Origin of the sequence: Klebsiella sp. P1927 (assembly GCF_018204675.1) — a bacterium.
GTDB classification, from domain to species: Bacteria; Pseudomonadota; Gammaproteobacteria; order Enterobacterales; family Enterobacteriaceae; genus Klebsiella; species Klebsiella pneumoniae.
The window spans coordinates 2479570-2706890 of sequence record NZ_CP073377.1; the positions used below are offsets into that span (position 1 = coordinate 2479570).

Sequence of the window (227321 nt, forward strand, 5' to 3'; positions counted from 1 at the left end):
GCATACCCTGTCCTTACTTTTTTTACTTTCCTTCAACATGACATAAAAGCGCCCCCTTGACACTATCCATAGCAAAATTAATCGCTTAACCGCGGCCAGCCCCTTGCGATGAAATGAGACGCAGATCACAAAATGATTGTCTTTTCGCCAACAATCGTTTTAAGATCAGCGTCACATCTTTCCCTGAATCACCAGTCCAGAGCTTATGACTACGAATACGGTCTCACGCAAGGTAGCGTGGCTACGTGTCGTGACGTTGGCCATCGCCGCGTTTATTTTTAACACCACAGAGTTTGCCCCGGTCGGTCTGTTGTCGGATATTGCCGACAGCTTCGGCATGGAAACCGCCCAGGTGGGCATGATGCTGACCATCTACGCATGGGTGGTGGCGTTAATGTCGCTGCCGTTTATGCTGCTGACCAGCAAAGTGGAGCGCCGGCGCCTGCTTATCGGCCTGTTTATTCTGTTTATCGCCAGCCACGTCCTGTCGTTTTTTGCCTGGAATTTTGACGTGCTGGTGATCAGCCGCATTGGTATCGCCTTTGCGCATGCAGTGTTCTGGTCGATAACGTCGGCACTGGCCATCCGCATGGCCCCGCCGGGCAAACGGGCGCAGGCGCTGAGCCTGATCGCCACCGGTACAGCGCTGGCGATGGTGTTTGGTATTCCGATCGGGCGCATTATCGGCCAGTACTTTGGCTGGCGGATGACCTTCCTGGCGATCGGCCTCGGCGCGTTAGCCACCCTGGCCTGCCTCGTAAAACTGCTGCCGACCCTGCCGAGCGAACATTCTGGCTCGCTGAAAAGCCTGCCGGTGCTGTTCCGCCGCCCGGCGCTGGTCAGCGTGTACATTCTGACCGTGGTGGTGGTGACCGCCCATTATACCGCCTACAGCTATATCGAGCCCTTTGTCCAGACGGTAGCGGGCCTGAGCGGCAACTTTGCCACCGTACTGCTGCTGATCCTTGGCGGGGCCGGTATTATCGGCAGCATTCTGTTCGGTAAACTCGGTAACCAGCACGCGTCGGGGCTGATAAGCCTGGCGATTGCCCTGCTGCTCGCCTGCCTGCTGCTGCTGCTGCCGGCCTCGCATAACCCGCAGCACCTGATGCTGCTCAGCATCTTCTGGGGGGTGGCGATCATGATTATCGGTCTCGGCATGCAGGTGAAAGTGCTGGCCTCCGCTCCGGATGCCACCGACGTCGCCATGTCTCTGTTCTCGGGCATCTTTAATATCGGCATAGGCGCCGGGGCGCTGGTCGGCAGCCAGGTGAGTCTGCATCTTTCCATGGCCTCCGTCGGCTACGTCGGCGCCATTCCGGCGCTGGTCGCGCTGGTCTGGTCGCTGATGATATTCCGTCGCTGGCCGGTATCGCTGGAAGACCATCAGCCGCACCACTCCTGATTCCGTCGCACAAAAAAGCCCGCCGGTATCGCGCCGGCGGGCTTTTTTTCTCTGCGCATCGCGGGCGGTCAGGGATGCCAGGTCGAAATGATCTCCAGCACGCCGTTAATAATAAACTGCACGCCCATGCAGACCAGCAGAAAGCCCATCAGTCGCGAGATGGCCTCGATGCCGCCTTTGCCAACCAGACGCATAATCGCGCCGGAACTGCGCAGACAAGCCCACAGAATCACCCCTAACAGCAAAAAGATGATCGGCGGCGCCGCCAGCACCACCCACTCCGGGAAGTCCACGCCGTGCTTAACGGTCGAGGCGGAGCTAATAATCATCGCGATGGTGCCCGGACCGGCGGTGCTTGGCATCGCCAGCGGCACAAAGGCGATATTGGCGGTCGGTTCATCCTGCAGTTCTTCCGATTTGATCTTCGCTTCCATCGAATCGTGGGCTTTTTGCTGGGGAAACAGCATGCGGAAACCGATAAAGGCCACAATCAATCCGCCGGCGATACGCAGCCCAGGTATTGATATGCCGAATGTATTCATCACCACCTGACCGGCATACCACGACACCATCAGGATGGCGAAGACATACACCGATGCCATTAACGCCTGTTTATTACGCTCGGCGTTGTTCATATTACCGGCCAGGCCAAGGAACAGCGCCACGGTTGTGAGTGGATTCGCCAGCGGTAAAAGCACCGCCAGGCCGAGCCCTATTGCTTTAAACAAATCGAACATAGTTAATTAAAGTCCCGTTAATATTCATTTTTTAAGAATGGTTTCATTCCGTGAGTATGTCGGCTTCAACAAATTTGACGCCAGCCTGCTGATAAATCACTTCTGCAAAAAAATAACAAGCGTTAGAAAAATCATAAAGAGTGACCCACATCGTACTTTTCCATTTTAGCAAATCGTGGCATCGGCCAATTCATAATGTTGACTTATGATTGCCTGGGCAATAGTATCACTTGCAACTAATTACTTGCCTGGGCAACCATTATGAAAAGTACCAGCGACCTGTTTAATGAAATGATCCCGCTGGGTCGCTTGATCCAGATGGTTAACCAGAAAAAAGATCGCCTGCTCAATGACTACCTCTCACCTATGGATATTACCGCGACCCAGTTTCGCGTGCTCTGCTCCATTCGTTGCGAAGTATGTATTACCCCCGTTGAGCTGAAAACCGTGCTTTCCGTCGACCCGGGCGCAATGACGCGCATGCTCGACCGCCTGGCGTGCAAAGGCTGGATTAAACGGTTACCCAACCCCGCTGACAAGCGCGGCGTGCTGGTGCAGTTGACGCCGGACGGCGCAGCCCTTTGCGAGCAGTGTCATCAGGTTGTGGGTCAGAAGTTACACCAGGAGTTAACGAAAAATCTGTCGGCGGACGAAGTCGCCATGCTTGAGCAACTGCTCAAGAAGGTCCTGCCGTAAAAATAAGAAGAGGTAAGATGATGTCCAGACGTAATAATGACGCCATCACTATCCATAGTATTTTGTCGTGGATCGAGGATAACCTGGAATCGCCCCTGTCGCTGGAAAAAGTGTCTGAGCGCTCCGGTTACTCTAAGTGGCACCTGCAACGTATGTTTAAGAAAGAGACCGGCCATTCCCTCGGCCAGTACATCCGCAGCCGCAAGCTGACGGAGATTGCGCAGAAGCTCAAGCAGAGTAATGAGCCAATCCTGTACCTGGCGGAACGCTATGGTTTCGAGTCGCAGCAGACCCTGACGCGAACGTTCAAGAACTATTTCGATGTTCCGCCCCACAAGTATCGCATAACGAATGTACCTGGCGAATCCCGCTATCTACATCCGCTAAATAACTGATGTTAATCGCCTGCACTATAAAAGACGTATTGAGGAAATCATGAAACTATTCGCTGCCGCAGCTATCGTACTCTTGTCGCTGGCCTCCAGCCTCAGCTATGCGGAGCAAAACACCACGCCGGTGCGTCAAAACCAGCGTGATACAATGATTATCCCTTCCGAACATAATGATTCGCCGTTTGATTTCAATCATATGGCGGCTGGTAATGATAAATCTGACGAACTTGGCGTGCCGTACTACCAGCAGCACGACCTGTGATGCCATTACACGCATAATTGTGTATAGCCCCGTCTCCGGGGCTTTTTTTTATCCGCGCGCCATGCCAGGCCGCACCAAACGTAAGCCAAAGACATTAATGTAGAGCCCGGCCATAATCAGCACCGCCCCGGTGAGCTGCAGTCCGCTCAGCGTCTCCCCGAGCAGCAGCGCAGCGCTGGCCATTCCCACCACCGGCACCAGCAGCGACAGCGGCGCCACCCGCCAGGTTTCATACCGCCCCAGCAGCGATCCCCAGATGCCATAGCCGACGATAGTGGCGATAAACGCCAGATAAAGCAGCGACAGTATCGTCAGCAGATCGATGTGTTGCAGACTCGCCAGCATGGTCTGCGGACCATCGATCAACAATGAGGCCAGCATAAACGGCAGCACCGGGATCAGCGCGCTCCAGACCACCAGCGACATGATTGGCGGCCGGCTCGTCTGGGACATGATTTTCTTGTTGAAAATATTGCCGCAGGCCCAGCTGAGCGCCGCCGCGAGGGTCAGCATAAAGCCCACCAGCGGCACATGTTCCCCGCCAAGGCTGCCCTCCACCAGCACCAGCACGCCAAAGATCGCCAGGGCGATCCCCGCCAGCTGCTTGCCCTGCAGACGTTCGCCAAAGACGAAGGCGCCAAGGATGATGGTGAAGAAGGCTTGCGCCTGCAGCACAAGGGAGGCCAGCCCGGCCGGCATACCCAGGCCGATAGCGCAGAACAGAAAGGCGAACTGACCGAAACTTATGGTCAGGCCATAGCCCAGCAGCAGGCGCAGCGGAATAGCTGGCCGGGCGACAAACAGCAGCGCCGGGAAGGCGACCAGCATAAAGCGCAGCCCCGCCAGCATCAGCGGCGGCATATTGTGCAACCCCAGCTTAATCACCACAAAGTTAAGCCCCCACACCACCACTACCAGCAGCGCCAGTAGTCCATCTTTCCTCGTCATACCCCTGCCTCTGTCGTTATTGGAATTTTTGTGAACAAAATCAAAGTAGCGAAAAAGCGGCCGACGGGATAGATCATTATTTTTGGCAGGCCCGGAAGTGCGCCCGTCGACCGCGATGACCTGTACAAGGCGTAATGGCCGTGTTATTTGTGATCGAAGACATAAAATTATAACAACATGACAGGCAAGGAAATCATGATCACCACTCTCCGGCGCTCCACCATCGCGCTGCTGGCATCGTCGTTACTGTTGACTATCGGCCGCGGGGCCACACTGCCGTTTATGACCATCTATCTCACCCGACGCTTTCAGCTGGAAGTGGATGTGATTGGCTATGCCCTGTCGCTGGCGCTGGTGGTTGGGGTGTTGTTCAGCATGGGTTTTGGCATCCTCGCTGACAGGTTCGATAAAAAGCGCTATATGGTGTGGTCAGTGCTGGTGTTTATTCTCGGCTTCAGCGCAATACCGCTGGTCAATAACGCCCCCCTGGTGGTGATCTTCTTTGCGCTGATCAACTGCGCCTACTCGGTCTTTTCCACCGTCCTGAAAGCCTGGTTCGCCGACCGGCTGACGGCAGAGAAAAAAGCGCGCATCTTCTCGCTGAACTACACCATCCTCAACATCGGCTGGACCGTTGGGCCGCCCATCGGCACCCTGCTGGTAATGCACAGTATCAATTTGCCGTTCTGGCTGGCGGCCGCCTGCGCCGCCTTTCCGCTGGTGTTTATTCAGCTGTTTCTTCAGCGGGATGGCGCCGCCGCGGCCCAGCCGGGCGCCGCTCCCTGGTCGCCTTCGGTGTTGCTGCGCGACCGGGCGCTGCTGTGGTTTACCTGCTCCGGGCTGCTGGCCTCCTTCGTCGGCGGCGCCTTCGCCTCCTGTCTCTCGCAGTATGTGCTGGTGGTCGCCAGCAGCGATTTCGCCGAGAAAGTGGTGGCCGTGGTGCTGCCGGTCAACGCCGCGGTGGTGGTTGCTCTGCAGTACGCGGTTGGCCGGCGGCTGAGCGCGAGAAATATCCGCCCGCTGATGACCTTCGGCACCGTCTGCTTTGTGATCGGCCTTGTGGGCTTTATGTTCTCTGGCGCCAGCCTGTGGGCGTGGGGGATCTCGGCGGCGATCTTCACCCTCGGGGAAGTGATTTATGCCCCCGGGGAGTATATGCTGATTGACCATATTGCCCCGCCGGGGATGAAGGCAAGCTACTTCTCCGCCCAGTCGCTGGGGTGGCTGGGGGCGGCATTCAACCCGATGCTGACGGGGTTGATCCTCACCCATCTGCCGCACTGGTCGCTTTTTGTCATTCTTATCGTGGCGATTGTCGCCGCCTGGCTGATGATTTTCCGCGGGATCAATGCCCGCCCCTGGCAACCGGATTCTCCGCTGGCCAACGCCTGACGCCAGCTGGCATGCGGCTGTCAGGTTGCTGTCGGGCCGTTGTCGGGTCGCTGTCGTGGTGGCTGGCGGCCCGGTTCACCATACTCCATCACAGGTTTACATCCGCAGAACGTTATGGAGCATACGAATATGAACAGCAACAATCAGGTCAAACAATTACGGCTGCAGCGCGCCTGGTCCCAGGAGCAGCTGGCCGAAATGGCGGGTCTCAGCGTCCGCACGATCCAGCGCATTGAGAATGGCGAACGCCCGGGGCTGGAGACCCTCAGCGCCCTCGCCGCGGTCTTTGAAGTGACGGTGGCCGAGATCGGCGGCGAAGCCCGGCGGGAAGACGCGCCGGGCCAGGAAGCCTCACTGGATCTGCGCATAGAGGAAGCCAAAGCGCGGGTGCATCAGGAGAGCCGCTTTTTCCGTTCGCTGTCGGTGGCGCTGGTGGTTTGCGTGCTGCTGGCGGTGCTTAACCGCTTCACTAATCCACAGTACTACTGGTCCGGCTGGGTCGCCCTGATCTGGGGCGCCCTGCTGGTGGTGAGAGGATTACGCCTGTTCGTGTTCGGCGAATGGATTAAAAACTGGCGCCAGGCGCGCCTGCAGCGGCTGCTGCGCAAATAGGCCGCAAACCGGCGGCGCGACCGCCGCCGGCATGGTCAGATGGTCACCATCGCGCGCACGCCGTCGCTCTCCATATCATCACCCTTGCCTTGCTGGACGATGGCGCCGCGCGACATCACCAGGTAGTGGTCCGCCAGTCCGGCGGCAAAGTCATAGAACTGCTCCACCAGCAGGATCGCCATGTCTCCGCGGCTCGCCAGCTGGCGGATCACCTCGCCAATCTCTTTGATGACCGAGGGCTGGATCCCCTCGGTGGGTTCATCAAGGATCAGCAGCTGTGGGCGGCTGGCCAGCGCGCGGCCGATCGCCAGCTGCTGCTGCTGGCCGCCGGATAAGTCACCGCCTCGCCGCTGCTTCATGGTCCTGAGCACCGGGAAAAGCTGGTAGATCTCCTCCGGCACCTGCTGCGCTTCGCGGGCGGGAAAGCGCGACAGCCCCATCAGCAGGTTTTCTTCCACCGTCAGGCGCGGAAATATCTCGCGCCCCTGGGGGACGTAGGCGACCCCGGCCTGCACCCGCTGGTGCGGTTTGCGATGGGTGATGTTCTGATCCTGCCAGCGTACCTCACCGCTGCGCGCCGGGATCAGCCCCATCAGGCATTTCAGCAGTGTGGTCTTACCGACGCCATTGCGCCCCAGCAGGCAGGTGACTTCGCCCTGGCGGGCGGAAAAATCCACCCCGCGTAAAATATGGCTGCCGCCGTAGTATTGATGTAGCTGACTCACCTGTAACATTGGCGCTCCTTAACGTCCCAGATAAACTTCAATGACCTGCTCATTGGCCTGCACCTCCCGCAGCGATCCCTCCGCCAGCACCTGGCCCTGATGCAGGACCGTCACCCGGTCGGCGATGGTCTCGACAAATCCCATGTCGTGCTCCACCACCATCAGGGAGTGCTGTCCGGCCAGCGTGCGAAACAGCTCCGCCGTATACTCCGTTTCCGCATCGGTCATGCCGGCCGCCGGCTCATCAAGCAGCAGCAGATGCGGCTCCTGCACCAGCAGCATGCCGATCTCAAGAAACTGTTTCTGACCATGGGACAGCAGACCGGCCTGGCGGTAGCGCTCGCCGTCAAGACGCAACAGGCGCAGCACCTCATTCAGCCGATCGTCCTGTTCGCTGCTCAGCCGGGCGCGCAGGCTGGCCCACACCGATTTATCCCCCTTCATCGCCAGGGCGAGATTTTCCGCCACCGTCAGCGCTTCGAAGACCGTCGGCTTCTGAAACTTGCGCCCGATGCCCTGGCGGGCGATGGCCACCGGGTCAAGAGTGGTCAGATCCACCGACTGGTCATAGAGCGCTTTGCCGCTTTGCGGCCGGGTCTTGCCGGTGATCACGTCCATCAGGGTGGTCTTGCCCGCCCCGTTGGGGCCGATCACACAGCGCAGTTCGCCGACGCCTATCGCCAGCGACAGATCCGTCAGCGCCCGGAAACCGTCAAAGCTGACGTTGATGTTCTCCAGCTGCAGCACCGGATCGGTTTGTTCGCGAAAGCGATCGCCGGGCAGCTGGCGGGTAAATAGTCCTTCATCCGGTTGCATTAGCGGTCTCCTCGACGCAGCAGGCCCATCACCCCGCGGGGTAAAAACAGGGTCACAATGATGAAGATGAGGCCGAGAAACAGCTGCCAGTACTCTGGCATCGCCACGGTGAAAATGCTTTTCGCACCGTTGACCAACCCGGCGCCAAGCACCGGGCCAATCAGGGTGCCGCGCCCGCCGAGCGCCACCCAGATGGCGGCCTCGATGGAGTTGGTCGGCGACATTTCGCTGGGGTTGATGATCCCCACCTGCGGGACATATAACGCCCCCGCCAGACCGCAGAGCACCGCCGACAGCGTCCACACCAGCAGCTTGAAGCCGCGCGGGTCGTACCCGCAGAACATCAGCCGGTTTTCGGCGTCACGCACCGCGGTGAGGATCCGGCCAAACTTACTCTGCGCCAGCGCCGCGCCCAGCCACAGCGTCAGCAACAGCAGCAAAACCGTGGCCATAAACAGGCTGGCGCGGGTGCCGGTGGCGGTGACCGGAAAACCCAGCAGCGTAGTAAAACCGGTGAAGCCGTTGTTGCCGCCAAACCCGGTCTCGTTGCGAAAGAACAGCAGCATACCGGCATAGGTCAGGGCCTGGGTCATGATCGAGAAATAGACCCCTTTGATCTTCGAGCGAAAGGCAAACCAGCCGAAAACCAGGGCCAGCAGACCGGGAACCAGCACCACCAGCGCCATCGCCCAGGCGAAATGCTGCGTGCCCCACCAGAACCAGGGCAGCTCGCTCCAGGAGAGAAAAGACATAAACGCCGGCAGACCGTCGCCCGCCGCCTGGCGCATCAGGTACATCCCCATGGCGTACCCGCCGAGGGCAAAGAAGATCCCGTGCCCCAGCGACAGCATGCCCGCATAGCCCCAGACCAGATCCAGCGCCACCGCCACAATGGCGTAGCAGAGGATTTTGCCGCTCAGCGTCAGCAGCCAGCTCGGCACCGCCAGCGGATGGGAGGCCGGCAGCAGCGCCAGGAATGGCATACACAGCAGCCCCAGCACCAGCAGGATCCCCAGCCAGCGCAGAGGCCGCGGCGCGCGCTGCGCCAGCGTTAAGGTGATTGGTTGGCTCATTAGTCAATAACCCTCCCTTTCAGCGCGAACAGACCCTGCGGGCGTTTCTGAATAAACAGAATAATCATCACCAGGATCAGGATTTTGCCCAGCACCGCGCCCATTTGCGGTTCGAGAATTTTGTTGAAAATGCCCAGCCCAAAGGCCGCCGCCACGCTGCCGGCCAGCTGGCCGACGCCGCCCAGCACCACCACCAGAAACGAGTCGATGATGTATCCCTGACCCAGTTCAGGCCCGACGTTGCCAAGCTGCGACAGCGCCACGCCGCCCAGCCCGGCAATACCGGAGCCGAGGCCAAAGGCCAGCATATCCACCCGCCCGGTAGGCACGCCGCAGCAGGCGGCCATCGCCCGGTTCTGCGTCACGGCGCGGACGTTCATCCCCAGACGGGTGCGGTTCAGGATGAGCCAGGTAAAGGACAGCACCAGCAGGACGAACGCCAGCACCGCCAGTCGGTTCCACGGCAGGATCAGGTTCGGCAGGACCTGCACGCCGCCGGAGAGCCAGGCCGGGTTTGCCACCTCCACGTTCTGCGCGCCAAACAGCATCCTCACCAGCTGGATAAGCATCAGGCTGATCCCCCAGGTGGCGAGCAGCGTTTCCAGCGGCCGACCATACAGATGACGAATAATGGTGCGCTCCAGCGCCATGCCGATCCCGGCGGTCACCAGAAACGCCACCGGCAGCGCGACCAGCGGATAAAAGGCCAGCCATTGCGGCGCGAGCTGCGCCAGCGCCTGCTGTACCAGCCAGCAGCTGTAGGCGCCGATCATTAACATCTCGCCGTGGGCCATGTTAATCACCCCCAGCAGGCCATAGGTGATCGCCAGCCCCAGCGCGGCCAGCAACAGCACCGATCCCAGCGACAGTCCCATAAAGGCCTGGCCCAGCAGATCGCCGAGCAGCAGACGATGTTTGATCTTTTGCAGGCTATCGCTGGCCGCCTCGCGCACCGCCGCATCCGGCTCATGCTGGGCATCGGTAAAGGGGATCAGCAGCGCCTGGGTTTCCGGGTCCGCGGAATGGCCGAGCAGCGTCACGGCGGCCAGCCGCGCGCTGGCCTCAGGCTGAGCGAGCTGCAGGCGCGCCAGCGCCACCTCCAGCAGACCCCGCACAGTATCATCGGTTTCCGCCTGCAGCCGCTGTTGCAGCAGCGCGGCCATGGCCGGGGTCGCTTCCCGCTGTAGCGTTCGTGCGGCGGAAGCTCGCTCTGTGACGTTGTCACTTAAAATAAGGTGGCTGGCCAGCGCGCCGGCAGCCAGATTGCGCAGCCTGTTGGTCAGACGGACCGGTCGGGTTTCGCCCTGCGGTGCGGCGACAGCGCCCAATGGCTGTAATCCGCCCTGTCGGGTGCGGAAAGCATGTTTTCCGTCGTCCATCACCAGGCTCTCGGTGGTCAACGCCCGCAGCAGCGGCAGACGATCCGCCTGCGGCGCTGCCGCCCACTGGCTCAACAGCTGCGCCTGCTGGCTGCGACTGGCGGCAACGAAGTCGTCCGCCTCCGCGGCCTGCGCCCGCCATGGCAGCAGGATCAGCAGTAGCGCCAACACATTCATGAGACGCAATGCGTTCATGTCGTTCTCCTCTGGTCAGCGGCCGACGGGCGCTATGCTCCAGCCCCGCCGGCCGTGGCGCTTACTGGCTGACGGTTTTCACCGGATGGTCAGGTTTCTTATCGTTACCGGGGATCCACGGACTCCACGGCTGCGCGCGAACGGGTTTATCGGTCTGCCAGACCACGTTGAACTGGCCGTTGCCTTCAATTTCACCGATCATCACCGGCTTATGCAGATGATGGTTAGTGGCATCCATGGTCAGGGTAAAACCGGACGGCGCGTTGAAGGTCTGCCCGGCCATCGCCTCGCGCACTTTATCGACATCGGTGGTGCCCGCTTTGGTCACCGCCTGCGCCCACATATGCAGACCCACCCAGGTCGCTTCCATCGGATCGTTGGTTACCACCGTATCGGCATTCGGCAGCTTGTGCGCTTTGGCATACGCGCGATAATCGGCGACAAAGGCTTTGTTGGTCGGATTATCGACGGATTCAAAGTAGTTCCATGCCGCGAGGTTGCCGACCAGCGGTTTGGTATCGATGCCGCGCAGCTCCTCTTCCCCCACCGAGAAGGCCACCACCGGTACATCGGTCGCTTTCAGACCCTGGTTAGCCAGCTCTTTGTAGAACGGTACGTTGGAATCGCCATTGATGGTGGAGACCACTGCCGTTTTGCCACCGGCGGCGAATTTTTTGATATTGGCGACGATGGTCTGGTAATCGCTGTAGCCGAACGGGGTGTAGACCTCCTCGATATCTTTGTCCTGGATCCCTTTGGCATGCAGGAAGGCGCGGAGGATCTTGTTGGTGGTGCGCGGATAGACGTAGTCCGTCCCCAGCAGAAAGAAACGTTTAGCGCCGCCGCCGTCCTCGCTCAGCAGGTATTCCACCGCCGGGATAGCCTGCTGGTTAGGCGCCGCGCCGGTATAGAAGACGTTGGGGGACATCTCTTCCCCTTCGTACTGCACCGGGTAGAACAGCAGGCCGTTCAGTTCCTCAAACACCGGCAGGACCGATTTACGCGAGACCGACGTCCAGCAGCCAAACACCACCGCCACTTTATCCTGGGCCAGCAGCTGGCGCGCCTTCTCGGCAAACAGCGGCCAGTTGGAGGCCGGGTCGACCACCACCGGCTCCAGTTTCTTGCCCAGCACCCCGCCTTTGGCGTTGATGTCGTCGATGGCCATCAGCGCGACGTCTTTCAGCGGCGTTTCGGAAATCGCCATCGTCCCGGAGAGCGAATGCATGATCCCGACTTTGATGGTGTCGGCGGCATAGGCCTGAAAGGAGAGACCTATAGCCATAACAGAGGCGGAGAGTGCAAAAGCTTTTAATAACGTTCTACGTTGCATGATTCACTCCTGAGTAGCGCAAAAAATAAAGAATTAACAGCTAACCAGAGGTGATAAGGCAAAAAAGGTGCCAGGTTGTGAAAACAGCAGGATGCGGCGCAGGTGGGCGATAGTGGCGAAGAGGATGGCAGCGTTGCCTCATCACGGTGCAACGCTGCGCTAAGAAAGCAATTACCAGACGTCGGCGGCGATGGAGGTCACCAGACGGACCTTTTGCCATTGCTGGTCTTCGCTGAGGGCATTCCCCTCTTCAGTGGAGGCGAAACCGCACTGCGGGCTGAGGCAGATCTGCTCGAGCGGCACGTACTGCGCGGCCTCGGCGAGTCGCGCTTTTACCCCCTGCGGATTCTCCAGCTCGCCGTTTTTGGTGGTGATCAGCCCGAGGACCACCTGCTGATGGCCGGGACGAATAAAGCGCAGCGGCGCGAAATCCCCGGAGCGGTCGTTGTCGTACTCCAGGAAGAAAGCATCGACATTGACGCCGCCAAACAGCACCTCGGCCACCGGCTCGTAACCGCCTTCCGAGATCCAGGTTGAACGGAAGTTACCCCGACAGACGTGCAGGCCCACCGTCAGATCGGCCGGCTTACCTTCCAGCGCCTGGTTCAGCACCCGGGCATAAATGCGCGCCAGCGCATCCGGATCCTCGCCGCGCTCGCGTACCTGCTGGCGCTGGGCATCGGAGCACAGATAGGCCCACACGGTATCGTCCAGCTGCAGATAGCGGCAGCCGGCGTCATAAAACGCGCGGATGGCGTCGCGCCAGGTGGTGGCCAAATCGTCGAAGTAGTCGCTAAGATCCGGGTAGACCGTGGCATCGATATCTTTCCGCCCGCCGCGGAAGTGCAGCACGCTCGGGCTGGGAATGGTCATCTTCGGCTGCGCGTCGCCGCTGATGCTTTTCAGATAGCGGAAATCCTCCAGCATCGGGTGGTCGCCAAATGCCAGCTTGCCGGTGACGCGAACGCCGTGCGCTTTGGTCTGCACGCCGTTGAACTGGATCCCCTGCTCGGCATCGTAACGTTCAACGCCCTGCAGGCCATCGAAGAAATCGAAATGCCACCATGCGCGACGAAACTCACCGTCGGTGACCACATGCAGGCCGCAGTCGCATTGCTGCTGAACCAGATGACGGATCGCGTTATTCTCAATCTCGCGTAGCTGAGCGGCGTCGATAATCCCCTCAGCCAGCTGCTGACGCGCCTGTTTAATGCTGTCCGGGCGCAAAAAGCTGCCGACGATGTCTGCGCGGAACGGGGCCTGTTGACGTTGCATGCTGTCTCCTTAGCGGTGGGCGCGTTAGTTGCCCACCGTGATAGTTCATTATTTGAATTTTTAGACTTCTGGATGGCTATATGTCCAGATACTGGCATGCAGAGTGGTGGGTCGCAAACGAGAATATTTCATGGTACATGAAAAATTTTCATTTACCGGAAACAAACGCATAGCCCTCATCTTCCCAGCCGGTGAGTCCGCCGAGCATCATTTTCACCGGCCGCCCCAGCTCGGCCAGCTTCAGCGCGGCAACGTCAGCACCGTTGCAGTGCGGCCCGGCGCAGTAGACCACAAAGAGGGTCTCCGCCGGCCAGGCCGCCATTCGCTCGGCGGTGATCTGGCTGTGCGGGAGATGCTGCGCGCCTGGCAGGTGACGTCTGGCGAAAGCTTCCTCGCTGCCGACCACGTGCAGCAGGACGAAGTCGACCTCGCCGGCACGCTGGGCGCTGTGCACATCGGCGCAGTCGGTCTCAAGATGCAGCTTATGGCTGAACCAGCGGATAGCCTCAGCGGAGGTGGCAGGGGGAAATTGGGTTACTACACTCATGGCGTCTTCTCCTTGTCTGTGATAACACTACTTTACTGACGCCCATCACCCTGATCTGCCGACAACCATGACAGAAAACGCTAACATTCTGACAACCCCTTCTGTGACACCGTCACGTCATCAGGTGATCGCCCTCGCCTACGATGGCCTGTGCACCTTTGAGTTTGGCGTAGCCGTGGAGATCTTCGGCCTGCCGCGCCCGGAAATGGGCGACAACTGGTACCAGTTCGCCGTCGCCGCCGTCGATGAAGGGCCGCTGTGCGCTACCGGCGGCATCCGCCTGATGACCGACGGCGGTCCTGAACTTCTCGCCCAGGCGGATACGATCGTGGTCCCCGGCTGGCGCGGCGTCGACGCCCCGGTCCCCGAGGCGCTGTGCGCCGCGCTGGCTTCCGCCCACGCCCGCGGATGTCGGATTATTTCTATCTGTTCCGGGGTGTTCGTTCTCGCCGCCGCCGGGCTGCTCAATGGCCGCCAGGCGACAACCCACTGGCGCTACACCGCGGCGCTGCAGTCCCGTTTTCCGCAGATCCAGGTGGTGGAGGACGTCCTTTACGTGGGCGATGCTTTGCTGATGACTTCCGCCGGCAGCGCGGCGGGGATCGACCTTTGTCTGCATCTGGTGCGTGAAGATTTCGGCAGCGAAGCCGCCAACGTCGTCGCCCGCCGCCTGGTCGTCTCTCCCCATCGCGACGGCGGTCAGGCGCAGCAGGTCCTGCGCCCGGTAGCCCGCAGCCGGGAGAGCCTGCGCCTCGGTCAGCTGTTTGACTATCTGCACCAGCATCTTGCCGCCAGCCATACCGTCGCTTCCCTCGCCCAGCGCGCCGGCATGGGGACGCGCACCTTTTTGCGCCGCTTTGAGGAGGCCACCGGTAAAACGCCCGCCCGCTGGCTGCTGGAGGAACGACTGCTGCGCGCCCGCCAGCACCTGACGGAGAGCACGATGGGCATCGATCAGATCGCTGAGCGCTGCGGGTTTGCCAGCGCCGGCACCCTGCGCCACCATTTTCGCCAGCACTTCGCGCTCAGCCCGCTGCAGTACCGTAAACAGTTTACGCCTTCTCCGATTGCAAAATCGTCGCAGCCACGGACAATAGACGGCCACAGTAAACCGGTCGCCAGGAGGGTCGATGATGAAGAAAGAGTGTCGGGTAGTGATCTATAAAGAGGGGCTGCTGGGCAGTCTGTTTTTTGGCGAAGCCAAGGCCGACCCTGACAAAATGAGCCAGTTTCTCAGCAGCTATACCCGTGAGGGATGGGAAGTGAAAACCATGTCGGTGGAGCGCCGCCGTACCGCCCTGTTCTGGTCGCGGGAAGCGTATCTTTTCGTGCTCGAACGCCCCCTCTGACAGCCTGCGCCTGGTTTACACGTTTAAGCCAGGCGTTTCTAAGCGTCACCTTTCAGGGCTGACGGATATAGCCCTGCTCCTGCATTTTCTGCATGCCTTCCTCGCTGGCGCAGACCATGCCGGTAGTCAACATGGCAAAGCCAAAGCGCTGATAAAACGTAATTTTATCGGCCACCGCATAGATAAATATTTTGCCAAAGGGCAGGAGTTGCTCCCGGATGGCCAGCATCAGCTGTTGCCCGTAGCCCTGTCCCTGACGAGCGGGGACGATCGCCACATCCGCCAGATAGCTGCTCCAGGTGCAGTCGCTGATGGCTCGCGCCACGGCAATCAGCTGACCGTTCTCATAGCCAAACCAGCAGAAGGTGCTCTGGCGGAACGCCTGCTCCAGTTGCTGAACATCACGCTCATTCAGCCCGGCCTCGGCGATGATCGTTCGCACTCGCTGCCAGTCCACCCGCACGATCGCCTCTTTACCCTCAATCACCATCATGACCTTGTCTCCCGTCGTCTCCCGGAAGCAAGATCTAGCATGCCGCGGCAGGATATGCCAGATGGAAAGCCGGACTGAAGCAGTCGGTACAGGGTGGAAGGGGCAAAAAAAAACCGCCATATGACTGGCGGTAAATCAATGCTTGCATGGATAGATTGTGTTTTGCATTTTTCGCAGACAGATAAGCTTTACCTCTCTACGTTTGCTGCCGAAGTTAGCATGCTCAACTTCAATAAAGCCTCAACGACCAGCAGCTAAAGCTTCTCCACCAGCGCTTTCAGCTGCGCCAGGGTCTGCTGCCGGTCCTCCGCGGCGGCGACAGGCCAGGCCGACTGGCGCACGATGAGCCGGGTCGGCAGCAGCTCGCGGATCCGCAGCTGCGGGGCCGCCATCAGGGCAATCAGCCGCTCCACCGCCCTTTTGCCCAACAGATCGAAGTCCTGCGCCACCGTGGTGAGCGGCGGCTGGAAGTAAAGGCTGTCGGCGGTGTCATCGTAGCCGGTCACCGATACCGCCTGGCTGCCGCTGCGATTGAGCTGGGCCAGCGCGCTGAGCACGCCGAGCGCCATCTGATCGTTTGCCACCACTATGGCGCTGATCCGCGGCTGCAGGTGGAGGAGCTCGAAAGTTTTCTGCCAACCGCTGGCGGCGCTCCAGTCGCCAAACACCGTAGTAGAGCGGGCAATATTCAGACAGTGCAACGCCTCGCGCCAGCTGGCGAGACGCAGACGGGCGGAAACCGAACTTTCCGGTCCCGCCAGCAGACCAAATTCGCGATGCCCCAGCTCCCACAGGTGGCGCACGCAGGCCCCGCAGCCATCGCGGTGGTCGAAGCGCACGCAGCAGACATCGGCCTCCGGGGAGACATCGAGAAACAGGCAGGCCATATCCGGATTGTCTTGCACCAGCCGCTCGGCAGTGGCGCTCTCCAGCGGCAGACTGACGATCACCCCGCGAATATGCTGGGCGCGCAGCTCGTCCAGCCGGGCCTGCAGCGCGACAAAATCGGCCTGCGCCGGCATCGCTATCGCCACTTCCAGCTGATGCAGGCTGGCATGGCTCTTTATCGCGGCGGCGATCTGCGAGGGGGCGTGCAGCGTCAGCGAGGCGGTAATCAGCCCGATGGAGGGCGCCGCTTTGCCGGCAAGCAGCTGCGCCGAGCGGTTAGGCACATAGTGCAGCGCCTGCATCGCGCGGATCACCTGCTCGCGGGTGCGGGCTGACACCACCTCAGGACGGTTCAGCACCCGGGAGACCGTCTGCTGGGACACGCCCGCGGCGCGGGCGACATCCTCCAGGGTTGCGGTACGACGCGGCATCTTTTCTCCTCAGCAATAACAATGTCGTGCGCTAACATTTTATGTTTAACGCGCGACAAAAAACAGCGCTTCTCCCCCGCTTTCGTGATCGTCTGTTAATTTCGATTCCCCCGAGATTGCTGGACAAAACAAATTACCCGATAACGTTAACCATCCTGTTTAGCGAACGACAATTTCTGACTTACCGGGGTTTAATATGCAAATTAGCGATACCGGCCGCAGCCACACTCCTGACTTTCACGCCGTCCTCGCCCGTGAAGACTGGCAGAACCAGACCATTACCCACCTTAACCGCCTGCCAGCGCATCCCGTTTTCGCCAGCTGGCGCGATGAGCTTGCCGCCCGCGATAACCTACCTTCATCCCGCCGCCGTCAACTGGACGGCGAGTGGCAGTTCTCTTACGCCCGCAGCCCGTTTGCCGTCGATGCGCAGTGGTTGACGCAGGATCTACCGGACTGCCGCGGCACGCCTGTGCCTTCCAACTGGCAGATGGAGGGCTATGACGCGCCGATCTACACCAACGTCCGCTATCCCATCGACACCACCCCACCGCGGGTGCCGGAGGATAACCCGACCGGCTGCTACTCCCTGCACTTTACGGTTGAGGACACATGGCGCGAGAACGGGCAAACGCAGATTATTTTCGATGGCGTCAACTCGGCGTTTCATCTGTGGTGCAATGGCGTGTGGGTCGGCTATTCGCAGGACAGTCGCCTGCCGGCGGCGTTCGATCTCAGCCCCTTTCTGCGTCCGGGCGACAACCGCCTGTGCGTGATGGTCATGCGCTGGAGCGCCGGCAGCTGGCTGGAAGACCAGGATATGTGGCGGATGAGCGGTATTTTCCGCTCGGTATGGCTGCTGAATAAGCCGCAGCAACGGCTATGCGACGTGCAGTTGACGCCAGCCCTTGACGCCCTCTATCGCGACGGCACTCTGCAGGTCCAGGCGACCGTCGAAGCGACTGAGGCGGCGCTTGCCGGGCTTAGCGTCGGGGTTAGCCTGTGGCGCGGCGAGGAGCAGATCGCCGCCGGGCGGCAGCCGTTAGGTACCCCGACGGTGGATGAGCGCGGCCACTACGCGGAACGGGTCGATTTCTCCCTGGCGGTGGCGACGCCGGCGCACTGGAGCGCGGAAACCCCGAACTGTTATCGCGCCGTGGTCACCCTGTGGCGCGGCGACGAACTGCTGGAGGCCGAAGCGTGGGACATCGGTTTTCGCCGCATCGAGATTGCCGATGGCCTGCTGCGTCTCAACGGTAAACCGCTGCTGATCCGCGGCGTTAACCGCCATGAGCATCATCATTTGCGCGGGCAGGTGGTCACCGAGGCGGATATGGTGCAGGACATTCTGTTGATGAAGCAGAACAACTTTAACGCCGTGCGCTGCTCGCACTATCCCAACGCGCCGCGCTGGTATGAACTCTGCAACCGCTACGGTCTGTACGTGGTCGATGAAGCCAATATTGAAACCCACGGGATGGTGCCGATGAATCGGCTGTCCGACGATCCGGCGTGGCTACCAGCCTTCAGCGCCCGCGTCACCCGGATGGTACAGAGCAACCGCAACCATCCGTGCATTATCATCTGGTCGCTGGGCAACGAGTCCGGCGGCGGCGGCAACCACGAAGCGCTGTACCACTGGCTGAAACGCAACGATCCGAGCCGTCCGGTGCAGTACGAGGGCGGCGGCGCGGATACCACCGCCACCGATATTATCTGTCCGATGTACGCCCGCGTCGAACGCGACCAGCCGATCCCGGCGGTACCCAAATGGGGGATCAAAAAATGGATCAGCCTGCCCGGTGAGCAGAGGCCGCTGATCCTTTGCGAGTACGCCCACGCGATGGGCAACAGCCTCGGCAACTTCGCCGATTACTGGCAGGCCTTTCGCGAGTATCCCCGGCTGCAGGGCGGGTTTATCTGGGACTGGGCCGACCAGGCGATCCGCAAAACCTTTGCCGACGGCAGCGTCGGCTGGGCCTATGGCGGCGACTTTGGTGATAAGCCTAACGATCGCCAGTTCTGTATGAACGGTCTGGTGTTTCCCGATCGCACGCCGCATCCGTCGCTGGTGGAGGCGAAGCACGCCCAGCAGTATTTTCAGTTCACGCTGCTGTCGACCTCGCCGCTGCGGGTGCGCATCATCAGCGAATACCTGTTCCGCCCAACCGATAACGAAGTGCTGCGCTGGCAGGTGCAGGCGGCCGGTGAACCCCTGTATCACGGCGACCTGACCCTGGCGCTGCCCCCTGAGGGCAGCGACGAGATAACGCTGCTCGATAGCCTGATCCTGCCTGAAGGCGCCCGCGCGGTGTGGCTGACGCTGGAGGTGACCCAGCCCCAGGCGACCGCCTGGTCAGAAGCGGAGCACCGCGTCGCCTGGCAACAGTTTCCCCTGCCCGCCCCGCTGGCGCTGCCGGCGCCCACCGTGTCTGCCGGCGCTCCGGATCTTATCGTCAGCGATGAGGTCTGGCAGATCCGCGCCGGTTCGCAATGCTGGACCATCGATCGCCGGACGGGTCTGCTGAGCCGCTGGTCGGTTGGCGGTCAGGAGCAGCTGTTGACCCCCCTGCGTGACCAGTTTATTCGCGCGCCGCTCGACAACGACATCGGGGTCAGCGAAGTAGAGCGTATCGACCCCAACGCCTGGGTGGAGCGCTGGAAAAGCGCCGGCCTGTACGATCTTGAGGCGCACTGCGTCCAGTGCGATGCGCAGCGCCTGGCAAATGAAACCCTCGTCGACTGCCGCTGGCACTACCTGCGCGGCGAAGAGGTAGTGATTGTCAGCCACTGGCGCATGCACTTCACTGCTGACGGAACCCTGCGGTTGGCAGTGGACGGCGAACAGGCGGAAACCCTGCCGCCGCTGCCGCGGGTCGGGCTGCACTTCCAGGTGGCGGATCAGCAGGCGCCGGTGAGCTGGCTGGGTCTGGGGCCGCATGAGAACTACCCCGACCGGCGGAGCAGCGCCTGCTTCGCCCGCTGGGAGCAGCCGCTGGCGGCGATGACCACCCCCTACATCTTCCCGACGGAAAACGGCCTGCGCTGTGATACCCAGGCGCTGGACTGGGGGCGCTGGCACATCAGCGGTCATTTCCACTTCTCCGTTCAGCCATGGAGCACCCGTCAGCTGATGGAGACCGACCACTGGCACAAGATGCAGGCCGAAGACGGCGTGTGGATCACCCTCGACGGCCTGCATATGGGGGTGGGAGGCGATGACTCCTGGACCCCCAGCGTGCTGCCGCAGTGGCTCCTGAGCCAAACGCGCTGGCAGTACGAGGTCTCATTGCGTTGCTTTTAATCCGTGGGGGCGACAGCCCCCACCCCACAAACAGAATAACAAGGGATCATGGTGATGAAATTCTCAGAACTGGCGCCACGAGAACGGCATAATTTCGTCTATTTCCTGCTGTTCTTTTTCTTTTACTATTTCATTATGTCGGCCTACTTCCCGTTTTTTCCGGTGTGGCTGGCGGACGTTAACCATTTAACTAAAACGGAAACCGGGATCGTTTTCTCGTCTATCTCGTTATTCGCCATTATTTTTCAGCCGGTGTTCGGCCTGATGTCGGATAAGCTCGGCCTGCGCAAACATCTGCTGTGGACCATTACGGTATTGTTAATTCTGTTCGCGCCATTCTTTATTTTCGTTTTCTCTCCGCTGCTGCAGATGAATATTATCGCTGGTTCGCTGGTAGGCGGGATCTACCTGGGGATTGTTTTCTCCAGCGGCTCCGGGGCGGTGGAAGCTTATATCGAACGCGTCAGCCGGGCCAACCGCTTTGAATATGGCAAAGTGCGGGTCGCAGGCTGCGTCGGCTGGGCGCTATGCGCCTCGATAACCGGCGTGCTGTTCAGCATCGATCCCAATATCACCTTCTGGATCGCCTCCGGCTTTGCGCTGGTGCTCGGTCTGCTGCTCTGGCTGTCGCGGCCGGAAAGCAGCAACAGCGCCCAGGTTATCGAGGCGCTGGGCGCCAATCGCCAGGCCTTTTCGCTGCGTACGGCGGCAGAGCTGCTGCGTATGCCGCGCTTCTGGGGCTTTATCGTCTATGTGGTGGGTGTCGCCAGCGTCTACGACGTGTTTGACCAGCAGTTCGCCAACTTTTTCAAAAGCTTTTTCGCCAGTCCGCAGCGCGGTACCGAAGTGTTTGGCTTCGTCACCACCGGCGGCGAGTTGCTCAACGCGCTGATCATGTTCTGCGCGCCGGCCATCGTTAACCGCATCGGCGCCAAAAACGCCCTGCTGACCGCGGGGATGATCATGTCGGTGCGTATTCTCGGGTCGTCCTTCGCCTCATCGGCAGTCGAGGTGGTGATCCTCAAGATGCTGCATATGTTTGAGATCCCCTTCCTGCTGGTGGGAACTTTTAAATATATCTCTTCCGCCTTTAACCCGCGCCTCTCGGCCACCCTGTTCCTGATCGGTTTTAATCTGTCAAAACAGTTGTCCGGGGTGGTGCTTTCCGCCTGGGTGGGCCGGATGTACGACACCGTCGGCTTCCATCAGGCCTATCTGATCCTCGGCTGCATAACCCTGAGCTTCACCCTGCTCTCGTTCGTCACCCTACGCGGCGGCAACCGTCTGCTGCCGACCGCAGAGACGCAGAGCCCCGCCTGACTCCAGCGCCCCCGTCAGGGATGACGGGCTTCACTCGACAATCCGCGTCTCCCCGCCGCGATTCTCCAGCGCATAGCGCTGACAAGGCGCCCCGGCGGCGATAAGCTCCGCCAGCTCCGCCGAGTGGCTGGTCAGCCAGATCTGGCTGTAGCGCGAGGCCTCGATAATCAGCCGGGCCAGCGCGGGCAACATGTCGCGATGCAGGCTGTTCTCCGGTTCATTGATCGCCAGAAACGCCGGCGGGCGTGGACTGAGCAGCGCGACGGCGAGGCACAAAAAGCGCAGCGTACCGTCGGACATCTCCGCCGCCAGCAGCGGGCGGCGGATCCCTTCGCGACGCATTTTCAGAGCGAAACGCGAGTGCTCGTTTTCACAATAAAACTGGCAGCCGGGAAAGGCGTCGGCAAGGATTTCATGCAAAATCTCCTCCGCGCCGATCTCGACAATGGTCTGAAAGGCGGCGGCGAGATTCTGGCCATCGCTGTCGAGGACTGGCGAACGGTAACCCACGGCCGGCTGACGCAGCGGCGAATGACGGCCAATCGCGAATTCATGATAAAACCGCCAACGGCGCAAGGTCTCCCGCACTCGCGATACTTCGGGGAAACGGTGCGGCTCGCCAAGCTGACCGAACACCGACTCATTTTCATAAATACTCTCGGTGAAAGTACTTTTCTCCCCGGTGACATCGACGAGAAACGCCGCCTGATTCTTGCGCTGCAGTACGCGGGAGGAAGGCCGGCGGGAGTAGCCGGCCAGCCAGATATTCTCTTCTTTAACGATAGGATCGAGCATGAATTGCGTCGGATAGGGCAATTTTTCAGGGAAGCCTATCTGCAGCTCATAATCGAAGCTGTCGGTCCGGCAGGCGATTTGCAGCCGGCGGGGGTGACGATCGAGGGGCGAACGCTCCCCGGACCACATCATATTCTCCAGACCGCCCTCTTCGCTGATAAACCCCGAAAGCCTGCCCTCAGCGGCAGCGGTCAGCAGGTGGATGGCGTTATAAATATTGGATTTACCGCAGCCGTTAGGGCCGAAGACAATGTTCAGCGGCCCGAGCTCCAGCGCGATATCCTTCACTGAGCGAAAATTTTGAATACGAATGTACTGAATCATTATGCGTCCGGCCCTGGAAATAGAAGGCTGCCACAGTAGCACAGCGGCGCCCGGCATACCCTCTTACGCCCCCTTTCGGGCAGGGTTTAACAGAACTTTTTTTTCATTCCACGGGTCAGGGCGACCCGCGTCAGCTTATCGCTATCCTGATGGGCGTCGCTGAAAACGCCAAAAAAATAGCGTTCATCGTCAATGGTTTGGCTAACAATTCGGTAGCTCAACGGTTGCCCGGATAGCGCACCGTACTGCGCAGGCGTCACCGAGACCTCGGTCGCGTCATCGGCGACGCTGACCAACAGCCCGTCCGCCTTACCGCCCACCAGCATGACCTTAATTATCGGGTGCACCAGTTCCTCCCGGGATGGCATATAGCGTTGGCGAACCGCAGGGACCGGCGGGCGTGATGATCGGCAAACAGCGACGCCCGACAGAGTGCGGTATTTAGTACTTTCTTATAGTTCATCACGGCCTTGAGTCAAAAAATAGCGTGCTTAGGCAGGGCTAGATATTGATTATTCGAAATAAAAGATGACAAATGATGAAGGAAAAAAGAGGAATTGTGAATCAGCAAAACGCCGGGTTATTCTTATTTGTCGCTTCTTTACTCGCCTTTATCGGCCCTCACTCAAGGATGTATTGTGGTTATGCGTTATATTCGCCTGTGTATTATCTCCCTGTTAGCCACCCTGCCGCTGGCGGTACACGCCAGCCCGCAGCCGCTTGAGCAAATTAAACAAAGCGAAAGCCAGCTGTCGGGCCGCGTAGGCATGATAGAAATGGATCTGGCCAGCGGCCGCACGCTGACCGCCTGGCGCGCCGATGAACGCTTTCCCATGATGAGCACCTTTAAAGTAGTGCTCTGCGGCGCAGTGCTGGCGCGGGTGGATGCCGGTGACGAACAGCTGGAGCGAAAGATCCACTATCGCCAGCAGGATCTGGTGGACTACTCGCCGGTCAGCGAAAAACATCTTGCCGACGGCATGACGGTCGGCGAACTCTGCGCCGCCGCCATTACCATGAGCGATAACAGCGCCGCCAATCTGCTGCTGGCCACCGTCGGCGGCCCCGCAGGATTGACTGCCTTTTTGCGCCAGATCGGCGACAACGTCACCCGCCTTGACCGCTGGGAAACGGAACTGAATGAGGCGCTTCCCGGCGACGCCCGCGACACCACTACCCCGGCCAGCATGGCCGCGACCCTGCGCAAGCTGCTGACCAGCCAGCGTCTGAGCGCCCGTTCGCAACGGCAGCTGCTGCAGTGGATGGTGGACGATCGGGTCGCCGGACCGTTGATCCGCTCCGTGCTGCCGGCGGGCTGGTTTATCGCCGATAAGACCGGAGCTGGCGAACGGGGTGCGCGCGGGATTGTCGCCCTGCTTGGCCCGAATAACAAAGCAGAGCGCATTGTGGTGATTTATCTGCGGGATACGCCGGCGAGTATGGCCGAGCGAAATCAGCAAATCGCCGGGATCGGCGCGGCGCTGATCGAGCACTGGCAACGCTAACCCGGCGGTGGCCGCGCGCGTTATCCGGCCCGTAGCACCTCGCAGGCGTGCCGGGCGATATGACTGGCGGCGGCATCGGAAAGATGCCGGTCGGTAATGATGGTGGTGAACCGGGTCAAAGGTAACGCCATGAACGTGGCCACCTGATTGTATTTCGAACTGTCGCACAGCAGGATGCTTCTCGCGCTGACCTGGCTGACGGTCTCCTTGACGGTAACCTTGTTCTCATCAGGGGTGAAAATCCCGCGACTGTCCCAGCCGCTGGCGGAGATAAAGGCCGTATCGATAGCCAGGTGGCGTAACGTACGCGCCGCCGATTCGCCCACGCAGGAGCGGTTCTCCCGGCACAGAGTGCCGCCGGTGTGGATCACGCCGCACTGGCTGGCATCGATCAGCAGCTGGGTTATCTCAAAATCATTGGTGACCACCTGGAGATCGTTCCGGTCGAGGATCGCCCGCGCCAGCGCCAGGGTGGTAGTCCCGGCATCCAGATAAATGCAACTGTTTTTGGCGATATGACTCGCCGCCAGCGCGCCGATCGCCTGTTTCTCCTCACTCTGCAGCGTGCTTTTCACCAGATGACTGGGTTCCGCGGCCAGCCGGCTGACGGCGCGCACGCCGCCCGAGACGCTGACCAGCAGCCCCTGCTCCTCCAGTTTACTAACGTCCCGACGGATGGTCATATGGGACACGCCGAGGATCTCCGTCAGCTCGTTAATGCTTACCGCCCCACGCTGCTCCACCAGGGCTAAAATACGCTGATGTCGTTCTATTGGAATCACCGCTCTCCCCTTACCATTTTTTCACACCAGGCGTCACCACCCAGGCTACGGCCCTGGCGACACCCGGTGTTGTTATCGCGCTTTGCCGCTGTTTTTAGGCTATTTTAGGGCAAGAATCGCCGTTGTGCAGCCTCTTTCCGCCTGTGAATTTTTTATATTCATGTGGGTTATTCGTGATAACTCTCACATAAATTCACATGATAACGCTTTATTCTATCATTAAATCACATTAATTAACTAATGTTCACAAGGAGACCAGCATGGCTGCACACACTAACGTCTGCGTGATTGGACTGGGTTCAATGGGCATGGGCGCCGCCCGCGCCTGCCTGCAGGCGGGCCTGAACACCTGGGGCGTTGACATCAATCCCGACAACTGTCGCGCACTGCTGGCGGCGGGCGCCAAAGGCGCGGGCCCCAGCGCGGTGCCGTTCGCCGCGGAACTGGATGCAGTTGTGCTGCTGGTGGTCAATGCCGCCCAGGTGCGGGGGATCCTGTTCGGCGAGAGCGGCCTCGCCGCCCATCTGAAGCCGGGCACTGTCGTGATGGTGTCGTCCACCATCGCCTCCGCCGATGCTCAGGCCATTGCCGAGGCGCTGGCGGAGTACCAGCTATTGATGCTCGACGCGCCGGTATCGGGCGGCGCCGTGAAAGCGGCCGCCGGCGACATGACGGTGATGGCCTCCGGGAGCGATGCCGCCTTTGCCCGCCTCGCGCCGGTGCTGGACGCCGTGGCCGGCAAAGCCTACCGCATCGGGAGCGACATTGGTCTTGGCTCGACGGTAAAAATTATCCATCAGCTGCTGGCCGGGGTGCACATCGCCGTTGCCGCCGAAGCGATGGCGCTTGCCGCCCGCGCCGGGATCCCACTGGAGACGATGTATGACGTGGTCACCCACGCGGCGGGTAATTCCTGGATGTTTGAGAATCGCATGCAGCACGTCCTGGATGGCGATTACTCGCCAAAATCCGCTGTCGATATTTTTGTCAAAGATCTCGGGCTGGTGAATGACACTGCCCGGGCGCTGACCTTCCCGCTGCCGCTCGCTACCACCGCGCTGAATATGTTCACCTCCGCCAGTAATGCCGGATTCGGTCGGGAAGATGACAGCGCGGTGATCAAGATTTTCAACGGCATCACCCTGCCGGGCCATAAACAGTGAGGAGAGACAACATGCAGCTTGGTGTCATTGCCGATGACTTCACCGGCGCCACGGATATTGCCAGCTTCCTCGTGCGCAACGGCATGCCGACGGTGCAACTGAATGGCGTGCCGACCCGCGATCTTCCGCTGACCAGCGAGGCGGTGGTCATCAGCCTGAAAACCCGCTCCTGCCCGGCGGAAATGGCCGTCAGCCAGTCGCTGGCGGCCCTGAGCTGGCTCCAGGCCCAGGGCTGTCAGCAGTTTTATTTCAAGTACTGTTCCACTTTCGACAGCACCGCGCAGGGCAACATTGGCCCGGTGCTGGATGCCCTGCTGGCCGAGCTGGGTGAGACGCGGACGGTGATTTCCCCGGCGCTGCCGGTTAACGGCCGCACGGTCTATCAGGGATATCTGTTCGTCGGCGAGCAACTGCTGAATGAGTCCGGGATGCGCCACCATCCGGTGACGCCGATGGAGGATGCGCACCTGGGCCGCTTAATTGAGCGCCAGGGGCGCGGAAAAGCCGCGCTGATTGCCTGGCCGATTGTCGCCCGGGGGCCGGAGGCGGTCGCCGCCGCGCTGGCGGCAGTCAACGATCCGGCGGTGCGCTATGTGGTGCTCGACGCCCTCAGTGAACAGGATCTGCTCACCCAGGGCGTGGCGCTGCGGGAGATGAAGCTGGTCTCCGGCGGTTCCGGCCTCGCCATCGGCCTCGCCCGCGACTGGGCGCAGCGCCATGGCGCCCGGGGTGAAAGCGCTCAGGCCGGCATGCCGCTAGTCGGCCCGGCGGTGGTGCTCTCGGGCTCCTGCTCGGTGATGACCAACAGCCAGGTGGCGGCCTATCGTCAACAGGCCCCCGCCCGCGCCGTCGACTTAAGCGCCTGCTTTACCGATCTGGAGAGCTACGTCAGGACGCTGACTGACTGGGTGGACGCGCAGCGCGATGCGCCGCTGGCGCCGATGATCTATGCCACCACCGAGCCGCAAACGCTGCAGCGGATCCAGGCGCAGTATGGCGACAAGGCCAGCAGCGAACGGGTGGAACAGCTGTTTGCCGCTCTTGCCGCCGCCCTGAAGGCGAAAGGATTTACCCGCTTTATTGTGGCCGGAGGGGAAACGTCGAGCATTGTGGCGCAGACCCTGGGGGTTGAGGCGTTCCATATTGGGCCGACCATCTCCCCTGGCGTGCCCTGGGTGCGTGACACCCGCCAGCCGCTCTCCCTGGCGCTGAAGTCAGGTAACTTCGGCGATATCCAGTTCTTTGCCCGTGCCCAGCAGGAGTTTCGTCATGACTGAGCAACAACTGCGAGAGGAAATGGTGCAGATTGGCGCCTCGTTATTTAGCCGCGGCTATGCCACCGGCTCCGCTGGCAATCTGTCGCTGCTGCTGCCGGACGGCAACCTGCTGGCGACGCCGACCGGCGCCTGCCTCGGCGAACTGCAGGCTCAGCGGTTGTCGGTGGTGACGCTGCAAGGGGAATGGATCTCCGGCGACAAACCGTCGAAAGAGGTCACTTTTCACCGGGCGGTCTATTTGCACAACCCGGCCTGCAAGGCGATCGTCCACTTGCACAGCCACTATCTGACCGCGCTCTCCTGCCTGCAGGGGCTCGATCCGCACAACTGTATCCGCCCCTTTACCCCCTATGTGGTGATGCGCGTCGGCGACGTCCCGGTGGTTCCCTACTACCGGCCGGGCGATGACCGTATTGCCCAGGCGCTGGCCGGGCTGGCGCCCCGCTATAACGCCTTTTTACTGGCCAACCACGGACCGGTGGTTACTGGCTCATCGCTGCGCGAAGCCACCAACAATACCGAGGAACTGGAAGAGACCGCACGGCTGATATTTACCCTCGGCAACCGCGAGATCCGCTACCTGACCGCTGACGAAGTAAAAGAACTGAGATAAAACCATGCCAAAATTCGCTGCAAATTTATCCATGCTGTTTACCGAACTGCCGTTCCTGGAACGCTTTGCCGCCGCTGCCCGGGCGGGATTTGAAGCCGTTGAGTTTCTGTTTCCCTATGAGTATGCCGCCGGGGAAATCAGACAGCGCCTGCAGGAGAACCAGCTGCAGCTGGTGCTGTTCAATACCCCACCCGGCGACGTCAACGCCGGAGAATGGGGGCTCGCCGCCATCCCCGGGAGAAGCGCGGAGGCCCGACGCGATATTGAGCTGGCGCTGGAGTATGCCTGCCAGCTCGGTTGCCCGCAGGTGCATATCATGGCCGGCGTGGTGCCGCCGGGAGCGGATCGCGCAGCCTGCGAGGCCGTGCTTATCGGTAATCTGCGCTACGCCGCGGAGTGCTTTGCCCGCCACGACAAGCGGATACTCATCGAAGCACTGAATCCGCAGACCAAACCGGGCTATCTCTACCACAGTCAATATCAGACGCTGGCGATGGTGAAACGGGTCGACAGGCCGAACCTGGCGGTGCAGTTAGATCTGTTTCACGCGCAGAAGGTGGACGGCAATTTAAGCCATCTTATTACCGAATATGCCGGCCAGTATCGCCATATTCAGATTGCCTCCCTGCCCGACCGTCATGAACCGGATGAGGGCGAAATAAACTATCCGTGGCTCTATGCGCTACTGGATAAAACCGGTTATGACGGCTGGATCGGCTGCGAATATATCCCCCGGACAGACACGCTTTCCGGGCTGGGGTGGTTCTCGCCCTACCGGAAAAAATAAACGCCGTTTTCTAAAAAAATAACTCTCTGTACACCTGTTAATACCCGAGGCAAACCTATGTCGACATCGGCGCTGTTACTTATTGCGTTAGCCAGCGTAGTGCTGTTGCTCCTGTTAGTGATCAAAGCGAAAGCACATCCTTTTGTGGCGCTCCTGATCGTCAGTCTGCTGGTGGCATTCGCCACCGGCATTCCGGCAGATAAAATTATAACCACCATTGAAAAAGGCATGGGCGGCCTGCTTGGCCACATCGCCAGCATTATTATTCTGGGCTCAATGCTGGGGGTACTGATTGAAATGTCCGGCGGCGCCGAATCGCTGGCGAAAACGTTGACCGGCGTACTGGGTGCAAAACGAACCATTGCCGCCTTAACCATCGTGGCTTTTATTCTCGGCACCCCGGTCTTTTTTGAAGTCGGCTTTATCATCATCATTCCGTTAATCTACGGCTTCAGCAAAGTCGCCCACGTGTCGCCGCTGAAGTTTGGCCTGCCGATGGCCGGCGTGATGTTAACCGTCCACGTGGCGCTGCCCACCCATCCTGGCGCAGCGGCTGCGGCAGGCATTCTGCATAGCGATGTCGGTTGGCTGATGCTGGCGGGGATTGGGGTGTCGGTGGTCGTCGGTATCGTGGGCTATTTTGTCGCCCGGTTTATCAATCGGCGCCATTATCATCTGTCGATTAACGTGCTGGAGCAGCAACAAACGGCGGAAGTACCGGATCTCTCGGTTAACGCGCAGCAGACCCGTCTGCCGCCGCCGAATGCGCTGGTTATCGGTGGGCTGATCGTGGTGCCCATCATGCTGATTGTTTCCGGGACGCTGTGTCAGGCGCTTCTGCTGCCGGAAAACGCGGTTCGCCAGCTGATGACCGTCATTGGTACCCCGCCGGTCGCCCTGCTGATCTCCCTGGGCCTGGCCAGCTGGACGCTGGGCATCCGTCGGCGGATGAGCCTGAAAAAGCTGGGCGAAGTCACCGGCAGCGCGATCCCCTCGTCGGCGGACGTGATCCTCGTCGCCGGCGCCGGCGGCGCCTTTGGCGGCGTACTGGTCGCTTCCGGCATCGGTAATGCCTTAGCCGAGGCGCTGGAGACAATACATCTGCCGCTGATGCCCGCCGCTTTTCTGCTATCGCTGGTGCTCAGAGCCTCGCAGGGTTCGGCCACCGTGGCGATCCTCACCACCTCCGGTCTGCTGTCGCAGGCGGTTGTCGGTCTGGAGCCGCTGCAGCTGGTGCTGGTGACGCTGGCGACCTGCTTCGGCTCGCTCGGGCTGTCGCACGTCAACGACGCCGGGTTCTGGGTCGTCACGCGCTATCTCGGACTCTCGGTGCCGGATGGACTCAAAACCTGGACCGTCTTGACAACCATCATGGGGGTGACGGGCTTTCTCATCACCTGGCTGCTGTGGTTTGCGCTTTGATGTTAACCTGGGTGGCTCCGGCCACCTTAACTTCGCCCCGGCACAGGCCCTGACCCACTACCGCTGTCAGACCGCAGACCCGCTGCCGACAGCGTCACCGGGATAAAATAGCGTACGCGATAGCGCCTGTCCCCTGCCTCTTCGCCTTCCGCATGGCGGGTTATAAAACATTCAATGTCATAGCCGTCCCGACGACTTACCCCCAGGGATGGCAGCAGCTCCATATACAGATCGCTGGATAAACGAGCATAACGTGACCAATTGCCGTAGAATTCAACCCCGACATAAAGCCCTGACCGGGTGGTCAGCGAGCTGTTCATGGCCAGCGCGGGGGGCAGCTTTCCCGCCTCATGACAGCCGACAAAAGCGTTAACCTCGACGTTAAGCTCATTTTTGCTCGCCGCGGCGTAGTCGGAAAGTACGGAAAGCGAGCCTCCGCCAGCGGTGAAAAAACGGTCAACCTTTTGTCTGATGCTCGTCTTAGCGGTGCTTTGCAACACCAAATCCGACAGGCGCAGTTCATACTTCATCGGATAGCCATAATAGACCTGTTCCGGCAGAGAAAAAAAACGAGCCAGAGGTAGGCTCTCTCCGTCCGGGTGAAACTTTTTCAACAGCTTTGCCGTGTCCCAGTGCGCCGCGCAACGGTATTCACGTGGCGAGAGCGAAAAGCGCTTCTTAAACTCCCGGGAAAAGGTCTGCGGCGAGTCATAGCTTAACTGCCAGGCAATAGCGGCGATCGGTTGCCGTGTTAAGCGCAGACTGACCGCTGCGATGGTCAACCGCCGCAGACGAATATACTGCCCGATGGGTAACTGGCCATACTGGTAAAACACGTCGTACACAAACCGACGTGAATAGCCCATATACAGCGCCAGGTCATCGATCGCCGGGTTACAATAGATATTATCCTCCAGCCACGCCAGCATTTTCAAATAGAGCATCTGCTTCATAAGTACGGCATACATCCTGTATTCTTGTCCTCCGCTAATTTTAACAACAGAGCGCGGCTATCACTAAGCTTTTTATGCATCGCAAAAATAAAAAAACAGGAAACGGCTTTAAATAGTGACAAATATATGCTTAAGGCTTTGTTTATTAGGAACTTTCGCATATCAATATACCGTTATCTCACTTTCCCCACCAGATATTGCATTAATGGAAAACATCCCTTAGATTACCACGGCTAAAAATAGTACCTGCATCATCATTATATTCTTTAATTTATCCAGATATGTTTTTTAATGCCCACAGGGAAGTTATATGACTAATTTTTTGTTCAATATAAAAAATCACTATTTGCGAGTCGCTATTGCTGAACTGGTTGATGAAGCGATGAAGGCCGCCGGGCGGCCACACTATCAGTTTTCTCAACAATGGGATGCAGGATCGATGGCGCAAGCTGATGTGATATTCACGGAAATGGTCGCGGGGGAGTGGTACTTGTGCCAGGATCTTTTTCAGCATGCCCCGGAACAATATACGCTTTTTATTTTCCCGGACAATGAACACGCTACCGTAGATGAGGGTTTACCGAATTGTCTGCAGCATGCGGTATTTATGCCGCCTCACGCTCGCGTTCAGCGGCTGAAAGATGAGATAGCTAACGCCATTGAGCGTCCGCTGCTACCGCGGCAAGACCCGCCGTTCAATCGTCTGCGGCGTTGCATTAATTGCGCCTGCAGGTCGGTCAGCGACGCGCAAACCAAAGTCATTTACGCGTTCAGTATTGGCCTGAGCCCGCATGAAGTCGCCGCTGCGCTAAATATTAGTCCCAAAACGATTCATTCACATAAAAAGAATATTATGAGTAAATTTAATTTGAATAGCCGTCAGCAGTTTAACAACCTTGTGCAACTGCTCGCCAAACGCTGATACAACTCGTCATTTTATTCTGTCAAACAATCATCTTCTGGAACGGAAAACATACCGTCTCTTGCGCCTTTCCTGAATATAGGAAAAGCCACTCCATAAAGAAATGATGGGACATAAAATCAGACACAAAATAATAAAGAAGTCGCTCATATCAAACCTGACAAAAGAATTTAATTTAGAGTGATAATATTCACTCGATTATATTCAGGCAAGACCAGCGCCTCATTTTTGAGAGTGGGAAATAGAATGGTAGGATAATTCCTGGTAGCGAATATTAACAGGTAAAATAAGACGCAGCGCCAGTGTCTGAGGAGGGAATGAGAGGCCTGTTAGCGTCTTTTTGCATTGAGGATGAGAAAAAGATAGCCAAATGTGTAATTCCCTGTACAGTGGAGGGAATCACAAAGTGAAGCTCGCGTTCCGCGTAGCGGACATCACGGTTGGTTGAATGTTTGTACATATCAGCCTCGCCCTCCTTTAGGGTCAGGCCATACTCATCTTGCATGCTGAGCGCGGATGTTCTTACGCCGCGGGAGCGATCGTAACAACTATGCTAACCACCCTGATTTACCGCAGCCAGGTTCATCCTGACCGCCCGCCCGTCGATCTCGACGCTTTAGTCCATCGCGCCAGCAGTAAAAATTTGCCCCTTGGCATCACCGGCATTCTGCTGTTTAACGGCCTGCAGTTTTTCCAGGTCCTGGAAGGGACTGAGGAGGCACTTGAGTCGCTGTTCAGCGAAATCCAAAGCGACCCGCGTCATCGCGACGTAGTGGAGCTGATGCGCGATTACTCAGCCTACCGACGTTTTCACGGCACCGGAATGCGCATACTGGATCTCCGGCTGTTTGAAACCGATGGCGCGCTGGAGGAAATTCTGCGCTTTAGCACGTTTGGGGTCACCGAACCGGTCAACGACCGGATGTTCCGGCTGCTTAGCGCCTTCATTGCCGACGGCGGCCGCTATTGCCTGCCCGAGCCGCTGCAGCCCTCTCGCTGGATGATGATGCCCGCGTCAGGTACGGCCGCGCCGCAGCACCTGCCCGGTCAACCTTGCCAGTTTGCTCTGCAGGCTATTGTCGAGCCGGCTAAAAAGCGAGTTTCTTCCTTTGAGGCTCTGATCCGCAGCCCAACCGGCGGCTCTCCCGTGGAAATGTTTGCCGCCATTGCGGCGGAGGATCGCTACCGTTTTGATCTTGAAAGCAAAGCATATGCATTCGCTCTCGCCGGCCAGCTGCCGCTCGGGAAACATCAGCTGGCGATTAACCTGTTGCCCGGATCGCTGTATCACCACCCTGACGCCGTAGGCTGGCTGATAGACAGCCTGCTGGCGGCCGGCCTCAGACCGGATCAGGTACTGATCGAGGTGACCGAGACAGAGGTGATCACCTGCTTTGACCAGTTCCGCAAGGTGCTCAAAGCCCTGCGCGTCGCGGGCATGAAGCTGGCCATCGACGACTTTGGCGCAGGTTATTCCGGCCTGTCGTTACTGACCCGTTTTCAGCCTGATAAAATCAAAGTGGATGCGGAACTGGTGCGCGATATCCATATTAGCGGCACCAAACAGGCGATTGTCGCCTCGGTCGTCCGCTGCTGCGAGGATCTTGGCATTACGGTGGTGGCTGAAGGTGTCGAAACCCTGGAGGAGTGGTGCTGGCTGCAGTCGGTGGGCATACGCCTGTTTCAGGGCTTTCTCTTTTCCCGACCCTGCCTTAACGGCATCGGGGAGATTTGCTGGCCGGTAGCGCGCCAGGCAATGGACCTGTAAGGCCGCGCCCCCGGGCATCGTCACTGCCAGTGGGCAAGCTTTTCGCTCAGCGCCGCCAGGGCATATCGTACCGCTTTCGCCACCACGGTCTCACAGTCGCCGGCAAAGCACATCCGTTTGGTTTCAGTCTGGCCGCGAAAATTCCAGGCAAACCATACCGTGCCGGCGGGGGTACCATCTTCCCCGCCCTCCGGTCCGGCGTAGCCGCTGACGGCGATGGCGATATCGGCCCCGGCGAGCGCCAGAATACCAGAGGACATCTCCTGAACGCAGGCTTCGCTGACGGCGCTGTGTACCGCCAGGGTTTCCGCGCGAACCTGCAGCACGTTGCGCTTGGCTTCATCGCTGAAGGTCACTACGCCGGTATCATAAAATGCCGCGGTATCCGCCTGGGCACAGAGCGCTGCCGCCAGATTCCCTCCGGTGCAAGACTCCGCCGTGGTCAGTCGCCAACCGCGCGCGATCAGCGCCCGAGCCACTTCAGCGGTTAGTTCATGCGTATTGTTTGCGTCGCTATCGATCTCGTCAGTCATTCTTCCTCCTCGCCGAAATTGAAAGAAATAGCAGACTCACTGCGTCTGTTAACAGAATAGCATATCGATTTCTTTGTCGTCGGGGGGCCATTTATATTTTCAGGGGAAAGGATAAAGGCCCGCAGGGCGGGCCTTTAAGGTAACATCGTCGGAACAACGGTGAATCAAACTTTATGTTCTATCACGCGCCCCTGATTCTCGATCGCAATTTTACGTGGCTTTTCGCTCTCCGGGATTTCCTGGTGGATGGCTATTTTTAAGATGCCGCTATCCAGCTGCGCCTGATTAATTTGGGCGTGTTCAGGAAGAGAGAAACTGAGCTGGAAATTAGCGCGGCGGATACCTTTATAAATCCAGCGTTCACCGCTGTCTGTCGAGGCATCGGTTTCCTGGCGTTTCCCGGAAATATGCAGATTCCCCCCTACGGTTTCTATTTCCAGCTCATCATCTTTCCAGCCAGGCACGCTGACGCTGAGCAGGAAATTGCTGTCGTCGACTTTCTGTAAATCATAAGCCGGTAAAGTGCCCACCGGCGTATCGCCCGTTAACTGGCTGAAAAGACGGTCAATACGATTAAAGCGATCGGCAAAAAGAGAATCAGCAAATACCGGGAGTGCTGACAAGGTTTTGAGTGCCATAATTAACCTCCTGAATATCCATTCAAAAGCTCAACATAAAGGCAAGCATTGCTTGTCCGCTATATAAAATAATATCTAAGGCGCGTTTTTCAAGACCCGAAATAAAAAAATTTTCTTCGCCAGCCTCAGTGAAAAATAAGCATGCCGGTGGCGAAGTTACCCCCGCCCGACGGCGGGGGCTGTGGCGCTTCTGAGTCCCATAACTGATGCTGTTTAACATTCAATAAACAGAAGCGACATGTATATATAACTTGTTTAAGGGGATGTCAACGTCCGAATCGCTCCCCCCTTGCCGTTGTGTATTCTCCCCTTGAACAGCGCGGTTAGCAACCCGGCTGCCTGTCAGAATCCCCTTGCCAACAGCGGCGCTTCGACGTGGTATTCGCCTTGTTGCCGTCAACCGGACGCCGCTGGTGAAAATATACCCGGCCGGGTAAGGAACCTTTCATCCGACACCGTGCCTAATGATCTGCATACGCACTTTCTGAGGCACCGCCATGGCCAGCATTTTTATCTCAACCACCCTGTTCGCCCTCTTCGCGTCGATGTTGATCGGCCTGGGAATGGTGTGGAAAAGCATCTCCAACAATCCTGATAACTGATTCTGTTGTACGCCGTTGCTGTTCACTCTCCGCAGCGGCGGGTCTACCCCGCCCCTTTTTATCAATGACCACCCCAGGTTTCGCTCAGGCGCAATCTCCTCAAGGACCCGCGCCTGCAAAAGGTATTTTTGAAAAAGCAATTCATACAGTGAATAAGTAACCCTGATTAATATATTTGAGACCAGAATTTACGCATGCAATATAAGCAATTTAAGCAGTTTGTGCCAAATTAGCGGTCATGCCCGCGCAACGCTAAAAAATAAGCCATTGATTAATATACCATTAATTTTACTCGCCAGCTCAAAGTCCAAAATTAGACTTATTGCATTTGTTGATTATTAGAAATATCCTAAAGGCATACGCATTTAATGTTCTCCACTTTAAATGCATGACAACTTTCACGATCGCCATGACTATGCCTGATATTTTAATTAACACTGAAAACATATTTCTTAATCGCGGAATTTGCGAACTGCTTAGCGAGATCGCGAAGGAAGAACACATCCGTGAACCGTATTCCGTTGTGGACTATTTCACAGATATATTAGGTCCGATTGATATGCTGTTCACAGAAATGGCCGCTGGTGAACATTATCTATGCCACCCGTTTTTCAAAAAACTTCCTCCGCACACGTCTATTTTTATTTTCGTCGCCACCGACAGCGCTTTGCAGGTTGAACAGTTACCACTTTGTCTTGGCGATGCCACTTTTATCAGCATGAACAGCGACTTGCGCCGCGTAAAAAATCAGATTGCAAAACGTCTGACGGAGTCGACAACATCTAGTTGCGGTGGGCTGGAAAAAGACAGCAGACGCTGTGTCAAATGCCCTCGGTTAACCTTGACCAAATCACAACTTTATATTATCAATGCGATCAGAACGGGAATGAACAATCAGCAGATAGCGCAAAAACTGGGCATCAGTCATAAGACGATCTTCTCTCACAAAATCAATATTATGAAAAAATTCCAAATAGCTACCAAACAAGAGTTAACGAGATTCTCATCTGTTGCTCTTGCGCTTTCCGCAGGAAGGATCGGTTAACGTCGGAATTTATTAAAGCGCATCTTCATTTTTCTTCTTTCTCTAACATAGGACAGGCCAAAAAACAAAGATGTAAACAATAACACCACCGCCAGGACTAATAATAGTAAGTTACTCATAACAACCTTTTAAAAGATAAAGATGACTTTTTAAATAATAAGGGGTGGATATTTTCAAATACAACCCAGCGACAACCATTTCAAACAAAGGTAAAACTCTGTGCGATAATTCTGAAAGATAATAAAAAGAGTAAAAACGATTTCCTTTATCAGACAGGCGTTAGGGTAATAACGATGAAGCATAAACGGACAATGCCAGGCCTAACGCCCAGCGTGTACTGTCGCGACGTCAGGCAAGATGACGGCCTGAAATAATGGTCTACTAACGTGGAAGGAGCGTGGTATTTGGGCAGGTGAAAACACCGTTTTGCAGCTGATCTATACTGTTAGTCAGACATCACGCTGGAGGTGGCTATGTGCGGACGTTTTGCGCAAGCGCAAAGCCGGGAGGAATACCTGGCGCATCTCGTGGAAGCGGCCGAACGAGATATTGCCTGGGACCCGGCGCCTATCGGGCGCTATAACGTCGCGCCCGGGACAAAAGTTTTACTCCTCAATGAACGCGATGAGCAACTCCATCTCGATGCCGTTTACTGGGGCTATGCGCCAGGATGGTGGGATAAACCGCCGCTGATTAATGCCCGGGTTGAGACTGCAGCCTCCAGCAGGATGTTCAAGCCGCTGTGGGAGCACGGACGGGCGATCTGCTTCGCCGACGGCTGGTTTGAGTGGAAAAAGGAAGGAAATAAAAAGCAGCCATACTTTATCCAGCGTAAGGATGACCAGCCAATTTTTATGGCCGCGATTGGTCGGACTCCGTTCGAACGTGGGGACCATGCCGAAGGATTCTTGATCGTGACGGCCGCCGCCGATCGCGGTCTTGTCGATATTCATGACCGTCGGCCGTTGGTCCTGACGCCTGAAGCCGCCCGCGAATGGATGAGGCAGGATGTCACCGGCGCGGAATCGGCGGAGATTGCCAGCGACGGAGCCGTTTCCGCCGACGATTTTACCTGGCACCCGGTAACGCGGGCGGTCGGCAATGTGAAAAATCAGGGGCCCGAATTACTTGCCCCTCTCAGCCCATGACAAACGTAATCAAAGCGGCGGATAACGCATCATATTCAGCGAAGAGATAATTAAATTTTATACCGCCCTGGAGTAGTGCCGAACATCCGACGGAACAAGGCTATGAAGGCACTCACATTGTCATATCCCAGATCCAGCGCTATCGCCGTCACTGGCTTGCCGGCAGCCAGTAGCTCAAGCGCCCTGAGTAAGCGTATCCGCTGTCGCCATTCATTGAAGCTAAAACCCGTTTCGGCTCGGAATCGTCGCGTGAGCGTGCGTGATGACATGCCGGCCCAGGCTGCCCATTCTTCCAACCTGCGCCCGTCGTCCGGGTTTGCTGACAGCGCCTGCGCGATTCTGAGCAATCGGCTATCTTGCGGCATTGGAAGCCCAAGATTAACCCTGGGGAGGGAACCAATTTCATCAAGAATAACGCCAGCTAAACGTTTTTGGGACGCATTAAGCTCTACACCTTGCCATGCAGCCGCTCGCGTTATCGCTTCACGCAGCAGATTTGTCATTGAGAGAACAGATGGCTTATCAGGTAGCTCGCCACAGGCTTTGGCAGAAACATAAACACTCCATCCTGAATATGGACCGTGCGAGCGCAGGCCGTGCGGAACACCTGGCGGTATCCAGACGGCATGTGTTGCCGGTACCACCCAGCGACAATCACCGCCATCGACCGTAAGTAGCCCACGTATGGCACCGATTAACTGCCCACAGCTGTGATGGTGGCGTGGAGTCTCCCGTATTACCTCAGACTGACGTACCGCGACGAGTAAAGTGGGTCCCTGGGGGGAAAACACCGGTTCGAATGGAATCAATGGATCGTGCATATTGGCGTGTTTGAGGCGTTTAATGTCTTTTATACCGTACTGAAGCCAGTTAGTCGATTGTAAAGTATTCATCACTTTCACAGAGGACTAACCATCAAAATGATTACTATTACTAGAGTATTGGATGACATTATCAACCACCAACAGATACCACTGGATCGGATACTCAGTCGCTATTTTAGTCCCGGTTATCGGCAGCGTACTGATAACAAGTGGGAAGGATTAGATGGCTTTGCTCAGCATGCGCGTAGACTCCGGGAAATTATCGCCTTCGCTAAAATTGAGTTACATGACGAACTTCGTAACGGGAATCTTTATGCCACAAGGCATCGCGTTCTGTGCACCAGGCGCAGCGGAGAAGAGGTGGACATGGAAGTTTATATGTTCGCTGAAATAGATGATTCCGGGCGCTTCATTCGTATCGAAGAAGCCACGTTAATGCTTAAAGGGAGAGAGAGCGATAGAGATTTAGGCAGCGTGAGGTAAAAGAAATATAAGGTTACGACTAGATCAGACAAAAAACCGGGCAGCGCGCCCGGTTATCTTGTCAGACTAAAATTGCCCTACGCACTCAACCCGCGATTTTTCAGCATCGGCTCAATCTGCGGATCGTGTCCGCGCCACTGGCGATACAGTTCAGCTAAATCAGTGCTGTTCCCGCGTGATAAAATCGCCTCACGGAAACGCTGACCGTTCTCACGGGTCAAACCGCCCTGCTCCACGAACCATTGATAGCCGTCGTCGGCCAGCATCTGGGTCCACAGATAGGCGTAATAGCCTGCCGCATAGCCGCCGCCGAAGATATGGGAGAAATAGCTGCTGCGATAGCGCGGGGGGACCGCCGCCAGATCCAGGTTCTCTTCCCGAAGCACCAGCTGCTCAAACGCGTCCACCTCCTCCGGTAATGCCGAGGTCGACAGGCTATGCCACCGCATATCGAGTAACGCAGCAGCCAACAGCTCGCTCATGTCGTACCCTTTATTGAAGGTTGCCGCACGCAACATATTGTCGCGTAGCGCCTGCGGCATCGGCTCCCCGGACTGGTAGTGCTTCGCGTAGTGGGCAAACACCTGCGGCTGGCTGGCCCAGTGTTCGAAGATCTGCGAAGGAAATTCGACAAAATCGCGCGGCGTATTGGTCCCCGAGAGACTGGCGTAGCGCTGGCTGGCGAACAGCCCATGCAGGGTATGGCCGAACTCATGAAACAGGGTGATCACCTCATCCCACGACTGCAGCGCGCTTTGCCCTGCCTGCGGGCGGACGTAGTTGCAGACATTGTAGATAACCGGGCGCTGCGCGCGCAGAGTCGACTGTTCGACAAACACATCCATCCATGCGCCGCCGCTCTTTGAGTCACGAGCGTAGTAGTCACCGTAAAACAGCGCCATCCCTTCGCCGTTGTGATCGAAGATCTCCCAGACCCGCACATCCGGGTGATAGACCGGTATATCGAAGCGCTCAACAAAGCGCAGACCAAAGAGCTGCGAGGCCGTCCAGAAGACGCCGTCTTGCAGCACCCGCTCGAGGGCAAAATAGGGTTTGAGCTGCGCGTCATCAATGGCATAGGCAGCCCGCCGCACCTGCTCGCTGTAGTAAAGCCAGTCCCATGCCGTCGCGCGAAAACCCCCGCCTTCGTTGTCGATCACCTGCTGGATGTCCGCCAACTCACGTTCCGCCCTCGCCCGCGCCGCCGGCGCGATCTGACGCATAAAGCCCAATGCCTCCGCCGGGGAAGCCGCCATTTGATCGGTCAGCGCCCAGCTGGCGTAATCAGCGGCTCCCAACAGCTCAGCCTGCTGCGCGCGGATCGCCGCCAGCCGCAGTACCAGGTCGCGCGTATCATGCTCATCGCCCTGCTGATTGCGGGTCCAGCCGGCGGCGAAGAGATTCTCCCGCGTTTGCCGGTCGCGCAGCGCAAGCAGCTGCGGCTGCTGGGTGGTATTGGTCAGCGTCAGCAACCAGCGGTCGCTAAGCCCTCTTTCACGCGCTGCGTCAGCCGCCGCCGCTATCTCCTCATCGCTCAGGCCAGCCAGTTGATGCCGGTAATCAACCACCAGGCCGCCGCTTTTTGCCGCTCCCAGCAGTCGCTGCTGGAACTGACTTTGCAGCGTAGCCGCTTCGGTGTTCAGTGCGCGCAGCGCCGCCTGCTGCTCGGGAGCCAGCGTCGCCCCGGCGTGAACAAAACGTTGCCACGTCAGGGTCAGGAGACGATAGGACTCGCTGTCCAGCGCCAGCGCGTCGCGCTGCTCGTAGACGCTGTTCACGCGCTGAAACAAGGCCGCATTAAGCCAGATGTCATTCCCCAGCTCGGCGAGTTCGGCGGAAAATTGTTCATCCAGTGATTGAATATAAGGATTGGTATGGGCGCCAGCCATGGCGAAAAAGACCCGCGTCACCCGCGCCAGCAGCTGACCACTCTGCTCCAGCGCCTCGAGCGTGTTGGCGAAACTGGCCGGCTGCGGATTGTCGATAATAGCGCGAATTTCGGCCCGCTGCTGCCGGACGCCCTCATCAAACGCCGGGCGATAGTGGCTGTCGTCAATCACATCGAACGGCGGCGCCTGGTAAGGCAACGTACTGACGCTAAAAAAGGGGTTTCGTTCGGACATCTTTCTCTCCTGTACAGGCTAATGCTGTAAGATTAGGCCTCTCCTTAAGGGGTCGCAATGATTTCCGTTACCGGTCGCCGCCTGTGCGTGCTATGGTATGAAAACACAAAAAGCGTTGAGGAACAGTAAGATGATTATCATGGTCACCGGCGCCACCGCCGGTTTTGGTGAAAGTATTACTCGCCGTTTTATCGCTAACGGTCATAAAGTGATTGCCACCGGTCGTCGTGAAGAGCGCCTGAAGACGCTGAAAGACGAGCTGGGCGATAACCTTTATATCGCGCAACTTGACGTCCGCAACCGCGCCGCCATTGAGACGCTGATTGCTGACCTGCCGGCCGAGTGGCAGGCTATCGATGTGCTGGTGAACAACGCCGGCCTGGCGCTTGGTCTGGAGCCGGCGCACCGCGCCAGTGTGGAAGACTGGGAAGATATGATCGACACCAATAATAAAGGGCTGGTGTACATGACCCGCGCCGTGCTGCCGGGGATGGTGGAGCGCAATCGCGGCCATATCATCAATATCGGCTCTACGGCAGGCAGCTGGCCTTACGCCGGCGGAAACGTCTATGGGGCGACCAAAGCCTTTGTCCGTCAGTTTAGCCTCAATCTTCGTACCGACCTGCACGGCACCGCGGTGCGCGTGACCGACATCGAGCCGGGTCTGGTGGGCGGCACCGAGTTTTCTAACGTCCGCTTTAAGGGCGATGACGCTAAAGCCGAAAAAGCTTACGAAAATACCCAAGCGCTAACGCCGGAAGATGTGACCGAGGCGGTCTGGTGGGTCGCCACCCTGCCGAAACATGTCAACATCAACACCCTGGAGATGATGCCGGTGAGTCAGAGCTTTGCCGGACTCAGCGTTCACCGTCAGGGCTAACCGTCAGCCACCCGGCCTGCGGGCCGGGTATGGGCGGAAACGCAAAAAACGCGTAAAATAGTGCGCATAACCCCCTAAAAAGTAACCATCAATGGCCGCAGAATCGCAACTGAATCCGACGCAACCCGTCAATCAGCAAATTTATCGCATCCTCCGCCGGGATATCGTGCACTGCCTGATCCCGCCTGGTACACCGCTGTCAGAGAAAGAAGTCTCCGTGCGTTTTGCGGTGTCTCGTCAGCCGGTGCGCGAAGCCTTCATTAAGCTGGCGGAAAACGGACTTATCCAGATTCGTCCCCAGCGCGGTAGCTACGTCAATAAAATCTCATTGTCGCAGGTGCGTAATGGTTGCTTCGTCCGCCAGGCGATTGAGTGCGCGGTGGTTCGCCGTGCCGCCGGCATGATTAACGAAGAGCAACTTTATCAGCTGGAACAGAATCTTCACCAGCAGCGTATTGCTGTTGATCGGCAGCAGTTAAACGACTTTTTCCTGCTCGATGATGAATTTCACCAGAAGCTGTCGATTATCGCCGACTGTCAGCTGGCCTGGGAGACAGTGGAAAATATTAAAGCCGCCATCGATCGCGTCCGCTATATGAGTCTGGACCATGTCACCTCTCCTGAGATGCTTCTGCGCCAGCATCATGAGATTTTCACCGCGCTGGAAAAACGCGATGCCGAGGCGGTAGAAAAAGCCATGAGTATCCATTTGCATGAAATCAGCGAATCCGTACTGCTGATTCGCCAGGAGAACCGCGACTGGTTTAGTGAAGAATAAGAGTCAGACGGCTGCCGGCATGGCCGACGCAGCCGTCCTCATTGAAGGGATTATCTAACGACCAATACCGGCGTTTTGGCGTAGCGCAGAATTGACTCGGCGTTGGAGCCCAGCAGATGGGTGGAGATCCCCGGTTTGCGGGAACCAATCACAATGACATCGAACTCTTCGTTGTTACTGATAGCCAGAATTTCGTCACGCACGTTGCCAAAGACTACGCGGGTATGGATCCGCGTCATGGGGATGGCGAACAGTCGCGCCACCTCGCGCATTTTTTTCTCCGACTCTTCTTTCATATAGGCTTCAAACTTACGAATATCCGCCGTAAAACCGCGCAATAGCGAACGGCTGCTGTTCGGCAGAACGTTGAGCAAGGTGATCTCGCCATTTTCGGCCGAAGCGAGAAATTCCGCGTGACGCACCGCTTTATCGCTTAAATCCATTTCAAAGACATCAACAGGCAATAAAATTTTTTTATACATGGCCCGTACTCCTTTTGCAGAGAAAGTTCTTTTTCAATAACTTAACTATGCCATTATTGCGGTGAAATACCAGCCATTGTTCGGAAAAATAACAGCTAATTATCTTTAGTAAATCAGGGAAATATAGAGTTATGTATAGACATTGCGTTCGATCATATTCTGCGTCTGCTAAAACCGATCGCTAGCAAAAAATAGACATCAGCGGAGTATCGTAGAAATAACTGAAGAGCCGGTGTCGACCCCGGGACCGACACCGGAAAAAGATTATTGCGCGGCGGCCCACGCGGCGACGGTAGCTTTAGCCCCCTGCCGCTGCAGCGCTAAGTAGGCGCGGGTCACCGCCGTGACAAAGCGTGACTCCTGCGGCAGTTCGACGCCGAAAATAGCCTCAATACCCAGCAGCGCTTTGACTCGCGCTTCGCCATCGGCGCTGGCAGCCACCGCTTGCTGGATAACCGGCAACAACGGGTCGCATATCTCGATTGACTGGCCCGCATCGTCAACGCCGCCAACGTAACGCATCCACCCTGCCACGCCCAGCGCCAGCAGTGTAAAATCACGCTGATGCACCAGATGCCAGCGTATGGAGTCCAGCATGCGCTGGGGCAACTTCTGGCTGCCGTCCATGGCTATCTGCCAGGTGCGGTGCTTCAGCGCCGGATTGCAGTAACGGTCAATCAGCAAACTGGCATAGCGTGACAGATCCACCCCCTGCACCTTCAGCGTTGGTGCCTGTTCGTCCAGCATCAACGACAGCGCCGCGCGACGGTAGTTATCGTCCTGCATACAGTCGTTGATATGCTGATAACCGGCCAGATAGCCGAGATAAGCGAGGAACGAATGGCTACCATTGAGCATTCTCAGCTTCATCTCTTCGAAAGGCACCACGTCGGCGACCAGTTCCGCTCCCGCTTTCTCCCACTGCGGACGTCCGGCAACAAAGTTATCCTCAATCACCCACTGACGGAAAGGTTCGCAGGCCACCCCGGCCGGGTCGCGCACCCCGGTCAGCTGGGTAATTTTATCGAGGGTTTCGGCAGTCACCGCCGGGACAATCCGGTCCACCATCGTCGACGGAAAGGTGACATTCTGCTCTATCCATGCGGCAAGATCCTCGTCTAAAGCCCGGGCGTAGGCGCAGACGACGTTGCGCATCACGTGACCATTTTCCGGCATGTTATCGCAGGACATCACGGTAAAAGCAGGCAGGCCGGCCGCCCGGCGGCGAGATAAGGCCTCCACCACTACCCCCGCCGCCGATTTTGGCTGGTGCGGGTTATGCAGATTGGCCGGGAAGGCGCCATGATCCTGCTGGCCGCGCTGGCGGCCTCGCTGTTTGCCCGTCGCTTCACGCCGCAGAGTGAATGGAAGCTATGGGTCGCCTGCGGCGCGGCTGCCGGGATGGCCAGCGCTTATCATGCCCCGCTGGCCGGCAGCCTGTTTATTGCTGAAATTCTCTTTGGCACGCTGATGCTGGCCTCGCTTGGGCCGGTGGTGATCTCGGCGGTGATCGCCCTGCTGTTGACGCAGTTTCTTAATGGCGGCGCCGCGCCGCTGTATCACGTCGTGTTACAGCAGAACCTCAGCGCCCTGCACTATGGCTTAATGCTGGCGACTGGCCTGCTGGCCGGGCTGTGCGGGCCGCTGTTTATCTGGCTGATGGACTACAGCCACCGCGGGTTCGTTAAACTGAAGCTGGCGCCGCCGTGGCAGCTGGCGCTGGGCGGGCTGATTGTCGGCGGCTTATCGCTCATCACCCCGGCAGTATGGGGCAACGGCTACAGCGTAGTGCAAAGCTATTTGCTGCTGCCGCCGTCCGGTGCGCTGCTGGTGGGCGTATTTATCTGCAAACTGCTGGCGGTGCTGGCCAGCAGCGGCTCCGGCGCGCCTGGCGGGGTCTTCACCCCGACGCTGTTTGTCGGCCTGGCGATGGGCATGCTGTTTGCCTGCTTCAGCAGGCTGTGGCTGCCGGGAAGTGAAGAAATGGCCATCATGATGGGTCTGACCGGCATGGCGGCGTTTCTGGCCGCCACGACCCATGCGCCGATCATGTCAACCCTGATGATTTGCGAGATGACCGGGCAGTATACGCTGCTGCCCGGCCTGCTGATAACCTGCGTCGTGTCGTCTGTGCTGTCGCGGACGTTACGCCGGGATTCGATCTATCGCCATCACGTTGCCGAGCATGTCTAAGTCGACGTAGCGGCTCAGCTCACGCTGTTCGGCGCGCGGCAGATAAGGCAGCTCGCCGATCAGCGGCGCCGGCAGCTTTTTGCTGAGGACATCGATGATTTCGGCGTAGTGCGCCAGACCGGGGTTGATCCGATTGGCCACCCAGCCAATCAGCGGTAAACCGTCATTGGCGATCGCCTGGGCTGTCAGTAGCGCATGGTTGATGCACCCCTCCTGGATCCCCACCACCATCAGCACTGGGAGCTGCTCCTGAACCACCCACTCGGAGAGCGGCCGCAGGTCGTTCATCAGGCTGCGCCAGCCGCCGGTGCCTTCAACCACCACGTGTTCGACCTGCGCGGCCAGACGCTGCAAACCATCGGACAGCAGACCGTAGTTGATCGGGCAGCTATGCGCCACGCTGCTCTCGTCTTCGCTTAAGGCGATGGGGTTGACAGCCTCATAAGGTAACGCCAGCGTGGAGACGCTCTGCAACACCAGCGCATCTTTGTTACGTAAACCGTCCGGCGTCTCTTTGCTGCCCTTCGCCACAGGCTTATACCCGGCCACGCTTTTGCCTCTGGCAGCAAGTGCCTGCAACAGCGCACGGGAAACCACTGTCTTCCCGACAGAGGTGTCTGTACCTGTAATAAAGAAACGCTTAAACATCACTAACCCCACAGTTTTGTCGATGAAATATACGGGAGAGAAATAATCAACGGTGGGCAAAGTCTACGTGAAGCCGTCTGAGGTCAGCTTGAGATAGCGCAATTTTTGGTGTGACTATGAAAAAATGTTAACCCTGTAACAGTCGTATGAGTAAGGATCCGTTATAGAGCGCATCTTTGACCAGCGCCGCGCCAGCCATCGTTCCGCGGTTGGAGAACTGAGTACTTTCAACGGTAATATGCCGGCTATAGGCTGGGAGAGATTGTTGCCGAATACAGCTGGAAATTGCCGGAAAAAGAATTTCTGCCGCCAGATTGAACGGCGAGCCAATCAGAATTTTCTGCGGATTAAACAGATTGACCATGATCGCCAGAATCCGCCCAACGTGATTACCCACGCCGCTGATGATGTCCCGGGCTAACAAATCGCCCTGCAGCGCCGCCTGACAAAGCCACTCCACGCTCAGCGGACGCTGGTGCAGCAGCGAGCTCATCGACTGCGCCATGCGCATCTGCGCCAGCTCCAGCACGCTTTCTACGCTGGCAATCGTCTCCAGACAACCATGATTGCCGCAGTAACAGCGTTTGCCGTAGGGATCGACCTGGGTATGGCCAATCTCCACCAGGCTGCTGCTGCCGGCGTGCAGCAGGCGCCCATCGGTGATCACCCCGGCGCCGACGTTATGATCGATGACCACCTGAATGACGTCCCGGGCGCCGCGCGAGGCGCCAAACAAAGATTCCGCCATAGTCCAGGCGCTGATGTCATGCTGAATATAGACTGGCACCCCGGTATGATTGGCCAGCGCTTCGCCGAGCGGGACATCTTTAACATCCTCATAAAACGGCATGCGATGAATAATGCCATTTTCGGTATCGATAATACCGGGCATCGTCATGGCGATGGAGGTAAGGCGTTCCAGCTTCTTTTGATGGCGAATAAAGAAGCGATCAATATGGTCGATAACGCGCGTCAGAAACGGCGTGCTGTCGGTGAGCGCCAGCTCCAGCTGATCCTCCACCACCAGCTGACTGCTTAAATCACGCAGCGAAAGATGGATCTCACCGCGGCTGATGCGCACCGCCAGATAGTGCCATGCCTCGGTCTCCACCATCAGCCCCACCGCCGGGCGGCCGCGGCTGCCGGGCTCCTGGATCTCGGTCTCCTGAACCAGATGCGCTTCCAGCATTTCGCGGACGATTTTGGTGATGCTGGCCGGCGCCAGTTGCGCAAATCGGGAAAGGTCGATACGCGATACCGGGCCGAGCTGATCAATCAGGCGATACACGGCGCCCGCATTGGTCTGCTTTATTTGATCGATATGGCCTGGTTGACTATCCGCTACCACCATTGACTCCCTTATTTTCGCGCTTCGAAATAAACTTTCGGCTATGGTGAAGCACTTCGACGGTGAACGTCAAATTTTTACTTAGCCTTGTGATTTACCGCACATTTCCAGCCCCTTTTCGCCTCAATTATGCTCGCTTTTCCAGGAGAGCAGCGCCTCACGAAAGCGTTTTGCCAGTGCCCCTTGCTCATGGTGTTTAGACCACACCAGCCACATCTCCGATACCGCATCCTGTTCGTCGATCGGCAGCCAGCGCATTTCACTGAGCTGGACGCGCTGAAAGGAGGCCGGGAGGATCGATACCCCCAGGCCGGCGGCCACCAGACCAATAATCGTCATTGCCTCCCCCACCTCCTGGGCAATCTTCGGCGTGTGGCCGTAGCGGCGCAGCAAGCCGAGGATGTCGTCATACAGGCCAGTGCCGACGTGCGGGTCGAAAAAGACGAAGGGCTCGCGCGCCAGCGCCGCCAGGCTGACCGAGGGCTGGCGGGCCAGCGGGTGATTCGCCGGGACCATCGCCAACAGCGGCTCGCGCAGAACCCGCTCCCACGCCAGGGTGTCCGGCAGTTGAGTATTGCGCAGCAGCCCCAAATCCAGAGCCCCTTCGCTCAGGGGCACTATCTGTTCGCGGGTGTTAGTCTCGCGGGTGAGAATATGCACATCCGGAAGGCGTTGGCGAAACATCGATAGCGTATCGGAGACGGCCTTAATAAAAGGGGCCGAGGAGGTAAAGCCGATGCGCAGCTCACCCGTTTCGCCATGGTGTAGACGGGCGGCGCGAGCAGCCGCCTCATCCACCTGGGCGAGGATTTGTCGGCTATCGGCGAGAAACTGCTTTCCGGCCGCCGTCAGGCTGACGCTGCGGTTGGTACGGGCAAACAGGCGAGCGCCGGTCTGCTGCTCAAGGATCTGAATCTGCTGGCTTAGCGGTGGTTGAGAGATGTTCAGTCGCGCCGCGGCGCGGCCAAAATGTAGCTCCTCAGCGACGGCGACAAAGTAGCGCAAATGACGCAACTCGATATTCATATTTAAAACGTCTTATTTGAGATTATTAATATATTAGACAGAATATTTACATTTTCATACCCTAAAAATGTGAGCTGAATGGTCACAACACTCTGTTGGTAAGCAGCAACTTCTACGCAAGGAATTCTCTGTGAGTCGTACAACAACCGTTGACACCGTGCCGGCGGGCGAGGTCAGCGTCGCTGGTGCATCCCGCCCGGATCCGTTTATTAAGCGTGGCACCCCGCAGTTTATGCGCGTCACTCTCGCGCTGTTCTCCGCCGGTCTGGCCACCTTTGCCCTGCTCTACTGTGTGCAGCCGATCCTGCCGGTGCTGTCGAACGAGTTTGGCGTGTCGCCGGCCAGCAGCAGTATTTCGCTTTCAATTTCCACGGCGATGTTGGCGGTGGGCTTGCTGTTTACCGGCCCGCTGTCGGACGCTATAGGCCGCAAGCCGGTGATGGTCACCGCCCTGCTGCTGGCCGCCTGCTGTTCACTGTTATCGACTATGATGACCAGCTGGCACGGCATCCTGATTATGCGCGCTCTCATCGGCCTGTCGCTGAGCGGCGTAGCGGCGGTCGGCATGACCTATCTGAGCGAGGAGATCCACCCCAGTTTCGTCGCCTTTTCGATGGGACTCTATATCAGCGGCAACTCCATCGGCGGCATGAGCGGCCGCTTGCTGACCGGGGTCTTTACCGATTTCTTCGGCTGGCGCGTGGCGCTGGCGGCGATCAGCGGCTTTGCGCTGGCCGCCGCGATTATGTTCTGGCGTATCCTGCCCGAGTCGCGCCATTTCCGCCCGACCTCGCTGCGACCGAAAACGCTGCTGATTAACTTCCGTCTGCACTGGCGCGACCGTGGCCTGCCGCTGCTGTTCATCGAAGGTTTTCTGCTGATGGGCGCTTTTGTCACCCTGTTTAACTATATTGGCTACCGGCTGATGATGTCGCCGTGGTCGTTAAGCCAGGCGGTGGTAGGCCTGCTGTCGGTAGCTTATCTCACCGGGACCTGGAGTTCACCGAAGGCAGGGGCCATGACCGTACGCTTTGGCCGCGGGCCGGTGATGCTTGGCTTTACAGCGGTGATGCTCTGCGGCCTGCTGCTGACGCTCTTTTCTTCCCTGTGGCTTATTTTCATCGGCATGCTGCTGTTTTCCGCTGGCTTCTTCGCCGCGCATTCCGTCGCCAGCAGCTGGATTGGCCCACGCGCCCGCCGCGCCCGCGGTCAGGCGTCATCGCTGTATTTGTTCAGCTATTATTTGGGTTCAAGTCTTGCCGGGACGTTAGGCGGGGTATTCTGGCATCACTACGGCTGGAACGGCGTCGGTGGGTTTATCGCGCTGCTGCTCCTTGCCGCGCTGTTGACCGGCACCTGCTTACATCAGCGACTGAAATAGTCGCGTGTGACGTGGCCTGCGGGCCACGTTTCACCACAAGCCCATTATGGAAGACAAGCCCATCAGCTCTCTGACGGCATCAACGGACAGTAGTGCAATAAACAGCCAGGTGAACGGATTCATAAACCACCCCCGAACCTCCAGACCTGTGTAATCGATCACAGTTTAGTACCGATATGTTACCGTTTTCTGTCACACCGATCACAGAGGGGAGCTTATTCTCCCGCCATGTGTCTTTCCCTTCCCCTGTGCGCAACGCTCGACCCGCCGGGCGTATCAGGATAGTGTAGAGGCAAAGCGATAATCTCTTTATTCACCTGTCACGGACCGAACGCCACTATGACTGAAAATACGCCTTATCAGCAGCTTACCCGTACCTTTCAGCGCCTGTCGCGCTTTTCGCATCTCGCCGCCATCGCCGGCTGGGATATGTTCGCGATGATGCCCCCGGGCGGGAGCGTCGCCCGCGGCGAAGCGCTGGCCGAGCTCGGCGTGCTGCAGCATCAGATCCTGACCGATAAAAAAGTGGGACAATGGTTACAGGAGGCCCGCCAGCAGGATCTTAATGATGTTGAACAGGCCAACCTGCGGGAAATGCAGCGTCAGTACGATCAGGCGGCGCTGCTGCCGGAGAGCCTGGTGGAAGCAAAATCGCTGGCCGGCAGCCGCTGCGAGCATGCCTGGCGCAGCCAGCGTCCCGCCAATGACTGGACGGGCTTTGCCGACAACCTACGCGAGGTGGTCAGACTGAGCCGTCAGGAAGCGCAGATCCGCGCCGATGCCAGGGGCGGCTCACGTTACGACGCGCTGCTGGATATTTTCGAACCGGATATGACCAGCGCGCGGCTGGACAGCCTGTTCGCCGATCTCAAATCGTGGCTACCTTCCCTGCTTAGCCAGGCGGTGGAGAAGCAGGCGAAGCAGACGCTAATCGCCCCGCAGGGGCCTTTCCCCATTGCTGAACAACGGGAGCTGGGCCTGCAGGCGATGCGTATCCTTGGCTTTGACTTCGACGGCGGGCGCCTCGACATCAGCGCCCACCCGTTCTGCGGCGGCGTACCCCAGGATGTGCGCATCACCACCCGCTACAACGAAAACGACCTGCTCAGCGCTCTGTTCGGCGTGATCCACGAAACCGGCCACGCCCGCTACGAGCAGAATCTACCTCGCCCGTGGGTCGACCAGCCCGTAGGACTCGCCCGCTCCACCGCTATCCACGAGTCGCAGAGCCTGTTTTTTGAAATGCAGCTGGGACGCAGCGAGCGGTTTCTTAACCGCCTGTTACCGGCGGTGCGCGAGCGGTTTGGCGATCGGCCGGCCTTTAGCCAGGACAATTTTGTCGCCTGGAATCAGCAGGTGAAACCCGGCTTTATTCGCGTCGATGCCGATGAGGTGAGCTACCCGGCGCATGTCATCCTGCGTTATGAAATTGAACGTGCGCTGATCGACGGCGAGATTGAGGTAGATGATATCCCGTCGCTGTGGGACGAGAAAATGCAGCACTGGCTGGGGCTGTCGACCACCGGCAACTATCGGGATGGTTGCATGCAGGATATTCACTGGACCGACGGCGGATTCGGCTATTTCCCTTCCTATACCCTGGGCGCGATGTATGCCGCGCAGTTGATGGCCGCGGCCCGCCGCGCGCTGCCGACATTAGATCGCGATATTGAGGAAGGCGATTTCAGCGCCCTGTTCGACTGGCTGCGGCAGAATATCTGGCAGCATGGCAGCCGCTTCACCACCTCGCAGTTGATTCAGCAGGCCACCGGTGAGGATCTTAATAGCCGCTACTTCCGCGAGCACCTGACCACTCGCTACCTGTAATCATACGCGCCGGGCTACCCGGCGCGTCCTGTCGTTCCCGCCTTGTACATTCGGTTACACGCCGATACCAAACACTCACGGAAAGCTCGAAAAGACAAGCATATAGTGATTTCACCGGCCCCGCAGTGGGGTTGAAATTAAGAAAACTTTTCGAGGATATCAGAATGAAAAAAGTATTAGCTCTGGTCGTTGCCGCTGCTATGGGTCTCTCTTCCGCCGCTTTCGCTGCTGACGCAGTAAGCACCACTCAGGCTCCGGCTGCCACCCACAGCACGGCTGCCAAGACCACCCATCACAAAAAACACCACAAAGCCGCGGCAAAACCGGCCGCAGAGCAGAAAGCTCAGGCTGCCAAAAAACACAAAAAAGCAGAAGCTAAACCAGCCGCTGCTCAGAAAGCCCAGGCCGCTAAAAAACACAAAAAAGTAGCAGCTAAACCAGCTGCTCCGCAGAAAGCTCAGGCGGCGAAAAAGCATCACAAAGCTGCGGCTAAACCGGCAGCCCAGAAAGCGCAGGCAGCGAAAAAACACCACAAAACCACTAAACACCAGGCCGCTAAACCGACTGCACAGCCGGCAGCATAATTCCTCCCGGCGAACCAACCTTCTTAATAATCGGCGCTGTTTCAGCGCCGTTTTTTCTGGAGAGCACTATGCTGCGGCGCTATCGTTTTGAGCTCATCCTGATCCTGCTAATTATATGCGCAGTGGTTGCAACCCGTTTTTTCCTCTCTTAATTATTTATCCCGCGCTCGCATTTTGCTGCTTCTACCAGCTTTTCATTAAAATGAATACCGTGCGGCTATCGCTGACCCGCTCCCCGCGTCCCATTATCCTGTGACTCTCTGCGGCGCAAAAAAAAGTCCGGCGCCAGAAGACGCCAGACATGTTAGTCGTAATATGTCGCACGCCTGGCCCTTGCCGGGTGGCGCGCCCATCACAATGCACGCACGGCTTCCATCACCAGATAGCCGGTCGCGCCCCAGATAGCGACTGAGACCAGGGAAACATAAACCAGTGCGCGAATACCTTTTTTAGACATAAGCCCTCCGAACGCAGGGGAAATAGAGTTCAGGCTATCATCGCCGGTACTACCTCTCTATTTACTCAACGGCAGGGCGACGGTAACAACGTTTTCAGTGAGAAAATGTTTCGCATTGAAAATAATTACGAGAGGCGTAAAGAAGTGCGAATTCCGGTGAAGTTCTGGTGGGTAAAAGTATTATTTTTGGGCATTATGCTGACAAACCAGGAATAATCCCACGGATGAATTGCTGCATTATTAACCGAATTCAGTACGTTCTGATACATGAATCTTGTTGCGCAAGACGCCACTTTCTGAGGAAATAGCACAAGCAGAACACTGGTATTAACCGCTTGAAATCAGGAGGTTTTACCAGCGCCAGACCCCACCGCGCGCTGATGTGGTATACGGTTTGGCCTGTTTAGAATTATTGTTTACTTTCAAAAACTTAAATCTCCTGCTACTGTCAATAGACATCATAGCCTCCCCAGAGAGTGATATGCGTAGAGACGTTCTGTTATTACTGTGTTCATTTTATCTGTTACCTCTGGGCGCACATGCCGATGATAGCGGACTGAGCGCCAAAGATATTAAGACGTTGTTTTTCGGTCACGATGACCGCAAAGCGGTGAACCGCCCCGAGGAGAGTCCGTGGGACGCGATTGGCCAGCTGGAAACCGCCAGCGGCAATCTGTGTACGGCGACGCTCATCTCTCCGCATCTGGCGCTGACCGCGGGCCACTGTCTGTTAACGCCCCCGCGCGGCAAGCCGGACAAAGCGGTCGCCCTGCGCTTTATTTCCCGCAAGGGCAACTGGGTCTATGAGATCCACGGCATTGACGGGCGAGTCGATCCCAGCTTAGGCAGACGCCTGAAAGCCGATGGCGACGGCTGGATTGTCCCTTCCGCTGCAGCGCCGTCCGATTTTGGTCTGATCGTGCTGCGCTATGCTCCGTCTGGCATTACGCCGATCCCGCTCTTTCCGGGCAGCAAGGCCGATCTCACCGCCGCGCTGAAGGCGGCGGACCGTAAAGTTACCCAGTCTGGCTATCCTGAAGATCATCTCGATAATCTTTACAGCCACCAGGATTGCATCGTGACAGGGTGGGCGCAAACCAGCGTACTGTCGCATCAGTGTGACACCCTGCCTGGCGACAGCGGCTCGCCGCTGCTGCTGAAAACGGAGGACGGCTGGCAGGTGATCGCCGTGCAGAGTTCGGCCCCCGGCCCGCAGGATCGCTGGCGGGCGGACAATCGCGCCATTGCGGTGACTGGCTTTCGCGATAAGCTGGAGGCGCTTGCCGGTGAGTAATGGACCGAGGCCGATGAAGAATATCATTATTGACATCGTCCTGGCGGAAATGATTTTCCGCCAGCCGAAAGCAGTGAACCTGCGCAGCCCTCAGCGTCACCTGACACAATTACAGCGGGGCCAGGCGTGAAGGAAGTTTCCGTTTGCCGCCTGGCTTTGCAGGCGGCGAGACGTCAGGCGAGTTTAATTAACACCATGCCGGCTACCAGCAGGATAACCCCCGCCCAGCCTTTGTTATTCAGACGCTGACCAAACAGCACCCAGCCGGCGGCGATGGTCGCCGCGATACCGAAGCCGCCCCACAGCGCATAGGCGACCGAGAGATCGATCCCTTTAACCGCCTGCGACAGGGCGCTGAACGCGCCCAATACTGCCGCCAGGGACAGGATGCCGTAGATCTTGCGGCGGAAGCCGTCGGAAAACTTCAAAAAGACGTTGGCAATAATTTCCAGCACAATGGCGATTGCCAGCCAGGCGGCGTGGATCCACTCAAACTGCTGCATGGGCCACCTCCTGCTTGGAAGACGCTTTTTTCTGGGTGCCGGACTTAATTAAGACGATCCCTATCACCAGGGTGGTCAAGCCGGCTATTTTCAGCAGGGACAGACTCTCATCAAACAGCAGCACGCTGAACAGGGTAATCAGTAAAATACCGATCCCTTCCCACAACGCATAGGCCACACCGAGGGCAATCTTTTTAACCGCAAAGGCAAGAAAAATATATGACAGGGCAATCATGGCCAGCATTAAAATAAAGCCGGTGTGCCCGCCGCTCACGCTTGCCCATTTCATAGACAAGGTGCCGGTAATTTCAGCAATAATTGCTAAAGCTAATAAAATCCAATAAAACATGATCCCTTCTCCTGCTTGAGAATATAATCCATTACCGTTTACGCGAGACGTAAACAGGAAAATTTCTGACGTAGATATCGCTGTGCGCTTGGCGCCAGCTCAGGCAGAAAGAAGGTGACTATAGCGCCGAATGCCAGTGCTGTTCGCCGGCAAAACGGGAAAAAGTGAGGGATACTGCGGGGTGATTTAAAATATACATCCTGAACTGATTGTCCATAAAATTACAATTATCCGCGGTGTTGCTTCTCGTCCGGTGCGGATGAAAATTGTCCTCAGTAGTTAAACACAGGTAGATTTGTAGCATAGTGCTACATTTAATTCAAAGACTTTGCAATTCTTTACGCCGCGGTTTTTCTTCAATGCGTTTGTTCTGCAAAAAAGCGTCATTATGCTAATGTAACGCAACCTGTTAATAGGCAAGGAAGTTTGAGGTCGGGATCCTATGGCTAAACCCATTATTACACTTAACGGATTAAAGATGGTCATCATGTTGGGCATGCTGGTGATCATCCTTACCGGCATTCGCTTTGCGGCGGACATAATCGTCCCGTTTATCCTGGCGCTTTTTCTGGCGGTGATCATCAATCCTCTGGTCCAGCTCCTGGTCCGCTGCCGGGTGCCGCGCGTGCTGGCGATCTCGCTACTGATTGGCCTGATTGTTATGTTAGCCATTGTGCTGCTGGCCTCGCTGGGGACCTCGCTCAACGAGCTGGCGCGCACCCTGCCGCAGTATCGCAACTATCTCTATGAGCCGATGCAAACCATCGCGCCCTGGCTGCAGCGTATGGGATTCACCGTTTCGGTGGTCGAGCTCAATAAGTACATCGACCCTAACGCCGTAATGACCCTGGTCACCAGCCTGCTCACTCAGCTGTCGAACGCCATGTCCTCCATTTTTCTGCTGCTGCTGACGGTGGTGTTTATGCTGCTGGAGGTGCCGCAGCTTCCCGCTAAGCTGCAGCAGTTAATGTCCAGACCAGTAGAAGGCATGGGCGCCATCCAGCGGGCCATCGACAGCGTATCGCATTATCTGGTGCTGAAAACTGCGATAAGCCTGATCACCGGCCTGGTGGTCTGGGGCATGCTGGTGCTGCTGGATGTGCGCTTCGCCTTTATGTGGGGGCTACTGGCCTTCGCGCTTAACTATATTCCCAATATCGGTTCCGTGCTGGCGGCCATTCCGCCGATCCTGCAGGTGCTGGTGTTCGGTGGTCTGTACGAGGCGCTGGTAGTGCTGGCCGGCTACCTGATCGTCAACCTGGTATTCGGCAATATTCTCGAACCTCGTATCATGGGACGCGGGCTGGGCCTCTCGACGCTGGTGGTATTCCTGTCCTTAATCTTCTGGGGATGGTTGCTGGGTCCGGTTGGCATGCTGCTCTCGGTGCCGTTGACGATTATCGTCAAAATTGCCCTCGAGCAGACCAGCGGCGGGCAGAGTATCGCTTTCTTATTAAGCGATGTTAGTAAACAGTAGTCCTTCCGCAGGCCGGCGCTTCGCCGGCCTGCTCCCTGCCCTACACTCTCTCCGTAGACCACTACGCCTTATGTATTATTGATCCGCATCACAAACGTTGCGGCGGAATCGTTACTCTGATGCTAACGATCGGCCACCGCGCTTAATTGATGCTCATAGCCTCGCGTCGCACACTAATCTCCACCAGGACAAACAAAACGATTTGTCGAATCAGGAGGTTATTAATGAATGCCGAACAAACGACGGGGCGGGTCTGGAACCGTCGCCGAACGGAAAAACAGCGGCGGCTGGCCGAGGCGAACATGCCAGGTAAGGTCATCCCGACTGACCAGTTGGTCAGCGTACTGGAAAACCTGCTCGCCCCCGGCGACCGGGTTGTGCTGGAAGGCAACAACCAGAAACAGGCCGATTTCCTCTCGCGCATGCTGGCGGAAGTTAATCCGCAAAAAATCCACGACCTGCATATGATTATGCCCAGCGTCGGGCGCAGCGAGCATCTGGACCTGTTTGAAAAAGGTATTGCCCGCAAGCTGGATTTCTCTTTCTCCGGCACCCAGAGCCTGCGCATTTCGCAACTACTGGAAGATGGCCTGCTCGAAATCGGCGCCATCCACACCTATATTGAACTCTACTCGCGCCTGTACGTCGATCTGTCGCCAAACGTCGCGCTGATTGCCGGCTATAAAGCTGACCGCAAAGGCAACCTGTATACCGGACCGAGTACCGAAGATACCCCGGCGCTGGTGGAAGCCGCCGCCTTCCACGACGGCATTGTGATAGCCCAGGTCAACGAACTGGTGGACGACGAATGCGATCTGCCGCGCGTCGATATTCCCGGCTCGTGGATCGATTACGTGGTGGTTGCCGACAAGCCGTTCTTTATCGAACCGCTCTTCACCCGCGATCCGCGCCTGATTAAGCAAGAACACATACTGATGGCGATGATGGCGATCAAGGGCATCTATGCGGAACATCAGGTGCAGTCGCTTAACCACGGTATCGGCTTTAATACCGCCGCCATCGAGTTGCTGTTGCCGACCTATGGCGAGCAGCTCGGCCTGAAAGGCAAAATCTGTAAACACTGGACCCTGAATCCGCATCCAACCTTAATCCCGGCCATCGAGAGCGGCTGGGTGGAGAGCGTGCACTGCTTCGGCGGCGAACTGGGGATGGAAGAGTACATCCGCGCCCGCCCGGATATCTTCTTTACCGGCCCGGATGGCTCGATGCGCTCTAACCGCGCCTTCTGCCAGCTGGCGGGCCAGTACGCGGTAGATATGTTCATTGGTTCAACCCTGCAGGTGGATGGTCTGGCTAACTCCTCGACCGTCACCCGCGGCCGTCTTTCCGGCTTCGGCGGCGCGCCGAACATGGGCCACGACCCGCACGGTCGCCGCCACGCCACCCCGGCATGGCTCAATATGATCACCGAGCCGGACCCGATGCAGCGCGGGAAAAAGCTGGTGGTGCAGATGGTCGAAACCTTCCAGGCCGGCGTGAAACCAACCTTCGTTGAGACGCTGGATGCAGTTGAGGTGGCGAAAACCTCCGGCATGCCGCTGGCGCCGGTGATGATTTATGGTGATGACGTCACCCACGTCCTGACCGAAGAGGGTATCGCCTACCTGTACCGTGCGGAGAGCCTTGAAGAGCGCCGGGCGATGGTCGCCGCGGTGGCCGGGATCACCGATATCGGCCTTGGTGTGGACGCCAAACGCGTCGCCGCGCTGCGTCAGAGCGGCAAAGTGGTCTACCCGGAAGATCTCGGGATTCGCCGCAGCGATGCCACCCGCTCCCTGCTGGCCGCCGGCAGCGTCGCCGAGCTGGTGGAGTGGTCCGACGGACTGTACAACCCACCGGCAAAATTCCGGAGCTGGTAATGAAAAATCTCTCCCCCCTGCACGCAGAAAGCCGCGTCAGCTGGCTGGCGCATACCGCCAGCGCCTGTCTGATTGACGAAGCCCGTCTGAGCCCGAAACCGGGTCTGGTGGATAGCCGCGGCAACGGCGCGCATCAGGACCTGAATCTGGCGCTGATGGAGCGCTCCGCCCGCAGCCTGCAGCCGACCTTTCACGCGCTGGCCGAGCAAAGCTGGCGTCGCCCGGCGGACATCGCGCTGCGCGAAACCGTCGGCCGCCTTGGCCGCGAAGGCGAAGCGCAGATGATGCTGGCGACGGGTGGGGTTAACACCCACCGCGGCGCTATCTGGGCGCTAGGCCTGCTGGTCAGCGCGGTGGCGATGTTGGGTGGAGAGGGTCAGTCACAGGCGATCGCCGACGCCGCCGCCGCCCTCGCCCGCCTGCCCGACGGCTTCGCGCCGAAAAGCTTTAGTAAAGGGCTTCGCGCCAGCCGCCGCTGGCAGGTGCCAGGCGCCCGCGAGGAAGCGCAGTGTGGTTTCCCGCATATCACCCGCCTGGCGCTGCCGCAACTGCAGCACAGCCGGGCGCGAGGCGCCAGTGAGCCGCAGGCGCAGCTTGATGCGCTGATGGCCATCATGACCTCGCTGAGCGATACCTGCGTGCTGTCGCGCGCCGGTATGGCCGGGCTGCAGGCCATGCAGCAAGGCGCTTGTGAGGTGCTGGCGGCTGGCGGTTGCGCCAGTTTCGCCGGGCGCGCCGCCCTGGCCCGCCTGGACGCAATCATGCTGGCGCTAAACGCCTCGCCGGGAGGCGCCGCCGATCTCCTTGCCGCCACCCTGTTTCTCGACAGAGTTGCCGGCTAACGCATTCAGAGGATGTTATGGAACAGATTACATTGTCATTTCCTGCCAGCCGCGCCCTGAGCGGCCGAGCGCTGGCAGGAGTCGTGGGTTCAGGCGATATGGAAGTACTTTATACCGCCGCACAGAGCGCCACGCTCAACGTACAGATCATCACCTCAGTGGATAACAGCCAGGCGCGCTGGCAGGCGCTGTTCGACAGGTTGAACCTGATCAACGGCCTGCCCGCCGGGCAGTTGATTATCCACGACTTCGGCGCCACGCCGGGCGTCGCCCGTATTCGTATTGAACAGGTTTTTGAGGAGGCCGCTCATGCGTAACGATCGCAGCTTTATCGAACTGCGCGCTCGCGAACGCGCCCACGCCCTGCTGGACGACGGCAGCTGCCGCGAACTGCTGGATCCGTTTGACGGTATTATGTCGCCGTGGCTCGGCGCCCAGGGCATCGTCCCGCAATCCGATGACGGTATGGTGGTCGCCAAAGGCACGATCAACGGCCAGCCTGCGGTGGTGATTGCCATCGAGGGCACCTTCCAGGGCGGCAGTATGGGCGAAGTGTCCGGCGCCAAAATGGCCGCCGCGCTGGAGCTGGCGGCGGAAGATAACCGCAACGGTATCCCGACGCAGGCGGTGCTGTGCCTCGAAACCGGCGGCGTACGTCTGCAGGAGGCCAACCTCGGTCTGGCCGCCATCGCCGATATTCACGCCGCGATTGTCGACCTGCGCCGCTACACCCCAGTGGTCGGCATCATCGCCGGCACCGTCGGCTGCTTTGGCGGTATGTCTATCGCCGCCGCGCTGTGCAGTTACCTTATCGTCACTCGTGAAGCCCGTCTCGGTCTCAACGGCCCGCAGGTTATCGAGCAGGAAGCCGGCATTGAAGAGTACGACTCCCGCAACCGGCCGTTTATCTGGAGCATGACCGGCGGCGAAATTCGCGCCGCCAGCGGACTGGTCGACGCGCTGGTTAACGATGGCGTTAACGCCGTTAAAACCGCAATGAATGAGGCGATCGCCAAAGGCGTACCGGTACAGCACCGCAGCGACAACTATGACGATTATCTGCGTCGCTTGAGCCAGTTCGACACCCGCCAGCAGGCGGATACCGCGCAGATTAAACAGCTTTTTGCCCGGGAGGATAAATAATGAGTCAGTTCCCAAACCGCGCCGCGCTGTGGCTGAACAAACTGGCGCCCGACGTGCCGCTGATGAGCGGCCTGTGCCCTTCCGTCCAGGTGGCAGACGGCCAGATTAATGGCGAAAACGTGCGTTTTATCGCCGTGGTCCCGGATGCTAACAACCACTACCCGCGCGCCGCCGGCGGCGAAGTCGGCCTGCTGGAAGGCTGGACGCTGGCGAAAGTGGTTAATGAAACCATCGCCGCCGACGCCGACCAGCCAGTCAAACGGCCGATCGTCGCCGTGATCGATGTGCCAAGCCAGGCCTATGGCCGCCGCGAAGAAGCTTTCGGCATTCACCAGGCGCTGGCCGGGGCGGCTGGCGCTTATGCCAAAGCCCGTTTGGCCGGCCACCCGGTAATTGGCCTGATCGTCGGCAAAGCGATGTCCGGGGCGTTTCTGGCCCACGGCTACCAGGCCAACCGCCTGATCGCCTTTAACGATAGCGGCGTGCTGGTCCACGCGATGGGGAAAGAATCGGCGGCGCGCATTACGCTGCGTACCGTAGAGGCGCTGGAGAAACTGGCGGCTACCATTCCGCCAATGGCCTACGACGTCAGCAACTATGCGACGCTCGGCCTGCTCTCCGCCCTGCTGGATATTAATAATCCGGATGCCCCTGACGATCACGATCTGTCGTTGGTCAGCAACACGCTGCGCGACGCCATCGCTGATGCGCGCACCGATGCCTCACTGAAGTGCCGCCTGGGCGCGGAAAACCGCCGCAGCTCGCAACTGGTTCGCGATCGCATGCGCGCCAGCTGGTAAGACGTTCGTACGTAAGTAGTAGAAGAAAACCTGCCGGAAGCCGTCCCCCGGAGCGCGTAATAACCGCGCCGGGTAGGGACGGCTTTTAGAAAAAATAACAATCGCGCCAGTACTCTATCTTATTTACAGGTGATTTATGACTTATGTGATTATTCATGCTCTTGCCCCGATTTTCGTTATCATGCTGCTGGGCTTCTGGGCCGGTAAGGCCGGGATGGTAGATAACAAAAACGTCTCGCTGCTTAATATTTTTGTAATGGATTTTGCCTTACCCGCCACGCTGTTTAGCGCGACGGTACAAACGCCGTGGGCCGGGATCGTCGCCCAGTCGCCGCTGGTGCTGGTGTTGACCGGCGCGATGTGGATCACCTATGCCGCGATCTACTTCCTCGCCACCAGCGTGTTCAAACGCACGCCGCAGGATGCCGCGGTGCTGACCCTCACCGTCGCCCTGCCAAACTATGCCGCGTTAGGTCTGCCGATCCTCGGCAGCGTGCTGGGTGAAGGCGCGTCAACCTCACTGTCGGTAGCGGTCTCTATCGCCTGCGGCTCGGTGCTGATGACCCCGTTCTGCCTGCTGATTCTGGAACGTGAAAAAGCCCGCGCCGCGGGAGAAAACAGCGGTTCTACGCTGGCGATGCTGCCGGTGCTGATGTGGCGTTCGGTGAAAAAACCGATCGTCTGGGGCCCGCTGCTTGGGGTGGTGCTTTCCGCGATCGGCATTAAAATGCCGGACCTGCTGCTGGCGTCGATCAAACCGCTGGGCCTGGCCGCCACCGCCGCCGCGCTGTTCCTCACCGGGGTGATCCTGTCGGCGCGTAAACTGCAGCTCAATGCGCTGATCGCTACATCAACCATCGTGAAACTGCTGGTGCAGCCGTTTATTGCCTGGGGTCTGGTGATGTTACTTGGGCTGCACGGTTCTATCGCCATTACCGCGATCCTGATGATTGCCCTGGCCGCCGGCTTCTTTGGCGTGGTCTTCGGCAACCGCTTCGGCGTCCAGTCTCCGGATGCTGAAGCCGTGCTGCTGTTGAGCTCGGTTCTGTGTATCCTGTCGCTACCGCTGTTTATCTCTTTGACTTCAGGACTGTAAACCATGTCAGCAACGCCGCGTCCCCATGATCTAGTTTGGTTAAACCACGCCAGCGCCCTGGAAGATATTGCCGAGCCGTGGGTGGCTCAGCAGTGGCGAGCCGCGCTGCCGGTGGTGGTGAGGCGCGACGTTGACGACCAGGCCCGCGTCCCGGTTGGGGTGCGGGGCATGAAGCGCGAGCAGCGCGCCGCCGGCTGGGTACAGGCGCGCAATATCGTGCGCAGCGTCACCCCGGAGATGCTTGTTGATCGTGAGGTCTTACTCCATTCGCCTTTTGTCTCGCAGCCGCCGGTCCAGGGGGCTATCGCCCTCACCTTACACCGCTGGCCCTGGGGCTGGGGCGTCACCGGCAGTACCGGCTACGCGCTGGCAACCGAGATCCCGGTGCTGCATGCGGCCAGCGATCTGGATCTGCTGATCCGCGCGCCACAGCCGTTGGACCGCGAGGCGCTGCTGGAATGGCAGACCCGGGTGGCCCAACTCCCATGCCGCGCTGATACCCAGGTCGAAACGCCGTACGGCGCCTTCGCCCTTAATGAATGGCTGCGCGACGGGCGCGCGCTGCTGAAAACGTCCCGCGGCGCGCGCTTAACCGCGACGCCGTGGCACAGGGAGGAATAATGAAGATTTTATTTACCTTTCCCGGTCAGGGCGGCCAGCGTCCCGGCATGCTGGCGATGATCCCCGATCGCGAGGCAATCCTCACCCAGGCGCGCGCCGTGCTGGGGGATGAAGTCGCTACTCTCGATAGCGCCGATGCGCTACAACACACCCGTGCGGTCCAGCTCTGTCTGCTGATCGCCGGTGTCGCCTGGGCGCGCGAGCTACAGCGTCAGGGCGTGGATCCGCAGATGGTCAGCGGCCTGTCCATCGGCGCGTTTCCGGCCGCGGTGATTGCCGGCGCGCTCGATTTCGCCAGCGCGTTGCGGCTGGTGGCCCTGCGCGGGGACTTAATGGAACAGGCGTATCCTGAAGGTTACGGACTGACGGCGATTATGGGCCTGACCCGCCCGCGGGTTGAGGCGCTGATGCAGGGCCACGAGGTTTATCTCGCCAACCTGAACGCCGAAACGCAGTTCGTGATTGCGGGCCGTGATGAGGCAATGGCCGAGGTGGCGCAGCTGGCGCTGCGGGCTGGCGCCAGTAAAGCCCAGCGGCTGGCGGTCAGCGTGCCGTCGCACTGCGCGCTGCTGGATAAACCCGCCGCTGAGCTGGCGAAAGCTTTTGCCGGCGCCAGCTTAAGGCGCCCACGGTGCGCCTATTTAAGCGGCTCGACGGCGCGCGTGCTGTGGGATCCGCAGCGGATCGCCGACGATCTGGCGATGAACATGGCGCGCCCGGTCCACTGGCAGGAGGCGATGGTCGCCGCCGATGAGCGCGATGCGCGCTTAGCCATTGAGATGCCCCCCGGGGGGGTGCTCACCTGCCTGACCCGCCAGGCGGGCTGGCGCGGGGAGACCATTGCGCTGGAGCGCAGCGGCCTGGACGTCGCCCGCCATCTGGCGCAGCGGCTTAGCGATTAATACTGCGGGCGTACATCCGTCCTTCCGCTGCCAGCGCCAGCAGGTCGGCATCGCGTTCGCGATGGTGCGAATAGACGATAGAGATCAGCTGGCGCATCTGGTAGGGTTCCGCCAGCTTTAGCAGCTGTACATCCTTCTCATACACTTTCTTCATCCGCCCCGGCAGCAGGGCAAAACCGACGCCAGCCTGCACCAGGCTAATCATCGAGAAAATATCATTCACCCGGGTGACGATCTCCGGCTCGAAGCCGGCGATGTGGAATGCTTCCCGGAATCCGGCATAGGTGGCGAACCCCTCCGCCAGCGAAACAAACTTGCGGTCGGCGTAATCGCGCAGATCGGCGAGCCGTGAGGCATCCAGCCGTTCGGTCGCCGGGGCGGCGAGAAAAATATCGTCCTCAAACAGCGGCACCACGTCGAAAGCGGTATTATTGAACTCCCCTTCGTTGGTGGCGATCAGGATGGCATCGAGGGCATCGTCTTCCAGCATATCCAGCAGCATCTGATTTGAACCCATCGTCAGGTCCAGCTCCAGCTCCGGGCGACGCAGCTTCATCCCCATAATGATGCGCGGAACGGTTTCCAGGGTCAGAGAATAGAGGGTACCGATGCGCAACCGCCCCTGACCGACGCCTGCAACCTTGCGCGTCGCCTCGAGCCCGCGGTTCATCAGACTTATCACATCCTGGCAGTATTCAAGCAGCGTCCACGCCGCCTGCAGCGGCAGCAGGTTGCGCCCTTTGTGGACAAACAGCGGGCAGCCCACCCCCTCTTCCAGGGTATGCAGCGCGCGGTGAACGCTGACGCTGCTGAGTTTCATCGCTTCGGCGGTTCTGGCGATATTACCTTTCGCCATAAACATCATAAAGACCGACAGCTTGCGGAAGGTGATCTCCTGGTTAATATCCTCTTGCATGGCCCTTCCACACTCCTGGTTTAATTTTCTTATTTCAATTCAAACCAGTATATCTTTTATGACGCCAAAGTTGCAGGCAGCGCGCGGCCTCAGCCGGTAAATAACGCAAAAAAGGGAAGACCATGGTCTTCCCTTTTGTTCACTGTCGAGTTTGCTTTTACAGTGCCATATCGTGCTGCGGCGAGGCCTCGCGCGGCGTCTCTGCCGGCTTGGCGGTCGCGGTAGGCGCAGCCGCTGGCATCTGGATCACCGGCGGTTTCGTCAGCTGCAGGGTCGCAGCGGTGTCATCCCAAACCTGCTGGGTCAGCGCCACGTTACCGTTCAGCTTCTGGCCGTAGCTCGGCACAATAGCGTGAATGCGGCTCTGCCACTCCGGCGAGTTAAACTGCTGCGGGAACATCTGCTTGAGCACGTTCAGGGTGATCGGCGCGGCGGTGGAAGCGCCCGGCGACGCGCCGAGCAGCGCGGAAATGGTTTTCTGCTGATCGACCACCACTTCGGTACCGAGCTTCAGCACGCCGCCCTTCTCTGCGTCTTTCTTGATGATCTGGACGCGCTGGCCGGCCTGGATCAGTTTCCAGTCTTCTTTACGCGCGTCCGGGTAGTACTCTTTCAGCGCAGCGAAACGGTCATCATCGCTGAGCATCACCTGGCTAACCAGGTATTTCACCAGATCGAAGTTGTCGAGACCGACGTGGGTCATCGGCAGCACGTTATTGGTGGTGGTAGTGCTGAGCAGATCGAAGAACGAACCATTTTTCAGGAACTTGGTCGAGAAGGTGGCGAATGGCCCGAACAGCACCACGCGCTTACCGTCGAGGTAACGTGCATCAAGGTGCGGCACCGACATCGGCGGCGCGCCGACTGAAGCCTGGCCATACACTTTCTCCAGGTGCTGCGCAGTGACCGCCGGGATCTCGGTCATCAGGAACGAGCCGCCCACCGGGAAGCCGGCATAGTTGTCCGCTTCCGGAATACCGGTTTTTTGCAGCAGCTTCAACGCGCCGCCGCCGGCGCCGATAAAGACGTATTTGGCGTCAATAGTCTGCGCTTCCCCGCTCTGCACATTCTTAATCGTTACGTGCCAGGAGTTGTCGGCATTACGTTTGAAATCCGTTACCTCAGAGGAGGTCTGCAGGGTGAAGTGGTTATTTTTCTTCAGGCTGCCGATCAGCTGGCGAGTGATTTCGCCGTAGTTGACATCGGTACCCACCGGCGTCCAGGTGGCTGCCACTTTCTGCTGCGGATCGCGGCCTTCCATCACCAGCGGCGCCCACTGTTTAATTTGCGCGTGATCGGTGGAGAATTTCATCCCCTGGAATAAGGTGGTCTGCTGCAGCGCGTTATAACGCTTCTGCAGATAATCCACATTATCACCCCAGACGAAGCTCATATGCGGCGTGGAATTAATAAACGAGTGCGGATCGTGCAAAATACCGCGTTTCACCTGTGCCGACCAGAACTGACGGGAAATCATAAATTGCTCGTTAATATCGAGCGCTTTGCTGACGTCAATCGACCCGTCCGCCCGCTCCGGCGTATAGTTCAGCTCCATATTCGCCGAGTGGCCAGTACCGGCATTATTCCAGCCGTTGGAAGACTCCAGCGCCACGCCGTCCAGTTTCTCCACCATGGTCAGATCCCAGTCCGGCTGCAGCGCCTGCAGCCAGGTGCCGAGCGAGGCGCTCATGATCCCGCCGCCAATCAGCAGGAAGTCGGTTTTTTTCGAGGTATCCGCTTCAGCATGCGTCGCCGCGCTGACCAACATCGCTAATGCGGTTAAGGAAATAATCGTTTTTTTCATTGCAGGCATAATAGAATTATCACGTAGCACACGGTCATAAGAGGCAGCATATTAACGCACTTTTACTTTATTTTAAAATATCATTTACACTCTCGCATTTTAAACCAAACAGTTATTTAACTTAAAAAATCAATTTTAAAAATAGAGCGAAGACGGATAAAAAAATAAGGTCGAAAATTCAATATCTATTGCCGGGTAAAATAAAAGTTAAGAATTTCTTTAATTACAAAAGTCCAGGCGCGCATGCTCATCGCGCGCCTGGCAGAGAAGGGATTACTGGGCGGGAGTGACAGCGCTACGCTGGGCTTCACGCAGGGCGAGACGCAGATGATCGTGATGTTTGGTTAGCAGCTCCCGCGCGTGCCAGGCGTCAAGCCCGCTGAGCAGCATCAGGATCGCGGTGCGGCAGTGCTGATGACAGCTGGCCAGGGCGGCCTTTGCTTCACTGCGCGTGCAATCGGTGGCCGCCATCACAATCGCTATCTGCCGCTCCGCCCAGTGCGAATTGTCAGCCTGCACGTCCACCCGCAAATTGCTGTACACCCGACCGTCACGGATGGCGAGTCCGGTTGTCAGCATATTGACGATCTGCCTCTGGGCCAACTGAGCCTTCGGATTGGCTAACCCCGCCACCGCCTCCGGCCCGGTCTGCGGAGCAATAATGATATCCGCCAGCTGCGCCGCCTCGCTGGTCGGCTGCTGGGTGATGACCGCTATCGGGGCGCCCAGCGACCAGGCGTGGCGCATCGCCCCCCACACCCATGGCGTCTTGCCGCTGACGGTCAGCGCCAGCAGCATATCGCGGTTGCTGAAGTCCAGCGACTGCAGCTCAAAGGCGCCCAGGTCATAATTATTCGCCGCAGTCTCCCGCTCGGCCATCGCCGCCGTCTGCCCACCAGCAATCAGCCCCACCAGCGCGTGTTTACCTTCCGGCGAATAGTCGCTGACCGCCTCAATGGTCGTCCGGCCCGAAGCGCCGGCGCCAATAATGACCAGGCGCCCTCCCCGGCTTATCGTCGCGGTGGCGATATCAATCAGCCGGGCGATATCCGGCAGACAGGCGCCGACCGCCTCCGATATCTGCTTATCATCCTGATGCAGCATCGCCAGCATATCGGCGGTGGCGAGGCGATCGATGTGGGTGGTCTCCGGGTGACGACGAGCCTGCATTGACGCGGTTAGCGAACTGCTCATAACAACCTCCATTTACGACAGAAAAAGCGCATCTCGGCAAAATCAGCGGCCTGATGCATATCCTTATATTCATCAGGACTATTTAACCTCTGCCGCCACTATAAGTGGAATGTTCTGCGCTTTACCGCCGTCGGGGTCACAGTTTACCGTCCCCAACGCGCGTTTACGGGTGATTGTCGGTTATCTGAGCAATTCTGTCTGAGGTCTCATCTTCACCACCCGCCTGCATAGCCAGCCAGAAGGATTGCTGGCAAAGGTTATAAAACTGTTTGCGCATCGGGTTGATCTCCTGGCCGGCGGCGTCGATAACCTGCCAGTCAATCCAGCACTCCGGGCAGGATGCGCTATCCTGCTGCGCGATCTCGAGCTCATAGCGGCGCTGGATCACCACCCCGCTGCGATGCCGCCAGCGGGCGATCTCCCACTCTGCTTCCGCTTCATTATCCTGTTCACGATGCTGCGCCAGACGTTCAACGTGCCGCTGCCGGAGGATATCCCGGACCAGAAAAGCCAGTTCCATAGTGTCTCCCTTAAGCCTGTGGCGAAAAGCCGCAGTGTACCGCGCGCAGGAGGAGTCTGCCGTAGCAAAAGCGGCCTTTTGCTTTGATTACACGGCTTTATGTATGCCGCGCTATCGGCGATAATAATCTTTCACTGAATCTACCCGGGGTCGTCATGAAGGCTTCAGAGCACCCGCCTCGCGTTCGCCAACGCGCCTTACCGTTAAAGCTGAGCACCGCCGTGTCCTTGATGATCGGCAGCGTCATCGGCGCCGTGCTGCTGCTGGTGTATGCCTTGTGGTATATGCAGATCAGCAACGCCACCCGCGACGGTCTGAAAGAGACCGCGCTGGCGGTGGCGCGCACCATGGCCGATATGCCGCAGGTGAAGCGCGGACTGGAGGCGCCCCCGCAGCAGCAGATCATTCAGCCGCTGGCGCAGGCCATTACCCGCCGCAACGACCTGTTGTACGCTATCGTCACCGATATGCAGGGTATTCGCTATTCGCATCCGGACAGCTCAATCATCGGCAAACCGTTCATCGGCCACGATATTCAGCCGACGCTGCAGGGAAAAGAGAATGTCGCCATCAACCACGGGGTGCTGGCCCCGGCGCTACGGGTGTTTACGCCGGTGTTCAACGAACGGCATCAGCAAATCGGCGTGGTGGTGGTCGGCATTTCACTGAGTAAAGTGGACGAACAGATCGCCAACAGCCGTTGGGACGTGCTGCTGACCATCCTGTTCAGCGCGCTGGTCTGCGCGCTGGGCACCTGGAGCCTGGTTCGCGGCCTGAAGCGCGTGCTGCTGGGGCTGGAGCCGCACGAAATATCCACCCAGTTTCAGCAGCGTCAGGCCATGCTTCACGCCCTCAAGGAGGGGGTGGTGGCGGTCGATGCCCATGGCGAGGTAAATCTCATCAACTCCGCGGCGGAAGAGATCCTCTTTTCCGGCCCGGATAAGACTCTCGTTCACAGCCCCCTGCTCGACGATCTGCAGACCGTACTGCAGAGCGGCGAGCCAATGTACGACCGCGAACTGGGGTGCAATGGTCTGCTGCTGATCGGCAATACAGTGCCCATTCGCAGCCAGGGTGCGGTGGTCGGCGCCATCTGTACCTTCCGCGATAAAACTGAGGTCAGCCAATTGCTGCAGCGACTGGACGGCATGATGAGCTATGTGGATGCCCTGCGCACCACCTCCCATGAGTTTATGAATAAATTGCACGTGATCCTCGGTCTGCTGAATATGAAAAGCTACGGCAAACTCGAGGAATACGTGCTGCAGACCGCCCACCGCTACCAGGCGGACATCGGCGACATTCAGCACCGCATTAAATCCCCGGTGGTGGCCGGCTTCCTGATAAGTAAAATTCAGCGCGCCACAGAGTGCGGCTTTACCCTGACGCTGGCGGAGGAGAGCCTGGTGCCGGATTGTCCGAACGAGAAACAGGTCACGGTGCTGGTGACGGTGCTGGGCAACCTTATTGAGAACGCGCTGGACGCCATGAGCGGCCAGGCGGAGGGTGAGATCGGCCTGCTGCTGCACTACCAGGACGGCTGGCTAAGCGGTGAAGTGAGCGACGATGGGCCGGGGATCCCGGAGAACAACATCGACGCTATCTTTAACAAAGGCTTCTCCACCAAAGGCGAGAATCGCGGCGTCGGGCTGTTTCTTGCTAACCAGCAGTTGCGCGAGCTCGGCGGCACCCTCGCCGTCGAATCGGAACCCGGCGTATTTACCCAATTTTTTGTTCATCTCCCCTGGGATAGTAAAAGGAAACCTGCGTGATAAATGTTTTAATTGTTGACGATGATGCCATGGTGGCCGAACTGAATCGCCTGTACGTGGCAAGGGTTCCCGGCTTTCGTTGCAGCGCGAGCGCTTCGACGCTCAGTCAGGCCCAGGAGATGATTAACGATCCGCAGCAGGAGATCGATCTGGTGCTGCTGGATGTCTACATGCAGCAGGACAGCGGGCTCGATCTCCTGCCAACCATCCGCGAGTCGGGGCGCGCCATCGACGTTATCATGATTACCTCGGCGGCGGATGCCGCCACGGTACAGACCGCGATGCATTACGGGGTGGTCGATTACCTGATTAAACCCTTCCAGTTTCCGCGCTTTGAAGAGGCGCTCACCACCTGGCGGGAGAAGCGCAAACTAATAACCGGCCAGCCCTATTACGAACAGGCCGATGTCGACCGCCTGCTGCACGGCGGCGCGCCGGAGGCCAGCGACGCGCGCAAGCTGCCTAAAGGGTTAACCGCGCAAACGCTGCGCACACTCTGCCAGTGGATTGACGCCCATCCGGATGTCGAATTCTCTACCGATGAGCTGGCGGCGGCGGTGAATATCTCCCGCGTTTCCTGCCGCAAATATCTGATTTGGCTGGCGCAGATCAATATTCTCTATACCACTATCCACTACGGCGCTACCGGGCGGCCGGTCTATCGCTACCGCCTGGTCGCCGAACAGTACAGTTTGCTTAAGCAGTACAGTCAATAACCCGATAGCCGCTGTCCAGCGACGCAAAACGCAGCCGCTGCGGCGATGAGAGAATAATGTCGCGATTTTTGGTAACGAAAATCGCGTCGATATCCTGCCGCTGACGCAGCGCTGCGCAGCCCTTCTCCACGCCGAGGCCGAACAGCAGCGTGGTCCAGATGTCGCCGTCTAAAGAATCCGCGGAAATGACCGTCACGCTGTCGAGTTCGTTGTCCAGCGGATAACCGCTGCGCGGGTCGAGAATATGGTGCCAGCGTTTGCCATCCTGTTCGAAATAGCGCTCGTAGGTCCCGGAGGTGACTACCGATTGCCCGTTGACCGTCAGGGAACCGATCAGCGCCTGCGCGTCGGCAAATGGTTTTTTCAGGCCAATGGCCCATTCGCCGAGGGTATGCACATTGCCGCCGAGGTTGATCAGCGCCTTCTCCACCTGCTGCTGACGGAGAAAATCGCGCACGCGGTCAGCGATATAGCCTTTGGCGATCGCCCCGAGATCCAGCTCCATCCCCGGCTGTTGCAGAAACACGCTGCAGGTTGCCTCATCAAGGATCACCTCCTGTGGGCGGGTCAGCGCCAGTCGGGCTCTGATATCAGCCGCGTCAGGCACGCTGTGCCCGTGAAAACCAATTCGCCACAGCTTCACCAGCGGGCCGATGGCGAGGTTAAAGGCGCTGTCGCGCACCATGCTGGCTGCTTTGGCGCACTGGATCAGCTGAAAGACCGGTCGGCTAACGGTGACCGGATGACGCCCGGCGGCATGGTTGATATCCATCACCTGCGACTCGGCGCGGTTAACGGTAAGCAGGTCTTCGTAGCGCTTGATAAGCTGGAAAACGCGGGAGGCCATCGCCTCATCGTGGGAACAGAGTTTGAGCAGGATGGGCGAGCCCATCAACACGGCGGAGTAGCTATAGACGCGGTTATCGGACATCGGGCTCTCCTTAGAAGGGGCAAGCCGGGCGGCGAAAGCGCCAACCCGGCAGGAGCAAGGTTACAGGTTATCCTCTGGCACGTTTCGCCGCCTGATGGCCCGCGAGGGTACCGAAGATGATGATATCCGCCACCGCGTTACCGCCGATACGGTTGCCGCCGTGGATCCCGCCCACCACTTCACCGGCGGCGTAGGCGCCGCGAATCGGCTGCTGCGCCACATTCAGCACTTCGCCATCGGTATTAATGGTCACGCCGCCCATGGTGTGGTGCACCCCGGGTGCGATGCGAATGGCGTGGAACGGGCCTTCGTTAATCGGCGCGCGCAGCGCGGTGGTCCGGCCAAACTGTTCATCATGCTGTTTTTCCACCGCCCCGTTGTAGCATTCGAGGGTGGCGAGGAAGGCATGGTAATCCATCCCCAGTTTCTCCGCCAGTTCCCGCGGTGAGCTGGCGCTGGTGACGAAGCCTTTGGCGATGTACTCGTCGGCAGCTTTGTTTTTCGCCCGCACATGCTCGTCGAAGACGATGTAAGCATAGTGTTCCGGCAGAGCGATAATCGCCGCCGAGACTTTATCGCGGGTCTCCATCTCGTTGAAGAAGCGGTTCCCCTGCTGGTTAACGAGAATAGCGCCGCCGCCGCGAATCGATTCGGAAATCAGATACGAGGTCTGCTGCTCGACGGTCGGGTGAATCTGAATTTCGCCCATGTCCACGGTGCCGGCGCCGATGCGTTCCAGCAACGCGATACCGCTCCCGGTAGCCCCTTTGTGGTTAGTGGTGACGAAGCCTTCAAGGTCAGGACGATACTTCACGACCATCGCGCTGTTAGCGCTGAAGCCGCCGGTGGCCACTACGATGCTTTTGGTCTGTACTTCAATGACCTCTTTTTCGTCGTTGATCAGACGTACACCGCTAACCTCATCCCCGCGCATCAGGATCTCTTCCACCGAGGTATCCAGCAGGACGTCAATACCGCGTTTGGTGATGTTGCGCACCAGGCCGCTAATCAGATAGCCGCCGACCGCTGACCCGTCGCGCGGACGGTGGGTACGGTCAATGCTCATCCCACCGGTGGTGGTAATGTCGTTGAGCATAATGCCCCGGTCCGCCAGCCACTCAATGGCTTGCGGCGCGTTTTCAACGAAACGGCGCAGCAGCTGCGGGTTGTTTTTGTTGTGGCCGCCCTTCAGGGTTTCCTGATAGAACAACTCCTTACTGTCTTCGATACCTTTCACGCGCTGGAAGCGGGTTTCCGCGGCGTTCATCCCGGCGGAAGCCTTGATGGTGTTCCCGCCGATGGTTGGCATTTTTTCAACGATCAGCACGCTGGCCCCTTCGTCGTGGGCCTGAATGGCTGCCGCCAGACCGGCGCCGCCGCTGCCGACTACCACCACATCATAGCTTTTCGGCGCGGCGTCATTGCCGCCCTCTTCCGCCGCCAGCGCTTTACTCGATTTCAGCATCGCTTTGGCGACCGCTTTTTTCACCGCCTCGCTCTGGCTGGTGGCCCCGGAAATGGCATCGACGTGCGGGGTATTGGCGGTGAGAATACGTTCGCGGATCTCTTCAAAGCTGGTGGTGAATTCCACGGTCTGGACCGGGCTCGCCGCCAGTTCGATATCGGCAATATGGTCATTTTCGAGGCTGACGTTGATCACCAGCTCATTGGCGTCATCGTGGACGGTCTCAACAAACATCCCCGGTTTAAATTTGGCGTCGCCCATGCTCATGTCGCGGATCATCGCTTCCACCAGCGAGAAACGCCATAGCGGTTCCGGAATGTGCAGCGCTTCACGCTGGGTGCTGTCGATAAACAGCTCCAGCTCTTCGCCGGCGGCGATACGTGACGCCCAGTCCGGATAGGCGATGCAGGCGCGGCCCACGGCGATCAGGTCATAACCATGATCGAGGCCCTGCTCGGCATCAGCGGCGTTCACCACCCCGCCGACGCCCATCACCGGCACCTGGGCGAGGGTGTCAGAGCGCATCGCGCAGTATTTCTCGATCAGCGGCGTCGGGTCGCTGGTATCGACGATAGACGGACGCAGGGTGGCACCCACCGAGAAGTGCAGATAGTCGACACCGCGGGCGGCCAGCTTTTCCAGCAGATACATGGTGTCGTCAAAGCGGATCCCCGGGACCTCCATCTCCTCCGGCGAGAAGCGATAGCCGATGATAAAGGCATCGTCAGCATACTGGCGGGCCATTTTGTGGGTAATATCCAGCACCGCCAGTGGGAAACGGGCGCGGTTGTCGCGGCTACCGCCCCACTCGTCATCGCGCTGGTTGGAGTTCGGCGAATAGAACTGCTGAATGAGATAGGTGTTGGCGCCGTGAATTTCGACCCCGTCGAAACCGGCGAGAATGGCGCGACGAACGCCGTCGCCAAACTTGGCGATCATCCCTTCCACTTCTTCTCCGCTCAGCGCCCGCGGCATGGCGGCGCCCTCACGCGGCGCGGCAATAGCGCTCGGCGCCACCGGCTGGCGCCCCCCGATCAGCTGCGGGTCGACCATACGGCCGCCGTGGTAGATCTGCAGAATCGCTTTTGAACCCTCGGCTTTGATCGCCTCAGCGATTTTCGCCAGGCCGGCAATTTTTTCATCATTATCGATGCCGATCGCGCCCGGGAAGGCCAGACCGTAGTCATCAATAAAGCAGCACTCGACAATAATGGTACCGATGCTTCCGGCGCGCGCGCGGTAGTACTCCACCAGCTCGCTGGTGACAGTACCATCGAAATAACCGGTGCAGGTGGTCATTGGCGCCATGAGCAAACGGTTTTTCAGCTCGGTACCATTTGGTAAAGTAAATGGCTGCAAAATACGTTCGTTACTGGTCATAAGTTACGCTCCAGATTTTAAAATATTAAAAGCTCAGAATGAGGTGACGGAATCATTAATGGTTTTGGTTTTTTAATTCCTGTTGTCATGCCAATAATATAACGCGTTTTTTAATTACTAAACCAATTACGTTAGTTATAAAACTATTTAACCCCAGCAATAACATCGCTACCTCTATTGTATTATTAAAATAATAAATAGCATTTACATAATACAAATGCGTGATAACAATTAGGATACTTTTGTTAACATAAACAATGACAAGAAAAACCGCAAAAATACAATAAAATCATAAAGATACTAAAAGTGAATATAATTTCAGCATTTATTATTCATTTTTCTTTTAACATCTATCGATATTTTCGCCAAAATAACACCTCATCATATAGGGTTATACTGATAATAAAAAAATAGTGAAATCACCGGCTTTTCTTGATCTTGATCAATTGCAACGGCCATTGAAAGCGCAATATATAAATAACCAACAAATTTAATTTAACGCCTCATAAAACGCGTTAAATAAGCGCCCTATCGATACTCAGAAACGCAAAATAAAAACTAAAGTAACTTTTGTAATTAAAGAAACCACTGAGCAAGACGCTGGCGTAAACGTTATTTTCAACAACTTGCAGATACTCATTATGAAAGAGAAAAAGACAACCATACCGCCTGCCGGTGCAGTCAAGCCAACGACTGCGAATAAAAAACCTCTCCTGATGATGGCGCTGCCGATTATCGTTGCCGTGCTGTTATTGTTCGTCCCGGTCCCCGAAGGCCTGCCGCCGTACGCCTGGCACTACTTCGCTATCTTTGTCGGGGTGATCGTCGGGTTGATTTTTGAACCGCTGCCCGGCGCCGTTATCGGTATCACCGGCGTGGTAGTTATTGCCCTGTGCAGCCAGTGGCTGCTGTTCAGCCCGGATCAGATGGCCGCGCCAGGCTTCAAAATGGCTGGCGCCTCCTTTAAGTGGGCGGTGAGCGGCTTCGGCAACTCCACCGTGTGGCTTATCTTCGGCGCGTTCATGTTCGCCGCCGGCTACGATAAAACGCAGTTCGGCCGCCGCCTGGCGCTGATTCTGGTGAAATATCTTGGCCGTCGCAGCCTGACGCTCGGCTACGCCATCACCTTCGCGGATCTGCTGCTGGCGCCGTTTACGCCATCTAACACCGCACGCAGCGGGGGGACTATCTACCCGATTATCGCTAACCTGCCGCCGCTGTACGGTTCAAAGCCAAACGATCCGAGCGCACGTAAAATCGGTTCCTATCTGATGTGGGTAGCGATCACCGCCGCCTGTATTACCAGCTCGATGTTCCTGTCGGCTTTGGCCCCGAACCTGCTGGCCCTGGCGCTGGTCAAAAGCATTGTTGGCATCAATATCTCCTGGGGCACCTGGTTCATCGCCTTCCTGCCGCTGGGTATCCTGCTGATTCTGGCTATGCCGCTGCTGGCCTACTGGTTCTACCCGCCGGAAGTGAAAGTCAATAACGAAGTGCCACTGTGGGCCGCGCGTGAACTGGAAAAACTGGGCAAACTGTCGCGCAATGAAATTCTGCTGCTGGTATTCGTCTGCTTCGCGCTGATGATGTGGATCTTCGCCGCCGACTGGATCGAACCGGCGCTGGCTGCCCTGCTGGTTATCGTGCTGATGCTGTGGACCGGCGTGCTCTCCTGGAGCGATATCACCAACAACAAAGCGGCATGGAACACCTTTGTCTGGTTCGCCACCCTGGTGGCACTGGCCGACGGCCTCTCCTCCACCGGCTTTATCGCCTGGCTGGGTAAAGAGGGCGGCGCGCTGATGAGCGGCATCTCCCCGGGGATGGCGACCATCGTCCTGCTGCTGGCGTTCTACCTGCTGCACTATCTGTTTGCCAGCACCACCGCGCACACCACCGCGCTGCTACCGGCCATGCTGACCATTGCCTCGACTATCCCGGGAATGAATATGGAAGTGTTTGTCCTGCTGATGGTCACCTCGCTGGGCGTGATGGGGATCATCACCCCGTACGGTACTGGCCCAAGCCCAATCTACTACGGCAGCGGCTACCTGCCGACCAAAGATTACTGGCGCCTCGGCACCATCTTTGGCGCCATCTTCCTGGCCGCCCTGCTGCTGATTGGCTATCCGTGGATGTCCATGATGTTCTGATTCATAACCGCCGGGACTACCCCGGCGGTTTTTATCTTTATGGAGTAAGTGACTATGTCGACTAAACCGTTTGTTTATCAGGATCCGTTTCCGCTGGCGCACGACGATACGGAATACTATCTGCTCAGCAAAGAGCACGTCTCCGTCGCCGAATTTGACGGCCAGCAGGTCCTGAAAGTAGAGCCGCAGGCGCTGACCCTGCTCGCTCAGCAGGCCTTCCACGACGCCGCCTTTATGCTGCGCGTCTCCCATCAGCAACAGGTCGCCTCGATTTTGCTCGACCCGGAAGCCAGCGATAACGATAAATATGTCGCCCTGCAGTTCCTGCGCAACTCGGAAATTGCCGCCAAGGGCGTGCTGCCGACCTGCCAGGATACCGGCACCGCGATTATCATGGGGAAAAAAGGCCAGCGCGTCTGGACCGGCGGCGGCGATGAAGCCGCCCTGGCGCAGGGGGTGTACAACACCTATACCGAAGATAACCTGCGCTACTCACAGAACGCGCCGCTGGATATGTATAAAGAGGTTAACACCGGCACCAACCTGCCGGCGCAGATCGATCTCTACAGCGTCGACGGTGAAGAATATAAGTTCCTGTGCATGGCGAAAGGCGGCGGTTCCGCCAACAAAACCTATCTGTACCAGGAGACCAAGGCCCTGATCACCCCGGCGAAGCTGAAAAACTACCTCGTTGAGAAGATGCGCACTCTCGGCACCGCCGCCTGCCCGCCGTACCACATCGCGTTTGTGATCGGCGGCACCTCAGCGGAAGCGACGCTGAAGACCGTCAAACTGGCCTCGACCCGCTATTACGACGGTCTGCCGACCGAAGGCAACGAACACGGTCAGGCGTTCCGCGACGTGCAGCTGGAGCAGGAGCTGCTGCAGGAAGCGCAGAACCTCGGCCTCGGCGCGCAGTTTGGCGGGAAATACTTCGCCCACGATATCCGGGTGATCCGTCTGCCGCGCCACGGCGCCTCCTGCCCGATCGGCATGGGCGTCTCCTGCTCCGCCGACCGCAATATCAAAGCCAAAATTAACCGCGACGGTATCTGGATCGAGAAGCTGGAGAGCAATCCGGGAAAATATATTCCTGAACATCTGCGTCAGGCCGGCGAAGGCGAGGTGGTAAGCATCAACCTGAATCAGCCGATGAGCGAGATCCTGGCGCAGCTGTCGGCACATCCGGTCTCCACCCGCCTGAGCCTTAACGGCACTATTATCGTGGCCCGCGACATCGCCCACGCCAAGCTGAAGGAGCTTATCGACAACGGCGAGGCGCTGCCGCAGTACGTCAAAGATCACCCGATCTACTACGCGGGCCCGGCTAAAACGCCAGCCGGTTACGCTTCCGGCTCCCTCGGCCCAACCACTGCCGGCCGCATGGACTCTTACGTTGATCTGCTGCAGTCCCACGGCGCGAGCATGGTGATGCTGGCGAAAGGCAACCGCAGCCAGCAGGTGACCGATGCCTGCCATAAACACGGCGGCTTCTACCTTGGAAGCATCGGCGGCCCGGCGGCAGTGCTCGCCCAGCAGAGTATCAAGAGCCTCGAGTGCGTGGCCTATCCGGAACTGGGGATGGAAGCTATCTGGAAAATCGAAGTGGAAGATTTTCCGGCGTTTATCCTCGTCGATGATAAAGGCAACGACTTCTTCCAGCAGATCCAGAATAAGCAGTGCGCGGGCTGTAAACAGCACGGCTAACGCTATCCTCTGACGCTGATATCAGGCCGTCGCCGTTTGGGCGACGGCTTTTTTATGTCCGCGTTTCCCCAGCTTGAATTCACTTCGCACCAGGCTATGCTCAACTACAAGCCCTCCGTTTTTTGCTGAAAAATAACAATAATTCTTATCTCAGGTGCCTCAATGAACAGGATGAGCATCGTTATCCTCTGGGCGCTGGCGCTGCTGGTGCTCCAGCCGGCGCTGGCCGCCGAACCGCGACAGCAGCCAACCGCGCGCGAGCAGGCACGCACGGTCACGATTTTCCACCAACCTGTCGTCATGTTGCAGGCCACCTTTGGCCAGACCACGCCCGAAGAGCGCGTTTTGCGCACCCGTAGCGCCCTGCGCGCCTTCACCGAAGATGATATTCGCCAGCCGCTGCGGGTCGTGCCGGTTATCCGCTATGGTCAGCCAGGCAGACTGTTGCTGATGAACGGCAAACCGGTGCTGCTGCTGAGCCAGGCGGATCTCGACGAGGGCGATGATTTAACCCTCGACCAGGCAGCCCAGCGGGTGCTGGCGCGTATGGAAGCCCAGCGCACCAGCCTCCAGGAGCAGTTCAACAACCGCTATCTGTTCATCTCCGCCGGTAAAGCCCTGGCCGGGGCGCTGCTGCTGGCGCTGTTTTACTACGGCGCCTTCCGCGCCTGGCGGCGGGTGCGACGTTTTTTCCTGCTGCGGATCCTCGAAAAACGTAGCGCCATACCGCAGCACTGGCGGCGCTATCTCGGCAATATTGAAGTTCGACTCTATGCTGTGCTGGTCATCCTTCTCGGCATGCTGGCCTGTTATCTCTGGCTGAGCTGGGCCTTCAGCCTGTTTCCCTGGACGCGGGTGTGGAGCGAATCGCTGGGCGACTGGTCGCTGGGGGTGATCCGCCACCTCTCTCTGTCGATTGTCGCCTCCCTGCCGGGGCTGATGATCGTGGTGCTTATTTTCCTTCTCACCTGGCTTATCATTCGCCTGGTGAAGGTGGTTCTCGACCAGGTCGCCGCCGGCCGCATTCAGATTCCCGGCATTCATCCGGAGACCGTTAGCGCCACCCGTCGGCTTATCTCGGTGGTCATCTGGTTGTTTGCCCTCTCCGCCGCCTACCCGTTCCTTCCCGGCGCCAACTCTCTCGCCTTCAAAGGCATTAGCCTGTTCTTCGGCCTGATGCTCACCCTCGGGTCAACCGGAGTGATGACCCATGCGATGAGCGGCCTGGTGCTGATCTACTCTCGGGCGCTGCGCAAAGGCGACTGGATCCGCCTCGCCGATAATGAGGGTCAGGTCAGCGAGATTGGCGTGCTGGCGACCAAAATTCTCACCCGCGAAAATTACATCGTTACCGTCCCGAACGCGGTGGTGGTGAGCGGGAAAATTATTAATCTCAGCGCCGAAAGCGCCGACGGTGGAGTCAACCTCACCACCAGCGTCACCATCGGCTACGATACGCCGTGGCGTCAGGTCCATGCGCTGCTGGAGCTGGCGGCGAGACGCACCCCGGGGATCGATCAGCAAATTGCGCCGGTGGTGCGTAAGCTGGGATTGCTTGACTGGTACACCTCGTATGAGCTGCAGGTGCGCTTACTCCCCACAACCAAGCTGCCGGATGGCCGCAACGCATTGCATAGCAGCATTATTGATGTGTTTAACGAATTCGGCGTGCAGATTATGTCGCCGAACTTTGTGATGCAGCCAAAGGCGGCGGTAGTGGTGCCGCAGGAAGCCTGGTACGCCGCCCCGGCCGTCGCGCCGCAGGAGCCGGAGAAATAAAGGTTAACGTAGCGGCATTTCTGCCGGGTGGCGGCTGCGCCTTACCCGGCCAGGGGTTCGTGCGGCCTGTCACTCATTTACCCACTTGCGCGACTGAAACTGCCGGTGCTGGCGGCCTCAAAATCGCTGAGACGTTCCCGGAAGGCCGGGGCAGCCCGCATGGATGCGGGCTGAGGGCCGTGTTTTGCAGGGACGCTGCCTCGGCCCGACCCGCAGCCTGCAGGGATAAGTCGAAGGTACCGCGCAGCGGCGATTTTGCTGGCCGGAGCCCGGGGGTACAGGGGGCGGCGGCGACTGGCCGCCCCCTGTGCGCTCCCTGCGCCATACGAAACATAACGCAGAAGATCAACCGGGAGCGCAATCTGCCCGGAATTAACATAGAAGTTGTAGCCCTGCCAAACGTTGTGGTCCTGCCAAACATAGTGCGAACAGGGACATTTCCGGTTGTGCCGCCATTTCGCCGGGTGGCGGCAGCTCCTTACCCGGCCAGGGGTTCGTGAGGCCTGTCACTCATTTACCCATTTGCGCGACTGAAACTGCCGGTGCTGGCGGCCTCAAAATCGCTGAGACGTTCCCGGAAGGCCGGGGCAGCCCGCATGGATGCGGGCTGAGGGCCGTGTTTTGCAGGGACGCTGCCTCGGCCCGACCCGCAGCCTGCAGGGATAAGTCGAAGGGACCGCGCAGCGGCGATTTTGCTGGCCGGAGCCCGGGGGTACAGGGGGCGGCGGCGACTGGCCGCCCCCTGTGCGCTCCCTGCGCCATAAGTGACATAACGCAGAAGATCAACCGGGAGCGCAATCTGCCCGGAATTAACATAGAAGTTGTAGCCCTGCCAAACGTTGTGGTCCTGCCACACATAGTGCGAACAGGGACATTTCCGGTTGTGCCGTTATTTCGCCGGGTGGCGGCTGCGCCTTACCCGGCCTACGGGGTCTACAGGCGATCTTCGCTTCCCAGGCCCGGCAAGCGCTGTGCCGGAGGGCAATCTATCGGCGCCTTACCCGGCCTACAACGACTGCCGGGCAATCCGACTCGGACGACGACTCAACCCTGCGCGGCGTCGATGTCGTCAAACACCTGCTGCGCCAGATGCATCGTGGCATTGGCCGCCGGCAGCCCGCAGTACAGCGCAGAGTGCATGATCAGCTCTTTCAGCTCATCGCGGGTCACCCCGTTGTTAAACGACGCGCGCAGATGCATCTTCAGCTCCGCCTCGCGATTGAGAGCGATCAGCATGGCAATAGTGATCATGCTGCGGGTATGGTGATCGAGCCCCGGACGCGTCCAGGTCTCGCCCCAGGCATAGCGGGTAATAAAGTCCTGAAACTCATCATTCAACGGCGTCAGATGCTGCAGCGTACGGTCGACGTGGGCGTCGCCCAATACTTTGCGCCGTACCGCCATCCCGTCCTGATAGCGCTGTTTATCATCCATGGCGTTCCCCCTGGAAAAAGCTCAGCAGCGCCGAAGTAAAGCTTTTCGGCGCCTCAATGTTAGACAGATGCGATGCCGCCAGAACAACCACCTCGGAGGCGGGGATCTGCTGCTGCAGGAAATGAGCGTCACCGACCGTGGTGACAGGGTCACTTTCCCCAGCGATGATTAGCGTCGGCAGCGGGATCTGCCCCACTTCGCCCCGCAGGTCGGCGGCGGCCAGCGCCTCACAGCAGGCGGCATAGCCTTCAGCATCGGTATGGGTCAGCTGGTGACAAAGCGCCTCGACCACCTCCGGCGCCTTCTGGCGAAACGCGTGGGTAAACCAGCGGTCTGCCGCTCCGGCGGCCACCACCGCCATCCCCTCCTGACGTACGGCCCGCGCCCGCGACAGCCAGCTGGCCTGATCGCCAATGCGCGCCGCGGTGTTGGCGACCGCCAGACCATGAAAACGCTCCGGCGCAAAGCGTCCCAGCCACAGGCCGGTCAGACCGCCCATCGAGATCCCGCAGAACCAGGCGCGGTCGATATTCAGGTGATCGAGCAGCGCAATCACATCCTCCCCCAACTGGGCGAGGGTCACTTTGCCATTTTTTGTCGTTTTACCGTGGCCGTGCGTGTCGTAGCGCAGCACCCGGAAATGGGCGGTTAACGCCTCGATCTGCGGCTGCCACATCGCCCGGGTGGTGCCCAGCGAATTGGAGAGGACGATAACCGGCGCGCCATCCGGCCCGTCGAGTTGATAATCAAGATTCATCACGTTGCTCCTGATAACGCGCCAGCACCTGGCGCACAAAGCGTTCGGCGCTGCCGGTCGCCGTTGCCGGGTCCAGCAGCGTGGTTAAGCGTTCACGAGAGAGATACTGACTGACCTGTGGGTCAGCCGCGAGCAGATCGACCAGCGGGTAGTGACGGTCCAGCGCCTGGCGGCACAGCGCTTCGATGTGATGATGCGCCTCGGCTTTGCCAATGAATTCCGCCAGCGCCAGAGTCACCGCCTCAGCCATAATCAGCCCGTGGGTGATATCGAGATCGGCGCGCATTTTCTGCGGGAAAACCTGCATGTCGCGCACCAGCGCCTCGCTTTGCGCCAACGCCCCGCCCACCAGGGTAATTAGCTCCGGCAGGGTCTCCCACTCCGCCTGCCAGCCGCCCAGCGCCCGCTCATGCTGCTGGAGTTGGCTGGCGTAGAGCGTCGCCATCAGCCCCGGCGTACGCTGGGCGGCGGTCAGGATCGCCGCGCAGGCCACCGGATTGCGCTTATGCGGCATCGTCGACGAACCGCCGCGACCTTCCGCCACCGGCTCGCCCACCTCAGCCACTTCGGTCTGCATCAGCAGGGAAAAGTCGTTAGCGAATTTCCCCAGCGTGCCGCAGACGCCGGCGAACCAGGCGCCCGCCTCCAGCAGCCGATCGCGCTGGCTGTGCCACGGAGTATCCGGCAGCGACAGCCCGAGGATCTGCGCCAGCGCCAGGCCAACCGCCGGCCCTTTCTCTTTTAGCGCGTCCAGAGTGCCCGCGGCGCCGCCAAACTGCAGCGCCAGCAGCCGCGGACGCATCTCGCGCAGCCGCTGCTGCCAGCGCAGGAGCGCGTCGAGGGTGCCCGCCAGCTTCAGGCCAAAGGTCACCGGCAGCGCGTGCTGCATCCAGGTCCGGCCCGGCATCACGGTATCGCGATAACGATCCGCCTGGAGAGCCAGGGCCGCCAACAGCTGCTCAAGCAGAGTCTCAGCGGCATCCAGCGCCCCGCGCAGCTGGAGCACCAGTCCGGTGTCGATGGCGTCCTGGCTGGTAGCGCCCCAGTGAACGTAGCGCGCAGCCTCAGGATCTTGCGCTTTTACCTGCGCCGTCAGCTGTTTCACCAGCGGGATGGCCAGATTACCGGCTCCCACCGCCGCCTCGCCCAGCGCGGCAAAATCGATGGCCTCGTGGCGGCAGGCCGCCACAATTGGCCCGACCGCTTCCGGCGGCACCATCCCGCAGGCGGCCTGCGCTTGCGCCAGCGCCGCTTCAAAATCCAGCATGCCCTGCACCCGCTGCGCGTCGCTGAACCAGTCGGTTAGCGGACTGCTGCGCAGCATCGGGGTCAACAAACTCATTCTGGCTCCTTAAACACGTTCAATAATCAGGGCGATCCCCTGTCCGACGCCGATGCACATGGTGCACAGGGCGTAACGACCGCCGGTCCGTTTCAGCTGATAAGCCGCGGTCATCGCCAGCCGGCCGCCGGAGGCGCCGAGCGGGTGGCCCAGCGCAATCGCCCCGCCGTTAGGGTTCACGTGGGCGGCATCGTCCGGTAAGCCTAAATCGCGGGTCACCGCCAGCGCCTGCGCGGCGAAGGCTTCATTCAGCTCAATGACATCCATCTGGCCTAATGTCAGGCCGGTCTGCGCCAGCACCTTGCGCACCGCCGGCGCCGGGCCAAACCCCATGATCCGCGGCGCAACGCCCGCCGTCGCCACGCCGACCACCCGGGCCAGCGGCTGAAGATCGTTAGCCGACAGCGCCGTCTCGCTGGCCATCAACAGCGCGCAGGCGCCGTCGTTAACCCCGGAGGCGTTACCGGCGGTAACGCTGCCGTCGGCGCGCACCACGCCGCGCAGTTTAGCCAGCGCCTCCAGCGAGGTGCTGCGCGGGTGCTCATCGCGGCTAAACAGCAGCGGCTCGCCTTTGCGCTGCGGCACCTGGACGGCGATCAGCTCATCGGCGAAACGCCCCGCCTCTTGCGCCGCGGCGGTACGCAACTGACTGCGTAAGGCGAACGCGTCCTGATCGGCACGGGAGATGGCAAACTCATCGGCGACGTTTTCCGCCGTCTCCGGCATGGAATGCACGCCGTACAGGGCTTTCATCTGCGGGTTAATAAAGCGCCAGCCGATGGTGGTATCCTCCATCTGCATGCTGCGGCTAAAGGCGCTCTCCGCTTTCCCCATCACAAACGGCGCGCGGGACATGCTCTCCACCCCGCCGGCGATCATCAGCTGCGTCTCCCCGCTTTTAATCGCCCGCGCCGCGACGCCGATCGCGTCAAGGCTGGAACCGCACAGGCGGTTGATGGTGCTCCCGGGCACGCTCTCCGGCAGGCCGGCCAGCAGCAGCGCCATCCGCGCCACGTTGCGGTTGTCTTCCCCGGCCTGGTTGGCGCAGCCAAAGATCACATCGTCAATGCGCGAGGGATCCAGTCCCGGGTTCCGCGCCAGCAGCGCTTTCAGCGGCAGCGCCGCCAGGTCGTCAGCGCGCATCGTCGCCAGGGCACCGCCGAAACGGCCAAAGGGTGTACGCACCGCATCACAGATAAATGCCTGATTCATCATAGGTTCCTTACGCGCTTTCCGCCAGTTGTTGAAAGGTCAGCGCCACCGGAGTGATGCGCTGCAGCTCTTCAAAAGAGAGGCCGTTAAAGATTTCCCGCACCACCGGGCCGCGGTCGGTGATGTCGATCACCGCCAGGTCGGTATAGATCCGGCTGACGCAGCCGACGCCGGTCAGCGGGTAGCTGCACTGCGCCACCAGCTTGCACTCGCCGTCACGGGTCAGGTGGTCCATCATCACAAATACCTGGCGGGCGCCGATGGCCAGATCCATCGCCCCGCCAACGGCCGGGATCGCATCCGGCGCACCGGTGCTCCAGTTGGCGAGGTCGCCGCTGGCGGAAACCTGATAGGCCCCCAGCACGCAGATATCGAGATGGCCGCCGCGCATCATGGCGAAGGAGTCGCCGTGGTGGAAATAGCAGCCCCCCTGCAGGAGGGTGACATACTCTTTACCGGCATTGATCAGCTCGGGATCTTCTTCCCCGGGCTGCGGTTTCGGCCCCATCCCCAGCAGGCCGTTTTCGCTGTGCAGGAACACCTCTTTGTCAGCGGGCAGGTAATTGGCAATCCGGGTCGGCAGGCCGATGCCGAGGTTGACGTAAGCACCTTCGGGAATATCGCGGGCCACGCGCTGGGCCATTTCGTCACGGGTCAGTTTTTGCATGTCGGGCTCCTCAGGCGCGTTGTGCGGCAGTCAGGTTTTCCAGCGAGAAGACGCGCTGGACGAAAATGCCGGGGGTGATGATGTTTTCCGGATCGAGGTCGCCCAGCGCCACCAGCTGCGAGACCTCTACGATGGTGGTTTTCGCCGCTGTCGCCATGATCGGGCCAAAGTTGCGCGCCGCCTTGCGATAGACCAGGTTGCCCCAGCGGTCGCCCTGGTGGGCTTTAATCAGCGCGAAATCGGCTTTGATCGGGTACTCCAGCACGTAGTGGCGACCGTCGATTTCCCGTGTCTCCTTGCCTTCCGCCAGCGGCGTGCCGTAGCCGGTGGGGGTAAACACCGCCCCCAGCCCGGCGCCGGCCGCCTGGATCCGCGCCGCGAGGTTGCCCTGCGGCACCAGCTCCAGCTCCACTTTGCCGCGACGGTAGAGATCATCGAAAATCTGCGAATCCACCTGGCGCGGAAAGGAGCAGATCATTTTGCGCACCCGGCCCGCCTTGAGCAGCGCGGCGAGACCCACTTCCCCGTTGCCGGCGTTGTTATTTATGATGGTCAGGTCGCGAGCGCCCTGGTCAATCAGGGCGTCAATCAGAAAGGTCGGCTGGCCGGCGGGGCCAAAGCCGCCGATCATAATAGTCGCCCCATCGTGGATCCCGGCGATGGCCTCGCTCAGCGTCGATACGCTTTTATCAATCATCAGGTCGCTCCAGTGATGTGCGGTAATCGCACTTTTATTCGTTGTTCGCACAAAATGTGACCCGCTTAACGATGTCGGTCAAGGGCGATAATCGAAATATGGTGCGATAATCGAACATCGGTTATCTTTAGCGAAAGAATGTGATCGATGGCAAATATGGGGAACAGAAATGGACAAGCATCCAGACGATTTACTGACCGGCGACGGCGATCCGTTTAAAGGCGATCCTAACTTTATGGCCTCCCTGGCGCGGGGTCTGGAGGTGATTCAGGCGTTCACGCCGCAGCGGCCCCTGCTGTCTATCTCACAGATCAGTCAGAAGACCGGCATCCCGCGCGCCGCGGTGCGCCGCTGCCTGTATACCCTGAGCAAGCTGGGGTTCGTGTATGCCGAAGACGGTAAGAATTTCCAGCTGCGGCCGCGGATCCTGGCGCTGGGCCACGCCTGGCTGGCCTCGACGCCGCTGGCGCGTTCGGCGCAGCCGGTGCTGCGGCATCTGAGCGAAATGCTCAATGAGTCCTGCTCCATCGCCACCCTCGACGGCGACGATATCCTGTATATCGCCCGCGCCTCCAGCTCGCGGATTATGACCATCGACCTGGATATCGGCAGTCGCCTTCCGGCGTGGGCGACCTCGATGGGCCGGGTGCTGCTGAGCCATCAGCCGGAGGAGAAGCTCAACGATATGCTGGCCCGGGTGACCATGATCCGCTATACCCCACAGACGGTGGATTCGGTGGCGAAGCTGCGCGCCGAACTGAAACGGGTGCATCAGCAGGGGTATGCCCTCAACGATCAGGAGCTGGAGATGGGGCTGCGCTCCCTCGCGGTCCCGCTGTTTAACGCTCAGGGGCAGGTCCAGGCGGCGCTCAACGTCGGGGTGCATGCGGGCCAGATGACGGCCCGCGAGATGATCGAGCGCGTGCTGCCGGAGCTGCAAAAAGCCGCCCGCGAGCTGACGCTGCTTCTGCGCTAACGACTGCGCTTGGCGTGCTGCTCCCAGGTCTCCTGCTTCGCCTGCGCCGATTTACGCAGCGCGACATAGCAGGCGCCGCTGCCGCCATGATGCGGAAGCGCGGCGCAGAAGGCCTGCACCTCCGGCAGCTCTTCCAGCCAGCGCGCCAGATAGCTGCGGATAATATTGGCGTGGGACTGGTCGTCGCGGCCTTTGCCGTGAACGATCAGCACATTGCGTAACCCCTCTTTCTGCGCCTGCACCATAAAGGCGAAGAGCATCTGCCGGCACTGTTCCACCGGCTGGCGCAGCAGGGAGAGGCTCGCCTGCTGGCTGTATTTCCCCCGCCGCAGCTTATCCAGCACGCCGCTCTGCAGCCCTTCTCGCTTAAACTCCAGCGGCGTGGCGAGCGGCACGATATCGAGATAGCCGGTGGTGAGAAAATTATCCAGCTGCAGGGTATCGACGCGTTGCGGGGCCCGGCTGTTACGCCCGGGATGCCAGTGCACGTCATTATTACGTTTCAGAGGCTGGACATCTTCCATGGCGTCAAGAAACAGGGATTTGTCATCAAGGTTCATGGGCTCTCCTCCAGCGGCTGTCGCCAGCTACTATAGCCGCCTCGCGCTCCCCTCTCAACGCGTTTAGCCGCGTTCGCTGGCAAAGTGAGCGTGACGAACGATTAAGGAAACAATTGTCGGCTCTGGCGGCGGAACAGGGTGATTAACGACGCCGTGAGCGGCGTCTGTCGGGTATCGCGCCGCTGGATCAGATAATAGGTGGCGGTGGGTAACACTTCACGGATGGGGATCATCACCAGTTTGTCGGCCATCAGCGGGTCGTTGCCCAGCTCCACCGGCAGGATGCTGAGAAAATCACTTTTCACCACCAGGCTGATGCAGGATGAGAACGTTTCGCAGACGATCCCCACCTTTGGCTCCCGTCCCAGCTGTTCGAAGCATTCCTGCAGCTGCTTGAAGTAGCTGCCGCGCGGCGTCGGCATGGTCCAGTGGTGATCCATCAATTCTCCCAGCGAGGTGGCCTGCGCCGCCGGATGGCCCGCGCGGGCGAACACCGCGAACGGTTTCTCAAACAGTTTCTCAAAGCTGAACTCATGGTCGTACGGCCCGGGGTAATAGGTATTAATGGTGAAATCCAGCTCCCCCTGGCGCAGCTCATTAATCATCGCCAGCAGTTGACCCTCCATGATCCGTACCTTCACCTGCGGATGCTGCTGATGAAAGCGGCAGATCACCGACGGCATCAGCGACCGGGCGACGCTGGCGCCAAGGCCAATATTAATTTGCCCGGCCTGTTCCCCCTGGCGCTGCAGCAGTTCATCCTGCGCCGCCCGCAGCTCCTCAAGGATCAGGCTCGCATGTTGATAAAAACTTTCGCCATTGTCGGTTAACGCCACCCCCTGGCTGCGGCGGACGAACAGCTGGGCGGAAAGCCCCTCCTCCAGCTCTTTAATCGCTTTGGTCAGCGCCGGCTGCGAGACCGCCAGCGCCCGGCTGGCGCCACGGATACTGCCTTCCCGGGCTACTTCGACGAAGGCGCGAATTTGATGAAATTTAATCTGAAATGCCATGCTTTTAGTGATAACCGTTGCTTATCAGACAGAAGAAAATGACATCTACTGTAATCCATCAGGCTGTGGCAGGTTAAGGTTGTTAAGGCCTGTAGCGCGTCAGTGATAAACAAAAGCTATCACATCGTGAACGCCGTCACATTTTTTACTTATGACAGGATAAGCTATGCCGCAACTTGATGAATACCTCCGCCAACTGGCGCCCTCCATGACCCAATGGCGCCGTGATTTTCACCTGCACGCTGAATCCGGCTGGCTGGAGTTTCGCACCGCCAGTATGGTCGCGGATATTCTTGACGGGCTAGGCTATCAGCTGGCGCTAGGCCGCGACGTCATCGATGCCGACAGCCGGATGGGGCTGCCGGACGAGGAGACCCTGGCCCAGGCTTTCGAACGCGCCCGCGAACAGGGCGCGCCGGAGCGCTGGCTGCCAGCGTTTGAAGGCGGTTTCGCCGGCGTGGTGGCCACGCTCGACACCGGGCGGCCCGGACCAACCCTGGCCTTTCGCGTCGATATGGATGCCCTCGATCTCAACGAACAGCATGACGACAGCCACCGCCCCCATCGCGATCATTTCGCCTCCTGCAACGCCGGCATGATGCACGCCTGCGGCCATGACGGCCATACCGCCATCGGGCTGGGGCTGGCGCATGTGCTCAAGCAGTATGCCGCCCAGCTCAATGGCGTCATTAAACTGATTTTCCAGCCTGCTGAAGAGGGTACCCGCGGCGCCCGCGCGATGGTGGCCGCCGGCGTGGTTGATGACGTGGATTATTTCACGGCGATCCATATCGGGACCGGCGTGCCGGCAGGTACCGTGGTCTGCGGTGGAGACAACTTTATGGCCACCACCAAATTCGACGTGCAGTTCAGCGGCGTGGCCGCCCACGCCGGCGGCAAGCCCGAGGACGGGCGCAACGCGCTGCTGGCCGCCGCCCAGGCCGCCCTTGGCCTGCACGCCATCCCGCCGCACAGCGCCGGCGCCTCGCGGGTCAACGTCGGGGTGATGCAGGCCGGTACCGGGCGCAACGTGGTGCCCTCTTCCGCGCTGTTAAAAGTGGAAACCCGCGGCGAAAGCGAAGCCATTAATCAGTACGTGTTCGAGCGGGCGCAGCACGTCGTCGCCGGGGCTGCGGCGATGTACGAAGCCCGCTACGAACTGCGCATGATGGGCGCGGCGACCGCCAGCGCACCGTCGCCGGCGTGGGTGGACTATCTGCGCGAACAGGCCGCCCGGGTGCCCGGCGTGCAACAGGCGGTGGATCGCATCGCCGCCCCGGCGGGCTCGGAAGACGCCACCCTGATGATGGCCCGGGTCCAGGCGCGCGGCGGCCTCGCCTCGTACATGATTTTCGGCACTGAACTCAGCGCCGGTCACCACAACGAAAAGTTTGACTTCGACGAGAGCGTGATGGCGGTAGCGGTCGAAACCCTGGCGCGCGTCGCGCTTAACTTTCCCTGGCAGCGGGGGGTGTAATGGAAGCCATTTTTCAGTTTGTGGACGAGGTGGTTGAGGCACAACGCGACACTTACTGCGCCATCGCCGACGACATCTGGGACCACCCGGAGACCCGCTTTGAGGAGTTCTGGTCAGCCCAACGGCTGGCCGACGCCCTGGAGGCGGAAGGTTTTCAGCTCACCCGCGATGCTGGCGGGATCCCGAATGCCTTTATCGCCAGCGTCGGTGAGGGCCAACCGGTCATTGCCCTGCTCGGCGAATTTGACGCCCTGGCGGGACTCAGCCAGCAGGCCCACAGCGCGGAACCGACGCCCTTGACGCCGGGAGCCAACGGCCACGGCTGTGGGCACAATCTGCTCGGCACCGCGGCATTCGCCGCGGCGGTCGCCGCCAAAGGCTGGCTGCAGCAGCACGGCGACAGCGGCACTCTGCGCTTCTACGGTTGTCCCGGCGAGGAAGGCGGTTCGGGAAAAACCTTTATGGTGCGCGAAGGGTTGTTTGATGATGTCGATGCGGCGCTGACCTGGCATCCGGAAGCCTGGGCCGGGATGTTCAGCACCCGCACCCTCGCCAACATTCAGGCGGCATGGCGATTTACCGGCACCGCGGCCCACGCCGCTAATTCGCCGCACCTGGGCCGGAGCGCGCTGGATGCCGTCACCCTGATGACCACCGGCAGCAATTTCCTCAATGAACATATCATCGAGAAGGCGCGCGTCCATTACGCCATTACCGATACCGGCGGCGTCTCGCCCAACGTGGTGCAGGCGCAGGCGGAAGTGCTGTATTTGATCCGCGCGCCGGAGATGGCCGACGCTGAGCAAATCTTCGCCCGCATAGAGAAGATTGCCCAGGGGGCCGCGCTGATGACCGAGACCCAGGTCAGCTGCCGCTTTGAAAAAGCCTGCTCCAGCTATCTGCCCAACCGCACGCTTGAGGCGGCGATGTATCAGGCGGTCTGTCATTACGGTACCCCCGCCTGGAGCGACGAGGAACGCGCTTTTGCCGCGGCGATCCGCGCCACTCTCAGCGCCAACGATATTAACAACAGCCTGAACAATATTGCCGGCACCAGTGGCGAGGAAGGCAAAACGTTCGCTCGTCGTCACCGCGACACCTTGCTGATTGATGAGGTGGCGCCCTGGGCGGCCACGGATAACGTCCTCGCCGGATCCACCGACGTCGGCGATGTTAGCTGGAAAGCGCCGGTGGCCCAGTGCTTCAGCCCGTGCTTCGCGGTGGGTACCCCGCTGCACAGCTGGCAGCTGGTGAGCCAGGGCAGAACCTCCATTGCCCATAAAGGGATGTTGCTGGCGGGGAAAGTCCTCGCGGCGACCGCCATCCATTTATTCAGCGACAGCGCCCTGCTGGAGGCCAGCCAGCAAGAGCTCAGGCAGGTACTGGCCGAACGCCCCTATCGTTGCCCGATCCCGGCGGAGGTGAGTCCGTCCGTTTTACGATAACCACTTAGAGGCTACTCCTGGCCAACGCTGACCGGATCGCGGCACGCACCGCCCATAATAACCGCCGGCAGTACGGGAGCAGGCCTGCCCAACACAACAACGACAACAGAGGAATGCCCATGAGTATGTCATCCATACCGTCATCTTCCCCCGGCGGAAAGCGCTATGGCTGGGTAGAGAAGATCGGTAACAAGGTCCCGCACCCGTTTTTGCTGTTTATCTATCTCATCGCCGTGCTGATCGCTGCCACGGCAATCCTCTCCGCCCTCAACGTTGGGGTACAAAACCCAACTGACGGTTCGCGGGTGGTGGTCAAAAACCTGCTCAGCGTGGAAGGATTGCACTGGTTTTTGCCGAACGTGATTAAAAACTTCAGCGGTTTCGCGCCGCTGGGGGCGATCCTCGCCCTGGTTCTGGGCGCCGGCTTTGCCGAGCGGGTGGGCCTGTTACCGGCGTTGATGGTCAAGATGGCCTCGCACGTCAGCGCCCGCTATGCCAGCTATATGGTGCTGTTTATCGCCTTTTTCAGCCATATCTCTTCCGATGCGGCGCTGGTGATTATGCCGCCGCTGGGAGCGCTGATGTTTCTTGCCGTCGGTCGGCATCCTGTCGCTGGTCTGCTGGCGGCGATAGCCGGCGTGGGCTGCGGCTTTACCGCCAATCTACTGATTGTCACCACCGACGTGCTGCTCTCCGGGATCAGCACCGAGGCGGCAAAGTCCATCGATGCCTCTTTGCACGTCAGCGTGATCGACAACTGGTACTTTATGGCGACTTCAGTGATCGTTCTGACGCTCGTCGGCGGACTGATCACCGATAAGCTGGTCGAGCCGCGGCTGGGCCAGTGGCAAGGCAGTCGTGATGAAAAGCTGCAGACGCTGACGCCCGGGGAGCGGTTCGGCCTGCGCATCGCCGGCGTGGCGACGCTGGTATTCGTGGCGGTCATCGCCCTGATGGTGGTCCCCGAAAACGGTATTCTTCGCGATCCGGTTCAGCATACGGTCATGCCCTCGCCGTTTATCAAAGGCATCGTGCCGCTAATTATCTTTTTCTTCTTTGTCGTGTCGCTGGCATACGGCATCGCCACCGGCAAAATTCGCCGCCAGGCCGACCTGCCGCAGTTGATGATTGAGCCGATGAAAGAGATGGCCGGGTTTATCGTGATGGTCTTCCCGCTGGCGCAGTTCGTGGCGATGTTCAACTGGAGCAACATGGGCAAGTTTATGGCCGTCGGTCTGACGGACCTGCTGGAGAGTTCAGGCATGAACGGTGTTCCGGCGTTTGTCGGCCTTGCGCTGCTGTCGGCTTTTCTGTGTATGTTTATCGCCAGCGGCTCGGCCATCTGGTCGATTCTGGCGCCGATCTTCGTGCCAATGTTTATGCTGTTGGGCTTTCACCCGGCGTTTGCGCAGATCCTGTTTCGTATCGCTGATTCATCGGTGCTGCCGCTGGCGCCGGTGTCACCGTTTGTGCCGTTGTTTCTCGGCTTTCTACAGCGCTACCGGCCGGATGCCCGCCTCGGCACCTACTACTCGCTGGTGCTCCCTTACCCGCTGATTTTTCTCGCCGTCTGGCTGCTGTTGCTGGTGGGCTGGTATCTGGTGGGACTGCCGATCGGCCCTGGCATCTATCCGCGGCTGTCTTAACCCACCGATGCGCCAGGGACGGCCACCTTAGCTTAACGCGATATCTTCACTTTGAACTTACGGGTCGCTTCCCCGGCTCCGGCGAATATGCCGAAAAGCGCGCGATACCCTCGCTCAAGCAACAGCGACATACCATGAATAACCAGACCGCTGAAGATCAGTACGATTACGCCAGTCAGTATATATTGCATAGCTCCACCTCTGAGTTATTAACCGCGCCGCGCCGACGCGGTAGCACTTTCCCGAGCGCGCACAGCGGCGCGGAGGACCGACGTCGTCAGCTTAAAAGTAGCAAAAACCCTGTCCGGTAACCCGCCAGGATCGATCCAAAAATAAATCATCGTGGCGATCGCAGAATACCTCCACGGCGGATAGCCCGCCGTGCTATCTGGCGATGCGGTTTTACCTTTTGGGAGTATAGTTGACTGCCGTCAGCGCGTGGTATCGTGTGCCTCTCATGTACGATGGTGGATGACAGAAACGATGTTGACCTTGCTGCAGGATAAAATGGATACCCCGCTGGGGCCGTTGTGGGTGCTTTGCGACGAACAGTTTAATTTGCGCGCCGTCGAGTGGGACGAGCACCGCGATCGGATGGAAACGCTGCTCGAGGTACACTATCGCCGGGAAGGCTATCAGCGCGTCGACTGCCGCAATCCCGGCGGTCTCAGCAGTAAGCTGAGCGACTATTTTGCCGGCGATTTAGCCATTATCGAGACTCTGCCTACCGCCACCGCCGGCACCCCTTTTCAGCGCCAGGTCTGGCAGGCGTTACGCGAAATCCCCTGTGGCCAGGTGATGCACTACGGCCAACTGGCCGAGGCGCTCGGTCGTCCCGGCGCCGCGCGCGCGGTGGGCGCCGCCAATGGCGCCAATCCGGTGAGTATCGTGGTGCCCTGCCATCGGGTCATCGGGCGCAACGGCACCATGACCGGCTATGCCGGCGGCGTACAGCGTAAAGAGTGGCTTTTGCGTCACGAGGGCTATCTGTTGCTTTGACTGAAAATGCCTTTTCTGGAATTTTCAGGTAATTTTACAATCAAAAGTGGCGTAATAATCTGTTTTTAATCAAATAGATACACAAGCAATTTGATTTACCCTGCTGATATTACGTGTTTCCGGGCCTGAAGACTTACCTGCTGATCAAAAAGATGTTAAAATTGACCAATATCAATTAAGGCCTGAGCAGACATATGATCCCTGAGAAGCGAATTATTCGACGCATTCAGTCTGGCGGTTGTGCAATCCATTGTCAGGATTGCAGCATTAGCCAGCTCTGCATCCCCTTTACTCTGAACGAGCATGAGCTTGATCAGCTGGATAATATTATCGAGCGGAAAAAGCCTATCCAGAAAGGTCAAACCTTGTTCAAAGCCGGTGATGAGCTGAAGTCGTTGTACGCTATTCGCTCCGGGACCATCAAAAGCTATACCATCACCGAGCAAGGTGATGAGCAGATTACTGGCTTCCATCTGGCGGGCGACCTGGTGGGCTTTGACGCCATCGGCACCGGTCTGCACCCGAGCTTTGCGCAGGCGCTGGAAACCTCAATGGTCTGCGAGATCCCCTTCGAAACCCTTGACGATCTTTCCGGAAAAATGCCCAATCTGCGTCAGCAGATGATGCGCCTGATGAGCGGTGAGATTAAAGGCGACCAGGATATGATCCTGTTGCTTTCCAAAAAGAATGCCGAAGAGCGCCTGGCCGCGTTTATCTATAACCTTTCTCGTCGTTTCGCCCAGCGCGGCTTCTCACCACGTGAGTTCCGGCTGACCATGACCCGCGGCGATATTGGCAACTATCTCGGCCTCACCGTCGAAACCATCAGCCGTCTGCTGGGCCGTTTTCAGAAAAGCGGCATGCTGGCGGTGAAAGGCAAATATATCACTATTGAAAACAGCGATCTGCTGGCCCAGCTGGCCGGACAGGCGCGCAACGTCGCTTAATCTCTGCGCAATACCTGGTCACGATCGGCAATTTTTTCAGATTTGTTGATCTGACCAGGCTCCTCCCCTGTTTCAATTCATCCATATAGGTTATCTTTTTAATAACTGACGGTAGCTGCAGTTGTAAGGAGACCCTGTATGGCGAAGTATCAGAGCATGCTGGTAGTAATCGATCCTAACCAGGACGACCAGCCGGCGCTAAGGCGAGCGGTGTACCTGCACCAACGGATTGGTGGACGCATCAAAGCCTTTTTGCCGATCTATGATTTTTCCTATGAAATGACCACCCTGCTGTCGCCGGACGAGAGGACGGCAATGCGCCAGGGCGTCATTGCCCAACGAACGGCCTGGATCCGCGAGCAGGCGAAATTCTACCTGGAATCGGGCGTGCCGATTGACGTGAAAGTGGTGTGGCACAACCGCCCCTTCGAAGCGATTATTCAGGAGGTGGTCAGTGAGAAACACGATCTGCTGCTGAAGATGGCCCACCAGCACGACAAACTGGAGGCGGTGATCTTTACCCCGACGGACTGGCATCTGCTGCGTAAATGCCCTTGCCCGGTGTGGATGGTCAAAGACCAGCCGTGGCCGGAAGGCGGCAAAGCGCTGGTCGCCGTCAATCTCGCCAGCGAAGAGAATTATCACAACACCCTTAACGAGAAGCTGGTTCGCGAGACGCTGTCGCTGGCGGAAGAAGTCAACCACACTGAAGTGCACCTGATCGGTGCCTACCCGGTGACGCCGATCAATATCGCGATAGAACTGCCGGATTTTGATCCCAGCGTCTACAACGACGCGATCCGCGGCCAGCATCTGCTGGCGATGAAAGCGCTGCGGCAGAAGTTTGGCATCGATGAAAAATTCACCCACGTCGAAAAAGGACTGCCTGAAGAGGTGATCCCGGACCTCGCCGAGCATCTGCAGGCGGGGATCGTGGTGCTGGGAACGGTCGGACGTACCGGCCTGTCGGCGGCGTTCCTCGGCAATACCGCGGAACAGGTCGTCGATCATCTGCGCTGTGACCTGTTGGTGCTGAAACCGGAGGCCTACCAGACGCCGGTGGAACTGGACGACGACGACGACGATTAACCGCTACCACTCATCTTCCCCCGCCTCGCGGGGGATTTTTTTGCTTGCTGCCAGCCAGGCACAAAAAAAGGGCCGTTGGCGGCCCCTGTCACTGTCCAGCGAGAATGGCTTAGTGGATACCCAGACGCCAGGCCAGATCGATCTCTTCTTTCAGCTCCAGCGAGGAGAGCGCCATCAGGTCAGCAAACTCCAGCTCCAGCAGTTTAAGTTTTTTCAGATACTGCGCTGGGGTCATGACGGTGGGGTCGCGGCGTAAGAATTCGATGGCCATCTGCGTTGGGGTTAACTCGGTATCCATAATATCCTCTGTCTGATGTAAGAACCGGAACATTATATCACCTCTTGCCGCTTATTTTATGAACAATTCCAGGCATCTCCCTGCATATAAAAAAGCCGTCTCACAGGAGACGGCTTATAAACAAACGTTGTAAAACAATTATGTTACATTACAGCGCTTTCAGGATCGCATCGACGCTGGCTTTAGCATCGCCAAACAGCATATGAGTGTTCTCTTTAAAGAACAGCGGGTTCTGTACGCCGGCGTAACCGGTGTTCATTGAACGCTTAAAGACCACCACATTCTGCGCTTTCCACACCTCGAGCACCGGCATGCCGGCGATCGGGCTCTTCGGATCGTCCTGCGCCGCCGGGTTGACGGTATCGTTGGCGCCGATCACCAGCACGGTGTCGGTGTCGCTGAAATCGTCGTTGATCTCATCCATCTCCAGCACGATGTCGTAAGGCACTTTGGCTTCCGCCAGCAGGACGTTCATATGCCCCGGGAGGCGCCCGGCCACCGGATGAATACCAAAGCGTACTTTGATACCCCGCGCCCGCAGCTTCTCGGTAATTTCTGCTACCGGATACTGCGCCTGAGCCACCGCCATACCGTAGCCCGGGGTGATGATCACCGAGTGCGAGTTTTTCAGCATCTCCGCCGTCTCTTCGGCGCTAATCTCGCGATGCTCGCCCACTTCTTCATCGCCGCCGCTTGAGGAACCATCGGTGCCGAAGCCCCCGGCGATCACGCTGATAAAGGAGCGGTTCATCGCCTTACACATAATGTAAGAGAGGATGGCGCCGGAAGAGCCCACCAGCGCGCCGGTGACGATCAGCAGGTCATTACTCAGCATAAAGCCCGCCGCCGCCGCCGCCCAGCCCGAGTAGGAGTTGAGCATCGAGACCACCACCGGCATGTCCGCACCGCCGATAGAGGCCACCAGGTGCCAGCCAAAGGCCAGCGCGATCGCGGTCATCACCAGCAGGCACAGGACCTGGGTGCCGGTGCTGTCAGAGCGAACAAAAATCACCATCAGGATGAAGGAAACCACCAGCGCCGCCAGGTTCAGCTTATGGCGATTGGGCAGCATCAGCGGCCTGGAGGAAATTTTGCCGCGCAGTTTACCAAACGCCACCACCGAACCGGTGAAGGTCACCGCGCCGATGAAGATCCCGAGGAACACTTCGGTCAAATGAATATTGACCAGAATTTGCTCCATACCGGTTTCATGCTGCAGGTAGCTGTTGAAACCCACCAGCACCGCTGCCAGACCCACGAAGCTGTGCAGGATAGCCACCAGCTCCGGCATTTCGGTCATCTCGACCTTCTTCGCCAGACGAATACCGATCGCCCCGCCGATCACCATCGCAAGAATAATCCAGCCGACGTTGCCGGCGTCCGGCCCCAGGATGGTAGCGATCAGGGCAATGGCCATCCCGGCGATGCCGAAATAGTTGCCCTGCTGCGACGTTTCGTGTTTCGACAGGCCCGCCAGGCTGAAAATAAACAGGATTGCAGCAACAATGTATGCAGCCGTTACTAATCCACCAGACATGTGCTACCCCTTATCCTTTGCGAAACATTTTCAGCATGCGCTGAGTCACGGTAAAACCACCGAAAATATTAATGCTGGCGATCAGCACCGCGATAAAGCTCAGGAAGCTGACCCAGCCGCCGTGGCCTATCTGCAACAACGCGCCAACCACGATAATGCCCGAAATGGCATTGGTCACCGACATCAGCGGCGTATGCAGCGCATGGGAGACGTTCCACACCACGTAGTAACCCACCACGCAGGCCAGCGCGAAGACGGTGAAATGGCCGAGGAACTCTTTTGGCGCCACGTTGGCCAGCCAGCCGAAGAGAATAATCGCCAGCGCCATCAGCGCATATTTGCGCCACGGCGACGCCGGTTTCACCGCTTCTTTCGGCGCTTCCACTTTTTTCGCCGCGGCCTGCGGCTGAGCGGAGACCTGAATCGGCGGCGCCGGCCAGGTGATTTCACCTTCGCGAACAACGGTCACGCCGCGCACTACCACGTCATCGAAATCGATAACGATATTGCCGTCTTTCTCTTTGCACAGCAGCTTCAGCAGGTTCACCAGGTTGGTGCCGTAGAGCTGGGAGGACTGGGTCGGCAGACGGCCAGGAAGATCGGTGTAACCGATGATTTTCACGCCGTTGGCGGTGGTCACCACTTCGCCCGGTACGGTGTACTCACAGTTGCCGCCGTTTTGCGAGGCCAGATCGACCACCACGCTGCCCGATTTCATGGAGTCGACCATTTCGCGGGTGATCAGCTTCGGCGCCGGTTTGCCCGGGATTAACGCCGTGGTGACAATGATATCGACCTCTTTCGCCTGCGCGGCGAACAGCGCCATTTCAGCCTTAATAAAGGCCTCAGACATCACCTTGGCGTAGCCATCGCCGCTGCCCGCTTCCTCTTTAAAATCCAGCTCGAGGAACTCGGCGCCCATACTCTGCACCTGCTCCTTCACTTCCGGACGGGTATCGAAGGCGCGAACAATAGCGCCCAGGCTGTTGGCGGCGCCAATCGCCGCCAGACCGGCTACCCCGGCGCCAATGACCATCACCTTGGCGGGCGGAACCTTGCCTGCCGCCGTAATCTGCCCGGTAAAGAATCGACCAAATTCATGCGCCGCTTCAACGATAGCGCGGTACCCGGCGATGTTGGCCATTGAGCTGAGCGCATCCAGCGACTGGGCGCGGGAAATACGCGGCACGGAATCCATCGCCATTACGTTGATATTACGGGCCGCCAGTTTTTCCATCAGCTGCGGGTTTTGCGCCGGCCAGATAAAACTAATCAGCGTGGTCCCCGGATTCAGCAGGGCAATTTCATCGTCATTCGGAGCATTGACCTTAAGGATGACATCAGACTGCCATACCTCGTCGCCGGTCACGATTTCAGCTCCTGCCTCGGCAAAGGCCTCATCGTCAAAGCTGGCCAGCTTCCCGGCGCCGCTTTCTACCGCGACGCTAAAGCCGAGTTTGAGCAATTGCTCAACGGTCTTCGGCGTGGCGGCGGCCCGGGTCTCCTGGGCTAGCCTTTCTTGTGGTACACCAATACGCATAGTTTTCCCTTCCATCGGTTTTTGATGATGGTTTACTTTTCTGCCCAACAACGCCAGGACGGCAAAATCTTCCTCGCCATCTTTCGCTGTCTACAAAATGAAACAGTAACAAACTTTTTATAACCTACTGAAAATACCGATTGTGATCTACTGCGATAAAACACAAATTTTGATTTTATTGCTTATTGTCAGCTCAGATGGGTCCGGGCAGCAATATTTACCTGAATTTGCCGCCCAGGCCTGATAATCCGCTTATCCTGCGGTATAAAACGCCATTTATCGCCATTGAGATCATTGTGTTAACATTACATTAACTAATAAAAGTGGTATTGATTATCGTTTTTGCTGGTCAAGCGCCTGTTTTTTCAACATATCGAAAAATGTTATCTTTCCGTAGTATACGATTCGGGCGGCAAGCAAAAATTGACGCAGACAGTCACGGCGATTAAATGCAATAATCAAACGTTTTCAGTCAACAACAACACCAGTATATGGTTTGCGCAAGGCAAAGGATTATTTTTATGAAGCTTAAAAACACCCTCCTGGCGTCTGCTCTCCTGACAACCGCCACGTTGTCTGCCCATGCAGCGACCGAGTTGACCCCGGAGCAGGCGGCTGCGCTGAAGCCCTACGATCGCGTTGTCGTCACCGGCCGGTTTAATGCCATTGGCGATGCGGTACAGGCAGTATCGCGCAAAGCCGACAAAGACGGCGCGGCCTCATTCTATGTTGTCGACACGTCGGACTACGGCAATGGCGGCAACTGGCGCGTCACGGCTGACCTTTATAAAGAAGACGCGCCGAAAGCGGATGCGCCGAAGAATCGCATTATCAACGGCGTGATGGAGTTGCCGAAAGATCAGGCCGTTGAGCTGATGCCTTACGACACCGTCACCGTTCAGGGCTTCTATCGCAGCCAGCCGGAAGTCAACGACGCCATCACCAAAGCGGCGAAAGCAAAAGGCGCCTATGCGTTCTTTATCGTCCGCCAGGTTGACGCCAACCAGGGCGGCAACCAGCGCATTACCGCTTATATCTACAAAAAAGATGCTGAAAAACGCGTGCTGCAGAGCCCGGACGCTATCCCGGCTGACTCTGAAGCTGGCCGCGCAGCGCTGGCCAAAGGCGGCGAAGCGGCGAAGAACGTTGAAATTCCGGGCGTTGCCACCACCGCCGCGGTGGGTTCGGGTACCGGCGTTGGGCGTTTCTTTGAGACTCAGTCTTCGAAAGGTGGACGTTACACTGTCACTCTGCCGAACGGCACTAAGGTCGAAGAAGTGAACAAAGTGACTGCGGCGCAAATGGTGCCGTTCGATAACATCCAGTTCACCGGCAACTACGGCAACATGACCGAAATCTCCTATCAGACGGCGAAACGCGCGGCGAAGAAAGGGGCGAAGTACTACCACATCACCCGCCAGTGGCAGGAACGCGGCGGCAACATCACCATCAGCGCCGATTTGTACAAATAATCGCTGCTGGCTGGCTAAAAAGGCGGCGCATTGCCGCCTTTTCATTTTTTTTCATCCCCCGCCATTGCATGGCCCCCGGACACTCCGTAAAATCCCGCGCCTTAGCGCAATCCTCCATTTTTATGCGATTTCGCAAAATAAATATTCTGGAACAGCCATTTTCACCTCGGGAATGCAATGGAAAAGAAACTGGGCCTGAGCGCCCTGACCGCCCTGGTCCTTAGCTCAATGCTCGGCGCTGGCGTATTCAGTTTGCCGCAAAATATGGCTGCCGTGGCCAGCCCCTCCGCTCTGCTCATTGGCTGGGCCATCACCGGCGTCGGGATCCTGTTTCTCGCTTTCGCCATGCTGCTGTTGACCCGTATTCGTCCCGACCTCGACGGCGGGATCTTCACCTACGCTCGCGAAGGATTCGGCGAACTGATCGGCTTCTGCTCCGCCTGGGGATACTGGCTGTGCGCGGTGATCGCCAACGTCTCCTATCTGGTTATCGTCTTTTCGGCGCTCAGTTTTTTCACCGATACCCCTGAGCTGCGCCTGTTTGGCGATGGTAATACCTGGCAGTCTATCGTTGGCGCGTCGGTTCTGCTGTGGGTCGTCCACTTTCTGGTCCTGCGCGGTGTCCAGACGGCAGCGGGGATTAACCTGGTGGCCACCCTCGCCAAGCTTCTGCCGCTGGGCGCCTTTGTCGCGCTCGCCGCCCTGGCCTTTCAGCTGGATACGTTCCGCCTCGATTTTAGCGGCCTGGCGCTGGGCGTGCCGGTATGGGAGCAGGTCAAAAACACCATGCTGATCACCCTGTGGGTGTTTATCGGCGTGGAGGGGGCGGTAGTCGTGTCCGCGCGGGCGCGACACAAGCGCGACGTTGGCCGCGCGACGCTGCTGGCGGTGCTGTCGGCCCTCGCGGTGTATCTGCTGGTCACCCTGCTGTCGCTGGGCGTTGTGCCGCGCAGCGAACTGGCCGAAATGCGCAACCCGTCGATGGCGGGACTGATGGTCAGGCTGATGGGGTCATGGGGGGAGATCGTCATTGCCGCCGGGCTGATCGTGTCGGTGTGCGGCGCTTATCTCAGCTGGACCATCATGGCCGCGGAGGTGCCTTTCCTCGCCGCCACTCATAAAGCCTTCCTGCGCCTGTTTGCCCGTCAGAATAGCAACAACGCCCCCTCCGCCTCATTGTGGTTGACCAATATCAGCGTTCAGGTATCGCTGGTGCTGATCTGGCTGACCGGATCGGACTACGGCACGCTGCTGACCATTGCCTCTGAGATGATTCTCGTGCCCTATCTGCTGGTCGGCGCCTTTCTGCTGAAAATCGCCACTCGCCCGCTGCATAAAGCGGTGGCTATCGGCGCCTGTATTTATGGCATATGGTTATTATACGCGTCGGGGCCTGTGCATTTGCTGTTGTCGGTGGTACTTTACGCTCCGGGTCTTCTGGTCTTTTTGTACGCCCGACGTACGCACCAGCACGATCGTTCGCTCAAACGCCGCGAAGTGGCGCTAATTGGTTTATTGCTGGTTGCCGCTGTGCCGGCAACGTGGATGCTGGTGGGGTAAGCGGTCGCCCTGCCGCAGAACGCATAGGAGATACCCATGGCTGAACAACAGCCCCGCCCGATTCTGATCACAGGAGCAGGCCGCCGCATCGGCCTCGCTCTGGCACACCATTTTCTGCAGCAGCGCCAGCCGGTCATCGTCAGCTATCGTACGCCCTATCCGGCGATTGACGGCCTGCGCGAAGCGGGCGCGCTCTGCCTGCAGGCCGATTTTAGCAGCGATGACGGCATTCTGACCTTCGCTGAAGCGGTCAAATCACACACCAACGGTCTGCGCGCCATCATCCATAACGCCAGCGACTGGATGGCGGAAAAGCCGGGCGTCCCGCTGAGCGCCGTCATCAACCGCATGATGCAGATCCACGTCCACGCCCCCTATCTGCTCAACCATGCGCTGGAGGCGTTGCTGCGCGGCCACGGCCATGCCGCCAGCGACATTATCCATATCACCGATTACGTGGTGGAGCGCGGGAGCGACAAACATATCGCCTATGCCGCCAGCAAAGCCGCCCTGGATAACATGACCCGCTCCTTCGCTCGCAAGCTGGCGCCAGAGGTTAAGGTCAACGCCATCGCGCCGTCGCTAATCATGTTTAATGAGGGTGACGACGAGGCCTATCGTCAGCAGGCGCTGGATAAATCGCTGATGAAAATCGCCCCTGGCGAAAAAGAGATTAGCGATCTCATCGATTACCTGTTTACCAGCCGCTACGTTACCGGCCGCTCATTCGCTGTCGACGGCGGCCGCCCGCTGCGCTAGTGGAAACGGCTCCAGCCGAGGATTAACAGCCAGGCGCACAGCCCCCAGCATCCCACTGCGCCTGCCAGCGCCAACGGCAGGCGCATAATCCCGGTGAAATACCACAGTGACAGCAGATAGATAAAATAGGGAAGAATCGACCACATGCCGAATACGATGGTCGCGCGCAGGGCTTCGATCCCCCGCTCGCTGGCGACAATATAATGGGCGATGAGCGCAAAGGTGGGAAACAGCGGGACCAGGCCAGCGATAGCGTAGTTTTTGGTTTTCGCCAGCACGCCAATCAGCACCACCACCAGCGCTCCCAGCAGCCCTTTGATTAACAGCCCCATGCCCGTATGCCTTAACAGTGAATCAATAAGTTAGGGCAGCATAGCGGATTTAACGCTGTTTATAAAAGAGTAATGGCGGGTAAAATAAGTGCGGTGTATGTTACTTCTTTTACTGATGTGCAATAGACATGAATAAAATCGTTTTTGTTGAGGATGACCCTGAGGTAGGCACGCTGATCGCCGCCTATCTCGGCAAGCATGATATGGATGTGGTGGTCGAGCCTCGCGGCGACCGCGCTGAGGAGGTGATCGCGCGGGAGAAACCGGATCTGGTGCTGCTGGACATTATGCTGCCCGGCAAGGACGGAATGACGCTCTGTCGCGATCTGCGCGGGCAATGGCAAGGGCCGATTGTCCTGCTGACTTCGCTCGACAGCGATATGAACCATATCCTCTCCCTGGAGATGGGCGCCAGCGATTATATTCTGAAAACCACCCCGCCAGCGGTCCTGCTGGCGCGACTGCGTCTGCATTTGCGCCAGCATATTGCTCCGGCAGGCGCCGGATCCGCCTCCTCAACGCTCACGCCACATAAAACCATCTCCTTCGGCTCGCTGACCATTGACCCGGTCAACCGCCAGGTGCTGCTTGGCGGAGAAAACGTCGCCCTGTCGACCGCCGATTTCGATCTGCTGTGGGAGTTGGCCACCCACGCCGGGCAGATTATGGACCGCGACGCACTGCTGAAAAATTTACGCGGCGTTACCTATGACGGGATGGATCGCAGCGTCGACGTGGCTATCTCCCGCCTGCGCAAAAAACTGCTCGACAACGCCACGGAGCCCTATCGTATTAAGACCGTTCGCAACAAAGGCTACCTGTTCGCCCCTCACGCCTGGGATAACTAAGCAGCCCTTCTGCGGCCCTGCGAGGGGCCCGCTCATCGCGCGCTCGCCGGCGGCAAAGTTATCACGTTTGCTGCCTGCTGCGTTCGTCCCTGGCGCGCACATTCATCACCGGAACTTGTCATATTGATTAAATCAATAGAATTAGCCGTACAGAACCCCATCACATAACTCCTCAATATGATTGTGCTCAAGGACTTACCGCTGTCAGAGTGGCATAAAGCCTGAAAACACAGGACTTTTGCATGATGAAATACGTTGTACTTTTGGCACTCTCACTGTTCACTTCTCTCTCTGGCTGGGCTTTTTCCCTCGACAACGCCGATATTCGACTCCTCTGTCCGCAGCGCGGGCAAATCGAGGTGATCCTTCATCGCTATGAACATACCCAGCAATCCTGGGGGCAGCATCACTTTGAAACCGGCGGCGGCCACGTTCGCCAGGGGCCGCTGCTGGTGATCCCGTTTGCCAACCTCGATCAGATGATTTACCACCAGACCACCGGCGAGTTTGCTTACTGGTATGCCGAAACGGAAAAACTGGTGCGCTGTCGGCTGCTGAGTCTGACGACCACCTATCCGGTAGACATTCCTTATTATCGTGAGTAGCGTATCCATCGACGCACAAAATACGATTGCCCTGCTCCCACCGAGGGTGAAGAAATCACCGCATCGAGTGACACTGTCACCTTTTCACCGTTCTGTCTCCAGGCTGGCTATTGTCAGGGGGCATAAACCCTGCTTTGATAGCGTATCGATGATTTCCCCGCGCCTCGCCCGGGGATATCGATAACATTGACTCCCCGACGCGCAGAAGATGCCCCTGGGGCGCCAGACAGGTTTCTCTTGAATACGCGGTAATGTAATGAAAAAGCTGTTCGTGCAGTTCTATCTTCTGCTCTTCGTCTGCTTTCTGGTGATGACCATGCTGGTCGGTCTGGTCTATAAATTTACCGCGGAGCGCGCCGGACGGCAGTCGCTTGACGATTTGATGAAAAGCTCGCTGTATCTGATGCGCAGCGAGCTGCGGGAGATACCGCCGCGCGACTGGAGCAAGACCCTTAAAGAGCTGGACCTGAATTTATCGTTTGATCTGCACATCGAGCCGATCAGCAAATTTAAGCTGTCGGAAAGCTCGATGCAGCACCTGCGCGCCGGCGATATCGTCGCCCTCGACGATCAGTACACCTTTATTCAGCGCATTCCCCGCAGCCACTATGTGCTGTCGGTGGGCCCGGTGCCCTATCTCTATTTTCTGCATGAGATGCGCCTGCTGGACGTGGCGCTAATGGCGTTTATTGCTATCTCTCTGGCCTTTCCGGTGTTTATCTGGATGCGCCCGCACTGGCAGGACATGCTGCGCATTGAGACGGCCGCCCAGCGCTTTGGCGAAGGTCACCTCAGCGAGCGCATTCACTTCGACAGTATGTCCAGCTTCGAGCGGCTCGGGGTGGCCTTTAACCAAATGGCCGATAACATTAATGCGCTTATTGCCAGCAAAAAGCAGCTGATTGACGGCATCGCCCATGAACTCAGGACACCGCTGGTACGCCTGCGCTACCGTCTGGAGATGAGCGAGAATCTCACCGAGGCGGAATCGCAGGCGCTGAACCGCGATATCGGTCAGCTGGAGGCGCTGATTGAAGAGCTCCTGACCTACGCCCGCCTCGACCGCCCGCAGACGGAGCTCAGCCTGACGACTCCCGATTTTCCCGCCTGGATCAGCGATCACGTCGAGGATATCCAGATGGTTAACCCACAGCGCGAGGTCGCCCTGGCGACGCTGACCCACGGTAACTACGGCGCGCTGGATATGCGACTGATGGAGCGGGTGCTGGATAATTTGGTCAATAACGCCCTGCGCTACAGCAGCCAGCGGGTGGCGGTCAGCCTGACGCTGCAGGGTTCGCGCGCTTCGTTGCTGGTTGAGGATGACGGCCCGGGAATCGCCCCCGAGGAGCGCGAGCGGGTGTTTGAGCCTTTTGTCCGCCTTGACCCCAGCCGGGACCGGGCGACAGGAGGCTGCGGCCTCGGCCTGGCGATTGTCCACAGTATCGCCCAGGCGATGGGCGGCGAGGTGCGCTGCGAGGCCAGCCCTCTCGGCGGCGCCCGCTTCTGCTTTAGCTGGCCGGTCTATCATCAGCTGCCTGATTTCACCTCTGCCTGAATAAAACTTGCGCAGAAGCCGCGGGCTGGGTATGCTGCAAAAATCTAATAGTATGTTGTAACTAAGGTGGTAATAATGGCCAGCTACGACCTCGTTGAACGTCTGAATAATACCTTTCGCCAGATCGAGCTGGAGCTGCAGGCGCTCCAGCAGGCGTTAAGTGACTGCCGTCTGCTGGCGGGCCGGGTATTTGAACTGCCGGCGATCGGTAAGGATGCCGAGCACGATCCGATGGCCACTATTCCGGTGGTGCAGCACATCGGCAAGACGGCCCTGGCGCGCGCCCTGCGCCACTACAGCCATCTGTTTATCCAGCAGCAATCGGAAAACCGCAGCAGCAAGGCCGCCGTACGCCTGCCGGGGGCTATCTGCCTGCAGGTTACCGCCGCGGAGCAGCAGGATCTGCTGGCGCGTATTCAGCATATCAATGCCCTGAAGGCCACCTTCGAGAAGATCGTCACCGTCGACTCCGGCCTGCCCCCCACCGCCCGTTTTGAGTGGGTACACCGTCATTTGCCGGGGTTGATCACCCTAAGCGCCTACCGCACGCTGACGCCCCTCGTCGACCCGAGCACCATCCGCTTCGGCTGGGCCAATAAGCACGTCATCAAGAATCTGACCCGCGACCAGGTGTTGATGATGCTGGAGAAAAGCCTGCAAGCGCCGCGGGCGGTGCCGCCGTGGACCCGGGAGCAGTGGCAGAGCAAACTGGAAAGGGAGTATCAGGATATCGCCGCCCTGCCGCAGCGGGCGCGGCTGAAAATAAAACGACCGGTGAAAGTCCAGCCGATCGCCCGCGTCTGGTACGCCGGCGAGCAGAAACAGGTACAGTACGCCTGCCCCAGCCCGCTGATCGCCCTGATGTCCGGCAGCCGGGGGGTCAGCGTACCGGATATTGGCGAGCTGCTGAACTATGATGCCGACAATGTGCAGTATCGCTACAAACCGGAGGCGCAGTCGCTGAGATTGCTTATCCCGCGCCTGCACCTCTGGCTGGCTAGCGAATAGCCAGGCTGCCGACCATCTCTTCCGGGCGCACCCAGCTGTCGAATTCGGCTTCCGTCAGGTAGCCCAGCGCCAGCGCCGAGGCTTTGAGAGTCAGCCCCTCATGGTGCGCTTTTTTAGCGATTTCCGCCGCCTTGTCGTAGCCGATATGGGTATTCAGCGCAGTAACCAGCATTAGCGACTCATTGAGCAACTGACTGATCCGCTCGCGATTCGGTTCAATACCCACCGCACAGTGCTCGTTAAAGCTCGCCATACCGTCCGCCAGCAGACGCACCGACTGCAGGAAGTTGTGGATGACCATCGGGCGATAGACGTTAAGCTCAAAGTTGCCGGAAGCACCGCCGATATTCACCGCCACGTCGTTGCCCATCACCTGGCAGCAGACCATGGTCAGAGCTTCGCACTGGGTTGGGTTAACCTTGCCCGGCATAATCGATGACCCTGGCTCGTTTTCCGGGATGGCGATTTCACCAATGCCGCAGCGGGGGCCGGAGGCCAGCCAGCGGACATCGTTAGCGATTTTCATCAGCGAGGCCGCCAGGCCTTTCAGCGCGCCGTGGGCATGGACCAGGGCATCCACAGTGGCCAGCGCTTCGAATTTGTTCGGCGCGGTGACAAATGGCTGTCCGCTGAGCGACGCCAGCTCGGCCGCCACCCGTACGGCATATTCCGGATGGGTATTCAGCCCGGTTCCTACCGCCGTCCCGCCCAGCGCCAGCTCGGCAAGATGCGGCTGACTGGCTTCAATGTGCTTCAGGCTATGGTCCAGCATCGCCACCCAGCCGGAGATCTCCTGGCCTAAGGTGAGCGGCGTGGCGTCCTGCAGATGGGTGCGGCCGATCTTGACGATATCCCTGAAGGCCACCGCTTTTTCATTGAGCGTCGCCCGCAGCGCCTGCAGCGACGGGATCACTTTTTCCCGCAGGGCAATCAGCGCCGCGACGTGCATGGCGGTGGGGAATACATCATTTGAGCTCTGGCTCTTATTCACATCGTCATTGGGATGAATTTTTCGCGCCATCCCCCGTTCTCCGCCGAGCAGTTCACTGGCGCGGTTGGCCAGCACCTCGTTCATATTCATATTGCTTTGGGTGCCGGAGCCGGTCTGCCAGATAGCCAGGGGGAACTCCTGCGCGTGCTTTCCGGCCAGCACTTCGTCAGCGGCGGCGACGATCGCCCCGGCTTTCTCCGCCGTCAACAGTCCGAGATCCTGGTTAACCTTCGCCGCCGCCCGCTTGGTCAGCGCCAGGGCGTATATCAGCTCCCCGGGCATTTTTTCGGTCGAGATGCGGAAATGCTCCAGCGAGCGCTGGGTCTGGGCGCCCCAGAGTTTATCGGCCGGGACCTCGATGGCGCCCATCGAGTCTTTTTCACTGCGATGCGTTGTCATTACTTTCTCCTTGGATGAAAAGTGCGTCATAGCGACAAAGCTCACCTGCTTAAAAGACTAAGTATTGGCCAGATTGATAAGTTGTTTTGGTGGTTCGTGCCGCGAAGCGACATAAAAAAAGCCGCCCCGAGGGGCGGCCCAGACCGCTGACAAAATGCAATCGTCGGGATTGCCCGGCGGCGCTACGCTTGCGCGGGCCTACAGAGAACTGCATAACTTATTGATATTGCTGTCTTTCGTAGGCCGGGTAAGGCGAAAGCCGCCGCCCGGCAGAAAGGCGCTCACCCTAACGAAATCAGGTTTGTCATCGACCAGCGCCGCCCCGAAGGGCGGCGTGGGTTACTTCACGCAGCGGGCGCACTGCGAGGTCTGGATCTGCTGGAAGAAGTCATTGCCTTTATCATCAACGAGGATAAAGGCCGGGAAATCCTCCACTTCAATTTTCCAGATAGCCTCCATACCCAGCTCCGGATAGGCCACGCACTCGAGGCTCTTGATGCTCTGCTGGGCCAGCACTGCCGCCGGGCCGCCGATGCTGCCGAGGTAGAAGCCGCCGTGTTTGTGGCAGGCGTCGGTGACCTGCTGGCTGCGGTTGCCTTTCGCCAGCATGATCTTGCTCGCCCCATGGGACTGCAGCAGATCAACGTAAGAGTCCATGCGGCCTGCGGTGGTCGGCCCCAGAGAGCCGGAGGCGTAACCGTCCGGCGTCTTGGCCGGACCTGCGTAGTAGATCGGGTGATCTTTGACGTACTGCGGCAGCGCCTCGCCGTTGTCGATAAGCTCCTTCAGCTTAGCGTGGGCGATATCGCGGGCGACGATGATAGTCCCGCTCAGCGACAGGCGGGTGGACACCGGATATTGCGACAGCTGCGCCAGGATCTCGCTCATCGGCTGGTTAAGATTTACCTTCACCGCTTCGCCTTCCCCGGCCTGGCGCAGATGCTCAGGGATATATTTCCCCGGGTTGCTCTCCAGCTTCTCGATCCAGATGCCGTCGCGGTTAATCTTGGCTTTGATGTTGCGGTCGGCGGAACAGGAAACCCCCATCCCTACCGGGCAGGAAGCGCCGTGACGCGGCAGACGGATCACGCGGATATCGTGGGCAAAGTATTTCCCGCCGAACTGCGCGCCGAGACCAAGGTTCTGCGCCTCCAGCAGCAGCTCCTGCTCCAGCTGCACGTCGCGGAACGCCTGGCCGTGCTCGTTACCTTCGGTCGGCAGGCCATCGTAGTATTTGGTGGACGCCAGCTTCACGGTCTTCAGCGTCGCTTCCGCCGAGGTACCGCCGATCACGAAGGCGATATGGTACGGTGGACAGGCGGCAGTACCGAGGGTGCGCATCTTCTCGACGAGGTAATTTTTCAGCTTCGCCGGGGTGATCAGCGCTTTGGTTTCCTGGTACAGATAGGTTTTGTTCGCCGAGCCGCCGCCCTTGGCGATGCAGAGGAATTTGTACTCATCGCCATCGGTAGCATAGAGATCGATCTGCGCCGGCAGGTTGGTGCCAGTGTTAACCTCTTTATACATATCCAGCGGCGCGTTCTGCGAGTAGCGCAGGTTGTCCTGGATATAGGTGTTGTACACCCCCTGCGCCAGGGCGGCTTCATCGCCGCCGCCGGTCCACACGCGCTGGCCTTTTTTACCCATGATGATCGCGGTGCCGGTGTCCTGGCAGGTAGGCAGAATACCTTTGGCGGCGATATCCGAGTTGCGCAGGAACTGCAGCGCGACGTATTTATCGTTTTCGCTGGCTTCCGGATCGTTAAGGATATCCGCCACCTGCTGCTGATGCGCAGGGCGAAGCATAAAGGAGGCGTCGTGGAAAGCATGCTGCGCCAGAAGGGTCAGCGCCTGAGGGTCAACTTTTAGCACTTCCTGGCCGGCGAATTCGGCGACGGAGACGTAATCACTGCTGAGGAGATAATACTCGGTGTCATCCTTTTTGAGCGGAAAAGGATCCTGGTAAACAAACGGTTTATTCGACATTGTACTCTCACTTACTGCTTTGGCTGATTATGTTTCAGGCAGGGACTCCATGTGCCTGTAGAAAAGCGAGTCGAACAATCTTACACAATTTTTTAACAAAAACTGAGACAAGGACGACTTTTTCTTTCAGCAGTTGCTTCTCCACCGTTTGCTGGTTTAATAGGGCGATAAAATTTACTTTGTTTGAAACAGGGATTGAGAATGCAAAAGCTGATTAACGCCGTGCAGAACTATGCATGGGGAAGCCACACCGCCTTAACCGAACTCTATGGCATCGCCAACCCGGACAATCTGCCGATGGCAGAGCTGTGGATGGGGGCGCATCCGAAGAGCAGTTCGCAGATCCTGGCGGCCGACGGCCAGCCGCGTTCGCTGCGCGAGGTGATTGACGCGGATAAAGCCGCTCTGCTCGGCGACAAGGTTGCCGCCCGCTTTGGTGAACTGCCGTTCCTGTTTAAGGTACTGTGCGCCGCTCAGCCGCTCTCAATTCAGGTGCATCCCAACAAGCAGGCCTCGGAAGAAGGTTTCGCCCGCGAGAACGCCGCCGGTATCCCGCTCTCCGCCGCCGAGCGTAACTACAAAGATCCGAACCACAAACCGGAGCTGGTTTTTGCCCTGACGCCGTTCCTGGCGATGAATGCATTTCGCGAGTTCAGCGAGATTGTCACCCTGCTGCAGCCGGTGGCTAGCGCGCATCCGGCAATCGGCGCCTTCCTGCAGCAGCCGGACGCGACTCACCTGAGCCAGCTGTTTGCCAGCCTGCTAAATATGCAGGGTGAGGAAAAGGCCAAGGCGCTGCAGGTGCTGCGCGACGTACTGGCCCGTGAACAAGGCGAACCGTGGCAGACTATCCGCCTGATCGCGGAATTCTATCCGGACGACAGCGGCCTCTTCTCCCCGCTGCTGCTGAACGTGGTGAAGCTGAACCCAGGCGAAGCGATGTTCCTGTTTGCTGAAACGCCGCACGCCTATCTGCAGGGGGTGGCGCTGGAGGTGATGGCCAACTCGGATAACGTACTGCGCGCCGGCCTGACGCCGAAATACATTGATATTCCTGAGCTGGTTGCTAACGTCAAGTTCGAGGCTAAACCGGCGGGTGAGCTGTTGACCCAGCCGCAGCGTCACGGCGCGGAACTCGACTTCCCGATCCCGGTGGAAGATTTTGCCTTCTCCCTGCATGACCTCTCCGCCGAGGCCAGCGATCTGGCCCAGGCAAGCGCGGCGATCGTGTTCTGCGTCGACGGCGAAGCCGTACTGCGCAAAGGCGACCAGAGCCTGACCCTCAAGCCGGGCGAGTCGGCCTTCGTGGCCGCCAGTGAATCGCCGGTGCAGGTCAGCGGCCGCGGCCGCGTGGCGCGCGTTTTCAATAAGCTCCAGTAAGCGACTGACCCTTCAGGTCGCGCTTACTGTTGGTGATAACTCAGCCAGGCGGTCTCTCCGCCTGGCTTCATTTATGGATAAATGCTATGAAAAAATCGCTGGTCGCAGCAGGAGTCATCGTGGCGCTGGGCGTGGTATGGACAGGCGGCGCCTGGTTCACCGGTAAACAGCTGGAAGGCCGGATCGCCGATATGGTGCAGCAGGCAAACGCCCAGCTGCGCAGCAGCGCGCCGGAGTCAGGTCTGGAGCTGAGCTATCAGGACTACCAGCGCGGGCTGTTCAGCAGCCATCTGCAGCTGGTGGTGAAGCCGATCGCCGGTCAGGCTAACGGCTGGCTGGCCGCCGGTCAGAGCGTGGTGCTTGACGAAGTGGTCGATCATGGCCCCTTCCCGCTGGCCTCGTTAAAAGCCTTTAATCTGGCGCCGGCAATGGCTTCCGTCCACACCACGCTGGTGAAAAACGACGCCAGCCAGGCGCTGTTCGAGATAGCCAAAGGCGACACCCCCTTTACCGTCGATACGCGCATTGCCTACAGCGGCGACAGCCAGTCGGCTATCGTCCTTAACGCCCTCGACTACGCTAAAGGCGATGAGAAAGTCACCTTCAGCGGCGGTCAGTTCCAGCTCGACGCCGACCGCGACGGCAAAAACATCAGCCTGAAGGGCCAGGCCGGCAGCGGGCAGATCGATGCGCTCAATGAATATAATCAGAAGGTACAGCTGCGCTTCGTCAACCTGACCACCGACGGCGCCACCGAGCTGGCCAGCTTCAACGAACGTATCGGCCAGCAAAAAATGACCCTCGATAAACTGGCCATCAGCGTCGAAGGCAAAGAGCTGGCGCTGATCGACGGCATGGCGCTGGACGGCGGCTCGACGCTGACCCAGGACGGCAAAGGCGTGAACAGCCAGGTGAACTACACCGTCAACAGCCTCAAGCTGCAGGGGCAGGATATGGGCAGCGGCAAACTCACACTGAAAGTGGATAACGTCGACGGTCAGGCGTGGCACCAGTTCAGTCAGCAGTACAGCGCGCAGTCTCAGGCGCTGCTGGCGAAACCGGAGCTGGCGCAGAATCCGGAGCTGTATCAGCAGGCCCTCACCGAAACGCTGTTCAATGCGCTGCCGATCCTGCTCAAAGGCAACCCGTCGGTGACCATCTCTCCGCTGAGCTGGCGCAATGCCAAAGGCGAAAGCACCCTCAACCTCTCGGTTCTGTTGAAAGATCCGGCCCAGGTGACCGCTCCGCCGCAGACCCTGGCGGAAAGCCTGGATCGCGTGGTGCAGTCCCTGGACGGCAAAGTGGTGATCCCGGTGGATATGGCGACGGAGTTTATGACTAAGATCGCCGGTCTGGAAGGCTATCAGCCGGCCGATGCCGCCAAGCTTGCCGATCAGCAGGTCAAAGGCCTGGCGGCGATGGGCCAGATGTTCCGCATTACCACCATGGAAGATAACGCCATCAGCAGCAGTCTGCAGTACGCGAACGGCCAGGTGACGCTGAACGGACAGAAAATGCCGCTGCAAGATTTTGCCGCGATGTTTGGTCTGGAAGCGCCTTCGCTGCCGGACAGCGCGCCGCAGGAAGGCCAGCCGCAGCAGGATGACGCCGCTCCTCAGCAGGACGACGCCGCCCCGCAGCCGTAACTTATCGGTACAGGAGACGGCCAGCGCGCGCCGTCTCCCTCATTTTCGCGTCACCAGCCGCGGGGGCATAATCTGGTTTCGCGTCTCGCCAGTCCCCTCTTCCAGCCGCCGCAGCATCGAATCCGCCAGGCTTTTCCCCATCTCCCGCGCCGGGGTGGTCACCCAGGTGAGAGGCAGGTCGTCGAGGGCGGCCTCCGGCACGTCGGCAAACGCCGCCAGCGCCACCCGCTGCTCAAAGTAGCTCTCGACGCCATCTTCCCCGCTCTGTCTTCCAGCCCGTAACAGACCGAACCACGCGCCGGTGGCTACCACGTTGTTGTAGCACAGCACCGCGGTGATGGTCGGATTCTGGCGCAGCAGGCCGGTCATCGCCTCCGCCGCCTGCTTCTGACTGGACTCGCACTCCAGCACCCATTCGCTGTGAAACGGCAGGCCGTATTTCAGCAAGGTGGCGCAATAGCCGCCGACCCGCTCGGCGCGCGTCAGCGAAGCACTCTGCCCGCCGAGCCAGGCGATCCGCTGATGGCCGCGGCGGATAAGATGCTCCGTCACCAGCTGCGCCGCCTGCATGTTGTCCGGGCGGATCAGGTCGACATCGTCAAGATAGCTGGCGCGGGAAGCAAACACCAGCGGCACCCCCGCCTCCGCCGCACGCTCGCGCAGCTCGCTCCCGCGGTCGATCGCCCCGGCGATAATCACCCCGTCCACCCCCTGCGCCGCCAGCGTATCAAACCGCTGGGCCATCTTTTCGCCGCTGCGGCCTCCCTGGGTGAGAAATACCATTTTCCCCTGCCTCTCCAGGGCATCGGTGAGGCCGGCGGTTAATTCAGCATAAAACGGTTTTGACAGGTCGCTGACGATAAGGCCAATCACGCCGCTCTGCCCACCGCGCAGCGAGGCCGCCTGACGATTGCGCACAAATCCCAGCTGTTCGATAGCCTGATTAACCCGCTCGCCGGTGGCGCTGGAGATGCGCCCTTTGCCGCTCAGCACCAGCGAAACGGTGCTCACGGAGACGCCGGCAGCCAGCGCCACATCATTGATGGTGATCTTTTTTGCGATTGCCATAACCTGCTGGCTGACTCCCTTGCCTGTCGATAAATCGTTTTATCATTGTGCGATCTTTATAAACCTTATTATCGCTTGAATATGTGATTTTTATCGCACTAAAAAGTGATAAAACGTTTTATCTTGCCGTGGCGTTAGTTCTCCCGACCACTTATGAATCAGGAACCGTGCTATGACGGCGAAAACAGCACCAAAAATCACCTTATGGGAATTTTTCCAGCAGCTGGGAAAAACCTTCATGCTGCCCGTAGCGTTGCTCTCGTTTTGCGGGATCATGTTGGGGATCGGCAGCTCGCTAAGCAGTCACGACGTTTTGACTCTGCTGCCGTGGCTGGATATGCCGCTGCTGCAGGCCATCTTTATCTGGATGAGCAAGGTCGGCTCCTTTGCCTTCAGCTTCCTGCCGGTCATGTTCTGTATCGCCATCCCGCTGGGTCTGGCGCGAGAGAACAAAGGCGTCGCCGCCTTCGCCGGCTTCGTTGGCTACGCGGTCATGAACCTGGCGGTCAACTTCTGGCTGACCGCGAAGGGTATTCTGCCCACCACCGACGCCGCGATCCTGAAGGCCAACAATATCCAGAACATTATCGGCATTCCGTCAATCGATACCGGGATCCTCGGGGCGGTGATCGCCGGAATTATCGTCTGGCTGCTGCATGAACGCTTCCATAACATTCGCCTGCCGGACGCCCTGGCCTTCTTCGGCGGCACCCGCTTCGTGCCGATCGTCACCACCGTGGTGCTGGGGCTGGTCGGGCTGGCGATCCCGCTGGTGTGGCCAGTCTTCGCCATGGGGATCAACGCCCTCGGGAAGATGATCAACAGCGCCGGGGATTTTGGGCCGATGATCTTCGGCACCGGCGAGCGACTGCTGCTGCCGTTTGGCCTGCACCATATTCTGGTGGCGCTGATCCGCTTTACCGAAGCCGGCGGCACCCTCGACGTCTGCGGCCACAGCGTCAGCGGCGCGCTGACCATCTTCCAGGCGCAGCTGAGCTGTCCGACGACCCACGGCTTCGCCGAAAGCGCCACCCGTTTCCTGTCGCAGGGTAAAATGCCGGCATTCCTCGGCGGCCTGCCGGGAGCCGCGCTGGCGATGTACCACTGCGCCCGTCCGGAAAACCGACATAAAATTAAAGGCCTGCTGATCTCCGGGGTCATCGCCTGCGTGGTCGGCGGCACCACCGAGCCGCTGGAGTTCTTGTTCTTGTTTGTCGCGCCGGTCCTGTATGTCATCCACGCGCTGCTGACCGGTCTCGGCTTTACCATCATGGCGGTGCTCGGGGTAACCATCGGCAACACCGACGGCAATATCATCGACTTCGTGGTGTTTGGCATTCTGCATGGCCTGGCCACCAAGTGGTATCTGGTGCCGGTGGTGGCGGCTATCTGGTTCGCGGTCTACTATGCCATCTTCCGCTTCGCCATCACCCGCTTCAATCTGAAAACGCCGGGCCGCGACATCGACACTGCCGCCAGCGTGGAGAAAGCCGTCGCCGGTACCATCGGCAAATCCGGGTATAACGTACCGGCGATTCTGGCGGCGCTCGGCGGCGCAGAGAACATTGTTTCGCTGGATAACTGCATTACCCGTCTGCGCCTGTCGGTGCACGATATGAGCAAAGTGGACGCCGCCGCGCTGAAAGCCCATCGCGCCATCGGGGTGGTACAGCTCAACCAGCATAATCTGCAGGTGGTTATTGGCCCGCAGGTACAGTCGGTAAAAGATGAGATGGCCACGCTGATGAATACCGTGCAGGCCTGATCCCACTAGTCCCCCTCCGCTACGGAGGGGGCGCTCGCTAAGGAAGCTCCAATGTTTGATTTTGCCACCCCTATCGATCGCCACGGCACCTGGTGCACGCAATGGGACTATGTCGCCGACCGGTTTGGCGCCGCCGATCTGCTGCCGTTCACTATTTCCGATATGGATTTCGCCACCGCGCCCTGTATTCTCGACGCCGTTAGCCAGCGGCTGGCCCACGGGGTGTTCGGCTACAGCCGCTGGCGCAACGAGGCGTTTCTCGGGGCGATTGCCCACTGGTACGCCAGCCGCTTTAACAGCGACATCGATCCGCAATCTGTGGTCTACGGACCCTCGGTTATCTATATGGTGGCGGAAACCATCCGCCAGTGGTCGAAAGAAGGCGACGGCGTCGTGGTCCACACCCCTGCCTACGATGCGTTCTATAACACCATCACCGCTAACCGGCGGCGGATTGCCCCGGTGCCATTGATCCTGAAGGATAATCGGTGGCGCTGCGATATGGACCGCCTGGAGGCGGCGCTGGCGGAGCCAAAGAATACCCTGCTGCTGCTGTGCAGCCCGCACAACCCAACGGGGAAAGTCTGGCGTCGCGAGGAGCTGGAGACCATGGCGGCCCTGTGTCAAAAACATGGCGTCAGGGTGATTAGCGACGAAATTCATATGGACATGACCTGGGGCGAACACCGCCATATCCCGTGGAGCGAGGTCGCTCAGGGACCATGGGCGCTGTTCACCTCCGGTTCGAAGAGCTTCAATATTCCGGCCTTTACCGGGGCCTACGGCTTTATGCCCGAAGAGAACGAGCGCGACAGCTACCTGCAGGCGCTAAAGGGTCGCGACGGGCTCTCTTCCCCTTCCGTGCCGGCGCTGGTCGCCCATATCGCCGCCTACCGCGACGGGGCTCCCTGGCTCGATGCCCTGCGCGACTACCTGCAGGCGAATATGCGCTATGTCGCCGACACGCTCAACAACGCCTTCCCCGCGCTCTGCTGGCAGCCGCCGGAGGCCACCTACCTGGCATGGATCGACCTGCGCCCGCTCAACGTTGACGATCGCGCGCTACAGCAGGCGCTGATCGCCGAACAGAAGGTGGCGATTATGCCGGGTTATACCTATGGTCCTGAGGGCAACGGCTTTCTGCGTCTCAACGTCGGCTGCCCGCGCGAGAAGCTGGAACGCGGTGTCGAAGGACTGATTGCCGCCCTGCGCAGCCTCAGCTGATTCGACGCGCAATCTACAGGTCATCGCGCCGGCGAAACGCCAGGTAACCGGCGCCGAGGGTAAAGACAGCGACAATCACCACCAGCAGGATAAACCCGTGGTGGTTGCTTGCCAGCGGGATCCCACCGACGTTCATGCCGAAGAAACCGGCGACGATGTTAATCGGCAGCGCGAGGACGGTGATCACCGTCAGGGTATAGAGGGTGCGATTGCTCTGCTCCAGCTGGCGGGCGCCAATCTCCTCCTGCAGCAGACTGATGCGCTCGATCAGGCCCGACAGATCGTTAAGCACCACGCTAAACTCTTCGGTGAACTGACGAAACGCCTGCACCACCGCGCGATCCATCCACGCCGGCGGCCGGTTAAGCAGCCGGAACATCGCCGCCGGCTCCGGCGCCAGCAACCGCTGGAAGCGTAAAAGCATCCGCCGTAGCCGCGCCAGATCGGCCCGGTTGCGCTGCACGTGATTGCTCAGAAGACGCTCTTCAATAAGGTCAACATGGCGGCTGGCCTGGCGGACGACCTGCTCCAGCACCTCCTCCTGCTCCTCCAGCAGAAAGGCCAGCAGCTCAGTAGACGTGTTCACCCTGAGCGTCTGCAAGCGCGGCAGCATCCATTCGATAAACCGCAACGGTTTGAAGCGCGCCGTCACCACCAGCCTGGGGCTACAGTAGAGCCACAGCGTGGCGGTTTCCGCGCTGGTATCCTGCGGACGAAACAGCACATCGTTAAGCACAGCGAACAGATTTTCCCCCTGTCGCTCAATGCGGGTGGTGTGCGAGCCGCTGCGGATCTCCTCGAAGAAAAAATCGGCCACCGGAAAGTGGCTGGTTAACCATTTCTCGGCGGTGGCATGATTAAGATTCAGGTGTAACCAGATAAACGCCTTGTCATCGGCGAGCGCCTGATAGCGGGCGCAGACCTCGCCAGAGGCGATCGGCTGCGGGGGGCGCTGTTCATGAAACAAATAGCCATGCACCAGGCCGGAAACTTCACTATCAAAATCGGGCTTTAACATCTTCGCGGTGACGTCTTGATTCATGGCTCCCTCAGGACAGGCACTGGCACCGTTGATGCCCGAATAGTGCCATCTTTCGCTATTTTCCGCGGGCTGGCAAGGTTAATAATCTGGTCATAAAACAGTAACCTGGCTGACATATGACGGCCAGTATCACGCTTCATCCCCTCGCCGCGCAGGCGATGCGATGGAAGCGAACAGAAGGTCTTCTTGCCTTTATGCTCAGGTGGTTATTAAAATAAATTTGATTATCCTCAAAACTTTTTTAGGCAGAAAGCGGTATTAATTTGCGCGCTTAATCATTGCTTTCACCCAGGTTTATTGAGGAGGAGACCATGAAAACCTATGACCGTAATCGTAACGCTATTGCTACCGGCAGCATGGTAATGATCGCCGGTAACGGGACGACGGGCGTGATTAAAGCTATCCATGGCGAGGGGAAAACCGCTGAGCAGTTGCGCCGGGCGGACTGCGTTGAAATCGACGGCTGCGAGGGCCGCTTCTGCCCGTTGGATCTGATCCGTCTCGGCTTCCATTAATTCCCGCCGCCAGGTCGTTAGTATCAGGCCACCTGTGGTGGCCTGCTCTTTTCCCGGGAAATAAAGCGTCTAGCGAAAGCTCCACTGAACACTCATCACAAAGATCGCCGGCACAATAATGCCGCCTTCCACACCGAAATAATCGGTGAAATTATATTGCAGGCCATGATAGAGGTAGGGCGAAAAACCGATGCCGGTGATTTTTTTGGCGGTGCGGTAGGTGCCGGAATCCCCACAGTGGCTGAAGGCATCAAAGAAAAATTCCCCGGTATAGGCATACACCCCTTTCAGTACCCAGCCGGTATCGTTTTTCAGCCAGTCGCGGCGCACGCCGAGGGTCAGGCAACGATCGTCAAAGCTGTTTTTCATCGTTCCGACCAGCACGCTGTATTTTGAATCCTGAGAAAACTTGCGCTCCACCGAGAAAAAGTTGTTATTGAAATGTTCGTTATATTGTCCGTGGTTACCCGTCATATGATAGACATAGGAACCGGTATTCATCGAGTAGAGGCTTAATTCCCCGGCCTGCGCCGACGGCATGGCAACCATTAGTAGCCCTGATAACAAAATCCATAATTTATTTACCATTCAGTAACCTATGCCATACCCGTAAAAAGAACCCGGCATGCTAGCACCGCTTAGCTAAACCAAGGGGCAATCAGATAAACCGACGCTCTTCGCGGCGGGAAAATATGACGCTATCTGCACTATAGCAGTCGTCCTCTCGCCTGGTGAGCGCCTGCGGTTATACTTGAGAAACATTCCCCTAATCGTTAAGGACCGCTGTGTTAGCCACTCTCCTCGTTGCGCTGGTCGCTATTATTCATCTCGCCATCCTGGTGCTGGAGATGTTTCTCTGGGAAGCCCCCGCCGGGCGCCGGGCCTTTAACCTCAGCGCCGATTTCGCCCGGCAGACCCGGGTGCTGGCGGCCAACCAGGGCTTGTATAACGGCTTTCTGGCCGCCGGCCTGGCATGGGGGCTGTGGCTGGGGGCGCCGGGTGTGCAGGTGGTTATCTTTTTCCTGGCCTGCGTGCTGGCCGCCGGGATTTTCGGCGCGCTGACCGCCAGCCGCAAAATTCTCTATATTCAGGCGCTGCCCGCGCTGCTGGCGCTGGTTGCCGTGCTGACGCAAGCGTAGGGGCTTGATCCAAAACAGAGAAAGCAGGCGCTAAGGCGGGTACTATTTGCCCCCTTTGGTCGGTCATCGACCGTTAATACCTTCTGAGTTCAGAGGCATTTTTATGACATGGCAATCCTTCAAACAGGCCTGGCTTATCCGGTTCTGGTCTCCTGTCCCGGCGGTCATTGCCGCGGGCATTCTCTCTACCTACTATTTTGGCATCACCGGCACCTTCTGGGCGGTGACCGGCGAATTCACCCGCTGGGGTGGTCAGCTGCTGCAGCTGCTGGGCGTCCACAGCGAACAGTGGGGCTATTACCAGCTGATACATCTCGAAGGGTCGCCGCTGACCCGCATCGATGGCAGGATGATCATCGGCATGTTCGGCGGCTGCCTGGCCGCCGCGCTGTGGGCGAATAACGTCAAACTGCGCTTGCCACGCAGCCGGATCCGCATTGCGCAGGCCGTGGCGGGCGGCATCATCGCCGGGTTCGGCGCACGGCTGGCGATGGGCTGCAACCTGGCGGCCTTCTTCACCGGCATTCCGCAGTTCTCCCTGCACGCCTGGCTGTTTGCCATCGCCACCGCCATCGGCTCCTGGTTTGGCGCCCGCTTCACGCTGCTGCCCCTTTTTCGCATCCCGGTAAAAATGCAAAAAGTGTCCGCCGCCTCGCCGTTAACCCAAAAACCGCAGCAGGCGCGCCGCCGCTTCCGCCTGGGGATGGTGGTCTTTTTCGCCATGATCGGCTGGGGCCTGCTTACCGCCGCAGACCACCCGGCGCTGGGCCTGGCGATGCTGTTCGGTATTGGCTTTGGTCTGCTTATCGAGCGCGCGCAGATCTGCTTTACCTCCGCCTTTCGCGATATGTGGATCACCGGCCGGACGGTGATGGCGAAGGCGATTATCTTCGGCATGGCGGCGAGCGCCATCGGTATCTTCAGCTATGTGCAATTGGGGATGGCGCCGAAAATTATGTGGGCCGGTCCTAATGCGGCGATTGGCGGGCTACTATTTGGCTTTGGCATCGTGCTGGCCGGCGGCTGTGAGACCGGCTGGATGTACCGGGCGGTGGAGGGCCAGGTTCACTACTGGTGGGTTGGGCTGGGCAACGTCATCGGCTCAACGCTGCTCGCCTGGTGCTGGGACGATATCGCCGCCCCCCTCGCCACCCACTGGCAGAAAGTCAACCTGCTGAACGCCTTCGGTCCCTTTGGCGGACTACTGGCCACCTATCTACTGCTGCTGATCGCCCTGCTGCTGGTGATCGCCTGGGAGAGACATTTTTTCCGCCGCCAGGCGGCGGTCCGGACCGTGAAGGAGAGCGCATGAAAAACATCATCCCTGATTATCGCCTGGATATGGTCGGCGAACCCTGCCCGTATCCGGCGGTCGCTACCCTGGAGGCAATGCCTTCCCTGCAAAAAGGCGAGATCCTAGAAGTGGTCAGCGACTGTCCGCAGTCGATCAATAACATTCCGCTTGATGCAAGGAACCACGGCTACACGGTGCTGGATATTCAACAGGATGGCCCAACCATTCGCTATTTGATTCAGAAGTAGCGCCGTTTTCCCGCCGGCGGCCTTCCCCGCCGGCGCTTGTCTCCTCGTTCCCGCCTCGCCGTTCGCTTACGCATCGCTGACCAGGTAGCCAAACGATTGCAATAGATTGTAACACTTGAAACCGTGTTCCAGTTACGCAATAACCATTAATATAACGCACCTATATTATTAAAATGCGAATAAGTTATTTAGTGAATGGTTTCTGCCGCTATCGGCCAAAGCCGCACACAGCGACACGATAAGGATCGAAATGGAACTGCTGGTCAGGCTGGGTCATTTTTTTGAGCAAGCGCGTTCTGACGCCGACTATGCCACCTTCGCCAATGAACTGCGTCGGCATAAGGTCTCCTACTACATCTATTTTGTTTCCACCGGCAATATGAATTTCGTAATGGCAAACGACGAGGTGGTCTCGGTAAAAAGCGCCCGCGGGCTGCTGCGCGTTCGCGCTGAGGCCAGCCATTGTCTGACCAGGGCCGCCGTTATCCGCCACTTTGCCCGGGCCATTAACTTTGAACAGTACTGCCGGGATCTCGCCAGCGCCGGGGTGTTTAAGTGGATCGTCGATCTGGAAGAGGAGACCCGGCACTACTGGTCGAAGGATAATACGCTGTTATATAAAGAGTGCCTGATGCCCCCCTGAACCGGTCTCAGGGGGAGGCGGCGAGGGTCAGCCTTTAATCGCGGGTCTGCACCCAAAAGGCGTGGATCAGGCCAGGAATATAGCCCAGCAGGGTCAAAATGATATTGAGAATAAACGCCCAGCCGAAGCCTTTTCCCAGCAGCACACCCAGCGGCGGCAGAATGATAGTGAAAACGATTCTCCAGAATCCCATAACCTCTCCCTTCGTCTAACGTCAATTTTTTACTAAGCTATTCAATAGTTAAGCATAGACGCTTTTCGTCGTTTCGCCAGCAGGCAGCCCCCTCATCTCTGGTAACAAAAATCATTCCCTGCCGTCACGGGCAAAAAAGACCGGGAAAACATTCACTTTTCCCCTCTCCGGCCCGCAGGCCCTGGCATAGCGCACAGATTGTCAGTTGACCAATCAGGGGGACAGGGCTAAGCCTGGAGGAGTTTCATCACATCGAGTCGTTTTACCAACCGGAGAATATCCATGAGTAAACTTGGGATTAATGGATTTGGTCGTATCGGACGTCTGGTGTTACGTCGTTTATTAGAAGTCGACAGCAGCCTGGAAGTGGTGGCTATCAACGACCTCACTTCGCCAAAGGTGCTGGCCTACCTGTTGAAGCATGATTCAAACTACGGCCCCTTCCCGTGGAGCGTCGACTTTACCGAAGATGCGCTGATCGTCAACGGCAAAACCATTACGGTGTATGCCGAAAAAGAGGCGCAGCATATTCCATGGCAGGCGGCAGGCGCCGAGGTGATTGTGGAGTGTACCGGGTTCTACACCTCGGCCGAGAAATCGCAAGCCCATCTCCAGGCCGGCGCGCGCAAAGTGCTGATTTCCGCCCCCGCCGGCGAGATGAAAACCATCGTCTACAACGTCAACGATGACACCCTGACCCCGGATGACACCATCATCTCCGTGGCCTCCTGCACCACCAACTGCCTGGCGCCGATGGCCAAAGTTCTGCAGGATGCCTTCGGCATCACCGTAGGCACCATGACCACCATCCACGCCTATACCGGCACCCAGTCGCTGGTGGACGGGCCGCGCGGAAAAGATCTGCGCGCCTCCAGGGCGGCGGCGGAAAACGTTATCCCGCACACTACCGGCGCGGCAAAAGCCATTGGCCTGGTGATCCCTGCCCTGAGCGGTAAGCTGAAAGGCCATGCCCAGCGCGTACCGACCAAAACCGGCTCAGTGACGGAGCTGGTATCGGTGCTGGAGAAAAAGGTGACTGCGGATGAGGTCAATCAGGCGATGAGGCAGGCGGCTGAGGGCAATGAATCCTTTGGTTACACCGAAGAGGAGATCGTCTCTTCCGATATCATCGGCAGCCATTTCGGTTCGATCTACGATGCTACCCAGCTGGAGATTGTGGAGGCCGGCGGCGTACAGCTGGTGAAAACCGTCGCCTGGTACGATAACGAATACGGCTTTGTCACCCAACTGATCCGCGTGCTGGAGAAATTTGCCCGCTAAGTGAACGGCGGACAGCCTGCGCTGTCCGCCGGTTCTGTGTGGAGTGCCTCAGGCCTGCAGATAGACCACCTGGGTCTGCAGGTACTCATTCAGGCCGTGGCGGCCATCTGCCCCGCCGATCCCCGACTTACGCCAGCCGGCGTGGAACCCCTGCATCGCCTCAAAGTTCTCACGGTTGATGTAGGTTTCGCCAAACTTCAGTCCCTTAATCGCTTTCATCGCCACGTTCAGATCGCGGGTATAGATTGAGGAGGTCAGGCCATAATCGCTGTCATTGGCCATCGCCAGCGCCTCATCGAGGGTCGAAAAGGCCACCACCGGCAGCACCGGACCGAAGGTTTCCTCATGGATAATGTCCATCTCCTGACGTACATCCAGCAGCAGGGTCGGCGGATAAAAATAGCCTTTGCCCTCCAGCGGCTGACCGCCCAGCGCCACCCGCGCCCCCTGCGCCACCGCCTTCGCCACTTTGCCCGCCACCTGGTCCCGCGCCGCCGCGTTGATCAGCGGCCCCATCGCGATGTCATCCCGCGTCGCCGGGTCGCCAAACTGCACGGCCTTCATCGCCTCGCCGAGGCGGTTGACGAAGCGGTCGTAAATGCCCTGCTGAACATAGACCCGCTCGACGCAGTTACACACCTGCCCGGTGTTAATCACCCGCGAGTCCACCACCGCTTTCACCGCCAGCTCCAGATCCGCATCGTCCATCACAATGGCAGGCGCTTTGCCGCCGAGCTCGAGGCACACTTTGGTGATATTTTTCGCCGCAGCGGCCATAATTTTTTCTCCCGCCGCCACGCTGCCGGTCATGCTGACCATCGCCACCTTCGGATTGCCGGCCAGCTCCTGGCCAACGGTTTCTCCGCGGCCAAGCACAAGGTTAAAGACCCCTTTCGGCAACCCAACCTGATGGACAATCTCGGCAAAGGCGATGGCATTATTGGGCGTAAATTCGCTGGGCTTAATGACAATGGTATTTCCAGTGATGAGAGCCGGCGCCAGCTTGCGGGCGATAAGAAAGAACGGGAAGTTCCACGGCAGGATCCCGGTGGTCACCCCCAGCGCGCGTTTAAAGACAAGGATATTCTCCCCCGGGCGATCGCTCTGCACGATCTCACCTTCGTAACGGCGCGCCCATTCTGCCATATAGTCGAGATAGTCCGCGGTGAACGCAACCTCCACCGCCGCCAGCTGCTGGATCTTGCCGCCTTCAGCGACAATCAGCCCGGCGATCTCGTCGGCACGCTGGCGGATACCGGCGGCAATTTTGCGCAGCCAGCCCGCACGCTCAATGGCCGGCAGCGCTTCCCAGCCGGGCTGGGCGCGCTCGGCGGCGTCAATCGCCAGCCGCGCCTCTTCGGCAGTCCCGTCCGGGATCCGCGACAGCAGCGCTTCGGTCGCCGGGTTAAGCACGTCGATCCAGCCGTCGCCGCGACCGGAAACGAACTGGCCATCAATATACATCGGGTGTTGAACGGGTGCTGTCATGGCTGCTCCTGTGGTGCATTTGTATTTAACAGGTGATTTTTTTGTTAAATATCGGGCGGATAAGCCGCTGTTCGGCAGCACATTGACGCTGTTCTGTGAGCTGATTCATAAAACCGGGCCAAAAATGCCCGCTTGAGGTTACATTCCAATAACACAAATTGCCCGTTTGCGATAAATCTGCCGCAAACGGGCAGTTTTCAGCCGAGGGTGCGGGCCTGCAGCGCCCCGGCAAGCTGGGCGTCCTCCCGCAGCTGTCGCCAGGCATCGATGATCTCCGGCGGGAAGGTGACGTGGCTGATGAAGTCTTTCCCCCGCGGACCGTATCCTTCAGGCGTATCCTGCAGGCGCGGCAGCTCGCCCAGCAGCAGCGCCAGGTAGCGGGCGACCGGCCACAGCCCCGCCCCGCCGCCCGCGAACCCCAGTTGACCATCGGTCTGCTCCAGCACCGGCGAGCAGCCGGGAAAGCTCAGCCACTGTGGCGGCGTCGTCACCCCCTGCCAGACGCGGGCGAAGGTGGCCATGGTTCGCCGCTGCATGGTGGGGTCCTGAATGACGATCCCGCGACGATGAGGGATCCCCCCGTTCTCCAGCGTGGTCCGGGTAAAACGGGCGTTCTCGCCGCAGTTGGTCGACTGGTCCTCCACCACCAGCCGCGAGCGCGGAATTTGCCAGTAGTCATGAGCAATATCGGCCAGAACATGCGCTTCCGGACGCCCCACCACCGGCAACATACGGTAACGGGTATCCTGGCGCACCGCCTCGTAGAGATAGTTCGTAGAATGTCCCACGCCGCCGCTGATCAGCAGCGGGACTTCCCGTTCCGCCGCCAGCCGGCAGGCGGCGTCGATGGTCGGGATCACGGCGTTGCCGGCCAGCACCACCACGTCCACCTGCGGCAGCGCGGGTAGCATCGCCAGATCGTCCTGCGCCAGCCAGGCGCCGACCTGGTTAGCCGCCGCCAGCGTCGCCGCCGACAGCCGGGGAAATTGTTCTGCCATTCTGTCTCCTTAATTCCCTCTCAGCCGATCGGAGAGGATGCTTTCGCCATCATAAACGCCGCCTCGCGGGAGGCAAAGCGGCGTTAATTTGTAACCATTTTGAAATAACAAGAAACATCTAAAAACAGGCGGGTTGCACCTGAACAACTCACTATGAAAATAACAAAAAACAGCAAAATCAGGTGGAAAATAAAAAATAGCGTCGCGGTTACACCACGCCAAACCTCGCCATGTCGCCCAGTTTGCCAGCGATGAACTTGCCAATTGTAACCTTCAACCCTAAGTTGCTTAACAATTACACAACCTTTTTCACACCAGGTTGCACCCTGTTTACACAGAGTGACACCTGACCTATTTACCGTGGCGGGAGAACGTTTCGTAATGAGCAATCCACAAGACAACACTGCATCCATTCTGCAGAAAAACAAGAAGGTACTGATCGCGAGCCTGACAGGCAGCGCCATCGAATGGTTCGATTATTTTCTCTATGGCACCGCCGCCGCGCTGGTGTTCAACAAAATCTTCTTTCCGATGGTCGACCCGGTTATCGGCCTGATCCTCTCCTGGCTCTCCTTCTCGCTGACGTTTTTTATCCGCCCCATCGGCGGCGTGATTTTCGCCCATATCGGCGATCGCATCGGCCGCAAGAAGACGCTGGTGCTGACCCTGTCGCTGATGGGCAGCGCAACGGTGGCGATCGGCCTGCTGCCCACCTACGAGATGGTGGGCCTCTGGGCGCCGGCCCTGCTGATTACTCTGCGCATTATTCAGGGCATGGGTATCGGCGGCGAATGGGGCGGCGCGCTGCTGGCCTATGAATACGCGCCGGAAAAGCGGAAAGGCTTTTTCGGCAGCATTCCCCAGGCCGGGGTGACCATCGGCATGTTGATGGCAACATTTATCGTCTCGCTGATGACGCTGTTCGATGAGGCGCAGTTTCTCGCCTGGGGCTGGCGCATACCGTTCCTGCTCAGCTCCGTCCTCGTTTTTCTCGGCCTGTGGATCCGCAAAGATATCGACGAAACGCCCGCCTTTAAGCAGGTGAAAAAATCCGGCCAGGTGGCGAAGGCCCCGCTGCGCGATACGCTCAAGCACCACTGGCGGGAAGTGCTGATCGCCGCCGGCCTGAAAGTGGTGGAGACCGCCCCCTTCTATATCTTCTCCACCTTTGTGGTCAGCTACGCCACCACCACCCTGAGCTATCAGAAGTCGCAGGCGCTGGAATCCGTGACCCTGGGCGCGCTGGTGGCCACCGTGATGATCCCGCTGATGGGGCTGCTGTCAGACAAGGTGGGTCGGCAAAAGATGTACACCCTGAGCGTGGTGCTGCTGGGGCTGTTTATCGTCCCGTGGTTCCTGCTGCTCGACACCGGCACCGGCTGGGGCATCATGCTGGCGACGATCGTTGCCTTCGGCATCCTGTGGGCGCCGGTAACCGCGGTGCTCGGCACCCTGTGCTCTGAGATTTTCAGCGCCAATGTGCGCTATACCGGGATCACCCTCGGCTACCAGCTGGGCGCCGCGCTGGCCGGGGGCACCGCGCCGCTTATCGCCACCGGTCTGCTGGCGAAATATGACGGTGACTGGCGGCCGGTGGCCATTTATCTGGGCGTTACGGTGGCGATTTCGCTGCTGGCGATATTCTGCGCCAGCCGGATGAAGTCCGCGCTGGGCACGGCCCCCTCCCGGGCGGAAAGCGCCTGACCGCCGCCCGCCAGGGCTACTACGGCGCCGACTATCCCGCCCGGCGGCGCTGCGCTTGCGCGGGCCTGGGGGGATCGCGCCGCGGGGGAAACCGCTTATCCCAGGTCCGGTAAGCATGGGCCCGGTAAGGCGCCAGCCGCCACCGGGCACAAACAGGCGTCAAGTCTTCCCCCCTGCTTAGCCGGCCGCCAGGACCGGCGGGTGTCAGGCGCTCTGGTTGTCCAGCTGAAGCTGCCCCTCGCGCCGCTGCTTCAGCTTCCAGAAGCCCCACAGCGCGATAAACCACAGCGGAGAAGCCAACAGCGCCAGCAGCGTGTCCGGGTCAAAGATCATGATGAAGATAGCGAACGCGAAGAACAGCAGGCTCACCCAGCTCATCACCACCCCGGCGGGCATCTTAAAGATCGACCCGGCGTGCAGGTCCGGACGCTGACGGCGGTAAACCAGATAGGCCACGAGGATCATCCCCCAGCTGAACACCACCATAATCGCCGCCAGGGTCGAGACGATGGTGAACAGGGTCATCACGTTCGGCACCAGAAACAGCAACAGCGTGCCGATCAGCATGCAGAAGCAGGAGAACAGCAGGCTGCGCACCGGAATGCGGGTACTGCGCGACAGGATACGAAACTGCCAGTGCGCATGCTTCTCCACCGACAGGCCGTACAGCATGCGGGTGCTGGAGAAGACCCCGCTGTTGGCCGAGGACATCGCCGAGGTCAGCGCCACAAAGTTAATCACCGCCGCGGCGGCAGGCAGCCCGGCCTTGGCGAACAGCGTCACGAAGGGGCTGGTCTCCGCCGACACCCCCGGCCACGAGGCGACAGCGATGATCACCACCATCGACAGCAGATAGAAGATGATAATCCGCAGCGGCAGAGCATTGATCGCCTTGGGCAAAATGCGCTGCGGATCGCGGGTCTCCGCCGTCATGGTGCCCAGCAGCTCAATGCCGGTAAAGGAGAAGATCGCTATCTGGAAGCCGGCGAAAAAGCCGGTGATGCCGTGGGGCATAAAGGCCGTCGGGTCGGTGAGATGGCTGAGGGAGGCCGTCACGCCGTCCGGGGAGGTCCAGCCGGTGGCAATCATCCAGCCGCCGGTGCCGATCAGGGCGATAATGGTGATCACCTTGATCAGGGCGAACCAGAACTCCGCCTCGCCGAACATTTTCACCGACAGCAGGTTAAGCAGGAACAGAATCGCCAGCATGCTGAGGGCCGGCATCCACGCCGACAGTTCCGGGAACCAGTACTGCATATAGCTCCCGCAGACCACTACGTCGGCGATACAGGTCACCACCCAGCTTAGCCAGTAGGTCCAGCCGAGGTAAAAGCTGGCCTGCGGCCCGAGATACTCGCCGACAAAGTCGGCAAACGAGCGGTAGTCATGGCGGGTGAGCAGCAGCTCGCCCATCGCCCGCATCACCATATAGGTAAAGAACCCGACCAGCACATAGATAACCAGGATCGAGGTGCCGGCGACGGCGATGTTGCGCCCCGCCCCCATAAACAGCCCGGTGCCGATGGCGCCCCCGAGGGCAATCATCTGGATATGGCGGGCGCTGAGCCCGCGCTTAAGCTGTGACGCGCCTTCACCTCCGGCGGCAGGTGACGCCTGATGTTGATGTTCAGTCATGGTGTTTCCTCAGGCTGGTTGCGGGAGACGAAGGGCAGCGGCGCGGAGCAACAGCCCGGCGCGCTGGCCGGTGGCGACCCCGGCGTTGGGAAAGAGGATATAGGGGGCCCGGGCCTGCACCACCCAACGTTTCTCTGCCTGGCGGGCGATCTCATACCCTGCCGGGAGCGCGGTGAAGTTTTCAACGTCTGCCGCGAGATTAAGCGTAAATTCCCCCTCGCGCTTGATGATGCTCTCCTCGACCAGGAAGTAGTCCACCGGCGCTTTGTCGCGCGGCGGCAGCGGCGCGTCAGCGATCCAGGCCCGGATCGCCGCGTCGGCGGCGGCGAACAGGCTGAGATCGTTGGCGCCGAACGGCATCACTTTCCCCAGCTCCAGGGTGGCGCTTTGCGCGGCGAACTTTTCGCAGGTGAAATGGGTGAAGGTGCCGCCCGCTTCGGTATGGCGCACGACGGCGTCCATCCCGCTGGCCTGCAGCAGCTGATAGAAATCGGGCGAAAAATCCCCGGCGTGGGCCGGGAGCAGCGCAAACTGGCGATACAGCGATCCGCGAATGGCGGTGTGCATATCGAGATGACCACGGTTGACCGGCCCCGCCGTATCGGCGGCGCGATAAAAAGCCTGCACCGCCTGCTCCAGCGCAAAAGCCCGCCGCGACTCATTTCCCGGGGTGACCGCCAGATGGCGGCCGCCGAACAGGCGATTCAGGTCGTTATGCAGATAGCGGCGCGCGGCGCGGATCGCCGGCAGATTACCAAAGACGATCAGCAGCGCCTGCGTGAGCGGCTGCCGCCCCTGGCTCAGATCGTGGGTTAGCTGCAGCAGCAGTTCAATCGGCGCGGTCTCATTGCCATGCACGCCGGCGGAGAGGATCGTCGCCTGGCGCCACGGCGCCGTCGGCAGCAGCTGTAAAATGCCCTCGCCCAGCCAGCGGGCCTCGATGCCCGCCGGAAAGGTCCACGCCTGCAGGCGGCAGTGCAGTAAATCGTTAACCAGGTGCTCCATCTGCCGCTCCTTAACGCTGAAAATCATAGACCGCGCCCAGGCGCAGGATCTGCGTCAGCTCATCCAGCGCCTGATAAACCTCGCGCAGCAGCTGCGGGTCCGCCAGATCGCGGGCATGCAGCCGGTCGCGATAGTGTTTTTCCACCCATGCCGTCAGCTGCTGATAACGTTCGTCGTTCATCAGGCTATGGGCGTTGACCGCCTGGCGCTCCGCCTCGTTGAGCACCACCCGCAGCCGCAGACAGGCCGGGCCGCCGCCGTTGCGCATGCTTTCCCGCAGGTCAAAGACCGCCACTTCATCGATCGGCGATGCGCTATCGGCGGCGAGATCGCTGAGATAGCGCCAGACGTTTTCCCGCTGGCGGCACTCCTCCGGCACCACGATCAGCATCTTGCCGTCTGGTTTGCTCAGCAGCTGGCTGTTGAACAGGTAAGAGGCTACGGCGTCGTCGAGCGAAACCCGCTCGTCCGGCACTTCCACGCTGGTGAACGGGATATCCAGACTGTCGCTTTTAGCCCGCAGCGTGGTCAGCACCGCCGCCTGATCGACAAACGCCTGCTGATGGTGAAACAGCACATGGCGATTGCTGACTGCAATGACGTCGTTATGAAACACGCCGCGATCGATAGCCTGCGGCGCCTGCTGGGCAAACACCGTGTAGCGCGGATCCAGCTGATGCAGGCGGGCCACCGCTTCGCTGGCCTCGAGGGTCTGCCGCGCCGGATACTTCACCGGGGCGATACCGCCGCTGGCGCGTCGACCATAGACGAAAAACTGCACCCCCTGCCGGTCATATTCCCGGCAGAAGCGGTTATGGTTGGCCGCCCCTTCATCGCCGAGGTCGCCATGCTGCGGCAGCGCCGCATGGTGGGCAAAGTAGCGCGGATCGGCGAACGTGGCGCCAAGGATCGCCGAGGTGGTGGGCGCCTCATGCATACGGTGCAGCTTATTGTTCAGGTTGGCGACGGTGAAATGGACTTTGCCATCGGCGCTGTCCGCCGACGGTGAGACGGTCGCCGCGTTGGCGGTCCACATCGACGAGGCGGAGCTGAAGGCGGAGAGCAGCTGCGGCGCCGCGTGGGCCGCCTGCCGGATAACCTGCTCATCGCTGCCCTGGAAACCCACTTCACGCAGCAGACGCAGATTCGGCCGCGGCTGCGGCGGCAGAATGCCCTGCACGAAGCCGCGATCGGCCAGGGCTTTCATTTTATACAGCCCCTGCAGCGCCGCCTGTTTAGGGTTAGAGAGACCATCGCGGTTATTTTGCGAGGCTTCATTGCCGACGGAGAGTCCGGCGTAGTGGTGCGTCGGGCCGACCAGGCCATCAAAGTTTGCTTCAAAACCAGACATATGTCCTCACAGGATCCGTTATCAGAATGGCAGGCCCGGCGATACCGTCGCCGGAAGCGTCAGCGTATCGCTGACCAGAGAGGCCATCGGCCAGGCACAGTAATCGGCGGCATACCACGCTGCCGCGCGATGGTTGCCGGAGGCGCCCACCCCGCCAAACGGCGCTTTACTCGATGCGCCGGTCAGCGGCTTGTTCCAGTTGACGATCCCGGCTCGCGCCTCGTCCGCCAGCTGATCAAACTGCGCCGCATCGCTGGAGATCAGCCCGACGGCCAGGCCATAGCGGGTCTGATTGGCGAGGCGAATCGCCTCCGGGAAGCCGTCGTAACGGATAATCGTCAGCAGCGGGCCAAAGTACTCTTCATCCGGCACCTCAATACCGGTGACGTCGACGATCCCCGGGGTCAGCACCGTGGAGCGCGGGTCAGGCTGGCGCATGCGCAGCAGCACCTTGCCGCCGAGCCCCTCCAGTTTTTGCTGCGCCGCCAGCATGTTCTGCGCAGCGTCGAGAGAGATCACCCCGCCCATAAACGGCGCCGGCTGATCATCCCACTTGCCGGCGCGGATCTGCGCGCTGGCCTCTACCAGCCGCTGCAGCAGCGCATCCCCCTGCTCGCCGCGCGGCACGATCAGCCGGCGCGCGCAGGTGCAGCGCTGCCCGGCAGAGATAAACGCCGACTGGATAATCACATGCAGCGCCGCATCGATATCGGCCGCGTCGGCGACGATCAGTGCGTTGTTGCCGCCCATCTCGAGGGCCAGCATCTTCTCCGGCTGGCCGCCGAAGTAGCGATGGAAGTGGAAACCGGCCGCCGCGCTGCCGGTGAACAGCACGCCGTCGATATCACGATTTTCCAGCAGCGCCTGGCCGGTGGCTTTTCCGCCCTGCAGCAGGTTGATCGCCCCGTCGGGGATGCCCGCCTGCTGCCACAGCTGGACGGTCATTTCAGCGGTAGCCGGCGTCAGCTCGCTGGGTTTAAACACAATGGTGTTCCCGGCGATCAGCGCCGGAATGATATGTCCGTTGGGCAGGTGGCCCGGGAAGTTGTAGGGGCCAAAGACCGCCATCACGCCGTGCGGTTTGTGGCGCAGCAGCGCTTTACCGTCCGGCAGCGTCGACTCATGAAAGCCCGTCCGCTGGTGATAGGCTTCGATGGAGATCGCGGCCTTGCCGATCATCGCCTGCACTTCGGTGCGGGTCTCCCACAGCGGCTTGCTGGTCTCGCGGGAAATCAGGGTCGCCAGCGCCTCTTTATGCGTCTCCAGCAGCGCAGCAAAACGCTGTACGACGTCAATACGCTCGGCCAGCGGCCGGTGCGACCAGGGATAAAACGCCGCGCGCGCCGCGGCGCAGGCCGCCTGGACGTCGTCAGCCCCCGCGCTGGCCGCCTGCCACAGCAGCGACTGATCCTCCGGGGCCAGTTTGCTCATCGTTGCGCCGCTGCCTGGCAGCCACTGCCCGGCTATAAACTGTGCTTTTACCGCCATGATCTGTTGTCCTCTGGATTCAGGGTTACCGTATAAACGCGGTCGGTTTCACTGACCTGCAGCGCGTCCAGCGCGGCGCTGTCAAGCGAGACCTGCTCTTCGTGGGCCACCAGCAGCGCCCGAAAGTTGTCGAATTGACCGTTGGCGACGAGGGTCGGCGCCGGCAGGTCGCCCATCAGCTGCCGGACAGGCAGGCGCTGGCTGTCGCGCACGGCGCGGATCTGATCGGTGTCCGCCTCCAGCACCGGACCGGCATCGAAAATATCCACCGAGCCGCGCCAGCTGAAACCCTCTTTCTCGAGGATCGCCCGCGCCGGGGCGGTATTGGGATGCACCTGACCGATGACCCCGCGGGCCGCTTCCGGCAGCAGTGAGATATAGATCGGGTACGCCGGCATCAGTTCGGCAATAAAGGTTTTCATGCCGGTGCCGGTCAGCCGGTCGGCATCGGCGAACGGGATGTCGAAGAAATGATGGCCCAGCGCATCCCAGAACGGCGACTGTCCCTGCTCATCGCTGCAGCCGCGCAGTTCGGCAAACAGGTGCGGGGAGAACCACTCGCGAAAGGCGGCGATAAATAAAAAGCGCGCCTTGGAGAGCAGCAGACCATTGCGGTTGCGCTGATACGCCGGGTCGAGAAACAGCGTACACAGCTCACTATGCCCGGTGTGGTCATAGCTGAGATTAAGCAGCTCCTGGGGCTTATAGACTCCCAGCGCTTTCGAGGCGCGCACCGTTTTCTGAATGCGAAAATTGTAAAACGGCTCGTCCAGGCCCACTGCGACCTCAATGGCGCTCACCCCCACCACCCGCGCCAGCGCGGTGTCCTCCAGCACAAACAGGAAACCCTGCTGGCTGCGCGGCAGTTCGCCGGCGAAGGTCTCGATACTGCGCCGGATCCTGGCCGCCAGGCGCCCGACGTCATGCGGTAAAGAGGTCATGCCGACCCCCGCCCGCGCGGCGAGGCGGACGATGTCGTCGAGATCGTTTTCCCGTACGGGACGAAATAGCATCACAGGCCGTCCTCCCGGTTAGCGGGTTAAGCGGGCAACGGCGCGATCAAGGCGCACGAAGGCTTCCGCAATATCCGCCAGCGGGATATTGAGCGCCGGCGCGAAGCGCAGCACGTCCGGGCCGGCAATCAGGGCGATCAGCCCCTCTTCCGCCGCCAGGTTGGTCAACGTTTTGGCCTTGCCGCGCAGCGGCCCCGCCAGCTCAGCGCCGATCAGCAGACCGGTGCCGCGCACGGCGCTGAACGCATCGTAACGGGCAGAGATCGCATTCAACTGGTCAACGATCAGCGCATGGCGCTCGCCAACGCCCGCCAGCAGCGGCGCATCGAGATGGGCCAGCACGGCGTTAGCGACGGTTGCCGCCAGCGGGTTGCCGCCGAAGGTGGTGCCATGGGTGCCTGGCTGGAAGACCTGCGCCCAGGCCTCTTTCGCCAGCATCGCGCCGATCGGGAAGCCGCCCCCCAGCCCTTTGGCGCTGGTGAGAATGTCCGGGACGACGTTGTAATGCTGGTAGGCGTAGAGATGGCCGGTACGCCCGGCGCCGGTCTGCACCTCATCGAATATCAGGGTGGCATGATGGCGATTGCAGAGGGTACGCAGCGCCTGCAGGAACGCCGGGTCCGCCGGGATCACCCCGCCTTCGCCGATAATCGGCTCGACGATCACCGCGCAGGTGCGCGAGGAGATCGCCGCGGTGACCGCCTCGATATCGTTATAGGGCAGATGGGTAATGCCCTGCGGCAGCGGAGCATAATCGCTGGAATATTTCGGCTGGCCGCCAACGGAGACGGTGAACAGCGTGCGGCCGTGGAAGGCGTGGTTGAAGGCGATGATTTCGCTTTTTTCACCGCCAAACTTATCGTGGGCATATTTCCGCGCCAGCTTAAGGGCCGCCTCGTTGGCTTCGGCGCCGGAGTTGCAGAAAAACACCTTGTCGGCAAAGGTCGACTGCACGAGGGTTTTTGCCAGCTGCAGCACCGGCTCGTTGGTATAGCCATTGCCGATATGCCACAGTTTCGCCAGTTGATCCTGCAGGGCCTGAGCCAGCGCCGGGTGAGCATGGCCCAGGGCGTTCACTGCGATGCCGCCCGCCATATCGATATACTCTTTCCCCTGCTGGTCCCAGACGCGGGAGCCCGCCGCTCTGACCGGAATAAACGGCGCGGGGGCAAAACAGGGAACCAGGTAAGCGTCAAAATCTTCGCGAGTCATACTGCCTGACATAATTTATCTCCGGAACGTAAGACGACGGAAAACGCTCCCGTCGCGTTGGACAATCGACATTAACCCTGCCCCTCGGCTTATTTTGGGCACGAGCGCGCCCGCTGCGATGGTAAAAATATTCACCACAGAAAAATAAAGCCCTATTTTTTTTACGGGTAATTGTTAATTCATGGTTAATGCCATGTTGTTGTGTGGGCTAATGCTGGCCTGTGAACAACAAGATTGTCAATACGGGCAAAAGCAATTTATTCACTTTTTTAAGATCATCAAGATAATGAAAAACATAGAAAAAATATTTTCTTATGCACTTAAGTGAATAAAAAGTGAATTAAAATGCACAGCTTGCGGGTGGTTGACGTGCGTAGTTATTCACTTAAAAAATAAAAAATCTAACAAAAATTTAAAAATCGGAATTGCCGTCAAATACCGCTTTATAAAATTGGTGATACCATTCATTGCACAGAGTTTACTGCTGTAGCTATTCCACGGTTTTACACGACATAAATAACACTGAGAAACAGGACTCTTATGGAAAAGTTATCTTACGCATCTGAAAGTAGTACATCTCCATGGACCACCTACCTGCGCCAGATCGACCGCGTCGCGCCTTATCTCGGCGATCTTGCCTACTGGGTGGAAACCCTGCGCCATCCGAAGCGCGCGCTGATCGTCGACATTCCTGTGCAAATGGACGACGGCACCATCCGCCACTTCGAGGGCTATCGCGTTCAGCACAATCTGTCGCGCGGACCGGGTAAAGGTGGTGTTCGCTACCATCCGGATGTCGATCTTAACGAAGTCATGGCACTTTCTGCCTGGATGACCATTAAGTGCGCCGCGGTCAATATTCCTTACGGCGGGGCCAAAGGCGGCATCCGCGTCGACCCCTTCTCCTTGTCGGAAGGTGAACTGGAGCGTCTGACCCGCCGTTACACCAGCGAAATCGGCATTATTATCGGGCCGCAGAAAGATATTCCGGCGCCGGACGTCGGCACCAATGGCAAAGTGATGGCATGGATGATGGACACTTACTCCATGAACCATGGCACCACCATCACCGGCGTGGTCACCGGCAAACCGATCCACCTCGGCGGCTCCCTCGGTCGTGAAAAAGCCACCGGACGCGGCGTGTTTGTCACCGGCCGGGAAGTTGCCCGTCGCGCCGGTATCGAAATTGAAGGCGCCAAAGTGGCGCTGCAGGGCTTTGGTAACGTCGGTAGCGAAGCGGCCCGCCTGTTCGCTGGCGTCGGCGCTCGTATCGTGGTTATTCAGGATCATACCGCGACCCTGTATAACGAAGGCGGAATCGATATGGCCGCCCTCACCGCCTGGCAGGCGGAGAAAAAGCAGATTGCCGGTTTCCCGGGCGCCCAGGAGATCGATAAAGACGCCTTCTGGACCACCCCGATGGACATCCTGATCCCGGCGGCGCTGGAAGGGCAAATCACCCGCGAGCGCGCGGAGAAGCTGACCTGCAAACTGGTGCTGGAAGGGGCCAACGGCCCAACCTATCCGGAAGCGGACGACGTGCTGGCCGAGCGCGGCGTGATCGTGGTGCCGGACGTTATCTGCAACGCCGGCGGGGTGACCGTCAGCTACTTTGAGTGGGTACAGGACATGGCCAGCTTCTTCTGGAGCGAAGAGGAGATCAACGCCAAGATGGACCGCATTATGACCGACGCTATCGTGCACGTCTGGGATAAAGCCGCCGAGAAAGAGTGTACGCTGCGCACCGCCGCCTATATCGTGGCCTGCGAGCGCATCCTGATGGCGCGTAAAGACCGCGGCATCTACCCGGGCTGATCCCCATCAGCAACCGCATCAGGGGTGGCCTTGCGCCGCCCCTTTTTTTCTTTGCCGCGCCGTTAACCGCCGAGGATGTGCGCTATCTGACGAGGAGTTGTTCGGCAAATGTGACAACGTCACGCAAGTAATAACCATCCGCTGCCCGTAGGGGATTATTTTTCGATTAAATCAAAGTCGCCCTGGGTATAGCGTAAGCCAGTGACGTTGTCGGCAGTGAAAATATGTTCGATGGTGAGGATGTCCTCCGCCGCGAGGGTAATATTCGCGGCGCCGGCATTGTCGCGCAGGTGAGCAATTTTCCTCGCCCCCGGGATAGGCACGATATCCTCGCCTTTGCTCATCACCCAGGCAAGGGCAATCTGCGCAAGGGTCGCGTCATAGCGGGTGGCCACCTGCTGCAGGCGCTCAAGCAGCAGCTGGTTTTTGCGCATGGTTTCGGCCTGGAAGCGCGGCAGATGGCGGCGGAAATCATCCGCTGCCAAAACGCCGGGGTCGGTAATTGTCCCCGTCAGGAAGCCGCGGCCAAGCGGGCTGTATGGCACAAAGCCGACCCCCAGCTCGCGGCAGGTGTGGAGAATACCGGCCTCCGGCTCGCGGCTCCATAGCGAATATTCCGTCTGCACGGCAGCGATCGGATGTACCTTGCAGGCCCGGCGCAGCGTCTGAGCAGATACTTCCGACAGACCGATATGGCGAATTTTACCCTCTTTAACCAGATCGGCCATAGTGCCCACCACCTCTTCCACCGGTACCGCGGGATCGACGCGGTGCTGATAGAGCAGATCGATGGTCTCGACATTCAGTCGCTTCAGCGACCCTTCCACTGATTCGCGAATATGTGCCGGACGGCTGTCAACGCCGGCCATCCGCTCCAGACCCTGGCCGGTCGGCAAAATACGAAATCCAAATTTGGTGGCAATCTGCACCTTATCGCGAAAACCTTTAATCGCTTTTCCGACCAGAACTTCATTATCGAAAGGACCATATACTTCGGCGGTATCCAGGAAGGTCACGCCCATGTCCATGGCGGCATGGATCGTATTTATCGCCTGCGACGTTTCAGCGCCGCCATAGGCAAAACTCATACCCATACATCCGAGACCTAATGCGGAAACCTGAAACTTCTCTTTTCCAAGATAACGTGTTTTCATCTTATTTTCCTTAATTGCTGAATGGCATTAAATATATACTTCCCTTTCATATTGATAACAATTAATCTATTCCGAACGCGGTGTTAGCTGGAAATTAACAATGAAAACCTTGCCCGATCTGCAACAAATAGAAATATTAATACTCATAGTGAAACATGGCAGTTTTCGTCAGGCCGCTAAAGCGTTAAACCTTTCCCCACCGGCCCTTACCGTCGCTATTAATCATCTGGAAGAAAAGTTAGGCGTGCGCCTGCTAAATCGCTCAACACGCAGTTTGTCATTAACCGCAGTGGGTGAGGAATTTCTTAATAATATAACGCCGGTGGTCAATGATTATCGCCGGGTGGTGGACAGTCTGAATTATCACCGTCTGACTCCGGAAGGCGTGGTGAAAGTTAATTTACCGCGCATTGTTATTGACCTGTTTTTTCAAGACTATTTTATCGCCTTTAAAAACGCCTGTCCCAATGTGACGCTCGAACTGTATGCCACCGATCGAAAAGTCAATATTATCGAGTCCGGTTTTGACGCCGGCATTCGCTATTCGCAGGATGTGCCCAAAGAGATGATTGCCATCCCCTTTGGCGAGAAACTATCGCTGATCCCGGTGGCCAGCCCGGACTATATACGCGAAGCCGGAGAGCCCGACACCCCGCAGTCATTAGTTAATTTCCGCTGCATTAACCGCTGTTTTCCTGGTGGTGAGAAGTACCGCTGGGAGTTTATTGGCCCCAGCGGCGAGCTTAGCGAGGTCGCGGTTAAAGGCGATCTGGTCGTCGATGCCGATAGCGCAATGATCCAGGCCGCGGAGAGCGGATTAGGCATCGCCTTTGTCTATCAGTCGCTGGTGACGCAGCAGCTGAGCGCGGGCAGCCTGGTCCATTTGTTACCCGACTACCGCTATCCTGCCGACCATTTCTGCGTCTACTACCCAAGCCGGAAACATATTCCCGCCCCCCTGCGGGCCTTTATCGCCTGGGTGATGGCGCAGAATAAAAATATCCTCGGTCAGCAGACCGCACGACACGGATCGCGGCCGGAAGGTTAACTACAATTAACGTACATACCGTTAACCAATTTCTATCTTTCATCTTGAACTCCGGCGGTTATCCGGCATAAAATCGTTAGAGCTCTAACGATATTGACAGACGACCTATGGACAATCGACAGCTTACCTTCTCCCATCTTTTATACCTCACCGCGCACCACTGGCGGCTGGCGGTCAATCGTCGGCTGAAAAATCTCGGTCTCAGCCAGGCCAGCTGGGTGGCGGTAGCGTCCATCGCCCGCCACCAGCAGCCGCTGTCGCAAAGCGAACTGGCGCAGGAGCTGGGGGTGGAGAGCCCGACCATTGTGCCGTTGATCCATCGTCTGGTCGCCCTCGGACTGGTGGAGCGCATCACCACCGCCAGCGACAAACGTAAGCGACTGCTGGTGGTCACCGACAAAGGGAAGGCCCTCTATGAACAGGTCAAAACGGTGGCTGACGATCTGCGCGAAGAGATCCTGACGGCGATTACCCCACAGGAGCAGGAGCAAACCCAGCGGGTGCTGGAAAAGCTGTTGCGCGAAGTGGAGAAGAAATAATGCCCCGTCGCCAGGATAACCCCTACGCCCCGCATGACTGGGCGCCGCATGAAAAACCGGCTCTGCTCGGTTCGCCGTCGACGCCGCTGCACAGTCCGGCGAAACGCCTTGCCTACGGCGTGGTCGGTCTGCTGGTATGTCTCACCGGCGCGCTGGGCAACGCAGTGGTCACCGCCAACCTGCAGCTGCTGCAGGGTACCTTCGCCGCCTGGTCGACAGAAATCGCCTGGCTGCCGGCGGTATACGTGATGACCAACGTCTCCATCAACCTGCTGCTGGTGAAATTCCGCCAGCAGTTTGGCCTGCGCGCTTTCACCGAAGGCTTTCTGGTGCTCTATGTGCTGGTCACCTTTTTCCACCTCTTCGTCAACGATCTCAGCTCAGCGATGATGGTTCGCGCCGCCCATGGCATGGTGGCCGCGGCGCTCAGCTCGCTGGGGATCTACTACCAGGTACAGGCCTGGCCTGCTCGGCATCGCCTGAAAGGGCTGACTATCGGCATCACCGGCTCGTCGCTAGCCATTCCCCTGGCGCGCCTCTTTTCCACCGAACTGCTGCAGACCGATGAATGGCGCGGTCTCTACTTCTTTGAGCTGGGCCTGGCGCTGGTGTCGCTGGCCTGCGTCATCGCGCTAAAACTGCCGCCAAGCGATCGTAAAAAAGTGTTCGAAAAAAAGGATTTCATTACCTTCTTTCTGCTGGCGCCCGGCATGGCGCTGGTGTGCGCCGTGCTGTCGCTGGGGCGGCTCGAGTGGTGGTTTGAAGCGCCGTGGATCGGCTGGGCGCTGGCGGCGGCGGTAATACTGATCGTCGCTGCGATTACCTTCGAGCATAACCGCAGCAACCCCCTGCTCAATACCAAATGGCTCTCCAGCGGCAGCATCGTGCGTCTGGGCCTGATTATGCTGTTGATCCGCATCGTGCTGGCGGAGCAGAACACCGGGGTCATCGGCTGGCTGCAGTACGTTGGCCTGCAAAACGAACAGATGACTAACCTCGCGTGGTCGATTTTCGCCGGTATTCTGTGCGGGATCATTGCCAGCTGTCTGACGCTCAACCCGCAGAAGCTCTACTGGCCGACCGCCACCGCGCTGGCGCTGATCATGATAGCCTCGCTGCTCGACAGCCAGTCCAACGCCCTCACCCGTCCGGAACAATTAATGTTCAGCCAGTTTTTACTCGGCTTCGGCAGCGCCTTCTTTCTGGCCCCGGCGATGCTCGCCGGGATTGGCGGCGTGTTTGCCGACCCGCGCAACCTGGTCAGCTTCTCGGTGCTGTTCGGCATGAGCCAGAACATTGGCGGGCTGCTCGGCTCGGCGATCCTCGGCACCTTCCAGACCTGGCGTGAGAAATTCCACTCCAGCCAGCTGGCGGACCAGATAACCACCCTGAACCCGCTGATCGTCGAGCGGCTGCAGCAGTACAGCCAGATGTATCAGAGCCAGATTGGCGACAGTACGCTGCTCAACGTTCAGGCCACCACCCTGCTGCAAAACGCCGCGACGCTGCAGGCCAATATTCTCGCCTGGAATGATACCTATCTGCTGACGGCGGCGATCTCCGCCGGGACACTAGTGTGGGTTTTCTGGCGCTTAATTCGCTTACGACTGACTGCCCGTATCGCGTTGCAACGCGCTACCGGCAGCAAATAATTATCATCATTTCATCTCTGGAGTCGTTATGAGTCAGCAGGATGCGGCCAAACAACAGGCCAACACCCGGAATAATATTCGCGTGGTTTCCATTTTTACCGCCGCGGCGATAGGCCTCGTCGGCGTGCTGGTGATCCTCTACGCCTGGCAACTGCCGCCGTTCACTCGCCATAGCCAGTTTACCGACAACGCCTATGTGCGCGGGCAGACCACCTTTATTAGCCCGCAGGTCAACGGCTATATCACCGCCGTCAACGTCAAAGATTTCGCGATTGTCCAGCCGGGCGAGGTGCTGTTCCAGATAGACGATCGCATCTATAAACAGCGGGTGCATCAGGCCCAGGCTACCCTGGCGATGAAAGAGGCCGCGCTGCGCAATAACCTGCAACAGCGCAAAAGCGCCGAGGCGACGATCGCCAAGAATGAAGCCGCGCTGCAAAACGCCCGCGCGCAGAATCTGAAAATCCAGGCCGATTTAAAACGCATCCAGCAGTTAACCGCCGACGGTTCGCTGTCGATCCGCGAACGTGATTCGGCGCGGGCCAGCGCGGCGCAAGGGGCGGCGGATATTGAGCAGGCGAAAGCGGCGCTGGAGATGTCGCGCCAGGACCGTGAATCGACCATCGTCAATCGCGATTCGCTGGAGGCCGACGTGGCCAGCGCCAAAGCGGCGCTTGAGCTGGCGCAGATCGACCTGCAGAATACCCAGATTATCGCCCCCACCGGCGGCCAGCTGGGGCAGATCTCGGTGCGTCTTGGCGCCTATGTCAGCGCCGGAACCCATCTGACCTCGCTGGTTCCGCCGCAGCACTGGGTGATTGCCAACCTCAAAGAGACCCAGTTGGCCGAAGTACGCGTTGGCCAGCCGGTCACCTTCACCGTAGACGCGCTCAACGGCGAGACCTTCCACGGCAAGGTGCAGAGTATCTCCCCGGCGACCGGGGTGGAGTTCAGCGCCATCTCTCCGGACAACGCCACCGGCAATTTCGTCAAGATCGCCCAGCGCATCCCGGTGCGTATTACGGTCAACGACGGGCAAAACAACAGCGAACGCCTGCGGCCGGGGATGTCGGTGCAGGTGACTATTGATACCCGTGCGGAGAAACAACCATGATCCGCCCGGTCGCCCTTGCTATCGTTCTGGCGCTGGTCGGCTGTCAATCCGCCGATGTGCAACGCGCGCAGCCGACCCTGACCATTCTTGCCGCCTGGCGGGCCGACGTTGGCCCGGCCAGCCCGGTGGAGGGTGTATGGTGGCGCAATTTTCATGACAGTACCCTCAATCAGTATGTCGACCAGGCGCTGCGCTATAACAGCGATGTGCTGATCGCCCGCGAGCGGGTGAATGAGTATCAGGCGCGCGCTTACGCCGCCGACAGCAGCCTGTTTCCGTCACTGGACGCCAGCCTCACCGGCACCCGCGCCCGGACGCAGTCCGCCGCCACCGGCCTGCCGATCCACAGCACACTGTATAAGGGCGGCCTGACCGCCAGCTATGATGTCGATATCTGGGGAGCGAACCGCAGCGCGGCCAACGCCGCCGGGGCCAGCCTTGAGGCGCAGAAAGCCGCCGCCGCCGCCGCCAATTTGAGCGTCGCCAGCTCGGTGGCCGTTGGCTACGTCACGCTGCTGTCGCTGGATGAGCAGCTGCGGGTGACCCAGCAGACGCTAACATCAAGGGAAGACGCGTGGCGCCTGGCCAAACGTCAGTTTGAAACCGGGTATACTTTACGCCTTGAGCTGATGCAGGCGGATTCGGAGCTGCGGTCAACGCGGGCGCAGATCCCGCCGCTACAGCACCAGATTGCGCAGCAGGAAAATGCGCTCAGCGTGCTGCTCGGCGATAACCCTGGCGCGGTAAAACGCGGCGAGTTCGCCCAGCTTACCCCGCTGCGTCTGCCGTCGCAGCTGCCGTCCACCTTGCTCAACCGCCGTCCGGACATCGCTCAGGCCGAGCGCCAGCTGGTGGCCGCCGACGCCACGCTGGCCTCGTCGCAGGCGCAGCTGCTGCCCTCTATTAACCTGACCGCTACCGGCAGCCTGCAGGACCGGACGCTGCCGGATCTGCTGGACAACCCGCTGCGGCTGTGGAGTCTTGGCGGCAGTATTCTGGCGCCGCTGCTAAACCGCCAGGCGTTAAATGCCCAGGTGGACGTCTCCATGGCCCAGCGCAACCAGGCGCTCTATAGCTATGAGAAAACGGTGCGCAGCGCGTTCAAAGAGGTCAATGACAGCCTGGACGCCATCAGTCGCTATGGCGAACAGTTAACCGAGCTTCAGGAACAAGAGACCGTTGCCCAGGAAACCTTACGTATTGCACAAAACCGCTACCGTAACGGCTACTCTTCTTATCTGGATGTGCTTGATGCCCAGCGAACGCTGTTCTCCACCCAGCTTAGCGTGGTGCAGGTGAAGAACAACCTGCTGCTGGCGCAGATCGATCTGTACCGGGCGCTGGGAGGCGGCTGGTCTGACTCATCAGGGAGCTAAATGGGGAAGCGTCATATGCAACAACAGTGGTCGGCAGTAGACAATTATTTGATTAAGGCCTTAATTCCCGGCGATCCTGTGCTCGATCGGGTACTGGAAAACAACCATCGTGCCGGGCTCCCGGCACACGATGTCGCCGCCAATCAGGGTCAGTTTCTCGCCCTGCTGGTACGGCTAACCCAGGCTAAGCGGATACTGGAGATCGGCACCCTCGGCGGCTATAGCACCATCTGGATGGCGCGCGAGCTTCCTGCAGACGGCCAACTCCTCACCCTGGAGGCCGACGCGCATCATGCCCAGGTGGCGCGGGAGAATCTGCAGCTGGCGGGCGTTGACCAGCGGGTCACGCTACGGGAGGGACCCGCGCTACAGTCCCTGGAGTCGCTTGGCGAATGTCCCGCTTTCGACCTGATCTTCATCGATGCCGATAAGCCGAATAACCCCCATTATCTGCGCTGGGCGCTACGTTATTCCCGCCCAGGAACCTTAATTATTGGCGATAACGTGGTACGCGACGGCGAAGTGGTCAACCCACAGAGCGCCGACGAGCGCGTTCAGGGCGTGCGTCAGTTCATTGAGATGATGGGCGCCGAGCCACGGTTGACGGCAACGGCGCTGCAAACCGTGGGCACTAAAGGCTGGGACGGCTTTACTCTGGCGTGGGTAAACGCTTAAGCGTGGACGCCTGACCAGTAGCCCCGGTAAGCGCAGCGCCACCGGGGACAACCAGCCAGGCTATGGGGTAATTTGCTCCATCGCCTGCAACACTCGCTTGTCCGAGATAGGATACGGGGTGCCCAGCTGCTGGGCGAAGAAGCTGACCCGCAGCTCCTCGATCATCCAGCGGATCTCCCGGACATCGTCGTCCTCACGGCGGTTCGGCGGTAGCTTATTCAGCCACTGCTGCCACGCCTGCTGCACGCTCTCCACCTTAAGCATCTGCGCCCGATCGCGGTGCGGATCGATAGCCATCTTCTCCAGACGCTTTTCAATCGCCTGCAGATAGCGCAGCGTATCGCCAAGACGGCGGAAACCGTTGCCGGTGACAAAGCCGCGATACACCAGACCCGCCATCTGCGCTTTGATATCCGACAGCCCCAGCGCCATGGTCATATCCACCCGGCCTTTCAGCCGTTTGTTGATATTGAACACCGCGGTGAGGATCTGCTCGACCTGTTTAGCGATCTCCACCACCGTGTCGTTGAGCTCGGCTCGCACTTTATCGTGCAGCTGACTAAAGCCCTCTTCCGTCCACACCGGACCGCCCGCCTCGTCAATAAGCTTATCAACGCCGCAGGAGATGCAATCGTCAATCAGATCCAGCACTTTGCCGTACGGGTTAAAGTAGAGCCCAAGCTTGGCTTTATTCGGTAGTTTCTCGTGCAGATACTTAATCGGCGACGGGATGTTGAGCAGCAGCAGGCGACGCAGACCGCGCCACATGGCCTGCTGCTGTTCCTGTGGATTATCAAACAGTTTGATGGCCACGCTGTCGCGCTCGTCCACCAGCGCCGGCCAGGCTTTCACCTTATAGTTACCGCGCTTCTGTTCGTAACTTTCCGCCAGGGTGCCAAAGCTCCAGATATGCAGCCCGCTCTGCTCAATACCGTCATCAGCGACCGCCGACAGCGTCTCCTGCACTTTGCCCTTCAGGGCGTCTTTCAACGCCTGCAGCGAGCGCCCTTCCTGCAGCTTCTTGTTTTTATCATCCACCACCCGGAAGGTGATTTTCAGGTGATCGGGCACCTGATCCCACTGCCAGGCTTCGCGGTCGATGGTCACGCCGGTCATCTTACGCAGCTCGCGCTCCAGCGAATCGAGCAGCGGCAGCTCAAGCGGCGCCGCCCGGCCAAGAAACGCTTCCGCATAGTTGGGAGCCGGGACGAAATTGCGCCGTACCGGCTTCGGCAGCGATTTTATCAGCGCGATAATCAGCTCGCGACGCAGGCCAGGGATCTGCCATTCAAACCCGGCTTCCTCTATCTGGTTGAGCAGCGGCAGCGGAATATGCACCGTCACGCCATCGGCGTCGGCGCCAGGTTCAAACTGGTAGCTAAGCCGCAGCTTGAGGTTGCCCTGATGCCAGAAATTCGGGTAGTCCAGTTTACTGACCTGCTCCGCCCCCTCTTTAATCAGCATGCTCTTTTCAAAATTGAGCAAGTCTGGCGTTTCACGGCTGGCCCGCTTCCACCAGCTATCGAAGTGGCGGGCGGAGATGACGTCGTGGCTGATGCGCTGGTCGTAGAACTCGAACAGCGTCTCGTCATCCACCAGGATGTCGCGGCGGCGCGACTTATGCTCCAGCTCTTCGATTTCCGCGCGCAGCTTCAGGTTATCGCGGAAGAAGGCGTGCCGCGTCTGCCAGTCGCCCTCTACCAGCGCGTGGCGGATAAATAGCTCACGACACAGCGCCGGATCAATCTGGCTGTAGTTGACCTTACGCGCGGCGACGATCGGCAGGCCGTAAACGGTAACCTTTTCCGTCGCCATTACCGCGCCCTGCGACCGCTCCCAGTGCGGCTCACTGTATGAGCGCTTGATCAGGTGCTGCGCTACCGGCTCCACCCACTCCGGCTCAATGCGCGCGGCGATGCGGCCCCACAGGCGGCTGGTCTCGACCAGCTCGGCCACCATCGTCCACTTCGGCGGCTTTTTAAACAGGCCGGAACCCGGGAAAATAGAGAAGCGGGCGTTGCGCGCGCCGGTAAACTCCTGCTTATCGGCATCCTTCATGCCGATGTGCGACAGCAGACCGGTCAGCAGCGCAGTATGGATCTCGCGATATTCCGCCGGCTCACTGTTGATCGGCAGGCCAAGCTCTTTCACCACCTGGCGCAGCTGGGTGTAGATGTCCTGCCACTCGCGCACGCGCAGATAGTTAAGAAAATCGACCCGGCACTGGCGGCGGAACTGATTCGACGACAGCGCCTTCTGCTGCTCGCCGAGGTAGTTCCACAGATTGACGAAGGCGAGGAAATCGGACTCTTTATCGTGGAAGCGGCGATGTTTTTCGTCAGAGGCCTGCTGTTTGTCCATCGGCCGCTCGCGCGGGTCCTGGATCGACAGCGCGGAGGTGATGATCATCGCTTCCCGCACGCAGCCGTGCTTCTGCGCCTCCAGCACCATCCGCGCCAGACGCGGGTCCACCGGCAGCTGGCTGAGCTGGCGGCCCATCGGCGTCAGCTTATAGGCGGTGGCCTGCTCATCGGTGGTGATGGCACCCAGCTCTTCCAGCAGGCGTACGCCGTCCTGGATATTGCGCTTATCCGGCGCTTCGACAAACGGGAAGGCGGCGATATCGCCTAAGCCCAGGGCGGTCATCTGCAGGATGACCGACGCCAGGTTGGTGCGCAGAATCTCCGGGTCGGTAAATTCCGGGCGCGACAGGAAATCGTCTTCTGAATAAAGACGAATACAGATCCCTTCCGAAACGCGGCCGCAGCGGCCCTTACGCTGGTTGGCGGACGCCTGGGAAACCGGCTCGATCGGCAGGCGCTGCACCTTGGTGCGGTAGCTGTAACGGCTGATACGCGCAGTACCGGGATCGATAACGTACTTAATGCCCGGCACGGTCAGCGAGGTTTCCGCCACGTTGGTCGCCAGCACGATGCGCCGCCCGCTGTGCGGCTGGAAGACGCGGTTCTGCTCGCTGTTGGACAGGCGGGCGTACAGCGGCAGCACTTCGGTATGGCGCAGATCCAGCTTATTCAGCGCATCGGCGGTATCGCGAATTTCCCGCTCACCGCTCATAAAGATCAGAATATCGCCGGGCCCTTCGCGCCCCAGTTCGTCAACCGCATCAAAGATCGCCTGTAACTGATCGCGCTCGGTATCGTCCGCCTCTTCCACTATCGGCCGATAGCGCACTTCCACCGGGTAAGTCCGCCCGGAGACTTCGATAATCGGCGCATTATTGAAATGCTTTGAGAAACGTTCCGGGTCGATGGTCGCCGAGGTAATGATGATTTTCAGGTCCGGGCGGCGCGGCAGGAGCTCTTTCAGATAGCCGAGCAGAAAGTCAATATTCAGGCTGCGCTCGTGCGCCTCATCGATAATGATGGTGTCGTACTGCATCAACAGACGATCCTGCTGGATCTCCGCCAGCAGGATACCGTCGGTCATCAGCTTAACCATGGTGTTTTCGCTGACGTGGTCGCTGAAGCGGACTTTATAGCCGATGCAGCCGCCCGGCTCGCTCTGCAGCTCTTCGGCAATACGATTGGCGACGGTCCGCGCCGCCAGGCGACGCGGCTGGGTATGGCCGATGAGTCCTTTCAGCCCGCGCCCCAGCTCCATGCAGATTTTGGGCAACTGGGTGGTTTTACCCGAACCGGTCTCCCCGGCGACGATCACCACCTGGTGGTCGCGCACCGCCTCGAGAATCTCTTGTTTTTTCTGGCTAACCGGCAGGTTTTCCGGATAGGTGATGGCCGGACGCGCCGCTTCGCGCAGCAGGACTTTACCGGCTGCCTGGCTTATCTCCAGCGCCATCTCCTGCAGAATGGCCTGTTGCGATTCAGGATTTTTAACCTTCTTCACGCCGTGCAGACGGCGGGCAAAGCGCGTTTTGTCGCGCAGCATCAGGCCGTCGAGCTGTTGATAAAGCTGGGGGAAGGTGATTTTTTGTTGTTCTGTCATAGCGTTATCGGGCAGAGCTCTGCCGGGAAAATCTCTTTTGAAGTATTGCCTTAGAGTACCACATCTGTGTCATTCGCGCCTTGTTCAAAAAATCTGAACATAGGATTCGATATATTGCGCTATCTCTGTGGCGCGATTGTGAATACAGTGTCAACAAGCACCAGGGCATTGACCCGTCAATCACATTAAAAAAAGGAAACACCCATGAGCAAAGTATTAGTTCTGAAATCCAGTATTCTGGCAGGGTACTCACAATCTGGTCAGCTTTCCGACTATTTTGTTGAACAATGGCAGGAAAAACACCCTGGCGATGAGATCACCGTGCGTGACCTGGCCGCCAATCCGATCCCGGTTCTGGATGGCGAACTGGTTGGCGCCCTGCGTCCGAGCGACGCGCCGCTGACTCCGCGTCAGCAGGAAGCGCTGGCCCTTTCCGACGAGCTGATCGCCGAACTGAAAGGCAACGATGTGATTGTTATCGCTGCGCCGATGTACAACTTCAACATCCCGACGCAGTTGAAAAACTATTTCGACCTGGTGGCTCGCGCCGGCGTCACCTTCCGCTACACCGAGAAAGGGCCGGAAGGTCTGGTAACCGGTAAACGCGCGGTCGTCGTTACCAGCCGCGGCGGTATCCATAAAGATACTCCGACCGACCTGGTCACCCCATACCTGTCCACCTTCCTCGGCTTCATCGGCATCACCGACGTGAACTTTGTGTTCGCCGAAGGTATCGCTTACGGCCCGGAAGTCGCGGCCAAAGCGCAGTCTGACGCGAAAGCGGCCATCGACAGCGTGGTTGCAGCCTAATATTTCACTCCTCTCGCTTCCTGCGGGAGGAGAGTTTTACTTTTTCTCGTAGCGTAAATACCCCACCACGCCTCCGCCGCCATCCTTTGGATGATTCACGCCGTCGTTGACCTCCACGCAAGGGAAATCGAAAGGCGAAACGCCGTCAATGCAGGCCACATTCACCCCATACTGCTGTGGGTTTGATCGCCGTTGATGAAAGGTGTAGATCCCGCATACCGAGCAGAAAAAGTGCACGGCTTCCCCTGTATTAAAGCGATACTCTGTGAGCTTATCCCCTCCGCGTACCACCTCTATTCCTGAACGCGGCGAAGAGACCGCGACCGCCCCACGCATGCGACAATATGAGCAGTTACAGCGCCGAACGGTGTTGAAGCCGTCGCTGAGTTCCACGGTAAACGCCACCGCACCGCAGTGACAGTGAGCGGATAATTTCTCTGCCATAATTTTACCCCTCAGGTTGCGGCTTTTGGCCGCAGGTTTTCATCAAACGCCAGCCGCTTACGCCCTGCTTCGACTTCCCGTAATGGCTCCACCTGGTGCAGCGTCTGCTTACAGCGTTCCACCAGCGCCTGGTATTCACGGGTACCTTGTTTTTTCCACGCCAGCTCCTGTTCGCTCAGGGTGCGAATCGCTTTTGCCGGGCTGCCGATAATCAGATGGTTGGCGGGCATCTCGGCGTTGGCTTTGACAAAGGCCGAAGCGCCGACAATGCTGTTTTCGCCAATGACCGCCCCGTCGATAATCACCGCGCTCATGCCCACCAACGCGTTGCGGCCAATCACGCAGCCGTGCAGAATAGCGCCGTGGCCGATATGGCCCTCCTCTTCCACCACCGTATCCTGGCCGGGGAAGCCATGCATCACGCAGTTATCCTGAATATTGGCGCCGTCTTTGACCACGATGCGCCCGAAGTCGCCGCGCAGGCTGGCGTTGGGCCCAACATAGACCCCTTTGCCGAGGATCACGTCGCCAATCAACACCGCGGTCGGGTGAACGTAACTCTCCTCCGGCACCACCGGCGTCAGTCCATCAATCTGATATATCGGCATGCAGCCTCCTTATGCGCCCGGCAAACCGCCAAAGCGCTGATAATAGAGCGGACCCGGCGCCGGGAGCTCGCCCACCGAGCTCTCACCTTTCTCGCTGACAAACGCCAGCGCACCGGGACTCACGCGTTGATAAATATTGATACACAGCTGGCGGGCGGTTTGCCCTGCCCAATGCGCCGGCAGGAGCTCTTCCGGCAGCAGCGGGTCTTTGAGCACCACCCGGCGATAGAAATGGATAAGGAGCAGTTGGATCTGGAAACAGCGCTCCGGCGTCAACTCTGACGGCTCGCTGTCGCGCAGCAGCGGCAGTAATGGTCGGAACAATGCGATAAACGCCTCGTACATCTCATTTTGTTCGGTGAGATGCCAGCACTCCTCTACGCGGTCGCGCAGCGCCGCCCTTGAGAGCGCCAGCGGCGAATGGGCTTCAAAACAGATGACGTTTTCGGCGACGCCCGCTTCGTGGAGCAGAGACTGGACATCGGCCAGCTTTTGCGACGGCGAGGCCAGCAGGCTCGGCGCCAGCGCGCCAAACCCCTGCCACAGCAGCTGCTTTTTAACGTCGGCGAGCACATTTTTCTCCAGGCCTTCCGAAAGCAGCAGCAGCCAGGTACCGTCCCATTCCGGGGCACTGGCGCGATAAATTTTATGCTCCGCGCGCCGGGTCAGGCGCAGCCCTTTATCACTCAGGCGATAGAAGCTGCGCCGGCCGATGCGGACAACATCAAGCCACTCTTCTTTATTGAGGCGAAACAGCGCGGTGCGTACGAAGCGCTCGCCGAAGCCTAATCCTTCCAGCAGCGCCGCGACGCTGCCCAGCCACACTTCCCCACCGCGTTGTAATAAAGCGTCGCCATACAGCGAGGCAATTAATGACGTGCCGCTGATGGGCATCGCCGTCACCGCTTGTTGAATAAAGGCGTCGAGTTTACTCATCTGATTCATTCTGTTGTTATATTTTTCCTTTATGAATCATAGCACAGGAAATTCCCGGCTTACGGCGTAAAGGCCTCAGCCGGGTTATCGGGGAGAGGATTAACCGCTAACCACCGCTTTTCGCAGGTCGAATACCCGACAGGCTTTCCCTTCCGAGCGCGGAATGCTGCCGCAGTTGACGATAGTAATATCGGTGGAGATCCCGACCATCGACTTAATGCGGTGACGCAACTGATGGCAAATCTGGCAGCGTTGTTCATGACTCAGCGCCAGCCCGCTCTCTTTCAGCTCAACGCGCACCGCCAGCGAATCCAGATGACCGCGGCGATTGACCTCTAACTGATAGTGCGGCGCCAGGTGTTCAAACTTGAGGATCTCCTCTTCCAGCTGCGAGGGGAAGACGTTAACCCCGCGGATAATCAGCATATCGTCGCTGCGTCCGCTGATGCGATCCATGCGGCGCATGGTCCGCGCGGTTCCCGGCAGCAGGCGCGTCAGATCGCGGGTACGATAGCGGATCACCGGCAGCGCTTCTTTGGTCAGGGTGGTAAACAGCAGCTCACCATGTTCGCCATCTTCCAGCGGCGTACCGTCGTCCGGGTTGACGATTTCCGGGAAGAAGTGGTCTTCCCAGATAGTCGGGCCGTCAACGGTTTCCAGACACTCCATCGCTACGCCCGGTCCCATGACTTCCGACAAACCGTAAATATCCAGGGCGGTGATCCCCAGCCGGCGCTCGATTTCCGCGCGCATCGCCAGCGTCCACGGCTCAGCGCCAAAGACGCCGACCCGCAATGAACAGCTGCGGGCATCGCCGCCCATCTGGCGCTCCAGCTCTTCAATCAGATTCAGACAGTAGGACGGCGTCACCATGATCATATCCGGCTGGAAATCGCGGATCAGCTGCGCCTGTTTTTCGGTCTGTCCGCCGGACATCGGGATCACCGTCGCGCCCAAACGTTCCGCGCCGTAGTGCGCGCCAAGGCCGCCGGTAAACAGGCCATAGCCGTAGGCGACGTGAATTTTATCTTTTGCTGAACCACCGGCCGCGCGCAGCGAACGGGCGACAATATTGGCCCAGTTATCAATATCGTTTTGCGTATACCCCACCACCGTCGGTTTGCCGGTGGTGCCGGAAGAGGCGTGAATGCGCACCACCTGCTCCATCGGCACCGCGAAGGTATCGAAGGGATAGTTGTCGCGCAGATCCTGTTTGGTGGTGCAGGGGAATTTTTGTAGATCGTTTAATTCCCGAAAGTCGTCAGGGTGCACGCCGGCGGCGTCGAATTTGCGGCGATACATCGGCACATTTTCGTACGCATGCTTCAGCGTCCATTTCAGGCGCTGGGTTTGCAGGGCCTGCAGTTCGTCACGCGATGCGGTTTCAATCGGATCTAATTTTGTAGTAGTTATCATTGTAGGGTACTCGCAGGTAAATTAGCTCACACTCGCTCGAGGATCATGGCAATGCCCTGACCCACGCCAATACACATCGTACACAGCGCATAGCGCCCGCCCCGGCGTTGCAGCTCAAGGCTGGCGCTCAGCGCTAACCGCGCGCCGCTCATGCCCAGCGGATGGCCTAACGCGATGGCGCCGCCGTTGGGATTCACGTGCGCCGCATCGTCCGGCACGCCGAGCTGTCTGAGCACCCCCAGCGCCTGGGCGGCGAAGGCCTCATTCAGCTCAATCAGATCCATATCGTTAATATTGAGTCCCGCCCGCTCCAGCACTTTACGCACCGCCGGTACCGGCCCCAGTCCCATCAGGCGCGGTTCGACACCCGCCGTCGCCATCGCCACGATACGCGCCCGCGGCGTGAGCCCCTGGATAGCGGCCTGCTGTTCGCTGGCGATGATCAGCGCCGCGGCGCCATCGTTGACGCCTGAAGCATTGCCCGCAGTAATGACGCCGCCCTGGCGGAACGGCGCTTTCAGTTTCGCCAGCTGCTCAAGCGTGGTTTCCGGGCGCGGATGCTCGTCCTCGCGCACGTCGCTAACCGCCCCTTTCCGGCCGACAATCTGCACCGGCACAATCTCCTGCGCCAGAATGCCGTCGCGCTGGGCCTGCGCCGTGCGCTGCTGGCTGCGCCAGGCGAAAGCGTCCTGATCGGCTCGGCTGATATTTAACAATTCAGCTACATTCTCGGCCGTTTCCGGCATGCTGTCAGTTCCGAAGTGTTGCGCCATGAGCGGGTTCACAAAACGCCAGCCAATCGTGGTATCAAAGAGTTCCGCCTGACGCTGGTACGGCGCGCTGGCTTTTCCCATCACGAAAGGCGCACGCGACATCGATTCCACGCCGCCGGCAATCAGCAGATCGGCATCGCCGGCTTTGATCGCCCTGGCGGCAAAGCCGATGGCATCCAGACCCGATCCGCACAGGCGGTTAATCGTGGTGCCCGGCACGGTATGCGGGTAACCGGCCAACAACGTCGCCATGTGCGCTACGTTGCGGTTATCTTCCCCGGCCTGATTCGCACAGCCGAAAATCACATCATCAATTGCTGCCGGGTCGAGCCCGGGATTACGACTCAGGAGCTCACGCAGCGGGATCGCCGCCAGGTCGTCGGCGCGCACACTGGCCAGCGCGCCGCCGTAGCGGCCAATCGGCGTACGGATCCCGTCACAAATAAAGGCGTCGCGCATTACACGTCTCCCGTGATTGTGCCGCCGATGCGGTGTGATTTGCCGCGGAACAGGGCCACAATCTTTTGCTGTTGATTAACAATTTCGATGTCGTAGACGCCGGTCAGCTTGCCCTGCTGTTTGACTCTGGCGGTGGCGACCAGCCGGTCGCCGGCAAACGCCGGACGAAGAAAATCAATGCTTGCCGCCGAGGCCACCGCCGCCAGCCCCTGGCTGTTACAGGCGTAGGCGAAAGCGGTATCGGCAAGCGTAAATAGCTGACCACCGTGACAGGTTTGATGGCCGTTAAGCATGTCCGCCGAGACGGTCATGCTCATCTGCGCAAAACCGTCGTCCATTTCGATAAGTTCGATCCCCATCTTTCTGGCGCAGGTATCTTTTTCGTACATCACGCGCGCGTTGCGCCACGGATCATTGCTCATGGTGCTTCTCCATCAGCGTCTTCTGGCGCAACAGGGAACAGGGGCGATAGCGCTCCTCGCCATAATGGTGTTGCAAGTTCTCCAGCAGTTGCAGCACCCGCCGCCAGCCAAGGCGTTCTCCCCATGCCAGCGGGCCATGCGGATAGTTGACGCCAAGGCGCATCGCGGTATCGACATCCTGCGGGCTGGCGACACCTTTTTGCACCGCATCCAGCGCTTCGTTAATCAGCATCGCCACCGTGCGCCACACCAGCAGGCCGGGATAATCGGCAATACGCAGCACTTTCTTGCCCTGCTGCTGGAAGTAATGCACGGCCTTATCAGTGGCCGCAGGCGCGTTGGTTGCCGCTGCGGCCAGCACCACCGTATCGCTGGCGCACAGGTCATACACCACCACCGGGCGGTGATGCTTAATACTCAGCGCCAGGGCGGTCTCGCCTTCAGTCTCCAGCAGCAAGACATCGTCTAATTCAGTGACGTTGTCACTTCTGACGGTAACGGATTCAGCACCTATCATTACCGGCGGCAGCGCCGCGTCCGGCAGTGTCTCAGCGGGCCAGCGATAGACGCCGTGGCCGCTCTTTTTACCTAGCCGCCCGGCCAGCGCCAGCTCTTGCTGGAGGAGCGATGGCAGGTAGCGGCGGTCCTGCCAGAAGGCGTTAAACACCGAACAGGTCACGGCGAAGTTGACGTCCTGGCCAATCAGGTCCGTCAACGCCAGCGGTCCCATCGGGAAGCCGCCGCCGTCACGCAAAGCGGCATCGATAATCTCCGGGGCGGCGACCTGCTCTTCCAGCGCGCGCCAGGCCTCAGCGTAGAACGGACGCGCTACGCGGTTAACGATAAAACCGGGCGTTGAGCGGCAGCGCACCGGCTGTTTCCCCCAGCCGCTTACGCACTGGCACAGCTGCTCCACCACTTCGGTGGAGGTCGCAAGACCACTCACCACCTCGACCAGCTTCATCACCGGCGCCGGATTAAAAAAGTGCAGTCCGGCCACCCGCTCCGGGTTTTTGACCCCGGCGGCGATAGCGGTAATCGAAATAGACGAGGTATTACTGGTCAACAGCGTTGACGGCGCGCAGATCGCCGCCAGCTGCGCGAACAGCGCCGTTTTAACTTCCAACCGTTCAGAGGCCGCTTCGATCACTAAATCCGCGTCGGCAAGTGCGGCTAAATCGTGGGCCGGATGCAGGCGCGCCAGCAGCGCATCAGCCTGCTCTGACGCCAGTTTGCCCCGCGCAACGCGTGACGCCAGACGCCCGGCGATACCCTCTATCGCCAGGTCTACAGCCTTAGGGTTAATATCAAAAATACGCACCGGATGCCCGGCGGCGGCAGCCACTTCGGCGATGCCGGCCCCCATGGTGCCGCTGCCGATCACCGCCACGGTGGCTAAGGATGTCGTCATCATCTATTTCCCGCTGAACTGTGGTGGCCGTTTGGCCAGAAACGCGCTGACCCCTTCGCGGTAATCATCGCTGCGCCCGGCCAGACGCTGATAATCGCGCTCCAGGTCCAGCTGCGCGTCGAGACTGTTGGTTTCAGAGGCCAGCAGCGCCTTTTTAATCAGCCCAAGACCAAACGTCGGTTGCGCCGCCAGATGGCGCGCCAGTTGCAGACTGGTATCCGCCAGTTCTGAATCGTCCACCAGTTGCCAGATAATCCCCCACTGAGCGGCCTGTTCCGCGCTAAGGCTGTCGCCCAGCAGCGCCAGCCCCATCGCGCGCGCACGGCCGGCCACCCGCGGCAGGAACCAGCTGCCGCCGCAGTCCGGCACCAGGCCGAGCTTGCTGAACGCCATCACAAATTTGGCCGAACGCGCGGCCAGCACGATATCGCAGCCCAGCGCCAGGGTAGCGCCCGCGCCGGCGGCCACGCCGTTAACCGCGCAGATGACCGGTTTCGGCAGCGCCGCCAGACGGCGCACTAACGGGTTGTAAAAGCGTTCTACCGACATGCCGAGATCCGGCGGCGGGCCGCTGGGGTCGACATTGCGGTCGTTCAAATCCTGGCCGGCGCAAAAACCGCGGCCGGCGCCGGTGATCAGCAGGCAGCGCACGCCATCATCGCGCTCGGCCTGCTTCAGACATTCCGCCAGCTGGTGATGCATCAGATCGTTAAAACTGTTGAGGCGGTCCGGGCGATTGAGGGTAATGGTCATGACGCCCTGTTCCACTGCGCTGAGAATGAAAGCTTCCACGATTAGCGTCCTTTAAATTCCGGGGTACGTTTTTGTAAGAAGGCGTCGATGCCTTCGCGGCGGTCCTCGGTGGCGCTCAGCAGGCTAAACAGCTGGCGCTCCTGTTGTAGACCGGCCTGCAGGCTGACTTCCTGCGACAGGCGCAGCGACTGTTTTGCCGCCCGTAGCGCCAGCGGCGAATGGCGGGCAATGGTGGTTGCCAGTTTCAGGGCATACTCATCGGTTAACGCCGCCGGATGGATATCACTGACCAGCCCGGCCTGCTGCGCCTGGCGGGCGTCAATACTCTCGCCGCTCAGCACCATCCGGCTGGCCAGCGCCTTGCCAACGCTGCGGATCAGCCGCTGGGTGCCGCCAGCGCCCGGCATAATGCCGAGGGTAATTTCCGGCAGGCCAAAGCGGGCGTTGTCACCGGCGACAATCAGGTCGCACAGCAGAGCCAGCTCGCAGCCGGCGCCGAGCGCGTAGCCGTTGACCGAGGCGATGAGCGGCTTAGTAAAAGCATCGATTCGCCCCCATAACCGTGGGCGAATATCATCCAGGGTGGCAGGCAGATCTTTTTCCGCCATTTCATTGAGGTCAGCCCCGGCGGCGAAAAAACGCGCGTTACCGCTGATAACGCAGACGCCGACGCTGTCATCAACTGCCGCCGCCTCCAGCGCCTCGGCAATCTGGGTTAATAAGGCATTGTTCAGCGCGTTGCGGGCCTGCGGGCGGTTCAGCGTCAACTGAAGCACCCGGCCATGACGGTGGATCAGCAGGTCGCTCATGCCATCCCCCGCGCGTCAAAGTCGACCACCACATCGCCGCTGGTCGGCAATGACTGGCAGCTCAGCACGTAGCCCGCCGCCAGCTCATCCGCTTCCAGGCTGTAATTGGCGGCCATCGCCACTTCACCGCGCAGCACTTTGCATTTACAGGTGGCGCATACCCCGCCCTTACAGGCGAACGGCAGATCGGCGCCCTGACGCAATGCGGCATCCAGGATGCTGTCGTCTTCGGCGCTGAGGGCGATAAGCCGATCGCGCCCGTCCTGGCGGATGGTCACCGTGCGCCCTTCCGCCTGCACTCCAGCGGCCCGCTTCACATTGCCGCCTGGGGTATTAAAGCGTTCGAGATGAATCGATTTCTCCGCTACGCCAAGTTCACGTAACGTCGCTTCCGCCTCGTCCATCATCGCCGCCGGACCGCAGATAAAGGCCTCGTCGAAACGGCTGAAATCCAGCAGATGGTCAGCGAGCTGGCGCAGTTTGTCGCCGTCAATGCGCCCCTGTAGCAGATCGCTGTCCATCGACTCCTGGCTAAACAGGTGGATCACCTGCAGGCGCTGCGGATAGCGGTCTTTTAAATCGGCCAGCGCCTGGCGGAACATCATGCTATGGCTGCTGCGGTTGCCGTAGATCAGCGTAAAGCGGCTTTGCGGCTCGGTCGCTAGCGTCGCGCTAATGATCGCCATCATCGGCGTGATCCCGGAGCCGGCGGCAATCGCCAGATATTCTCCCTGCCGTTCGGCCTGCGGTTGATAACCGAAATGCCCCTGCGGCACCATCACCTCCAGCTCCATACCCTGCTGGATATCGTGCTGGGCGTAGCGCGAGAAGCGTCCGCCGTCGATGGCTTTGACCGCGACGCTAATTTCGCCTGGCGTGCGGCTGTGACAAATGGAGTAACAGCGGCGCAGTTCTTCGCCGCCCAGACGGGCTTTTAGCGTCAGATGCTGGCCCGGGCGAAAACAGTATTCCGCCTGCAGGGCTTGCGGGATCGCAAAAGTGATGGTCACCGCATCGCGGGTTTCCGGCTCGACTCTCGCCACCTTAAGCGAATAGAACGTCGTCATGGCAACCTCAAATACATTTAAAGTAATCAAAAGGTTCCCGGCAGCTGTCGCAGCGATAGAGCGCTTTGCAGGCCGTGGAACCGAATTCGCTAATCAGCGAGGTATGGGCGCTGCCGCAGCGCGGACAGCTCACCTCAGCGGGCATGTCCGCATGGCAGGCGTGCCCCTGGGGCGGGCTGATGCCGTACTGGCGCAGGCGCTCGCGGGCATCCTGACTCATCCAGTCGGTGGTCCACGGCGGATCCAGCTGCAGGACGATATGTACCGGCTGAAAGCCATGCTCGCTCATGACCGTGCGGATCTCCCCCAGCAGATGCTCCGTCGCCGGACAGCCCGAATAGGTCGGGGTAAAGCCAATCACCCAGCCGTCGCCATGGCGCGCGACGCTGCGCACCATACCAAGGTCGGTGATGGTGAGTACTGGCACTTCCGGATCCGGGATCGCGCTTAATAATCCCCAGATGGTGCGAACCTCTGCAGGAGCGATATCGGCAAGACGTTGCATAGTCACCTCACTTACCACTGCAGTCCGGGATGCGAACGCTGCAGATACTGCATCTCCGCCAGCAGCGGGCCGAGATGTTCACTGTGCAGCCCCTGTTTGCCGCCGCTGCGGAAGGCCGCTTCCTGCGGGATCTGTAAGCCGGAGTCGAGAAGCGCCGTGTGTACCGCGCTTTGCCATTCGGCCTGCAGTTCACGCGGATCAACCGCAATGCCCTGCTCAACCAGGCTGAGCTCCACTTCATCAGCGAGGAACAGTTCGCCGGTGAAGCGCCACAGATTGTCGACCGCCTGCTGCATTTTGCGATTTGATAATTCGGTGCCGTTACCGAGACGCTCCAGCCAGCCGCGGCTAAAGCGCTGGTGGTAACGCACCTCTTTCAGCCCTTTAGCGGCAATGGCCGCCAGCTGCGCGTCGCGGCTGTTCACCAGCCGGCTGAACAGGGCGACATGCCAGACGTCGATAAAGAACTGGCGGGCGATAGTGTCGGCAAAATTGCCGTTTGGCTGCTCCACCAGCAGCAGGTTGCTGAACCGGCGCTCATCGCGGCCAAAAGCCAGCGTATCTTCGTCGCCGCAACCGTTAAGCTCGGCGGCATAGCTTAAAAAATTGCGCGCCTGGCCGAGCAGGTCGAGGCCGATATTGGCCAGCGCAAGATCGATCTCGAGCTCGGGAGCATGTCCGCACCAGGCGCCTAAACGCTGGGCCAGAACCAGACCATTGTCGCCAAGCCGCAGGGCGTAGGTGGCTACGGGGTTAGGGTTATTCATCGCCGCCTCACATATGTTCCATGCCGTCCGGCACGGTATAGAAAGTCGGATGACGGTAGACTTTGCTTTCCGCCGGGTCGAAGAATTCGCCGCGATCTTCCGGCTGCGAAGCAACGATTTCGCTGGCCTTCACCACCCAAATTGAGCAGCCTTCGCTGCGGCGGGTGTAGGCATCGCGGGCATTCTCCAGCGCCATTTGATCATCGGCAGCGTGCAGACTGCCGACGTGACGATGGGATAACCCCTGTTTGCTGCGAACGAACACTTCATATAACGGCCAGTAAACTTTGCTCATGTTGTCTCTCCTCATGCCGCGCTGCGGGCCTGCTGTTTTTGCGCATGGGCCAGCGCGGCTTCGCGCACCCATTCGCCCTCTTCCCAGGCCTTACGCTTGGCGGCCAACCGCTCGTGATTGCAAATGCCACGGCCGCTAATCACCTCGTTAAATTCCTGCCAGTCGATTTCGCCGAAGCGGTAGTGGCCGCTGGCTTCATCAAACTGCAAATCCGGGTCCGGGACAGTCATACCGAGGATCTCTACCTGCGGCACGGTATTGTCGACGAAGCGCTGACGTAGCTCGTCGTTGGAGTGCAGTTTGATTTTCCACGCCATGCTGCGGGCGCTGTTCGGCGAGTTGTCATCGTTAGGGCCAAACATCATCAGCGCCGGCCACCAGAAGCGGTTAATGGCGTCCTGCAGCATCTGCCGCTGCGCCTCATTGCCCTGCGCCAGCGCCATGCAGGCTTCAAAACCCTGACGCTGGTGAAAGCTCTCTTCTTTGCAGATTTTGACCATCGCCCGGGCATAGGGGCCGTAGGAGGTCCGGCACAGCGCCACCTGGTTGACGATGGCCGCGCCATCGACCAGCCAGCCGATCACGCCGATATCCGCCCAGCTGAGGGTCGGGTAGTTAAAAATGGAGGAGTATTTCATCTGCCCGTCGAGCATCTTCTGATACAGGTCTTCCCGGGCGCAGCCAAGGGTTTCCGCGGCGCTATAGAGATACAGCCCGTGTCCAGCCTCATCCTGTACCTTAGCCAACAGGATCGCTTTGCGGCGCAGCGTCGGCGCGCGGGTGATCCAGTTGCCTTCCGGCAGCATGCCGACGATCTCCGAGTGCGCGTGCTGGCCTATCTGCCGAATCAAGGTCTTACGGTAGGCATCCGGCATCCAGTCCTGCGGTTCGATGGCCGTTTCCTGCGCGATGCGCTGGTCAAAGCGTTGTTCTTCTGTCACGTCATCACCTTTATGATTCCGATATTCACAACAAAAACATTTATGTGAATCACTTTGTTTATTGAAGGTTACATATTGGTTAAATAAAACCACAAATTTTGTTTGCTCTTTTTGTGATAATCTCCGCAAAACCTTTTGTAAACCACAATTAATACAGTAAGTTAAGCATAAGGCGTAACCCCATCGCGATCACAATGTTAATAATTTATTAAATACGGGCTTGCATTTTATGATTCATAAAAGAACTATTTATAGATATCACACGTAACACATTTGGAGATTTGCGATGCAGCAGTTAGCCAGCTACTTATCCGGCGCCTGGCAGACCGGCCGGGGCCGCGCCCGTACTATCCATCACGCCATCACCGGCGCAGCGCTTTGGGAGGTGACCAGTGAAGGCCTGGATATGGCGCAGGCGCGCCGCTTCGCGATTGAGCGCGGTGGCAAAGCCCTGCAGGCGATGACCTTTATTGAACGCAGCGCGATGCTGAAAGCGGTGGCGAAACACCTGCTGGAGCAGAAAGACCAGTTCTACGCCATCTCCGCGCAAACCGGCGCCACTCGCGCCGACAGTTGGGTGGATATTGAAGGCGGTATCGGTACCCTTTTCACCTATGCCGGGCTCGGTAGTCGAGAATTACCGGACGATATCCTGTGGCCGGAAGACGAGCTCATCCCGCTCTCCAAACAGGGCGGTTTTGCCGCGCGTCATGTGCTAACCTCGAAATCAGGCGTCGCCGTCCATATCAACGCCTTCAACTTCCCCTGCTGGGGAATGCTGGAAAAACTGGCGCCCACGTGGCTTGCCGGTATGCCGGCGATCATTAAACCGGCCACCGCTACCGCCCAGCTCACCCAGGCAATGGTGAAAGCGATTGTCGACAGCGGCCTGGTGCCGGAGGGCGCCATCAGCCTGATTTGCGGCGGCGCGGGCGAGCTGCTCGACCACCTCGATAGCCAGGACGTGGTGACCTTTACCGGGTCAGCCGCCACCGGCCAGCAGCTACGGGCGCACCCTAACCTGGTAGCCAAATCCATTCCCTTTACCATGGAAGCAGATTCACTCAACTGCTGCGTGTTAGGCGAAGACGTCACTCCGGAGCAACCGGAATTCGCGCTGTTTATTCGGGAAGTGGTCCGCGAGATGACGGCGAAAGCCGGGCAAAAATGTACCGCTATCCGCAGAATCATTGTGCCACTGGCTCAGATTAATGCGGTTAGCGATGCACTGATCTCCCGCCTGCATAAAGTAACCGTCGGTGACCCTGCGCAGGAGGGCGTTAAGATGGGGGCCCTGGTTAATAGCGAACAGCGTCAGGACGTACAGGAGAGCGTCAATAAGCTGATAGCCGCTGGCTGCGAAGTACTGCTCGGTGGAGAGGCGGATCTCAGCGCGGCCGGCGCATTTTTCCCGCCGACCCTGTTGTACTGCTCACAGCCGGATGAAACGCCGGCGGTTCACGCCATTGAAGCTTTTGGTCCGGTGGCGACGCTGATGCCGTATCGTGACCGCCAGCATGCGCTGACGCTGGCGCGCGCCGGCGGCGGCAGTCTGGCGGGGACGCTGGTCACCGCCAGCGGCGAGCTGGCGCGCGAGTTTATCCTCGGCGCCGCCCGCGCCCATGGCCGTATTCAGATACTGAACGAGGCGTCCTCGGTCGAGTCAACCGGCCACGGTTCGCCGCTGCCGCAGCTGGTGCACGGCGGCCCCGGCCGCGCTGGCGGCGGAGAAGAGCTTGGCGGGCTGCGTTCGGTGAAACACTATATGCAGCGTACCGCGGTCCAGGGCAGCCCAACGATGCTGGCGACCATCGGTCAACAGTGGGTGCGCGGCGCCCAGGTGAACGAAGACCGTATTCACCCGTTCCGCAAATATTTCGAAGAGATTCAGCCTGGCGACAGCTTATTAACCCCGCGCCGAACCCTGACCGAAGCGGATATCGTTAACTTCGCCTGCCTGAGCGGCGATCATTTCTACGCGCACATGGACAAAATCGCCGCCGCCGAGTCGATTTTTGGCGAGCGGGTGGTCCACGGCTATTTCCTGATCTCCGCCGCGGCCGGGCTGTTCGTCGATGCCGGCGTCGGGCCGGTTATCGCCAACTATGGGATGGAAAACCTGCGCTTTATTGAGCCGGTCAAACCGGGCGACACCATTCAGGTTCGCCTGACCTGTAAGCGTAAAACGGTCAAACGTCAGCGCAGCGCCGATGAGAAAGCCACCGGCGTGGTGGAATGGGCGGTGGAGATTTTCAACCAGCACCAGCAGGCGGTGGCGCTGTATTCCATTCTGACCCTGGTGGCGCGTCAACACGGAGATTTCCCGGCGTGATAGCGAAAAATAGACCGCTGGCGCTCTGTTGGCCGACCCTTTAGCCATTGATACTGCAATCGGTTTGCAACGGTTTCGCCCCGGGAAGTCCTTTATGTTATCCGTGGCTTCAGCGCACATTGCGCTCCCGGTTAATCGTCTGCGTTATGCCTGGCATAGCGCAGGGAGCGCACAGGGGGCGGCCAGTCGCCGCTGCCCCCTGTACCCCCGGGCTAGGGCCAGCAAGAATGGTGAATAAATTACCGGCAGGCCGCACGGACCGTAGGCCGGGTAAGGCGTCAGCCGCCACCCGGCAAAAAAATCAGCGCTCGTTCTCAATGCCTCTGCGGAGGCATTTTTTACGCCCGTCTGGCAAAACTGACAAACAAGCTGGCAAAAGCAAACAAACGCCCCGGCGCCGCTGGCTGGTAGCTTAAGGATGACAAAGCCGACATTCGCAGCGGCAAGAGACAACACAACAATAAGATGAGGTCACAATGGCAAACGGCTTGAAATTTTCTCCTCGTAAAACCGCGCTGGCGCTGGCCGTGGCGGTGGTTTGCGCCTGGCAATCACCGGTCTTCGCTCACGGTAGCGAAGCCCACATGGTACCGCTGGATAAAACGCTGCAGGAATTCGGCGCTGATGTGCAGTGGGATGACTACGCGCAAATGTTCACCCTGATAAAAGACGGCGCTTACGTCAAAGTAAAGCCCGGCGCCAAAACGGCGATCGTCAACGGTAAATCCCTTGACCTACCGGTGCCTGTGGTAATGAAGGAAGGTAAAGCCTGGGTTTCCGATACCTTTATCAACGATGTCTTCCAGTCCGGTCTCGATCAGACCTTCCAGGTGGAAAAGCGCCCGCACCCGTTAAACTCGCTCTCGGCGGCGGAAATCAGTGAAGCGGTGACCATTGTCAAAGCCGCGCCGGAGTTTCAGCCGAATACCCGCTTTACTGAGATTTCCTTACACGAGCCGGACAAGGCGGCGGTATGGGCCTTTGCCCTGCAGGGAACGCCGGTCGATGCTCCCCGCACTGCCGATGTGGTGATGCTCGATGGCAAACACGTCATTGAAGCCGTGGTCGATCTGCAAAACAAAAAAATCCTTTCCTGGACGCCGATCAAAGGCGCCCACGGGATGGTGCTGCTCGATGATTTTGTCAGCGTGCAGAACATCATCAATACCAGCAGCGAATTCGCTGAGGTGCTGAAAAAGCACGGTATTACCGATCCTGGCAAAGTGGTCACCACCCCGCTCACCGTTGGCTTTTTTGATGGCAAAGATGGCCTGCAGCAGGATGCGCGTCTGCTGAAGGTGGTCAGTTATCTGGATACCGGCGACGGCAACTACTGGGCGCACCCGATTGAAAACCTGGTGGCGGTGGTCGACCTTGAAGCGAAGAAAATCATCAAAATCGAAGAAGGTCCGGTGATCCCGGTCCCAATGGAGCCCCGTCCGTATGATGGTCGCGACCGCAACGCCCCGGCGGTGAAACCGCTGGAGATAACCGAACCGGAAGGCAAAAACTACACCATTACCGGCGATACCATTCACTGGCAGAACTGGGATTTCCACCTGCGTCTTAACTCGCGCGTCGGACCAATTCTGTCAACGGTGACTTACAACGATAACGGCACAAAACGCCAGGTGATGTATGAAGGTTCCCTCGGCGGGATGATCGTCCCCTACGGCGACCCGGACGTCGGCTGGTATTTCAAAGCCTACCTCGACTCCGGCGATTACGGCATGGGCACCCTGACGTCGCCGATTGTTCGCGGTAAAGATGCGCCGTCAAATGCGGTACTGCTGGACGAAACTATCGCCGATTACACCGGCAAACCGACCACGATTCCAGGCGCGGTGGCCATATTCGAACGCTATGCCGGGCCTGAGTATAAGCACCTGGAGATGGGCAAACCCAACGTCAGCACCGAACGCCGGGAACTGGTGGTACGCTGGATCAGCACCGTCGGCAACTACGACTATATCTTTGACTGGGTGTTCCACGACAACGGCACCATCGGTATCGATGCCGGCGCCACCGGCATTGAAGCGGTGAAAGGCGTGCTGGCGAAGACCATGCATGACCCCAGTGCCAAAGAGGATACCCGCTACGGAACGTTGATCGACCATAATATTGTCGGCACCACTCACCAGCACATCTATAACTTCCGCCTCGACCTCGATGTGGACGGCGAGAACAACACCCTGGTGGCGATGGATCCTGAAGTGAAGCCCAACACCGCCGGCGGCCCGCGCACCAGCACCATGCAGGTGAATCAGTACACAATCGATAGCGAGCAGAAAGCGGCGCAGAAATTCGACCCGGGCACTATCCGCCTGCTGAGCAACACCAGCAAAGAGAACCGCATGGGCAACCCGGTCTCATACCAGATTATCCCTTACGCCGGCGGCACGCACCCGGCGGCGACCGGTGCCAAATTCGCCCCGGACGAGTGGATATATCATCGCCTGAGCTTTATGGATAAACAGCTGTGGGTGACGCGCTACCACCCGACAGAGCGATATCCGGAAGGGAAATACCCGAACCGTTCCGCCCACGATACCGGCCTGGGCCAGTACGCGAAGGATGATGAGTCGCTGACTAACCACGATGACGTCGTGTGGATCACCACCGGCACCACCCACGTGGCGCGCGCCGAAGAGTGGCCGATCATGCCGACCGAGTGGGCGCACGCGCTGCTCAAGCCGTGGAACTTCTTTGACGAAACCCCTACTCTGGGCGAAAAGAAAAAGTAATCTTAACCAGCGGTGAAATCCAGCAGGATCTTACCGCCTCTTCCCGGCTGGCCGGCGGCGGCAATCGCCGCCCGCCAGTCGTTCAACGCTATACGCTGGGCCGGCGGCTGGGAGGTCGTTGGCAGGCGCTGCCAGATTTCGTCGAACGCTGCCCGCCACGCCGCCACGCTGAGTGTCGGCAGCGCCTCCCGCAGATGAAACTTGCGCACCGTCGCGCTACCGCGCGTCTGGGTCAGCGGCCGCCCGGATAACAGCCCATAGGAGATGAGGGTCGACGACCCGGGCAGCACCGACAGCAGCGTATTCGCCAGTTCGCCGCCCACCGCGTCAAACACCAGATCGCTGTGCTGGCTGACCTTCTCCATCAGCGCCCGGTCGGTATCGAGGATCGGATAGATCCCGGCCTGTTCCAGGCGCGCCCGATGCTGCGGCGAGCGAATAATCCCGCTCACCGAGCGGGCGCCCATCGCCAGCGCCCACTGCCCCAGCAGACTGGCGCAGGAGGACGATGCCGCGGTCAGCACGAGGTGTTTTCCGGCAACCGGCCAGCGCTTGAGCATCAGCATCGCCGTCAGCGGATTGATATACCCGCGGGCGGCCAGCAGATCGTCAACTGCCGGCGGCACCGGCACCAGCCAGGTCTCATCCAGATCGATAAACCGCTGCCAGGTGCCGCCCCCGCGCAGGGGCAGCACCCGCTGGCCCGCGGCTAACCGGCTGCCGTATGGCGCGGCGACCACCTCGCCAAGGCCTTCATAGCCGGCGACGGCCGGCAGTCGGGTGCGGTGGCGATAGGCGCCGGTCACGGGGATCAGATCCGAAGGATTCACCGGGGCAAAGCGCATCCTGACCCGCACCCGTCCGCCCGCCAGCGGCGCCAGCGGCAGGCGTTTCAGGGTCAGCACGGCGGCCGGCGGCCCGTAGCGGTCATAAACAATGGCGTCGTTGAACATCGACTGGCTCCAGACAACGAAAGTCGGGATCATAGCAGATCCCGCTTCCAGTGGCTCGCACCCGCGCCAGCCCGGGTCAGCCCGGGCCATCGCTGGCCGCCGCCAGCAGCGGCACGATGATATCGCTGAGCGGCGTCGGAATGCCGTGCTGACGCCCGCGACGCTGCACCACGCCGTTACGAATATCCCACTCCAGCGGTCGGCCATTGAGGCGATCGATCAGAATAGAGGTGCTTAAGTCGGCAGGCGCCCGATGAAAGCCGGCGATAATCTCCTCCGGCACGCTGTCGCTCAGGGCGGCCCCTTCCGCCCGCGCCACCTGCAGGCATTCGCGCAGATAAGCCAGTCCGAGGGCAGTGATGTCCTCCCGGGCGAACATCCCGGCGCGTCGTCCGGTCAGCACCATCAGTCCGGCAACCGCGTTCTGCAACAGTTTGCGCCAGGCAACGGTGGTAAAATCAGCCGCCAGGTCCACCGCGCAGCGGGTTCCCGCCAGCGCCTGCTGCACTCGCTCTGCCCCCGGCAGATCCGGCAGCGTCAGGCGCGGCGTGGCGCGCAACCAGACAGAGGCATCGGCATCGCGCTGCGCCGGGAACCAGACCACCGACGGCAGCACCGTCGCGCCGCCGGTCAAGGGGGCAAACTGCTGGCGCTGCTCAACGCCGTTTTGCAGCACGCACACCACGGTGTCAGGGGAACACAGGGCCGTCAGCCAGGGGGCGATGGCCTCCGTCTGGGTGGTTTTCACCGCGACAAAGACCAGGTCGAAGGGGGCGGATATCGCCATCGGGTCGGTGTGCACCGGGCCGGGCACCACGATCTCACCCTCGTCAGTGCGCAGCACCAGCGCCGAATGGGCGGTACGCCCGCAGACCATCGGCGCCCTCCCCCTCTCAAACAGGGCGGCGGCAATCGTGGTGCCGATGGCGCCGGGACCAATTAGCGCAACCTTAGGAAATGCTGTCATGCCGAAGACCTCCTGATGATTCACCGCCCAGATTAGGCAAAGATTGCCCTCCACAGTAGCGAGAAAGACCGGAAGTCGGCAAGGGGCGCGTCGGGAAAGCCTTTCGCCTTCCCCGACGGAGGGCTAGTAGCGCACGCAGACGGATTTGGTTTCGCACCAGCCGTCGAGCCAGTCAGGGCCGAAATCGCGGCCGGTACCAGACTGCTTCATGCCGCCGAAAGGCAGGTTGGCGTCAATCAGGGTATGGCTGTTGACCCATACCGTTCCCGCCTGCAGACGGTCGGTGTAGTTCAGGGCCTGGGTCAGATCGCGGGTCCAGACGCTGGCGGTCAGACCAAAATCGCTGTCGTTGGCCAGGCGCAGCGCCTCCTCGCCATCGGCCACTCGCACCAGGTTCACCACCGGGCCAAAAACCTCCTCACGGCTGAGACGCAGTCCGGCGTCGGGGTTTACCACCAGCGTTGGCGGAATATAGTACCCTCCCGCATCTGGTCCGGCGCTGCCGCTGATGAGTTCTGCCTTCTGCTGGCGAGCCTCTTCGAGGTAGGCCGCCACCTTGTCGCAGTGGGCCCGGGAGACCACTGGGTTGATCTGCGCCGTCTCCTGCATCCCAGGCCCCACCTGCAGCGATTTCACCGCCTGCTCGAAGCCGCTGACCAGGGTGTCAAACAGCGGCGCTTCGATGTAGATCCGCGAGCTGGCGGCGCAGACCTGCCCCTGATTGAGGAAGCTTCCGGTCATCAGCCCCTCAATAACCCACTGGGGGTCGGCGTCTTTGAGCACAATCGCCGGATTCTTGCCACCCAGCTCCAGCGTCACGCGGGTCAGGCGGTCGGCAGCCACGCGGGCAATCTGTTTCCCGGTCGCCGTCGAGCCGGTAAAGCTAACCTTCGCCACCTGCGGATGGGCGGTCAGCGCCGCGCCGCAGCCGGCGCCGCTGCCGGTGACCACGTTGAACACCCCGTCAGGAATGCCCGCCTGGGTCGCCAGCTCCGCCACCCGCAGCAGGGTCAGCGGGGTGGTTTCCGAGGGTTTGATGACGATCGAACAGCCCGCCGCCAGGGCCGGCATGACCTTCCACATGCCGATCATCAGCGGGAAATTCCACGGAACGATGCCCGCCACCACCCCGACCGGCTCTTTTTTGGTCCACGCCTGGTAACGCGCCCCTTGCGGGAACGGGATCGAAACGTCCAGCGTCCGGCCGCTGATCTTGGTGGTCAGCCCCGCGGTGTAGCGCATCCAGTTCAGGGTGCAGCCGACCTCAAAGGCGCGGGAGATGGCAATGGATTTCCCCTGCTCGAGGGTTTCCAGTTGCGCCAGCTCTTCGCCGTGCTGCTCCACCAGATCGGCAAAACGCAGCAGGATGCGTTCACGGTCAGCCGGGGTGCGCCCGGCCCAGCGGCGATCGACAAAAGCGCGCCAGGCGGACATCACCGCCCGGTCGACATCCGCCGGGCTGGCGTCGGCGGTGGTGGCAATCGCCTGCCCGGTGGCCGGATCCCAGACGGTTAACCGGTTTTCGCTCTGCGCGGCGCAGGGGGCGCCGTCGATATACAGGCCATGCTGACGGTATAAAAACTGCTGGACGCTGGCAAGCAGCGCTATCTGTGAGGTGGACATACCCTTTCCTTATTCATCGCGGATAGTGCTTTCAGTCTATGTCTGGTTGGCGGTTGGCGCTTTTTTCTCTGTGACATTCGTTTGCGCCGCTGTGACAGTCGCCGCAATTCCGTCGTCTGCCCTCGCAGAAATGTGCCGCGGGTAATAGTTCTTTCATATACCCGCCATCGCGCCCTTGCCTGAGGCGACACAAATGCAACAATGCGGAAACATTGTTATTAGAGGAGAAGGGCGAATGATGACCACGGCAGAGGGAGGGCTGGCGTATCAGCGCTGGCTGGCGACGATCAATCAGGTCTGCGGCCATTTCGCCGCCCGGCCGTTGGAGGAGAGTTTCCACGGCGAGATTGACGCCCGCTACGCCGGCAGCCTCAAGGTCAGTACCGTCACCGCCGCCGGCGTCAATCTCTACCGCACGCGCAATGAGATAAAACGCGATAACGACGCCTGGTTCTATACCGTGTTTCAGCTCGCCGGCGAAGCCATCCTCGAACAGGACGATCGCCAGGTGACGCTGGCGGCAGGCGATATCACGTTAATCGACGCCGCCCGCCCATGCTCCATCGTCTGGCAGCAGACCTCGCGTCAGGCCTCGCTGCTGCTGCCGCGCCAGCGGGTGGCGCCCACAGGGGACATCACTACCGCCTGCCGGCTGGACAAATCTCTGCCAATGGTCCAGCTCAGCCAGCGACTGCTGCTGGAAAGCATGGGCGGCACGACGCTCTCCGCCAGCGAGAGCGAAGCCGCGCTGGAGGCGATCGCCTGCCTGTTGCGCCCGGTGCTGCATCAGCGCGATCCTGCCCCTTCCCGGCGGGAAAAGCAGTTTCAGAAGATTATTGCGTTAATCGATGCGTCCATTCAGTCGGAGCATCTGCGTCCGGAGTGGCTGGCCAGCGAGACGGGCATGTCGGTACGCAGCCTGTACCGGCTGTTTGCCGATCAGGGGCTGGTGGTGGCGCAGTATATTAAGAACCGGCGGTTGGATCTGTGTGCCCAGGCGTTACAGAATGTTCATGACGATGAAAAGCTGGCGGGGATCGGCTACCGCTGGGGCTTCAGCGACCACAGCCATTTCTCCACCGCATTTAAGCAGCGCTTTGGCGTCACCCCGGGGGAATACCGCAAGCGCTGTCGCTAATTATTTGCGCAGCCACTGGCCGTTCAATCCCTGGACGTACTCCCCGGGCTGCGCGCGGGCCACCAGCTTCTGCCCGGCCATTTTCGCCACTTCATCCACCGGCAGATTGTTGTCATCCGCCAGCTGCTGGTAGCTTTCGCTGCGCGCGGCGTTAATCTGCTTTACCAGCGCCAGCGTCTCTTTATCCTGACGCAGCGGCGCGAGATAGCCGTTCAGCGTCTCCCCCACTCGTCCCTGCTGGCGCGCTTCGCTCAGGGTCAACGCCAGCGCGGGCGCGCTGAGTAAAGCCAGCGTCAGCGCCGCGGTTAACAGTCGTTTTCTCATCGTCGCCTCAGAACAAATCGCTGCGGGATTTGAGCAGGTTTTCCACATCCTTATCGACCTTGATATGGATCTCATGCTCAATTTTGACATTCATATTGATGGTGATGGGCTCTTTCGACGCCGCGATTTCGATGCGCGGCGTACAGCCGGCGAGCAGCATCGACGCCGCCATGGCCAGTAACAGCTTCTTCATTTAGGTTCCTTACATGTCTTACCGTCCGTACAGCGCCGTACGGGCAGCGTAGCATTCTGCTCGAGCCACGCCTGTAAATTGTCGCCGAAGCGCAAACTGCGCCACAGGTCGAAAATATTCTCTTCATGAGCGTAGTTTAAATGCACGGTACTACTTTTCCCTTCCACCCGGCTGGTGCCGTTGATGCTGGCCTTAAGCGTCAACACGCCCAGATTATCGAGGTTAATCTGCGTCCACGAGCGGGAGATTTCCATATAGCGCAGCCAGTTAATCGCCGCCCCGGCGGAGACGTTATCCGCCACCAGCGCATCGGCGGTGTCTTTATCCAGCCGCAGGGTCATCGGTCCGTCATTGCGCAGCCAGCCGTCGTGGATGATCCATTGATTATTCTCCAGCCACAGCGGCAGCGCGCCGCTCACCGCGCCGGACATGGCGAACTGTTTCACCTTGACGGCGCTGGTCAGTTCGCTGCTGGAGATATGCTGCAGGCGGATCAACGCCGGGTCGCGCTGCGGCATACGCAGCTGCAGCAGTGTCAGTTTCCCGCCTAACAGATCGACGCTGACGTCGCTGAGCTGCAGCGGATTGGCCTCGCTCCACGGCCAGGTGCCCTGCAGGTCCGCCGTCAGATTACGCGCTGTGACCTGGTTGACGATTTCGCCAATGCGCAGGGAGACCGGGCGGCGGGTGCCCAGCTGCCAGTGACCGTCGCTGAAGCGGAACGGCAGGACGAAGTCGACGCCGTTGATCTGGTTATCCGGCATCCAGGCGCTGCCGCCCTTCAGGACGCCATGGCCGCCCGCCTCAAATCCCTGCCCAGCTGCCGCCGAGAAGGCCACCTGCGCGTAGAGACTGCCTTCGCGCAGGTTCATCTTCCAGTCCGGCGGCACCAGCGGCTGGAACACCGTTAGCGACTGTTTTGGCCACCACGCCTGGCCGCGCAGCCGTTCGCCATCCCAGCGCCCGGACAGACGCACCGGACCGATAGCCTCGGCATGCAGGGCGCCGGTGAACTGGAACCACGTCGGGTCCCGACCGTCGAGAGCGAATTTCAGCGTTGAGGCCGGGAGATAGCTGCCGCCGGAGAAGGTGGTTTTGGCGGCGTCCAGCGACAGCGCGCCGGTCAACCGCGGATGCTCAGCATCGCGCAGCCAGCGGATCGGCTGCTCGAGGGTCAGACGCGGGGTGCTGACCCGCATTGTGCCGTACTCAAGCTTATCGAAGCCGGTGGAAAGGCTGCTCAGGGTAATAGCATTGTCGCGCCACTCCCCGCTGCCCTTCACATCCCAGCGCGCCTGCATCGGGGTAAAATGTCCCTCGCCCCAGTAGCGCCACTGCCAGCGGCCGCTGTCGGGCAGAAAATCGCTCGCCTGACCGTCCAGATGCAGCGTAAAGTCGCCCATCTGCTGCTCATGGGCGCGAAGGATCGCCTGCAGGCGGCCATCGACGCCCTGCTGAGTGACCTTAACCCCGGCCAGCGGCCAGCGGATTTCGTCAATATTCAGCGCGTCGATCACCCGCCCGCGCGAGCGCAGCAACGCACCGGGGTGAAAAGCCAGCTGCGGGCTGATCAGCGGCCCGCTGAGCTGAGCCGGCAGCGCCGCGTATAGTATCATCTCCCCCAGCTTGGCCTCACCGGTGAGCCGCAGCGGCAGATCGCTGTTATCCATGCTCAGCTTGCCCGGACCAATATTCAGTACCGCATTGCCCTTCCCGGCATGCCCCTCGGTGAGAACATTCAGGCGACCGCTGACGATCATCTGTTCGGTGCCCTGCTGCCAGTTACCCACCGACAGCGCCACCCGCCCGCGCAGCGGATACGCCTCGTAACGGGTGCGCCAACGGCCGTCGCTGATGGTGATCCGCTCCGGGGTGATCTCCCACGGCAGGTCCAGAATAGGCTCTACCTCACCCCGCGGGGTGACCAGCAGCTGGCCGCGATTGTGCTGCCACTCGAGCTCAGCATCGATCCATTCCGCAGTCTGCGGGAATTCGAAGGTGCCCTGCATCTGGCCGTCGACCGGCAGACCATCCGGCACCAGCGGCAGATGGAAGGTCCCCACCAGCTTCACCGGCGGCTGATCGTCAGTCAGCCGGGCGCTGAACTGGCTGACGGTGAGCGCCTGGCCGCGCAGGCGCGCCTGCAGACTCAGTTCCTTCCCGGCAAAGCCGATATCCTGCTGCGCAGGCGTTAATGACATTACCAGCCGCCCCTGCCATTTCTCCCACGGCGACAGCCGCAGATTGTCAATGGTTAACCAGCTATAGGGCAACATCGATTGCCATTCGGCAAGCGTGCGCGGTGAACCGGGAGAGGGATCGCTGGCCGGCAGTTTGCTCAGGCAGGCGCTGTTGATCTCCAGCTGGCCAATATGCAGCCGCCAGCGGCTGGGACGCGAGAGACGGGCATCGGTCACCCGGGCGATTTCACAGTCGCCCACCAGATAACGCAGATCGGGGATCAGCAGGGCCGACCGCGTCAGGCGCGGGCTCTCCTGCAAAGAGATACGCGTGCCCACGGGCAGCCAGATGCCCGCCAGCGTCGGCACCCAGTGGGTTAGCGTCAACAGCAGGGTTAGCGGCAATAACACCAGAACTAACACCAGCGCGATGGCGGCTTTATATTTACCCTTCATGGGCAGTTAATATCCTGATTCAACATAAGTAAAAGCCGAAAGGCGTCCATTGTGACACGTTCGACCAGTGAGTGAAAGTTTACGGCCTGTTAAAGCATAGTTGCCAGCCGGACTCGCGGCGCGACGTTCGGCCATTATCATTTAACTGTTGTTTAAGTCGCCCCTGCCACACTCCAGCCAGACGGGAATAGCTTGCGGGAGAGGCGGTGTCGTTAATTATCTCGCTCATAGAGAGCGCACAGGACCACTATCCATGGGTATTGCTGATTGTTTTTCTGCTTACCTTCACTAAATCCTGCGCATTGGTCTCGCTGGCAATCCCCGGCACCTCCGGCCTGCTGCTGCTGGGGACATTCGCTTCCGCCAGCCTCGGACATTTCCTGTTAATGTGGTCCAGCGCCAGCCTCGGCGCCATCGGCGGATTCTGGCTATCGTGGCGGCTGGGCATTCGCTACCGTCATCGCCTCACCCATCTACGCTGGCTGACCGCCGAGCGTCTGGCCCGCAGCCGCCTCTTCTTTCAGCGCTATGGCCCGTGGGCTATCTTTTTCAGCCGCTTTCTCTCTCCCCTGAGGGCTACGCTGCCCTTCGTTAGCGGCGCCAGCAGTCTGCCGCTGTGGTCGTTTCAGCTGGCTAACGTCAGCTCCGGTCTGCTGTGGCCGCTTCTGCTGCTCGCCCCCGGCGCTTTCAGCCTCAGTTTGTGGTGAAAAAACTTTGTCTTTCAAAGAGATTCCGCAAGTCCGCGATATGCTCTAGAATTAGGATTAGCACCCTCTCATTAAACTATTTTTTAATAATTGTACGTTTATTTTAAATATGCTACCGTGACGGTATAATCACTGGAGAAAAGTCTTATGAAAATCGCGGTTTATAGTACGAAGCAGTACGATAAAAAGTACCTGCAGCACGTTAATGATGCATACGGCTTTGAACTGGAATTCTTCGATTTCCTGCTGACAGCGAAGACTGCCAAAACCGCCAACGGTTGCGAAGCGGTATGTATCTTCGTCAATGACGACGGCAGCCGCCCGGTGCTGGAAGAGCTGAAGGCCCACGGGGTGAAATATATCGCCCTGCGCTGCGCCGGGTTTAACAACGTCGACCTTGAGGCGGCAAAGGAGCTTGGCCTGCGCGTCGTGCGCGTTCCAGCTTACTCTCCGGAAGCGGTCGCTGAGCATGCGATCGGTATGATGATGTCGCTCAACCGCCGCATCCACCGCGCTTACCAGCGTACCCGCGATGCCAATTTCTCCCTCGAAGGCCTCACCGGCTTCACCATGTACGGCAAAACCGCCGGGGTGATCGGCACCGGGAAAATTGGCGTAGCGATGTTGCGGATCCTTAAAGGCTTCGGCATGCGCCTGCTGGCGTTCGACCCGTACCCAAGCGCCGCCGCGCTGGAGCTGGGGGTAGAATATGTTGACCTCGCCACGCTGTACAAGGAATCGGACGTGATCTCCCTGCACTGTCCGCTGACCGACGAAAACTACCACCTTCTCAATCGCGAAGCCTTCGATCAGATGAAAGACGGGGTGATGGTGATCAACACCAGCCGCGGCGCCCTGATCGACTCTCAGGCGGCCATCGACGCCCTGAAGCACCAGAAAATTGGCGCGCTGGGGCTGGACGTTTATGAGAACGAACGCGATCTGTTCTTTGAAGACAAATCCAACGACGTGATCCAGGACGATGTCTTCCGCCGCCTCTCCGCCTGCCATAACGTGCTGTTTACCGGCCACCAGGCGTTCCTCACCGCCGAGGCGCTGATCAGCATTTCGGAGACCACTCTGGGTAACCTGCAGCAGGTCGCCAACGGCGAAACCTGTCCAAACGCCATCGTCTGACGCCTTTCCCTTTTGTGCTCCTCTTCCGGGGGGAGCACATTCAGATAATCCCCACAGATCCCTGCTGCGATACCGTTACACTGGCTTGGTTTTATTAGTTATGTGAATGTTTTGGAGTGAAAATGAACAAATTTGCGGCGCTTCTGGCGGCAGGTATGCTGCTGTCCGGCTGTGTCTATAACAGTAAGGTGTCCACCGGTGCGGAACAGCTGCAGCATCATCGCTTCGTGCTGACCAGCGTCAACGGCCAGGCGGTCAACGCCAGCGACCGGCCGCTGGAGCTAAGCTTCGGTGAGAAGATGGCTATTACGGGCAAGATGTATGTATCCGGCAATATGTGCAACGGCTTTAGCGGGGAAGGTAAAGTGTCGGACGGCGAGCTGAAGGTCAAATCGCTGGCGATGACCCGGATGCTGTGCCACGATGCCCAGCTCAATACCCTGGATGCGACGATCGACAAGATGCTGCGCGAGGGTGCGCAGGTCGATCTGACGGAAAACCAGTTGACGCTGGCGACCGCCGACCAGACGCTGGTCTATAAGCTCGCCGACCTGATGCACTAGCCGGCGTTGAGGTGCCGCTGACGCTGCCCCGCGACGGGGCCGCTGTTAGTAGCCGCAGCTGCCGCCCGCCAGCGCCTGCTCGCTGCAGCGTTTGCCGTTCGGCAGCGCGCACATGCCAATCGCCGAACCATCGAGCTGACGAGCCACCGATAACGAGCCGCCTATCATGGCGCAGTTGGCCTGACCGGCGTCGCTCATCGCCGCCCGCATTCCCGGCGTGACGTGCGCCGCCGTGGCCTGCTGAACGGGTTCACTACTGCACGCGGACAGCAACAGCGCCGCACATCCTACTAACATCGCAGCTCGCATTCTCTCTCCCCTCGGAAACGTCTTAAAAAAGCAAACCCCAGAATAATAGGCAGCGTGGCGGGCGGCGTCGAGAGGGGAAGTACGTATTTATGCGCCTCATTAACATTTTCTAGCAAATTTTCGCCTAAAGCTTGATCTGCCTCGGCCATGTCGCCCGGCGCAGGTGGTTCCTCTCCCGGCAGGCAGCCATTTTCTCCGCGAACCACGCAAAATATTGATCTGGTCACGGGTACCCGGCGCATTGAGGACACAAATGCAAAAATGGCGGGGTCAGCGGTTTGCTAAACTACCCCTTATATAATTACAGGGCGCGTCGCGGTTTCACGCGTCCATTCTTTTGCGCAATGTAAGGGTGTCTTCATATGATTACGATTGATGGTAATGGCGCGGTCGCTTCCGTCGCGTTTCGCACCAGTGAAGTTATCGCCATCTACCCGATCACGCCCAGTTCAACGATGGCGGAACAGGCTGACGCCTGGGCCGGCAATGGGCTGAAAAACGTCTGGGGCGATGTTCCCCGCGTGGTCGAAATGCAGTCGGAGGCGGGCGCCATTGGCGCCGTACATGGCGCGCTGCAAACCGGCGCCCTCTCCACCTCCTTTACCTCATCGCAGGGCCTGCTGCTGATGATCCCCACGCTGTACAAACTGGCCGGCCAGCTGATGCCGTTTGTGCTGCACGTCGCCGCCCGCACTGTCGCTACCCATGCGTTGTCTATCTTCGGCGACCATTCCGATGTCATGGCCGTCCGCCAGACCGGGTGCGCCATGCTGTGCGCCAGCAGCGTTCAGGAAGCGCAGGATTTCGCGCTAATCTCGCATATCGCCACCCTGCAAAGCCGGGTGCCGTTTATTCATTTCTTTGATGGTTTCCGTACTTCGCACGAAATCAACAAAATCGCCCCGCTGGCGGATGACACTATTCGCGCCCTGCTGCCGCAGGATAAGATCGCTGAGCATCGCCAGCGCGCGCTCAACCCGGAACACCCGGTGATCCGCGGAACCTCGGCCAACCCCGACACTTACTTCCAGTCCCGGGAAGCTACCAATCCGTGGTACGACGCGGTGTATGACCATGTCGAGAAAGCGATGGACGACTTCGCTGCCGCCACCGGCCGTCAGTACAAACCGTTTGAGTTTTGCGGCCACCCGCAGGCAGAGCGCGTGATCGTCATTATGGGCTCGGCCATCGGCACCTGTGAAGAGGTGGTCGATGAGTTGCTGAGTCGCGGCGAGAAAGTCGGCGTGCTAAAAGTCCGCCTCTATCGCCCGTTCTCCGCCGCCCACCTGCTGGCGGCACTGCCGGAGAGCGCCCGCGCGGTTGCCGTACTGGATCGCACCAAAGAACCCGGCGCGCTTGCCGAACCGCTTTACCTCGACGTGATGACCGCCCTGGCGGAAGCCTTTAACCGCGGCGAGCGCGAGACGCTACCGCGCACTATCGGCGGCCGCTACGGTCTCTCCTCCAAGGAGTTTGGTCCGGAATGCGTGCTGGCGATATTCAGTGAACTGCAGGCCGCCCAGCCGAAGCCGCGCTTTACCGTCGGGATCTATGATGACGTGACCAACCTGTCGCTGCCGCTGGGCGAAAATACCCTGCCGGCAGAGGCCAAGCTCGAGGCCCTGTTCTACGGCCTCGGCAGCGATGGCAGCGTGTCAGCCACCAAAAACAACATCAAAATCATCGGCAACTCGACCCCGTGGTTCTCCCAGGGCTATTTTGTCTATGACTCGAAGAAAGCGGGCGGCCTCACCGTCTCGCATCTGCGGGTCAGCGAAAAACCGATTCGTTCATCGTATCTGATTTCGCAGGCTGATTTCGTCGGCTGCCACCAGCTGCAGTTTATCGATAAATACCAGATGGCCGAGCGGCTGAAGCCCGGCGGCATTTTCCTGCTCAACACGCCGTACAGCGCCGATGAGGTCTGGTCCCGCCTGCCCCAGGAAGTCCAGGCCACCCTGAATCAGAAAAAAGCGCGTTTTTACGTGGTCAACGCGGCAAAGATCGCCCGCGAATGCAGCCTCGGGGCGCGCATTAATACCGTGATGCAGATGGCCTTTTTCCATTTAACCCAGATCCTGCCGGGTGATAGCGCGCTGGCGGAACTGCAGGCAGCCATCGCCAAAAGCTACAGCAGTAAAGGTCAGGAGCTGGTGGAGCGCAACTGGCAGGCGCTGGCCCTGGCCCGTGAATCACTGGCGGAAGTACCGCTCCAGCCGGTGAACGCCAGCAGTCCGAACCGCCCGCCGGTGGTCTCCGACGCCGCGCCGGATTTCGTCAAAACGGTCACCGCCGCGATGCTGGCCGGGCTCGGCGATGCGCTGCCGGTCTCTGCCCTGCCGCCGGACGGCACCTGGCCCATGGGCACCACCCGCTGGGAGAAACGCAACATCGCCGAAGAGATCCCCATCTGGAAGGAAGCGCTGTGTACTCAGTGCAACCACTGCGTCGCCGCCTGCCCGCACTCGGCGATCCGCGCCAAAGTGGTCGCCCCGGAAGAGATGGAGAACGCCCCTGCCAGCCTGCATTCGCTGGATGTGAAATCCCGCGATATGCGCGGGCAGAAATACGTTCTGCAGGTCGCCCCGGAAGACTGCACCGGCTGCAACCTGTGCGTCGAAGTGTGCCCGGCAAAAGACCGCCAGACCCCGGAGATCAAGGCCATCAATATGATGTCCCGCCTGGAGCATGTGGAAGAGGAGAAGGTCAATTACGAGTACTTCCTCAACCTGCCGGAAATCGACCGCAGCAAACTGGAGCGCATTGATATTCGCACCTCGCAGCTGATTAGCCCGCTGTTTGAATACTCCGGCGCCTGCTCGGGCTGTGGCGAAACGCCGTATATCAAACTGCTGACCCAGCTGTACGGCGACCGAATGCTGATTGCCAATGCCACCGGCTGCTCCTCCATTTACGGCGGCAACCTGCCCTCGACACCGTACACTACCGACGCCAACGGCCGCGGCCCGGCGTGGGCCAACTCGCTGTTTGAGGATAACGCCGAATTCGGGCTCGGCTTCCGCTTGACCGTCGACCAGCATCGCCAGCGCGTGATGCGCCTGCTGAGCGAATTCGCCGATAAACTGCCGGCAGAGCTGAACGCGGCGCTGCACGCCGAGGCGACGCCGGAAGATCGCCGTGAACAGGTGGCGGCCCTGCGTCAGGCGCTGGCCGGCGTGGCGGGTGCTGAAGAGCTGCTGACCGATGCCGACGCACTGGTGGAGAAATCCGTCTGGCTGATCGGCGGCGACGGCTGGGCTTACGATATCGGCTTCGGCGGCCTGGACCATGTACTGAGCCTGACGGAAAACGTCAATATTCTGGTGCTGGACACTCAGTGTTACTCCAACACCGGCGGGCAGGCGTCAAAAGCCACCCCGCTGGGAGCAGTGACTAAGTTTGGCGAGCATGGCAAACGCAAGGCGCGTAAAGATCTGGGCGTCAGCATGATGATGTACGGTCATGTTTATGTGGCGCAAATTTCGCTGGGCGCGCAGCTGAACCAGACGGTAAAAGCGATTCAGGAAGCGGAAGCCTATCCGGGGCCATCGCTGATCATCGCCTATAGCCCTTGCGAAGAGCATGGCTACGATCTGGCGCTCAGCCACGACCAGATGCGTCAGCTGACCGCCACCGGCTTCTGGCCGCTCTACCGCTTCGACCCGCGTCGAGCAGATGAAGGCAAGATCCCCCTGGCGCTAGATTCCCGTCCGCCATCAGACGCGCTGGCCGAGACGCTGCTTAATGAGCAACGTTTCCGCCGCCTGAACGCCCAGCAGCCTGAAGTGGCGGAGCAGCTATGGAAAGACGCCGCCGCCGATCTGCAGAAGCGCTATGACTTCCTCGCCCAGCTGGCTGGCAAAGCGGAGAAATCGCCAAGCGAAGGTTAACCGCCCCGTCACCTTTGTCCATAAAAAAAGCCCGAACACAACGTTCGGGCTTGTCGTTTTACCGATAAACAACATCATTCCGCAGAATGAGACGGCAACAATAAATTATTGGCATGACAATAAAGGCATATAACGCGCAAATAATACGTGATTAGCCCGGGCATGTATAATTTTTATTTTGTATATTATCTATAAATGCATTCAGCATAATTATCACCATTTCATTGGTATTATTTATTTTAGATTTTACTTATATCGTAACAATTGAGTCTTACCGGATCTCAGACCGCTCCTTTAGCATGAGTTCACTTCCCACCCGGAAGTTAAAACATAAAAACAGTTAAAGGAATTTCTTCATGAAAAGAAAAGTACTGGCCCTCGTTATTCCGGCTTTATTAGCCGCCGGTGCCGCGCATGCGGCGGAAATTTATAATAAAGACGGGAATAAATTAGATCTCTATGGCAAGGTAGATGGTCTGCATTATTTCTCCAGCGACTCGAAAAAAGACGGCGATCAAACTTATTTACGTTTTGGCTTTAAAGGCGAAACCCAGATCAACGATATGCTTACCGGCTATGGCCAGTGGGAATATAACGTTCAGGCCAACAACACCGAGACCTCCAGCGATCAGGCGTGGACCCGTCTGGCATTCGCCGGTATCAAAGTGGGCGATTACGGCTCCTTCGACTACGGTCGTAACTACGGCGTGCTGTACGACGTTGAAGGCTGGACCGATATGCTGCCGGAGTTCGGCGGCGACTCCTACACCTATGCGGATAACTTTATGGCAGGCCGCGCCAACGGCGTCGCAACCTACCGCAACAGCGATTTCTTCGGTCTGGTGGAGGGTCTGAACTTCGCCCTGCAGTATCAGGGTAAAAACGAAGGCCAGAACGCGCAGGATATCAACGTCGGCACCAATAACCGCAGCAGCGACAGCGATGTTCGCTTCGACAATGGCGATGGTTTCGGCCTCTCCACTTCCTACGACTTCGGCATGGGTATCAGCGCGGCGGCAGCTTACACCTCGTCTGACCGTACAGGCGACCAGCAACACTATACTCACACCGAACGATACGCCAAAGGCGACAAAGCGGACGCCTGGACCGCCGGCCTGAAGTACGACGCCAACGATATTTACCTGGCGACCATGTACTCTGAAACCCGCAATATGACGCCATACGGCTCTACCAGCAGTACCAACGGTGGCGGTATCGCCAATAAAACGCAAAACTTCGAAGTCACCGCGCAGTATCAGTTCGACTTCGGCCTGCGTCCGGCCATCTCCTACCTGCAGTCCAAAGGCAAAGATCTGTACAATAACGGCCGCTATGCCGATAAAGATCTGGTCAAATATATGGACGTTGGCGCGACCTATTACTTCAACCGTAATATGTCCACCTATGTTGATTACAAAATCAACCTGCTGGATGGTAACGACAAATTCTACGAAGACAACGGTATCTCTACCGATAACATCGTCGCCCTGGGCCTGGTTTACCAGTTCTGATGCGCCTGCCCGCCGGTTCCGGCGGGCTTTCCCCCTCCCGCCTCGCTGCAGATAAAACAAAACGCTATATCTCGCGGACTAAAATAGCCGTCCGTTTAATGATATAGTCATGGCCAGTCAGTGCTTGCCCGAGGACGTCCATCATGCACCACCATCCGGTAAAATCTTCCCGAATTATCTCCGTCGCCTACGATGACGCCTCCGCCACACTGGAAATCTATTTCTATCACCAGCCGCCATTACAATATACCGGGGTCCCACCGCGTATTTTTCATGATTTTTTACAGGTGGTGTCAAAAGGCCGGTATTATGACGGGGTGATCAAAGGAAAATTTCCCGAACGCAAGCTACGTTAATGTCAAAGTGTGACTGCGGTCATGATACAAAACGTGCCCTAATACCGTACAATATGAAGGGATACTTAAACAGGAGGTTTTATGAGCAGAATGATTCTTGTCCCTATCGATATCTCTGATAAAGAATTTACTGAACGCATTATCAGTCACGTTGAATCGGAAGCGCGGATTGACGACGCCGAGGTGCATTTCCTCACCGTGATCCCTTCTCTGCCCTATTATGCCTCACTGGGAATGGCCTATACCGCTGAGCTTCCCGGCATGGACGAGCTGCGTGAGGGTTCTGAAACGCAATTGAAAGAGATCGCGAAGCAGTTCTCCATCCCGGAAGACCGGATGCATTTTCACGTCGCGGAAGGATCGCCAAAAGATAAAATCCTTGCGCTGGCCAAGTCGCTGCCAGCCGACCTGGTGATCATCGCTTCGCACCGACCGGATATCACAACTTATCTGCTGGGCTCCAACGCCGCCGCGGTGGTTCGTCACGCCGAGTGCTCGGTACTGGTGGTCCGCTAACGCCGCAGCCCGCCGCCCGGCGGGCTTTTTATTTCCGCATCAGCCGCCCCCGCCTGGCTGCTCGCTGCCGAAAGTGCCGGAAAGATGCTGACATTCCGCCCCTGAATCCGTACCATACACGCCACGGTTGCCTGTCAAACCTCAATAATTGCTACGCGCCAGCGCCACGTTGTTCAGCGGCTGGCAGAATGCGTGCTCTTCTGATGCCACACTATGAATTGAGCCACTATTACATGCTGCAAAACCAAGAAATCAGTAAAAAAGAAAAGTACAACATCGATAAGCTGCAGAAACGTCTGCGCCGCAACGTCGGTGAGGCGATTGCCGACTTCAATATGATTGAAGAGGGCGACCGCATTATGGTTTGTCTTTCAGGCGGCAAGGACAGCTATACCATGCTGGAGATCCTGCGCAATCTGCAGAAAAGCGCGCCCATCTCCTTCTCGCTGGTGGCGGTGAACCTCGATCAGAAGCAGCCAGGGTTCCCGGAGCATATTCTGCCGGCGTATCTGGAGCAGCTGGGGGTTGAATACAAGATTGTCGAAGAGAACACCTACGGCATCGTCAAAGAGAAGATCCCGGAAGGAAAAACCACCTGCTCGCTGTGCTCTCGCCTGCGTCGCGGCATCCTCTATCGTACCGCCACCGAGCTCGGGGCGACCAAGATCGCCCTCGGCCATCATCGCGACGATATCCTGCAGACGCTGTTTTTGAATATGTTCTACGGCGGCAAAATGAAAGGGATGCCGCCGAAGCTGATGAGCGACGACGGCAAACACATCGTCATCCGCCCGCTGGCCTACTGCCGCGAAAAGGACATCGAGCGCTTCTCCCAGGCCAAAGGCTTCCCGATTATTCCGTGCAACCTGTGCGGTTCGCAGCCAAACCTGCAGCGCCAGGTGATCGCCGATATGCTCCGCGACTGGGATAAGCGTTATCCTGGGCGCATTGAAACCATGTTCAGCGCGATGCAGAACGTGGTACCTTCGCACCTGAGCGACGTCAATCTGTTTGATTTTAAAGGTATCACCCACGGCTCAGAGGTGGTGGATGGTGGCGATCTGGCGTTTGACCGGGAAGATATTCCCCTGCAGCCCGCCGGCTGGCAGCCGGAAGAAGAAGACGCCCGTCTCGATGAGCTGCGTCTGAACGTAGTGGAAGTGAAATAACCCTCACGCGTCTCAGGCAGCCGCCTGAGACGCACTCTCCTGCCCTTACTTCAGCAGTCGTACGCGGCAGGATTTACCTTTGATCTTGCCATTTTGTAACTGCTTATACGCCTTCTGCGCCATATTCTGGCGGATCGCCACATAGACGTGGGCCGGGTGGACGGTAATTTTGCCGATATCGGCACCATCAAAGCCCATATCCCCGGTCAGGGCTCCCAGCACATCTCCCGGGCGCATTTTCGCCTTTTTCCCGCCGTCGATACACAGCGTCGCCATCTCCGCCGTCAGCGGCGCGATGGTGTTGCCCGTCGGCGCCGGCAGCCAGTTCAGGGAAAGCTGCAGCATGTCGGCCAGAATAGTGGCGCGCTGCGCCTCTTCCGGCGCACAGAAGCTGATGGCCAGCCCTTGTTCACCGGCGCGGGCGGTACGGCCGATGCGGTGAACATGCACCTCCGGATCCCAGGCCAGCTCGAAATTCACCACCAGCGCCAGGGATTTGATGTCCAGACCGCGGGCAGCGACGTCGGTCGCCACCAGAACCCGGACGCTGCCGTTAGCGAAGCGCACCAGCGTCTGATCGCGATCGCGCTGCTCAAGGTCACCATGCAGCGACAAGGCGCTCTGCCCGGCGGCGTTGAGCGCATCGCAGACCGCCTGGCAATCGCGTTTGGTATTGCAGAACACCACGCAGGATGCGGGCTGATGCTGGCTGAGCAGGCGCTGCAGCAGGGCAATCTTACCGTGGCGGGAAACTTCAAAGAACTGCTGTTCAATCGCCGGGAGCGCGTCGACAGTGTCGATCTCAATGGTCTGCGGATTACGCTGCACCCGGCCGCTGATCGCCGCGATTGCCGCCGGCCAGGTAGCAGAAAACAGCAGCGTCTGCCGGTCAGCCGGTGCGAAGCGGATCACCTCATCAATGGCGTCGCTGAAGCCCATATCGAGCATGCGGTCCGCTTCGTCCATCACCAGGGTCTGCAGCGCGTCAAGGGAGACCGTTCCCTTCTGCAGATGATCGAGCAGACGGCCCGGGGTGGCGACGATAATATGCGGGGCATGCTGCAGGGAATCTCGCTGGGCGCCAAAGGGCTGCCCGCCGCAGAGCATCAGAATCTTGATGTTCGGCAGGCAGCGCGCCAGGCGGCGCAGCTCGCCGGCGACCTGATCGGCCAGCTCGCGGGTCGGGCACAACACCAGCGACTGGGTCTCGAAGCGCGCCGGATCGATATGCTGCAGCAGACCCAGCCCAAATGCGGCCGTTTTTCCGCTGCCGGTTTTTGCCTGCACGCGCACATCTTTCCCCGCGAGGATCGCCGGCAGGGCGGCGGCCTGAACCGGGGTCATCGACAGATAACCCAGCTCGTTAAGGTTGGCTAATTGGGCGGCAGGTAAAACAGTCAGGGTAGAAAAAGCGGTCACAATGTATTCTCGTATTAAAAGGCAGACAATCTGCAGGCGCGTATCCTCGCAGATCTCCGCGCCTGATGCGACAATTTAATCGGCTCTTCGTCAGGCGGCGGATCGGGCTGGGGCTGCGGACGCGGTCGTGGATCGGGTAAAGGAGCCGGATCGTTCGGCTCGGGCGAGATAGGGATAGACTGGGCTGTCAGCTCTGAAGCGTAATACATAGAGGCCTCCCGGAGAGTGATACGGGCGAACCCGCAGGCGTCAACGGCCAGAAACCGTCGGGTGTCTTAGTAAGGGTAGAAGCTGGTCCGGAGAGCGCAAAAAAAAAGCCGACTCAACAAAGCCGGCGTCGTACGAATCAATTGTGCTATGCAGTAATTCAAAAAAGGAAGTAAGACAATATGGAGCGCAACGCCCATCGCTTGACGTTGCATTCACCTGCGAGAGAGATATTGCCCTGAATGGGTAGATGGTTTATTGATTTCGCTCAAACATTGCCGGGTTTTCCCGGCACTACAGCCGCTAAAAGGCGATTCTTTACAGCCATTTACTGCGATGTAACCACCACGCAACACCACCGATGACAACGACTAACATCAAGCAGAAAAGGCTAAACCCCAGATGCCAGCTGTTGCCAGGGATCCCGCCGAGGTTGACGCCGAACAGGCCGGTTAAAAAGGTGCTGGGTAGAAACACCATCGCCATCAATGACATGGTATAGGTCCGCCGCGCCAGCGACTCCTGCATAATCTGGGCGATCTCGTCGCTCATGATCGCCGTCCGCGCGATACAGCTGTCGATCTCATCCAGACCGCGCCCCAGCCGCTCGGCGATATCCTGCATTCGCCGCCGCTGATCGTCACTCATCCACGGCAGCCGCTCGCTGGCCAGCCGGGCATAAACGTCGCGCTGCGGCGCCATATAGCGGCGCATCACAATCAGCTGCTTACGCAGCAGCGCGAGAAATCCGCGCGGCGGCACCTGCTGATCGAGCAGGTCGTCTTCCAGGTCGATAATGCGATCGTGCAGTTGTTCGATAAACTCGCTGGCATGATCGGTCAACGCATCGCAGACCTCCACCAGCCAGCTGCCGCCGTCCGTCGGGCCATTACCTTCCTTCAGGTCGCCCAGCACATCGTCCAGCGCCAGCACTTTGCGCTGACGAGTGGAGACGATCAGCCGCTCATCCATATACAGGCGCATCGCCACCAGCTGGTCGGGCCGCTCATCGGTACTGCCATTGATACAGCGCAGGGTGATCAGCGCCCCGTCACCGATCCGCGTCACCCGCGGCCGGGTGCTCTCTCCCGCCAGGGCATCGCGTACGTTATTGGGCAGCAACGGGGTGGCCGCCAGCCAGTCGGCGCTGTCGCTATGGGTATAGTTGAGATGCAGCCAGCAAGGCTTGTCTTTGTCGATAATATCGTCATCGGCGAGCGGCTTAACGCCCCCCTGCCCGTCGAGCACCCACGCGAAGATCGCGTCCGGTATCTGCAACTCCGAGCCTTTAATCGCGTCCACTCAACCTCCGTTAATCCATATCTGCTAAATTACGCGCCTTCTCTATAAGGTACGCGAAAGCGCGCATTCTTGCTTTTAATGACCCGGAAATACAGGCCTAGTCGCTTCATTGAAAAGCGCTTTCGCCCCCGGTCGCGGCGCTCCCCTCATTTAACGTTAAAACTTAGTGAAATCAAGTTCTTCACGATTCAACACATACAGAGCGACGTTTTGCCGTTTATTTTGCAACTTCTTGCTGTATTATGCTGTTTATTGCGTTAATTTGCGGAGTCAATGGCCATGCATAAGCTCGCCAGGCAAAAACATATTCTCGACAGGCTTAGCGAAACCGGTCAGCTGAGCATCAGCGAGCTGGTTGCAGAGCTGCAGGTGTCGGCCGATACCATTCGCCGCGATCTGAGCGACCTGGAACAACAGGGCGTGCTGCAGAAAAGCCACGGCGGGGCCATCGCCCTTAACGTCCCGGCCATGACGCGCCAGGGCAGAAACGCTCTTCTCACCCAGACCAAGCAGCGCCTGGGTCAGCAGGTCGCCGCGCGCATTCCCTCTGGCTCGACGCTGTTTCTCGACGCCGGAAGCACGCTGTTGGCGGTGGCAGCCCAGCTGAAAGGGCCGTTGACCGTGATCACGGCATCTCTGGATATCGCTCAGCTGTTCAGCGACCGTGCCGATATCCAGCTGATCCTGCTTGGCGGCCAGTGGGATAGTAAACAACGGCTGTTCGCCGGCAGCGCCACCCTGTCGCTGGTCACCCGCTACCGGGCCGATATCGCCATTCTCGGCGCCTGCGCGCTCCATACCGGGCTGGGGCTGAGCGCCAGCCAGGAAGCTGATGCCGACGTTAAACGCGCCATGCTGGCCGCCAGCGCCGAGCACTGGCTGGTGGCGGACCGTACCAAACTCAACCGCTGCGAACCGTGGCGGGTGGCCGGGCTCAGCGACATTCACCATCTTTTTCTTGATCGTCCCTGGGCTGAGCTGGGGGATGACCCCGCCCTCTCTGTACATATTGCTGACGCTTAACAACGTGGAGAACCTGATGAGTAACAATACGATAAATATCGCCCTGATTGGCTACGGATTCGTCGGTAAGACCTTCCACGCGCCGCTTATCCGTTCGGTGCCGGGGCTGAACCTGGCGTTCGTCGCTTCCCGCGATGAAGAGAAGGTCAAACGCGATCTGCCGGACGTCACGGTGATCGCCTCCCCGGAAGCAGCGGTCCAGCATCCGGACGTTGACCTGGTGGTCATCGCCTCCCCTAACGCCACGCACGCCCCGCTGGCCCGCCTGGCGCTGAACGCCGGCAAACATGTGGTGGTGGATAAGCCCTTTACCCTCGATATGCAGGAGGCCCGGGAGCTGATCGCCCTGGCGGAGGAGAAACAGCGTCTGCTCTCCGTCTTCCATAACCGCCGCTGGGACAGCGACTATCTCGGGATCCGTCAGATGATTGAGCAAGGCACCCTCGGCGCGGTGAAACACTTCGAGTCGCATTTCGACCGCTTCCGCCCGGAAGTCCGCGTCCGCTGGCGCGAGCAGAACGTCCCGGGCAGCGGCTTGTGGTTCGACCTGGGGCCGCACCTTATCGACCAGGCGCTGCAGCTATTTGGTTTGCCGCAGTCGGTGCAAGGTAACATAGCCACCCTGCGCGACGGCGCGGAGATCAACGACTGGGCGCATGTGGTATTAAACTACCCGGCGCATAAAGTGATCCTGCACTGCAGCATGCTGGTCGCGGGCGGCTCGTCGCGCTTCACCGTGCACGGCGATAAAGGTAGCGTTATCAAAGCGCGGGCCGACCAACAGGAGAGCCAGCTGCTGGCGGGCGTGGTACCGGGCAGCGCCGGCTGGGGCCAGGATGACGACCCGCTGGTTATCTATGATGCCTCGCTGCAGGCCCACGCGCAGGCTACCCCGCAGGGCGATCAGCGCCAGTACTATATGCTGATCCGCGATGCGCTGAAGGGCCAGATCGCCAATCCGGTGCCGCCGGTGGAAGCGCTGGCGGTGATGGCCGTTCTGGAAGCGGCGGTGCGCTCTGCTGAAAGTGGTATGGTGCAGACCCTGGACCTGTCCGACGACGAGCGCAACACGCTGCGCTAATCCGCCCTCTTCTCCGGTTACCTGCGCGGCCCGCAGGTAACCGCTACTTTTGCTCCACATTAGAAAAAATCACTATCTATCCGCAGATTAACATTGCTTTATCCTGCTACATGGCGCAAAGCACCGCTGGAAATTTCAGCCAATTGGGAGGAGGATAGAATGCAGATCGATCGTAATGAGAAAAAGGTTGCTGACGCTGTGGACGCGGCAACCGTACTACAGGACAGGAGAAGCGCATGTATTACACGTTAGGAGATACCACTCTCCATTTTTATCGCTATCAGTGCAAATTTTACGTCGCCCACTGGGAAGGGGGTAACGTGATGAGCGAAAAATTTAAATCGTTTATCGAACAGATCACTGAGAATACCGGGCTGGATGCGAAACGCGTCGAGACCGCCGCGCGCGATTATTTTACTAACGTGGATTAACAGGCAGTGCTGTTCGTAAGAGACAAGCTGGTGCGGTAGCCGCGCAGGCTAACCCACCTTTCACCGCCAGGACGCCTCGCGCCGCCTGGCGGCTTCTCTATTCTGCCAGCGTTAAACGGTAGTCAGTTTTGCCAGAATGGCGGCGAAGGCGTCATTAACCTTATCGCCGGCGAGCAGTTTTTTACGCAACGTGAAGCTTCTGCCGCTGGAACGGATCAGCAGCCGAACTTTCGCATCATTATTGCTGCGTTCAACTACGGCAACATCCCGCAAGGGAATAACGTAGGTATCGGCATAGAGCCCCGGCGTAAATATCATCGACTCGCCGCTCACGCCAATCACCACCCGATTTTGCAGACGATAGCCATTGCACAGCGCAACAATACCAGCGGCAATAAATACTCCGCCTATACCCATGCCAATCATTAAAATAATGATCCCGGCGATGAGCGCCAGCGCCCCTTGGGGATAAAAGCCTGAGGCATTAAAGGTTAATAGCTGCTGGTTATCAGCCTCGCCCACTGCCGTGGTTGATCGCCAGGGCGTAAATCCGGCGTTAATCCGCGTTTGCAAGCTGAACAGACTACCCACCAGAAAGATCACGCTGGCGGGCACCATCACGATGCCGCCAACAAACGCCAGGACGATGGCCAGATAAGGGTAGCGGCCTGACAGCATTATGCTGATCGCCTGAACCACCACGGCAATAAACAGGGCCAGCACCAGCCAGGACCATACGCCGTCCGCCCGACTATGGAAGTTCAGCTGTCCTTCATCAAGTAATAAATTTCGCGCGACAAAACAGATAATAATATTGACGAACAGGCCTATCCAGGCCAGCTTGTGCACATGCTTCATACCCTACTCCATTATGGTTTTTACTATTCCATTTCCAGGCATTATTAAATACAGTCTCAATGCCGGCTGGATAGTAGCAAAGCGGTACGCAAGATCAATAAAAAGCGCGCGGTCTCCTCACATTCTAATTTATATTCAGCGTGATATTGTTAGTTATCATTTATCGTAATTATATAAACCATCCTATATATTGGCGCTATATATTTTCAGCGCAATAATATCGCCCTGCCGCCAGGCAGGGCGTCGCAGATTAACGCTCCTCAAGCGCCGCCACCGGCGCCGGCGCGCTTTTCCTGCGCAGCAGATAGCCTGCAGCAAGGATCAGCAGCCATACCGGGATCAGGCAGACGGAGATGCGGATGTCGGGGGTCAGATACATCACCCCGAGGATCGCGGCGAGAAACAGCAGACACAGCCAGTTTGTCAGGGGATAGGCGAAACTCTGGAAAGCCGTTACCTTCCCCGCCCGCTGCATGGCGCGGCGGAACTTAAGATGAGTGATGCAGATCATCGCCCAGTTGATGACCAGGGCGGCCACCACCAGGGCCATCAGCAGGGCAAAGGCTTTCCCGGGCATCACATAGTTAATCACCACGCAAAGCGCCGTGGCGACGGCGGATACCGCCAGGGCGGTCAATGGGATCCCGCGGTGGTTCACCCGCAGCAGCGCACGCGGGGCGTTGCCCTGCTGAGCCAGGCCGAACAGCATCCGGCTGTTGCAGTAGACGCAGCTGTTGTAGACCGACAGCGCGGCGGTGAGCACCACCAGATTGAGGGCGTTGGCCACAATATTGCTGTCAATGGCGTGAAAGATCAGCACAAAGGGGCTTCCCCCTTCCACGACGTTCCGCCACGGGTAGAGTGACAGCAGGACCGCCAGCGACCCCACGTAAAACAGCAGAATACGGTAGATCACCTGGTTGGTGGCTTTGGGAATGGTTTTATGCGGTTCGTCGGCTTCCGCCGCGGTGATCCCCACCAGCTCAAGCCCGCCGAAGGAGAACATGATCACCGCCATGGCCATCACCAAGCCCGTGATGCCGTTAGGGAAAAATCCCCCGTCCTGCCACAGGTTGGCCACCGTCGCCGCCGGGCCGCCGTGACCGCTAAATAACAGATAGCAGCCAAAGGCGATCATGCTGATGATGGCGGCCACTTTGACAATCGAGAACCAAAACTCCAGCTCGCCATACACTTTGACGTGCGTCAGGTTGATGGCGTTGATCGCCACGAAGAAGATCGCCGCCGACAGCCAGGTGGGTACCTCCGGCCACCAGTACTGAATATAGATCCCCACCGCCGTCAGCTCCGCCATGCTTACCAGCACGTACAACACCCAGTAATTCCAGCCGGACATAAACCCGGCGAAGGGCCCCCAGTAGCGGTTGGCGAAATGGCTGAACGACCCCGCCACCGGCTCCTCTACCACCATTTCGCCAAGCTGACGCATGATAAAGAAAGCGATAACCCCGGCGATGGCGTACCCCAGCAGGACCGACGGGCCTGCCATACGGATCGTTTGCGCGATACCTAAAAACAGTCCGGTGCCGACCGCCCCCCCGAGGGCGATCAACTGGATGTGGCGGTTTTTTAACCCGCGTTTTAACTGATGCTCTTGCTGCGTTGTCATCTCTGACCTGCCCCTGTCTGTAAAAAGTCACGTTCGCCGGTAGCAACTTTCAGGCCAGCGGAGCGTCTTGCAGCGTCAGACAAAAATTAATTAATTGAAATATATTCAAATATTCTTTTCAAATCAGTTCCGGTAGCTGGTCATGTCGGCGCCGACCTGGCGCATCACACGCGAAAACTGGCCAGATAACGCACAGATCATGAGAAAAAGAGCGGATTGATGCATAAACCTGACCCGTTTTGGTGCATCCGGTTTGCCGCCGTCCGCTCAGGCTTCACGCCAGGCAAAAAACTGTTAGGCTGGTAGCCACTTTTACGTTCCGCTAGTGGCCACTATGTACAACATCGACGACTATGATCTGAAAATACTTACCCTGCTGCAGGCCAATGGCCGTTTAACCAATCAGGAGCTGAGCGAGCTTATCGGCCTGTCCGCTTCCCAGTGTTCGCGCCGCCGTATCGCCCTTGAACAGGCACAGCTTATCCTCGGCTACCATGCGCGTCTGGCGCCGGATGCAGCCGGGCAGGAGATGCTTGGCCTGATTGAGGTGCGTCTGCTGAATCACACCCCGCAATGCGTGGAGAGCTTTCATCAGATGCTCAGTGAAGTGGACGCCATTCTGGACGCCTGGAAAACCACCGGCGACGCCGATTATCTGCTGCGGGTAACGGTCCCGGACCTGCCCGGTCTGAGCCATTTGATCAGCCATATTCTGGCGCAAAACAAAGGGGTGGCCCATCTGAAAACCGCCGTCGTGCTCAACCGCCTTAAAGAGAACGGCCAGCTGATGCCGGGCACGACCCCGCTGCGCTGAACCGGGGCACAGTGCCCTGCGCTGGTGCAGACGCGGGGCCAGACAATGCGCGACAAGCGGCAAGTTCGCACAATTCACGCATTCGGAAACCATAAAACGCACGCCCCGTGCAATTTTCTCTTCCTGTCAGAACAACAGGTTAGGCTAAACCACGGGTATTTTTTCCGCAAACGCTCGCCAGGGCACGCTCCTCTGGTGCGATTTTTGCAAACAAGAGCTTATCCTTGTTAACGAAAAGATAGTGCTTATTTATGGATAATATCCTTTCCCCTGAAAAACTGACCCACACCTGGCTGGAGGATACCCTGGCGCTGCTGTTCGGCACGCTGATGATCTCCTTTGGCATTATTTTATTTCGCCAGGCCGGTGCCCTGACCGGCGGAACGGCAGGTATGGCCTTTCTGATCCACTATGCCACCCACCTGCCGTTTGGCGTGGTCTTCTTCGTCATTAACCTGCCATTCTACTGGCTCTCTGTCCGGCGGATGGGCGCCGCCTTCACGCTGAAAACCTTCTGCGCGGTCGGACTGGTGTCCCTGTTCTCTGACCTGCACGGTTACTTTATCCATGTCGATCGCCTGAATCCCTATTACGCCACCCTCTTCGGCAACATCATGGTCGGCATCGGCTTTGTGGTGCTGTTTCGCCATAAAGCGAGCCTCGGCGGCGTTAATATTCTGGCCCTCTATCTGCAGGACAAAAGCGGCATCCGCGCCGGTAAATTCCAGATGGTGGTTGACGCCTGCATCGTCACCGCCTCGCTGTGGGTAGTGAGCTTGCCGATGCTGCTGGTCTCTATCCTCGGCGCCGTGATTTTGAATTCGATTATCGCCATGAACCACCGTCCCGGACGCTACGCGGTGTAATGGCTTCACCTTTGACGGTCATTTCAGGAGTAACCACTGTGTTTCAGAACGTTGACGCCTATGCGGGCGATCCTATCCTGTCGCTGATGGAAGCCTTTCAACAGGATCCCCGGGCAGACAAAGTTAACCTCAGCATCGGGCTGTACTATAACGAGCAGGCCATTATTCCCCAGCTGGAGGCGGTCCGTCAGGCCGCTGACCGGCTGCAGAGTCAGCAGCAAAAGGCCAGCCTTTATCTGCCGATGGAGGGGCTGGCGCCCTATCGCCGCGCGGTCCAGACCCTGCAGTTTGGCGACAATCATCCGGCGTTGCGTGCCGGACGCATCGCCACCATCCAGACACTGGGGGGCTCCGGCGCGCTAAAGGTGGGCGCTGATTTCCTCAAGCGCTACTTCCCCGACTCCGCGGTCTGGGTCAGCGATCCAACCTGGGAGAACCACGTTGCCATCTTTGCCGGCGCCGGCTTTGAGGTACATACCTATCCCTGGTTCGACAGCGCCACCCGCGGGGTGAATTTCCCCGCTATGCTCGCCGCCCTCCAGCAGCTGCCGCCGCGCAGCATTGTGCTGCTTCACCCTTGCTGCCATAACCCGACGGGGGCCGATCTCACCCGCGAGCAGTGGGATCGCGTGATTGAGGTGCTGATCGGCAGGGAGCTGATCCCATTCCTTGATATCGCCTACCAGGGCTTCGGCCGCGGACTGGACGAGGATGCCTATGCCATTCGCGCCATCGCCAGCGCCGGGCTGACGGCGCTGGTCAGCAACTCGTTTTCCAAGATATTTTCGCTGTATGGCGAGCGGGTTGGCGGCCTGTCAGTGGTCTGTGACAATGCCGATATCGCCGGGCGCGTGCTGGGCCAGCTGAAAGCCACCGTGCGGCGCAACTACTCCAGCCCGCCGGGGTTTGGCGCCCAGGTGGTGTCGCAGGTGCTCAACGATCCCGAGCTGAATGCCCTGTGGCAGGAAGAAGTGGAGGCCATGCGCACCCGCATCAGCGCCATGCGCGTCGCGCTGGTGAAGGCCCTGCAGGCAGCCCTGCCGGCGGGGGATTTTTCCTATCTGCTGACCCAGCGCGGCATGTTCAGTTACACCGGCTTTAGCGCCGATCAGGTAGACGTTCTGCGTCAAGAGCATGGCATCTATCTGATCGCCAGCGGTCGGGTCTGCGTGGCCGGGCTCAACCACGGCAATATTGCGCGGGTAGCCAGCGCCTTCGCCGCGGTCTGCGCACGCTAGCCGGGTCAACCCCGGCGCGGTAGAGCGATTAATCGCGACGCAGCCGGCGAGCCAGGCGGGTCCCCAGCGTCTGAATAAGCTGGACAATAACAATCAGCACCAGGGCGGTGGTGAGGGTGGCAAAGGCGTCGAAACGCTGATAGCCGTAGGTGATCGCCAGGTCGCCAATTCCGCCGCCGCCCACCGTTCCTGCCATGGCGGTCGCACCAAGCAGGCCGATGGTCGCCGTGGTAAGGGCCAGAATCAGCGATGCCGCCGCCTCCGGCAGCATAAAGTGCCAGACAGTCTGCAGGGGGGTTGCGCCCATGGCGTCCGCGGCCTCGAGGATCCCCTCATCCACCTCCAGCAACGAGCTCTCCACTAGTCGGGCAATATAGGGGGCGACAAAGACGATCAGCGGCACGATGGCTCCCGCGGTGCCGATAGTGGTGCCCACCAGCAGTCTGGTAAAGGGCAGGATCACAATCAGCAAAATGATAAACGGCAGCGAGCGCAGCACGTTAATCAGCGGATTCAGCGCCTGATGCACCACCGGGTTGGCCACGATGCCGCCGGGACGGCAAACCACCAGCACAATCCCCAGCGGGACGCCGATCAGCGCGCCAAAGCCCAGCGAGACGGCGACCATAATCAGCGTGTCATGCAGCGCCAGCAGAAACTGATCGCCGGTGATGGCGGTATCAATAAGATCAAACATGGGTGATTTTCACTCCTGCATCGACCAGATGGGTGATGGCGCGTTCGGTTTCGTCAGGCTCGCCGAGAAGCTGCACAATCATAAATCCCAGAATCCGGCCCTGAACTTCAGACATGCTGGCAAACAGGATATTCACCTCGACAGCATACTCGCGGATCAGGTGGTTAATAATCGGCTGCTGCGCCGTCGCGCCGACAAATTCGAGGCGTAAAGCCCGGGCGCCGTTATCGCGCTGCAGGAACGACGCCACCCGCTGCGGCAGGCGGTCGTGCACCACCGACTGCACGAAACTGGCAGTGACCGGATGCTGCGGCTGAGCAAAGAGATCAAAAACCGCCCCCTGTTCAACGATACGGCCCGCCTGCATCACCGCCACCTTGTGACAGATTTTCTGGATCACCGACATCTCATGGGTGATCAGTACGATGGTGATGCCATACCGACGATTAATCTCCTGCAAAAGCAGTAAGATCTGCACCGTAGTGTGGGGGTCGAGCGCCGAGGTGGCTTCATCGCATAGAAGGACCGACGGGTTGGTGGCCAGCGCCCGGGCAATACCGACCCGCTGCTTTTGTCCGCCCGACAGCTCATTAGGGTAGCTGTGGATTTTGTCGCTCAGATCGACGAACGCCAGCAGTTCCGCCACCCGCGCCTGGATAAAGGCCTTGTCGCGCCCCTGTAAAATAAGCGGGATGGCGATGTTATGAAAAACGGTTTTCGAATTCAGCAGATTAAAATTCTGAAAGATCATGCCGATATCTTTTTTGATGGCCTGCAGGCGCTGGCCGCTGCAGGCCTGTAGCGGCTCGCCGTTTAACAGTACCTCGCCCTCGCCAGGCGTTTCCAGACGATTAATCAGCCGTAATAAGGTGCTTTTTCCTGCCCCGCTGTAGCCAATAATGCCAAAAATATCGCCTCGCTCAATGCTGAGATTAATATCCTGCAAGGCCAGAACCGGATGTCCTTTCCTGGAAAAGCTTTTACTGACGTGGCGAAATTCTATCATCGCGTTATTCATTTTAAATAGTCAGGCAGCAGGTAACCATCATACTGCGGATGGCTGAGAATATATTTTTTGAACTCGGCCGAGTGGTAGCCATCGATAATATCTTTGGCAAACTGCGCCTTCTGATTTTTACCGGCGACGGTCACGACATTAATAAAATGGCTGGTGGCTGCTTCCAGCTTTAATGCCGAGGTCAGGGACATACCGCTGGAGACGGCAAAATTGCCCTGAATCAGGCCATAGTCGACGTCCGGCAGAGCGCGAACCTGCTGGGCATTATCCATCTCTTTTAGGACAATTTTGTAAGGATTATCTACGATGTTACGCTGCGAAAAAGTGGCCGGATCGCTGTCTGGTTTAATTTTCACCCAGCCAAGGCTCTCCAGCACCAGTACCGCGCGATATTCATTTGACGGCTGGTTTGGTACCGACACGACGGTGCCCGCCGCCGGGGTCCCCAGGGTGGTCAGTTTCCCACCATACAGCCCCATCGGCGGCGTGGGGACCTGCACAATGCCCACGTTATCGATCCCCAGCCGCTCATTAATTGCTTTCAGATATACCGGATGCTGCATAATATTCGCTTCGATATCGCCGCGGGCTACCGCGTCATTCACCTGAATACCGTCGCTGAAATCCTTATATTCGATTTTATACCCTTTACTCAATAAATAGGGCGCGACGCCTTTCTCAAATTGTTCTTTATACGGCCCGGGGTTAAAGCCGACGCGGATAAGATGAGCGTCGGCGGCGGCATAAAAAGAGGTGGCCGACAACAGGGCGAGAGCGATCCCGCGCGCAACTGACTTGTTCATAAGGTATTTTCCTGGAGGGTTGGCGATATTGAACGATTAAATCACAGCCGACTGTGGGTTGTAAGCCAGAACGCCGAATTTCCTTTTGCTAATTCCTCATTAACTTTTGCTATACCGACATATCTTAAAAACAAGAATCTTTTGCGTATATTGTTATTTAGCCAGCCGCTATAAATCCCTTAAAGATGGTCAATTATTCGTGATTTAAACCGGGAATGTTATGCCTGATTTTACTGCTTCGCCGCTGGTGGACGCCCTGGAAGAGAATTTGTTCAGCCTGCTGGAAAAACTGGCCGCGGAGGTCAACACCGAAGCGCTGCCGCTGATCGATCTTTCCAGCGGCAGTCCGGATCAACCCACCCCGCCGGAAGTAATCGACTCGCTGCAGAGCGCTATTCATCGTCGTGAAAACCATGGCTACCCGTCGTTCTGGGGCAAACCACAGGTCCGCGAGGCGATCGCCCGGTTCTATCGCCGGGAGTATGATGTGGAACTCGATCCGCACAGCGAAATCGCCGTGTTTCAGGGGTCGCATATCGGTATAGGCGGCATCCCGCGGGCGCTGCTCAGCCCCGGGCAATACCTCATCTCCACCGATCCCTGCTATCCGATTTACCGCTCGGCGGCGCTGCAGTCCCAGGCGGCGTTTTATGGCCTGCCGCTCAGGGCGGAGAACCATTTCCTGCCGGATTTTAACGATCTTCCCCGGGAAGTCGCTGACAAGGCCGGGCTGGTGGTGCTTAACTATCCGCATAATCCAACCGGCGCCCTCGCCACGCCGGCGCTGTTCGCCAGCGCGCTGCAGTTTGCTCGTCGTCACCAGGTGCCGATCCTCCATGATTTTGCCTATGCGGCCATCGGCAGCGCGGCCAGCGATGCGCCGCTGAGCCTCTTCTCCCAGCCCGACGCGAAAGCATGGGGAGTGGAAACCTATACTTTTTCCAAGACCTTTAATATGGCCGGCTGGCGCTTCGGCTTCGCGGTCGGCAACGCCTCGATTATCCGGGCGTTTAAAAAGCTGCACACCCATAGCTACAGTACGGTGTTTGGCGCGATTCAGGATGCGGCGATCGCCGCGCTCAACCTGCCGGCCGAACGGATTACGCAGCTGACGGCGGTCTATCATCAACGTCGGGAGTGGGTTCTGCGTCGACTGGCTGCGCTGCGCTGGCCGGCGCGTGACGCACAAGGCACTTTCTTCCTCTGGCTCGGCGTACCGCCCGGCTACCGTTCGCAGGAGTTTGCCCGTCTGCTGCTGCAGGAAGCGCATATTCTGGTGGCGCCGGGCACTGGTTTTGGCGCAGGGGGGGAAGGATTTATTCGCATCAGCCTGACCGCAGGGGACGAGGCGCTGAGCAACGCGCTGGACCGTCTTGCCCGGCTGGCGCTGTTTTAGTCCGCCGCCGGGAGAAGCAAAAACGCAACCCTGGCCGTCGGGGATTACCCGGCTGACGAGTCCATCACCGACAGCACGATTTTGCCCTCAAGATGCCCCTGCGCTGCTCGCTCATGCGCCATCTGCACCTGCGCAAGGGGGAAAACGCTGTCAATTGCAACCTGGATGACCCCGGCGTCCAGCAGGTCGGCAAGCCGGGCGAGCTGCGCGCCGCTGGAGCGTACCTGGGTGGTTGAGACCGTCACTCCGCGCTGTCGCGCCTCTTCCGCCCCGGCAAAGCCGAGCGGAAAGATCGGGTACAGCGCGCCGCCGGGTCGCAGGGTACGCAAAAAACGGCCGCTGGCCGGCCCGCCCGGCGCATCAATGACCAGGTCCAGGTCACGCACCGTCTCTTCCACTGCGGTGGTTGTATAGTCGATAACGCTATCCGCGCCGAGCTGACGTAAAAAGGCTTCATGGCGGCCCGCGGCGACGGCAATCACCTCGGCGCCCTGCCACTTCGCCAACTGCATGGCGAAATGACCGACTCCCCCTGCCGCGCCGTTGACCAGGACGCGTTTACCCGCCAGCGGCACCGGCCGATGCGGCCCCGGCTGCAGCGGATTCGCCACCTCATGCCCGGGATCGATCATGAACTGCCAGGCGGTCAGGAGCGACATCGGCACCGCGGCAGCCTGCTGATGGCTCAGGGTTAGGGGTTTGCGAGCGAGGTCGCTGACCGGCACGCTAACGTACTCGGCGTAAGCGCGGCTGCCCCCTGCCGCCCCTTCGGGAAAACGCGCCATAGCATACACTTCGTCGCCGACCGCCACCTCCCGGACGTCATCCGCCCGCGCCACCACCACCCCGGAGAGATCGGTCCCGAGGATCAAGGGAAAGCGGACCTCGGGCCGCCACTCCGGGGGCAGCTGTTGATAGCCATCGCGCAGATAGCTGTCCGGCGGGTTCACGCCCACCGCGTGCACCTGTACCAGTACTTCACCGGCCTGCAGGACCGGCATGGGCGCATCCTCATAGCTCAGGACTTCCGGCCCGCCAAAGGCGTGCTGTTGAACGGCCTTCATCATCTGCGTCGACATCGCTTTCTCCTCATATGGAAATGCGTTATATTTAACGGAGCACTGTTCCGAATATATGGAGCAGTGCTCCGATTGTCAAGGAACGCCAATGAGAGCTGATGCCAGAAAAAATTATGACCTGTTGATCGAGGTGGCCCGGGACGTCTTTGTGGAGCAAGGCGCTGAGGCCTCGCTGCGCGATATCGCCCGCCGGGCGGGCGTCGGAATGGGAACCCTCTATCGCCACTTTCCCAACCGCGACAGCCTGCTGGAAGCCGTGCTCCGCAGCCGCTTTGCGGCGCTAACCGCCCGGGCTGAGTCGCTTCTGCTCGCCGCCGATCCTGCCGCGGCGCTGCTGGAGTGGCTGGCCGAGAGCGTGGCGTTTACCCATCAGCATCGCGGGATCATCGCCCCGCTGATGAGCGCCATCGACGATCCTGAGTCCGCCCTGCACAGCGCCTGCGTTGCCCTGCGCGCCGCCGGTACGTCGCTGCTTACCCGCGCGCAGCAGGCCGGGCTGGCACGGCCAGATCTCAGCGGAGAGGAGCTGTTCGATCTGATCGCCGCGCTTGCCTGGCTGCGGGAGCAACCGTCCCATGCCCCGCGCGCAGAGCGGATTTTAGCGGTGCTGGCCGACGCGATCCTGACTGCCGGCTAGCGGCGGCCGGTCACCGACGAGACAGCGCGCCTGGCGGGTAACCAGAACACCAGCCTTTAACGATCAAACGCCCAGCGAGCCCCGCTGGTCAGCGCCCGCTCGAAGGCGGGACGGCCGGGGCCTGCCAGCCAGCCGGCGAAGGTGTGCAGCTGCGGGTGCAGCTGGCGCAGGGCGTCGAGGTCGGCGTGCCCGGCCAGCCGCCCGTCGTCCACCAGCCCGGTCAGCTTGTGCAGAAAAGGACTGGCGGCCAGCACCTCGTCGGAAAATCGCGAATAGGGGATCGGCCGTCCCGCCGCCGCGGAGAATAACACCTCCAGCTGACGACCGGTCACGCTGTCGCTGGCGATCTCGAACGTCTTGCCGGCAAACCGCGCCGGCGCGGCAAAAACCGCCGCGACAAGATGGCCGATATCCTCCACCGCCAGCACCTGCATTCTCCCCTCCGGCAACATAAAAAATTGAAAACGACCTTCATCAAGGCCAAAACCAGGCATCACCAGCAGCTCCATAAAGGTGGCGGGCCGCACGATGGTCGCCGCCAGCGGCAGGCGGCGAATATGCCGTTCAATTTCCGCTTTGGTGTCATAATGCGCTACGCCGGTCGGCGTCTCCCCCGTCGCGCTGCCGGAGCTGTAAACCAGATGCTTCACCCCGCACTCGACGGCGAGATCGGCGATGGTTATCCCGTAGCGTACCTCCTGCTCATCGGTCACCGTCCCTCCCGGCGAACTGGGCTGGACGCTGAAGACGCCGTCGACCCCGGCCATCGCCGACCGCATTGCCGCCCGGTCTTCAAAGGTACCCACCACCAGCTCGGCTCCCCGCGCCGCCAGCGCAGCGGCCCCGGCGGAGAAAGGATCCCTGACCAGCGCCCGAACCCGCCAGCCGCGGTGCAGCAGCGCCCGCGCCACCGAGCCGCCCTGCTGACCGGTGGCGCCAAAAACCAACACGGTTTGCGCATTATTCATCACTGTTCCCCTTATCTGCAGCCTGTTTCCCGGCCTCTCGCCAGCGATAGTCACCTTGCTTATCCTTCTCCAGCCAGCCGCAGGAAGGCCCGGCAAAATGCCCGGTGAACCATTGAGCATGATGGCTTGCCCCCCACGCCATCATCTCCCGTCGCGAGACTTCCGCCTGCCGGGGATCGCCGCAGAACGCTGAATTCCACTGCGGATGGGCAAACTGGATCGGGGAATGCAGAAGATCGCCGGAGAAACAGGCGTAGTCATCACCGGCGGCGAGGATCAGCGCGGCATGGTCCGGACTGTGGCCGGGGGTGGGAATAAAGTCGATCCGTCCGCCGACCCGCGGCCGGGTCGCCACATCGACGGTCTCCAGCTGGCCGGCCTCAATCACCGGCAGCAGGCTGTCAAGCCACAGCGCCCGGTAGCGTTCGCTGTTTTTCACCCGCGACAGCTCTTTTGCCGAGCACAGATAGCGGGCGTTGGGAAACAGCGGCACCCAGCGATCGTCCTGCCAGACGGTATTCCATCCGACATGGTCGGTATGCAGGTGAGTCAGTAGCACCAGGGTCACGTCCTCCGGGTTCACCCCCGCGGCGCGGAGATTCTCCAGATACGGCGTGTTAAGTTGATGATAGAGCGGATTGCCGCCGCGCTCCCGACCATTGCCGGTGGCGGTATCGATAACAATCAGATCGTGGGGGGTCTGCACCACCCAGCTGTGGATTGACAGCGCAATCGGCTGAATAACGGCCTCCGCCTCCGCTACCGGGAACGCCTCTGGATAGAGCGCCGCCGGCTGCAGGGAAATCTCGCGCTCCGGCACTTTGAAAATCAGGCTATCGCCTGTCTGGTAAGTTTGCATCACTCCCTCCGCGCGCATTGCGCTGGTTGATTTATCGGGGTGATATTCACTATGCTGCCGGGATAACCCACATTCAAATTGATTATCATAATGAACAAAATCATTGAAAATGATTTTAGTCGTATCGATCTGAATCTGTTGACAGTCTTGATGGTGCTGTACCGCGAAGGGAGCGTCACCCGCACCGCAGAGGTACTGCATCTTGGCCAGCCGGCTATCAGCGGGGCGCTGAAACGGCTGCGCGAGATGTTTGACGACCCGCTGTTCGTCCGCAGCGCCAGAGGCATGCTGCCGACGCCGCGGGCGCAAGCGCTGATGACCGACCTGCAGCCGCTGATGGAAAACCTGCATTCGGCGATGTTTGGCGCCGGGGAGTTTGTCCCGGCGCGCGCGCAGCAGCTTTTTCGCATCGGCCTCAGCGACTGGAGCGAGCACTGGCTGATGCCCCCGCTGTTACCCGGGCTGATGCAGGAGGCGCCCGGAGTCTCACTGCAGTCGATAGCCGCCGACCCCTTCCAGGTTCGCCAGTTGCTGGAGGAGGAGCGCATTGATGTCGCGGTGTCTGTCAACAAACAGAGCCGTGGGGAGATCGTCAGCGAGCCGGTGATGTCCATGGGAGTCACCACCCTGTGGTCGCCGCAGCAGATCCCCTGCCGCGGTCCGCTGTCGGTGAGCGACTTTGTCGCCTGGGAACACGTGATGGTGGCCTATCGCGAAACCGGCCACGGTGAAATTGACCGCCAGCTCGCCAGCCAGGGACTCGCGCGGCGCGTGCGCTTTGCCACGCAGAATTTCTCCACCTTTCCCCTGCTGCTGACCACCCTGCCGCTGTTCGCCACCGTCCCGCAGGGGCTGGCGCAGCGCTGGCAGGCGCAGTATGCGCTGCGCGCGGACGCTCCGCCGGTAGCGTATCCGGAATTTACGCTGTGCATTTTGCGGCACAAACGGCGGGCGCAGGATCCGGCGCTGAACTGGCTGGTGACGAAGTTAAAACAGGCCATGCGCGGCCAATAACCGGGCCGATGCCCCGGCATCAGGCCTCGCTGTGCGGGGGTTGCAGCACGCGCCTGCTCCAGTCATAAAACGCGCGCACCGCCGGCGGCAGATAGCGGTTTTGCGGATAGACCAGCGACAAGGGAAGATCAGAAGCGGCCTGCTCCAGACAGGCGACCAGCGCCCCGCTCTGCAAATAAGGTTGCGCCAGATAGCTGGCGACGCGGATCAGGCCCAGCCCCTGAATGCCGGCCTGAATGTAGGCATCGGTATCGTCGACCACCAGTGTCTCCCGCATGCGGATCGCGCAGTCGCCTTCATCGAGGGAGAAAAGCCAGTCGATGGTCCGCCCGGTACGGTGATTCAGGTAGCCCACCGCCCGATGCTGGTGCAGTTCGTCGATGCTCTGCGGCCGGCCGTGGGCCGCGAGCCAGGCCGGCGAGGCGAGGACCATCCAGCGGTAGCGGGCCAGAGGACGCGCCACCAGGGTGGTGGAATCTTCGATCCGCCCGGTACGGATCACGCAGTCGAATCCCTCCTGAATAATATCTTCCACGTTGTCGCTTGAGCAGAGGATCAGCTCCAGGTCGGGATACTGCTGCAAAAACTCGCCGATCCTCGGCAGAATGCAGTGGCGGGCAAGGGATTGCGGCATCCCTACCTTGAACCGCCCGGCGGGCTGAGCCGAGCGCCCGGGAAAGGAGGCTTCCATCGCCGCCATCTCGGCCAGCAGCCTTTTACACTCCTCATAATACCGGCGACCCTCCGCCGTCACGCTGAGCTTGCGGGTGGTGCGCTGGAGAAGCTGCGCCCCGAGCAAGGCTTCCAGCTCCTTCACCACCCGCGATACCGTGGAGCGCGGCTGCCCGAGCACCTCCGCCGCGCGGGCGAAGCTGTGGGCATCCACGACCGCAACATAGACCTGCATGGCATCCAGTTTGTCCATTTCGTTACCCCCCCGGCGCTCATTATCCCAATATTACGAACAGTCTAACCCGAAACGCTGTACTTATCGAATGTCGACCGTCCCCCTACACTGAGCCTGTAGCCCGTCAACACAAGGCTTAACTGAGCAAGGAGTTAAAATGAAAACTGATAATTTTAATCATGCGGAAAAGGTATTGGTGCTGGGAGCGGGACAACTGGGCGCCGCCGTTCTCGATGCGCTGGTGCCTGCGGTAATCGAGCGCCAGGGCACGGTCTCGGTCATCGTCTCGCCGGCGGCCTGGGATGAAGCCGGCCAGCTGCGGTCGGCAAACCATCAGGCGCTGGCCGACGCCGGAGCCACCTTCCTCGCCGTCGACATCGCCGGTAGCGCCATGGAGACGCTGGCCGATCAGTTTCGCGGATTCACCACCGTGATTAACTGCATGGGGTTTGTCGCCGGTCCGGGGACACAGCTGAAAATTACCCGCGCGGTGCTGGCGGCCGGGGTACCCCGCTATTTTCCCTGGCAGTTTGGCGTCAATTACGATGTGGTAGGCAAAGGCAGCGGTCAGCCGGTCTGGGACGAGCAGTACGATGTCCGGACCCTGCTGCGCGCGCAGCGGGCCACGGAGTGGGTCATTGTCTCCACCGGGATGTTTACCAGCTTTCTCTTCGAACCAGACTTCGATGTAGTGAATTTATCCAACCGAACCCTTCACGCCCTTGGCAGCTGGGATACCCAGGTGACCGTCACCTCACCGGCGGATATTGGCCGCCTGACCACGGCGATTTATCTGCATCAGCCGCGGATCGTCAACGAGGTGGTGTTTGTTGCCGGCGAAACGACCTCTTACCGGCAGTTGGCGGATACCGTGGAGCGCGTAACGCAGCAGACGTTCAGCAAAGCCGTCCACACCCTGCCCGCCCTGCTGGAGCAGCTGCGGACAAACCCGGATGACGCCATGCTGCGCTATCGCGCCGCCTTCGCCCGGGGGGATGGCGTGTGGTGGCCGATGGGCGACACCTGGAATGCCCGCCACCAGCTGCCGACCCAGGACATTGCCGGCTGGCTGCAGACCGCGCGCTGATTTTCTCTCACAGGACAGAATGACGATGAACAAGTTAATTCCACTGATCGTATTGAGTTGTCTGCTGCCCCTGGCGGCAAATGCCAGAACCATCACCGCCACCGGCGATACCCTGGACCACGCGGAGAGCAAAATCCGCCAGCATGCCGCCCGCGAGGGCGTGACTACCTATCGCATCACTGAAGCGCGAATGGGCAACAAAGTGCATATCACGGCGAAAATCGCGGACTAAACCACCGGCGTCAGGCTCAGGGATGAGCTGCCGGCAGCCCGCGCGCCAGGTCAGGCGCTCATTTTTTCCCGTCGACGATCGCGGCCCGGCGGCGCGCCATACAGGCGAGCGTATTCCCGGGTGAACTGCGACACGCTGATATAGCCCACCTCCCCGGCAGCCTGTGCAATACTCATCCCTTCCGCCAGCATCAGGCGGCGGGCGTGGATCAGGCGTAACTGCTTCTGAAACTGCAGCGGCGACAGCGTGGTCATGGCGCGGAAATGACGGTGAAAGACAGAGACGCTCATCCCGGCGGCGTCGGCCAGCGCGTCGACGCTGACTGGCTGCATAAAATCCCGGCGCAGCATCGCCACCGCCCGGCGGATCCGCGCCGAATGGCTGTCTACGGCGCCCAGCGCCCGGATGGCCGGCCCATGGACACTCTGCAACAGCCAGTAATGCAGCTCCCGCCGCAGACCTTCCCCCAGCACCGCCAGCGCCCCCGGTTGATCAAACAGCCTTGCCAGCCGGTAAGCGGCATCCGTAACATCGGCGTTCATCGGTTCGATACCAACGCGGGGCGCCTCATCCGGCCCTGACGGCCCGGCCTCCTGCAGCTCGCGCAGGATAGCCAGGTCCAGCTCCAGCACCAGCGCGTAATAGGGAAAACGCTGACTGGCCTCGGTGATCTGGCTGGTAGTGGGAACATCCGCGGCGATCACCATCGCCTCGCCCGGACCATAGTCAAAGCTTGCCAGGCCGGTGGTCACGCTCTTACGCCCCTGGAGCAGCATGGCCACCAGCGGCCTGGCGATAGCCGCCTGCAGGTCACCAGGATGCAGGGCCCGCACCAGAGTAATACCGGGAACCGGGGTAACTGCCACCCCGCTGCTATCGACATGAGCATCGGCAAACCGGCGGCAGAGATCGAACAGAGCGTCGCGCATAAGATCCTTTCAGGCAAGTTTTAAAGCCTGAGTATGCGCTATTTCCCGGCAAAAGGGAGCGAACGGAGAGAAATGGGCAAAAAATAACAAGGATTGGGCAACCCGGCCCGGTGATCCTCCCCTATTGTAAGGACTCCACACACCAGAGAGGACCGAACATGACTAAAATTGCACTTATTACCGGCGCCAACCGCGGCCTTGGCCGTCAGACCGCACTGGATATCGCCCGCCAGGGTGGGGATGTCATCGTCACCTACCGCGGCAGTCTCGAACAGGCGGAAGCGGTGGTCGCCGACATCCGCGCCCTGGGCCGCAAGGCCATCGCCCTGCCGCTGGATATGGCGCAAACCGCCAGCTTCCCGGCCTTCGCCGACAGCCTCGGCAGCGCGCTGGCCAGCGTCTGGGGGCGGGCCACTTTCGACCACCTGATCAATAACGCAGGGCACGGCGAATTCGCCCCGCTGGCCGAAACGCGCGAAGCGCAGTTCGACGGGCTGTTTAACGTCCACGTTAAAGGGGTATTTTTCCTCGTACAAACCCTGCTGCCGCTGCTGGCAGACGGCGGGCGGATCGTTAACTTTTCATCCGGGCTGACCCGCGTCTCCTATCCTGGCTTCTCCGCCTACGCCGCCGCCAAAGCGGCTGTGGAGATGCTGAGCGTGTACATGGCCCGCGAGCTGGGCGGGCGCGGCATCACCGTCAATACCATCGCCCCCGGCGCTATCGCCACCGATTTTGGCGGTGGGCTGGTGCGGGACGACGCAGAGGTAAACGCGCAGTTTGCCGCCATGACGGCGCTGGGACGGGTGGGCGTTCCCGAGGATATTGGGCCGATGATCGCCAGCCTGCTACGCGACGATAACCGCTGGGTAACCGCCCAGCGGATCGAGGTGTCGGGCGGACAAACCATCTGACGACTCAGGCTGGCAGGATGCGCTCCAGCGCCAGGCCTGCCAGCCGCACGGTCTCCAGAAGACGCGGCAGACTATCCCCTTCCCGCGCTTTCGCCGACAGGCCAAGCATCAGCGTATCCATATAGTCAGTCACCCGCAGCGCGTCCTGCGGGCGATGGCGGGCGATATACTGCTGGATTTTGGCTCTTGCCGCAGCATGCCATTCGCCTGCCGCCACCCGGGCATCAGCATCCTGACAATGTACCCCCTCCAGCACCAGGCAGCCGGCGGCGGCCGGATCGGCCACATAGCGGCGAGCCGCCTCCTGCAGTACGGCGATGAGCGACGCCGCCACCGGCTGGTCGTCTCGCAGCAGGGCATCGATGGGAATGGCCCCGGTCTGGCTGTAGCGCTGCAGGACGCGGGTATACAGCCCGAGCTTGTTGCCGAAAGCAGCATAAAAGCTCGGGGGGTTGATGCCGAAAGCGTGGGTCAGATCGGCCACGCTCACCGCGTCGTAGCCTCGCGCGTGGAAGAGGCGTTGCGCCGTTTCAATGGCCTGTTCCGCATCAAACTGGCGGGGACGTCCCGGAGTGCGCCCTGGTTTTGTAGTGGTCACTATATTAATCCTTGACAGCCTGTTTTGCCGCAGCATATTGTAATCATCACTACAATATCATGAGGTGTGGGATATGACAGCGTTTCACAACAAATCAGTGCTGGTTTTAGGCGGGAGTCGGGGAATTGGCGCGGCGATCGTCAGGCGTTTTGTCGCCGATGGCGCGTCGGTGGTGTTTAGCTATTCCGGTTCGCCGGAAGCGGCCGAGCGGCTGGCGGCAGAGACCGGCAGCACGGCGGTGCAGGCGGACAGCGCCGATCGCGATGCGGTGATAAGCCTGGTCCGCGACAGCGGCCCGCTGGACGTGTTAGTGGTCAATGCCGGGATCGCGCTTTTCGGTGACGCTCTCGAGCAGGACAGCGATGCCATCGATCGCCTGTTCCGCATCAATATTCACGCCCCCTACCATGCCTCCGTCGAAGCGGCGCGCCGCATGCCGGAAGGCGGGCGCATTATTGTCATCGGCTCAGTCAATGGCGATCGCATGCCGTTGCCGGGAATGGCGGCCTATGCGCTCAGCAAATCGGCCCTGCAGGGGCTGGCGCGCGGCCTGGCGCGGGATTTTGGCCCGCGCGGCATCACGGTCAACGTCGTCCAGCCCGGCCCAATTGATACCGACGCCAACCCGGGGAACGGCCCGATGAAAGAGCTGATGCACAGCTTTATGGCCATTAAGCGCCATGGCCGTCCGGAAGAGGTGGCGGGAATGGTGGCGTGGCTGGCCGGTCCGGAGGCGTCGTTTGTCACTGGCGCCATGCACACCATCGACGGAGCGTTTGGCGCCTGATACCTCAGGGCGGCGATGCGCGCTTTGCACCGCCGCCGCGGGGACGTCATCGCCTGTCAGGGATCTTCAGGCCAGGCTGTCTACCGCCATAAAAAAGCGATCTTCGGTAAGTATAAGCCGCGCTTCCGGGGGCTGGTGCGCCTTGCGGATCATCCAGCCCTCCTCCGGGGCCAGGCTCAGATAAAACACCTCCCGGGATCCCGCGCCGTCGGGCGCCTCAAGACTCAGGGTCACGATCCCCTTTTCCACGCCATCCAACAGCTGCTGCGGCACGATATTGACGCTGCGCTCGCCGTTTTGCAGACGAATGGCCAGGATATCGTAGCGGCAGATGCCGCTGTTGAGGCTGTAGCCAAGGGTACTCAGGTCGTGGAGATGGCGGGTCGAAATCACCACCTCAATACCGGTTCCATCAAACCACTGACTTATCTGCTGAGCCAGCTCCGCCATCTGCTGACGAAACCTGGCGATATCCGCGGCGGCCGACCCGTCGAGGGCCGCTGTCCGCCGCGGATTTTGCTGTTGCTGCAGTTTCTTAAAAAAACGTTCCCTCGCTGTCACGTTATCTCCCTGTGCTGTGATGAAACCGGTTGGGCTGGATGAAGATGGTTATCGCCCGTTCGCTGGTTACGAAGATTGAGGGCGAACTGGCGCGATGGCCCCGCCGCAAATGTTTGTTTTTTTTTACGTTACTTCGCCGCTTCAGGCCTGAGCCGTAGCTGGTTGTGTTCGGCGGTGAAAATGCGCGGCTTGTCCGGATCCAATTCCTCACGCGCCAGCACCTGCTTCCAGGTATTTCTTTGTGTGTCCGGATGGCGGAACAGGCCGACAACCGCCACGAACGTCGCCTCCGCTTCCAGCGGCATATTCAGACTGGCGTCCCCTCCGGGACCGATCACCACATCGCGACTGGCGAGGAGATCGGCGGCGAGCAGAATATCCCCCTCCTCCAGCAGCTGCTGGTAAACCAGCCGGTCAAAGGTCTGGCGATCTTTAAGCTGATAGATGCGCACCACCACCGGTTCAGAGAGCGAGTGATTCTCTCTGGCATCGGTGTTGAGCGCTTCGCGCGCGGTAAAGTCCAGATGCAGCGTATTAATTTTCTTATAAAAAACGGCGTTGAAGGCAGACTTTGTTCCCTCCGAGACGCGCTGGGTGAGTCCGCATCCGCTCAGGCAAAGCGCAAGCAGGGGCAGCAGACAGGCGGTTTTAGTCAAACTTATACGTAACACGTCGGTTTCCTTGTAGAAAGGTGGCAGGCTGCAGGCCCGTATAGGTACCCAGCTCGGTGGTAAAGGTCTGAGGAATATCGCCCTCACTCTCGCCATCACCCACGCCCAGCACGCCGTTCATACCGAGCCAGAACGGCTCGTCCCCCAGCGGCGGGACAGCCAGCAGTCGGGTCGGCGCGGTCAGGGTGATGTTGGCCCGGAATCGCCAGCCGAGGTATACCCGCAGCAGGATGAGAAAGTCCCGAAACAGCGGGCCGTCAGGCTTCCAGCCCTGCGCCTCCGCGGGATTGTCGGTGGTAAGGGCGACGAGGAGCTGGCTGCTGGCATCCATCGCTTCGTCACCCAGCGGCGTATTGCCGTCCAGGAAGAAGTCGTCATCGCCGTAAAACCCCAGCGGCTGGCTGATCGCCACCGGACGCAGGCTGTACGGGCTCACCCTGACGGTGGTCTCCGGGGCCAGCAGGGTGACCAGCGCCTGGATCCCCTGCTGGGTTTTGCCCGGCTGACGCAGCACGCCGGTTAGCGCCAGAAAGCGCGACGCCGGCGAGGCGATATGCTGCGTCGTGCCGGGGATGCCTAGCCCCGCCAGGCCCAGTAGCGACTGCGAGAGACGATCGGTGCCGCCGGGCTCAAAGGTGGCGGGCCAGGAGTATTTCCGCCAGATGCGGTAAAACTGCGTCATGATCCGGTGGCTGAAGATATCCAGTAAGCCCTGCAGCGCTTCATGCCCTTCCCTGTGCTGGGCGATATCATCGAGATATGCCGTCGGGAGCGGCGAATCGACACCGTACAACCCCATAAAGGTGGTGCGAATGACCGGCGGCCTGCTGTCATCGGCCTCATCGTATTCCACGGCTTTCAGTTCGCTGGCGGGAAATCCCATTCCCGGATGCGGGTAAAAACGCACCGGATCGTCAGCCGGATGGCTGGTTCCCCCCATCAGTGGTTGGCCGGGACGCCGTTTTTCCAGAAGCTGGCAGAAGCGGTAAAAATTGATCCGCGGCAGGTCGGCCTCCAGTCGCGGGGTCAGCCGGGAATGCGGCGGCTGTGCTTCTCTTCCCATTCCAGTCGTTCTCCGGTTGGTTGCAGAATGATAATCAGGCGGTTGAACAAGTAGATGTCGGTGTAGAGCGCGAAGAAGCGGCTAAGCATCTCGCCAAACAGGCATATATCGCCACGTCCGGCAAAGCCGTGACTGTCGAGGGTGACTTCAATCTGCACGCCGCGCACCAGATGGCCCTGTGCAAAGCGCTCTGTTGCGCGGTGCTTCACGTCGAGGATGGCTTCCAGACGCCGACGATTCATCTCGCTGTCGGTCCATTCATACAGCGCCAGGGTGCCGCGCAGGACCTCCGCGTTATCCATCAGGGAAAGAAAACTGCTGCCCAGATGGCTCAGCACCCGCCAGTGAAAACGGTCCTGGGCGGGGGGATAGCACGGCAGCGTCGGCGCGCAGAGGTTACGCACTGCAATACTGGCGGAAGTGGTTTTCATCACCGTATCGAGCACGGTGCTCTGCAGCGCGCGACGCGGCAGCTGGCCGTTGGTTCCGGTGAGGGTCAGCGACAGGCTTTCATCTTCCGGTACGGTATGATTATCAAAGGCTTCTCCGCCGACGATAAGCCAGGTGTTGTACAGCCCGGAGGGGCCACGGCGCACCCGGGTATGATAGTAATAGTCCGCCGCGTCATGACGCATCATGCCGCCTTTGTGGCGAAAACTTGAGAACGGCGCGTAAACCTGCTGGTGTGAGGAGATCACGGAATCGACGGTGTAAATTTCGGTGTGGCCGTCCTGCACGCGCATCGGGCGCAGCGGGTATTCGGTCTGCAGGGAATTGATGGTCAGCGGATCGGACTCCAGCGGAAACAGGTTGATCACTGGCACGCAGTGCAGGCGCAGCTGCTTTTCGCTGAAGCGGAAGTCATGTTCCCAGCGTTCCGCCAGCACGACGTCGATTTCAAACCACGCCAGTCCGGCCGGAAAAGCCACCGTCTCCAGCCCGCGCAGATCGATGAACATGAACTTTTCGCGGAAGGTAAAATACTCCAGCAGCAGCTGATAACCGCGAAAACTGCGGCCATCTTCAGGCCAGAGGCCGTCATCCTCGCCAAATCCCAGCGCGCTGAAATACCCGTCCAGCGGCCTTCTGTCCACCTCTTCGGGCATGCGCAGCCACATCCGGGCCACATTGAGGGTAAAGGCCTCGTGCATGGCGCAGGCCAGCGGCGCATCGGCGTTGCAGTACAGCGGGATATGACTGAGATCGACCCGGCGCCAGTCCGTCAGCTGGCTGCAGGTAAAGCGCAGCGTGATCACCGACCGGCCATCCGTATCGGTGGCCAGCTGGACGCGTTCCAGGGATAACGGCTGCAGAGCGATCGCTTTGGTGGTGGTGTACCGGCAGCGCGTGCCCTTTTCACCGATCGGCCGGGAAAGCACTTCAAAGCCTTTGGCCATCGTCATCGGCTCTTTCATTTCCGGCCAGTCGGGGGTGAACTCCACGACCGACATCGAGGGAATGGTACGTAAATAATGTGGCCACAGCAGACTGACCACGCCTTCGGTCAGCTCAGGCAGATCGTCATCGAGTTTCTCGCGCATGCGGCCCATCAGGAAGGCAAAACCTTCAAACAGACGCTCGACAAAGGGGTCGCGAGCGCCCGCTTTGTCGAGATTGAGCATTGCCGCCTGCTCAGGATGAGCGCGGGCAAACTCTTCACCCGCTTCCAGCAGGTAGCGCATTTCAGCGTCGTAATAACGCAGGGTTAAATCGTCCATAAATCACCAGAATGAGTAATAGCTTTCAGATATGCAGAGAACCGCAGGTGCAGGGAGTGCAATGTGAATGATGCGTGAATTATGCGCACAGCACCGCGGCGCGAGCAGGATCCAGAGCGATGAGCCCGGCAAGCAATGACTCCATTTCTGGCAGCAAGCGATTTTTTTCTGCCTCACTGCGCCCGGCCTTGCCTCTGAGCAGCCGGAGTCGGCGGGCTTTGACCTCAAAGATAAGCTCCGGCTTCCATTGTTCGAGCGTCATTTCCCGGGCGCGGCTGTCGAGTTCCGCCAGCAGATGCAGCGCCATTTCATTTTTTCCGTACTGCTCGCTGACCCGCGCCATCAGTAAGCGCATCAGCCACCGATTGCGGCTGGTGGTATAGCCCGGCTGCGCCTGTAACCAGTTCAGCGCCGACTCAATACCTTCATCGTCCGCGCGGGTGAGCACTTCTGGCTCCAGCGACAGCACCTCATCAGCGGTGGTCGCCGCCATTACCGGCTCATCTTGCCATCCGGCCATCTCATCCAGGACACGTTCGTTAAGCCAGTTGAGCGTAACTTCATCGGCGAATGGCGTACCATCGTTAAACGCCAGGGTTTCCAGCCCCGGCAGACGAGCCAATAGCCCTTTCATATCTCGGCACAGGATATCGGCCCGTACACTGTCAGCATCCAGTTTCAGCAGCGCCTGCCAGGCGTACCACTGCACATCCAGCCACAGATGGTTGACGCCTTGCGCCAACAGCGTGTCCGTATGCTCCAGCAGTTCCGACCAGCTTTTCTGTAAATACAACCGCTTAAGATGGGCTTTACTCTCAGGCTTGGGAGGCAATAGCCGTGTCCGGCCGGAGGCATCCAGCGGCGGTAACTCCGTTAACGTATCCCAACGCACACTCTTCATCAGATGATGACCTGCCAGCCATCCGCCGGGACACTCGCGCAGATATTTCGCCAGCACCTTAGCCTGATCGAGCAAATCACGACCTGACGTGACGGTATGCATTACCGGTGCGGTGTCCGTATGTTGGGGTAGCAGATCGTGTTCTTCGCGGCTGGTCTGCGGCACCAGACTGTGGGCTCCGCCGCTTTGCACCAGGCGGTTCTCCAGTATCTGATATAGCCCGGAAAGATCGGGGCGAGATGCTTCAGCCAAGCCGGAAAAAGTGGCTTCCGCCAGCAATAACGCCCCGATAATGACCTGCATAGTGGTCATGTCGACTTCCGGATAAAGAGACAGACTGTCCGACATCCGGCGACTGCCAAGCTATTCCAGCGCTGATTTACAGCTACGTTCACGCTGGGGATGGAGCATAGCCCCAAACCGCTCAAGCATTGCCGCCAGCAGCGTAACGCCCTCCGCCAGACCGGTTTCACCATCCCGCTGCAGACGCGCCCACACGTAAAAGGTGATCACGCGCAGATCCTTGCAGGTCTGAGTCAGCAGTTTTTCTGCCAGCTGGCAAATCAGTTCGGTATCGACGCCGGAGATCTTATTGACCTCCTCGCGGATACGCTGAAAATCATCGTCATAGCCCGGATCGTCCCCGGTTGGTTGGGCGTCACTGACTGGCGCAAGCCAGGACTGCCACTGCGCCTGGCGTGACCGGGCCTGCTGGCGCAGTGCGCTTTCATCCAACTGACTGGCGGCAACCAAATTTTGTAAAATGCTCATTATTCCATCTCATCCATGTCACTATTCCCTACCCCCGTCGTCAGGGCCTGTGCGCTCTCAGCCGCATCGACAGTGAAAATCTGATCCGGCAGGGTCAATCCGCGGAGCGCCAGAAGCGCCAGCGGGCCGCTCCCAAGCTGGGAGCGCAATACCCACTGCAGGGTGCGGCCATCCGGGGCGGAGAAGCTCATCATCCACTGGCTGCGATCCAGCGGATGGCGTTTACCCTGCTCCAGCCAGCGAATAAAGCCCCAGGTACCGCTGTAGTCACCGAACAGACGCGTGCCCGCATTGACGGTGGTCCAGGTCAGCAGAGTGCCGGGTTTATACGTCTCCCCCGGCCAGCGGAAAGTCTGCCAGTCGGCCATCTGATTGAAATAACGCAACTTTTGGCCGTCTATCGTCAGCTGTGTCTCGACAACCTCCGGGGCAGGCCTGGCCTGTAACTCAAAGCTGATCCCCTGGCTGCCGTCGGTGAAAAGAATGTCGGACAGCTGGCTTAGCTGGTTGATCGCGCGCAGAAAGGCCGGATTAAAGACCAGGCCGTGACTGTTGACCTTATCCGGCACCCATTGACTGCCTTCTTTATGCAGGACACCGTTCAGCTCCGTCGTGAGAAAACGTTCGATTCGCCCGCTGTCTTTGCGCACAAACTCAGCCAGCATCGGCAGGGAGGCATCGCTTTTGCTGGCGGCAAACGGAAAGCGTCCGTCAAAGGCGGTGTGCCAGTTGGCGACCACCGAACGGCGCCATTTATCATTCAGACTGGCCGCCGACGGCAGAAGCACGGTTTCCCAGGCCTGAGTCAGCGGCTGCACAAACAGAGTATTACCGAAGCCACTCCACTCTTCGCCAAGGCTTGCCGAAATCAGGCTACCGTACTGTTGCGTGTCGGTCAGGTCGACGCTTTTCCCCAGGAAGACGGTCTGCGCCAGGGTCTGCATCATCTCCTGCGGATCGGAGGCATTCGCAACCTGCTGCAGGCGCAGGCGCACGCGGGTGATACGGGTCAGATAGGTTTGCAGGCTCAGGGTGCTATCGGCCGACATGACGTTGCTGCCCGTGTTTTTCCCCATCAGCTGGAGCAGTGGTCCGAACGTGTCATCCAGAGGCCCCTGCGGGCCGGCTGCCGACTGGTCGATGACCGGCTTGTCTTTCCCGCCCACCAGATCTTTGGCCGATTTAATAAGGCTGTCCGACAGCCCCTCCCTTTGTTGCCCCGCCTGCCCCTGCCAGGCAAGGGTATTCATCAGGGCAATCAGCGGCGACTGGCGGACACCGCTTATCAGCGTGAGCTGGTCGGTAACATCGGCAATGGTGGTCGCTGGGTTGAGTCGCAGACTGTTGAGAAAATTCAGCCAGCTGCCGGCGAAATCGGTGAAGTAGCGTCGGGTCAGACGCGCTTTCAGCGCCTCCGGCGACAGGTCTGTCGACATCGTTTTGCGCGAATCGCTCAGCACCCAGTCGATTTCCTCCCGGCGCGAGCTGGCTGCCTTATCAATGGCCTGCTGAATGCCGCCTTCCCATGCCTGGCGGGTAAACATCCCCGGGACCACTTCATTGGTGGTAAACAGCCGGCGCGCGTCGGTGCCACTGGTCATGTCTTCCAGCGATACATCGGCAAAATTACGACGCACGGATTTGAGCATGTTCTCATATAAGGTGCTTTCGGCATTGCGGCGACCTAGCTGCTGCAACAGAACCTGACGGCTCTGACTCACCCGTTGCGCATCCGGGATGATCTTCCACTCTGGCCGCTCGGGCAGCAGGGAGAGATAAAAGGCCCACAAATCCGGCGCCAGACTTTGCCACAGACCGGTCGAGATCCCCATTCGCGTCGGCTGGACCGTTTTCATGGTCTGCGCAAAAAATGCGCCATCGGCTTTATCCGGACGAGCCATCATCAGCCAGGCTTTCAGCTGGTCATAGCCCGGTTTCGCCAGCTGGGCTCGTTGGTCGCTATTGGGGGCGGAGTTGACCAGCGCGCTGAGCGCCTGCTGCAACGCGGCATTGGCCGGGTCACGTATCAGGCGATGATTCGCCACACCGTACCAGGGCAGGACGGCGTCTAATAGTTGCTGATGATGGTCCAGACCAAAGCGCCGATACCAGGGAGCGCCATTCTGCCCATCGTGCACGAGACGGCCGGCCTCATTGCGCAGGGCATGGAGGGCCGTCAGTTGATAGTCAGAAACGGAGGGGTGGGCCACCAGGTCGCGGGCTTTTCCCGCTACCGAAGCAATCTGACTGTAATTGAGGGCAAAGGAGAGCAGCAGTCCCGCCGCCCACAGGCCGAAGATGGCCAGCAGACCGCACGCCAGGCCCCGCTCCCATGCCATTCCCACGTGATGCCCGCGTAAACGGCGGCAGTCATCGACGATCCCCTGCCAGGTGGCGGGAAGCGTCAGGAGGTGAGGCTGGCTCGCAGGCAGGGCATCAGCTTCCTGATACGGATCTACGGTACGAGGCTCTGGCAGGCTAAACATCAGGCCTCGCAGCGCAAGCCGCTGCCGCGAGGCGGTCAGCCACGGCGCCAGCTGCCGGCGCCATTGTGCGATCTCCCCGTCGATAAGCTGCTGCCCCAGACGCAGCAGGAAGTCGTGGCGGGTATCTGCTGCGATCTGGTGCATCCCCTGCTCCCGTAGCGTCGGCAACATCTGCGCAAGCTGACGGGCGACATCTTCCTCAGTGGCGCGCAACGGGAAGCTAACCCCTACCGCCTGCTCCGCGCGGTCAGCCTGCGGCCACTCACTGTCGCACAGTTTCCATAACCAGACCGGGGCGGCATAGCCCAGCAGTTCGCTGATTTTTTCCAGCCCGCGCAGGTCGCTCTCGCTTATCTGCGGCGTCAGGGTGAGAGACGACGGCATCACCCGCACAATCCCATCCAGAGGACGACCGTGGCGCAGCTTGCGCAGCGCGGCATATTGCTCACTGTCGGGCTCGGAGAGCAGACTGCCGCCGTAAATCAGAACGGTACGCTGGCCCTCCAGCCAGCGCTGCTGACGCAGGCCAGGCACCAGTTGTTCGATTGCCGCCTCGTCGCCGGTGACTAAAAGCAGGCGGACTTTGCGCCGCCAGTGCAGGCGGTAACGTGCGTGAAGGTGCTTTTTCAGCGGGGCATAAAGGGCTTCGCCCCCGGCAGGCCTGGTGGGTTGCCGCACAGGCGCTGCTGAAGGCTTAACCTTATCTTTTATCAGCAGTCGAAAGGCCATAAACCCCAGTACCAGCAGGCTGAGTGCCATCCCCCAGATAATAAAGCCCGTGGCGATAAGCGGGCGCAGCGTTTCCCACTGCGTGGCACGATCCATCGCCCATAGCCACCATGCCAGCCCGCCCAGGAGCACCAGAAGCGTGACCGCAGCAATACAGACGATAACCGTAGCCGCCACAGAGATAGCGGCAGGTTTATTGACGTTGTCCATCAGGTTTTACAATTCCAATTGCGAGGGTATTCAAGGGATCGCGGGCTAGCCAGCCACACGGTTGTTGGTAGTGCGCGGCGTAGATCGCCGCCAGCGACAGAACGGTCAAGCCTTCCATCTCGCCGATGTCTCCCCAACAGGCATCCTGGCGATACAGGTTAATATCCCATCCGCTGTGCGCCAGCGCTTCCAGTCCCGGCTGAAAAAACAGCGCACAGGCTTCCGGGGGGCCGCTCAGTTCGTTCTGCTCCAGCACACGAGCGGCTACAGCAGTCAGGGCCTCCCCTTTTTCTGCGCAATAGGTTTCCCCCCTGGTCAGGTGCACCGGACCGTCCCGTCCGGCGAGCCACAGTACCGCAGACTCTCCGGCGGGTTGCACGGCCCCCGGCTGGGCGACAACCACCTGACATCCGGCGATAAGCACAGTGTCATGGGGGTCAGCTTCCGCCAGAGCGTGTGCTATCTCCGCGAGGCTGGCCTCCCCACGCCAGGCATCCGGGCGTGAGGGTAGTGTCATCTGCGCAACAGTGAGGGTCATCTGTGCACGAAACGCCTGCCAGGCGAGCTCCGTTCCCTGCCAGTAGCAACGCAGCGGCGGCGTAAGCGTTCTTTCACTGCGCTGTCGTTGCCATTCCATCACCAGTAGTTCCGCCAGCCGTTTTTCGCGGGCGATAGCCTCAGAAACTGAAAGGTATGGCGCTCGCAGCGCCCTGCCGCCGCCCTCGTTCTCTTCCTCTGGCGGACGCTGGTGACGGCTTAGCACCCGCAGCCAGTCAGTGGTCGTTTTGCCCATGGGCCCCAGTAACAGACCTTCCTGTAACCCGATCGGCTGCCGATGCTCCGCCCACCATTGCTGTTGTTCGTATGCCACCAGTTGGTCATAGAACCTGGCGTTATGCACGCTCATGCGGTAGTACAGCAGCCGGATCAACCAGCCGGTACCTGCCAGCACCAGAGCCAACAGGATCCCGGTGGCGGCCAGGGCGCTTTTCCCTTCTGACGAGGCAAGTAAAGCGCTGACCCCGCCGCTAAGCAGGACCAGCAGGGCCGAAGCCGATAGCCACCTGGCCGTACCAGGCGGTCGCGCGTCTCCGTACGGGGGATACTCCGGTACCGGCCTCACTGATCAACCCCGCAGTCTGGGTTAGAGCTGACCAGCGTGCAGCCGCAGGCGCAGCGATGACCGTGCAGCGCAACCGGCTGGCCATCAATCGTTGTTCGTGCGCTGCCTTCAGCAATGGTCGTCATACCGTGTTTGTTACACTTGACCGGGTCGCCCTTGCAGGCGAACCCCAGACCAAAACACTGATAATGCCCCATCAGCACCCTGCCCCCATACTCCCGCAGGGTATCGCCTTTGCGAATGACTTTATTCATTGGATCCTCCTTATCCGCGTTCAGACCGTTGTCGTCAGAACGTCCTACAGCCAGCTGGCCGGCAGCGCGGCTTGCCCCCGCGCCAGCTGCTCTTCCGCTTTCCGCGCCTTTTGCTGTGCGACAACGGTTCCCGGCTCGTGGGTAAATGCCCGCAGCTGCGCCCCTCCGGGCAGCTCCGGCAGCGCTTCCCCGGTTATCTTGTCCAGCACCGCCACCTCCAGCGAGCGCACGGCGCCTGTCGCAGCCAGCCCGGCCAGCTTGCCGGTCAGGCGCTTTTGCCGGAAACTGAGCACGACACCCGCGGTCACGGTCGCAAAACCCACCAGGTCTCCGGCGAGCACCAGCGGCGAGAGCGGTTTACTGCAGCGCTCGCTGAAGTAAATCATCCGGTAGCGGAAGTAACCGGTCCACATCTCGCGCGTGCCGAGCGCGGCATACATAAACCAGGCGCGTGAGTCATGTATCTGGTCATCAAACAGCGCCCTCACCAGCCCGGCAGGCTGTTCCGCGTTGCTGGCCTCCCCGGCCTCTGGGAACAGGACGACCACCCGGGCCTCTCCGTCACGCTTCATGCGCCGGTATTCCTGCGCTTCATCATCGGTATTGAGAACGAAAATCACCGGCTGCAGCACGGTATCCAGCACCAGCTGCGCCAGGTTATCCGGAATACGGTAACCGTCGTGGTAATCCTTACCGAACTCCTTCGCCGCGTCGAACAGCTGGGTTTGATCCATCTTTGGGTCAAAATCCTTCACGCCCGGCTGCAAAACCAGCTCATCCATCCTGTCAGGGGGCTGGTTTGCTATCTGGTTCTGGCGAGCCCTGAGCACCGCCGCCTGTTTTTCATCACGAACCTCTTCTGCCGCCTTACGCGCGGCAGGCAGCGCGTCGGTATTCTTGGCGCGCTGATAGAAGGGCGTTTTCAGCATCGAGCCTCTGGCATAGCGGTCGATGCGCCAGGCGGTGATCCAGGCCATCTGCTCAGCAATGACGGTTTCCAGACTGCCGCCGGCGGCAGGTGGTTCGTAGTGAGAGGCTGCTTCGGGATCGAACGTTTTCGGCGTGGTTTGGCCCAGAGTGAGTTCGCGCCAGGCATTGAAGCGGTTGACCAGAGCCTCATCAACAAAAAACGCATCTAACAAATCTAATGGCATTTTTCTCCAGGCATCATTTTTAAAAAACTCTGGCAGCGTATCCTGTGGTACTTTTAATGGAGCCCCTGCGCTAAAAGCAGCGGTATATATATCGTTCAAAGGAATCTGCGACAGCAATAATGCATCATCTTTACCATTCGCTTTCCCTTGATCCCCCGGCGGATATCCTCCACCAATATCCGAGTGCATCCCCGGGTAAACCACCTCAGTGGCACAGGGCGGGTATTTGCCGTTTGCCCGCCGCACCGAGTCCAGCGGAAAGCAGAGACGCTGCTCATGCCCGGAGACCAGATGAACACATTTTTTTATCAGCCCGCCATAGGTTTCATCATCCGGCAGCTCCATCGTGCCGTCTGCCCAGGACATATGCCCGTCGGCAACCGGCACCACATGCGCCACCCCGACGGAGGCCACCGTATCCAGCAGCCCGAGAAACTCCACGCTGACGGGCAGCCGCATCCCGCCTGTCTGCAGGCACTGCGGCGGTTTTTCACCCTCCGCCGCCGGCGGGGGCAGCAGTTCGCTCAGCCAGCGCACAAAGGTGCGCGCCGCTGCCGCGCCGCGGGAAAAACCATAGACATACAGCTTGATGCCTGTCAGTTTCGGCTTGCCCGGCTCAGGCTGAATAATCAGGGGCTTCAAATCAGAGGCCAAATCATTCAGCAAACGAGTGAACTCTTCATAGCGGTTATGGCTGCCGCCAAACCACAGCCGGTTCCAGCTGGTGCTCATTTCTTTCAGTGAACGACGACTCTCTGTGGTGGTCAGCCATTTTTTGGTGGCACTAAACATCAGCACATCGATTATCCGCAGCAGCGCCCAGTTAATCCGATCCTCCCCCTTAACTGCCCCCACCAGACCCATGGTGGAATAGTCCGGGTCATTCACTTCCGGGAAGGGGGTGCCAACGCCAGGCATATAGAATTTAAAATATTTCCCGTCCCCCTCGGCGTCATCATCAAACAGCTCACTCTGACCGTCAGACGGCACCCCGCCAGCCGTACCCGTTCCAATAGTCGCCCGAAACAGCCGGGCGATATTGGTCGGATGTTTCGGGTTCGCGATAAAAAAGTCATGATTTAAGTTATTGCCGGTACCATCGAAAAACAGACTGATATGCAGCGTCTTGCAGCACGGCGGATCCACGCGCCGTCCGGCAGCCAGGCACAGTTCCTGATGATAGCGCCGCTCGTCGCTGTTCTGCTGATGGCAGTTCTGCCCAACCTGCAGCGCCCGGCCCGGCAGACGTCCCTGCGGCGGAAACGGCGGCGGGACCCAGGCGGCATGGGTTTCAGTTATTTCGGACATACGGCGGGCTCCTTCATCCTGACGGGCTCTTTTATCGGATAATTCGCATTTCTCGGTGACCAGCAGCTGGTGGTCACTTTCACGTCATCGCAGGGTAAAAAGTGCACCGTAATGCCGCACACATCCTGGCCGTTATAGTCGGGCAGCGGAACGGTTTGGCTGTGCTGGCGTTTTTGGGCATCAATGTCTGCTATCCAGGCTTTGTATTTAGCCCTGTCGGCAAACCCCGGGAAACCCGCGGATGAACCCTGCCCGGTTTCCCATTCAACGCGCACCGTCATACCCGGCGTCCAGCGGGCGGGCACGCTGAAGCAGCACCCGCCACCTCCCCCCTGGAACGGGCCTATTGAATCGATGCCCGACTGGCCGTTGACACTGAAGTGGTTAATTGCCCATTTTGTGTGGTTGATGGCTTTTATTGTGCCGCCACCGCCGCCTCCGGCCTGTGCGGCTGGCTGTGCACAGCCGGTTAACAGCAGCAGACCCGCCAGCAGCGGGCTGATTAATGCAGATTTCATTGGACTCTCCCTGTCGGTTGAGGGTAATGAAGGGATGGTGATGCCAGCCTGAATAAACGAAGGCGTGCTACTTCGGACAGACGGCCGGCTCCTTCATCCTGACGGGCTCTTTTATCGGATAGTTCGCATTTCTCGGTGACCAGCAGCTGGTGGTCACCTTCACGTCATCGCAGGGTAAAAAGTGCACCGTAATGCCGCACACGTCCTGGCCGTTATAGTCAGGCAGCGGAACGGTTTTGCTGTGCTGACGGTTCTGAGCCTTCATTTTCTTAACCCAGGCAAGGTACTTTTCATCATTACCAAAGCCAGGGGAACCTTCTGTATCACCCACCCCGGTTTCCCAGTCAACGCGCACCGTCATACCCGGCGTCCAGCGGGCGGGTACGCTGAAGCAGCAGCCGCCACCGCCCCCCTGGAACGGACCTATAATGTCGATGCCCGACTGGCCATTGACACTGAAGTGGTTGATCGCCCATTTTGTGTGGTTGATGGCTTTTATTGTGCCGCCACCGCCGCCTCCGGCCTGTGCGGCTGGCTGTGCACAGCCGGTTAACAGCAGCAGACCCGCCAGCAGCGGGCTGATTAATGCAGATTTCATTGGACTCTCCCTGTCGGTTTGGGGGTAATGAAGGGATGGTGATGCCATCCTGAATAAACGAAGGCGGGCTACTTCGGACAGACGGCCGGCTCCTTCATCCTGACGGGCTCTTTTATCGGATAGTTCGCATTTCTCGGTGACCAGCAGCTGGTGGTCACCTTCACGTCATCGCAGGGTAAAAAGTGCACCGTAATGCCGCACACATCCTGGCCGTTATAGTCGGGCAGCGGAACGGTTTTGCTGTGCTGCCTCTTTTGGGCATCAATCCCTTTTTTCCAGGCAAGGTATTTCGCCTCATCAGCAAACCCCGGGAAACCCGCGGATGAACCCTGCCCGGTTTCCCATTCAACGCGCACCGTCATACCCGGCGTCCAGCGGGCGGGCACGCTGAAGCAGCAGCCGCCTCCGCCCCCCTGAAACGGGCCTATTGAATCGATGCCCGACTGGCCGTTGACACTGAAGTGGTTGATCGCCCATTTTGTGTGGTTGATGGCTTTTATTGTTCCGCCACCGCCGCCTCCGGCCTGTGCGGCAGGCTGCGCGCAGCCGGTTAACAGCAGCAGACCCGCCAGCAGCGGGCTGATTAATGCAGATTTCATCGGACTCTCCCTGTCGGTTGAGGGTAATGAAGGGATGGTGATGTCACCCCGGGGAAACGAAGGCGTGCTACTTCGGACATACGGCGGGCTCCTTCATCCTGACGGGCTCTTTTATCGGATAGTTCACATTTCTCGGTGACCAGCAGCTGGTGGTCACCTTCACGTCATCGCAGGGTAAAAAGTGCACCGTAATGCCGCACACATCCTGGCCGTTATAGTCGGGCAACGGAACGGTTTTGCTGTGCTGCCGATTCTGAGAGCTCATTTTTTTCTCCCAGGCTTTATATTTTTCGTAATCAGCAAATCCAGGAAAACCTTCAGTCGATGCCTCACCACTTTCCCAGTCAACGCGCACCGTCATACCCGGCGTCCAGCGGGCGGGCACGCTGAAGCAGCAGCCGCCACCGCCGCCCTGAAACGGGCCTATAATGTCGATCCCCGACTGGCCGTTGACACTGAAGTGGTTGATCGCCCATTTGGTGTGGTTGATGGCTTTTATTGTTCCGCCACCGCCGCCTCCGGCCTGTGCGGCAGGCTGCGCGCAGCCGGTTAACAGCAGCAGACCCGCCAGCAGCGGGCTGATTAATGCAGATTTCATCGGACTCTCCCTGTCGGTTTGAGGGTGATTAAGTGAAGGTGATGCCATCCTGAATAAACGAAGGCGGGCTACTTCGGACAGACGGCCGGCTCCGTCATCCTGACGGGCTCTTTTATCGGATAGTTCACATTTCTCGGTGACCAGCAGCTGGTGGTCACCTTCACGTCATCGCAGGGTAAAAAGTGTACCGTAATGCCGCACACATCCTGGCCGTTATAGTCGGGCAGCGGGACAGTTTTGCTGTGCTGCCGGTTCTGGGCCTTCATTTTCTTAGCCCAGGCAAGGTACTTTTCATCATTGCCAAAGCCAGGAAATCCTTCCATATCCCCCACCCCGGTTTCCCAGTCAACGCGCACCGTCATACCCGGCGTCCAGCGGGCGGGCACGCTGAAGCAGCAGCCGCCTCCGCCCCCCTGAAACGGGCCTATTGAATCGATGCCCGACTGGCCGTTGATACTGAAGTGGTTGATTGCCCATTTTGTGTGGTTGATGGCTTTTATTGTTCCGCCACCGCCGCCTCCGGCCTGTGCGGCAGGCTGTGCGCAGCCGGTTAACAGCAGCAGCCCCGCCAGCAGCGGGCTGATTAATGCAGATTTCATTGGACTCTCCCTGTCGGTTTGAGGGTAATGAAGAGAGGGGTGTACTCAGCCAGACCAGGCTTTTCATTCTGAAGGTCTCTCACTGGTTTTTACGTCGGCAAGCCACTTCTTCATTACCCAGTCTTCACGAGCGTCATCCAGAAGAAGACCCTGGCGTGTCGCCTCCACCATGCCCTGGTAACAGGCCGAAAACAGTGACTGTCTTGAGTCAAACATGCCCGCAGGCGGAGCACAGTGCGACAACATGACGATGACATCGCTGATACACATCAGATGCTCAAGCTGGCGATCGCTGAGTTCTATTTTTGGCGCCTTTTCATCGCGTTCCGGCAGGAGACCACTGCCCTTGATGCCTTTCGCCTGGCCGTCAAGATCCTGCCACGCCCAAAACAGGGCCGGACGCATCAATGGCTCTTGCTGCTCGTCACTGAGAATGTGCGTAAACAACAGCGGAAATACCCGGGTATCGTAAAAGCGTAAAATTCCGCTGCGCCCTTCCTGCAGAATATCCATACACTGCGTGAGCCAGTTCGCTAGCGCCGAAAAGGGCCAATATGTGCAGAACAGGAGCAGCGGCGCCTGGATGGCAAGTTGCTGGCTGATATCCTGTAACCAGCGCATTTGCTCAAGATCATCAAGCGTAAAGCGCGCCACCAGCGGAGCATCATCGACAATAAATGCTTCCGGAAGTCCATGAAAAAGCGACTGCCACTCAACTGACAGCGAATTCAGCGCCGGAATAACGGAAAAACCCACCCCCGCCTGATCGATAATGACATGCAGATAATCCGTTCCGAAAGCCCGACAGGTTCCGGCGACCTCCTCAATCCATTGTCTGGTCATCTATGCCTCCCGCGGCACGAAGCCCTGCGCCAGCGCCTGGGCTTTTTTAAGGCACTCTTTACACACCGATGCCGGTAGCTCAGGCAAGGGAAACTCCTCGCTGACCGGCCCCTGCAAATCATGCTGCCCCTTAAGGCTAATCACCCCCGGTCCGTGGATCTGTATCTCTCCCTGCGGGGTAAGACGGATATATGCGCCGCCGCAACCCAGGGTGATGCCATTTTTAGCCGTCAACTGCAGATGCCCCTGGGTTGACTGGACGGTGATATCTTTTAGCGCGGTCAGCGATAGAATATCGCCGTGCGACTCTACTTGCAGCGGACCTTTGGCGGAGACCAGCCTCATCCCCTCCTGTTGCGCCAGCAGTGAAATAGCCTGGCTGGCATTCAGAGA

At 59.3% G+C, this 227321-nt stretch carries 219 protein-coding genes and 4 pseudogenes (2 of these 223 only partly in view); 104 read left to right on the forward strand and 119 right to left on the reverse strand.

The window, feature by feature from the left end:
* Nucleotides 1-4 carry the 5' portion of a PhzF family phenazine biosynthesis protein gene (locus tag KB892_RS12555; protein ID WP_002904409.1) on the reverse strand. It extends 788 nt beyond the left edge of the window, so only the first 4 of its 792 coding nucleotides appear in the window; the start codon lies at nucleotides 2-4; its stop codon lies beyond the left edge, outside the window.
* 201 nt (nucleotides 5-205) lie between these two features.
* Here KB892_RS12555 and KB892_RS12560 point away from each other — a divergent pair, with 201 nt between their 5' ends.
* A complete protein-coding gene (locus tag KB892_RS12560; protein WP_002904407.1) occupies nucleotides 206-1405 on the forward strand; it encodes a sugar transporter in 1200 nt (399 codons plus the stop codon).
* 68 nt (nucleotides 1406-1473) lie between these two features.
* Here the strand turns inward: KB892_RS12560 and KB892_RS12565 are convergent, their stop codons facing one another.
* A complete protein-coding gene (locus KB892_RS12565) occupies nucleotides 1474-2142 on the reverse strand; it encodes a MarC family NAAT transporter (protein ID WP_002904403.1) in 669 nt (222 codons plus the stop codon).
* A gap of 43 nt (nucleotides 2143-2185) precedes the next feature.
* A complete protein-coding gene (locus KB892_RS12570; protein WP_004217987.1) occupies nucleotides 2186-2314 on the reverse strand; it encodes a hypothetical protein in 129 nt (42 codons plus the stop codon).
* 89 nt (nucleotides 2315-2403) lie between these two features.
* On the opposite strand from KB892_RS12570, the gene marR reads away from it, so the two are divergent.
* From marR to marB, 3 genes are read left to right on the forward strand one after another with little or no spacing between them, the layout of a single operon-like run.
* A complete protein-coding gene (gene marR, locus KB892_RS12575) occupies nucleotides 2404-2838 on the forward strand; it encodes a multiple antibiotic resistance transcriptional regulator MarR (protein WP_002904399.1) in 435 nt (144 codons plus the stop codon).
* A gap of 20 nt (nucleotides 2839-2858) precedes the next feature.
* Nucleotides 2859-3233, forward strand: a complete 375-nt coding sequence (marA, locus tag KB892_RS12580; protein ID WP_002904397.1) for an MDR efflux pump AcrAB transcriptional activator MarA — start codon at nucleotides 2859-2861, stop codon at nucleotides 3231-3233.
* 40 nt (nucleotides 3234-3273) lie between these two features.
* Complete coding sequence (marB, locus tag KB892_RS12585) at nucleotides 3274-3492, forward strand: multiple antibiotic resistance protein MarB (RefSeq protein ID WP_002904394.1); 219 nt, start codon at nucleotides 3274-3276, stop codon at nucleotides 3490-3492.
* Between the two features lie 48 nt (nucleotides 3493-3540).
* On the opposite strand, the gene eamA is transcribed toward marB, so the two are convergent.
* Nucleotides 3541-4440: an O-acetylserine/cysteine exporter gene (gene eamA / locus KB892_RS12590; RefSeq protein WP_002904392.1), complete on the reverse strand. Its 900-nt coding sequence runs from the start codon at nucleotides 4438-4440 to the stop codon at nucleotides 3541-3543.
* Between the two features lie 195 nt (nucleotides 4441-4635).
* Between eamA and ydeE the strand changes: the two genes are divergently transcribed.
* Together ydeE and KB892_RS12600 are read left to right on the forward strand one after the other, a co-directional pair.
* Nucleotides 4636-5832, forward strand: coding sequence for an efflux MFS transporter YdeE (gene ydeE / locus KB892_RS12595; RefSeq protein WP_002904391.1), 1197 nt, complete (start codon nucleotides 4636-4638; stop codon nucleotides 5830-5832).
* Between the two features lie 129 nt (nucleotides 5833-5961).
* Nucleotides 5962-6444 (forward strand): helix-turn-helix domain-containing protein, encoded by a 483-nt coding sequence (locus KB892_RS12600; protein WP_002904389.1) that lies wholly within the window; start codon nucleotides 5962-5964, stop codon nucleotides 6442-6444.
* Nucleotides 6445-6479: 35 nt separating this feature from the next.
* Here KB892_RS12600 and urtE read toward each other — a convergent pair whose 3' ends face one another.
* The 7 genes from urtE to KB892_RS12635 all read right to left on the reverse strand — a co-directional run bounded on the left by urtE (nucleotide 6480) and on the right by KB892_RS12635 (nucleotide 13787).
* The gene (urtE, locus tag KB892_RS12605) at nucleotides 6480-7178 is read right to left on the reverse strand and encodes an urea ABC transporter ATP-binding subunit UrtE (protein WP_004151618.1); all 699 of its coding nucleotides are present in this window, start codon (nucleotides 7176-7178) and stop codon (nucleotides 6480-6482) included.
* Between the two features lie 9 nt (nucleotides 7179-7187).
* A complete protein-coding gene (gene urtD, locus KB892_RS12610) occupies nucleotides 7188-7985 on the reverse strand; it encodes an urea ABC transporter ATP-binding protein UrtD (protein ID WP_002904321.1) in 798 nt (265 codons plus the stop codon).
* Complete coding sequence (gene urtC, locus KB892_RS12615; protein WP_004151617.1) at nucleotides 7985-9058, reverse strand: urea ABC transporter permease subunit UrtC; 1074 nt, start codon at nucleotides 9056-9058, stop codon at nucleotides 7985-7987. Before urtC ends, urtD begins: the two co-directional genes overlap by 1 nt.
* Entirely contained in the window at nucleotides 9058-10632 is a 1575-nt protein-coding gene (urtB, locus tag KB892_RS12620) for an urea ABC transporter permease subunit UrtB (RefSeq protein ID WP_004151616.1), read from the reverse strand. Before urtB ends, urtC begins: the two co-directional genes overlap by 1 nt.
* A gap of 61 nt (nucleotides 10633-10693) precedes the next feature.
* Complete coding sequence (gene urtA, locus KB892_RS12625; protein WP_002904251.1) at nucleotides 10694-11965, reverse strand: urea ABC transporter substrate-binding protein; 1272 nt, start codon at nucleotides 11963-11965, stop codon at nucleotides 10694-10696.
* Nucleotides 11966-12136: 171 nt separating this feature from the next.
* A complete protein-coding gene (locus KB892_RS12630) occupies nucleotides 12137-13240 on the reverse strand; it encodes a cobalamin-independent methionine synthase II family protein (RefSeq protein ID WP_002904248.1) in 1104 nt (367 codons plus the stop codon).
* A gap of 148 nt (nucleotides 13241-13388) precedes the next feature.
* Entirely contained in the window at nucleotides 13389-13787 is a 399-nt protein-coding gene (locus KB892_RS12635) for a rhodanese-like domain-containing protein (RefSeq protein WP_002904247.1), read from the reverse strand.
* A 67-nt stretch (nucleotides 13788-13854) separates the two neighbouring features.
* Here KB892_RS12635 and ftrA point away from each other — a divergent pair, with 67 nt between their 5' ends.
* Together ftrA and KB892_RS12645 are read left to right on the forward strand one after the other, a co-directional pair.
* Nucleotides 13855-14952: a transcriptional regulator FtrA gene (gene ftrA, locus KB892_RS12640; RefSeq protein WP_004198831.1), complete on the forward strand. Its 1098-nt coding sequence runs from the start codon at nucleotides 13855-13857 to the stop codon at nucleotides 14950-14952.
* On the forward strand, nucleotides 14921-15136 hold the full coding sequence (locus KB892_RS12645) for a DUF4177 domain-containing protein (protein WP_004205985.1): 216 nt from the start codon (nucleotides 14921-14923) through the stop codon (nucleotides 15134-15136). Before ftrA ends, KB892_RS12645 begins: the two co-directional genes overlap by 32 nt.
* Nucleotides 15137-15188: 52 nt before the next feature.
* Here KB892_RS12645 and KB892_RS12650 read toward each other — a convergent pair whose 3' ends face one another.
* Nucleotides 15189-15629: a GNAT family N-acetyltransferase gene (locus KB892_RS12650; RefSeq protein ID WP_002904139.1), complete on the reverse strand. Its 441-nt coding sequence runs from the start codon at nucleotides 15627-15629 to the stop codon at nucleotides 15189-15191.
* Between the two features lie 254 nt (nucleotides 15630-15883).
* Nucleotides 15884-16948: a LacI family DNA-binding transcriptional regulator gene (locus tag KB892_RS12655; protein ID WP_004151614.1), complete on the reverse strand. Its 1065-nt coding sequence runs from the start codon at nucleotides 16946-16948 to the stop codon at nucleotides 15884-15886.
* A 196-nt stretch (nucleotides 16949-17144) separates the two neighbouring features.
* On the opposite strand from KB892_RS12655, the gene KB892_RS12660 reads away from it, so the two are divergent.
* Nucleotides 17145-20252: a beta-galactosidase gene (locus KB892_RS12660; RefSeq protein WP_004151613.1), complete on the forward strand. Its 3108-nt coding sequence runs from the start codon at nucleotides 17145-17147 to the stop codon at nucleotides 20250-20252.
* A gap of 54 nt (nucleotides 20253-20306) precedes the next feature.
* Nucleotides 20307-21572, forward strand: a complete 1266-nt coding sequence (locus KB892_RS12665; protein ID WP_004151612.1) for an MFS transporter — start codon at nucleotides 20307-20309, stop codon at nucleotides 21570-21572.
* 30 nt (nucleotides 21573-21602) lie between these two features.
* Here the strand turns inward: KB892_RS12665 and KB892_RS12670 are convergent, their stop codons facing one another.
* Together KB892_RS12670 and KB892_RS12675 are read right to left on the reverse strand one after the other, a co-directional pair.
* Nucleotides 21603-22691, reverse strand: a complete 1089-nt coding sequence (locus KB892_RS12670) for an AAA family ATPase (RefSeq protein WP_001620097.1) — start codon at nucleotides 22689-22691, stop codon at nucleotides 21603-21605.
* A gap of 86 nt (nucleotides 22692-22777) precedes the next feature.
* Nucleotides 22778-23038: a hypothetical protein gene (locus KB892_RS12675; RefSeq protein ID WP_002904006.1), complete on the reverse strand. Its 261-nt coding sequence runs from the start codon at nucleotides 23036-23038 to the stop codon at nucleotides 22778-22780.
* Nucleotides 23039-23335: 297 nt separating this feature from the next.
* On the opposite strand from KB892_RS12675, the gene KB892_RS12680 reads away from it, so the two are divergent.
* Complete coding sequence (locus KB892_RS12680; protein ID WP_004176269.1) at nucleotides 23336-24196, forward strand: broad-spectrum class A beta-lactamase SHV-11; 861 nt, start codon at nucleotides 23336-23338, stop codon at nucleotides 24194-24196.
* A gap of 20 nt (nucleotides 24197-24216) precedes the next feature.
* On the opposite strand, the gene KB892_RS12685 is transcribed toward KB892_RS12680, so the two are convergent.
* Nucleotides 24217-24978: a DeoR/GlpR family DNA-binding transcription regulator gene (locus KB892_RS12685; RefSeq protein ID WP_002210513.1), complete on the reverse strand. Its 762-nt coding sequence runs from the start codon at nucleotides 24976-24978 to the stop codon at nucleotides 24217-24219.
* Nucleotides 24979-25238: 260 nt separating this feature from the next.
* Here KB892_RS12685 and ltnD point away from each other — a divergent pair, with 260 nt between their 5' ends.
* From ltnD to KB892_RS12710, 5 genes are read left to right on the forward strand one after another with little or no spacing between them, the layout of a single operon-like run.
* Nucleotides 25239-26141, forward strand: coding sequence for an L-threonate dehydrogenase (ltnD, locus tag KB892_RS12690; protein WP_004151610.1), 903 nt, complete (start codon nucleotides 25239-25241; stop codon nucleotides 26139-26141).
* Between the two features lie 11 nt (nucleotides 26142-26152).
* A complete protein-coding gene (gene otnK / locus KB892_RS12695) occupies nucleotides 26153-27418 on the forward strand; it encodes a 3-oxo-tetronate kinase (protein ID WP_004151609.1) in 1266 nt (421 codons plus the stop codon).
* Nucleotides 27411-28031, forward strand: coding sequence for a 3-oxo-tetronate 4-phosphate decarboxylase (locus KB892_RS12700; protein WP_002210516.1), 621 nt, complete (start codon nucleotides 27411-27413; stop codon nucleotides 28029-28031). The genes otnK and KB892_RS12700 overlap by 8 nt, the downstream gene beginning before the upstream one ends.
* Before the next feature lie 4 nt (nucleotides 28032-28035).
* Nucleotides 28036-28818, forward strand: a complete 783-nt coding sequence (locus KB892_RS12705) for an HPr family phosphocarrier protein (RefSeq protein ID WP_004160175.1) — start codon at nucleotides 28036-28038, stop codon at nucleotides 28816-28818.
* 57 nt (nucleotides 28819-28875) lie between these two features.
* The gene (locus tag KB892_RS12710; RefSeq protein ID WP_002903916.1) at nucleotides 28876-30240 is read left to right on the forward strand and encodes a GntP family transporter; all 1365 of its coding nucleotides are present in this window, start codon (nucleotides 28876-28878) and stop codon (nucleotides 30238-30240) included.
* A gap of 26 nt (nucleotides 30241-30266) precedes the next feature.
* Here KB892_RS12710 and KB892_RS12715 read toward each other — a convergent pair whose 3' ends face one another.
* Nucleotides 30267-31193 (reverse strand): helix-turn-helix domain-containing protein, encoded by a 927-nt coding sequence (locus KB892_RS12715; protein WP_004151607.1) that lies wholly within the window; start codon nucleotides 31191-31193, stop codon nucleotides 30267-30269.
* A gap of 310 nt (nucleotides 31194-31503) precedes the next feature.
* Here KB892_RS12715 and kbvR point away from each other — a divergent pair, with 310 nt between their 5' ends.
* A complete protein-coding gene (kbvR, locus tag KB892_RS12720; protein WP_002903816.1) occupies nucleotides 31504-32115 on the forward strand; it encodes a LuxR family transcriptional regulator KbvR in 612 nt (203 codons plus the stop codon).
* 30 nt (nucleotides 32116-32145) lie between these two features.
* On the opposite strand, the gene KB892_RS31660 is transcribed toward kbvR, so the two are convergent.
* A complete protein-coding gene (locus KB892_RS31660; protein WP_004195995.1) occupies nucleotides 32146-32265 on the reverse strand; it encodes a small membrane protein in 120 nt (39 codons plus the stop codon).
* Nucleotides 32266-32665: 400 nt separating this feature from the next.
* On the opposite strand from KB892_RS31660, the gene KB892_RS12730 reads away from it, so the two are divergent.
* Nucleotides 32666-33883 (forward strand): diguanylate phosphodiesterase, encoded by a 1218-nt coding sequence (locus tag KB892_RS12730; protein ID WP_002903812.1) that lies wholly within the window; start codon nucleotides 32666-32668, stop codon nucleotides 33881-33883.
* Between the two features lie 20 nt (nucleotides 33884-33903).
* Here KB892_RS12730 and KB892_RS12735 read toward each other — a convergent pair whose 3' ends face one another.
* The 3 genes from KB892_RS12735 to KB892_RS12745 all read right to left on the reverse strand — a co-directional run bounded on the left by KB892_RS12735 (nucleotide 33904) and on the right by KB892_RS12745 (nucleotide 35601).
* Nucleotides 33904-34416, reverse strand: coding sequence for a 2-oxo-tetronate isomerase (locus tag KB892_RS12735; RefSeq protein WP_002903810.1), 513 nt, complete (start codon nucleotides 34414-34416; stop codon nucleotides 33904-33906).
* 164 nt (nucleotides 34417-34580) lie between these two features.
* Complete coding sequence (locus KB892_RS12740) at nucleotides 34581-35054, reverse strand: Hsp20 family protein (RefSeq protein ID WP_002903808.1); 474 nt, start codon at nucleotides 35052-35054, stop codon at nucleotides 34581-34583.
* 445 nt (nucleotides 35055-35499) lie between these two features.
* Entirely contained in the window at nucleotides 35500-35601 is a 102-nt protein-coding gene (locus tag KB892_RS12745) for a hypothetical protein (RefSeq protein WP_223174615.1), read from the reverse strand.
* Here KB892_RS12745 and KB892_RS31510 point away from each other — a divergent pair.
* The 3 genes from KB892_RS31510 to KB892_RS12755 all read left to right on the forward strand — a co-directional run bounded on the left by KB892_RS31510 (nucleotide 35561) and on the right by KB892_RS12755 (nucleotide 36701).
* The gene (locus KB892_RS31510; protein ID WP_271229884.1) at nucleotides 35561-35656 is read left to right on the forward strand and encodes a YnaM/YnfT family protein; all 96 of its coding nucleotides are present in this window, start codon (nucleotides 35561-35563) and stop codon (nucleotides 35654-35656) included. The two genes, KB892_RS12745 and KB892_RS31510, sit on opposite strands and share 41 nt — an antisense overlap.
* Before the next feature lie 219 nt (nucleotides 35657-35875).
* On the forward strand, nucleotides 35876-35998 hold the full coding sequence (locus KB892_RS12750; RefSeq protein ID WP_004225117.1) for a hypothetical protein: 123 nt from the start codon (nucleotides 35876-35878) through the stop codon (nucleotides 35996-35998).
* A gap of 67 nt (nucleotides 35999-36065) precedes the next feature.
* Complete coding sequence (locus KB892_RS12755) at nucleotides 36066-36701, forward strand: helix-turn-helix transcriptional regulator (RefSeq protein ID WP_004154184.1); 636 nt, start codon at nucleotides 36066-36068, stop codon at nucleotides 36699-36701.
* Here the strand turns inward: KB892_RS12755 and KB892_RS12760 are convergent.
* Nucleotides 36698-36820: a small membrane protein gene (locus KB892_RS12760; RefSeq protein WP_004143611.1), complete on the reverse strand. Its 123-nt coding sequence runs from the start codon at nucleotides 36818-36820 to the stop codon at nucleotides 36698-36700. The two genes, KB892_RS12755 and KB892_RS12760, sit on opposite strands and share 4 nt — an antisense overlap.
* 54 nt (nucleotides 36821-36874) lie before the next feature.
* Nucleotides 36875-37003: a hypothetical protein gene (locus tag KB892_RS12765; RefSeq protein ID WP_004219446.1), complete on the reverse strand. Its 129-nt coding sequence runs from the start codon at nucleotides 37001-37003 to the stop codon at nucleotides 36875-36877.
* Between the two features lie 171 nt (nucleotides 37004-37174).
* Here KB892_RS12765 and KB892_RS12770 point away from each other — a divergent pair, with 171 nt between their 5' ends.
* A complete protein-coding gene (locus KB892_RS12770; protein WP_002903739.1) occupies nucleotides 37175-37849 on the forward strand; it encodes an SOS response-associated peptidase in 675 nt (224 codons plus the stop codon).
* Nucleotides 37850-37899: 50 nt separating this feature from the next.
* Here KB892_RS12770 and KB892_RS12775 read toward each other — a convergent pair whose 3' ends face one another.
* Complete coding sequence (locus KB892_RS12775; protein WP_004176283.1) at nucleotides 37900-38742, reverse strand: AraC family transcriptional regulator; 843 nt, start codon at nucleotides 38740-38742, stop codon at nucleotides 37900-37902.
* Between the two features lie 27 nt (nucleotides 38743-38769).
* Here KB892_RS12775 and KB892_RS12780 point away from each other — a divergent pair, with 27 nt between their 5' ends.
* Nucleotides 38770-39156 (forward strand): nuclear transport factor 2 family protein, encoded by a 387-nt coding sequence (locus KB892_RS12780; protein WP_002903735.1) that lies wholly within the window; start codon nucleotides 38770-38772, stop codon nucleotides 39154-39156.
* A gap of 77 nt (nucleotides 39157-39233) precedes the next feature.
* Here the strand turns inward: KB892_RS12780 and dcp are convergent, their stop codons facing one another.
* Nucleotides 39234-41279, reverse strand: coding sequence for a peptidyl-dipeptidase Dcp (gene dcp / locus KB892_RS12785; RefSeq protein WP_004152233.1), 2046 nt, complete (start codon nucleotides 41277-41279; stop codon nucleotides 39234-39236).
* A gap of 130 nt (nucleotides 41280-41409) precedes the next feature.
* Between dcp and ydfG the strand changes: the two genes are divergently transcribed.
* Both ydfG and KB892_RS12795 read left to right on the forward strand, forming a co-directional pair.
* Nucleotides 41410-42159: a bifunctional NADP-dependent 3-hydroxy acid dehydrogenase/3-hydroxypropionate dehydrogenase YdfG gene (ydfG, locus tag KB892_RS12790; RefSeq protein WP_002903733.1), complete on the forward strand. Its 750-nt coding sequence runs from the start codon at nucleotides 41410-41412 to the stop codon at nucleotides 42157-42159.
* A gap of 91 nt (nucleotides 42160-42250) precedes the next feature.
* Nucleotides 42251-42937: a GntR family transcriptional regulator gene (locus tag KB892_RS12795; RefSeq protein WP_002903730.1), complete on the forward strand. Its 687-nt coding sequence runs from the start codon at nucleotides 42251-42253 to the stop codon at nucleotides 42935-42937.
* Nucleotides 42938-42987: 50 nt separating this feature from the next.
* On the opposite strand, the gene KB892_RS12800 is transcribed toward KB892_RS12795, so the two are convergent.
* Nucleotides 42988-43419, reverse strand: a complete 432-nt coding sequence (locus KB892_RS12800; RefSeq protein WP_002903728.1) for a universal stress protein — start codon at nucleotides 43417-43419, stop codon at nucleotides 42988-42990.
* Nucleotides 43420-43683: 264 nt separating this feature from the next.
* Nucleotides 43684-44709: pseudogene (locus tag KB892_RS12805) on the reverse strand (mannitol dehydrogenase family protein); the annotation flags it as partial.
* On the opposite strand from KB892_RS12805, the pseudogene clcB reads away from it, so the two are divergent.
* Nucleotides 44704-45612, forward strand: a pseudogene (clcB, locus tag KB892_RS12810) (voltage-gated ClC-type chloride channel ClcB); the annotation flags it as partial. The pseudogenes KB892_RS12805 and clcB overlap by 6 nt on opposite strands.
* On the opposite strand, the gene bioD reads toward clcB, so the two are convergent.
* From bioD to KB892_RS12825, 3 genes are all read right to left on the reverse strand, one after another.
* Nucleotides 45565-46260 carry a dethiobiotin synthase gene (gene bioD, locus KB892_RS12815; protein ID WP_002903703.1) on the reverse strand — a complete coding sequence of 232 codons (696 nt, stop codon included), beginning with the start codon at nucleotides 46258-46260 and terminating at the stop codon, nucleotides 45565-45567. The pseudogene clcB and the gene bioD sit on opposite strands and share 48 nt — an antisense overlap.
* A 127-nt stretch (nucleotides 46261-46387) precedes the next feature.
* The gene (gene mlc, locus KB892_RS12820) at nucleotides 46388-47608 is read right to left on the reverse strand and encodes a sugar metabolism global transcriptional regulator Mlc (RefSeq protein WP_002903701.1); all 1221 of its coding nucleotides are present in this window, start codon (nucleotides 47606-47608) and stop codon (nucleotides 46388-46390) included.
* Nucleotides 47609-47731: 123 nt separating this feature from the next.
* The gene (locus KB892_RS12825; protein WP_002903700.1) at nucleotides 47732-48634 is read right to left on the reverse strand and encodes a LysR family transcriptional regulator; all 903 of its coding nucleotides are present in this window, start codon (nucleotides 48632-48634) and stop codon (nucleotides 47732-47734) included.
* Between the two features lie 130 nt (nucleotides 48635-48764).
* Here KB892_RS12825 and KB892_RS12830 point away from each other — a divergent pair, with 130 nt between their 5' ends.
* Nucleotides 48765-50015 (forward strand): MFS transporter, encoded by a 1251-nt coding sequence (locus tag KB892_RS12830; RefSeq protein ID WP_002903698.1) that lies wholly within the window; start codon nucleotides 48765-48767, stop codon nucleotides 50013-50015.
* Nucleotides 50016-50045: 30 nt separating this feature from the next.
* Here KB892_RS12830 and KB892_RS12835 read toward each other — a convergent pair whose 3' ends face one another.
* Nucleotides 50046-50138, reverse strand: a complete 93-nt coding sequence (locus KB892_RS12835; RefSeq protein ID WP_017896321.1) for a KPN_01571 family protein — start codon at nucleotides 50136-50138, stop codon at nucleotides 50046-50048.
* A 216-nt stretch (nucleotides 50139-50354) separates the two neighbouring features.
* Here KB892_RS12835 and KB892_RS12840 point away from each other — a divergent pair, with 216 nt between their 5' ends.
* The 4 genes from KB892_RS12840 (at nucleotide 50355) to KB892_RS12855 (ending at nucleotide 54307) form a co-directional block, all read left to right on the forward strand.
* Nucleotides 50355-51842, forward strand: a complete 1488-nt coding sequence (locus tag KB892_RS12840) for a carboxypeptidase M32 (RefSeq protein ID WP_002903695.1) — start codon at nucleotides 50355-50357, stop codon at nucleotides 51840-51842.
* 164 nt (nucleotides 51843-52006) lie between these two features.
* Nucleotides 52007-52426 (forward strand): acid resistance repetitive basic protein Asr, encoded by a 420-nt coding sequence (gene asr / locus KB892_RS12845; RefSeq protein ID WP_002903693.1) that lies wholly within the window; start codon nucleotides 52007-52009, stop codon nucleotides 52424-52426.
* A gap of 938 nt (nucleotides 52427-53364) precedes the next feature.
* Nucleotides 53365-54177 carry a trypsin-like serine peptidase gene (locus KB892_RS12850; RefSeq protein WP_002903687.1) on the forward strand — a complete coding sequence of 271 codons (813 nt, stop codon included), beginning with the start codon at nucleotides 53365-53367 and terminating at the stop codon, nucleotides 54175-54177.
* Nucleotides 54178-54190: 13 nt separating this feature from the next.
* Nucleotides 54191-54307 (forward strand): hypothetical protein, encoded by a 117-nt coding sequence (locus tag KB892_RS12855; RefSeq protein WP_002903685.1) that lies wholly within the window; start codon nucleotides 54191-54193, stop codon nucleotides 54305-54307.
* A gap of 43 nt (nucleotides 54308-54350) precedes the next feature.
* Here KB892_RS12855 and kpnF read toward each other — a convergent pair whose 3' ends face one another.
* On the reverse strand, nucleotides 54351-54680 hold the full coding sequence (kpnF, locus tag KB892_RS12860; RefSeq protein WP_002903683.1) for a multidrug efflux SMR transporter subunit KpnF: 330 nt from the start codon (nucleotides 54678-54680) through the stop codon (nucleotides 54351-54353).
* Nucleotides 54667-55029, reverse strand: a complete 363-nt coding sequence (kpnE, locus tag KB892_RS12865; protein WP_002903681.1) for a multidrug efflux SMR transporter subunit KpnE — start codon at nucleotides 55027-55029, stop codon at nucleotides 54667-54669. Before kpnE ends, kpnF begins: the two co-directional genes overlap by 14 nt.
* A 442-nt stretch (nucleotides 55030-55471) precedes the next feature.
* Between kpnE and KB892_RS12870 the strand changes: the two genes are divergently transcribed.
* The 9 genes from KB892_RS12870 to mdcH all read left to right on the forward strand — a co-directional run bounded on the left by KB892_RS12870 (nucleotide 55472) and on the right by mdcH (nucleotide 63790).
* Nucleotides 55472-56506, forward strand: coding sequence for an AI-2E family transporter (locus KB892_RS12870; protein ID WP_002903679.1), 1035 nt, complete (start codon nucleotides 55472-55474; stop codon nucleotides 56504-56506).
* A 224-nt stretch (nucleotides 56507-56730) separates the two neighbouring features.
* Nucleotides 56731-58386 (forward strand): malonate decarboxylase subunit alpha, encoded by a 1656-nt coding sequence (mdcA, locus tag KB892_RS12875; RefSeq protein ID WP_002903677.1) that lies wholly within the window; start codon nucleotides 56731-56733, stop codon nucleotides 58384-58386.
* Entirely contained in the window at nucleotides 58386-59228 is an 843-nt protein-coding gene (locus KB892_RS12880) for a triphosphoribosyl-dephospho-CoA synthase (RefSeq protein ID WP_004143107.1), read from the forward strand. The genes mdcA and KB892_RS12880 overlap by 1 nt, the downstream gene beginning before the upstream one ends.
* 17 nt (nucleotides 59229-59245) lie before the next feature.
* Nucleotides 59246-59545 (forward strand): malonate decarboxylase acyl carrier protein, encoded by a 300-nt coding sequence (mdcC, locus tag KB892_RS12885; protein WP_002903639.1) that lies wholly within the window; start codon nucleotides 59246-59248, stop codon nucleotides 59543-59545.
* Entirely contained in the window at nucleotides 59538-60371 is an 834-nt protein-coding gene (locus KB892_RS12890) for a biotin-independent malonate decarboxylase subunit beta (protein ID WP_002903637.1), read from the forward strand. Before mdcC ends, KB892_RS12890 begins: the two co-directional genes overlap by 8 nt.
* On the forward strand, nucleotides 60371-61171 hold the full coding sequence (gene mdcE / locus KB892_RS12895; protein WP_002903635.1) for a biotin-independent malonate decarboxylase subunit gamma: 801 nt from the start codon (nucleotides 60371-60373) through the stop codon (nucleotides 61169-61171). The genes KB892_RS12890 and mdcE overlap by 1 nt, the downstream gene beginning before the upstream one ends.
* A gap of 136 nt (nucleotides 61172-61307) precedes the next feature.
* Nucleotides 61308-62267, forward strand: a complete 960-nt coding sequence (locus KB892_RS12900) for an AEC family transporter (protein WP_004148291.1) — start codon at nucleotides 61308-61310, stop codon at nucleotides 62265-62267.
* A 3-nt stretch (nucleotides 62268-62270) separates the two neighbouring features.
* Nucleotides 62271-62888: a malonate decarboxylase holo-ACP synthase gene (locus KB892_RS12905; protein ID WP_004152239.1), complete on the forward strand. Its 618-nt coding sequence runs from the start codon at nucleotides 62271-62273 to the stop codon at nucleotides 62886-62888.
* Entirely contained in the window at nucleotides 62888-63790 is a 903-nt protein-coding gene (mdcH, locus tag KB892_RS12910) for a malonate decarboxylase subunit epsilon (RefSeq protein WP_002903633.1), read from the forward strand. Before KB892_RS12905 ends, mdcH begins: the two co-directional genes overlap by 1 nt.
* On the opposite strand, the gene KB892_RS12915 is transcribed toward mdcH, so the two are convergent.
* The 4 genes from KB892_RS12915 to KB892_RS12930 form a co-directional block, all read right to left on the reverse strand.
* Nucleotides 63780-64706, reverse strand: a complete 927-nt coding sequence (locus KB892_RS12915) for a LysR family transcriptional regulator (RefSeq protein ID WP_002903632.1) — start codon at nucleotides 64704-64706, stop codon at nucleotides 63780-63782. The two genes, mdcH and KB892_RS12915, sit on opposite strands and share 11 nt — an antisense overlap.
* Nucleotides 64707-64863: 157 nt before the next feature.
* The gene (gene mqo / locus KB892_RS12920; protein ID WP_004158644.1) at nucleotides 64864-66474 is read right to left on the reverse strand and encodes a malate dehydrogenase (quinone); all 1611 of its coding nucleotides are present in this window, start codon (nucleotides 66472-66474) and stop codon (nucleotides 64864-64866) included.
* A gap of 309 nt (nucleotides 66475-66783) precedes the next feature.
* The gene (locus tag KB892_RS12925) at nucleotides 66784-67704 is read right to left on the reverse strand and encodes an N-acetylmuramic acid 6-phosphate etherase (RefSeq protein WP_002903628.1); all 921 of its coding nucleotides are present in this window, start codon (nucleotides 67702-67704) and stop codon (nucleotides 66784-66786) included.
* 163 nt (nucleotides 67705-67867) lie between these two features.
* Entirely contained in the window at nucleotides 67868-68224 is a 357-nt protein-coding gene (locus KB892_RS12930; protein ID WP_002903625.1) for a hypothetical protein, read from the reverse strand.
* Between the two features lie 155 nt (nucleotides 68225-68379).
* Here KB892_RS12930 and KB892_RS12935 point away from each other — a divergent pair, with 155 nt between their 5' ends.
* Nucleotides 68380-69996 (forward strand): sensor histidine kinase, encoded by a 1617-nt coding sequence (locus tag KB892_RS12935; protein WP_002903623.1) that lies wholly within the window; start codon nucleotides 68380-68382, stop codon nucleotides 69994-69996.
* Nucleotides 69993-70712, forward strand: coding sequence for a two-component system response regulator DcuR (gene dcuR, locus KB892_RS12940; RefSeq protein ID WP_002903620.1), 720 nt, complete (start codon nucleotides 69993-69995; stop codon nucleotides 70710-70712). Before KB892_RS12935 ends, dcuR begins: the two co-directional genes overlap by 4 nt.
* Here dcuR and KB892_RS12945 read toward each other — a convergent pair.
* Together KB892_RS12945 and KB892_RS12950 are read right to left on the reverse strand one after the other, a co-directional pair.
* Entirely contained in the window at nucleotides 70693-71643 is a 951-nt protein-coding gene (locus tag KB892_RS12945; RefSeq protein ID WP_002903618.1) for an FAD:protein FMN transferase, read from the reverse strand. The two genes, dcuR and KB892_RS12945, sit on opposite strands and share 20 nt — an antisense overlap.
* A 67-nt stretch (nucleotides 71644-71710) precedes the next feature.
* On the reverse strand, nucleotides 71711-74488 hold the full coding sequence (locus KB892_RS12950; RefSeq protein ID WP_004152245.1) for a flavocytochrome c: 2778 nt from the start codon (nucleotides 74486-74488) through the stop codon (nucleotides 71711-71713).
* Nucleotides 74489-75129: 641 nt separating this feature from the next.
* On the opposite strand from KB892_RS12950, the gene KB892_RS12955 reads away from it, so the two are divergent.
* From KB892_RS12955 to KB892_RS12965, 3 genes are all read left to right on the forward strand, one after another.
* A complete protein-coding gene (locus tag KB892_RS12955) occupies nucleotides 75130-76641 on the forward strand; it encodes an anion permease (RefSeq protein ID WP_004148278.1) in 1512 nt (503 codons plus the stop codon).
* 54 nt (nucleotides 76642-76695) lie between these two features.
* Entirely contained in the window at nucleotides 76696-78348 is a 1653-nt protein-coding gene (gene fumA / locus KB892_RS12960; RefSeq protein WP_004152246.1) for a class I fumarate hydratase FumA, read from the forward strand.
* Between the two features lie 162 nt (nucleotides 78349-78510).
* Nucleotides 78511-80127: a mechanosensitive ion channel family protein gene (locus KB892_RS12965; protein ID WP_004198878.1), complete on the forward strand. Its 1617-nt coding sequence runs from the start codon at nucleotides 78511-78513 to the stop codon at nucleotides 80125-80127.
* A 1044-nt stretch (nucleotides 80128-81171) separates the two neighbouring features.
* Here the strand turns inward: KB892_RS12965 and pcaC are convergent.
* Genes pcaC through KB892_RS12995 form a run of 6 tightly spaced genes read right to left on the reverse strand, consistent with a single transcriptional unit; the run spans nucleotide 81172 to nucleotide 86236 of the window.
* Nucleotides 81172-81561 (reverse strand): 4-carboxymuconolactone decarboxylase, encoded by a 390-nt coding sequence (gene pcaC, locus KB892_RS12970; RefSeq protein WP_004143067.1) that lies wholly within the window; start codon nucleotides 81559-81561, stop codon nucleotides 81172-81174.
* Nucleotides 81554-82318: a 3-oxoadipate enol-lactonase gene (gene pcaD, locus KB892_RS12975; protein ID WP_004151556.1), complete on the reverse strand. Its 765-nt coding sequence runs from the start codon at nucleotides 82316-82318 to the stop codon at nucleotides 81554-81556. Before pcaD ends, pcaC begins: the two co-directional genes overlap by 8 nt.
* Nucleotides 82308-83660, reverse strand: a complete 1353-nt coding sequence (locus KB892_RS12980) for a 3-carboxy-cis,cis-muconate cycloisomerase (protein ID WP_004151557.1) — start codon at nucleotides 83658-83660, stop codon at nucleotides 82308-82310. The genes pcaD and KB892_RS12980 overlap by 11 nt, the downstream gene beginning before the upstream one ends.
* A 9-nt stretch (nucleotides 83661-83669) precedes the next feature.
* The gene (gene pcaF / locus KB892_RS12985) at nucleotides 83670-84872 is read right to left on the reverse strand and encodes a 3-oxoadipyl-CoA thiolase (RefSeq protein ID WP_004151558.1); all 1203 of its coding nucleotides are present in this window, start codon (nucleotides 84870-84872) and stop codon (nucleotides 83670-83672) included.
* Nucleotides 84873-84882: 10 nt separating this feature from the next.
* On the reverse strand, nucleotides 84883-85539 hold the full coding sequence (locus KB892_RS12990) for a 3-oxoacid CoA-transferase subunit B (protein WP_004151559.1): 657 nt from the start codon (nucleotides 85537-85539) through the stop codon (nucleotides 84883-84885).
* 10 nt (nucleotides 85540-85549) lie between these two features.
* Nucleotides 85550-86236, reverse strand: a complete 687-nt coding sequence (locus tag KB892_RS12995; RefSeq protein ID WP_002903522.1) for a 3-oxoacid CoA-transferase subunit A — start codon at nucleotides 86234-86236, stop codon at nucleotides 85550-85552.
* A 169-nt stretch (nucleotides 86237-86405) separates the two neighbouring features.
* Here KB892_RS12995 and KB892_RS13000 point away from each other — a divergent pair, with 169 nt between their 5' ends.
* Nucleotides 86406-87212, forward strand: coding sequence for an IclR family transcriptional regulator domain-containing protein (locus KB892_RS13000; protein ID WP_004151560.1), 807 nt, complete (start codon nucleotides 86406-86408; stop codon nucleotides 87210-87212).
* On the opposite strand, the gene smrA is transcribed toward KB892_RS13000, so the two are convergent.
* Nucleotides 87209-87772, reverse strand: a complete 564-nt coding sequence (gene smrA, locus KB892_RS13005; protein WP_004143055.1) for a DNA endonuclease SmrA — start codon at nucleotides 87770-87772, stop codon at nucleotides 87209-87211. The genes KB892_RS13000 and smrA overlap by 4 nt on opposite strands.
* Before the next feature lie 101 nt (nucleotides 87773-87873).
* On the reverse strand, nucleotides 87874-88782 hold the full coding sequence (locus tag KB892_RS13010; protein ID WP_002903460.1) for a LysR family transcriptional regulator: 909 nt from the start codon (nucleotides 88780-88782) through the stop codon (nucleotides 87874-87876).
* 166 nt (nucleotides 88783-88948) lie between these two features.
* Between KB892_RS13010 and KB892_RS13015 the strand changes: the two genes are divergently transcribed.
* The 3 genes from KB892_RS13015 to abgT all read left to right on the forward strand — a co-directional run bounded on the left by KB892_RS13015 (nucleotide 88949) and on the right by abgT (nucleotide 93350).
* Nucleotides 88949-90259 carry a M20 family metallo-hydrolase gene (locus KB892_RS13015; RefSeq protein ID WP_004151561.1) on the forward strand — a complete coding sequence of 437 codons (1311 nt, stop codon included), beginning with the start codon at nucleotides 88949-88951 and terminating at the stop codon, nucleotides 90257-90259.
* Nucleotides 90259-91704 (forward strand): M20 family metallopeptidase, encoded by a 1446-nt coding sequence (locus tag KB892_RS13020; protein WP_004199589.1) that lies wholly within the window; start codon nucleotides 90259-90261, stop codon nucleotides 91702-91704. Before KB892_RS13015 ends, KB892_RS13020 begins: the two co-directional genes overlap by 1 nt.
* A 119-nt stretch (nucleotides 91705-91823) precedes the next feature.
* Nucleotides 91824-93350 carry a p-aminobenzoyl-glutamate transporter gene (abgT, locus tag KB892_RS13025; protein WP_002903400.1) on the forward strand — a complete coding sequence of 509 codons (1527 nt, stop codon included), beginning with the start codon at nucleotides 91824-91826 and terminating at the stop codon, nucleotides 93348-93350.
* 32 nt (nucleotides 93351-93382) lie between these two features.
* Here abgT and KB892_RS13030 read toward each other — a convergent pair whose 3' ends face one another.
* Nucleotides 93383-93541 carry a hypothetical protein gene (locus KB892_RS13030; RefSeq protein ID WP_002903398.1) on the reverse strand — a complete coding sequence of 53 codons (159 nt, stop codon included), beginning with the start codon at nucleotides 93539-93541 and terminating at the stop codon, nucleotides 93383-93385.
* Nucleotides 93542-93833: 292 nt separating this feature from the next.
* Here KB892_RS13030 and ogt point away from each other — a divergent pair, with 292 nt between their 5' ends.
* The 3 genes from ogt to uspE all read left to right on the forward strand — a co-directional run bounded on the left by ogt (nucleotide 93834) and on the right by uspE (nucleotide 96385).
* The gene (gene ogt / locus KB892_RS13035) at nucleotides 93834-94349 is read left to right on the forward strand and encodes a methylated-DNA--[protein]-cysteine S-methyltransferase (protein WP_002903396.1); all 516 of its coding nucleotides are present in this window, start codon (nucleotides 93834-93836) and stop codon (nucleotides 94347-94349) included.
* Between the two features lie 194 nt (nucleotides 94350-94543).
* On the forward strand, nucleotides 94544-95296 hold the full coding sequence (gene fnr, locus KB892_RS13040; RefSeq protein ID WP_002903394.1) for a fumarate/nitrate reduction transcriptional regulator Fnr: 753 nt from the start codon (nucleotides 94544-94546) through the stop codon (nucleotides 95294-95296).
* 138 nt (nucleotides 95297-95434) lie between these two features.
* Nucleotides 95435-96385 (forward strand): universal stress protein UspE, encoded by a 951-nt coding sequence (uspE, locus tag KB892_RS13045; protein WP_002903391.1) that lies wholly within the window; start codon nucleotides 95435-95437, stop codon nucleotides 96383-96385.
* Nucleotides 96386-96494: 109 nt separating this feature from the next.
* Here uspE and KB892_RS13050 read toward each other — a convergent pair whose 3' ends face one another.
* The 3 genes from KB892_RS13050 to pntA all read right to left on the reverse strand — a co-directional run bounded on the left by KB892_RS13050 (nucleotide 96495) and on the right by pntA (nucleotide 99760).
* Complete coding sequence (locus KB892_RS13050; protein ID WP_002903388.1) at nucleotides 96495-96683, reverse strand: YdiH family protein; 189 nt, start codon at nucleotides 96681-96683, stop codon at nucleotides 96495-96497.
* 148 nt (nucleotides 96684-96831) lie between these two features.
* A complete protein-coding gene (gene pntB / locus KB892_RS13055) occupies nucleotides 96832-98220 on the reverse strand; it encodes a Re/Si-specific NAD(P)(+) transhydrogenase subunit beta (RefSeq protein WP_002903386.1) in 1389 nt (462 codons plus the stop codon).
* A 10-nt stretch (nucleotides 98221-98230) separates the two neighbouring features.
* The gene (gene pntA / locus KB892_RS13060; protein WP_004148265.1) at nucleotides 98231-99760 is read right to left on the reverse strand and encodes a Re/Si-specific NAD(P)(+) transhydrogenase subunit alpha; all 1530 of its coding nucleotides are present in this window, start codon (nucleotides 99758-99760) and stop codon (nucleotides 98231-98233) included.
* 521 nt (nucleotides 99761-100281) lie between these two features.
* On the opposite strand from pntA, the gene ydgH reads away from it, so the two are divergent.
* The 3 genes from ydgH (at nucleotide 100282) to folM (ending at nucleotide 103551) form a co-directional block, all read left to right on the forward strand.
* Nucleotides 100282-101232, forward strand: a complete 951-nt coding sequence (ydgH, locus tag KB892_RS13070) for a DUF1471 family protein YdgH (RefSeq protein WP_002903384.1) — start codon at nucleotides 100282-100284, stop codon at nucleotides 101230-101232.
* 177 nt (nucleotides 101233-101409) lie between these two features.
* Nucleotides 101410-102792 (forward strand): amino acid permease, encoded by a 1383-nt coding sequence (locus KB892_RS13075; protein WP_004151563.1) that lies wholly within the window; start codon nucleotides 101410-101412, stop codon nucleotides 102790-102792.
* A gap of 36 nt (nucleotides 102793-102828) precedes the next feature.
* Nucleotides 102829-103551 (forward strand): dihydromonapterin reductase, encoded by a 723-nt coding sequence (gene folM, locus KB892_RS13080; protein WP_002903381.1) that lies wholly within the window; start codon nucleotides 102829-102831, stop codon nucleotides 103549-103551.
* On the opposite strand, the gene KB892_RS13085 is transcribed toward folM, so the two are convergent.
* Nucleotides 103548-103883 carry a GlpM family protein gene (locus tag KB892_RS13085; RefSeq protein WP_002903379.1) on the reverse strand — a complete coding sequence of 112 codons (336 nt, stop codon included), beginning with the start codon at nucleotides 103881-103883 and terminating at the stop codon, nucleotides 103548-103550. The genes folM and KB892_RS13085 overlap by 4 nt on opposite strands.
* 128 nt (nucleotides 103884-104011) lie before the next feature.
* Here KB892_RS13085 and rstA point away from each other — a divergent pair, with 128 nt between their 5' ends.
* The 4 genes from rstA (at nucleotide 104012) to tus (ending at nucleotide 107902) form a co-directional block, all read left to right on the forward strand.
* Nucleotides 104012-104731, forward strand: coding sequence for a two-component system response regulator RstA (gene rstA, locus KB892_RS13090; RefSeq protein ID WP_002903377.1), 720 nt, complete (start codon nucleotides 104012-104014; stop codon nucleotides 104729-104731).
* A 242-nt stretch (nucleotides 104732-104973) separates the two neighbouring features.
* Complete coding sequence (locus KB892_RS13095) at nucleotides 104974-105336, forward strand: hypothetical protein (protein WP_002903374.1); 363 nt, start codon at nucleotides 104974-104976, stop codon at nucleotides 105334-105336.
* Between the two features lie 256 nt (nucleotides 105337-105592).
* A complete protein-coding gene (gene rstB / locus KB892_RS13100; RefSeq protein WP_004151564.1) occupies nucleotides 105593-106894 on the forward strand; it encodes a two-component system sensor histidine kinase RstB in 1302 nt (433 codons plus the stop codon).
* A 75-nt stretch (nucleotides 106895-106969) separates the two neighbouring features.
* Nucleotides 106970-107902 (forward strand): DNA replication terminus site-binding protein, encoded by a 933-nt coding sequence (tus, locus tag KB892_RS13105; protein WP_002903316.1) that lies wholly within the window; start codon nucleotides 106970-106972, stop codon nucleotides 107900-107902.
* Here tus and fumC read toward each other — a convergent pair.
* Together fumC and fumA (KB892_RS13115) are read right to left on the reverse strand one after the other, a co-directional pair.
* Nucleotides 107892-109292: a class II fumarate hydratase gene (gene fumC, locus KB892_RS13110; RefSeq protein WP_002903315.1), complete on the reverse strand. Its 1401-nt coding sequence runs from the start codon at nucleotides 109290-109292 to the stop codon at nucleotides 107892-107894. The genes tus and fumC overlap by 11 nt on opposite strands.
* A gap of 339 nt (nucleotides 109293-109631) precedes the next feature.
* Nucleotides 109632-111278, reverse strand: coding sequence for a class I fumarate hydratase FumA (gene fumA / locus KB892_RS13115; protein ID WP_002903313.1), 1647 nt, complete (start codon nucleotides 111276-111278; stop codon nucleotides 109632-109634).
* Between the two features lie 201 nt (nucleotides 111279-111479).
* On the opposite strand from fumA (KB892_RS13115), the gene manA reads away from it, so the two are divergent.
* Both manA and KB892_RS13125 read left to right on the forward strand, forming a co-directional pair.
* Complete coding sequence (gene manA, locus KB892_RS13120; protein WP_002903312.1) at nucleotides 111480-112658, forward strand: mannose-6-phosphate isomerase; 1179 nt, start codon at nucleotides 111480-111482, stop codon at nucleotides 112656-112658.
* A gap of 86 nt (nucleotides 112659-112744) precedes the next feature.
* Nucleotides 112745-114304, forward strand: a complete 1560-nt coding sequence (locus tag KB892_RS13125; protein WP_004151565.1) for a YdgA family protein — start codon at nucleotides 112745-112747, stop codon at nucleotides 114302-114304.
* Between the two features lie 39 nt (nucleotides 114305-114343).
* Here KB892_RS13125 and KB892_RS13130 read toward each other — a convergent pair whose 3' ends face one another.
* Nucleotides 114344-115372, reverse strand: a complete 1029-nt coding sequence (locus KB892_RS13130) for a Mal regulon transcriptional regulator MalI (protein WP_004148253.1) — start codon at nucleotides 115370-115372, stop codon at nucleotides 114344-114346.
* 172 nt (nucleotides 115373-115544) lie between these two features.
* Between KB892_RS13130 and malX the strand changes: the two genes are divergently transcribed.
* Both malX and KB892_RS13140 read left to right on the forward strand, forming a co-directional pair.
* Nucleotides 115545-117137 carry a maltose/glucose-specific PTS transporter subunit IIBC gene (gene malX, locus KB892_RS13135; protein ID WP_002903245.1) on the forward strand — a complete coding sequence of 531 codons (1593 nt, stop codon included), beginning with the start codon at nucleotides 115545-115547 and terminating at the stop codon, nucleotides 117135-117137.
* Nucleotides 117138-117188: 51 nt separating this feature from the next.
* On the forward strand, nucleotides 117189-118361 hold the full coding sequence (locus KB892_RS13140) for a MalY/PatB family protein (RefSeq protein ID WP_002903243.1): 1173 nt from the start codon (nucleotides 117189-117191) through the stop codon (nucleotides 118359-118361).
* A 13-nt stretch (nucleotides 118362-118374) separates the two neighbouring features.
* Here the strand turns inward: KB892_RS13140 and KB892_RS13145 are convergent, their stop codons facing one another.
* On the reverse strand, nucleotides 118375-119403 hold the full coding sequence (locus KB892_RS13145; protein WP_002903242.1) for a CorA family divalent cation transporter: 1029 nt from the start codon (nucleotides 119401-119403) through the stop codon (nucleotides 118375-118377).
* 311 nt (nucleotides 119404-119714) lie between these two features.
* Between KB892_RS13145 and ydfZ the strand changes: the two genes are divergently transcribed.
* Nucleotides 119715-119918 carry a putative selenium delivery protein YdfZ gene (ydfZ, locus tag KB892_RS13150; RefSeq protein WP_004151566.1) on the forward strand — a complete coding sequence of 68 codons (204 nt, stop codon included), beginning with the start codon at nucleotides 119715-119717 and terminating at the stop codon, nucleotides 119916-119918.
* 69 nt (nucleotides 119919-119987) lie between these two features.
* Here ydfZ and KB892_RS13155 read toward each other — a convergent pair whose 3' ends face one another.
* Nucleotides 119988-120467, reverse strand: coding sequence for a hypothetical protein (locus KB892_RS13155; protein WP_004151567.1), 480 nt, complete (start codon nucleotides 120465-120467; stop codon nucleotides 119988-119990).
* A 236-nt stretch (nucleotides 120468-120703) separates the two neighbouring features.
* On the opposite strand from KB892_RS13155, the gene KB892_RS13160 reads away from it, so the two are divergent.
* The 4 genes from KB892_RS13160 (at nucleotide 120704) to KB892_RS13175 (ending at nucleotide 123242) form a co-directional block, all read left to right on the forward strand.
* Nucleotides 120704-121057, forward strand: a complete 354-nt coding sequence (locus KB892_RS13160) for a DUF1304 domain-containing protein (RefSeq protein WP_002903236.1) — start codon at nucleotides 120704-120706, stop codon at nucleotides 121055-121057.
* 103 nt (nucleotides 121058-121160) lie between these two features.
* Nucleotides 121161-122369 (forward strand): selenium metabolism membrane protein YedE/FdhT, encoded by a 1209-nt coding sequence (gene yedE, locus KB892_RS13165; protein ID WP_002903234.1) that lies wholly within the window; start codon nucleotides 121161-121163, stop codon nucleotides 122367-122369.
* A complete protein-coding gene (gene yedF / locus KB892_RS13170) occupies nucleotides 122366-122599 on the forward strand; it encodes a sulfurtransferase-like selenium metabolism protein YedF (protein ID WP_002903233.1) in 234 nt (77 codons plus the stop codon). Before yedE ends, yedF begins: the two co-directional genes overlap by 4 nt.
* Before the next feature lie 250 nt (nucleotides 122600-122849).
* Nucleotides 122850-123242: a DUF1398 domain-containing protein gene (locus KB892_RS13175; protein WP_002903231.1), complete on the forward strand. Its 393-nt coding sequence runs from the start codon at nucleotides 122850-122852 to the stop codon at nucleotides 123240-123242.
* Nucleotides 123243-123276: 34 nt separating this feature from the next.
* On the opposite strand, the gene KB892_RS13180 is transcribed toward KB892_RS13175, so the two are convergent.
* Entirely contained in the window at nucleotides 123277-123435 is a 159-nt protein-coding gene (locus KB892_RS13180; protein WP_002903230.1) for a YqaE/Pmp3 family membrane protein, read from the reverse strand.
* 282 nt (nucleotides 123436-123717) lie between these two features.
* Here KB892_RS13180 and gap point away from each other — a divergent pair, with 282 nt between their 5' ends.
* Nucleotides 123718-124716, forward strand: coding sequence for a type I glyceraldehyde-3-phosphate dehydrogenase (gene gap / locus KB892_RS13185; protein WP_002903227.1), 999 nt, complete (start codon nucleotides 123718-123720; stop codon nucleotides 124714-124716).
* Nucleotides 124717-124764: 48 nt separating this feature from the next.
* Here gap and aldA read toward each other — a convergent pair whose 3' ends face one another.
* Complete coding sequence (gene aldA, locus KB892_RS13190; RefSeq protein WP_004151568.1) at nucleotides 124765-126204, reverse strand: aldehyde dehydrogenase; 1440 nt, start codon at nucleotides 126202-126204, stop codon at nucleotides 124765-124767.
* Between aldA and KB892_RS13195 the strand changes: the two genes are divergently transcribed.
* Nucleotides 126203-126340, forward strand: coding sequence for a hypothetical protein (locus KB892_RS13195; RefSeq protein WP_004164881.1), 138 nt, complete (start codon nucleotides 126203-126205; stop codon nucleotides 126338-126340). The two genes, aldA and KB892_RS13195, sit on opposite strands and share 2 nt — an antisense overlap.
* A gap of 61 nt (nucleotides 126341-126401) precedes the next feature.
* Here KB892_RS13195 and KB892_RS13200 read toward each other — a convergent pair whose 3' ends face one another.
* The gene (locus KB892_RS13200) at nucleotides 126402-127202 is read right to left on the reverse strand and encodes a YdcF family protein (RefSeq protein ID WP_004151569.1); all 801 of its coding nucleotides are present in this window, start codon (nucleotides 127200-127202) and stop codon (nucleotides 126402-126404) included.
* A gap of 381 nt (nucleotides 127203-127583) precedes the next feature.
* On the opposite strand from KB892_RS13200, the gene KB892_RS13205 reads away from it, so the two are divergent.
* On the forward strand, nucleotides 127584-128906 hold the full coding sequence (locus tag KB892_RS13205; RefSeq protein ID WP_004151570.1) for an MFS transporter: 1323 nt from the start codon (nucleotides 127584-127586) through the stop codon (nucleotides 128904-128906).
* A 204-nt stretch (nucleotides 128907-129110) separates the two neighbouring features.
* Here the strand turns inward: KB892_RS13205 and KB892_RS13210 are convergent, their stop codons facing one another.
* From KB892_RS13210 to KB892_RS13235, 6 genes are read right to left on the reverse strand one after another with little or no spacing between them, the layout of a single operon-like run.
* On the reverse strand, nucleotides 129111-130541 hold the full coding sequence (locus KB892_RS13210; protein ID WP_002903059.1) for an amino acid permease: 1431 nt from the start codon (nucleotides 130539-130541) through the stop codon (nucleotides 129111-129113).
* Nucleotides 130542-130550: 9 nt separating this feature from the next.
* Nucleotides 130551-131546, reverse strand: coding sequence for a succinylglutamate desuccinylase (gene astE / locus KB892_RS13215; RefSeq protein WP_002903056.1), 996 nt, complete (start codon nucleotides 131544-131546; stop codon nucleotides 130551-130553).
* A gap of 10 nt (nucleotides 131547-131556) precedes the next feature.
* Entirely contained in the window at nucleotides 131557-132897 is a 1341-nt protein-coding gene (astB, locus tag KB892_RS13220; protein ID WP_002903055.1) for an N-succinylarginine dihydrolase, read from the reverse strand.
* Nucleotides 132898-132918: 21 nt separating this feature from the next.
* Complete coding sequence (gene astD, locus KB892_RS13225; RefSeq protein WP_004151571.1) at nucleotides 132919-134385, reverse strand: succinylglutamate-semialdehyde dehydrogenase; 1467 nt, start codon at nucleotides 134383-134385, stop codon at nucleotides 132919-132921.
* Entirely contained in the window at nucleotides 134376-135398 is a 1023-nt protein-coding gene (astA, locus tag KB892_RS13230) for an arginine N-succinyltransferase (RefSeq protein ID WP_004140076.1), read from the reverse strand. Before astA ends, astD begins: the two co-directional genes overlap by 10 nt.
* Nucleotides 135399-135416: 18 nt before the next feature.
* Complete coding sequence (locus tag KB892_RS13235; protein WP_004151572.1) at nucleotides 135417-136622, reverse strand: bifunctional succinylornithine transaminase/acetylornithine transaminase; 1206 nt, start codon at nucleotides 136620-136622, stop codon at nucleotides 135417-135419.
* Nucleotides 136623-136791: 169 nt separating this feature from the next.
* On the opposite strand from KB892_RS13235, the gene KB892_RS13240 reads away from it, so the two are divergent.
* Nucleotides 136792-136938 carry a hypothetical protein gene (locus tag KB892_RS13240; protein ID WP_002902976.1) on the forward strand — a complete coding sequence of 49 codons (147 nt, stop codon included), beginning with the start codon at nucleotides 136792-136794 and terminating at the stop codon, nucleotides 136936-136938.
* A gap of 212 nt (nucleotides 136939-137150) precedes the next feature.
* Nucleotides 137151-138425 (forward strand): Glu/Leu/Phe/Val family dehydrogenase, encoded by a 1275-nt coding sequence (locus tag KB892_RS13245; protein WP_004151574.1) that lies wholly within the window; start codon nucleotides 137151-137153, stop codon nucleotides 138423-138425.
* Between the two features lie 155 nt (nucleotides 138426-138580).
* Here the strand turns inward: KB892_RS13245 and KB892_RS13250 are convergent, their stop codons facing one another.
* Entirely contained in the window at nucleotides 138581-139579 is a 999-nt protein-coding gene (locus KB892_RS13250) for an aldo/keto reductase (protein WP_002902972.1), read from the reverse strand.
* A 100-nt stretch (nucleotides 139580-139679) separates the two neighbouring features.
* On the opposite strand from KB892_RS13250, the gene KB892_RS13255 reads away from it, so the two are divergent.
* The 6 genes and pseudogenes from KB892_RS13255 (at nucleotide 139680) to KB892_RS13280 (ending at nucleotide 145983) form a co-directional block, all read left to right on the forward strand.
* Entirely contained in the window at nucleotides 139680-140627 is a 948-nt protein-coding gene (locus tag KB892_RS13255; RefSeq protein ID WP_002902971.1) for a LysR family transcriptional regulator, read from the forward strand.
* A gap of 107 nt (nucleotides 140628-140734) precedes the next feature.
* Nucleotides 140735-141166: a MarR family winged helix-turn-helix transcriptional regulator gene (locus KB892_RS13260; RefSeq protein ID WP_002902969.1), complete on the forward strand. Its 432-nt coding sequence runs from the start codon at nucleotides 140735-140737 to the stop codon at nucleotides 141164-141166.
* Nucleotides 141166-142818, forward strand: a pseudogene (locus KB892_RS13265) (MFS transporter). Before KB892_RS13260 ends, KB892_RS13265 begins: the two are co-directional and overlap by 1 nt.
* A gap of 28 nt (nucleotides 142819-142846) precedes the next feature.
* Complete coding sequence (locus KB892_RS13270; protein WP_002902965.1) at nucleotides 142847-143932, forward strand: HlyD family secretion protein; 1086 nt, start codon at nucleotides 142847-142849, stop codon at nucleotides 143930-143932.
* A complete protein-coding gene (locus KB892_RS13275) occupies nucleotides 143929-145308 on the forward strand; it encodes an efflux transporter outer membrane subunit (protein ID WP_062955028.1) in 1380 nt (459 codons plus the stop codon). Before KB892_RS13270 ends, KB892_RS13275 begins: the two co-directional genes overlap by 4 nt.
* Nucleotides 145309-145983, forward strand: a complete 675-nt coding sequence (locus tag KB892_RS13280; RefSeq protein ID WP_004151576.1) for an O-methyltransferase — start codon at nucleotides 145309-145311, stop codon at nucleotides 145981-145983.
* A 60-nt stretch (nucleotides 145984-146043) separates the two neighbouring features.
* Here the strand turns inward: KB892_RS13280 and hrpA are convergent, their stop codons facing one another.
* Entirely contained in the window at nucleotides 146044-149889 is a 3846-nt protein-coding gene (gene hrpA / locus KB892_RS13285; protein ID WP_002902892.1) for an ATP-dependent RNA helicase HrpA, read from the reverse strand.
* Between the two features lie 261 nt (nucleotides 149890-150150).
* Here hrpA and azoR point away from each other — a divergent pair, with 261 nt between their 5' ends.
* Nucleotides 150151-150756, forward strand: a complete 606-nt coding sequence (gene azoR, locus KB892_RS13290) for an FMN-dependent NADH-azoreductase (RefSeq protein ID WP_002902889.1) — start codon at nucleotides 150151-150153, stop codon at nucleotides 150754-150756.
* Between the two features lie 36 nt (nucleotides 150757-150792).
* On the opposite strand, the gene KB892_RS13295 is transcribed toward azoR, so the two are convergent.
* From KB892_RS13295 to paaA, 14 genes are all read right to left on the reverse strand, one after another.
* On the reverse strand, nucleotides 150793-151203 hold the full coding sequence (locus KB892_RS13295) for a GFA family protein (RefSeq protein WP_024940864.1): 411 nt from the start codon (nucleotides 151201-151203) through the stop codon (nucleotides 150793-150795).
* An 8-nt stretch (nucleotides 151204-151211) separates the two neighbouring features.
* A complete protein-coding gene (gene paaY, locus KB892_RS13300) occupies nucleotides 151212-151808 on the reverse strand; it encodes a phenylacetic acid degradation protein PaaY (protein ID WP_002902883.1) in 597 nt (198 codons plus the stop codon).
* 9 nt (nucleotides 151809-151817) lie between these two features.
* Entirely contained in the window at nucleotides 151818-152744 is a 927-nt protein-coding gene (gene paaX, locus KB892_RS13305) for a phenylacetic acid degradation operon negative regulatory protein PaaX (RefSeq protein ID WP_004198177.1), read from the reverse strand.
* A 99-nt stretch (nucleotides 152745-152843) separates the two neighbouring features.
* Nucleotides 152844-154160, reverse strand: a complete 1317-nt coding sequence (gene paaK / locus KB892_RS13310; protein ID WP_002902877.1) for a phenylacetate--CoA ligase PaaK — start codon at nucleotides 154158-154160, stop codon at nucleotides 152844-152846.
* 26 nt (nucleotides 154161-154186) lie between these two features.
* Nucleotides 154187-155392, reverse strand: coding sequence for a 3-oxoadipyl-CoA thiolase (gene pcaF / locus KB892_RS13315; protein ID WP_004151578.1), 1206 nt, complete (start codon nucleotides 155390-155392; stop codon nucleotides 154187-154189).
* Nucleotides 155392-155814: a hydroxyphenylacetyl-CoA thioesterase PaaI gene (gene paaI / locus KB892_RS13320; RefSeq protein WP_002902876.1), complete on the reverse strand. Its 423-nt coding sequence runs from the start codon at nucleotides 155812-155814 to the stop codon at nucleotides 155392-155394. The genes pcaF (KB892_RS13315) and paaI overlap by 1 nt, the downstream gene beginning before the upstream one ends.
* Nucleotides 155804-157228: a 3-hydroxyacyl-CoA dehydrogenase gene (locus tag KB892_RS13325; RefSeq protein WP_004151579.1), complete on the reverse strand. Its 1425-nt coding sequence runs from the start codon at nucleotides 157226-157228 to the stop codon at nucleotides 155804-155806. Before KB892_RS13325 ends, paaI begins: the two co-directional genes overlap by 11 nt.
* The gene (gene paaG / locus KB892_RS13330) at nucleotides 157229-158017 is read right to left on the reverse strand and encodes a 2-(1,2-epoxy-1,2-dihydrophenyl)acetyl-CoA isomerase PaaG (protein ID WP_004140117.1); all 789 of its coding nucleotides are present in this window, start codon (nucleotides 158015-158017) and stop codon (nucleotides 157229-157231) included. It abuts the gene before it with no gap.
* Between the two features lie 2 nt (nucleotides 158018-158019).
* Nucleotides 158020-158787, reverse strand: coding sequence for a 2,3-dehydroadipyl-CoA hydratase PaaF (gene paaF, locus KB892_RS13335; RefSeq protein ID WP_002902774.1), 768 nt, complete (start codon nucleotides 158785-158787; stop codon nucleotides 158020-158022).
* A complete protein-coding gene (gene paaE / locus KB892_RS13340; RefSeq protein WP_002902772.1) occupies nucleotides 158784-159854 on the reverse strand; it encodes a 1,2-phenylacetyl-CoA epoxidase subunit PaaE in 1071 nt (356 codons plus the stop codon). The genes paaF and paaE overlap by 4 nt, the downstream gene beginning before the upstream one ends.
* A gap of 7 nt (nucleotides 159855-159861) precedes the next feature.
* The gene (gene paaD / locus KB892_RS13345; protein ID WP_002902771.1) at nucleotides 159862-160359 is read right to left on the reverse strand and encodes a 1,2-phenylacetyl-CoA epoxidase subunit PaaD; all 498 of its coding nucleotides are present in this window, start codon (nucleotides 160357-160359) and stop codon (nucleotides 159862-159864) included.
* An 11-nt stretch (nucleotides 160360-160370) separates the two neighbouring features.
* Nucleotides 160371-161126, reverse strand: coding sequence for a 1,2-phenylacetyl-CoA epoxidase subunit PaaC (gene paaC / locus KB892_RS13350; RefSeq protein ID WP_002902769.1), 756 nt, complete (start codon nucleotides 161124-161126; stop codon nucleotides 160371-160373).
* A gap of 7 nt (nucleotides 161127-161133) precedes the next feature.
* Entirely contained in the window at nucleotides 161134-161421 is a 288-nt protein-coding gene (gene paaB / locus KB892_RS13355) for a 1,2-phenylacetyl-CoA epoxidase subunit PaaB (protein WP_002902768.1), read from the reverse strand.
* A gap of 11 nt (nucleotides 161422-161432) precedes the next feature.
* Nucleotides 161433-162362: a 1,2-phenylacetyl-CoA epoxidase subunit PaaA gene (paaA, locus tag KB892_RS13360; RefSeq protein WP_002902764.1), complete on the reverse strand. Its 930-nt coding sequence runs from the start codon at nucleotides 162360-162362 to the stop codon at nucleotides 161433-161435.
* A gap of 286 nt (nucleotides 162363-162648) precedes the next feature.
* On the opposite strand from paaA, the gene paaZ reads away from it, so the two are divergent.
* Both paaZ and tynA read left to right on the forward strand, forming a co-directional pair.
* Nucleotides 162649-164694: a phenylacetic acid degradation bifunctional protein PaaZ gene (gene paaZ / locus KB892_RS13365; protein ID WP_004151584.1), complete on the forward strand. Its 2046-nt coding sequence runs from the start codon at nucleotides 162649-162651 to the stop codon at nucleotides 164692-164694.
* A gap of 476 nt (nucleotides 164695-165170) precedes the next feature.
* Nucleotides 165171-167438: a primary-amine oxidase gene (gene tynA / locus KB892_RS13370; RefSeq protein ID WP_002902695.1), complete on the forward strand. Its 2268-nt coding sequence runs from the start codon at nucleotides 165171-165173 to the stop codon at nucleotides 167436-167438.
* A gap of 2 nt (nucleotides 167439-167440) precedes the next feature.
* Here tynA and KB892_RS13375 read toward each other — a convergent pair whose 3' ends face one another.
* The 3 genes from KB892_RS13375 to KB892_RS13385 all read right to left on the reverse strand — a co-directional run bounded on the left by KB892_RS13375 (nucleotide 167441) and on the right by KB892_RS13385 (nucleotide 170981).
* Complete coding sequence (locus KB892_RS13375; RefSeq protein ID WP_004173216.1) at nucleotides 167441-168424, reverse strand: zinc-dependent alcohol dehydrogenase family protein; 984 nt, start codon at nucleotides 168422-168424, stop codon at nucleotides 167441-167443.
* Between the two features lie 43 nt (nucleotides 168425-168467).
* A complete protein-coding gene (locus KB892_RS13380; RefSeq protein ID WP_004151586.1) occupies nucleotides 168468-169358 on the reverse strand; it encodes an oxidoreductase in 891 nt (296 codons plus the stop codon).
* Between the two features lie 123 nt (nucleotides 169359-169481).
* A complete protein-coding gene (locus KB892_RS13385) occupies nucleotides 169482-170981 on the reverse strand; it encodes an aldehyde dehydrogenase family protein (RefSeq protein WP_004151587.1) in 1500 nt (499 codons plus the stop codon).
* 235 nt (nucleotides 170982-171216) lie between these two features.
* Between KB892_RS13385 and feaR the strand changes: the two genes are divergently transcribed.
* Entirely contained in the window at nucleotides 171217-172119 is a 903-nt protein-coding gene (gene feaR, locus KB892_RS13390; RefSeq protein WP_004151588.1) for a transcriptional regulator FeaR, read from the forward strand.
* On the opposite strand, the gene KB892_RS13395 is transcribed toward feaR, so the two are convergent.
* The 3 genes from KB892_RS13395 to KB892_RS13405 are packed head-to-tail and all read right to left on the reverse strand — an operon-like array spanning nucleotide 172120 to nucleotide 175272.
* A complete protein-coding gene (locus tag KB892_RS13395) occupies nucleotides 172120-172443 on the reverse strand; it encodes a YdbL family probable chaperone protein (RefSeq protein WP_002902522.1) in 324 nt (107 codons plus the stop codon).
* A gap of 7 nt (nucleotides 172444-172450) precedes the next feature.
* Nucleotides 172451-172636, reverse strand: coding sequence for a YnbE family lipoprotein (locus KB892_RS13400; protein WP_002902519.1), 186 nt, complete (start codon nucleotides 172634-172636; stop codon nucleotides 172451-172453).
* On the reverse strand, nucleotides 172633-175272 hold the full coding sequence (locus KB892_RS13405; protein WP_004151589.1) for a YdbH family protein: 2640 nt from the start codon (nucleotides 175270-175272) through the stop codon (nucleotides 172633-172635). Before KB892_RS13405 ends, KB892_RS13400 begins: the two co-directional genes overlap by 4 nt.
* 206 nt (nucleotides 175273-175478) lie before the next feature.
* Here KB892_RS13405 and KB892_RS13410 point away from each other — a divergent pair, with 206 nt between their 5' ends.
* From KB892_RS13410 to hslJ, 3 genes are all read left to right on the forward strand, one after another.
* A complete protein-coding gene (locus tag KB892_RS13410) occupies nucleotides 175479-175979 on the forward strand; it encodes a DedA family protein (RefSeq protein WP_002902516.1) in 501 nt (166 codons plus the stop codon).
* A gap of 147 nt (nucleotides 175980-176126) precedes the next feature.
* Nucleotides 176127-177116 carry a 2-hydroxyacid dehydrogenase gene (locus tag KB892_RS13415; protein WP_002902515.1) on the forward strand — a complete coding sequence of 330 codons (990 nt, stop codon included), beginning with the start codon at nucleotides 176127-176129 and terminating at the stop codon, nucleotides 177114-177116.
* 122 nt (nucleotides 177117-177238) lie between these two features.
* Nucleotides 177239-177679: a heat shock protein HslJ gene (hslJ, locus tag KB892_RS13420; protein ID WP_002902513.1), complete on the forward strand. Its 441-nt coding sequence runs from the start codon at nucleotides 177239-177241 to the stop codon at nucleotides 177677-177679.
* 45 nt (nucleotides 177680-177724) lie between these two features.
* On the opposite strand, the gene KB892_RS13425 is transcribed toward hslJ, so the two are convergent.
* Nucleotides 177725-177988 carry a putative hemolysin gene (locus KB892_RS13425; protein WP_004140155.1) on the reverse strand — a complete coding sequence of 88 codons (264 nt, stop codon included), beginning with the start codon at nucleotides 177986-177988 and terminating at the stop codon, nucleotides 177725-177727.
* 362 nt (nucleotides 177989-178350) lie between these two features.
* On the opposite strand from KB892_RS13425, the gene nifJ reads away from it, so the two are divergent.
* The 5 genes from nifJ to ttcA all read left to right on the forward strand — a co-directional run bounded on the left by nifJ (nucleotide 178351) and on the right by ttcA (nucleotide 185430).
* Entirely contained in the window at nucleotides 178351-181878 is a 3528-nt protein-coding gene (gene nifJ, locus KB892_RS13430; protein ID WP_002902435.1) for a pyruvate:ferredoxin (flavodoxin) oxidoreductase, read from the forward strand.
* Nucleotides 181879-182234: 356 nt separating this feature from the next.
* Nucleotides 182235-183389 carry a porin OmpK37 gene (gene ompK37 / locus KB892_RS13435; protein ID WP_002902433.1) on the forward strand — a complete coding sequence of 385 codons (1155 nt, stop codon included), beginning with the start codon at nucleotides 182235-182237 and terminating at the stop codon, nucleotides 183387-183389.
* A gap of 143 nt (nucleotides 183390-183532) precedes the next feature.
* Complete coding sequence (locus tag KB892_RS13440; RefSeq protein ID WP_002902432.1) at nucleotides 183533-183745, forward strand: KTSC domain-containing protein; 213 nt, start codon at nucleotides 183533-183535, stop codon at nucleotides 183743-183745.
* An 81-nt stretch (nucleotides 183746-183826) separates the two neighbouring features.
* Nucleotides 183827-184261: a universal stress protein UspF gene (gene uspF / locus KB892_RS13445; RefSeq protein WP_004140161.1), complete on the forward strand. Its 435-nt coding sequence runs from the start codon at nucleotides 183827-183829 to the stop codon at nucleotides 184259-184261.
* A gap of 233 nt (nucleotides 184262-184494) precedes the next feature.
* Nucleotides 184495-185430 carry a tRNA 2-thiocytidine(32) synthetase TtcA gene (gene ttcA, locus KB892_RS13450; RefSeq protein WP_002902422.1) on the forward strand — a complete coding sequence of 312 codons (936 nt, stop codon included), beginning with the start codon at nucleotides 184495-184497 and terminating at the stop codon, nucleotides 185428-185430.
* A 45-nt stretch (nucleotides 185431-185475) separates the two neighbouring features.
* Here ttcA and dbpA read toward each other — a convergent pair whose 3' ends face one another.
* The 3 genes from dbpA to zntB form a co-directional block, all read right to left on the reverse strand.
* The gene (gene dbpA, locus KB892_RS13455) at nucleotides 185476-186849 is read right to left on the reverse strand and encodes an ATP-dependent RNA helicase DbpA (RefSeq protein ID WP_004151591.1); all 1374 of its coding nucleotides are present in this window, start codon (nucleotides 186847-186849) and stop codon (nucleotides 185476-185478) included.
* A gap of 14 nt (nucleotides 186850-186863) precedes the next feature.
* The gene (locus tag KB892_RS31515; RefSeq protein ID WP_303632692.1) at nucleotides 186864-187040 is read right to left on the reverse strand and encodes a proline-rich small protein YnaL; all 177 of its coding nucleotides are present in this window, start codon (nucleotides 187038-187040) and stop codon (nucleotides 186864-186866) included.
* 334 nt (nucleotides 187041-187374) lie between these two features.
* Nucleotides 187375-188358 carry a zinc transporter ZntB gene (gene zntB, locus KB892_RS13460; RefSeq protein ID WP_004148192.1) on the reverse strand — a complete coding sequence of 328 codons (984 nt, stop codon included), beginning with the start codon at nucleotides 188356-188358 and terminating at the stop codon, nucleotides 187375-187377.
* A 279-nt stretch (nucleotides 188359-188637) separates the two neighbouring features.
* Between zntB and KB892_RS13465 the strand changes: the two genes are divergently transcribed.
* The 3 genes from KB892_RS13465 (at nucleotide 188638) to KB892_RS13475 (ending at nucleotide 190893) form a co-directional block, all read left to right on the forward strand.
* Nucleotides 188638-189381: a DeoR/GlpR family DNA-binding transcription regulator gene (locus KB892_RS13465; RefSeq protein ID WP_002902419.1), complete on the forward strand. Its 744-nt coding sequence runs from the start codon at nucleotides 188638-188640 to the stop codon at nucleotides 189379-189381.
* Complete coding sequence (locus KB892_RS13470) at nucleotides 189344-190462, forward strand: oxidoreductase (RefSeq protein ID WP_004176403.1); 1119 nt, start codon at nucleotides 189344-189346, stop codon at nucleotides 190460-190462. The genes KB892_RS13465 and KB892_RS13470 overlap by 38 nt, the downstream gene beginning before the upstream one ends.
* A gap of 236 nt (nucleotides 190463-190698) precedes the next feature.
* Nucleotides 190699-190893, forward strand: coding sequence for a hypothetical protein (locus KB892_RS13475; protein WP_002902414.1), 195 nt, complete (start codon nucleotides 190699-190701; stop codon nucleotides 190891-190893).
* Between the two features lie 111 nt (nucleotides 190894-191004).
* Here the strand turns inward: KB892_RS13475 and KB892_RS13480 are convergent, their stop codons facing one another.
* Together KB892_RS13480 and KB892_RS13485 are read right to left on the reverse strand one after the other, a co-directional pair.
* Nucleotides 191005-191751, reverse strand: a complete 747-nt coding sequence (locus KB892_RS13480) for a hypothetical protein (protein WP_002902411.1) — start codon at nucleotides 191749-191751, stop codon at nucleotides 191005-191007.
* A gap of 250 nt (nucleotides 191752-192001) precedes the next feature.
* A complete protein-coding gene (locus tag KB892_RS13485) occupies nucleotides 192002-193381 on the reverse strand; it encodes an amino acid permease (protein ID WP_002902408.1) in 1380 nt (459 codons plus the stop codon).
* A gap of 334 nt (nucleotides 193382-193715) precedes the next feature.
* Here KB892_RS13485 and KB892_RS13490 point away from each other — a divergent pair, with 334 nt between their 5' ends.
* The 3 genes from KB892_RS13490 (at nucleotide 193716) to KB892_RS13500 (ending at nucleotide 196299) form a co-directional block, all read left to right on the forward strand.
* The gene (locus tag KB892_RS13490) at nucleotides 193716-194195 is read left to right on the forward strand and encodes an Lrp/AsnC family transcriptional regulator (RefSeq protein ID WP_002902405.1); all 480 of its coding nucleotides are present in this window, start codon (nucleotides 193716-193718) and stop codon (nucleotides 194193-194195) included.
* Nucleotides 194196-194446: 251 nt separating this feature from the next.
* Nucleotides 194447-195061, forward strand: coding sequence for a YitT family protein (locus tag KB892_RS13495; protein WP_002902402.1), 615 nt, complete (start codon nucleotides 194447-194449; stop codon nucleotides 195059-195061).
* A 38-nt stretch (nucleotides 195062-195099) separates the two neighbouring features.
* Complete coding sequence (locus KB892_RS13500) at nucleotides 195100-196299, forward strand: amino acid aminotransferase (protein ID WP_002902399.1); 1200 nt, start codon at nucleotides 195100-195102, stop codon at nucleotides 196297-196299.
* Between the two features lie 28 nt (nucleotides 196300-196327).
* Here the strand turns inward: KB892_RS13500 and KB892_RS13505 are convergent, their stop codons facing one another.
* The 3 genes from KB892_RS13505 to KB892_RS13515 are packed head-to-tail and all read right to left on the reverse strand — an operon-like array spanning nucleotide 196328 to nucleotide 198817.
* Nucleotides 196328-196996, reverse strand: a complete 669-nt coding sequence (locus KB892_RS13505) for a methionine ABC transporter permease (RefSeq protein WP_002902397.1) — start codon at nucleotides 196994-196996, stop codon at nucleotides 196328-196330.
* Nucleotides 196989-198002: a methionine ABC transporter ATP-binding protein gene (locus tag KB892_RS13510; protein WP_004152912.1), complete on the reverse strand. Its 1014-nt coding sequence runs from the start codon at nucleotides 198000-198002 to the stop codon at nucleotides 196989-196991. The genes KB892_RS13505 and KB892_RS13510 overlap by 8 nt, the downstream gene beginning before the upstream one ends.
* 8 nt (nucleotides 198003-198010) lie before the next feature.
* Nucleotides 198011-198817, reverse strand: a complete 807-nt coding sequence (locus KB892_RS13515; protein ID WP_002902393.1) for a MetQ/NlpA family ABC transporter substrate-binding protein — start codon at nucleotides 198815-198817, stop codon at nucleotides 198011-198013.
* Between the two features lie 220 nt (nucleotides 198818-199037).
* Between KB892_RS13515 and KB892_RS13520 the strand changes: the two genes are divergently transcribed.
* Nucleotides 199038-200213, forward strand: coding sequence for an aminotransferase class I/II-fold pyridoxal phosphate-dependent enzyme (locus KB892_RS13520; RefSeq protein WP_002902391.1), 1176 nt, complete (start codon nucleotides 199038-199040; stop codon nucleotides 200211-200213).
* A 44-nt stretch (nucleotides 200214-200257) separates the two neighbouring features.
* Here the strand turns inward: KB892_RS13520 and KB892_RS13525 are convergent, their stop codons facing one another.
* Entirely contained in the window at nucleotides 200258-201292 is a 1035-nt protein-coding gene (locus tag KB892_RS13525) for an NADP-dependent oxidoreductase (protein ID WP_004151592.1), read from the reverse strand.
* A gap of 88 nt (nucleotides 201293-201380) precedes the next feature.
* On the opposite strand from KB892_RS13525, the gene KB892_RS13530 reads away from it, so the two are divergent.
* The gene (locus KB892_RS13530; protein ID WP_002902389.1) at nucleotides 201381-201929 is read left to right on the forward strand and encodes a TetR/AcrR family transcriptional regulator; all 549 of its coding nucleotides are present in this window, start codon (nucleotides 201381-201383) and stop codon (nucleotides 201927-201929) included.
* 56 nt (nucleotides 201930-201985) lie between these two features.
* On the opposite strand, the gene KB892_RS13535 is transcribed toward KB892_RS13530, so the two are convergent.
* Together KB892_RS13535 and KB892_RS13540 are read right to left on the reverse strand one after the other, a co-directional pair.
* Entirely contained in the window at nucleotides 201986-202897 is a 912-nt protein-coding gene (locus KB892_RS13535; RefSeq protein WP_004151593.1) for an NmrA/HSCARG family protein, read from the reverse strand.
* Entirely contained in the window at nucleotides 202890-203759 is an 870-nt protein-coding gene (locus KB892_RS13540; RefSeq protein ID WP_004234097.1) for an MBL fold metallo-hydrolase, read from the reverse strand. The genes KB892_RS13535 and KB892_RS13540 overlap by 8 nt, the downstream gene beginning before the upstream one ends.
* Before the next feature lie 87 nt (nucleotides 203760-203846).
* On the opposite strand from KB892_RS13540, the gene KB892_RS13545 reads away from it, so the two are divergent.
* Entirely contained in the window at nucleotides 203847-204770 is a 924-nt protein-coding gene (locus tag KB892_RS13545) for a LysR family transcriptional regulator (protein ID WP_004151594.1), read from the forward strand.
* Nucleotides 204771-204789: 19 nt separating this feature from the next.
* On the opposite strand, the gene KB892_RS13555 is transcribed toward KB892_RS13545, so the two are convergent.
* Nucleotides 204790-205695: a LysR family transcriptional regulator gene (locus KB892_RS13555; protein ID WP_002902289.1), complete on the reverse strand. Its 906-nt coding sequence runs from the start codon at nucleotides 205693-205695 to the stop codon at nucleotides 204790-204792.
* A 139-nt stretch (nucleotides 205696-205834) separates the two neighbouring features.
* Between KB892_RS13555 and KB892_RS13560 the strand changes: the two genes are divergently transcribed.
* Together KB892_RS13560 and KB892_RS13565 are read left to right on the forward strand one after the other, a co-directional pair.
* A complete protein-coding gene (locus tag KB892_RS13560; protein WP_002902287.1) occupies nucleotides 205835-206764 on the forward strand; it encodes an aromatic alcohol reductase in 930 nt (309 codons plus the stop codon).
* A 25-nt stretch (nucleotides 206765-206789) separates the two neighbouring features.
* Nucleotides 206790-206996 carry a YdgH/BhsA/McbA-like domain containing protein gene (locus KB892_RS13565; protein WP_002902285.1) on the forward strand — a complete coding sequence of 69 codons (207 nt, stop codon included), beginning with the start codon at nucleotides 206790-206792 and terminating at the stop codon, nucleotides 206994-206996.
* Between the two features lie 50 nt (nucleotides 206997-207046).
* Here the strand turns inward: KB892_RS13565 and KB892_RS13570 are convergent, their stop codons facing one another.
* Nucleotides 207047-207925 carry an AraC family transcriptional regulator gene (locus tag KB892_RS13570; protein ID WP_004151595.1) on the reverse strand — a complete coding sequence of 293 codons (879 nt, stop codon included), beginning with the start codon at nucleotides 207923-207925 and terminating at the stop codon, nucleotides 207047-207049.
* 158 nt (nucleotides 207926-208083) lie between these two features.
* On the opposite strand from KB892_RS13570, the gene KB892_RS13575 reads away from it, so the two are divergent.
* Nucleotides 208084-208839 (forward strand): SDR family NAD(P)-dependent oxidoreductase, encoded by a 756-nt coding sequence (locus tag KB892_RS13575; RefSeq protein ID WP_004151596.1) that lies wholly within the window; start codon nucleotides 208084-208086, stop codon nucleotides 208837-208839.
* Nucleotides 208840-208843: 4 nt separating this feature from the next.
* Here KB892_RS13575 and KB892_RS13580 read toward each other — a convergent pair whose 3' ends face one another.
* The gene (locus KB892_RS13580) at nucleotides 208844-209437 is read right to left on the reverse strand and encodes a TetR/AcrR family transcriptional regulator (RefSeq protein ID WP_004151597.1); all 594 of its coding nucleotides are present in this window, start codon (nucleotides 209435-209437) and stop codon (nucleotides 208844-208846) included.
* Between the two features lie 73 nt (nucleotides 209438-209510).
* On the opposite strand from KB892_RS13580, the gene bdcA reads away from it, so the two are divergent.
* A complete protein-coding gene (bdcA, locus tag KB892_RS13585) occupies nucleotides 209511-210224 on the forward strand; it encodes an SDR family oxidoreductase (protein WP_002902276.1) in 714 nt (237 codons plus the stop codon).
* A 66-nt stretch (nucleotides 210225-210290) separates the two neighbouring features.
* Here the strand turns inward: bdcA and KB892_RS13590 are convergent, their stop codons facing one another.
* The 16 genes and pseudogenes from KB892_RS13590 to KB892_RS13665 form a co-directional block, all read right to left on the reverse strand.
* On the reverse strand, nucleotides 210291-210785 hold the full coding sequence (locus KB892_RS13590; RefSeq protein ID WP_002902273.1) for a hypothetical protein: 495 nt from the start codon (nucleotides 210783-210785) through the stop codon (nucleotides 210291-210293).
* Between the two features lie 128 nt (nucleotides 210786-210913).
* Nucleotides 210914-211456 carry a type VI secretion system lipoprotein TssJ gene (gene tssJ / locus KB892_RS13595; RefSeq protein WP_004176417.1) on the reverse strand — a complete coding sequence of 181 codons (543 nt, stop codon included), beginning with the start codon at nucleotides 211454-211456 and terminating at the stop codon, nucleotides 210914-210916.
* The gene (tssG, locus tag KB892_RS13600) at nucleotides 211434-212519 is read right to left on the reverse strand and encodes a type VI secretion system baseplate subunit TssG (protein WP_002902268.1); all 1086 of its coding nucleotides are present in this window, start codon (nucleotides 212517-212519) and stop codon (nucleotides 211434-211436) included. The genes tssJ and tssG overlap by 23 nt, the downstream gene beginning before the upstream one ends.
* Nucleotides 212483-214237, reverse strand: coding sequence for a type VI secretion system baseplate subunit TssF (gene tssF, locus KB892_RS13605; protein ID WP_004151598.1), 1755 nt, complete (start codon nucleotides 214235-214237; stop codon nucleotides 212483-212485). Before tssF ends, tssG begins: the two co-directional genes overlap by 37 nt.
* A gap of 79 nt (nucleotides 214238-214316) precedes the next feature.
* Nucleotides 214317-215909 (reverse strand): annotated as a pseudogene (tssA, locus tag KB892_RS13610) (type VI secretion system protein TssA).
* Nucleotides 215909-219334 (reverse strand): ImcF-related family protein, encoded by a 3426-nt coding sequence (locus KB892_RS13615; RefSeq protein ID WP_004151599.1) that lies wholly within the window; start codon nucleotides 219332-219334, stop codon nucleotides 215909-215911. Before KB892_RS13615 ends, tssA begins: the two are co-directional and overlap by 1 nt.
* The gene (locus KB892_RS13620) at nucleotides 219318-220457 is read right to left on the reverse strand and encodes a hypothetical protein (protein ID WP_002902254.1); all 1140 of its coding nucleotides are present in this window, start codon (nucleotides 220455-220457) and stop codon (nucleotides 219318-219320) included. Before KB892_RS13620 ends, KB892_RS13615 begins: the two co-directional genes overlap by 17 nt.
* Nucleotides 220454-220711 (reverse strand): PAAR domain-containing protein, encoded by a 258-nt coding sequence (locus KB892_RS13625; RefSeq protein WP_002902252.1) that lies wholly within the window; start codon nucleotides 220709-220711, stop codon nucleotides 220454-220456. The genes KB892_RS13620 and KB892_RS13625 overlap by 4 nt, the downstream gene beginning before the upstream one ends.
* A 44-nt stretch (nucleotides 220712-220755) precedes the next feature.
* Nucleotides 220756-223173 (reverse strand): T6SS phospholipase effector Tle1-like catalytic domain-containing protein, encoded by a 2418-nt coding sequence (locus KB892_RS13630; protein WP_004151601.1) that lies wholly within the window; start codon nucleotides 223171-223173, stop codon nucleotides 220756-220758.
* The gene (gene tli1, locus KB892_RS13635) at nucleotides 223161-223691 is read right to left on the reverse strand and encodes a T6SS immunity phospholipase A1-binding lipoprotein Tli1-KP (RefSeq protein ID WP_002902180.1); all 531 of its coding nucleotides are present in this window, start codon (nucleotides 223689-223691) and stop codon (nucleotides 223161-223163) included. Before tli1 (KB892_RS13635) ends, KB892_RS13630 begins: the two co-directional genes overlap by 13 nt.
* Before the next feature lie 67 nt (nucleotides 223692-223758).
* Complete coding sequence (tli1, locus tag KB892_RS13640) at nucleotides 223759-224289, reverse strand: T6SS immunity phospholipase A1-binding lipoprotein Tli1-KP (RefSeq protein WP_002902178.1); 531 nt, start codon at nucleotides 224287-224289, stop codon at nucleotides 223759-223761.
* A gap of 68 nt (nucleotides 224290-224357) precedes the next feature.
* Nucleotides 224358-224888, reverse strand: coding sequence for a T6SS immunity phospholipase A1-binding lipoprotein Tli1-KP (tli1, locus tag KB892_RS13645; protein ID WP_002902176.1), 531 nt, complete (start codon nucleotides 224886-224888; stop codon nucleotides 224358-224360).
* Nucleotides 224889-224955: 67 nt separating this feature from the next.
* On the reverse strand, nucleotides 224956-225486 hold the full coding sequence (tli1, locus tag KB892_RS13650; RefSeq protein WP_002902174.1) for a T6SS immunity phospholipase A1-binding lipoprotein Tli1-KP: 531 nt from the start codon (nucleotides 225484-225486) through the stop codon (nucleotides 224956-224958).
* Between the two features lie 68 nt (nucleotides 225487-225554).
* Entirely contained in the window at nucleotides 225555-226085 is a 531-nt protein-coding gene (tli1, locus tag KB892_RS13655) for a T6SS immunity phospholipase A1-binding lipoprotein Tli1-KP (RefSeq protein ID WP_002902172.1), read from the reverse strand.
* Between the two features lie 63 nt (nucleotides 226086-226148).
* A complete protein-coding gene (locus tag KB892_RS13660) occupies nucleotides 226149-226928 on the reverse strand; it encodes a DUF4123 domain-containing protein (RefSeq protein ID WP_002902169.1) in 780 nt (259 codons plus the stop codon).
* A protein-coding gene (locus tag KB892_RS13665) for a type VI secretion system Vgr family protein (protein WP_004228410.1) crosses the window boundary here: on the reverse strand, nucleotides 226929-227321 show its end. Its footprint extends 1977 nt past the window's final position; the window shows 393 of its 2370 coding nt (coding positions 1978-2370); its start codon lies off the right edge, out of view — the gene reads right to left on this strand; its stop codon occupies nucleotides 226929-226931.

Coding starts and splice junctions, on each gene's coding strand:
- KB892_RS12560 (WP_002904407.1), top strand. CDS start 206: ATGACTACGAATACGGTCTCACGCAAGGTAGCGTGGCTACGTGTCGTG.
- KB892_RS12565 (WP_002904403.1), bottom strand. CDS start 2,142: ATGTTCGATTTGTTTAAAGCAATAGGGCTCGGCCTGGCGGTGCTTTTA.
- marR (WP_002904399.1), top strand. CDS start 2,404: ATGAAAAGTACCAGCGACCTGTTTAATGAAATGATCCCGCTGGGTCGC.
- marA (WP_002904397.1), top strand. CDS start 2,859: ATGTCCAGACGTAATAATGACGCCATCACTATCCATAGTATTTTGTCG.
- marB (WP_002904394.1), top strand. CDS start 3,274: ATGAAACTATTCGCTGCCGCAGCTATCGTACTCTTGTCGCTGGCCTCC.
- eamA (WP_002904392.1), bottom strand. CDS start 4,440: ATGACGAGGAAAGATGGACTACTGGCGCTGCTGGTAGTGGTGGTGTGG.
- ydeE (WP_002904391.1), top strand. CDS start 4,636: ATGATCACCACTCTCCGGCGCTCCACCATCGCGCTGCTGGCATCGTCG.
- KB892_RS12600 (WP_002904389.1), top strand. CDS start 5,962: ATGAACAGCAACAATCAGGTCAAACAATTACGGCTGCAGCGCGCCTGG.
- urtE (WP_004151618.1), bottom strand. CDS start 7,178: ATGTTACAGGTGAGTCAGCTACATCAATACTACGGCGGCAGCCATATT.
- urtD (WP_002904321.1), bottom strand. CDS start 7,985: ATGCAACCGGATGAAGGACTATTTACCCGCCAGCTGCCCGGCGATCGC.
- urtC (WP_004151617.1), bottom strand. CDS start 9,058: ATGAGCCAACCAATCACCTTAACGCTGGCGCAGCGCGCGCCGCGGCCT.
- urtB (WP_004151616.1), bottom strand. CDS start 10,632: ATGAACGCATTGCGTCTCATGAATGTGTTGGCGCTACTGCTGATCCTG.
- urtA (WP_002904251.1), bottom strand. CDS start 11,965: ATGCAACGTAGAACGTTATTAAAAGCTTTTGCACTCTCCGCCTCTGTT.
- KB892_RS12630 (WP_002904248.1), bottom strand. CDS start 13,240: ATGCAACGTCAACAGGCCCCGTTCCGCGCAGACATCGTCGGCAGCTTT.
- KB892_RS12635 (WP_002904247.1), bottom strand. CDS start 13,787: ATGAGTGTAGTAACCCAATTTCCCCCTGCCACCTCCGCTGAGGCTATC.
- ftrA (WP_004198831.1), top strand. CDS start 13,855: ATGACAGAAAACGCTAACATTCTGACAACCCCTTCTGTGACACCGTCA.
- KB892_RS12645 (WP_004205985.1), top strand. CDS start 14,921: ATGAAGAAAGAGTGTCGGGTAGTGATCTATAAAGAGGGGCTGCTGGGC.
- KB892_RS12650 (WP_002904139.1), bottom strand. CDS start 15,629: ATGATGGTGATTGAGGGTAAAGAGGCGATCGTGCGGGTGGACTGGCAG.
- KB892_RS12655 (WP_004151614.1), bottom strand. CDS start 16,948: ATGCCGCGTCGTACCGCAACCCTGGAGGATGTCGCCCGCGCCGCGGGC.
- KB892_RS12660 (WP_004151613.1), top strand. CDS start 17,145: ATGCAAATTAGCGATACCGGCCGCAGCCACACTCCTGACTTTCACGCC.
- KB892_RS12665 (WP_004151612.1), top strand. CDS start 20,307: ATGAAATTCTCAGAACTGGCGCCACGAGAACGGCATAATTTCGTCTAT.
- KB892_RS12670 (WP_001620097.1), bottom strand. CDS start 22,691: ATGATTCAGTACATTCGTATTCAAAATTTTCGCTCAGTGAAGGATATC.
- KB892_RS12680 (WP_004176269.1), top strand. CDS start 23,336: ATGCGTTATATTCGCCTGTGTATTATCTCCCTGTTAGCCACCCTGCCG.
- ltnD (WP_004151610.1), top strand. CDS start 25,239: ATGGCTGCACACACTAACGTCTGCGTGATTGGACTGGGTTCAATGGGC.
- otnK (WP_004151609.1), top strand. CDS start 26,153: ATGCAGCTTGGTGTCATTGCCGATGACTTCACCGGCGCCACGGATATT.
- KB892_RS12700 (WP_002210516.1), top strand. CDS start 27,411: ATGACTGAGCAACAACTGCGAGAGGAAATGGTGCAGATTGGCGCCTCG.
- KB892_RS12705 (WP_004160175.1), top strand. CDS start 28,036: ATGCCAAAATTCGCTGCAAATTTATCCATGCTGTTTACCGAACTGCCG.
- KB892_RS12710 (WP_002903916.1), top strand. CDS start 28,876: ATGTCGACATCGGCGCTGTTACTTATTGCGTTAGCCAGCGTAGTGCTG.
- KB892_RS12715 (WP_004151607.1), bottom strand. CDS start 31,193: ATGAAGCAGATGCTCTATTTGAAAATGCTGGCGTGGCTGGAGGATAAT.
- kbvR (WP_002903816.1), top strand. CDS start 31,504: ATGACTAATTTTTTGTTCAATATAAAAAATCACTATTTGCGAGTCGCT.
- KB892_RS31660 (WP_004195995.1), bottom strand. CDS start 32,265: ATGAGCGACTTCTTTATTATTTTGTGTCTGATTTTATGTCCCATCATT.
- KB892_RS12730 (WP_002903812.1), top strand. CDS start 32,666: ATGCTAACCACCCTGATTTACCGCAGCCAGGTTCATCCTGACCGCCCG.
- KB892_RS12735 (WP_002903810.1), bottom strand. CDS start 34,416: ATGACTGACGAGATCGATAGCGACGCAAACAATACGCATGAACTAACC.
- KB892_RS12740 (WP_002903808.1), bottom strand. CDS start 35,054: ATGGCACTCAAAACCTTGTCAGCACTCCCGGTATTTGCTGATTCTCTT.
- KB892_RS12755 (WP_004154184.1), top strand. CDS start 36,066: ATGACTATGCCTGATATTTTAATTAACACTGAAAACATATTTCTTAAT.
- KB892_RS12760 (WP_004143611.1), bottom strand. CDS start 36,820: ATGAGTAACTTACTATTATTAGTCCTGGCGGTGGTGTTATTGTTTACA.
- KB892_RS12765 (WP_004219446.1), bottom strand. CDS start 37,003: ATGCTTCATCGTTATTACCCTAACGCCTGTCTGATAAAGGAAATCGTT.
- KB892_RS12770 (WP_002903739.1), top strand. CDS start 37,175: ATGTGCGGACGTTTTGCGCAAGCGCAAAGCCGGGAGGAATACCTGGCG.
- KB892_RS12775 (WP_004176283.1), bottom strand. CDS start 38,742: ATGAATACTTTACAATCGACTAACTGGCTTCAGTACGGTATAAAAGAC.
- KB892_RS12780 (WP_002903735.1), top strand. CDS start 38,770: ATGATTACTATTACTAGAGTATTGGATGACATTATCAACCACCAACAG.
- dcp (WP_004152233.1), bottom strand. CDS start 41,279: ATGTCCGAACGAAACCCCTTTTTTAGCGTCAGTACGTTGCCTTACCAG.
- ydfG (WP_002903733.1), top strand. CDS start 41,410: ATGATTATCATGGTCACCGGCGCCACCGCCGGTTTTGGTGAAAGTATT.
- KB892_RS12795 (WP_002903730.1), top strand. CDS start 42,251: ATGGCCGCAGAATCGCAACTGAATCCGACGCAACCCGTCAATCAGCAA.
- KB892_RS12800 (WP_002903728.1), bottom strand. CDS start 43,419: ATGTATAAAAAAATTTTATTGCCTGTTGATGTCTTTGAAATGGATTTA.
- bioD (WP_002903703.1), bottom strand. CDS start 46,260: ATGTTTAAGCGTTTCTTTATTACAGGTACAGACACCTCTGTCGGGAAG.
- KB892_RS12825 (WP_002903700.1), bottom strand. CDS start 48,634: ATGAATATCGAGTTGCGTCATTTGCGCTACTTTGTCGCCGTCGCTGAG.
- KB892_RS12835 (WP_017896321.1), bottom strand. CDS start 50,138: ATGAATCCGTTCACCTGGCTGTTTATTGCACTACTGTCCGTTGATGCC.
- KB892_RS12840 (WP_002903695.1), top strand. CDS start 50,355: ATGACTGAAAATACGCCTTATCAGCAGCTTACCCGTACCTTTCAGCGC.
- asr (WP_002903693.1), top strand. CDS start 52,007: ATGAAAAAAGTATTAGCTCTGGTCGTTGCCGCTGCTATGGGTCTCTCT.
- KB892_RS12850 (WP_002903687.1), top strand. CDS start 53,365: ATGCGTAGAGACGTTCTGTTATTACTGTGTTCATTTTATCTGTTACCT.
- KB892_RS12855 (WP_002903685.1), top strand. CDS start 54,191: ATGAAGAATATCATTATTGACATCGTCCTGGCGGAAATGATTTTCCGC.
- kpnF (WP_002903683.1), bottom strand. CDS start 54,680: ATGCAGCAGTTTGAGTGGATCCACGCCGCCTGGCTGGCAATCGCCATT.
- kpnE (WP_002903681.1), bottom strand. CDS start 55,029: ATGTTTTATTGGATTTTATTAGCTTTAGCAATTATTGCTGAAATTACC.
- KB892_RS12870 (WP_002903679.1), top strand. CDS start 55,472: ATGGCTAAACCCATTATTACACTTAACGGATTAAAGATGGTCATCATG.
- mdcA (WP_002903677.1), top strand. CDS start 56,731: ATGAATGCCGAACAAACGACGGGGCGGGTCTGGAACCGTCGCCGAACG.
- KB892_RS12880 (WP_004143107.1), top strand. CDS start 58,386: ATGAAAAATCTCTCCCCCCTGCACGCAGAAAGCCGCGTCAGCTGGCTG.
- mdcC (WP_002903639.1), top strand. CDS start 59,246: ATGGAACAGATTACATTGTCATTTCCTGCCAGCCGCGCCCTGAGCGGC.
- KB892_RS12890 (WP_002903637.1), top strand. CDS start 59,538: ATGCGTAACGATCGCAGCTTTATCGAACTGCGCGCTCGCGAACGCGCC.
- mdcE (WP_002903635.1), top strand. CDS start 60,371: ATGAGTCAGTTCCCAAACCGCGCCGCGCTGTGGCTGAACAAACTGGCG.
- KB892_RS12900 (WP_004148291.1), top strand. CDS start 61,308: ATGACTTATGTGATTATTCATGCTCTTGCCCCGATTTTCGTTATCATG.
- KB892_RS12905 (WP_004152239.1), top strand. CDS start 62,271: ATGTCAGCAACGCCGCGTCCCCATGATCTAGTTTGGTTAAACCACGCC.
- mdcH (WP_002903633.1), top strand. CDS start 62,888: ATGAAGATTTTATTTACCTTTCCCGGTCAGGGCGGCCAGCGTCCCGGC.
- KB892_RS12915 (WP_002903632.1), bottom strand. CDS start 64,706: ATGCAAGAGGATATTAACCAGGAGATCACCTTCCGCAAGCTGTCGGTC.
- mqo (WP_004158644.1), bottom strand. CDS start 66,474: ATGTTGGTCAGCGCGGCGACGCATGCTGAAGCGGATACCTCGAAAAAA.
- KB892_RS12925 (WP_002903628.1), bottom strand. CDS start 67,704: ATGAGCAGTTCGCTAACCGCGTCAATGCAGGCTCGTCGTCACCCGGAG.
- KB892_RS12930 (WP_002903625.1), bottom strand. CDS start 68,224: ATGGAACTGGCTTTTCTGGTCCGGGATATCCTCCGGCAGCGGCACGTT.
- KB892_RS12935 (WP_002903623.1), top strand. CDS start 68,380: ATGAAGGCTTCAGAGCACCCGCCTCGCGTTCGCCAACGCGCCTTACCG.
- KB892_RS12945 (WP_002903618.1), bottom strand. CDS start 71,643: ATGTCCGATAACCGCGTCTATAGCTACTCCGCCGTGTTGATGGGCTCG.
- KB892_RS12950 (WP_004152245.1), bottom strand. CDS start 74,488: ATGACCAGTAACGAACGTATTTTGCAGCCATTTACTTTACCAAATGGT.
- KB892_RS12955 (WP_004148278.1), top strand. CDS start 75,130: ATGAAAGAGAAAAAGACAACCATACCGCCTGCCGGTGCAGTCAAGCCA.
- fumA (WP_004152246.1), top strand. CDS start 76,696: ATGTCGACTAAACCGTTTGTTTATCAGGATCCGTTTCCGCTGGCGCAC.
- KB892_RS12965 (WP_004198878.1), top strand. CDS start 78,511: ATGAACAGGATGAGCATCGTTATCCTCTGGGCGCTGGCGCTGCTGGTG.
- pcaC (WP_004143067.1), bottom strand. CDS start 81,561: ATGGATGATAAACAGCGCTATCAGGACGGGATGGCGGTACGGCGCAAA.
- pcaD (WP_004151556.1), bottom strand. CDS start 82,318: ATGAATCTTGATTATCAACTCGACGGGCCGGATGGCGCGCCGGTTATC.
- KB892_RS12980 (WP_004151557.1), bottom strand. CDS start 83,660: ATGAGTTTGTTGACCCCGATGCTGCGCAGCAGTCCGCTAACCGACTGG.
- pcaF (WP_004151558.1), bottom strand. CDS start 84,872: ATGAATCAGGCATTTATCTGTGATGCGGTGCGTACACCCTTTGGCCGT.
- KB892_RS12990 (WP_004151559.1), bottom strand. CDS start 85,539: ATGCAAAAACTGACCCGTGACGAAATGGCCCAGCGCGTGGCCCGCGAT.
- KB892_RS12995 (WP_002903522.1), bottom strand. CDS start 86,236: ATGATTGATAAAAGCGTATCGACGCTGAGCGAGGCCATCGCCGGGATC.
- KB892_RS13000 (WP_004151560.1), top strand. CDS start 86,406: ATGGACAAGCATCCAGACGATTTACTGACCGGCGACGGCGATCCGTTT.
- smrA (WP_004143055.1), bottom strand. CDS start 87,772: ATGAACCTTGATGACAAATCCCTGTTTCTTGACGCCATGGAAGATGTC.
- KB892_RS13010 (WP_002903460.1), bottom strand. CDS start 88,782: ATGGCATTTCAGATTAAATTTCATCAAATTCGCGCCTTCGTCGAAGTA.
- KB892_RS13015 (WP_004151561.1), top strand. CDS start 88,949: ATGCCGCAACTTGATGAATACCTCCGCCAACTGGCGCCCTCCATGACC.
- KB892_RS13020 (WP_004199589.1), top strand. CDS start 90,259: ATGGAAGCCATTTTTCAGTTTGTGGACGAGGTGGTTGAGGCACAACGC.
- abgT (WP_002903400.1), top strand. CDS start 91,824: ATGAGTATGTCATCCATACCGTCATCTTCCCCCGGCGGAAAGCGCTAT.
- KB892_RS13030 (WP_002903398.1), bottom strand. CDS start 93,541: ATGCAATATATACTGACTGGCGTAATCGTACTGATCTTCAGCGGTCTG.
- ogt (WP_002903396.1), top strand. CDS start 93,834: ATGTTGACCTTGCTGCAGGATAAAATGGATACCCCGCTGGGGCCGTTG.
- fnr (WP_002903394.1), top strand. CDS start 94,544: ATGATCCCTGAGAAGCGAATTATTCGACGCATTCAGTCTGGCGGTTGT.
- uspE (WP_002903391.1), top strand. CDS start 95,435: ATGGCGAAGTATCAGAGCATGCTGGTAGTAATCGATCCTAACCAGGAC.
- KB892_RS13050 (WP_002903388.1), bottom strand. CDS start 96,683: ATGGATACCGAGTTAACCCCAACGCAGATGGCCATCGAATTCTTACGC.
- pntB (WP_002903386.1), bottom strand. CDS start 98,220: ATGTCTGGTGGATTAGTAACGGCTGCATACATTGTTGCTGCAATCCTG.
- pntA (WP_004148265.1), bottom strand. CDS start 99,760: ATGCGTATTGGTGTACCACAAGAAAGGCTAGCCCAGGAGACCCGGGCC.
- ydgH (WP_002903384.1), top strand. CDS start 100,282: ATGAAGCTTAAAAACACCCTCCTGGCGTCTGCTCTCCTGACAACCGCC.
- KB892_RS13075 (WP_004151563.1), top strand. CDS start 101,410: ATGGAAAAGAAACTGGGCCTGAGCGCCCTGACCGCCCTGGTCCTTAGC.
- folM (WP_002903381.1), top strand. CDS start 102,829: ATGGCTGAACAACAGCCCCGCCCGATTCTGATCACAGGAGCAGGCCGC.
- KB892_RS13085 (WP_002903379.1), bottom strand. CDS start 103,883: ATGGGGCTGTTAATCAAAGGGCTGCTGGGAGCGCTGGTGGTGGTGCTG.
- rstA (WP_002903377.1), top strand. CDS start 104,012: ATGAATAAAATCGTTTTTGTTGAGGATGACCCTGAGGTAGGCACGCTG.
- KB892_RS13095 (WP_002903374.1), top strand. CDS start 104,974: ATGATGAAATACGTTGTACTTTTGGCACTCTCACTGTTCACTTCTCTC.
- rstB (WP_004151564.1), top strand. CDS start 105,593: ATGAAAAAGCTGTTCGTGCAGTTCTATCTTCTGCTCTTCGTCTGCTTT.
- tus (WP_002903316.1), top strand. CDS start 106,970: ATGGCCAGCTACGACCTCGTTGAACGTCTGAATAATACCTTTCGCCAG.
- fumC (WP_002903315.1), bottom strand. CDS start 109,292: ATGACAACGCATCGCAGTGAAAAAGACTCGATGGGCGCCATCGAGGTC.
- fumA (WP_002903313.1), bottom strand. CDS start 111,278: ATGTCGAATAAACCGTTTGTTTACCAGGATCCTTTTCCGCTCAAAAAG.
- manA (WP_002903312.1), top strand. CDS start 111,480: ATGCAAAAGCTGATTAACGCCGTGCAGAACTATGCATGGGGAAGCCAC.
- KB892_RS13125 (WP_004151565.1), top strand. CDS start 112,745: ATGAAAAAATCGCTGGTCGCAGCAGGAGTCATCGTGGCGCTGGGCGTG.
- KB892_RS13130 (WP_004148253.1), bottom strand. CDS start 115,372: ATGGCAATCGCAAAAAAGATCACCATCAATGATGTGGCGCTGGCTGCC.
- malX (WP_002903245.1), top strand. CDS start 115,545: ATGACGGCGAAAACAGCACCAAAAATCACCTTATGGGAATTTTTCCAG.
- KB892_RS13140 (WP_002903243.1), top strand. CDS start 117,189: ATGTTTGATTTTGCCACCCCTATCGATCGCCACGGCACCTGGTGCACG.
- KB892_RS13145 (WP_002903242.1), bottom strand. CDS start 119,403: ATGAATCAAGACGTCACCGCGAAGATGTTAAAGCCCGATTTTGATAGT.
- ydfZ (WP_004151566.1), top strand. CDS start 119,715: ATGAAAACCTATGACCGTAATCGTAACGCTATTGCTACCGGCAGCATG.
- KB892_RS13155 (WP_004151567.1), bottom strand. CDS start 120,467: ATGGTTGCCATGCCGTCGGCGCAGGCCGGGGAATTAAGCCTCTACTCG.
- yedE (WP_002903234.1), top strand. CDS start 121,161: ATGACATGGCAATCCTTCAAACAGGCCTGGCTTATCCGGTTCTGGTCT.
- yedF (WP_002903233.1), top strand. CDS start 122,366: ATGAAAAACATCATCCCTGATTATCGCCTGGATATGGTCGGCGAACCC.
- KB892_RS13175 (WP_002903231.1), top strand. CDS start 122,850: ATGGAACTGCTGGTCAGGCTGGGTCATTTTTTTGAGCAAGCGCGTTCT.
- KB892_RS13180 (WP_002903230.1), bottom strand. CDS start 123,435: ATGGGATTCTGGAGAATCGTTTTCACTATCATTCTGCCGCCGCTGGGT.
- gap (WP_002903227.1), top strand. CDS start 123,718: ATGAGTAAACTTGGGATTAATGGATTTGGTCGTATCGGACGTCTGGTG.
- KB892_RS13195 (WP_004164881.1), top strand. CDS start 126,203: ATGGCTGCTCCTGTGGTGCATTTGTATTTAACAGGTGATTTTTTTGTT.
- aldA (WP_004151568.1), bottom strand. CDS start 126,204: ATGACAGCACCCGTTCAACACCCGATGTATATTGATGGCCAGTTCGTT.
- KB892_RS13200 (WP_004151569.1), bottom strand. CDS start 127,202: ATGGCAGAACAATTTCCCCGGCTGTCGGCGGCGACGCTGGCGGCGGCT.
- KB892_RS13205 (WP_004151570.1), top strand. CDS start 127,584: ATGAGCAATCCACAAGACAACACTGCATCCATTCTGCAGAAAAACAAG.
- KB892_RS13210 (WP_002903059.1), bottom strand. CDS start 130,541: ATGACTGAACATCAACATCAGGCGTCACCTGCCGCCGGAGGTGAAGGC.
- astE (WP_002903056.1), bottom strand. CDS start 131,546: ATGGAGCACCTGGTTAACGATTTACTGCACTGCCGCCTGCAGGCGTGG.
- astB (WP_002903055.1), bottom strand. CDS start 132,897: ATGTCTGGTTTTGAAGCAAACTTTGATGGCCTGGTCGGCCCGACGCAC.
- astD (WP_004151571.1), bottom strand. CDS start 134,385: ATGGCGGTAAAAGCACAGTTTATAGCCGGGCAGTGGCTGCCAGGCAGC.
- astA (WP_004140076.1), bottom strand. CDS start 135,398: ATGCTATTTCGTCCCGTACGGGAAAACGATCTCGACGACATCGTCCGC.
- KB892_RS13235 (WP_004151572.1), bottom strand. CDS start 136,622: ATGTCAGGCAGTATGACTCGCGAAGATTTTGACGCTTACCTGGTTCCC.
- KB892_RS13240 (WP_002902976.1), top strand. CDS start 136,792: ATGGTTAATGCCATGTTGTTGTGTGGGCTAATGCTGGCCTGTGAACAA.
- KB892_RS13245 (WP_004151574.1), top strand. CDS start 137,151: ATGGAAAAGTTATCTTACGCATCTGAAAGTAGTACATCTCCATGGACC.
- KB892_RS13250 (WP_002902972.1), bottom strand. CDS start 139,579: ATGAAAACACGTTATCTTGGAAAAGAGAAGTTTCAGGTTTCCGCATTA.
- KB892_RS13255 (WP_002902971.1), top strand. CDS start 139,680: ATGAAAACCTTGCCCGATCTGCAACAAATAGAAATATTAATACTCATA.
- KB892_RS13260 (WP_002902969.1), top strand. CDS start 140,735: ATGGACAATCGACAGCTTACCTTCTCCCATCTTTTATACCTCACCGCG.
- KB892_RS13270 (WP_002902965.1), top strand. CDS start 142,847: ATGAGTCAGCAGGATGCGGCCAAACAACAGGCCAACACCCGGAATAAT.
- KB892_RS13275 (WP_062955028.1), top strand. CDS start 143,929: ATGATCCGCCCGGTCGCCCTTGCTATCGTTCTGGCGCTGGTCGGCTGT.
- KB892_RS13280 (WP_004151576.1), top strand. CDS start 145,309: ATGGGGAAGCGTCATATGCAACAACAGTGGTCGGCAGTAGACAATTAT.
- hrpA (WP_002902892.1), bottom strand. CDS start 149,889: ATGCTGCGCGACAAAACGCGCTTTGCCCGCCGTCTGCACGGCGTGAAG.
- azoR (WP_002902889.1), top strand. CDS start 150,151: ATGAGCAAAGTATTAGTTCTGAAATCCAGTATTCTGGCAGGGTACTCA.
- paaY (WP_002902883.1), bottom strand. CDS start 151,808: ATGCCGATATATCAGATTGATGGACTGACGCCGGTGGTGCCGGAGGAG.
- paaX (WP_004198177.1), bottom strand. CDS start 152,744: ATGAGTAAACTCGACGCCTTTATTCAACAAGCGGTGACGGCGATGCCC.
- paaK (WP_002902877.1), bottom strand. CDS start 154,160: ATGATAACTACTACAAAATTAGATCCGATTGAAACCGCATCGCGTGAC.
- pcaF (WP_004151578.1), bottom strand. CDS start 155,392: ATGCGCGACGCCTTTATTTGTGACGGGATCCGTACGCCGATTGGCCGC.
- paaI (WP_002902876.1), bottom strand. CDS start 155,814: ATGAGCAATGATCCGTGGCGCAACGCGCGCGTGATGTACGAAAAAGAT.
- KB892_RS13325 (WP_004151579.1), bottom strand. CDS start 157,228: ATGATGACGACATCCTTAGCCACCGTGGCGGTGATCGGCAGCGGCACC.
- paaF (WP_002902774.1), bottom strand. CDS start 158,787: ATGAGCGACCTGCTGATCCACCGTCATGGCCGGGTGCTTCAGTTGACG.
- paaE (WP_002902772.1), bottom strand. CDS start 159,854: ATGACGACGTTCTATTCGCTTAAGGTGGCGAGAGTCGAGCCGGAAACC.
- paaD (WP_002902771.1), bottom strand. CDS start 160,359: ATGCAACGTCTTGCCGATATCGCTCCTGCAGAGGTTCGCACCATCTGG.
- paaC (WP_002902769.1), bottom strand. CDS start 161,126: ATGAATAACCCTAACCCCGTAGCCACCTACGCCCTGCGGCTTGGCGAC.
- paaB (WP_002902768.1), bottom strand. CDS start 161,421: ATGAGCAAAGTTTACTGGCCGTTATATGAAGTGTTCGTTCGCAGCAAA.
- paaZ (WP_004151584.1), top strand. CDS start 162,649: ATGCAGCAGTTAGCCAGCTACTTATCCGGCGCCTGGCAGACCGGCCGG.
- tynA (WP_002902695.1), top strand. CDS start 165,171: ATGGCAAACGGCTTGAAATTTTCTCCTCGTAAAACCGCGCTGGCGCTG.
- KB892_RS13375 (WP_004173216.1), bottom strand. CDS start 168,424: ATGATCCCGACTTTCGTTGTCTGGAGCCAGTCGATGTTCAACGACGCC.
- KB892_RS13380 (WP_004151586.1), bottom strand. CDS start 169,358: ATGACAGCATTTCCTAAGGTTGCGCTAATTGGTCCCGGCGCCATCGGC.
- KB892_RS13385 (WP_004151587.1), bottom strand. CDS start 170,981: ATGTCCACCTCACAGATAGCGCTGCTTGCCAGCGTCCAGCAGTTTTTA.
- feaR (WP_004151588.1), top strand. CDS start 171,217: ATGATGACCACGGCAGAGGGAGGGCTGGCGTATCAGCGCTGGCTGGCG.
- KB892_RS13395 (WP_002902522.1), bottom strand. CDS start 172,443: ATGAGAAAACGACTGTTAACCGCGGCGCTGACGCTGGCTTTACTCAGC.
- KB892_RS13400 (WP_002902519.1), bottom strand. CDS start 172,636: ATGAAGAAGCTGTTACTGGCCATGGCGGCGTCGATGCTGCTCGCCGGC.
- KB892_RS13405 (WP_004151589.1), bottom strand. CDS start 175,272: ATGAAGGGTAAATATAAAGCCGCCATCGCGCTGGTGTTAGTTCTGGTG.
- KB892_RS13415 (WP_002902515.1), top strand. CDS start 176,127: ATGAAAATCGCGGTTTATAGTACGAAGCAGTACGATAAAAAGTACCTG.
- hslJ (WP_002902513.1), top strand. CDS start 177,239: ATGAACAAATTTGCGGCGCTTCTGGCGGCAGGTATGCTGCTGTCCGGC.
- KB892_RS13425 (WP_004140155.1), bottom strand. CDS start 177,988: ATGCGAGCTGCGATGTTAGTAGGATGTGCGGCGCTGTTGCTGTCCGCG.
- nifJ (WP_002902435.1), top strand. CDS start 178,351: ATGATTACGATTGATGGTAATGGCGCGGTCGCTTCCGTCGCGTTTCGC.
- ompK37 (WP_002902433.1), top strand. CDS start 182,235: ATGAAAAGAAAAGTACTGGCCCTCGTTATTCCGGCTTTATTAGCCGCC.
- KB892_RS13440 (WP_002902432.1), top strand. CDS start 183,533: ATGCACCACCATCCGGTAAAATCTTCCCGAATTATCTCCGTCGCCTAC.
- uspF (WP_004140161.1), top strand. CDS start 183,827: ATGAGCAGAATGATTCTTGTCCCTATCGATATCTCTGATAAAGAATTT.
- ttcA (WP_002902422.1), top strand. CDS start 184,495: ATGCTGCAAAACCAAGAAATCAGTAAAAAAGAAAAGTACAACATCGAT.
- KB892_RS13465 (WP_002902419.1), top strand. CDS start 188,638: ATGCATAAGCTCGCCAGGCAAAAACATATTCTCGACAGGCTTAGCGAA.
- KB892_RS13470 (WP_004176403.1), top strand. CDS start 189,344: ATGACCCCGCCCTCTCTGTACATATTGCTGACGCTTAACAACGTGGAG.
- KB892_RS13475 (WP_002902414.1), top strand. CDS start 190,699: ATGTATTACACGTTAGGAGATACCACTCTCCATTTTTATCGCTATCAG.
- KB892_RS13480 (WP_002902411.1), bottom strand. CDS start 191,751: ATGAAGCATGTGCACAAGCTGGCCTGGATAGGCCTGTTCGTCAATATT.
- KB892_RS13485 (WP_002902408.1), bottom strand. CDS start 193,381: ATGACAACGCAGCAAGAGCATCAGTTAAAACGCGGGTTAAAAAACCGC.
- KB892_RS13490 (WP_002902405.1), top strand. CDS start 193,716: ATGTACAACATCGACGACTATGATCTGAAAATACTTACCCTGCTGCAG.
- KB892_RS13495 (WP_002902402.1), top strand. CDS start 194,447: ATGGATAATATCCTTTCCCCTGAAAAACTGACCCACACCTGGCTGGAG.
- KB892_RS13505 (WP_002902397.1), bottom strand. CDS start 196,996: ATGTTTGATCTTATTGATACCGCCATCACCGGCGATCAGTTTCTGCTG.
- KB892_RS13510 (WP_004152912.1), bottom strand. CDS start 198,002: ATGATAGAATTTCGCCACGTCAGTAAAAGCTTTTCCAGGAAAGGACAT.
- KB892_RS13515 (WP_002902393.1), bottom strand. CDS start 198,817: ATGAACAAGTCAGTTGCGCGCGGGATCGCTCTCGCCCTGTTGTCGGCC.
- KB892_RS13520 (WP_002902391.1), top strand. CDS start 199,038: ATGCCTGATTTTACTGCTTCGCCGCTGGTGGACGCCCTGGAAGAGAAT.
- KB892_RS13525 (WP_004151592.1), bottom strand. CDS start 201,292: ATGTCGACGCAGATGATGAAGGCCGTTCAACAGCACGCCTTTGGCGGG.
- KB892_RS13530 (WP_002902389.1), top strand. CDS start 201,381: ATGAGAGCTGATGCCAGAAAAAATTATGACCTGTTGATCGAGGTGGCC.
- KB892_RS13535 (WP_004151593.1), bottom strand. CDS start 202,897: ATGAATAATGCGCAAACCGTGTTGGTTTTTGGCGCCACCGGTCAGCAG.
- KB892_RS13545 (WP_004151594.1), top strand. CDS start 203,847: ATGAACAAAATCATTGAAAATGATTTTAGTCGTATCGATCTGAATCTG.
- KB892_RS13555 (WP_002902289.1), bottom strand. CDS start 205,695: ATGGACAAACTGGATGCCATGCAGGTCTATGTTGCGGTCGTGGATGCC.
- KB892_RS13560 (WP_002902287.1), top strand. CDS start 205,835: ATGAAAACTGATAATTTTAATCATGCGGAAAAGGTATTGGTGCTGGGA.
- KB892_RS13565 (WP_002902285.1), top strand. CDS start 206,790: ATGAACAAGTTAATTCCACTGATCGTATTGAGTTGTCTGCTGCCCCTG.
- KB892_RS13570 (WP_004151595.1), bottom strand. CDS start 207,925: ATGCGCGACGCTCTGTTCGATCTCTGCCGCCGGTTTGCCGATGCTCAT.
- KB892_RS13575 (WP_004151596.1), top strand. CDS start 208,084: ATGACTAAAATTGCACTTATTACCGGCGCCAACCGCGGCCTTGGCCGT.
- bdcA (WP_002902276.1), top strand. CDS start 209,511: ATGACAGCGTTTCACAACAAATCAGTGCTGGTTTTAGGCGGGAGTCGG.
- tssG (WP_002902268.1), bottom strand. CDS start 212,519: ATGGGAAGAGAAGCACAGCCGCCGCATTCCCGGCTGACCCCGCGACTG.
- tssF (WP_004151598.1), bottom strand. CDS start 214,237: ATGGACGATTTAACCCTGCGTTATTACGACGCTGAAATGCGCTACCTG.
- KB892_RS13615 (WP_004151599.1), bottom strand. CDS start 219,334: ATGGACAACGTCAATAAACCTGCCGCTATCTCTGTGGCGGCTACGGTT.
- KB892_RS13625 (WP_002902252.1), bottom strand. CDS start 220,711: ATGAATAAAGTCATTCGCAAAGGCGATACCCTGCGGGAGTATGGGGGC.
- KB892_RS13630 (WP_004151601.1), bottom strand. CDS start 223,173: ATGTCCGAAATAACTGAAACCCATGCCGCCTGGGTCCCGCCGCCGTTT.
- tli1 (WP_002902180.1), bottom strand. CDS start 223,691: ATGAAATCTGCATTAATCAGCCCGCTGCTGGCGGGTCTGCTGCTGTTA.
- tli1 (WP_002902178.1), bottom strand. CDS start 224,289: ATGAAATCTGCATTAATCAGCCCGCTGCTGGCGGGTCTGCTGCTGTTA.
- tli1 (WP_002902176.1), bottom strand. CDS start 224,888: ATGAAATCTGCATTAATCAGCCCGCTGCTGGCGGGTCTGCTGCTGTTA.
- tli1 (WP_002902174.1), bottom strand. CDS start 225,486: ATGAAATCTGCATTAATCAGCCCGCTGCTGGCGGGTCTGCTGCTGTTA.
- tli1 (WP_002902172.1), bottom strand. CDS start 226,085: ATGAAATCTGCATTAATCAGCCCGCTGCTGGCGGGGCTGCTGCTGTTA.
- KB892_RS13660 (WP_002902169.1), bottom strand. CDS start 226,928: ATGACCAGACAATGGATTGAGGAGGTCGCCGGAACCTGTCGGGCTTTC.